Annotated in this window: 218 protein-coding genes, 4 pseudogenes and 2 riboswitches (2 of these 224 only partly in view); of the genes and pseudogenes, 163 read left to right on the forward strand and 59 right to left on the reverse strand. The window is 41.4% G+C overall.

Features of this window, described 5'->3' with window-relative positions:
- The 3 genes from V1500_RS07465 to V1500_RS07475 form a co-directional block, all read left to right on the forward strand.
- Positions 1-59 carry the 3' portion of an IS110 family transposase gene (locus tag V1500_RS07465; protein WP_409303922.1) on the forward strand. 1,237 nt of this gene lie to the left of the window's left edge, so 59 of the gene's 1,296 nt are visible here — the last part of the coding sequence; its start codon lies off the left edge, out of view; it ends in the stop codon at positions 57-59.
- 541 nt (positions 60-600) lie between these two features.
- Positions 601-1,686, forward strand: coding sequence for a hypothetical protein (locus V1500_RS07470; protein WP_409304944.1), 1,086 nt, complete (start codon positions 601-603; stop codon positions 1,684-1,686).
- Between the two features lie 224 nt (positions 1,687-1,910).
- Complete coding sequence (locus V1500_RS07475) at positions 1,911-2,087, forward strand: hypothetical protein (protein ID WP_409304945.1); 177 nt, start codon at positions 1,911-1,913, stop codon at positions 2,085-2,087.
- Positions 2,088-2,114: 27 nt separating this feature from the next.
- Here the strand turns inward: V1500_RS07475 and V1500_RS07480 are convergent, their stop codons facing one another.
- Complete coding sequence (locus V1500_RS07480; protein ID WP_409304946.1) at positions 2,115-2,291, reverse strand: DUF2187 family protein; 177 nt, start codon at positions 2,289-2,291, stop codon at positions 2,115-2,117.
- Between the two features lie 106 nt (positions 2,292-2,397).
- Entirely contained in the window at positions 2,398-2,589 is a 192-nt protein-coding gene (locus V1500_RS07485; RefSeq protein ID WP_409304947.1) for an aspartyl-phosphate phosphatase Spo0E family protein, read from the reverse strand.
- Between the two features lie 991 nt (positions 2,590-3,580).
- On the opposite strand from V1500_RS07485, the gene V1500_RS07490 reads away from it, so the two are divergent.
- The 10 genes from V1500_RS07490 (at position 3,581) to V1500_RS07535 (ending at position 13,512) form a co-directional block, all read left to right on the forward strand.
- Positions 3,581-3,931 carry a DUF3291 domain-containing protein gene (locus V1500_RS07490; RefSeq protein WP_409304948.1) on the forward strand — a complete coding sequence of 117 codons (351 nt, stop codon included), beginning with the start codon at positions 3,581-3,583 and terminating at the stop codon, positions 3,929-3,931.
- Positions 3,932-4,206: 275 nt separating this feature from the next.
- Entirely contained in the window at positions 4,207-4,980 is a 774-nt protein-coding gene (locus V1500_RS07495; protein WP_409304949.1) for a carbonic anhydrase, read from the forward strand.
- Positions 4,981-5,106: 126 nt separating this feature from the next.
- Positions 5,107-5,256, forward strand: a complete 150-nt coding sequence (locus V1500_RS07500) for a hypothetical protein (RefSeq protein WP_409304950.1) — start codon at positions 5,107-5,109, stop codon at positions 5,254-5,256.
- Positions 5,257-5,359: 103 nt separating this feature from the next.
- Positions 5,360-5,572: a hypothetical protein gene (locus V1500_RS07505; RefSeq protein ID WP_409304951.1), complete on the forward strand. Its 213-nt coding sequence runs from the start codon at positions 5,360-5,362 to the stop codon at positions 5,570-5,572.
- A gap of 1,736 nt (positions 5,573-7,308) precedes the next feature.
- Complete coding sequence (arr, locus tag V1500_RS07510) at positions 7,309-8,058, forward strand: NAD(+)--rifampin ADP-ribosyltransferase (RefSeq protein ID WP_409305942.1); 750 nt, start codon at positions 7,309-7,311, stop codon at positions 8,056-8,058.
- A gap of 230 nt (positions 8,059-8,288) precedes the next feature.
- Entirely contained in the window at positions 8,289-9,584 is a 1,296-nt protein-coding gene (locus V1500_RS07515) for an IS110 family transposase (protein WP_409303922.1), read from the forward strand.
- A 521-nt stretch (positions 9,585-10,105) separates the two neighbouring features.
- On the forward strand, positions 10,106-10,780 hold the full coding sequence (locus V1500_RS07520; protein WP_409304952.1) for a hypothetical protein: 675 nt from the start codon (positions 10,106-10,108) through the stop codon (positions 10,778-10,780).
- A 121-nt stretch (positions 10,781-10,901) separates the two neighbouring features.
- Positions 10,902-11,105 carry a hypothetical protein gene (locus V1500_RS07525; RefSeq protein WP_409304953.1) on the forward strand — a complete coding sequence of 68 codons (204 nt, stop codon included), beginning with the start codon at positions 10,902-10,904 and terminating at the stop codon, positions 11,103-11,105.
- A gap of 215 nt (positions 11,106-11,320) precedes the next feature.
- Entirely contained in the window at positions 11,321-12,616 is a 1,296-nt protein-coding gene (locus V1500_RS07530) for an IS110 family transposase (RefSeq protein WP_409303922.1), read from the forward strand.
- A gap of 479 nt (positions 12,617-13,095) precedes the next feature.
- The gene (locus tag V1500_RS07535) at positions 13,096-13,512 is read left to right on the forward strand and encodes a DUF4304 domain-containing protein (protein ID WP_409304954.1); all 417 of its coding nucleotides are present in this window, start codon (positions 13,096-13,098) and stop codon (positions 13,510-13,512) included.
- A 278-nt stretch (positions 13,513-13,790) separates the two neighbouring features.
- Here the strand turns inward: V1500_RS07535 and V1500_RS07540 are convergent, their stop codons facing one another.
- Complete coding sequence (locus V1500_RS07540) at positions 13,791-15,008, reverse strand: IS110 family transposase (protein ID WP_409300497.1); 1,218 nt, start codon at positions 15,006-15,008, stop codon at positions 13,791-13,793.
- 438 nt (positions 15,009-15,446) lie between these two features.
- On the opposite strand from V1500_RS07540, the pseudogene V1500_RS07545 reads away from it, so the two are divergent.
- From V1500_RS07545 to V1500_RS07575, 7 genes and pseudogenes are all read left to right on the forward strand, one after another.
- A pseudogene (locus V1500_RS07545) lies at positions 15,447-16,721 on the forward strand (IS110 family transposase).
- 1,174 nt (positions 16,722-17,895) lie between these two features.
- Positions 17,896-18,489: a hypothetical protein gene (locus tag V1500_RS07550; RefSeq protein ID WP_409304955.1), complete on the forward strand. Its 594-nt coding sequence runs from the start codon at positions 17,896-17,898 to the stop codon at positions 18,487-18,489.
- A 238-nt stretch (positions 18,490-18,727) separates the two neighbouring features.
- Entirely contained in the window at positions 18,728-19,030 is a 303-nt protein-coding gene (locus V1500_RS07555) for a DUF3784 domain-containing protein (RefSeq protein ID WP_409304956.1), read from the forward strand.
- A gap of 111 nt (positions 19,031-19,141) precedes the next feature.
- Positions 19,142-19,444: a hypothetical protein gene (locus V1500_RS07560; RefSeq protein ID WP_409304957.1), complete on the forward strand. Its 303-nt coding sequence runs from the start codon at positions 19,142-19,144 to the stop codon at positions 19,442-19,444.
- An 82-nt stretch (positions 19,445-19,526) separates the two neighbouring features.
- On the forward strand, positions 19,527-19,724 hold the full coding sequence (locus V1500_RS07565; protein WP_409304958.1) for a hypothetical protein: 198 nt from the start codon (positions 19,527-19,529) through the stop codon (positions 19,722-19,724).
- 416 nt (positions 19,725-20,140) lie between these two features.
- A complete protein-coding gene (locus V1500_RS07570; RefSeq protein WP_409304959.1) occupies positions 20,141-20,371 on the forward strand; it encodes a hypothetical protein in 231 nt (76 codons plus the stop codon).
- 606 nt (positions 20,372-20,977) lie between these two features.
- Positions 20,978-22,042 carry an alpha/beta fold hydrolase gene (locus V1500_RS07575; protein WP_409304960.1) on the forward strand — a complete coding sequence of 355 codons (1,065 nt, stop codon included), beginning with the start codon at positions 20,978-20,980 and terminating at the stop codon, positions 22,040-22,042.
- Between the two features lie 685 nt (positions 22,043-22,727).
- On the opposite strand, the gene V1500_RS07580 is transcribed toward V1500_RS07575, so the two are convergent.
- From V1500_RS07580 to V1500_RS07595, 4 genes are all read right to left on the reverse strand, one after another.
- Positions 22,728-23,519: a hypothetical protein gene (locus V1500_RS07580; protein WP_409304961.1), complete on the reverse strand. Its 792-nt coding sequence runs from the start codon at positions 23,517-23,519 to the stop codon at positions 22,728-22,730.
- A 559-nt stretch (positions 23,520-24,078) separates the two neighbouring features.
- A complete protein-coding gene (locus V1500_RS07585; RefSeq protein WP_409304962.1) occupies positions 24,079-24,678 on the reverse strand; it encodes a response regulator in 600 nt (199 codons plus the stop codon).
- Entirely contained in the window at positions 24,675-25,814 is a 1,140-nt protein-coding gene (locus tag V1500_RS07590; RefSeq protein ID WP_409304963.1) for a sensor histidine kinase, read from the reverse strand. Before V1500_RS07590 ends, V1500_RS07585 begins: the two co-directional genes overlap by 4 nt.
- A 340-nt stretch (positions 25,815-26,154) precedes the next feature.
- A complete protein-coding gene (locus tag V1500_RS07595; RefSeq protein ID WP_409304964.1) occupies positions 26,155-27,153 on the reverse strand; it encodes a fatty acid desaturase in 999 nt (332 codons plus the stop codon).
- Between the two features lie 534 nt (positions 27,154-27,687).
- Between V1500_RS07595 and V1500_RS07600 the strand changes: the two genes are divergently transcribed.
- Together V1500_RS07600 and V1500_RS07605 are read left to right on the forward strand one after the other, a co-directional pair.
- On the forward strand, positions 27,688-27,798 hold the full coding sequence (locus V1500_RS07600; protein WP_409304965.1) for a hypothetical protein: 111 nt from the start codon (positions 27,688-27,690) through the stop codon (positions 27,796-27,798).
- Between the two features lie 758 nt (positions 27,799-28,556).
- Positions 28,557-29,458, forward strand: a pseudogene (locus V1500_RS07605) (DMT family transporter).
- Positions 29,459-29,604: 146 nt separating this feature from the next.
- On the opposite strand, the gene V1500_RS07610 reads toward V1500_RS07605, so the two are convergent.
- On the reverse strand, positions 29,605-30,822 hold the full coding sequence (locus V1500_RS07610; protein WP_409304966.1) for an IS110 family transposase: 1,218 nt from the start codon (positions 30,820-30,822) through the stop codon (positions 29,605-29,607).
- Positions 30,823-30,924: 102 nt separating this feature from the next.
- Here V1500_RS07610 and V1500_RS07615 point away from each other — a divergent pair, with 102 nt between their 5' ends.
- A complete protein-coding gene (locus V1500_RS07615) occupies positions 30,925-31,176 on the forward strand; it encodes a hypothetical protein (RefSeq protein WP_409304967.1) in 252 nt (83 codons plus the stop codon).
- A 410-nt stretch (positions 31,177-31,586) separates the two neighbouring features.
- Here the strand turns inward: V1500_RS07615 and V1500_RS07620 are convergent, their stop codons facing one another.
- Positions 31,587-32,417: an AraC family transcriptional regulator gene (locus tag V1500_RS07620; protein ID WP_409305943.1), complete on the reverse strand. Its 831-nt coding sequence runs from the start codon at positions 32,415-32,417 to the stop codon at positions 31,587-31,589.
- Positions 32,418-32,597: 180 nt separating this feature from the next.
- Between V1500_RS07620 and V1500_RS07625 the strand changes: the two genes are divergently transcribed.
- Positions 32,598-32,915 carry a hypothetical protein gene (locus V1500_RS07625; RefSeq protein ID WP_409304968.1) on the forward strand — a complete coding sequence of 106 codons (318 nt, stop codon included), beginning with the start codon at positions 32,598-32,600 and terminating at the stop codon, positions 32,913-32,915.
- Between the two features lie 217 nt (positions 32,916-33,132).
- On the opposite strand, the gene V1500_RS07630 is transcribed toward V1500_RS07625, so the two are convergent.
- The gene (locus V1500_RS07630) at positions 33,133-33,489 is read right to left on the reverse strand and encodes a hypothetical protein (protein WP_409304969.1); all 357 of its coding nucleotides are present in this window, start codon (positions 33,487-33,489) and stop codon (positions 33,133-33,135) included.
- Positions 33,490-33,762: 273 nt separating this feature from the next.
- Here V1500_RS07630 and V1500_RS07635 point away from each other — a divergent pair, with 273 nt between their 5' ends.
- The 6 genes from V1500_RS07635 to V1500_RS07660 all read left to right on the forward strand — a co-directional run bounded on the left by V1500_RS07635 (position 33,763) and on the right by V1500_RS07660 (position 38,433).
- Complete coding sequence (locus V1500_RS07635) at positions 33,763-34,716, forward strand: NAD(P)-dependent alcohol dehydrogenase (RefSeq protein WP_409304970.1); 954 nt, start codon at positions 33,763-33,765, stop codon at positions 34,714-34,716.
- Between the two features lie 581 nt (positions 34,717-35,297).
- Positions 35,298-35,921, forward strand: a complete 624-nt coding sequence (locus tag V1500_RS07640; protein WP_409304971.1) for an alpha/beta hydrolase — start codon at positions 35,298-35,300, stop codon at positions 35,919-35,921.
- Between the two features lie 221 nt (positions 35,922-36,142).
- Entirely contained in the window at positions 36,143-36,514 is a 372-nt protein-coding gene (locus V1500_RS07645) for a hypothetical protein (RefSeq protein WP_409304972.1), read from the forward strand.
- 256 nt (positions 36,515-36,770) lie between these two features.
- The gene (locus tag V1500_RS07650) at positions 36,771-37,226 is read left to right on the forward strand and encodes an NUDIX hydrolase (RefSeq protein ID WP_409304973.1); all 456 of its coding nucleotides are present in this window, start codon (positions 36,771-36,773) and stop codon (positions 37,224-37,226) included.
- A gap of 114 nt (positions 37,227-37,340) precedes the next feature.
- Entirely contained in the window at positions 37,341-37,778 is a 438-nt protein-coding gene (locus tag V1500_RS07655) for an SMI1/KNR4 family protein (RefSeq protein WP_409304974.1), read from the forward strand.
- Positions 37,779-37,899: 121 nt separating this feature from the next.
- Positions 37,900-38,433: an SMI1/KNR4 family protein gene (locus V1500_RS07660; protein WP_409304975.1), complete on the forward strand. Its 534-nt coding sequence runs from the start codon at positions 37,900-37,902 to the stop codon at positions 38,431-38,433.
- 130 nt (positions 38,434-38,563) lie between these two features.
- On the opposite strand, the gene V1500_RS07665 is transcribed toward V1500_RS07660, so the two are convergent.
- A complete protein-coding gene (locus tag V1500_RS07665; RefSeq protein WP_409305944.1) occupies positions 38,564-38,794 on the reverse strand; it encodes a putative quinol monooxygenase in 231 nt (76 codons plus the stop codon).
- Positions 38,795-38,866: 72 nt separating this feature from the next.
- Complete coding sequence (locus V1500_RS07670; RefSeq protein ID WP_409304976.1) at positions 38,867-39,502, reverse strand: nitroreductase family protein; 636 nt, start codon at positions 39,500-39,502, stop codon at positions 38,867-38,869.
- 401 nt (positions 39,503-39,903) lie between these two features.
- Between V1500_RS07670 and V1500_RS07675 the strand changes: the two genes are divergently transcribed.
- From V1500_RS07675 to V1500_RS07705, 7 genes are all read left to right on the forward strand, one after another.
- A complete protein-coding gene (locus V1500_RS07675) occupies positions 39,904-40,092 on the forward strand; it encodes a hypothetical protein (protein ID WP_409304977.1) in 189 nt (62 codons plus the stop codon).
- 792 nt (positions 40,093-40,884) lie between these two features.
- Entirely contained in the window at positions 40,885-41,310 is a 426-nt protein-coding gene (locus V1500_RS07680) for an HIT family protein (protein ID WP_409304978.1), read from the forward strand.
- A 175-nt stretch (positions 41,311-41,485) separates the two neighbouring features.
- A complete protein-coding gene (locus tag V1500_RS07685; RefSeq protein WP_409304979.1) occupies positions 41,486-42,760 on the forward strand; it encodes an IS110 family transposase in 1,275 nt (424 codons plus the stop codon).
- A gap of 1,147 nt (positions 42,761-43,907) precedes the next feature.
- Positions 43,908-44,855: a sporulation protein gene (locus tag V1500_RS07690; RefSeq protein ID WP_409304980.1), complete on the forward strand. Its 948-nt coding sequence runs from the start codon at positions 43,908-43,910 to the stop codon at positions 44,853-44,855.
- A gap of 424 nt (positions 44,856-45,279) precedes the next feature.
- Positions 45,280-45,615, forward strand: coding sequence for a hypothetical protein (locus V1500_RS07695; protein WP_409304981.1), 336 nt, complete (start codon positions 45,280-45,282; stop codon positions 45,613-45,615).
- An 830-nt stretch (positions 45,616-46,445) separates the two neighbouring features.
- Positions 46,446-46,685 (forward strand): hypothetical protein, encoded by a 240-nt coding sequence (locus V1500_RS07700; RefSeq protein WP_409304982.1) that lies wholly within the window; start codon positions 46,446-46,448, stop codon positions 46,683-46,685.
- Positions 46,686-46,802: 117 nt separating this feature from the next.
- A complete protein-coding gene (locus tag V1500_RS07705) occupies positions 46,803-47,543 on the forward strand; it encodes a hypothetical protein (protein ID WP_409304983.1) in 741 nt (246 codons plus the stop codon).
- Between the two features lie 345 nt (positions 47,544-47,888).
- On the opposite strand, the gene V1500_RS07710 is transcribed toward V1500_RS07705, so the two are convergent.
- The gene (locus V1500_RS07710) at positions 47,889-48,101 is read right to left on the reverse strand and encodes a hypothetical protein (protein ID WP_409304984.1); all 213 of its coding nucleotides are present in this window, start codon (positions 48,099-48,101) and stop codon (positions 47,889-47,891) included.
- Positions 48,086-48,283: a hypothetical protein gene (locus tag V1500_RS07715; RefSeq protein WP_409304985.1), complete on the reverse strand. Its 198-nt coding sequence runs from the start codon at positions 48,281-48,283 to the stop codon at positions 48,086-48,088. Before V1500_RS07715 ends, V1500_RS07710 begins: the two co-directional genes overlap by 16 nt.
- A gap of 367 nt (positions 48,284-48,650) precedes the next feature.
- Between V1500_RS07715 and V1500_RS07720 the strand changes: the two genes are divergently transcribed.
- The gene (locus tag V1500_RS07720; RefSeq protein ID WP_409304986.1) at positions 48,651-49,379 is read left to right on the forward strand and encodes a DUF6843 domain-containing protein; all 729 of its coding nucleotides are present in this window, start codon (positions 48,651-48,653) and stop codon (positions 49,377-49,379) included.
- A gap of 233 nt (positions 49,380-49,612) precedes the next feature.
- Here the strand turns inward: V1500_RS07720 and V1500_RS07725 are convergent, their stop codons facing one another.
- Positions 49,613-50,830, reverse strand: a complete 1,218-nt coding sequence (locus tag V1500_RS07725) for an IS110 family transposase (protein WP_409300497.1) — start codon at positions 50,828-50,830, stop codon at positions 49,613-49,615.
- 334 nt (positions 50,831-51,164) lie between these two features.
- Here V1500_RS07725 and V1500_RS07730 point away from each other — a divergent pair, with 334 nt between their 5' ends.
- A complete protein-coding gene (locus tag V1500_RS07730) occupies positions 51,165-51,578 on the forward strand; it encodes a UPF0715 family protein (RefSeq protein WP_409304987.1) in 414 nt (137 codons plus the stop codon).
- Between the two features lie 232 nt (positions 51,579-51,810).
- Here V1500_RS07730 and V1500_RS07735 read toward each other — a convergent pair whose 3' ends face one another.
- A complete protein-coding gene (locus V1500_RS07735; RefSeq protein WP_409304988.1) occupies positions 51,811-51,954 on the reverse strand; it encodes a YjcZ family sporulation protein in 144 nt (47 codons plus the stop codon).
- Positions 51,955-52,434: 480 nt separating this feature from the next.
- Here V1500_RS07735 and V1500_RS07740 point away from each other — a divergent pair, with 480 nt between their 5' ends.
- From V1500_RS07740 to V1500_RS07770, 7 genes and pseudogenes are all read left to right on the forward strand, one after another.
- Entirely contained in the window at positions 52,435-52,539 is a 105-nt protein-coding gene (locus tag V1500_RS07740) for a YjcZ family sporulation protein (protein WP_409304989.1), read from the forward strand.
- Positions 52,540-52,944: 405 nt separating this feature from the next.
- Positions 52,945-53,043: pseudogene (locus tag V1500_RS07745) on the forward strand (YjcZ family sporulation protein); the annotation flags it as partial.
- A 117-nt stretch (positions 53,044-53,160) separates the two neighbouring features.
- A complete protein-coding gene (locus tag V1500_RS07750) occupies positions 53,161-53,928 on the forward strand; it encodes an alpha/beta fold hydrolase (RefSeq protein ID WP_409304990.1) in 768 nt (255 codons plus the stop codon).
- Between the two features lie 175 nt (positions 53,929-54,103).
- Positions 54,104-55,378 carry an IS110 family transposase gene (locus V1500_RS07755; protein ID WP_409304991.1) on the forward strand — a complete coding sequence of 425 codons (1,275 nt, stop codon included), beginning with the start codon at positions 54,104-54,106 and terminating at the stop codon, positions 55,376-55,378.
- A gap of 893 nt (positions 55,379-56,271) precedes the next feature.
- Positions 56,272-56,523 (forward strand): hypothetical protein, encoded by a 252-nt coding sequence (locus V1500_RS07760; protein WP_409304992.1) that lies wholly within the window; start codon positions 56,272-56,274, stop codon positions 56,521-56,523.
- Between the two features lie 190 nt (positions 56,524-56,713).
- A complete protein-coding gene (locus tag V1500_RS07765) occupies positions 56,714-57,148 on the forward strand; it encodes a hypothetical protein (RefSeq protein ID WP_409304993.1) in 435 nt (144 codons plus the stop codon).
- Between the two features lie 516 nt (positions 57,149-57,664).
- The gene (locus V1500_RS07770; protein WP_409304994.1) at positions 57,665-57,913 is read left to right on the forward strand and encodes a transporter suffix domain-containing protein; all 249 of its coding nucleotides are present in this window, start codon (positions 57,665-57,667) and stop codon (positions 57,911-57,913) included.
- 379 nt (positions 57,914-58,292) lie between these two features.
- On the opposite strand, the gene cspC is transcribed toward V1500_RS07770, so the two are convergent.
- On the reverse strand, positions 58,293-58,493 hold the full coding sequence (cspC, locus tag V1500_RS07775) for a cold shock protein CspC (RefSeq protein WP_101634077.1): 201 nt from the start codon (positions 58,491-58,493) through the stop codon (positions 58,293-58,295).
- 1,297 nt (positions 58,494-59,790) lie between these two features.
- On the opposite strand from cspC, the gene V1500_RS07780 reads away from it, so the two are divergent.
- Together V1500_RS07780 and V1500_RS07785 are read left to right on the forward strand one after the other, a co-directional pair.
- The gene (locus tag V1500_RS07780; RefSeq protein ID WP_409305945.1) at positions 59,791-60,078 is read left to right on the forward strand and encodes a hypothetical protein; all 288 of its coding nucleotides are present in this window, start codon (positions 59,791-59,793) and stop codon (positions 60,076-60,078) included.
- Positions 60,044-60,304 carry an SMI1/KNR4 family protein gene (locus V1500_RS07785; RefSeq protein WP_409304995.1) on the forward strand — a complete coding sequence of 87 codons (261 nt, stop codon included), beginning with the start codon at positions 60,044-60,046 and terminating at the stop codon, positions 60,302-60,304. Before V1500_RS07780 ends, V1500_RS07785 begins: the two co-directional genes overlap by 35 nt.
- Positions 60,305-60,512: 208 nt before the next feature.
- Here V1500_RS07785 and V1500_RS07790 read toward each other — a convergent pair whose 3' ends face one another.
- Together V1500_RS07790 and V1500_RS07795 are read right to left on the reverse strand one after the other, a co-directional pair.
- Positions 60,513-61,064: a dihydrofolate reductase family protein gene (locus V1500_RS07790; RefSeq protein WP_409304996.1), complete on the reverse strand. Its 552-nt coding sequence runs from the start codon at positions 61,062-61,064 to the stop codon at positions 60,513-60,515.
- Between the two features lie 690 nt (positions 61,065-61,754).
- Complete coding sequence (locus tag V1500_RS07795) at positions 61,755-62,102, reverse strand: hypothetical protein (protein WP_409304997.1); 348 nt, start codon at positions 62,100-62,102, stop codon at positions 61,755-61,757.
- 220 nt (positions 62,103-62,322) lie between these two features.
- On the opposite strand from V1500_RS07795, the gene V1500_RS07800 reads away from it, so the two are divergent.
- From V1500_RS07800 to V1500_RS07850, 11 genes are all read left to right on the forward strand, one after another.
- A complete protein-coding gene (locus V1500_RS07800; protein ID WP_409304998.1) occupies positions 62,323-62,595 on the forward strand; it encodes a hypothetical protein in 273 nt (90 codons plus the stop codon).
- Positions 62,596-62,712: 117 nt separating this feature from the next.
- On the forward strand, positions 62,713-62,937 hold the full coding sequence (locus V1500_RS07805) for an Imm53 family immunity protein (protein WP_409304999.1): 225 nt from the start codon (positions 62,713-62,715) through the stop codon (positions 62,935-62,937).
- 119 nt (positions 62,938-63,056) lie between these two features.
- Positions 63,057-63,536, forward strand: a complete 480-nt coding sequence (locus V1500_RS07810; RefSeq protein ID WP_409305000.1) for a hypothetical protein — start codon at positions 63,057-63,059, stop codon at positions 63,534-63,536.
- Between the two features lie 56 nt (positions 63,537-63,592).
- Positions 63,593-64,000, forward strand: coding sequence for a hypothetical protein (locus V1500_RS07815; RefSeq protein WP_409305001.1), 408 nt, complete (start codon positions 63,593-63,595; stop codon positions 63,998-64,000).
- 181 nt (positions 64,001-64,181) lie between these two features.
- Positions 64,182-64,640: a CBO0543 family protein gene (locus V1500_RS07820; protein WP_409305002.1), complete on the forward strand. Its 459-nt coding sequence runs from the start codon at positions 64,182-64,184 to the stop codon at positions 64,638-64,640.
- A gap of 1,177 nt (positions 64,641-65,817) precedes the next feature.
- On the forward strand, positions 65,818-66,816 hold the full coding sequence (locus tag V1500_RS07825; RefSeq protein WP_409305003.1) for a DUF3231 family protein: 999 nt from the start codon (positions 65,818-65,820) through the stop codon (positions 66,814-66,816).
- Positions 66,817-66,827: 11 nt separating this feature from the next.
- On the forward strand, positions 66,828-67,280 hold the full coding sequence (locus tag V1500_RS07830; protein WP_409305004.1) for a hypothetical protein: 453 nt from the start codon (positions 66,828-66,830) through the stop codon (positions 67,278-67,280).
- 517 nt (positions 67,281-67,797) lie between these two features.
- Positions 67,798-68,259 carry a hypothetical protein gene (locus tag V1500_RS07835; RefSeq protein ID WP_409305005.1) on the forward strand — a complete coding sequence of 154 codons (462 nt, stop codon included), beginning with the start codon at positions 67,798-67,800 and terminating at the stop codon, positions 68,257-68,259.
- A gap of 253 nt (positions 68,260-68,512) precedes the next feature.
- Positions 68,513-68,851: a hypothetical protein gene (locus tag V1500_RS07840; RefSeq protein ID WP_409305006.1), complete on the forward strand. Its 339-nt coding sequence runs from the start codon at positions 68,513-68,515 to the stop codon at positions 68,849-68,851.
- A gap of 194 nt (positions 68,852-69,045) precedes the next feature.
- Positions 69,046-69,753 carry a CPBP family intramembrane glutamic endopeptidase gene (locus V1500_RS07845; protein WP_409305007.1) on the forward strand — a complete coding sequence of 236 codons (708 nt, stop codon included), beginning with the start codon at positions 69,046-69,048 and terminating at the stop codon, positions 69,751-69,753.
- Positions 69,754-70,351: 598 nt separating this feature from the next.
- Positions 70,352-70,681: a hypothetical protein gene (locus V1500_RS07850; protein ID WP_409305008.1), complete on the forward strand. Its 330-nt coding sequence runs from the start codon at positions 70,352-70,354 to the stop codon at positions 70,679-70,681.
- A 103-nt stretch (positions 70,682-70,784) separates the two neighbouring features.
- Here the strand turns inward: V1500_RS07850 and V1500_RS07855 are convergent, their stop codons facing one another.
- Positions 70,785-71,639, reverse strand: coding sequence for a manganese catalase family protein (locus tag V1500_RS07855; protein ID WP_409305009.1), 855 nt, complete (start codon positions 71,637-71,639; stop codon positions 70,785-70,787).
- Between the two features lie 734 nt (positions 71,640-72,373).
- Between V1500_RS07855 and V1500_RS07860 the strand changes: the two genes are divergently transcribed.
- Both V1500_RS07860 and V1500_RS07865 read left to right on the forward strand, forming a co-directional pair.
- A complete protein-coding gene (locus V1500_RS07860; RefSeq protein WP_409305010.1) occupies positions 72,374-72,532 on the forward strand; it encodes a DUF1540 domain-containing protein in 159 nt (52 codons plus the stop codon).
- 311 nt (positions 72,533-72,843) lie between these two features.
- Complete coding sequence (locus V1500_RS07865; RefSeq protein WP_409300507.1) at positions 72,844-74,118, forward strand: IS110 family transposase; 1,275 nt, start codon at positions 72,844-72,846, stop codon at positions 74,116-74,118.
- 674 nt (positions 74,119-74,792) lie between these two features.
- Here V1500_RS07865 and V1500_RS07870 read toward each other — a convergent pair.
- Genes V1500_RS07870 through V1500_RS07880 form a run of 3 tightly spaced genes read right to left on the reverse strand, consistent with a single transcriptional unit; the run spans position 74,793 to position 76,649 of the window.
- Positions 74,793-75,356 (reverse strand): CBO0543 family protein, encoded by a 564-nt coding sequence (locus V1500_RS07870; protein ID WP_409305011.1) that lies wholly within the window; start codon positions 75,354-75,356, stop codon positions 74,793-74,795.
- A 39-nt stretch (positions 75,357-75,395) separates the two neighbouring features.
- The gene (locus V1500_RS07875) at positions 75,396-75,866 is read right to left on the reverse strand and encodes a hypothetical protein (RefSeq protein ID WP_409305012.1); all 471 of its coding nucleotides are present in this window, start codon (positions 75,864-75,866) and stop codon (positions 75,396-75,398) included.
- Entirely contained in the window at positions 75,867-76,649 is a 783-nt protein-coding gene (locus V1500_RS07880; RefSeq protein ID WP_409305013.1) for a hypothetical protein, read from the reverse strand.
- 814 nt (positions 76,650-77,463) lie between these two features.
- Between V1500_RS07880 and V1500_RS07885 the strand changes: the two genes are divergently transcribed.
- The 3 genes from V1500_RS07885 to V1500_RS07895 all read left to right on the forward strand — a co-directional run bounded on the left by V1500_RS07885 (position 77,464) and on the right by V1500_RS07895 (position 78,950).
- Positions 77,464-77,922 carry a DinB family protein gene (locus V1500_RS07885; RefSeq protein WP_409305014.1) on the forward strand — a complete coding sequence of 153 codons (459 nt, stop codon included), beginning with the start codon at positions 77,464-77,466 and terminating at the stop codon, positions 77,920-77,922.
- Positions 77,923-78,212: 290 nt separating this feature from the next.
- Positions 78,213-78,587 (forward strand): hypothetical protein, encoded by a 375-nt coding sequence (locus tag V1500_RS07890; protein WP_409305015.1) that lies wholly within the window; start codon positions 78,213-78,215, stop codon positions 78,585-78,587.
- A 180-nt stretch (positions 78,588-78,767) separates the two neighbouring features.
- On the forward strand, positions 78,768-78,950 hold the full coding sequence (locus tag V1500_RS07895) for a hypothetical protein (protein ID WP_409305016.1): 183 nt from the start codon (positions 78,768-78,770) through the stop codon (positions 78,948-78,950).
- 232 nt (positions 78,951-79,182) lie between these two features.
- Here V1500_RS07895 and V1500_RS07900 read toward each other — a convergent pair whose 3' ends face one another.
- Positions 79,183-79,872, reverse strand: a complete 690-nt coding sequence (locus V1500_RS07900; RefSeq protein WP_409305017.1) for a DUF421 domain-containing protein — start codon at positions 79,870-79,872, stop codon at positions 79,183-79,185.
- A gap of 544 nt (positions 79,873-80,416) precedes the next feature.
- On the opposite strand from V1500_RS07900, the gene V1500_RS07905 reads away from it, so the two are divergent.
- The gene (locus tag V1500_RS07905; RefSeq protein ID WP_409305018.1) at positions 80,417-81,754 is read left to right on the forward strand and encodes a TrkH family potassium uptake protein; all 1,338 of its coding nucleotides are present in this window, start codon (positions 80,417-80,419) and stop codon (positions 81,752-81,754) included.
- A gap of 431 nt (positions 81,755-82,185) precedes the next feature.
- On the forward strand, positions 82,186-82,641 hold the full coding sequence (locus V1500_RS07910; RefSeq protein ID WP_409305019.1) for a GNAT family N-acetyltransferase: 456 nt from the start codon (positions 82,186-82,188) through the stop codon (positions 82,639-82,641).
- A gap of 161 nt (positions 82,642-82,802) precedes the next feature.
- Here the strand turns inward: V1500_RS07910 and V1500_RS07915 are convergent, their stop codons facing one another.
- Positions 82,803-83,174, reverse strand: coding sequence for a cyclic-phosphate processing receiver domain-containing protein (locus tag V1500_RS07915; RefSeq protein WP_409305020.1), 372 nt, complete (start codon positions 83,172-83,174; stop codon positions 82,803-82,805).
- A gap of 304 nt (positions 83,175-83,478) precedes the next feature.
- Between V1500_RS07915 and V1500_RS07920 the strand changes: the two genes are divergently transcribed.
- The 3 genes from V1500_RS07920 (at position 83,479) to V1500_RS07930 (ending at position 85,001) form a co-directional block, all read left to right on the forward strand.
- Positions 83,479-84,024 (forward strand): histidine phosphatase family protein, encoded by a 546-nt coding sequence (locus V1500_RS07920; RefSeq protein WP_409305021.1) that lies wholly within the window; start codon positions 83,479-83,481, stop codon positions 84,022-84,024.
- Between the two features lie 180 nt (positions 84,025-84,204).
- A complete protein-coding gene (locus V1500_RS07925) occupies positions 84,205-84,585 on the forward strand; it encodes a hypothetical protein (RefSeq protein WP_409305022.1) in 381 nt (126 codons plus the stop codon).
- Between the two features lie 95 nt (positions 84,586-84,680).
- Positions 84,681-85,001, forward strand: coding sequence for a hypothetical protein (locus tag V1500_RS07930; protein ID WP_409305023.1), 321 nt, complete (start codon positions 84,681-84,683; stop codon positions 84,999-85,001).
- Positions 85,002-85,127: 126 nt separating this feature from the next.
- Here the strand turns inward: V1500_RS07930 and V1500_RS07935 are convergent, their stop codons facing one another.
- The gene (locus V1500_RS07935; RefSeq protein WP_409305024.1) at positions 85,128-85,871 is read right to left on the reverse strand and encodes a glycosyltransferase; all 744 of its coding nucleotides are present in this window, start codon (positions 85,869-85,871) and stop codon (positions 85,128-85,130) included.
- Positions 85,872-86,680: 809 nt separating this feature from the next.
- Between V1500_RS07935 and V1500_RS07940 the strand changes: the two genes are divergently transcribed.
- Both V1500_RS07940 and V1500_RS07945 read left to right on the forward strand, forming a co-directional pair.
- The gene (locus V1500_RS07940; protein ID WP_409305025.1) at positions 86,681-87,895 is read left to right on the forward strand and encodes an aminotransferase class V-fold PLP-dependent enzyme; all 1,215 of its coding nucleotides are present in this window, start codon (positions 86,681-86,683) and stop codon (positions 87,893-87,895) included.
- A 137-nt stretch (positions 87,896-88,032) separates the two neighbouring features.
- Positions 88,033-88,227 (forward strand): hypothetical protein, encoded by a 195-nt coding sequence (locus V1500_RS07945; protein WP_409305026.1) that lies wholly within the window; start codon positions 88,033-88,035, stop codon positions 88,225-88,227.
- A 401-nt stretch (positions 88,228-88,628) separates the two neighbouring features.
- On the opposite strand, the gene V1500_RS07950 is transcribed toward V1500_RS07945, so the two are convergent.
- From V1500_RS07950 to V1500_RS07960, 3 genes and pseudogenes are all read right to left on the reverse strand, one after another.
- Complete coding sequence (locus V1500_RS07950) at positions 88,629-89,753, reverse strand: DUF4179 domain-containing protein (protein ID WP_409305027.1); 1,125 nt, start codon at positions 89,751-89,753, stop codon at positions 88,629-88,631.
- The gene (locus V1500_RS07955) at positions 89,743-90,321 is read right to left on the reverse strand and encodes an RNA polymerase sigma factor (protein ID WP_409305028.1); all 579 of its coding nucleotides are present in this window, start codon (positions 90,319-90,321) and stop codon (positions 89,743-89,745) included. Before V1500_RS07955 ends, V1500_RS07950 begins: the two co-directional genes overlap by 11 nt.
- A 330-nt stretch (positions 90,322-90,651) precedes the next feature.
- Positions 90,652-91,442 (reverse strand): annotated as a pseudogene (locus V1500_RS07960) (Nif3-like dinuclear metal center hexameric protein).
- Positions 91,443-91,700: 258 nt separating this feature from the next.
- On the opposite strand from V1500_RS07960, the gene V1500_RS07965 reads away from it, so the two are divergent.
- The 7 genes from V1500_RS07965 to V1500_RS07995 all read left to right on the forward strand — a co-directional run bounded on the left by V1500_RS07965 (position 91,701) and on the right by V1500_RS07995 (position 102,026).
- Complete coding sequence (locus V1500_RS07965) at positions 91,701-92,198, forward strand: AAA family ATPase (RefSeq protein ID WP_409305029.1); 498 nt, start codon at positions 91,701-91,703, stop codon at positions 92,196-92,198.
- Positions 92,199-92,972: 774 nt separating this feature from the next.
- The gene (locus V1500_RS07970; RefSeq protein ID WP_409305030.1) at positions 92,973-94,004 is read left to right on the forward strand and encodes a hypothetical protein; all 1,032 of its coding nucleotides are present in this window, start codon (positions 92,973-92,975) and stop codon (positions 94,002-94,004) included.
- 401 nt (positions 94,005-94,405) lie between these two features.
- Positions 94,406-94,816 (forward strand): VOC family protein, encoded by a 411-nt coding sequence (locus V1500_RS07975; protein ID WP_409305031.1) that lies wholly within the window; start codon positions 94,406-94,408, stop codon positions 94,814-94,816.
- Positions 94,817-95,466: 650 nt separating this feature from the next.
- A complete protein-coding gene (gene ppsA / locus V1500_RS07980; RefSeq protein WP_409305032.1) occupies positions 95,467-98,082 on the forward strand; it encodes a phosphoenolpyruvate synthase in 2,616 nt (871 codons plus the stop codon).
- A gap of 397 nt (positions 98,083-98,479) precedes the next feature.
- Positions 98,480-99,046 (forward strand): DUF4256 domain-containing protein, encoded by a 567-nt coding sequence (locus tag V1500_RS07985; protein ID WP_409305033.1) that lies wholly within the window; start codon positions 98,480-98,482, stop codon positions 99,044-99,046.
- Between the two features lie 203 nt (positions 99,047-99,249).
- On the forward strand, positions 99,250-99,798 hold the full coding sequence (locus V1500_RS07990; RefSeq protein WP_409305034.1) for a GNAT family N-acetyltransferase: 549 nt from the start codon (positions 99,250-99,252) through the stop codon (positions 99,796-99,798).
- A gap of 494 nt (positions 99,799-100,292) precedes the next feature.
- On the forward strand, positions 100,293-102,026 hold the full coding sequence (locus tag V1500_RS07995) for a methyl-accepting chemotaxis protein (protein WP_409305035.1): 1,734 nt from the start codon (positions 100,293-100,295) through the stop codon (positions 102,024-102,026).
- A gap of 491 nt (positions 102,027-102,517) precedes the next feature.
- Here the strand turns inward: V1500_RS07995 and V1500_RS08000 are convergent, their stop codons facing one another.
- On the reverse strand, positions 102,518-103,396 hold the full coding sequence (locus V1500_RS08000; protein WP_409305036.1) for a LysR family transcriptional regulator: 879 nt from the start codon (positions 103,394-103,396) through the stop codon (positions 102,518-102,520).
- Between the two features lie 171 nt (positions 103,397-103,567).
- Here V1500_RS08000 and V1500_RS08005 point away from each other — a divergent pair, with 171 nt between their 5' ends.
- The 5 genes from V1500_RS08005 to V1500_RS08025 all read left to right on the forward strand — a co-directional run bounded on the left by V1500_RS08005 (position 103,568) and on the right by V1500_RS08025 (position 110,558).
- Complete coding sequence (locus V1500_RS08005) at positions 103,568-104,770, forward strand: MFS transporter (RefSeq protein ID WP_409305037.1); 1,203 nt, start codon at positions 103,568-103,570, stop codon at positions 104,768-104,770.
- A 131-nt stretch (positions 104,771-104,901) separates the two neighbouring features.
- Positions 104,902-106,362 (forward strand): aldehyde dehydrogenase family protein, encoded by a 1,461-nt coding sequence (locus V1500_RS08010; protein WP_409305038.1) that lies wholly within the window; start codon positions 104,902-104,904, stop codon positions 106,360-106,362.
- Positions 106,363-106,760: 398 nt separating this feature from the next.
- Positions 106,761-108,089 (forward strand): serine hydrolase domain-containing protein, encoded by a 1,329-nt coding sequence (locus V1500_RS08015; RefSeq protein WP_409305039.1) that lies wholly within the window; start codon positions 106,761-106,763, stop codon positions 108,087-108,089.
- A 252-nt stretch (positions 108,090-108,341) separates the two neighbouring features.
- A complete protein-coding gene (locus tag V1500_RS08020) occupies positions 108,342-108,824 on the forward strand; it encodes a DinB family protein (protein ID WP_409305040.1) in 483 nt (160 codons plus the stop codon).
- Positions 108,825-109,526: 702 nt separating this feature from the next.
- Positions 109,527-110,558, forward strand: a complete 1,032-nt coding sequence (locus V1500_RS08025) for a threonine aldolase family protein (RefSeq protein WP_409305041.1) — start codon at positions 109,527-109,529, stop codon at positions 110,556-110,558.
- A 263-nt stretch (positions 110,559-110,821) separates the two neighbouring features.
- On the opposite strand, the gene V1500_RS08030 is transcribed toward V1500_RS08025, so the two are convergent.
- Complete coding sequence (locus V1500_RS08030; RefSeq protein WP_409305042.1) at positions 110,822-110,977, reverse strand: hypothetical protein; 156 nt, start codon at positions 110,975-110,977, stop codon at positions 110,822-110,824.
- 165 nt (positions 110,978-111,142) lie between these two features.
- Here V1500_RS08030 and kynU point away from each other — a divergent pair, with 165 nt between their 5' ends.
- The 3 genes from kynU to kynB all read left to right on the forward strand — a co-directional run bounded on the left by kynU (position 111,143) and on the right by kynB (position 113,976).
- Complete coding sequence (gene kynU / locus V1500_RS08035; protein ID WP_409305043.1) at positions 111,143-112,417, forward strand: kynureninase; 1,275 nt, start codon at positions 111,143-111,145, stop codon at positions 112,415-112,417.
- Between the two features lie 28 nt (positions 112,418-112,445).
- A complete protein-coding gene (kynA, locus tag V1500_RS08040; RefSeq protein ID WP_409305044.1) occupies positions 112,446-113,288 on the forward strand; it encodes a tryptophan 2,3-dioxygenase in 843 nt (280 codons plus the stop codon).
- Positions 113,289-113,352: 64 nt separating this feature from the next.
- Positions 113,353-113,976 carry an arylformamidase gene (kynB, locus tag V1500_RS08045; RefSeq protein ID WP_409305045.1) on the forward strand — a complete coding sequence of 208 codons (624 nt, stop codon included), beginning with the start codon at positions 113,353-113,355 and terminating at the stop codon, positions 113,974-113,976.
- A 346-nt stretch (positions 113,977-114,322) separates the two neighbouring features.
- On the opposite strand, the gene V1500_RS08050 is transcribed toward kynB, so the two are convergent.
- Positions 114,323-115,267, reverse strand: coding sequence for a CAP domain-containing protein (locus tag V1500_RS08050; protein ID WP_409305046.1), 945 nt, complete (start codon positions 115,265-115,267; stop codon positions 114,323-114,325).
- Between the two features lie 273 nt (positions 115,268-115,540).
- Here V1500_RS08050 and V1500_RS08055 point away from each other — a divergent pair, with 273 nt between their 5' ends.
- The 6 genes from V1500_RS08055 to V1500_RS08080 all read left to right on the forward strand — a co-directional run bounded on the left by V1500_RS08055 (position 115,541) and on the right by V1500_RS08080 (position 120,520).
- Positions 115,541-116,119 (forward strand): uracil-DNA glycosylase, encoded by a 579-nt coding sequence (locus V1500_RS08055; protein WP_409305047.1) that lies wholly within the window; start codon positions 115,541-115,543, stop codon positions 116,117-116,119.
- Between the two features lie 175 nt (positions 116,120-116,294).
- The gene (locus V1500_RS08060; RefSeq protein WP_409305048.1) at positions 116,295-116,984 is read left to right on the forward strand and encodes an aspartate/glutamate racemase family protein; all 690 of its coding nucleotides are present in this window, start codon (positions 116,295-116,297) and stop codon (positions 116,982-116,984) included.
- A gap of 254 nt (positions 116,985-117,238) precedes the next feature.
- A complete protein-coding gene (locus V1500_RS08065) occupies positions 117,239-118,021 on the forward strand; it encodes an amino acid ABC transporter substrate-binding protein (RefSeq protein ID WP_409305049.1) in 783 nt (260 codons plus the stop codon).
- A gap of 176 nt (positions 118,022-118,197) precedes the next feature.
- The gene (locus V1500_RS08070) at positions 118,198-118,857 is read left to right on the forward strand and encodes an amino acid ABC transporter permease (protein ID WP_409305050.1); all 660 of its coding nucleotides are present in this window, start codon (positions 118,198-118,200) and stop codon (positions 118,855-118,857) included.
- A gap of 15 nt (positions 118,858-118,872) precedes the next feature.
- On the forward strand, positions 118,873-119,619 hold the full coding sequence (locus V1500_RS08075) for an amino acid ABC transporter ATP-binding protein (RefSeq protein WP_409305051.1): 747 nt from the start codon (positions 118,873-118,875) through the stop codon (positions 119,617-119,619).
- A gap of 469 nt (positions 119,620-120,088) precedes the next feature.
- Positions 120,089-120,520 (forward strand): hypothetical protein, encoded by a 432-nt coding sequence (locus V1500_RS08080; RefSeq protein WP_409305052.1) that lies wholly within the window; start codon positions 120,089-120,091, stop codon positions 120,518-120,520.
- 153 nt (positions 120,521-120,673) lie between these two features.
- Here the strand turns inward: V1500_RS08080 and V1500_RS08085 are convergent, their stop codons facing one another.
- Both V1500_RS08085 and V1500_RS08090 read right to left on the reverse strand, forming a co-directional pair.
- Positions 120,674-121,372, reverse strand: coding sequence for a metallophosphoesterase (locus tag V1500_RS08085; protein ID WP_409305053.1), 699 nt, complete (start codon positions 121,370-121,372; stop codon positions 120,674-120,676).
- Positions 121,373-121,888: 516 nt separating this feature from the next.
- Positions 121,889-122,356 carry a hypothetical protein gene (locus tag V1500_RS08090; RefSeq protein WP_409305054.1) on the reverse strand — a complete coding sequence of 156 codons (468 nt, stop codon included), beginning with the start codon at positions 122,354-122,356 and terminating at the stop codon, positions 121,889-121,891.
- Positions 122,357-122,568: 212 nt separating this feature from the next.
- On the opposite strand from V1500_RS08090, the gene V1500_RS08095 reads away from it, so the two are divergent.
- The 12 genes from V1500_RS08095 (at position 122,569) to V1500_RS08150 (ending at position 134,420) form a co-directional block, all read left to right on the forward strand.
- Entirely contained in the window at positions 122,569-123,567 is a 999-nt protein-coding gene (locus V1500_RS08095; protein WP_409305055.1) for a Gfo/Idh/MocA family protein, read from the forward strand.
- A 163-nt stretch (positions 123,568-123,730) separates the two neighbouring features.
- Positions 123,731-124,036 carry an iron-sulfur cluster assembly accessory protein gene (locus tag V1500_RS08100; RefSeq protein WP_409305056.1) on the forward strand — a complete coding sequence of 102 codons (306 nt, stop codon included), beginning with the start codon at positions 123,731-123,733 and terminating at the stop codon, positions 124,034-124,036.
- A gap of 173 nt (positions 124,037-124,209) precedes the next feature.
- Positions 124,210-125,211, forward strand: a complete 1,002-nt coding sequence (locus V1500_RS08105; RefSeq protein WP_409305057.1) for an NADPH:quinone oxidoreductase family protein — start codon at positions 124,210-124,212, stop codon at positions 125,209-125,211.
- A gap of 164 nt (positions 125,212-125,375) precedes the next feature.
- Entirely contained in the window at positions 125,376-126,497 is a 1,122-nt protein-coding gene (locus V1500_RS08110) for an NADH-dependent flavin oxidoreductase (RefSeq protein WP_409305058.1), read from the forward strand.
- Between the two features lie 178 nt (positions 126,498-126,675).
- On the forward strand, positions 126,676-127,032 hold the full coding sequence (locus V1500_RS08115) for a nucleotide excision repair endonuclease (protein WP_409305059.1): 357 nt from the start codon (positions 126,676-126,678) through the stop codon (positions 127,030-127,032).
- Positions 127,033-127,345: 313 nt separating this feature from the next.
- The gene (locus V1500_RS08120; protein ID WP_409305946.1) at positions 127,346-128,359 is read left to right on the forward strand and encodes a LacI family DNA-binding transcriptional regulator; all 1,014 of its coding nucleotides are present in this window, start codon (positions 127,346-127,348) and stop codon (positions 128,357-128,359) included.
- Positions 128,360-128,463: 104 nt separating this feature from the next.
- Positions 128,464-129,291 carry a TIM barrel protein gene (locus V1500_RS08125; protein WP_409305060.1) on the forward strand — a complete coding sequence of 276 codons (828 nt, stop codon included), beginning with the start codon at positions 128,464-128,466 and terminating at the stop codon, positions 129,289-129,291.
- Between the two features lie 22 nt (positions 129,292-129,313).
- Positions 129,314-130,351, forward strand: coding sequence for a zinc-dependent alcohol dehydrogenase family protein (locus V1500_RS08130; RefSeq protein WP_409305061.1), 1,038 nt, complete (start codon positions 129,314-129,316; stop codon positions 130,349-130,351).
- Between the two features lie 19 nt (positions 130,352-130,370).
- Entirely contained in the window at positions 130,371-131,738 is a 1,368-nt protein-coding gene (locus V1500_RS08135) for an ABC transporter substrate-binding protein (protein ID WP_409305062.1), read from the forward strand.
- Between the two features lie 50 nt (positions 131,739-131,788).
- Complete coding sequence (locus V1500_RS08140) at positions 131,789-132,682, forward strand: carbohydrate ABC transporter permease (RefSeq protein ID WP_409305063.1); 894 nt, start codon at positions 131,789-131,791, stop codon at positions 132,680-132,682.
- A complete protein-coding gene (locus V1500_RS08145; protein ID WP_409305064.1) occupies positions 132,672-133,574 on the forward strand; it encodes a carbohydrate ABC transporter permease in 903 nt (300 codons plus the stop codon). The genes V1500_RS08140 and V1500_RS08145 overlap by 11 nt, the downstream gene beginning before the upstream one ends.
- A 24-nt stretch (positions 133,575-133,598) precedes the next feature.
- Complete coding sequence (locus tag V1500_RS08150; RefSeq protein WP_409305065.1) at positions 133,599-134,420, forward strand: sugar phosphate isomerase/epimerase family protein; 822 nt, start codon at positions 133,599-133,601, stop codon at positions 134,418-134,420.
- A gap of 417 nt (positions 134,421-134,837) precedes the next feature.
- On the opposite strand, the gene V1500_RS08155 is transcribed toward V1500_RS08150, so the two are convergent.
- Entirely contained in the window at positions 134,838-135,038 is a 201-nt protein-coding gene (locus V1500_RS08155) for a cold-shock protein (protein WP_409305066.1), read from the reverse strand.
- A 289-nt stretch (positions 135,039-135,327) separates the two neighbouring features.
- Here V1500_RS08155 and V1500_RS08160 point away from each other — a divergent pair, with 289 nt between their 5' ends.
- The 4 genes from V1500_RS08160 (at position 135,328) to V1500_RS08175 (ending at position 139,668) form a co-directional block, all read left to right on the forward strand.
- Positions 135,328-136,785 (forward strand): amino acid permease, encoded by a 1,458-nt coding sequence (locus V1500_RS08160; RefSeq protein ID WP_409305067.1) that lies wholly within the window; start codon positions 135,328-135,330, stop codon positions 136,783-136,785.
- A 251-nt stretch (positions 136,786-137,036) separates the two neighbouring features.
- Positions 137,037-137,732: a hypothetical protein gene (locus tag V1500_RS08165; protein WP_409305068.1), complete on the forward strand. Its 696-nt coding sequence runs from the start codon at positions 137,037-137,039 to the stop codon at positions 137,730-137,732.
- Between the two features lie 2 nt (positions 137,733-137,734).
- Positions 137,735-138,490, forward strand: coding sequence for a hypothetical protein (locus V1500_RS08170; protein WP_409305069.1), 756 nt, complete (start codon positions 137,735-137,737; stop codon positions 138,488-138,490).
- Positions 138,491-138,708: 218 nt separating this feature from the next.
- On the forward strand, positions 138,709-139,668 hold the full coding sequence (locus V1500_RS08175) for an L-lactate dehydrogenase (protein WP_409305070.1): 960 nt from the start codon (positions 138,709-138,711) through the stop codon (positions 139,666-139,668).
- A gap of 195 nt (positions 139,669-139,863) precedes the next feature.
- Here the strand turns inward: V1500_RS08175 and V1500_RS08180 are convergent, their stop codons facing one another.
- Positions 139,864-140,541, reverse strand: a complete 678-nt coding sequence (locus tag V1500_RS08180; RefSeq protein WP_409305071.1) for an NAD(P)H-dependent oxidoreductase — start codon at positions 140,539-140,541, stop codon at positions 139,864-139,866.
- 583 nt (positions 140,542-141,124) lie between these two features.
- Here V1500_RS08180 and V1500_RS08185 point away from each other — a divergent pair.
- The 5 genes from V1500_RS08185 (at position 141,125) to V1500_RS08205 (ending at position 145,797) form a co-directional block, all read left to right on the forward strand.
- A complete protein-coding gene (locus tag V1500_RS08185) occupies positions 141,125-142,192 on the forward strand; it encodes a YeeE/YedE thiosulfate transporter family protein (RefSeq protein WP_409305072.1) in 1,068 nt (355 codons plus the stop codon).
- 12 nt (positions 142,193-142,204) lie between these two features.
- Positions 142,205-142,429 carry a sulfurtransferase TusA family protein gene (locus V1500_RS08190; protein WP_409305073.1) on the forward strand — a complete coding sequence of 75 codons (225 nt, stop codon included), beginning with the start codon at positions 142,205-142,207 and terminating at the stop codon, positions 142,427-142,429.
- A 420-nt stretch (positions 142,430-142,849) separates the two neighbouring features.
- A complete protein-coding gene (locus tag V1500_RS08195) occupies positions 142,850-143,599 on the forward strand; it encodes a TerC family protein (RefSeq protein ID WP_409305947.1) in 750 nt (249 codons plus the stop codon).
- A gap of 534 nt (positions 143,600-144,133) precedes the next feature.
- Positions 144,134-145,147 carry a hypothetical protein gene (locus V1500_RS08200; protein ID WP_409305074.1) on the forward strand — a complete coding sequence of 338 codons (1,014 nt, stop codon included), beginning with the start codon at positions 144,134-144,136 and terminating at the stop codon, positions 145,145-145,147.
- Between the two features lie 107 nt (positions 145,148-145,254).
- Positions 145,255-145,797: an HD domain-containing protein gene (locus tag V1500_RS08205; RefSeq protein ID WP_409305075.1), complete on the forward strand. Its 543-nt coding sequence runs from the start codon at positions 145,255-145,257 to the stop codon at positions 145,795-145,797.
- Positions 145,798-146,981: 1,184 nt separating this feature from the next.
- On the opposite strand, the gene V1500_RS08210 is transcribed toward V1500_RS08205, so the two are convergent.
- The 4 genes from V1500_RS08210 to V1500_RS08225 all read right to left on the reverse strand — a co-directional run bounded on the left by V1500_RS08210 (position 146,982) and on the right by V1500_RS08225 (position 150,959).
- Entirely contained in the window at positions 146,982-147,701 is a 720-nt protein-coding gene (locus V1500_RS08210; protein WP_409305076.1) for a lactate utilization protein C, read from the reverse strand.
- The gene (locus V1500_RS08215) at positions 147,701-149,128 is read right to left on the reverse strand and encodes a LutB/LldF family L-lactate oxidation iron-sulfur protein (protein ID WP_409305077.1); all 1,428 of its coding nucleotides are present in this window, start codon (positions 149,126-149,128) and stop codon (positions 147,701-147,703) included. Before V1500_RS08215 ends, V1500_RS08210 begins: the two co-directional genes overlap by 1 nt.
- A gap of 43 nt (positions 149,129-149,171) precedes the next feature.
- Complete coding sequence (locus V1500_RS08220; protein ID WP_409305078.1) at positions 149,172-149,888, reverse strand: (Fe-S)-binding protein; 717 nt, start codon at positions 149,886-149,888, stop codon at positions 149,172-149,174.
- A gap of 336 nt (positions 149,889-150,224) precedes the next feature.
- The gene (locus V1500_RS08225; RefSeq protein WP_409305079.1) at positions 150,225-150,959 is read right to left on the reverse strand and encodes a FadR/GntR family transcriptional regulator; all 735 of its coding nucleotides are present in this window, start codon (positions 150,957-150,959) and stop codon (positions 150,225-150,227) included.
- A 315-nt stretch (positions 150,960-151,274) separates the two neighbouring features.
- On the opposite strand from V1500_RS08225, the gene glcD reads away from it, so the two are divergent.
- The 11 genes from glcD (at position 151,275) to V1500_RS08280 (ending at position 167,606) form a co-directional block, all read left to right on the forward strand.
- Positions 151,275-152,687: a glycolate oxidase subunit GlcD gene (glcD, locus tag V1500_RS08230; protein ID WP_409305080.1), complete on the forward strand. Its 1,413-nt coding sequence runs from the start codon at positions 151,275-151,277 to the stop codon at positions 152,685-152,687.
- Positions 152,684-154,021, forward strand: a complete 1,338-nt coding sequence (locus V1500_RS08235) for a (Fe-S)-binding protein (protein WP_409305081.1) — start codon at positions 152,684-152,686, stop codon at positions 154,019-154,021. Before glcD ends, V1500_RS08235 begins: the two co-directional genes overlap by 4 nt.
- Before the next feature lie 91 nt (positions 154,022-154,112).
- Positions 154,113-155,108, forward strand: a complete 996-nt coding sequence (locus V1500_RS08240) for a zinc-dependent alcohol dehydrogenase family protein (protein ID WP_409305082.1) — start codon at positions 154,113-154,115, stop codon at positions 155,106-155,108.
- 473 nt (positions 155,109-155,581) lie between these two features.
- Complete coding sequence (locus V1500_RS08245) at positions 155,582-156,907, forward strand: FAD-binding oxidoreductase (protein WP_409305083.1); 1,326 nt, start codon at positions 155,582-155,584, stop codon at positions 156,905-156,907.
- Positions 156,908-158,266: a (Fe-S)-binding protein gene (locus V1500_RS08250; protein ID WP_409305084.1), complete on the forward strand. Its 1,359-nt coding sequence runs from the start codon at positions 156,908-156,910 to the stop codon at positions 158,264-158,266.
- Positions 158,266-159,729 carry an FAD-linked oxidase C-terminal domain-containing protein gene (locus tag V1500_RS08255; RefSeq protein ID WP_409305085.1) on the forward strand — a complete coding sequence of 488 codons (1,464 nt, stop codon included), beginning with the start codon at positions 158,266-158,268 and terminating at the stop codon, positions 159,727-159,729. Before V1500_RS08250 ends, V1500_RS08255 begins: the two co-directional genes overlap by 1 nt.
- A 260-nt stretch (positions 159,730-159,989) precedes the next feature.
- The gene (locus V1500_RS08260; protein ID WP_409305086.1) at positions 159,990-162,170 is read left to right on the forward strand and encodes a malate synthase G; all 2,181 of its coding nucleotides are present in this window, start codon (positions 159,990-159,992) and stop codon (positions 162,168-162,170) included.
- Positions 162,171-162,452: 282 nt separating this feature from the next.
- A complete protein-coding gene (locus V1500_RS08265; protein WP_409305087.1) occupies positions 162,453-163,649 on the forward strand; it encodes an NADP-dependent malic enzyme in 1,197 nt (398 codons plus the stop codon).
- A 14-nt stretch (positions 163,650-163,663) separates the two neighbouring features.
- The gene (locus tag V1500_RS08270; protein ID WP_409305088.1) at positions 163,664-164,443 is read left to right on the forward strand and encodes a fumarylacetoacetate hydrolase family protein; all 780 of its coding nucleotides are present in this window, start codon (positions 163,664-163,666) and stop codon (positions 164,441-164,443) included.
- A gap of 73 nt (positions 164,444-164,516) precedes the next feature.
- Positions 164,517-165,293, forward strand: coding sequence for an IclR family transcriptional regulator (locus tag V1500_RS08275; protein ID WP_409305089.1), 777 nt, complete (start codon positions 164,517-164,519; stop codon positions 165,291-165,293).
- Between the two features lie 624 nt (positions 165,294-165,917).
- Positions 165,918-167,606, forward strand: a complete 1,689-nt coding sequence (locus tag V1500_RS08280; protein WP_409305090.1) for an L-lactate permease — start codon at positions 165,918-165,920, stop codon at positions 167,604-167,606.
- A gap of 222 nt (positions 167,607-167,828) precedes the next feature.
- Here the strand turns inward: V1500_RS08280 and V1500_RS08285 are convergent, their stop codons facing one another.
- Positions 167,829-168,335: a hypothetical protein gene (locus tag V1500_RS08285; protein ID WP_409305091.1), complete on the reverse strand. Its 507-nt coding sequence runs from the start codon at positions 168,333-168,335 to the stop codon at positions 167,829-167,831.
- 956 nt (positions 168,336-169,291) lie between these two features.
- On the opposite strand from V1500_RS08285, the gene V1500_RS08290 reads away from it, so the two are divergent.
- The 3 genes from V1500_RS08290 (at position 169,292) to V1500_RS08300 (ending at position 171,627) form a co-directional block, all read left to right on the forward strand.
- Positions 169,292-170,596, forward strand: coding sequence for a coiled-coil domain-containing protein (locus tag V1500_RS08290; RefSeq protein WP_409305092.1), 1,305 nt, complete (start codon positions 169,292-169,294; stop codon positions 170,594-170,596).
- A 327-nt stretch (positions 170,597-170,923) separates the two neighbouring features.
- Positions 170,924-171,346 carry a hypothetical protein gene (locus V1500_RS08295; RefSeq protein ID WP_409305093.1) on the forward strand — a complete coding sequence of 141 codons (423 nt, stop codon included), beginning with the start codon at positions 170,924-170,926 and terminating at the stop codon, positions 171,344-171,346.
- On the forward strand, positions 171,334-171,627 hold the full coding sequence (locus V1500_RS08300) for a YxcD family protein (RefSeq protein WP_409305094.1): 294 nt from the start codon (positions 171,334-171,336) through the stop codon (positions 171,625-171,627). Before V1500_RS08295 ends, V1500_RS08300 begins: the two co-directional genes overlap by 13 nt.
- 213 nt (positions 171,628-171,840) lie before the next feature.
- Here V1500_RS08300 and V1500_RS08305 read toward each other — a convergent pair whose 3' ends face one another.
- Positions 171,841-172,392, reverse strand: coding sequence for a hypothetical protein (locus tag V1500_RS08305; protein ID WP_409305095.1), 552 nt, complete (start codon positions 172,390-172,392; stop codon positions 171,841-171,843).
- A gap of 277 nt (positions 172,393-172,669) precedes the next feature.
- On the opposite strand from V1500_RS08305, the gene V1500_RS08310 reads away from it, so the two are divergent.
- The 8 genes from V1500_RS08310 (at position 172,670) to V1500_RS08345 (ending at position 181,353) form a co-directional block, all read left to right on the forward strand.
- Complete coding sequence (locus V1500_RS08310) at positions 172,670-174,430, forward strand: GAF domain-containing protein (RefSeq protein WP_409305096.1); 1,761 nt, start codon at positions 172,670-172,672, stop codon at positions 174,428-174,430.
- A 129-nt stretch (positions 174,431-174,559) separates the two neighbouring features.
- A complete protein-coding gene (locus V1500_RS08315) occupies positions 174,560-175,231 on the forward strand; it encodes a DUF1028 domain-containing protein (protein WP_409305097.1) in 672 nt (223 codons plus the stop codon).
- Positions 175,232-175,255: 24 nt separating this feature from the next.
- Positions 175,256-176,845, forward strand: coding sequence for an ABC transporter substrate-binding protein (locus V1500_RS08320; protein ID WP_409305098.1), 1,590 nt, complete (start codon positions 175,256-175,258; stop codon positions 176,843-176,845).
- A gap of 70 nt (positions 176,846-176,915) precedes the next feature.
- A complete protein-coding gene (locus tag V1500_RS08325) occupies positions 176,916-177,860 on the forward strand; it encodes an ABC transporter permease (RefSeq protein ID WP_409305099.1) in 945 nt (314 codons plus the stop codon).
- A gap of 13 nt (positions 177,861-177,873) precedes the next feature.
- The gene (locus V1500_RS08330) at positions 177,874-178,782 is read left to right on the forward strand and encodes an ABC transporter permease (RefSeq protein ID WP_409305100.1); all 909 of its coding nucleotides are present in this window, start codon (positions 177,874-177,876) and stop codon (positions 178,780-178,782) included.
- A gap of 15 nt (positions 178,783-178,797) precedes the next feature.
- Entirely contained in the window at positions 178,798-179,763 is a 966-nt protein-coding gene (locus V1500_RS08335; protein WP_409305101.1) for an ABC transporter ATP-binding protein, read from the forward strand.
- The gene (locus V1500_RS08340; RefSeq protein WP_409305102.1) at positions 179,763-180,734 is read left to right on the forward strand and encodes an ABC transporter ATP-binding protein; all 972 of its coding nucleotides are present in this window, start codon (positions 179,763-179,765) and stop codon (positions 180,732-180,734) included. Before V1500_RS08335 ends, V1500_RS08340 begins: the two co-directional genes overlap by 1 nt.
- A 214-nt stretch (positions 180,735-180,948) precedes the next feature.
- Positions 180,949-181,053, forward strand: a riboswitch (SAM riboswitch).
- Between the two features lie 120 nt (positions 181,054-181,173).
- Positions 181,174-181,353 carry a DUF2292 domain-containing protein gene (locus V1500_RS08345; RefSeq protein WP_409305103.1) on the forward strand — a complete coding sequence of 60 codons (180 nt, stop codon included), beginning with the start codon at positions 181,174-181,176 and terminating at the stop codon, positions 181,351-181,353.
- Positions 181,354-182,031: 678 nt separating this feature from the next.
- On the opposite strand, the gene V1500_RS08350 is transcribed toward V1500_RS08345, so the two are convergent.
- A complete protein-coding gene (locus tag V1500_RS08350; RefSeq protein WP_409305104.1) occupies positions 182,032-182,949 on the reverse strand; it encodes a hypothetical protein in 918 nt (305 codons plus the stop codon).
- Positions 182,950-183,104: 155 nt separating this feature from the next.
- On the opposite strand from V1500_RS08350, the gene V1500_RS08355 reads away from it, so the two are divergent.
- From V1500_RS08355 to V1500_RS08410, 12 genes are all read left to right on the forward strand, one after another.
- Positions 183,105-183,533: a hypothetical protein gene (locus tag V1500_RS08355; RefSeq protein ID WP_409305105.1), complete on the forward strand. Its 429-nt coding sequence runs from the start codon at positions 183,105-183,107 to the stop codon at positions 183,531-183,533.
- A 12-nt stretch (positions 183,534-183,545) separates the two neighbouring features.
- Complete coding sequence (locus V1500_RS08360; RefSeq protein ID WP_409305106.1) at positions 183,546-185,972, forward strand: molybdopterin-dependent oxidoreductase; 2,427 nt, start codon at positions 183,546-183,548, stop codon at positions 185,970-185,972.
- 616 nt (positions 185,973-186,588) lie between these two features.
- Entirely contained in the window at positions 186,589-187,413 is an 825-nt protein-coding gene (locus tag V1500_RS08365; RefSeq protein ID WP_409305107.1) for a M55 family metallopeptidase, read from the forward strand.
- Positions 187,414-187,423: 10 nt separating this feature from the next.
- Positions 187,424-188,356: an ABC transporter permease gene (locus V1500_RS08370; RefSeq protein ID WP_409305108.1), complete on the forward strand. Its 933-nt coding sequence runs from the start codon at positions 187,424-187,426 to the stop codon at positions 188,354-188,356.
- Positions 188,356-189,306 carry an ABC transporter permease gene (locus tag V1500_RS08375; RefSeq protein ID WP_409305109.1) on the forward strand — a complete coding sequence of 317 codons (951 nt, stop codon included), beginning with the start codon at positions 188,356-188,358 and terminating at the stop codon, positions 189,304-189,306. The genes V1500_RS08370 and V1500_RS08375 overlap by 1 nt, the downstream gene beginning before the upstream one ends.
- A gap of 5 nt (positions 189,307-189,311) precedes the next feature.
- On the forward strand, positions 189,312-190,313 hold the full coding sequence (locus V1500_RS08380; RefSeq protein ID WP_409305110.1) for an ABC transporter ATP-binding protein: 1,002 nt from the start codon (positions 189,312-189,314) through the stop codon (positions 190,311-190,313).
- A gap of 135 nt (positions 190,314-190,448) precedes the next feature.
- Positions 190,449-192,074: a peptide ABC transporter substrate-binding protein gene (locus V1500_RS08385; RefSeq protein WP_409305111.1), complete on the forward strand. Its 1,626-nt coding sequence runs from the start codon at positions 190,449-190,451 to the stop codon at positions 192,072-192,074.
- A gap of 63 nt (positions 192,075-192,137) precedes the next feature.
- The gene (locus V1500_RS08390) at positions 192,138-193,058 is read left to right on the forward strand and encodes an LD-carboxypeptidase (RefSeq protein ID WP_409305112.1); all 921 of its coding nucleotides are present in this window, start codon (positions 192,138-192,140) and stop codon (positions 193,056-193,058) included.
- 32 nt (positions 193,059-193,090) lie between these two features.
- A complete protein-coding gene (locus V1500_RS08395; RefSeq protein WP_409305113.1) occupies positions 193,091-194,200 on the forward strand; it encodes a mandelate racemase/muconate lactonizing enzyme family protein in 1,110 nt (369 codons plus the stop codon).
- Complete coding sequence (locus V1500_RS08400) at positions 194,184-195,113, forward strand: NlpC/P60 family protein (RefSeq protein WP_409305114.1); 930 nt, start codon at positions 194,184-194,186, stop codon at positions 195,111-195,113. The genes V1500_RS08395 and V1500_RS08400 overlap by 17 nt, the downstream gene beginning before the upstream one ends.
- Before the next feature lie 3 nt (positions 195,114-195,116).
- A complete protein-coding gene (locus tag V1500_RS08405) occupies positions 195,117-196,127 on the forward strand; it encodes an ABC transporter ATP-binding protein (protein WP_409305115.1) in 1,011 nt (336 codons plus the stop codon).
- Positions 196,128-196,140: 13 nt separating this feature from the next.
- The gene (locus tag V1500_RS08410) at positions 196,141-196,926 is read left to right on the forward strand and encodes a serine hydrolase (RefSeq protein ID WP_409305116.1); all 786 of its coding nucleotides are present in this window, start codon (positions 196,141-196,143) and stop codon (positions 196,924-196,926) included.
- A gap of 520 nt (positions 196,927-197,446) precedes the next feature.
- Here V1500_RS08410 and V1500_RS08415 read toward each other — a convergent pair.
- The 3 genes from V1500_RS08415 to V1500_RS08425 form a co-directional block, all read right to left on the reverse strand.
- Positions 197,447-198,211, reverse strand: coding sequence for a hypothetical protein (locus tag V1500_RS08415; protein WP_409305117.1), 765 nt, complete (start codon positions 198,209-198,211; stop codon positions 197,447-197,449).
- A 50-nt stretch (positions 198,212-198,261) separates the two neighbouring features.
- A complete protein-coding gene (locus V1500_RS08420; protein WP_409305118.1) occupies positions 198,262-198,528 on the reverse strand; it encodes a hypothetical protein in 267 nt (88 codons plus the stop codon).
- 734 nt (positions 198,529-199,262) lie between these two features.
- Positions 199,263-200,495: an aminopeptidase gene (locus tag V1500_RS08425; protein ID WP_409305119.1), complete on the reverse strand. Its 1,233-nt coding sequence runs from the start codon at positions 200,493-200,495 to the stop codon at positions 199,263-199,265.
- A gap of 470 nt (positions 200,496-200,965) precedes the next feature.
- Here V1500_RS08425 and V1500_RS08430 point away from each other — a divergent pair, with 470 nt between their 5' ends.
- Positions 200,966-201,877: a DMT family transporter gene (locus tag V1500_RS08430; RefSeq protein ID WP_409305120.1), complete on the forward strand. Its 912-nt coding sequence runs from the start codon at positions 200,966-200,968 to the stop codon at positions 201,875-201,877.
- Between the two features lie 269 nt (positions 201,878-202,146).
- Here V1500_RS08430 and V1500_RS08435 read toward each other — a convergent pair whose 3' ends face one another.
- Complete coding sequence (locus V1500_RS08435) at positions 202,147-202,593, reverse strand: hypothetical protein (RefSeq protein ID WP_409305121.1); 447 nt, start codon at positions 202,591-202,593, stop codon at positions 202,147-202,149.
- 243 nt (positions 202,594-202,836) lie between these two features.
- On the reverse strand, positions 202,837-203,406 hold the full coding sequence (locus V1500_RS08440) for a DUF1836 domain-containing protein (RefSeq protein ID WP_409305122.1): 570 nt from the start codon (positions 203,404-203,406) through the stop codon (positions 202,837-202,839).
- A 144-nt stretch (positions 203,407-203,550) separates the two neighbouring features.
- Between V1500_RS08440 and trhA the strand changes: the two genes are divergently transcribed.
- Positions 203,551-204,198 carry a PAQR family membrane homeostasis protein TrhA gene (gene trhA, locus V1500_RS08445; RefSeq protein ID WP_409305123.1) on the forward strand — a complete coding sequence of 216 codons (648 nt, stop codon included), beginning with the start codon at positions 203,551-203,553 and terminating at the stop codon, positions 204,196-204,198.
- Positions 204,199-204,241: 43 nt separating this feature from the next.
- Positions 204,242-205,090, forward strand: coding sequence for a DegV family protein (locus tag V1500_RS08450; protein WP_409305124.1), 849 nt, complete (start codon positions 204,242-204,244; stop codon positions 205,088-205,090).
- A gap of 191 nt (positions 205,091-205,281) precedes the next feature.
- Here the strand turns inward: V1500_RS08450 and V1500_RS08455 are convergent, their stop codons facing one another.
- Both V1500_RS08455 and V1500_RS08460 read right to left on the reverse strand, forming a co-directional pair.
- On the reverse strand, positions 205,282-205,446 hold the full coding sequence (locus V1500_RS08455; protein WP_409305125.1) for a hypothetical protein: 165 nt from the start codon (positions 205,444-205,446) through the stop codon (positions 205,282-205,284).
- A 256-nt stretch (positions 205,447-205,702) separates the two neighbouring features.
- Entirely contained in the window at positions 205,703-207,190 is a 1,488-nt protein-coding gene (locus V1500_RS08460) for an aldehyde dehydrogenase family protein (RefSeq protein ID WP_409305126.1), read from the reverse strand.
- Between the two features lie 436 nt (positions 207,191-207,626).
- Here V1500_RS08460 and V1500_RS08465 point away from each other — a divergent pair, with 436 nt between their 5' ends.
- On the forward strand, positions 207,627-208,334 hold the full coding sequence (locus V1500_RS08465; protein ID WP_409305127.1) for a type 1 glutamine amidotransferase: 708 nt from the start codon (positions 207,627-207,629) through the stop codon (positions 208,332-208,334).
- Positions 208,335-208,691: 357 nt separating this feature from the next.
- Entirely contained in the window at positions 208,692-211,025 is a 2,334-nt protein-coding gene (gene helD, locus V1500_RS08470) for an RNA polymerase recycling motor HelD (protein WP_409305128.1), read from the forward strand.
- 84 nt (positions 211,026-211,109) lie between these two features.
- Here the strand turns inward: helD and V1500_RS08475 are convergent, their stop codons facing one another.
- Positions 211,110-213,470, reverse strand: coding sequence for an EAL domain-containing protein (locus V1500_RS08475; RefSeq protein WP_409305129.1), 2,361 nt, complete (start codon positions 213,468-213,470; stop codon positions 211,110-211,112).
- A gap of 282 nt (positions 213,471-213,752) precedes the next feature.
- On the opposite strand from V1500_RS08475, the gene V1500_RS08480 reads away from it, so the two are divergent.
- Positions 213,753-214,958 (forward strand): MFS transporter, encoded by a 1,206-nt coding sequence (locus V1500_RS08480; protein ID WP_409305130.1) that lies wholly within the window; start codon positions 213,753-213,755, stop codon positions 214,956-214,958.
- 427 nt (positions 214,959-215,385) lie between these two features.
- On the opposite strand, the gene thiE is transcribed toward V1500_RS08480, so the two are convergent.
- From thiE to V1500_RS08510, 6 genes are all read right to left on the reverse strand, one after another.
- On the reverse strand, positions 215,386-216,015 hold the full coding sequence (gene thiE / locus V1500_RS08485) for a thiamine phosphate synthase (protein WP_409305131.1): 630 nt from the start codon (positions 216,013-216,015) through the stop codon (positions 215,386-215,388).
- Positions 216,002-216,811, reverse strand: coding sequence for a hydroxyethylthiazole kinase (gene thiM, locus V1500_RS08490; RefSeq protein WP_409305132.1), 810 nt, complete (start codon positions 216,809-216,811; stop codon positions 216,002-216,004). Before thiM ends, thiE begins: the two co-directional genes overlap by 14 nt.
- Positions 216,808-217,611, reverse strand: coding sequence for a bifunctional hydroxymethylpyrimidine kinase/phosphomethylpyrimidine kinase (gene thiD / locus V1500_RS08495; RefSeq protein ID WP_409305133.1), 804 nt, complete (start codon positions 217,609-217,611; stop codon positions 216,808-216,810). The genes thiM and thiD overlap by 4 nt, the downstream gene beginning before the upstream one ends.
- Positions 217,580-218,101 (reverse strand): energy coupling factor transporter S component ThiW, encoded by a 522-nt coding sequence (thiW, locus tag V1500_RS08500; RefSeq protein WP_409305134.1) that lies wholly within the window; start codon positions 218,099-218,101, stop codon positions 217,580-217,582. Before thiW ends, thiD begins: the two co-directional genes overlap by 32 nt.
- Before the next feature lie 151 nt (positions 218,102-218,252).
- A riboswitch (TPP riboswitch) is annotated at positions 218,253-218,358 on the reverse strand.
- Positions 218,359-218,728: 370 nt separating this feature from the next.
- On the reverse strand, positions 218,729-219,004 hold the full coding sequence (locus tag V1500_RS08505; protein ID WP_409305135.1) for a hypothetical protein: 276 nt from the start codon (positions 219,002-219,004) through the stop codon (positions 218,729-218,731).
- An 85-nt stretch (positions 219,005-219,089) separates the two neighbouring features.
- Positions 219,090-220,307: a tetratricopeptide repeat protein gene (locus tag V1500_RS08510; RefSeq protein ID WP_409305136.1), complete on the reverse strand. Its 1,218-nt coding sequence runs from the start codon at positions 220,305-220,307 to the stop codon at positions 219,090-219,092.
- 274 nt (positions 220,308-220,581) lie between these two features.
- Here V1500_RS08510 and V1500_RS08515 point away from each other — a divergent pair, with 274 nt between their 5' ends.
- Positions 220,582-220,773, forward strand: coding sequence for an aspartyl-phosphate phosphatase Spo0E family protein (locus V1500_RS08515; RefSeq protein ID WP_409305137.1), 192 nt, complete (start codon positions 220,582-220,584; stop codon positions 220,771-220,773).
- A 256-nt stretch (positions 220,774-221,029) separates the two neighbouring features.
- Here V1500_RS08515 and V1500_RS08520 read toward each other — a convergent pair whose 3' ends face one another.
- On the reverse strand, positions 221,030-221,536 hold the full coding sequence (locus V1500_RS08520; RefSeq protein WP_409305138.1) for a GNAT family N-acetyltransferase: 507 nt from the start codon (positions 221,534-221,536) through the stop codon (positions 221,030-221,032).
- A 214-nt stretch (positions 221,537-221,750) separates the two neighbouring features.
- On the opposite strand from V1500_RS08520, the gene V1500_RS08525 reads away from it, so the two are divergent.
- Both V1500_RS08525 and V1500_RS08530 read left to right on the forward strand, forming a co-directional pair.
- Complete coding sequence (locus tag V1500_RS08525; protein ID WP_409305139.1) at positions 221,751-222,452, forward strand: GDSL-type esterase/lipase family protein; 702 nt, start codon at positions 221,751-221,753, stop codon at positions 222,450-222,452.
- A gap of 100 nt (positions 222,453-222,552) precedes the next feature.
- Entirely contained in the window at positions 222,553-223,065 is a 513-nt protein-coding gene (locus V1500_RS08530; RefSeq protein ID WP_409305140.1) for an acyl-CoA thioesterase, read from the forward strand.
- A 167-nt stretch (positions 223,066-223,232) separates the two neighbouring features.
- On the opposite strand, the gene V1500_RS08535 is transcribed toward V1500_RS08530, so the two are convergent.
- Positions 223,233-223,868, reverse strand: coding sequence for a Bax inhibitor-1 family protein (locus V1500_RS08535; RefSeq protein WP_409305141.1), 636 nt, complete (start codon positions 223,866-223,868; stop codon positions 223,233-223,235).
- A 324-nt stretch (positions 223,869-224,192) separates the two neighbouring features.
- Between V1500_RS08535 and V1500_RS08540 the strand changes: the two genes are divergently transcribed.
- From V1500_RS08540 to V1500_RS08570, 7 genes are all read left to right on the forward strand, one after another.
- Positions 224,193-224,423 carry a hypothetical protein gene (locus V1500_RS08540; protein WP_409305142.1) on the forward strand — a complete coding sequence of 77 codons (231 nt, stop codon included), beginning with the start codon at positions 224,193-224,195 and terminating at the stop codon, positions 224,421-224,423.
- A gap of 392 nt (positions 224,424-224,815) precedes the next feature.
- Entirely contained in the window at positions 224,816-225,844 is a 1,029-nt protein-coding gene (locus tag V1500_RS08545; RefSeq protein ID WP_409305948.1) for an ABC transporter ATP-binding protein, read from the forward strand.
- On the forward strand, positions 225,822-226,748 hold the full coding sequence (locus tag V1500_RS08550; RefSeq protein WP_409305143.1) for an ABC transporter ATP-binding protein: 927 nt from the start codon (positions 225,822-225,824) through the stop codon (positions 226,746-226,748). The genes V1500_RS08545 and V1500_RS08550 overlap by 23 nt, the downstream gene beginning before the upstream one ends.
- Before the next feature lie 12 nt (positions 226,749-226,760).
- Entirely contained in the window at positions 226,761-227,726 is a 966-nt protein-coding gene (gene opp4B / locus V1500_RS08555) for an oligopeptide ABC transporter permease (RefSeq protein WP_409305144.1), read from the forward strand.
- Between the two features lie 15 nt (positions 227,727-227,741).
- Positions 227,742-228,647: an ABC transporter permease gene (locus V1500_RS08560; protein ID WP_409305145.1), complete on the forward strand. Its 906-nt coding sequence runs from the start codon at positions 227,742-227,744 to the stop codon at positions 228,645-228,647.
- A gap of 20 nt (positions 228,648-228,667) precedes the next feature.
- Entirely contained in the window at positions 228,668-230,446 is a 1,779-nt protein-coding gene (opp4A, locus tag V1500_RS08565) for an oligopeptide ABC transporter substrate-binding protein (RefSeq protein WP_409305146.1), read from the forward strand.
- A gap of 120 nt (positions 230,447-230,566) precedes the next feature.
- Positions 230,567-230,686 carry the 5' portion of a hypothetical protein gene (locus tag V1500_RS08570; RefSeq protein WP_409305147.1) on the forward strand. It continues 69 nt past the right edge of the window, so only the first 120 of its 189 coding nucleotides appear in the window; its start codon is at positions 230,567-230,569; its stop codon lies beyond the right edge, outside the window.

Raw genomic sequence — 230,686 nt, forward strand, 5'->3', positions numbered from 1 at the left:
AGATGTTAAAAGACATCCCTCATCAGTCAATATCCAAGAAGACAGAAATGGCCGCTTAAGACTTTTTTCGTTAGGGAAATAGTAGTTGTTGTTTTATTGATTTGGGGACATTTGAAGCACGGATTAGTCGGCAAAGCAACTAAATTAAGGGCGAAGACCCTGTGGGGCAGCATGGCCGACATCCACCTCATGGAAAGGTTGGACGAAGGAATTTGAGAGCGAAGACTCTGTGAGGCATGGGAGGGTTGACCTCCATGAGAAATGTGGACATCCGCCAGTGCAATCATATTTTGGATCATCAACCAATAAATGTAATTGGTTGGTTAGTGGGTTATAACTCTTTTTCCTTTAGAGGTCCAATTATATCCTTTTAAGTGATAAATCCCCAACTACAAAAATATTACCGACAAGTAGATAACTATGAAAACCTAAGAATACTGGAGAAATCGGAAGATTTTTGTTTCTTTATTGAGGGAGTTTGGTTGAATAAAGCGAGCTTATCCAGGAATCTGCTGTGCGTTATGGTTCCAAATGTATTAATGTCTACTCGATTTTGTTTAATAGTGCTGTTATGTAAAAAATATTGGAGTGATAAATAAAATGGGTTCATTTTTCACTAACATACAAGTGTATGAGAATGATCTTTCTAAGATTAAGCAAGCCATTCTAAATAAACTTTCTTCCGACTATAAGGAGGCACTTCCTGGCGAGGATGCAGATAGGGTCATTTTAATTAAACCAAGTACAAATATCTGGTCTACAATTTATGATCAAGAATTAGATAGCCAAGATTTAGAGCAACTATATAAATTGGCAAAAGATATTTCTAGTGAATTAGATGCCAGTACGGTTACTATTCTTGTACATGACAGTGATGCCCTTAATATGTGTTTATTTGATAAAGGACAAACAATAAATAATTATTGGAACGTGCCGGATTTCCTAAGTGACTCTTTGCCAGAATATAAAATAAAAAAATTAAAGGGGAATCCACTTCTTTGGAAAGAGTTATTATTAGAAGGTTATTCGGCGAAAAATCTCAAAAAGATATGGAGATCTCCTGAAATTTGGCCAGAAGATATTCTCCAAGAATCTGCAGCGTACTTTGGATTCAACATGGAGGATTGTTTCTTAGGATATCAAGATGTTAACGATGGAAACAAAGACTGGGAAAATTATTTGGAGATTAAGTTAAAGTATACAGAAGACTATGTTCTTAGACATCCCGAAGCAACCTTGCCTTTTCTGACAATGTTCTCATGGAAGGCTTCAATAGAAGAAGATCTTAATAAACCGTGTACCGTCTCATTTAATTTCGTAAATGGCGGTGCCCGGTCACAGGGATTTTCTATTCTTTTGTTTGGTGAAGCTGTTGAGAATAATCTTATAAACTTCTTAGAGACAGAAATAGAATTCTATTCTTTAGACTATTATGTTGAAGAAACAATAAGAGGTGTTTTTCAAGAAACTACAACAAATAGTCAATCTCAAAAAGCATATCTATGTGAATTTCCAGAAGCATTCCTGCCGAAAGGAGGCTTTGAGCAATCTCCTATCATGAACGTCAAGTGTACAGGAATTATAAACAAGCTGGGTGAGGCTGAATTATTAGGGGTGATAATTCCTCAAACAAATCAAGATCAGGGACAAACTGGATTTTCCACAGTAGTTCGTTTTAAGAATTAATTCTTTAAGGTGTTTGTCCTGCATTTTAACTTCATATAAGGGGTAATTATAACTTTGTACTGTTATCACATATGCCAAGGTTCATACATTGAATCTGTAGAAATAATGTATAGACTCTCCTTTTTCGGGGAGTCTTTTATTATTTCATTTGATATTTAACACTATAATGACTATTCCGATAATAGACACATAGGAAATGTTAAAAATAGAAAGGAAGTATATAAATGGCTAAACGCAAAAAGAAATTTCGCTGTAAGGTTATTATTAAGGATAGTGCGGCAACTTTAAAAATAGAAGCAGATGATAGAGAATCCGCAAAAAGCGTGCTTGTTCAAACCTACACTTTTGATCGAATTATTGAAATAACCGAAAATAAAACTCAACTAAGTTTGAGGAGTTAAAACAACAAACCTGCTGTATGTTGGTTATTACTTAACAATGTGATAATTCTTATGATTAACTACTGTGACATTTCCTTGAAAGACTGTATCCGTCTCGTTCTTAGTAATATCTACAATCACAGAGTTATCATTAACTTTCCGTACTCGCCCCTCGATATTACCTTTAAACCTTATTTTGTCTCCTGCTTTTGCTTGTGCAGCCATATGACAATTCTCCTTCTACTTAACCATATATTAAGTATGTTGCCCAAAAGGTTAGCAATAAAACGACTCTCAACAAATATCAATACGAACAAAAAATACCACCAAATCATATTGTCTGGTGGCTTGTTGCTACTTTATCCTTATAATACGTTTCTAAATTAAAATAAATGTTCAGTAAATAGTCCAATTGCTGACTTAACTCAACTGTCTCAGGGGAAGTAAATCCTTTTTTTAATCCTAGTTCTACCATTTGCTCTCTACGTGACTTTATCATGTCACATAATAATGGTTCAGCCAAATAGATCCCACCTTACATTTATGGATAAAAACATAATACCATTTTATCGACAAAATATGGCTTTTTTTTGGATTAATGTAAGAAATAACACAAAATTGTCATATCTATACCATTTCGCATTATCATCTGCACATTCACAATCCGAAAACTTAACCTTCATTGGATACCTTTCCTGTTTATCTAATTCGCAATGTATCACCTTATTCCATCCATACAGCCTATGTAGCATTCCAACGTATTCCCTCGTAGCCTCTTCCCAAGTAGTAATCCGTTTCCTGCTGCGTAAAATCCAACAGAAAGAATCATTAAAAGGTTAGAACGCATTGCACATGAAAACGGATAATGAATTGGTTGACACACACATTAGAAATGAGCGTTGGAACAAGCGAAGAGAAAACGTTTGAAGAAGTTACCAAAAATAAAATGTAGCCCGCTAACGGGGCTCCCTATTTTCTTTCATTACTGATTCTATAATGAAATTACGTCCTTATTATTTCATTTTAACTTTTATGTTTATCTTCTTATCTTTGTTTTTATCGGGTTGTTCTATTGGTAAATTAGGAAAAACATCAGCAAATTGGGCTTTGTCTTTTGTAGTTTGGGATGGGTATATCTATAAAATGAAGCTAGCAAGGAAATTGGACGGGTAACAAAGAATTCTGATATGGAGGGAACATACTCTGGAATTTTTTCAAATAGATACATAGAAGGTACTAGATATTATTCTATTAAGTGAATTAATCCAGAAGCAGCAATAGCAGTGGAAGAACAAGAAGGTAAGTATAGAAAAGCACTTCGACAAGGAAAGTATGGAGAAAAATAAATATTTTTATGTTCAGAGCCAGCATTTAGTTGGCTTTTTCTTTTTGTCGCTCCAAGTATATTTGCTATGGTGTTCTTGTTAAGCTAACTGGGCAGGTTAGCTCAAAGGAATTTCAAACCCAAAAACAGAATAATTTATAAAAAAATACTTTATTGAAGGGAGTAAAATATGTTTGTCTCAGTTACAAGGCTTCGTTTAAAAGGCAAGAGAAAGTTACCTCTCTTTATTTGGCATACTCTAAAATCGGATCGTCAAGCTAGGAAATCCGAAGGTCTTTTGTATTCTTCGTTGAATAATGAAGGTTGGAATACGTACTGGACACTAACAATATGGGAGAATAAAAATACTATGAAAGAGTACAGAAATAAAGGGAGTCATATAAATGCAATGAAAGTATCAAGAAAAATTGCAGACGAATTAGAATTTATCAATTGGGAAGCAGGTAATAAGCCTACCTGGGATGAATGCAAGGAGCGATTGCATCATAAGTATGGCAGAAAATTAGTTAAGCAGGACTAGTTCTTATTCAACTAGTGGAGGCGTTGATCCAAGAAGGATTTACGGCCTTTTTTATTGAATTCCTCTTATTGAACAAACGGGGCAGTTTAGGGAGCTCGTTATTCAACAAATGGCCAAGACCTTAGAGAAATCTTCTAAGATCTATTTTTTTGTTAAAGATAAAAAGCAACACTGCGAAACAAAGTCCTTCTCTGAATAAAATCAGCCAAATACCTTACATTACAGATATAAGGAATTTTTTAGAAGGTACTCAAATGAAGGGACGACAAAAATAAATGAAACAAATGTTAATGGCTCTCATGATGTTCAACTTGCTCGCTGCTGGCGGAAGTGCAGAGTCAGCTGAACCGGAACAAAAACAAAAATGGTCATACTCCGGAACCACCGGGCCTCTTTATTGGGGAACATTGGACCCATCATATGAAGCATGCAAGAAAGGTAAAGCCCAATCTCCAATTAATATAAAAACAGCAGTGGTAGAGAAATCTTCCGAGTACCCCCTCGTAAACATTCACTATGCCACTGCAAGCTTCAACATATCAAATACCGGCTACACAATTCAGGCGGTGCCACACAATCAGAAAAACAGGTTATTGATTAATAATGAAACTTTTACCCTTAAGCAATTTCACATTCATCATTTAAGCGAACATGAAATCAACAATCTGAAGTATTCGATGGAAATCCACCTCGTTCACCAAAATGCAAAAGGAAATATTGCAGTTGTCGGGGTTTTTGTGAAAGAAGGGCAAAAAAACGAAGTTTTGAAGGATGTTCTTGATCACATGCCAAATACGACAGGTTCAGAGCAAAGAAGAACTGAAATAAAGCTCGATGATTTATTGCCTAAGGTAAGGGATCTATATACCTATAAGGGTTCCTTAACAACCCCGCCCTGCACCGAAAACGTAACATGGTTCATCTTTAGAGAACCAATAGAAATGGCAGGATCGCAAATCAGCGTGTTTGCTAAACTATATCCGGCAAATTACAGGCCAATCCAGCCGCTAAACATGCGGAAAGTATCAATAGTATCATTGTTAAAGTAAGTAATCTTAAAACAATTTTATGCATAGCACACCATTTTTGTTTTTAAACTACCGGGGCAGGTTAGGTGAAGAAGGACTGAAACTAAAAGTCAAACTTACGTCTTAGATAAGGAAGGAGGGATATTATTGAAGTTATTTTCTCATTTCGTTTTATCTTTAATCTTAATCCTCTTATCTTTGTTTTTAACGGGTTGTTCCATTGGTGAATCAGGAAAATCATCAGCAGATTGGGCTTTTTCATTTGTGGTTTGGGATGGGTTAGGGATGAAAGGGTAGTACTGTACATAAAATGTAATTCGGGTATTGTTTGATGAGGGGATGCAGGGAATTACCTCAGACAAGTCGAATAAGTTAGTGTAGCACAGAAAGGGATGTCCCAATGAATAAAAATAACCTATTAAAGAATCTGAAAGATGCTAGTATTGGTAACTTTTTTACCGTTGAGATTAAAAAGATCATAGGGGATGGATATAATTCTATCGGAGATATGGCAAAAGAATTAGAATTAGATGGTAAAATCAAGATAAGGGCTGTTGCGGACAATGGGCATTCAGTTTGTTTACATGGATTAATTAAGTACGCGTCCGAATAGTCAGGTTCACCTCGAACAAACCATGTAGGGGGAAAATTGATTTATAAGATTATAAGTCATATTAAAGGCCCTCCTCAAAGGGCTTTTAATGTTTTGCTGATGCAGGATGTAAATTAAATAGTAAATCCTCGGTTTTGTAAACCATTTTATTCTGCTTTTTGTCGTAATAATATATTGAAACCATTTGCTGTGAATTGTCAGTGTCACTGGATAGTACTGCGAAATAGCCGTCTCCTAAGGGCACCATGTTGGCAAAGTTATAATTCTGGTACTCTTGACTACCATTTACAATTTGTGTCAACTTGTATCCTGTGAGTTCCTCCACTAAATATCATGATGACTGTCATTACAACCAGCACTATTCTAATCCGTCTTAACTCTCCACTTGGATCGAACATATGCATTTCCACAGATTTAATTATGAACCTTAGCATAGGTCATGGCAGTACGCACTCTAGTTTCGTATCTGTAAGTACCATAGTCATAGAAATCCTCGACTAGTCCTGCTTTTGTGATGTCCTCCTGAAGCAACCTTCCATCAGTCCAGACCCAAGCTAGTAATCTACCGTATTTGTCATATTAATCTTTGCCGTCCAACTCTAAAGTAATTTTCTTTGCTATTTTTAGACGCTTGCAAGTGAACTCGACTGCTTCTTTACCGTACTTTTCCTTAGTTGTCGTGTACTCCGGAGTGTCGATGAATAAGAAGCGTGTTTTGGTTACATTACCATTGACCCTAAAGTTAGCAGTATCTCCATCAGTACATGAAGCTAAGTAGCAGTGTACTTTGCTTTTAGTGCAGGTTTTGTAGCAGGTGCTTTTGGTGTTGTTGCAGATCCGCCTGGTAAGGACATTCCTTCTAAAACTATCCAGTAGTAAGTTTGCCTTTGCATGAATTACTACTTTACTTTTTAACGAGCGAGACAAGTTCAGCTTTAGATTTAGCTGTTTTTGCTAGTGATGTAGGTTTATACAATAGATAATTACATGTTTTGTTGTCAAAATGGCCGCCCAGTTTGTCATACGCTCCTCGGTGTGCAAATGACTGAGATGGCAAGATTGACAGGAACAATAGGATAGAGGCCAGGCACAGTAGCTACTTTTTCATTTATATCCCCCTTGGTATGTAAACACAGGGATGATGTCACCATATAATTGGATATTCGAGGATGAATTATGGCATATTATGAAGAATATTTGCAATAAAAGTTGAGAGTGTAAGCAGAATAAAAATACCCAGCAGATATAATCCACTGGGAAATTAGAGAGTGTCAACCATGATGAAACTGTCTTCTGCCATTAGATATATTATTACCAACAACAATTCAATGCATACAACAAAACCCAGCGAATATAATTACTGGGTATGAATGGGGTTATACGTGATGATCAAGCAGGTTGTACTATTTATATAGCCAGGTTCAGTGAGTGGTAAACCAAATTTTAAAAAACTCGTTCGTGCTAATTAATCTTAAATTTTTAAAAGATGCTCAATTCGGTTCTGAGCCTCAGTAACTATTGGGATTTCTCGACTATTATATTTCCTGGTTTCTTGTTTAATAGTTTCCCCTCCCTGTTCATTAGCGTCGAATGGATTTACAGTTAGGAACAAATGGGACAGTTAGCGGAATAAATCTATTTTTAAAATATCATAGGGAAGGCAGGGGCTTTTAAATAAAGGTTTTGGAGAAATGTAGTTCAAAAATGTGGTTTCATTAATTTGGAGGTAAGATTTGATGAATATAAAATTTGATCCAAACAACGTCGTTATTAAACTCTGTATGAGTGGGATGAACATGGAAGACAGCGGAAATGTTGAAGGTGCAATCACGATGTTTCATCAAGCATGGGACGAAGCAAAAAACGAATATGAAAGGTTTATTGCAGCTTATCATTTGGCTCGTAAACAAAAGAGTATTACAGACAAATTGAAATGGATGGAAACCTCTTTACAGTGTGCACTAAATATAAATGATGATAATGTTAAGAGTGCATACTCAACGTTATATTTAAACATTGCCAAATGCTATGAGGAGTTGTGTGATTCTGATAATGCAAAAAGAAATTATGAATTGTCAAACTCATATCGCGGTGCACCTTCTGATGAAGGACCATTTTATCATGGGACAAAGGCAGATTTACAGGTTGGTGATTTGCTGACAGCGGGTGGGAATTCAAATTACAAACCTGAGCTTAAAATGAACCACATTTATTTCACTGCTAATGCCAATGGTGCAGGGCTTGCAGCAGCATTAGCAAAAGGAGAAGGAAGAGAACGCGTTTATAAAATAGAACCAACAGGTGAATTTGAAAACGATCCGAATGTTACTGACAAAAAGTTCCCGGGTAACTTAACACGGTCCTATCGTTCTCAAGAACCTTTAAGAATTATTGGTGAAGAAACTGAGTGGGCGAAACTGACAACTACGGAGCGAAGTGAATGGCACAAAAAATTAGCCGAAAACAAGGGCGAAATTATTAACTGAATATTTCAAATGGAGTAAAATAGTTACTTTGTTTGCAATAAACAATATTCCGCAATCGGGTGCGTTTCTGAAATAACAGGAACGCTTTTTCCTTACTCAAGTAAAGGGGCAGCATTCCTGTAATGAATGAAAATGGAGTTTGAACAAAAAAATAACCTCTTGGTAGAATGAGAGGGTCCTGAAGCTCGGCCAGCGGAAAGGACAAATCTCATATACCAGGAGGCTTTACAATGAATTATAACCAAAATAAGAAGATTGCTCAAATTACTTCCCAAACCTTGATTATAGGGGTGGATATTGCAAAATTCAAGCACGTGGCACGTGCCCAGGACTTTAGGGGAATGGAATTTGGATCGCCCTGTTATTTTGAAAATACAAGACAAGGGTTCGAGCATTTCCTTAATTGGATGTTGGAGATCAAGAAAGAACAAGGCATGGATCATGTGATGGTGGGGATGGAGCCTACAGGTCATTATTGGTTCAATTTGGCTCACATATTAAAAGAAAATGAAATAAAATTGGTAGCTGTGAATCCCTTGCACGTGAAGAAAAGCAAGGAGCTTGATGATAATTCTCCCACTAAAAATGACGTGAAGGACGCTAAAGTCATTGCCCAACTGGTCAAAGACGGGAGGTTCGCAGAACCTACAATTCCACAGGGAGTTTATGCCGAACTACGGGTGGCAAAGAAGATACGGGACCTTTTGACAGAGGATCTTCAGACAGTCCAAGGTCAGGTTCATAACTGGATTGACCGGTACTTTCCTGAATTTCTGACGGTCTTTAAGAAGTGGGAGGGCAAGGCAGCGTTACAATTCCTAAAGCTCGATGCGTTACCGCATGAGATAGTTGATTTCTCCGACGAAGAATTGCTTTCTCATCTTAGAAAAGCCGTAACCAGGAGTGTAGGTCTGAATAAGATTCAGGAATTAAAGCAGGCTGCGAAGAAGTCCATCGGACTTCGTCAAGGCTCTGAAATGGCAAAACTGGAACTGAAAACGCTTCTGGCTAAATATGAGTTAATACAGGTGAAATTCGAAGAATTGGACGCACAGATAGATAGTTTACTTGAGGAAATACCGGGTGTACCGCAAATGTTGGCGATAAAGGGTGTTGGCAGGGACACGGTCGCCGGTTTCTTTGCCGAAGTAGGTGATCTTAGCGAATACTCTCATCCCCGACAGATTATCAAGCTGGCCGGCTTGAGTTTGAAAGAAAATACTTCTGGTAAGCACAAGGGGAAAACGACGATTACAAAGAGGGGACGTAAAAAGCTCCGGGCCCTGTTGTTCCGGGTTTGTATGGTTCTCGTAGCCAAAAACTCAGCGTTTCATTCATTACATGTGTACTATACGCAACGTCCTGATAACCCTTTAAAGAAGATGCAGTCCCTTATTGCATTGTGTAATAAATTGATCCGAATTTTCTTTGGAATAGGGAAAAAGCAATTTGATTTTAGTGAAGACAAGATGTTAAAAGACATCCCTCATCAGTCAATATCCAAGAAGACAGAAATGGCCGCTTAAGACTTTTTTCGTTAGGGAAATAGTAGATGTTGTTTTATTGATTTGGGGACATTTGAAGCACGGATTAGTCGGCAAAGCAACTAAATTAAGGGCGAAGACCCTGTGGGGCAGCATGGCCGACATCCACCTCATGGAAAGGTTGGACGAAGGAATTTGAGAGCGAAGACTCTGTGAGGCATGGGAGGGTTGACCTCCATGAGAAATGTGGACATCCGCCAGTGCAATCATATTTTGGATCATCCACCAATAAATGTAATTGGTTGGTTAGTGGGTTATAACTCTTTTTCCTTTAGAGGTCCAATTATATCCTTTTAAGTGATAAATCCCCAACTACAAAAATATTACCGACAAGTAGATAACTATGAAAACCTAAGAATACTGGAGAAATCGGAAGATTTTCGTTTCTTTATTGAGGGAGGGTAGTTCAACAAGCTGATAACTCTGATACAGTGAAAACAACATTTTCACATGATATATAATAAAAATGTAACTATCCGAACCTTTTAAGAGAGGCGAATAACATGAAGGTAGACATAAGCTACTTCCCACCAGAAAAAATAATAACTAAGCCTGGCCCAGAAGCCACTTATCCTTTTGAGATAACCGGTGAGTTCAAATATATCGTAGAGTTTTCTTGTTATATTGAGGGGGATTATACAGATGCCCATCAAGAATTCTTTTGCAATTGGCTGGAAACCCCAAATTATTACCCTATTTATTCACTTGCGGAAATCTATGATTTTCAACTAGAAGAGTACGAAGAGTTGTTTAAGATGCAAAATATAGAGTTCAATTATGTGAAGGGGAGTAGCAAAGACTCGTTCTTTGTAAAGGCAATTATCCGCAGCCCTCAGCAATTTAGGCAATATTATCCTTATTTGCACGGGAATGGGAGCATGTTGAACTTATCATTATGGTCCTTAAAACAGGATGTCTTCAAACTAGAGGAAAGGGAACATGAGTCACCTTATCCCATAAAAAGGACTAAAAATAACATAACAAGACTTATTAAACTAAAATGGATAGCCAATACCCTGATAGCAACTTTAAATGAGAGTTCCACTATGTTTTGGGTAGGGCATGATGGAGATTATATTGCCGCATTCTCAAATGATGAAAACTTTTCAACAATAGACTATCTTCAAAAAATAATGCCGGAAAAGGTTGAGCTGGTGACTGATTTTGAATCGGAATAGTGTTTTCCCTTTCCAGTACCCTTATTGAGCTAACGGGGCAGGTTAGTTCAATAAGAAACTGTTTGAAAACGACTATATAATTGGGTATTAATAATAATGTAGATAATAAAGGAGTGATTTTATGAGTTGGATAAATTGGTATGATTTGATAACTCCGACAAATCCATTCGCTTCTATGTTCTTCGGTCTTGCTTTCAGTATTATTATGGCATGGAGTATCTGGTATAGCACCAAAGAAAAGGAAACTGTCTGGATTGCATTACTATCCGGCTGTTTAATCTCAGTAATCGGAGTAATAGTTTTAAACGTCATTGGTTTTTACTGAGCAAAGCATTACTAATTATTGCCATGCGGTACCTCATTATTTTGAGGTGATGATTATAAGATAGCCGCCGTTTATTGTTGTTACACTAAAGGGGCAGCATTCCTGTAATGAATGAAAATGGAGTTTGAACAAAAAAATAACCTCTTGGTAGAATGAGAGGGTCCTGAAGCTCGGCCAGCGGAAAGGACAAATCTCATATACCAGGAGGCTTTACAATGAATTATAACCAAAATAAGAAGATTGCTCAAATTACTTCCCAAACCTTGATTATAGGGGTGGATATTGCAAAATTCAAGCACGTGGCACGTGCCCAGGACTTTAGGGGAATGGAATTTGGATCGCCCTGTTATTTTGAAAATACAAGACAAGGGTTCGAGCATTTCCTTAATTGGATGTTAGAAATCAAGAAAGAACAAGGCATGGATCATGTGATGGTGGGGATGGAGCCTACAGGTCATTATTGGTTCAATTTGGCTCACATATTAAAAGAAAATGAAATAAAATTGGTAGCTGTGAATCCCTTGCACGTGAAGAAAAGCAAGGAGCTTGATGATAATTCTCCCACTAAAAATGACGTGAAGGACGCTAAAGTCATTGCCCAGCTGGTCAAAGACGGGAGGTTCGCAGAACCTACAATTCCACAGGGAGTTTATGCCGAACTACGGGTGGCAAAGAAGATACGGGACCTTTTGACAGAGGATCTTCAGACAGTCCAAGGTCAGGTTCATAACTGGATTGACCGGTACTTTCCTGAATTTCTGACGGTCTTTAAGAAGTGGGAGGGCAAGGCAGCGTTACAATTCCTAAAGCTCGATGCGTTACCGCATGAGATAGTTGATTTCTCCGACGAAGAATTGCTTTCTCATCTTAGAAAAGCCGTAACCAGGAGTGTAGGTCTGAATAAGATTCAGGAATTAAAGCAGGCTGCGAAGAAGTCCATCGGACTTCGTCAAGGCTCTGAAATGGCAAAACTGGAACTGAAAACGCTTCTGGCTAAATATGAGTTAATACAGGTGAAATTCGAAGAATTGGACGCACAGATAGATAGTTTACTTGAGGAAATACCGGGTGTACCGCAAATGTTGGCGATAAAGGGTGTTGGCAGGGACACGGTCGCCGGTTTCTTTGCCGAAGTAGGTGATCTTAGCGAATACTCTCATCCCCGACAGATTATCAAGCTGGCCGGCTTGAGTTTAAAAGAAAATACTTCTGGTAAGCACAAGGGGAAAACGACGATTACAAAGAGGGGACGTAAAAAGCTCCGGGCCCTGTTGTTCCGGGTTTGTATGGTTCTCGTAGCCAAAAACTCAGCGTTTCATTCATTACATGTGTACTATACGCAACGTCCTGATAACCCTTTAAAGAAGATGCAGTCCCTTATTGCATTGTGTAATAAATTGATCCGAATTTTCTTTGGAATAGGGAAAAAGCAATTTGATTTTAGTGAAGACAAGATGTTAAAAGACATCCCTCATCAGTCAATATCCAAGAAGACAGAAATGGCCGCTTAAGACTTTTTTCGTTAGGGAAATAGTAGTTGTTGTTTTATTGATTTGGGGACATTTGAAGCACGGATTAGTCGGCAAAGCAACTAAATTAAGGGCGAAGACCCTGTGGGGCAGCATGGCCGACATCCACCTCATGGAAAGGTTGGACGAAGGAATTTGAGAGCGAAGACTCTGTGAGGCATGGGAGGGTTGACCTCCATGAGAAATGTGGACATCCGCCAGTGCAATCATATTTTGGATCATCAACCAATAAATGTAATTGGTTGGTTAGTGGGTTATAACTCTTTTTCCTTTAGAGGTCCAATTATATCCTTTTAAGTGATAAATCCCCAACTACAAAAATATTACCGACAAGTAGATAACTATGAAAACCTAAGAATACTGGAGAAATCGGAAGATTTTTGTTTCTTTATTGAGGGAGGTTAGTTGAACTAGGCTTGCTATAATTATTGGGACTAAGTTTGAATTATGGAGGATTAAAAATGCCTTCTGATGAGAGAAAAAAGATGAATAATGCTTTGAAAAAAATAGTGGTACCAATTTTAAGGGAATATGAATTTAAAGGTTCGTTACCTCACTTTAGAAGAAATAACGAAAATAATATAGAATTGATCACGTTTCAATTCAACCGATGGGGCGGTTCCTTTGTCGTTGAATTGGCTACTTGTTCAACAGAAGGTGTGATCATGAAACGGGGTGAACATATCCCGCCGAATAAGGTTACTGTCCATGATGTAAACAAGCGTATTAGGTTAGGGGCAAAGACAGAAGATGAGGACGGAAATTGGTTTGCCTATGAAAATGCAAAAACAGAAGAAGATTATGAACAAGTTGCGTTAACAGTAGCGGATTTGTTAAATGTGTCAAACCGTCAGTGGATTTTTTCCTTCTTTGACTAACTATTATTGAGCATCTAGAGCTGCTTTCTGCAGCTTTTTCTTATTGTGCTAGAGAGCAGGTTAACATTTCTGTAATAAGTTTGTGAACAGGTGTACTTAAACTATAGGGGTAGGTGATCCAGGAAGGATTAACGGCCTTCATTATTGAATTCTCTTTATTGAGCTACCATGAAAATTAAATTCTGTAACTTCAGGAAAATGGCCATACTTAAATAGACGCAGCTCAATCAGTTTTTTAAAAAGGAGAGCGTCTGATTCCTGAATCGATTATTGAAAGACTAGGATGCTTCCGAAATGGTCACTGTATATCCTAAGTTCTCCAGTCTCCGAACCGAATGCCGTACGATTGAAACTTGTCTTTGCTTGTCAAAGTAGTCCTCACCCAAATCAACATACATTTCTTTTCGGGTGAGAAGGTAATACGCGATACGCAACATCGCATGTGCGACTACAATGGCTGCACGTTTCTTTCCTTTTCGTCCGGCTGTCCGCCTGTATAGGGCACCGAGATAGTTCTTCGAACCCCTTACTGATTGGGCTGCTTCAGTTAAGGCAGAACGGAGATACTTGTTACCTTTTTTGGCTCTTGCAGATTTCCGCTTTCCAGCACTTTCATTGTGGCCAGGAACCAAGGCTGCCCAGGAACATAAATGTGCAGCACTAGGAAACTGCGAACCCACATTAGTACCAATTTCAGCGAGTATTTGTTCAGCCATCCTTGTGGCTATCCCAGGAATGGAGTCAAGCCGTTCGATATCTTCCTGATATTCGCTTACCCTCTCGGCAATTTCCTTGTCGATTATCTCGATCTGTTCAGTGAGGAAATCAATATGAGTCAAAATTGTTTTAAGCATTAATCGCTGATGTGGGTTTACATAGCCTCGAAGAGCCAGCTCAAGTTCATCTTTCTTCTTTTTCATTGTACGGCGTGCCAAATTTGATAGTTTCTCAGGGTCGTCTTCACCGTTTGCGATAGCATGAAGCATGTCCTTTGCCGAAACACCCATGATGTCCGAAACGACAGAACCAAGTTTGATGTTCGCTCCTTCAAGCACCTTTTGAATCCGATTGTGTTGCCGGGCACGTTCTTCGATAATGCTTCGGCGATAACGGACTAGTTCCCTAAGCTCCCGTTGTGTCCTGTTCGGGATAAAGCTTGCCTTTAACAATCCGTGTCTTAGTAATTGGGCAATCCATTCGGCATCTTTCACGTCGGTCTTACGACCGGGAAGAGATTTCATATGTTGGGCATTGACCACGAGAAATTCAATACCTTCAGCTTCCAACAGATTGACGACTGGTTTCCAGTAAACACTTGTACTTTCCATCGCAACGTGACTGCACTTTTGTTCCTTAATCCAATCGATTAGATCCAAGAGGAAGATTGTTTTAGTAGAAAACGTGCGAACCTCCTTTCCTTCAGATGTCATGATGCAGGCAGTAATATTGTCCTTATGTACATCCAGCCCGCAAGCTCTTTCAATGATTACATCCATTGAACTTTTCCTTTCTTGGCTAGTTAAAATAGAGGCTGGTGCAGCAACCAGAATTAGGATTAATCTACCATAAGTGCTTCCCCGGAAGGGGAGCGACAGTCGGTGGTGCACCGTGGTCGTTGGAGTCAGACTAACGGATGGGCTCTATGGCACCATAGTTCATCGACCTTCCTCATCCAGCCTAAGAACAGTATCGACGGTTTGGAGCCATTTTCATTCTCTGTGGTGAATCGCCGGTTTTGCGATTCATGGAGGGCTAACGGGCAGGTTAGCTTAAGAACGTAAGATGGGGAGTAAGGCTTTTTCTTCTTCAACTAAAGGGGCAGGTTAGCATTCCTGTAGTTCGTTATTTTTGAACTTTGATAAAAATAGGGGCCCTCGGTAAGATATATGAGTAAGACACCACTCTAACTCAACATCTTAGGAGGAACCCCTTATATGAAGTTTAAAATGCAGGACAAACAAAATCAACTAATAGAAAGAATTACTGAAAAACATCTGGTCATTGGCGTGGATATTGCCCAACAATTTCACGTAGCGAGAGCCGTGAACTTTCGTGGGATTGTGGTGGGCGATGCCATCACTTTTGAAAATAATGAAGAGGGATTTGCGACTCTATTAAACTGGATAAATAATCTTATGAAAATAAATAAATATGAGGAGTCCATAGTCGGTATGGAACCTACGGGCCATTACTAGATCAACCTTTCCAAATGGCTGATGAAACAAGATATCGAAGTAGTAACCGTGAATCCGCATTTAGTGAAGAGGAACAAGGAAAACCGAGATAATACCCAGTCCAAGAGTGACAGGAAAGACGCTTTAGTCATAGCTGATATGGTGAAGAACGGATATTATGCTTTTGTAAGAAACACTTCGGAATCATTTGAACAACTCAGGGTGCTAATGTCGAACAGGGATGTGATTGTCAAACGGCTGGTCAGCTCTATTAATCAATTAAACCGCTGGGTGGACATCGTTTTTCCGGAAATCAGGCAGGTGTTTAAAGATATAACGGCCAAGGGAGCGATTGCTACTCTCAGGATGTTCCCATTGCCCATGGAACTGCGTTCCATGAAACCTGAACAGATCGTCATAGGGTGGAAATCCGTAATGAAGAGGCAGCCAGGAATGAAGAAAGCCCAACTGCTTGTCCATGTGGCCAGTAAATCTGTTGGCACAAGGCAAGCCCTTGATGCTTATAGATTCCACCTTGAGCAATTAATAGAGGAATATGACCTTGCGGTCCAACAACTCGAAAGGGTGGAACAGGCCGTCAAGGAGGTATTGGACTCGATTCCTTTCGCAAGGAAGCTGCTTATGATTAAAGGGATTAGCGAGATCTCCCTGGCTGGCATCCTCGGTGAAGCTGGTGATCTCAGTGGTTTCTCGCATGGTAACTCACTGCTTCGTCATGCAGGACTCCACCTGGTGGAAGCGAGTTCAGGAAAGTGGAAAGGCCAGACTGTCATATCCAAGCGTGGAAGGTCAAGGCTGCGGCGTTTCCTGTTCTTAGCCACTATGAGCCTAGTGATGAACAACCCCGAATTTAAGGCTATACATACCTATAATGTCAAAATGAAGAAAATGAAAAAGATGAAATCCATCATGAAACTCATTGGCAAACTAGCGAGGATCTTTGTAGGAATAGCACGTAAGAACGAAGTGTATTGTGCCTATAAAGTGCAGCCCATGAAAGACATCGCAGCGTAATACAACTCTTACGTTCTCGGAGAGAACACACCTAAATCAAGCAATGGATTATCAAATGTTGGCTTATTCGCAGGATTTCAAATATGTACGGAGTACCAGGTTTATTCAACAAAAGGGCACAGACCCATTAGGTTAGCATAACTGGCCTCCACCCCTTGGAAAGGCATGACGAAGGAATGACAGGGCAATTAAGACCCGTTGAGACATGGGAGGGAAAGCCTCCAGGGGCGGTGTGGAGTAGTACATCATATGGCAAAATATGGAGTGTTATCACACCCCTTTATTTAGCTATGCCTTCACGTAGCTAAGTTGTCCCAATCTTACTTCGAACAGAAGATGACTTAAAAGCAAGGAGATTGAAATCCTGCGAATGAGCGAGCATTTGGGAGAAAATCGAATCATACTGAGGGAGTTGAATAACATTGAATATTATATAATGATAAAAAGACGCTTGTTCTTAGCTTCTGGAGGGGTTTGATGAGTGACGTTAATACATTGGCTACCCTGTTAATTGTTTGGTTGTGTCTGTTTTTACTTATTATGCTACTTAGCGTGTTCAGGGGCAGATACACCCCTTCATCTAGTATTAACTTGAAGACTACCTTATTTTTTACTTTTGTTTTGAGTGTACCTATATCAATGGTAATAGCATTTTTTAACATAGAAATTAAATAATAATTTATTTGCGATCTTCGATTAACGGTGGCTTGAGTTAAAGAACGGGAGGTGTTGTGGCATCTCTTTTTTATTTAACAATGGGGCATGGTGGTCAGTAATGGGGGGATGTAACCTGGAGAAAAACAGAAGTATAAGTGGATTAGACAATTAAAATGGTATGAGTACCTCTTATTAGCTTATATTTTCCTTTTTAATATCCCTTATTCAATTTATTTGTTTTTGGATGGCAATCAGGTTGATGAATACCCAGGCTACTTAATCCAAGCAATTGTATATTTATTTATCCTATGGTTGTCTTATAAAAAATAGTCACAATAGATTCACAGTGCTGATGAGATGTTTGTGAAGAGAGGTACTTAAATTTTGCGATTCATGGAGGGCTAACGGGGGTTAGAGCTGAAGATCAGGAGCTCAAAAATATTGATTTATTTTTTGAATAACACAACAGGAATAATTTGCTAAAATAAGATGGTAATATAAAATAGGGGGAGATTTTTTGAGATTTTTATTGAAGACCATCTTAATTTTTACATTAGTGATCGGTGTCTCGTTATCGTACTTGCACTCTACTTCAGAAGCAGCAACTGTCAGTTATCTAAAAGATACGAGGTATTCTTATATTTATAATTTTTTAGGTTCGCAGAAGATTTATAAGTTTGAAGGTAAAGAAAAATCAGGGAATTTATGGGGGATCTCTGATTTAGGTCGATACTATCCTACATATGCTGAACTAGAAGTTCAAAATAAGAACGGTTTCTTCCTTCAAACTCGTAATGATACGGATATTTATAGATCAATACAAGTCATTAAGTTTCCAATGAAAAAAGGATTGAAATGGTCTGTGAAATCAGAAAGCGATATTAAATTAGATTTTACTATTTTATCTACTAATAAAACTGTTAATGTCCGTGCCGGAACTTTTAAAAATGTCGTAGAAGTTAAAATGCATTTGGAAGGTTTCGATAAAGGAAGTTACCAGAAAGAATACTATGCAAAAGGTGCAGGGTTAATCTTAAGTAGCAGGTATATAAATAATAAGTATGCAGGAAAGAGTATTGAGTTGATAAAGAAATATCGCAACACAAAGTAAAATAAAGTTTAGGGTCCTGATTACAGGACTCTTATTATTGTACATCCGGAACATTTTATGTCATGAAATTTTGGGGACTTGTTCAAAGAAGGCGTTGATCCAGGAAGGATTAACGGCCGTTTTATTGAATTCCTTTTATGGAGCTAACGGGGCAGGTTAGTGGAAGAAGTAAAAGCAAACTGCATAATAAGAAATATGTTAAAATGAGGAAAAGTTTATCTAATAAGGGTGAGGTGTAATGATGAATTTACTTACAAGCATCTTTGTCGCTACTGCCTTCTTCATATTTTCATATCTAATCTGGAAACGGAAAATGCTATTCCTTATTATCGGTTACGAGGAAAAAAGATTCTTCGGTGATAAGAATACTCTGGCTAAAAGAGTAGGCTATATTTTAGCTACGATGGGTGTACTGACCCTATTAGTTCCTATAATGAGTCCGATATTTGGTAGCGTTGTGATGTACATTTATGTGAGTACTGTCATTATTTTAGTTATTGTAGGTTCTTTGTTCCATACACTTCCTTATTTGCGTATTTAGGAAATCGAGTCTCTCGTAAAATATTGATGCATTAATCTAAAAAGATTAATGCATTTTTTCTGGATCCTTATGAACCAGGGACAGGTTAGCTGACGAAAAGGTATAATCTAATTGATGTACTTAAATGAGGAACCCGAGGTAAATGCGATGTATCAATTTGAAAAAGAGGCACAAAGAAAAGAAAAGACATATAAGATATATGTGGTTTTATTTGTTATTTCTGCATTGATCAATGTAATTTTAATGTTTACAAATGATAGCATCCTTCGCGGAGTAGTTAGTCTTTTACTTTTTTCTATTATCCTCTATCACGGTTTAAAGAAGAAAGACTGGGCGGAATTAATCGTGAAATTTGTGGTTTGGATACATATATTTTTACTGTTGATTATAATTCTCACTTTGACAATCAAGTGATAAAGTATGTGCCTTATTGAGCTAACGGGACAGGTTAGCTCAATAAGGTTGGTTTGGGTAATATAGCATTAGAGGTGATATTATGGAGGAGTTTTTATTTTATTTACTTGCCTTCTTAGGTGTTTTACTGATGCTTATTAGCGTTATTAATATGTGGATTATTGACACGAAAAACAAGAAAAGTGAAGAAAAGAAAAGTAAATCAAAATATATTAAGTTACTGATTGTTGGGGGAATTGTTTTTATCTTTTCCCGTGTCTCACAAGGACAACTTCTTTAAACGGTGAAGCGTTTTAAACAGGTGCCAGAGTTCCTTCTTGTGCTACCAAACAAGCGGCATTTGTTTTTCGACTATTAAAAATTGATACGGCTTCTTTGACTAACGTGGGGAAAAGCTGAAGATCAGAAGCTCTTTTTTATAACTTTAAATCGTAGTAAATAGAAGAACGGAGAAAGAAAATAGGTAAAAGTATGGGCCGAATATTATTGAGTTTATCAGCTATTTTATCTTTTATAGTATCAATCTTGAATTTAACAAACGGTAGATATATTAATGGGACAGTTATGGCGATTGTTTTTGTTTTTACGTTAAATGAACTAATAAGGCAATTTAGAAACAAGATAAAAAGAAACTAATGGGTTCGTTAATCTAGGAAGGTTATATGCTTATATAGTACAAATTTTAAGGGAGCTATTATGATAAACACATTTGAAACTAGATATTTTTACATTGTCAGTCCGAATGATGAAAAATTCATTAAATGGAATACAGTGAAGGGCATTCTTAATGAAGATATTATAGATGATTATGTAATAATCTCTGATTTAATGGGTCAAGATGTTCGAGAAAAGTTTGGAGAAGAGTATGATGTTTGGGAAATTACTAAAGAAGAATTTGAACAGAATATAAAACCTAAGATGAAATAAGGTAACGGAGCAGGAGAAGAAGATTGTGAAAGGTTGTACTTAAACTATAGGGGGCGTTAGTTGAAGAAGGATTGTCTACTCAAAGGCAAAAAGCCCCACTCAATTAAGGGCTTTATACTTTATTACATCTAAATTGTACTTTTTTGTCCTCCAATGTTTTATATCCATTTAAAACATTTAGGTTAAACTAATTAATAACGTTGATGTTAAGTCTTTTCTTATACACCATTTCTTTCTATGTTATACGAAAGTGAATGGGCGGCATGGTGTAAGTCAGTAAAATTGTAATTTTAAAGGATCTCTTCCGATTGGGAGGGGTCCTTTTACTTTGTTAGTAGCAGGCACTTTTTCGCAAATGTATGATAGGTAGAAGGGTTTTCATCAGTTAACTGAACCGGTGGAAGCTCTTTTTTTGCATCTGGCAGTCATATGAGCTGCTCCTTTCATTTTCAGTGGAAGAAGGAAGAAGCATCGGAGCCTGAAAAAATTAATAAGGTATAGTATAATTAAAATATACAAAAAACTCTGAATATTTACTCAGAAGGGATTTTTGTACATACTTCAATGAGAAATCCAAAAGAAAAAAAATGAAAAGGGGAGATGCTTGTGATAGAAAATCAGTACTATTCTCAGGAATTGCAAGGACCTTTCGAGGTCGAATCCATCGGAGAACTGAAGCTAGAAGAAGGAGGAATCATCTCTGACTGCAGGATCGCCTACCGGACCTATGGAGAGCTCAATGAGAAGAAGGACAATGTCATTCTTATCCCGACCTGGTACTCAGGTACAAGCAAGAACATGGAGGCATATATCGGACAAGGGCGAGCGCTTGATCCAGATCGATACTTTATCGTCGTGGTGAATCAAATTGGAAGCGGTCTCTCAAGTTCCCCTCATAACAGCCCCGATCCCATCTATGGACCGAACTTCCCGTTTGTCAGGATATCCGATGACGTAAGAGCACAACATATTCTCCTAACCCAGAAATGGGGCATCAAAGAAATCGCACTTGTTATAGGAGGTTCAATGGGTGCCCAGCAGACTTACGAGTGGGCAGTTCGGTACCCGGATATGGTAAAGCGAGCAGCCCCAATCGCAGGAACCGCAAAAAACACCTACCATGACTTCCTCTTCACTGACACTCTTATTGAAGCAATCACTTCAGACCCTGGCTACCAGAAAGGCAATTACCATGACAACAGCGAAGTGTCGGATGGATTAAAGCGCCATGCAAAAATTTGGGCTACGATGGGTCTTTCCACCGAGTTCTACCAGCAGGAAAAATGGAAACTGTTCGGGGTGGATACAAAAGAGGCATTTATCACCGAATTTATGGAGCCCTTGTTTTGTTCAATGGACCCGAACGACCTCTTGTGCATGGCGTGGAAGTGGCAGCGCGGGGATGTAAGCACAATGTATGGAGGAGATCTCGCAAAGGCACTCGGCACCATTAAGGCAAAGGTTTTTGTAATGCCAATTGATGAAGACATGTTCTTCCCGGTCCGCGATTGCGCCGCTGAACAAAAATTAATTCCAAACAGCGAACTGCGGGTGATTAAAAGCATCTGCGGTCACTTTGGATTGTTCTGTGCCGAAGGCGGGGAATACACGAACCAGGTGGACAAAATTCTATCAGAACTCCTCCAGACAGAAATCGCCTTGCACCTATAGGACTGATGTAGAAGGCAATCAAACTTTAATGCTAAAGGGTCTTTCAACAGTTTACTAAACTGGTGGGTGACCTTCTTTTTTTTACTAGGCATGTAGGGAAAATCAATATCTCTCCACTGAGATTGAGATGGGCGATATGACTCTTGCTAATCAATTTCATAACCTGCATATTGAGGGGGAGAAGGTCCGCTATGCGACACGATATACAACGGAATGAACGAGCTTCTCTTCAAAGGAAGTAGCAGAAGAAGTGGGCAGTGCAACTCCCACAGTTCGAAAGTAGGGACAGATCTTAGACACAACACCCGTATGCTACTAAGACAGGTTTAGGCTTATAAATTATAAATCGGCAAATCAATAACTTCGCCCAGTAATTTTATTCTCTTGGAAAGAGATGAATATTTACGCATGTGCTCCAGAGCCGATCTAGTCAAAATGAAGGCAGGAGGACGTACGGAAACAAAAAGGATCCGGAAAACACTTGAAATAATTTTCCTGAAATCTTCCATTTTTTTATCGGTGAAATACTGGGAATCTTCTTTCTACTCTTTGTCAGTCTACAATCCTTGTAATCACACAAGCTATTACCATACCTAATGCCGATCATAGTGCACGTACACTGAACCATATAGTATCACCTCTCTTTCTATAAACGTTTGAACAACCTTGAATGAGCCGAATCCCCTCATGTTATTCCATTGACATAATTTACGGCTTGTTCCAATTTCCCAAATGATTTAGTTGAATCGAATTGGACACTGGAATGGACTAACTGCCTTGCTAATTCCGGTCCAACCCCAGATAAAACTACCTTAATCCCCGACATATGCATGCTGTCTATCAAGGTCTTGAACATAGGCACATTAGTCACCATTCCGATACTTGTCATTTTGGAGACGTCTACAATTAGGTATTTAAGATTCAGTTTCTGCGCATTTTCAATCAATCTAATTCCAATTTCCTCGAACCTGTCAGTATCCATCCCGAATGGCGTCGGCATCATCGCAAAGAGGCCGACTGTGCTTGAAAGAGGAATTAAATTAGAAGCCACTTCCTCTAGATGCTTCTGATACTCTCCCATCTTCTGCCTGAATTCGGCTTCCTTCTCTTTCTTCTCTGTTTCATAATCCGTCACATCTTTCCAAGTTAGCATATAGCCTTGCTCGTTATCCCCGTTCATGAATTTCTTAATTACAATGCTTGCGGTAAGCTCATGGAATAAATTGATGGTGGTTTCATGAGGAAGCGCACCTTGTAAAATACGTCGCTGTTTAGAGACGTTCTGGTGGAACATGCTAATGTTCTTTCCAATTATGTCTTCTGCGCTCTTTATAGGAATATACTTGCTTAGTCGCTGAATCAGGCGTTCGGAGTATTCATTAATCCAGACGATATCGAAATTTCCATCGGCAATAAAAATGTTCTCCCCAATTGCATTTAGGACATTCTTGGTCTCCGTACTTAGTGAATAATTCAAATGATTCCCTCCCTTTAATCTGCCTTTTTTATAAATATAAACGTCTATGACCTAGAGTTCGAGCAGTAATTACAGAAACAGCGCCGAATCTTATGACTCGACGCCTGGGTCATGAAAGCCCTAGCACGCTCTTTTTGTTTCCCGCCGAAATGACGCGATGGAATCACGCATTTCATCTAGCCACCTCATGGCGTTGACCATTCTCGGAGTATAAAATCAAGCAAAGGGAACATGTCGACACTGAAACATAAGAAACTGCCCTGAGCTCCGCCTTATCCAGCGCCTTCCTATGTGTGGACGGCCATCCAGGCAAATAAAAGCTAAATTAGCACATGAGTGCTTAACACTCGCATTTTATGTGATATTTCGCATTAATGGATTCAACACGACTTAAAACTTTGCTTAATATTATAAGATGTGTACGCAGCCGTGAGAGAGATAGGAGACATTGGAGGAAGGTAGTGTTTATGCACAAAAGATTATTATTCAGCCTTGTGTTCTTATTTTGCTTAGCTTTTACTTGCAAAATATTACGCATTTTATTATGTTAAGGATCGGACTATTTGAACCAGCCTTTTTCCTTTGAATGGGTTATAGCCTCAATTCTGTTCTTCACTTCGAGTTTATCTAAGATGGCAGAAATATAATTACGGACCGTCCCTGTTTTGATACTTAGCTGATCAGCGATTTCATTCGTGTTTTTCCCATCTGCCACAAGTTCTAATACTTCTTTTTCTCGCTCGGTAAGCGGATTTTCCTGATTGTACGCATCGTCCATTAATTCAGGTGCGTAAATACGTTTGCCGGCCATAATGCTGCGGATTGAACTTGCCAATTCTTCGCTTGGACTATCCTTGAGTAAATACCCTTTTACTCCTGCTTTTAGTGCTCTCTGGAAATAACCAGATCGAGAAAAGGTTGTTAATATAATCACTTTACAATTTAGTTGTTGTAGTTCTTCTGCTGCCTCCAAACCAGTTTTCCCGGGCATTTCTATATCCATGATGCAAACATCCGGTAGAAGACGCTGGACAAGGGTAACAGCTTCTTCACCATTGCTTGCCTTTCCTATAACCTCCATGTCCTCTTCCAGGTTTAAAAGTGAGCCTAAAGCCCCGAGCAACATTCGTTGATCTTCTGCTATTACAATACGAATCATCCGCCTATTCCTCCCCAATCGGTTTGCTTAACATCGTTCGGCACTTTAATTATTAACTCTGTTCCATCCTGGCTGTAAATATCCAGACTCCCATTAACGAATTCCAGCCGTTCTTTCATACCGGCCAGCCCATTACCTTTAGCCAGGTCACTTTGTGTCACCTTTCCGATTCCGTTATCCTTAATAGAAATGATGACTTCGTTCCATGTCTGATCTATTGCAATGTAGCAAGTAGTGGCATTGCTATGTTTTACTATGTTGGTAACGGCTTCCTTTAGGCACATGCTTAAAATGTTTTCGGTAAGCAGTGATACATTTGTCAATGATAAGTCAGGCTCACTATCCAGGTCGATTTGTGCAGCTTTCAGGATTTGTTTTACACGAATGATTTCATCCCTCAACCTGATGCCGCGCATCTGTGAAACCATCTTCCTTACTTCATTTAAAGCAGTTCTTGCTGTTTGCTGTACGTCTTTCAATTCATTCTTTGCTTCTTCCGGGTCCTTATAGATTAGCTTTCGTGCCAGGTCGCTTTTCAAGCCGATCAGTGAAAGTTTCTGCCCCAATGTATCATGAAGATCCCGAGCTATGCGTTGCCTTTCCTCCAGCTTAACAAGTTCTGAAATTCGCTTATTGGCATCTTCCAATTTTTCTTCCAACTGGTCCATTTTTTTCCGGCTCCGAATAGTGAAGGGCATTAATATAACGCTTATCCATATGATAATAATAAATGGCAATTGCATTAAGTACGAATCTGCATGCAAGAAAAAATTAAAATTGATTGCAACAGATGTAATTATTAAATGAATAATATATAAAATAATGAAGGGAAGGCGGTCTTTTATATTTCCTATTAGATAAGCTATATAAAAAGCGAAATAAATATAATGAAAAACGATTGCTGTTGTTATGGAAATAACAATTAATATGCTGGTCCATATATAAATAGACCAACCCTTTGAAATAAATGCAAATCGAAATGTTATAAAAAATAAAATCGTTAATAGAATACCCATACTGATTTCGATTTTGGATGATGACTGAAAAATGAAATAAAACGGGAGAATGCTTAGGACTGCCCATATATATGGAGAAATCCCAGTGCTTTTTAAGGTAACCATATAACTTTTGAACATTCTTGGAACCTCTTTTTAATGAAAATTGTGTACTTATATTTTATCATAAGGCTTATTTCACAGGTTGCTGTTGTTTTCCGCAAGTAAACACAACACGCATTTACCAGGGATTTCGTGGTATCTTTTCGTATAACCTTAAAGGAAAGCTTACCTAATGAACAAATATTTAACTTCCAAAAGCAACAAAGTTTACGGAAAGAGCCTCACATAAAGAATTTTTGTGGCTTAGATGGTTTGATGCGGCAAAGGCCTCCATTTCATCCTTCGTAAAGGACCGGATAGGCTATGAAAGCTTTGTTCCGGACAGATTGAAGTAAAATGGAAGCCTTTTGTAGTAAGATTATTTTGATGCTGATTTTAAAGCTCCATAACCTACAAATTTTTTATTTTGTTGGTCCCATAGTCGAAATTTTAATGAATTCAGACTCGTAGAAAGTGTAATGGTCGGCACATTCTGTAACGGCGCAGTATTTTTATGGACTTCCTCAAGTTTATAATTCGGTACCCTTGGGCTTAAATGGTGGACATGATGGAAGCCGATATTGCCAGTGAGCCACTGAAGGAGTTTTGGAAGTTTATAAAATGAACTTCCTTCGACTGCTGCTTTAACAAATTCCCATTCTTCGTCTTCTTCGAAATATGAATCTTCAAATGTGTGCTGTACATAAAAAAGCCAAATTCCCAAAGAGCCAGAAATTAAAAAGATTGTTCCCTGAACTAACAGAAAGGACTCCCAGCCCAGTGCCCAACAGAACAGACCCGCCAATGAGGCAATTGCCAAGTTTGTTATATACGTGTTCATCTTTTCTTTAAATCTGGCCCCTTTTCGGTTAAACCTATTCTTTATGAGGAACACATAAACAGGGCCTAATCCGAACATGACAATGGGATTTCGATATAAACGATAGGAAGCTTTCTTCCAGAAAGAAGCGGCCAAATATTCTTCAATCGTTAATACCCAAATGTCCCCAGTCCCGCGCTTATCGAGGTTACTGCTGGTTGCATGATGGACGGAATGATCATGCTGCCATTGGCTATAGGGGAACAACGTTAAAATGCCAGTCAATGTACCTAGCACTTTGTTTGCCCGACGGTTTTTAAAGAACGAGTGGTGGCAGCAGTCGTGAAAAATAATGAACATACGAACCAAAAAACCCGCTGCAAACACTGCTATTACCAAGGTTAATAAATAGGAAATGCTTAGGCTTTGATAGGCAAGGAACCATAATACAAAAAAAGGAACCATTGTGTTAATTAGCTGCCAGATGCTGGCTTTCATATTGGATTTTTCAAAAGGAGCAACTTGCTTCCTAAGATTTTTAGTATTTTCATTGATCATCTACATCTTTCCTTTCCTCATATGATTGGTTTACAACAGTATATATGGTAGGAATTTTTTTTTGCAGACATAGATGTCATACATCAAGCATGACAAATGTCATGTCTGACATTTACATGTTACAAGCATATCGACGGGAATTCCCCTTTTGCATAGAAAAAGCTCAACCATAAAGGATTGAGCTAGATAGATACCAGAAAGTGACTCTTTTTTTCATATGACTGTTCTTATTTTCAAGATGTTCTTTTACTCTTTTTGTTTCGTACTTAGTATGCTGAACCTACATAATCCAGGGCTAATTCTCGTACCCAGTTACAGACTACGCTTTTTCTTCTTCAACTAAAGGGACAGGTGAGTGGAAGAAGGAAAATAGGAGTTAAGGATAGAATATTTGTTCTTAAAGGAAAAAGAGGAGAAAATCCTAATGGAAACTATGGAATTTAAAAAGATAGTGGATTAAATTGTTGTCTCTAACGGATTGATAAAAAGAAGAAATAGTATTTAGAGGGTGAAGATTTAAGGGTTGTACTTGGGTTGCAAAAATCAAGTTATTCTTCAGGCTATTACTTTAATTTAGGATATATAATAAAAGTCTTAAATGACAAGCACGAAGTATACGGACGGAAATGTACGGTTGAGATTTGATCTTGAACTGGATGGCAGCACCACCGACATAGTTGATATCAAGATGTGTTAAAAGACCAATTCATTAGTGAGTTAGTAAGAAACATCAAGCACAATGTATCATCAATAACAAGCATGGAGTCTTTAAAAAATCATATTTTAAAAGAATCCGTTCTCCTATATCAGACTACGCTTGCTACAAGAGAATTCCTTACAATTGAATAAGTCTTATTCTATGAATGGGAGCGTTGATCCAGGAAGGATTAACTGCCTTTTTTATTGAATTCCTGTTATTGAACTACCGCGGCAGGTTACCACAAGTAGTGTTAATGTTTGTATAAAGACACCTATTGTAAAAGGGGAATGTCTTGAATAGAAAAATCGGCGTTATTTTATTTATTTTCCTCTGTTTGTTAATATGGCTGTACTTTGCAATATATGAATCTTCAATAGGTAACTGGTGGACAGTCAATGTGATAAAACATGCAACTGAAGATTCTGTTCAAATAGGTGTCTCATTAGTAAGGGTGTTAGTGGGGATGGTAATATTTACTTTGAGTGGCTTTACAATCTATTTACTGCTGAGAAAGAGAAATTAGTCCTTAATGCACTAACGGGTGTGTTGGTCCAAGAACGGGCAGGTTATTTCAATTAGAAAGCTATTAAAGTCGTGGTGAAAAAGACTTATTTAAATTGAAACATAAACTGGTAGTTTTGTTACAATTACTTACGTAGAAGTAATTAACATATTAAGTTAAAAATAAGGAATAGGAAATACAATGACAAATTTTATGTACATATTCTGCTTAATAGTATGGGGACTTAATTTTATTGCAGTGAAAATTCAAGGAACACCAGTCAGTTTGGAATTATCATTAACATATCGATTATTAATGACAGCATTTTTATTTTGTCTTCTTGTTTGGTTCCTTAAACCAAAGGGAAGACCAAAAAGAAAAGATATCCCCTTTATAATTGTATTTGGTGTATGTAATTTTGCATTAAGTTATTTGTGCCTTTATTACGCCACAATTTTTAGCTCGGCTGCAATTGTAACATTAATTTTTTCGTTAAAAGTAATACTGACTCCGATTGCTCTCCGTGCTTTTCTAAAAGAGAAATTACATCTTCGCGTTTTACTTGGGGGAATTCTAGGGGTATTTGGTGTATGTGTCCTTATCTATCCGACCTTACATAATTTACAAGGACTTACTGTTTTAAAAGGAATAATGGTTGCTTTGTTAGGTACGATTCTTACAGCTGTTGGTATGCCAGTTCTGCAAGAAATGCTAAACAAAAAGTTGATCCTATATATGCAAATGCTATTGGCTTTACTGTGGGCAGTTTTTTAATGGTGGTAATTGTATTGTTCAAAGGACAAAAAATGATACTTCCAACATCAATTACATATTTATCTGCTTTGCTTTATTTAACTTTGATTGCATCTTTTATGGCTTGGTTATTTTATTTAAAACTTGTAGCAAAAATTGGAGGTGCAAAAAGCGGGTATATGGTAGCCCTTTTCCCAGCAATTGGGGGGATAGCTTCTGTTTTAATTGGTGAATCAGATCCATCAATTTATTTGGTAATAGGTTGCCTATCTAGCTGTATTGGAGCAGCAATTGCTTTAGGGTTTAAAATTCGAAGACAGAATAAGAATATACCTTTAAAAACTCACTAAAAAATGGACTTCTTAATTAAGGCTTATTAAGCTACCATGAAAATTAAATTCTGTAACTTCAGGAAAATGGCCATACTTAAATAGACGCAGTTCAATCAGTTTTTTAAAAAGGAGAGCGTCTGATTCCTGAATCGATTATTGAAAGACTAGGATGCTTCCGAAATGGTCACTGTATATCCTAAGTTCTCCAGTCTCCGAACCGAATGCCGTACGATTGAAACTTGTCTTTGCTTGTCAAAGTAGTCCTCACCCAAATCAACATACATTTTTTTTCGGGTGAGAAGGTAATACGCGATACGCAACATCGCATGTGCGACTACAATGGCTGCACGTTTCTTTCCTTTTCGTCCGGCTGTCCGCCTGTATAGGGCACCGAGATAGTTCTTCGAACCCCTTACTGATTGGGCTGCTTCAGTTAAGGCAGAACGGAGATACTTGTTACCTTTTTTGGCTCTTGCAGATTTCCGCTTTCCAGCACTTTCATTGTGGCCAGGAACCAAGGCTGCCCAGGAACATAAATGTGCAGCACTAGGAAACTGCGAACCCACATTAGTACCAATTTCAGCGAGTATTTGTTCAGCCATCCTTGTGGCTATCCCAGGAATGGAGTCAAGCCGTTCGATATCTTCCTGATATTCGCTTACCCTCTCGGCAATTTCCTTGTCGATTATCTCGATCTGTTCAGTGAGGAAATCAATATGAGTCAAAATTGTTTTAAGCATTAATCGCTGATGTGGGTTTACATAGCCTCGAAGAGCCAGCTCAAGTTCATCTTTCTTCTTTTTCATTGTACGGCGTGCCAAATTTGATAGTTTCTCAGGGTCGTCTTCACCGTTTGCGATAGCATGAAGCATGTCCTTTGCCGAAACACCCATGATGTCCGAAACGACAGAACCAAGTTTGATGTTCGCTCCTTCAAGCACCTTTTGAATCCGATTGTGTTGCCGGGCACGTTCTTCGATAATGCTTCGGCGATAACGGACTAGTTCCCTAAGCTCCCGTTGTGTCCTGTTCGGGATAAAGCTTGCCTTTAACAATCCGTGTCTTAGTAATTGGGCAATCCATTCGGCATCTTTCACGTCGGTCTTACGACCGGGAAGAGATTTCATATGTTGGGCATTGACCACGAGAAATTCAATACCTTCAGCTTCCAACAGATTGACGACTGGTTTCCAGTAAACACTTGTACTCTCCATCGCAACGTGACTGCACTTTTGTTCCTTAATCCAATCGATTAGATCCAAGAGGAAGATTGTTTTAGTAGAAAACGTGCGAACCTCCTTTCCTTCAGATGTCATGATGCAGGCAGTAATATTGTCCTTATGTACATCCAGCCCGCAAGCTCTTTCAATGATTACATCCATTGAACTTTTCCTTTCTTGGCTAGTTAAAATAGAGGCTGGTGCAGCAACCAGAATTAGGATTAATCTACCATAAGTGCTTCCCCGGAAGGGGAGCGACAGTCGGTGGTGCACCGTGGTCGTTGGAGTCAGACTAACGGATGGGCTCTATGGCACCATAGTTCATCGACCTTCCTCATCCAGCCTAAGAACAGTATCGACGGTTTGGAGCCATTTTCATTCTCTGTGGTGAATCGCCGGTTTTGCGATTCATGGAGGGCTAACGGGGGCGTTGATCCAAGAAGATTTACGGCCTTTTTTATTGAATTCCTCTTATTGAACAAACGGGGCAGGTTAGTGGAAGAAGAACTGCTATAATTTGAGAAGGTTAATTGCCAAGTAGAGGTGAGTTTAATGCATTTCCTTAAAAGCCAGTTTGTAAATATCTGCATAGTTGGCTTAATTCTTATGACCATTGTGAATATCATCGTAGACAACGATATATTTACAGGATATTTAATATAATCTGTTTTATCTTGATATTGGTCCTGGGAATCCTAAAGAATAAAAAACCTGATTAATTGATACCAAATATTTTAATTTGAATAAATGCTGGCGTGCAAAAGATTTTACTTCTTTTACTAATGGGGCAGGTTTAGATAAATTAAAAATAAGTCTTTTTATTGCCAAAAATACAATTGATTTAAAAGGCACTTAGCAAAATGCTTAGTGCCTATATTTGAGCTAAACCTTTTCTGATTGCCTTTTAATAGGGATATAAATGTCCATCACTTTTTTTCTGAACCGTGACATCTTTGATCATACAGTTCGAACTCGGTCGTACCAGCATGTTCATAACCCGTCTTTGGAAACCACTCTGTAAAGATCTTATTCCAGGTGGTTTGAATGGTAAGGCTGAAAGTTTGGTCATTTGCCTTTGGAGTTGTGAAAACAGCATACTCTTCCTCCGGAATACTTCTGTATACCATTCCTTCAGGTGTTACAGATCCTTCCTCAACTTCCATACCAATCAAGTAAATAAATTCACCTGTCTCCGGATTAAAATCAGTACAGATACCGAGCTCTTGGTTCTTATATACCGGGTTTGGAATCCTGCAGCCTAAACTGTTTTGCATGTATTGTTGCCAGAATTCCGGGATATCCTTATTGTTCTGGCCGTCAACATTTCTCGTTTCGAGTTCGAAGCCAATGACGTGAAAAGCTGGTTTCGTGATTACTTTAGGTTCCATGCTATTCCCTCCTAATAATTGGGGTATATCTAGGCAGGCTTTTCCGATTAAGGGCCCAGCTAATCTGTTAGAGTCACGGTACTGCTTTGGGGAGACTCCATAGAGCTTTTTAAATGAACGATTAAAAGATTCCTGGTATTGAAAGCCTGTATCAAAAGCTATATCGATCACCTTATCACCTGAATAGTATAATCGCTCGGCCGCCCTCGTAAGCCGCCTTTTTCTTACGTAGTCCATTACAGACTCACCGACCATTGCCTGAAATACACGGTGAAAATGAAAAGGAGAAAAGTTAGCAAGCTTAGCTAGCCCTTCCAATGTTACCTGCTCATGCAAGTTCTCCTCAATATAATCCACTATTTGTTGCATAATTTCTTGATAACCCACTTATCTTCACCTGCCTTACACTTACTATAACAGCAATTAAAAACTTGCTCTTAACATTTTTTGCTATATTCAAGCCATATCCTTAATAATTATTATCAAGGTTACGAGCAGGTTAGTGGAATAACAGATACAATCGATATGTAATCTTTAGGAGGGTTAGAAATGTTTGAGGACGGATACTTTTCAAATGAGAATTACACCGGTGACCACCTTCATATAAATAATTGGACAGATGATTTAACTCCTTACCTAGAGGCTGTTGCTTGGGAAAGACAAGATAGATCAATGGACATATTTTTCGATGATTTGGAAGATCATGAAGAGTTTATAGCTCTATTTGGCGCAAAGGAACATTATTATGATGAATTTAAGGGGGTATTTTTAGGAAACGCGAAGACAGATGACGATGCCTATGAAGTGTTTCGTAAGTGGGTCGCCAACGTGTTATATCCTTATAGAGATAGGAAAGACAATAGATAATATTGTGATATTGAGGTTTTCCAAGCTCTTAAGGCCCGCTTTTCTAGCTGAACTATAGGGGCAGGTTAATTCAACAAGGAAAGTCTTATTATTTCGAATTGAACCATATCGTGAAGGAGCAAAATAAAATCTCAATAAATAATCAAAGTACCCTTGCTGGGGTACTCTGGCAGCTGGTTAAAATAATAGTATTAGTTTCCGAGAAAAAATAAACACTTTATTTAAACGCATAATTAAATAAGCCGAAATATAAAGGTCCAACTAAGAAAATTAATGTAATTCCGATAATTGCTAGTTTAATGGATTGAGGTGTATCTTCGTCACCTTCAACCTTTTCATTGAACTTTTTGAAACTAAAATAAACATCCCATATCAAACCAATTACAAATACAAATTTCCATACAAGAGGAGTAAGAATCTGTGTACTAGTAACGTAACCAAATAAACCTATCCAAGTAATTACGGAAAATAGAAAATCTATTATACCAAGAGTTTTTTTACAGCCAGTTATGAGTATTGCAATAGCAGCGATTGCTAAAATCACTAAGTAGCAATACCAAAAAATATCTATCATAAATTTTTCTGTTCTCTCCCTTGAATTTATTGATTTCATTATAAATGAAATGAAATCAAATTAAATATGGATAACATTAATACATATTTCGAGGAATGTGCAATAGAAGAGAAGGTGGTTTTTGTTCTTTGGTAGCCCTCCTGAACTAACGGAGCAGCTTTTAAAAAATAACGTTGAAAAGTCCAAATATTCCGTAAACCATCATATAATAAGAAGAAAGAGCTTCCATTAAAAAAGGCCTTAAAATAGAATTATTATTTTGGAGGTATGCAGGTGAGAGCAGCAATTTATAGTACCTATGGTCCCCCTGAAGTTATGGGTATAAAGGATGTCGAACAGCCATCCATCAAGGAACAAGACAGGGTGCTGATTCGTGTACACAGTGCATCTGTCAATACTTTAGACTATTTGTATCGAAAGGGTTATTTACCAACAAGGTTGGATAATGGGTTAACAAAACCAAAAAATCCTATACTGGGCATAGATGTTGCGGGGACTATTGAGGCTGTCGGTGAGAATGTTCGCAAATTTAAGGTGGGTGATCACGTTTTCGGGAGTTGCTTCGGGTCCCATTCTGAATATGTCTCTCCACGTGAGAATTTCCTAAGTCATATGCCGAAAAATATAACTTTTGAAGAAGCTGCTGCTATTCCGTGTGCTGCTCAAACTGCGTTACAGGCATTGAGAGACGTAGCACAGATAAAAACCGGGCAAAGAGTTCTCATCTATGGAACTTCAGGGGGCGTAGGACACTTTGCTGTTCAACTTGCAAATTACTATGGGGCTGAAGTAACTGCTGTTTGTAGTACCTCCAATTTAGACTGGGTTAAAGATCTTGGGGCACATTATATCCTTGATTATACTAAGGAAGATTTCACTGATCATAGAAATAAATACGATGTTATTCTGGATGCAGTTGGTAAGCGTACCTTTTTCAGTTGCATACGCTCTTTAACCGAAAAAGGTGTTTATATTACTGAACACCTGTTTTTTCCTAAATACCATCCGTTTCAACTTATGATTGGTACATTTTTAGGTGCCAAAAAAGCAAAGATTCATTTTACAAAACCAAATGATGGAGACTTGGCTTTTTTAAGTAGTCTTGTGGAACAAGAAAAATTAAGACCTGTTATTGAAAAATGTTATCCTTTGGAACAGATTGTAGAGGCTCACCAGCACATTGAAAGTGGGCGTACAAAGGGGAAGATTGTTCTTAGAGTCAAATAAGGTCCTTATAGAACAAACGGGGCAGTCTGGGTGTAAGAACGTACTTCTTAACTAAAGGGGGCAGATTAGTTGAACAAGGAATTAAAACAAGCACTGAATCGAAAACTATCGAATTAAAAACAAGTAGGTCATTAAGATAGTTATAAACAAGTAAAAGATTTGATTTGCTATGTGTTCTTTAAGCAGGAATCCTTCTACACATGATAAAGCACACCCCAGTGCAATGATAATATAATGATAATCAGGCAAAACACCAGTGAATATGATTAGAAATAGTGCAGCCATTAACACTATTTGTGTATAGAATATTGGTTTAATGCGTTTTTGGGTTTCGGACTTCATTTCAGAGTTTGCCATCAAACACCCACTCCATTTTTGTTAATTATATATCAATAATTGGTAAAAAGAGATGGTTTAAAAGCTTCGGTAATTGGATCTAATATGTAAAAAATATAAAAGGGTTATGAGTGTTTCAAATCCGGAACTCCGCTATCTTAAAGAGGCAGTTTTATTAAAGAAGGAATATAGATGAATAGTGAAGAATAAAGCAGCATTTATAAAATTTTTCTAGGTGTGAGGAAATGACGACAAACAATGAAATTATTGGGTCTAAAAGTATCCCTTTTAGATTGATAGAACAAAAAGAAGAAACAAATAGTCTAGTTATTGTTTTACCTGGGGCTGGTTACACAACACAAGCTCCATTATTACACTTTACAACAGGTTTATTCTACACTAAAGGTTTTGATGTATTACATATTAACTATACATTTAGTAGGCAAGAGATGTCTGCTCTGAATGAAAGGAATTTAGCAAGAGATGTTCAAGTTGCAATTGACAATGCCATCAAGGACAAGAAATACAGTAATTATTATGCAGTTGCTAAATCGATCGGAACAAAAGTTTTGAGTTATCTGCTGGATAACACAATGTTTAAAGATGCAAAAGTAGTTTGGTTGACACCGATACTTCAAAATGATGATGTATTTAATGCAATGGTTAACAGTAAAAATAAAGGACTTTGTATTTTTGGAGAAAAAGATAATGTTTGTTTTATTTTAGATCGCTATGAACAATTGAAAAATATTCACAATCTTATATTAAAAGTGGTTGATGGTGGAAATCACAATTTAGAACTTGATAGAGAACCAATACAATCTATTGAGATGTTAAAAGGTGTAATGTCTGTAATTAATGAGTTTTAAAAATGGGCGGAAACAAGAAGTAATAATAAATTTACAAGCTCGTCCTTCTTTGAATAACGGAGCTGCTTCTTTGCGGCTTTTTTTATTGTGCTAAAGGGGCAGGTTAGTTCAGTTTTTTCCTTTTTTACAAAGGGCGCGACAAAACTGTTACTGGTATATTATTTCCTTAATGGCAAATTATTAGCGAGAATATTGAGTGTAAATTTAATAGGGAGAATTAATTGAAAAAACCAATTAAAGTTATAAGTTTAACATTACTGTCACTTGGACTACTTATAGTTGGAGTAATTTACATGTTATTTTTGGCATTTTCACCTGATAAGTTTAATCAAGACAGATGGTTAAATAAACCCGAGGAACGAGTAGATATGGTTGACAGTCTGCTGTCGGAAGAAAGGGTAAAAGGTAAGACAAAAGCAGAAATAATAGACCTTTTGGGAAAGCAAGAGGAAGAGTTATATTTTAAAGAACTACACAATCTTGTATATTATTTAGGCAGCGAGAGCGGTTTTATGGCTGTGGAGAGTCAATGGCTGGTAATTTGGTTCGATGAAAAAGGCCAAGTCACTGATTATGAGATCAAAACAGATTAAAACAAAATAAGTTAAAAGGGATGGTAAATTTAAAATTAAACTGCGATGTTTAGTTACTAGTGCATTATTAAAGTAGGATTACCCACAAGATTATGAAGAAATGTTCTTAAACTAATTGGTGCGTTGATCCAGGAAGAATTAATGCCTATTTTATTGAATCCCTCTTTTAGCTAACCGGGCAGGTTAGTGGAAGAAGGAATTTGGATGATTACATCGAAAGTTAGTTAAATTAAAGTCATCCGGGGGGATGTATATTATGGGATATATAATGGATTTAAGAAAGATAGTCGGTAACCGTCCAATAATTATGGTCGGAGCAAGTGTTATCTGCCTAGACCAAAGTAATAGACTTCTTTTACAGTTAAGAACGGACAACGGATACTGGGCATTGCCCGGTGGATCTATGGAACCAGGAGAAACATTAGAAGAAGTGGCGGCAAGAGAATTATTTGAGGAAGCGGGCTTAGTTGCCAATAGCTTGGAACTATTCAAAGTATATTCTGGAGAAGAACTACATTATAAATATCCGCACGGCGATGAAGTGTACAATGTTACTGCGACCTATATTTGCACTGACTATAAAGGTGAAATGATTAAGGATAGTAGCGAGGTTTCTGATTTGCAGTTTTGTGAATTGACCAATTTACCTCTACAAATAAACCCACCAGATCTACCAGCAATCAAGGATCTAGTCAATTCTTTTTCAAATTAAATATTTTGTGGCGGACTTTTTGCTTACTGCGCTAAAGGGGCAGCTTTATAAAGGAGAAATAAGATCCTTGAGAGAATTATTAATGATTAAGAATTGTAAGGTGGTAAGCAGTCAATGATGTGGAGAGATTATTTAAGCAGTATTTCAGAAGAGATTGAGTTTAAAGCACCTGCAACCGAAGCGGAGATAGCTTCCATTAAAAAGGGACTAAATGTCAGCTTGCCAACAAAATTGGCTGATTTATACAATGAAACAAATGGTGTCTACGGCAACTATGGAATTTCATTTATTTGGTCAATAGAACAAATGGTCAGAGAAAACTTATTTTTTTGGACCATTCATGAACAAAGGGACTTTATAAAACCACTAGATACATTTTTATTTTTCTCTGATGCTGGCAATGGAGACTTGTTTGGCTATTCAATAGTAAACGGAATGATTCAGACTGAGGATATTTATGTATGGAACCATGAAGATGATAGTCGAAGTGTCATCGCTTTATCGTTTGAAGAGTTTATCAAAGGTTGGATTGTTGGCGAAATCTCTGTTTGAACCTTCCCCTTATTTATCTACAAAGTGTCCATGTCCAGGATTGGCTGCCAACTAGGAAAATTAATTTAATTATTTTTTTAATGCACAGAGTAATAGAGAAATGGTTATTAGGGGTGCTGGTATGCTAGTAGAGCAATCATTGGGTTATCTGAAAAGTCGGTTGGCGGATAAGAACTTCTTCGAAATTTATCAAGGCGAGGGTCGAATCATTAAGGTTACTTGTACTTTTAATGAGCCTGCCCCTGTTGAAAGAATTGAGGAATTCGAACTTAAAACAAATCTTTCCCTGCCACCAGATTATAAGCGATTTTTGCAGACGCATAACGGGGTTACCTTATTTGATGATGTAGAATATGGCGGAGAATGTTATTTATACGACATTGATTACGTTTTTGAAAATTACTTGGATTGGCAAGAAGACTTTCCTTCAGGTTGGATATCAATTGGGTACCATTACGGAGATGAGATACTCATAGATTGTGACAAGTTCCAAAACGGTAACAAATATTGCTTACTATATCGAGATGCTTGTGAACCTAGCGGGGTCGCTCATCTGTTGAATTTAAGCTTCGAATTGTGGTTGGATCGACTTATTATTTGCCAAGGTTTAAATTTTTGGAATCCCCCAAGATTTGCAGTAGAAGATAATTATTGATGGAGGTACGGAGAGAAAGGACAAAAGGGGCAGGGCTAGAAAAAACAAACTTATCTTCGACTAAGGGTGAAAGAGATGAGATCGTTATTTAACCTCATCTCTTTTTATGAAAGATTTCTTATCATTTATCTTACAGTTTTGCAGGCTGTCCATCAAATGCTTTCACATCAAGCGGTGCAGTCAGGAATTCCTTCGCTTTTCCTATGAATGAAGTAAAAAATGCTTTGGTTATGAAGGGCAACTGCCTGAGCTCCTTCCACACTTCAACCATCGTGAAAACATTATTATTTTCTGTATTTTTGTACAGGTTGTAAGAAATATTTCCGTTTTCTTCACATGAAGCAGCTAGAAGCTTCTGTATTTCTCTTTAAAATTCGTCAAACTTGACTGGATTCGTTGAAGCGTGGATAACCCTCATTATGTTTTGCTCAGATTACTTCCATTGTGCCACTCTATCAATTGGAAGGCGAACAGATTTGTACCCTGTATCTGCTGCTTTACCGATGGAGATAAGCATAACTGGAACATAACGTTCCTTGTCCAACTCAAATGCTTCGGCGATTTTGTCCTTTTCATAACCGCCAATAGGGTTTGTATCATACCCGTAAGCACGGGCAGCAAGCATAAACTGCATGGATACAAGACCGCCATCTACTAGGACTACATCCTCCATCTCGGCACGGGAAATCGTCTCAAAATAGCCTGCGAAAGACTTATGAATACCTTCTTTAACTTCAAGCGGCATATGACCTTCTTCTACTGCCATGCCATAGATTTCTTCAAACCGCTCGTAGTTGTCGATATCGCCGAACACTGCAACCACCGCGGCAGAAGTTTCTACCTGGTTTTGATTGAAGCGGGCGAGCGGTGCAAGTTTAGCTTTTGCTTCAGGGCTCTCGATTACAATGAACCTCCAAGGCTGCATATTAATGGAAGAAGGTGCTGTAGTCGCGAGTGTAAGTATCTCTTCCATCTCTTGTTTGCTGATTTTTACTGTTGGATCATAATTCTTAATTGAACGACGCCCTGTAACAATTTCGGTAAAGTTATTCGTTTTTTGTGTTGTCATAGCTGTCAAACTCCTTCTATTCATCATGTAATGATTTTTATTTTCAATTCCCTGCAACGTATTTATACAGTATACAATGAACAAAAATACTTCTTTTTTAGTTATTTGTAAACCAAAAGGGCTTAGGGCATCTCACTCCTATACAAATACTTAAAATCCTTTTCTATTTGGCCAATCGCTGGTCAAAATACTGTTAAGATTCATTGGACAAACAGTTGAAAAAGAAATATTATAAGAACCTATTTGGAAATGGTACGGACAGTAACCGGTGCAATATTTAAGAGAACTGGGTTGTCGTTTGCGGATATGTTGTTGAACTAAAGGGGCAGGTTAGTTGTAGAAAGATTTATGTTACTATATTAATTGGAATAATATAGTATTGTACTAAAAGGGTGAACAGATTGAATCATATTGATAACGAAAAACTATATAAGTTTGCAGCGATTTGCTTTGCAATTGCGGGCCTTTCTTTTCTTACAGCAGGGATTTTAGGTGGCTTTAAAACAATTAATATCGTTTTAACAGCATTGTTTGCTTTTAATTCAATAATATTTTTCTCGTTAGAAAAGATGAATAAAACACAGAACTGAGTTATTTGCTAAAAACAGAACCACGAGCTACCAAGATGTGGTTTTTTTACTTTACTAACGAAGCTGGTTAGTTGAATATCGAACTGAAATAGGGGATAAATATGGAGCATTGAAGGATAGGATCTTAAGTCGATATTGGTAAGACAAAGATGAAGAGCCAAGGAGGAAATTCCCTGGCTCTTACTAGTCTTCATTACTGATGATTAACCGAGAAATGCAGGAACATACAATATACAGTATGAAATACAAAAGTCCCTTTTGCCAGCCGGTTGGCATGGTTACAAAAAACTTAGCGGTCATGCCGATTGTCGCAACCATAGCAGCAGTCAGTATTATTTGTGGCCAAGACAATCTATGACTAAACATTCTTTTAATGATCATTCTCATTATTAACTCCCTGTGTGGTCAATATAGATATGGATAAACTTTACTACTACCCAATATCCTATTGACTATGTGATTCATTATAAGGGTCTTAATTTAATATATCGTAATTTCCACACTTTTCCACAGAGGCTTTTGAACCAAATAATAATTCGTAGTGCAAATCCGCTCTTCTCCTGCAAGAAGGGACATGTTTTTTGATATTGGCATGGTAGGGCAGGTTAGGTAATGGTAAAATATAGCAATAGGGAGTGTATTATGATTATGTAAGAGTGAGAAGCTGTATGAAACACAATGAACAACGAGGAAGGTTAGTTAAAAGAAGTGGGTGTTTAGTGGAGATCGATGCTTTTAGGCTATATCTGCATTGTGTAGTCATTTGCGTATAGAGTTAAGGGAGAAAGAAAAATGAAATGTTTAGGATGTAGTCTAGCGAATAAAATAGCCGACGTGAATGTAGTCTACGAGACCGAATTGGTTTGTTGCATTTTAGACCACGATCCATTTAATGAAGGACACGTTATGATACTGCCAAAACAGCATTTTGAAGATGTTGATGATCTTGATACAGAAACAGCAAATGCAATAATACAGGCGGCCAGGCTTGTGTCAAAAGCTATAAAGACACTCTATAAACCTGACGGGATGACCATATGCCAAAATGGAGGAATTTTTAGCGAAATAACTCATTTTCATATGCACGTTGTACCTCGATATAAGGAGCAGTCGTTTGCTGATTTCTATTTGGAACAGCCTTTAAAAAATGAAAATATTAAAAATATGTTGTCGGTTACACGAGCTGATTTAATTAGAGTTATCAATAAAATAATGTAATACTTATTGACCGACGATTGAAACGGAACAGTTTTTTGGGGAACTTTGCTTGTTTACTAGACAGGTTAGCATTCCTGTAGATCGTTATTTTGAACTTTGATAAAAATAGGGGCCCTCAGTAAGATAGATGAGTAAGACTCGACTCAAACTCAACATCTTAGGAGGAACCCCTTATATGAAGTTTAAAATGCAGGACAAACAAAATCAACTAATAGAAAGAATTACTGATAAGCATCTGATTATTGGCGTGGATATTGCACAACACTTTCACGTAGCGAGAGCCGTGAACTATCGTGGGATTATAGTGGGAGAACCCATCACCTTTGAAAATAATGAAGGTGGATTTTCGATATTATTAAACTGGATACACGAGATTAAAAGAATACATAAACTCGAGGCGGCTACAGTCGGTATGGAACCTACGGGCCATTACTGGATCAACCTTTCCAAATGGCTGATGAAACAAGATATCGAAGTAGTAACCGTGAATCCGCATTTAGTGAAGAGGAACAAGGAAAACCGAGATAATACCCAATCAAAGAGTGACAGGAAAGATGCCCTTGTAATAGCTGATATGGTGAAGAACGGATATTATGCTTTTGTGAGAAACACTTCGGAATCATTTGAGCAACTCAGGGTGCTAATGTCGAACAGGGATGTGATTGTCAAACGGCTGGTCAGCTCTATTAATCAATTAAACCGTTGGGTGGACATCGTTTTTCCTGAACTCAGGCAGGTATTTAAAGATATAACGGCCAAGGGAGCGATCGCTACCCTCAGGCTATTCCCATTGCCGATGGAACTGCGTTCCATGACGCCGGAACAGATCGTCATGGGGTGGAGATCCGTCATGAAGAGGCAGCCTGGAATGAAGAAAGCCCAATTGCTTGTCCAGGTGGCCATGAACTCTGTTGGTACAAGGCAGGCCCTTGGTGCTTATAGATTCCACCTTGAGCAATTATTGGAGGAATATGATCTTGCGGTCCAACAAATGGATAGGGTGGAACAGGCCGTCAAGGAGGTATTGGACTCGATTCCTTTCGCAAGAAAGCTGCTTATGATTAAAGGGATTAGCGAGATCTCCCTGGCTGGCATCCTGGGTGAAGCTGGGGATTTAAGTGGTTTCTCGCATGGCAACTCACTGCTTCGCCATGCGGGACTCCACCTGGTGGAAGCGAGTTCGGGAAATTGGAAAGGCCAGACCGTCATATCCAAGCGTGGAAGGTCAAGGCTGCGGCGTTTCCTTTACTTAGCCACTATGAGCCTTGTCATGAACAATCCAGAATTTAAGGCGATACATGCCCATAATGTCAAAGTGAAGAAAATGAAAAAAATGAAATCCATCATGAAATTGATTGGCAAGCTGGCCAGGATCTTTGTTGGAATAGCACGTAAGAACGAAGTGTATTATGCCCATAAAGTGCAGCCCATAAAAGACATCGCAGCGTAATACAACTCTTACGTTCTCGGAGAGAACACACTTAAACCAAGCAATAGATTATCAAATGTTGGCTCATTCGCAGGATTTCAAATATGTACGGAGTACCAGATTTCTTCAACAAAAGGGCACGGACCCATTAGGTTAGCATAACTGGCCTCCACCCCTTGGAAAGGCATGACGAAGGAATGACAGGGCAACTTAGACCCGTTGAGACATGGGAGGGAAAGCCTCCAGGGGCGGCGTGGAGTAGTACATCATATGGCAAATTATGGAGTGGTTTTCCAACTCCTTTATTTAACCATGCCTTCACGTAGCCAAGTTGGCCCAAACTTACTTCGAACAAAAGGTGACCTAAGACCAAGGAGTTTGAAATCCTGCGAATGAGCGAGCATTTGGGAGAAAATCGAATCATACTGAGGGAGTAGAAGAAGGTAAAGAGTAGAATCTTTAAAGAAAGGATTCGGTTGGTTAGTTACGTAAGATGGATTTCGAAATTATACAGACAAACAAAAGGTGACTTTTTGACGATAGCGAATTTTAAATATTAATAATAACCAAAGAATGCCAGGAGGTTTTTTATGTTTCCATTAATTCTATTTATCTTTTCAATTGTTGGGATTGTAAACAAATTTCATTGGGCGTGGACAATCCCTTTATTAATTAGCATTATTTGGGCCATGGTGAAGTATGGAAATAGAGAAGCGGTAGATAGAGCATTTTACATAATGAGGAGAGATCGCGATTAATCACTGAGGATCAAAAATTATCAGAGTAACTCAACAGGCAATCGATAGAGGGATTGTACTTAACCTAATGAGTGAGTGATTGAAGATCCAAAGCTGCTTTACTGCAGCTTTTTCTTATGTGTGCTAAAGGGGCAGGTTAGTTTAACAACAAACGCCAGGGAAATGTAAAGAATATAGATCCTAAACACGGAAGAAAGGGAATCAGGTAGAAGGATTAAAACCAGTATATATTTTATAATCTTCTTTTAGTCTATCCTATATTAAGAAAGACAGGATTATATGAAGATACTTCTGGTATTTAGATGTGGCGAAACTTTTTTCATTCCATTGCGTAATACAACTGGTAGGTTGTAAGATGTCCTGCTGGTCCCACTAGGAAAAATAAATTCAATCGAGAGGACTGAACGCAAATGTTTAAAAAAATATTAGCGAGCCTTGGAAAAGGGGCGGCGACTGTAGATTTAACATTCGGAAACAAATGTTATCGACCGGGTGAAGACATTCATGGAGAGGTTATCCTGCAAGGTGGAGACGTGGATCAAAAACTGAATTCGCTAGCGGTGCGGCTTATGCTCAATGTCACATCCAGCCGTGGGCAATTGTCCAGAGCTGTAACGACGATTCCTTTACCGATTGACCGCGTGGTTAAAGCGAAAGAGAGAAAAGCCATTCCCTTTCATTACACTATTCCAACTGATATTCCATTCACAAGGAGCTACGTGTCCTATCATTTTGAAACGCTGTTGGATATTGAAGGAGGGGTCGACAGGACAGATGTTGATCGTCTGGTGATAGAACCTTCCGAACGCATTCAGTCGGTGTTCCGGTCATTAGAGCGATTTGGCTTTAGGGAAAAGCCGGATTCCGGGAAGGTAGATTCATATGGGCAGGAATTTGCCTTTTTCCCTAACCAGCAATTCGCCGGCCACATAAATGAAGTGGAACTCCGTTTAGCCGGGCAGGATTCAGGGATCCAGGTATTTATGGAAGTGGATATCAGAAACGGATACCATGAAATAGAAGCAAAAAGGGAATTCTTCATTCCAAATGGGGTGCTTCAAACAGAAAGCGAACTGGATGACATGCTCCTGTCCGTCATCCAGGAGACTGCCAACCAGCCATATGCTTACTCCCAGCCGTTTTCCTTCCGCCAACATGGGCATCAGGGCTCAGGCAAGGGCAGTATGATTCCTGGCATGATAGGCGGACTTGCCGTAGGTATCTTGGGCTCTATGGCCTTAAATGAACTGATGGATGGGTTTGACGCAGAAGGCATGATGGAAGATGCCATGGGTGAAATTGAAGACGTGGAAGAAGGATTCGATTCGTTTTTCGGCGGGGATGACGAAGAATTTTGATTCCCTGAACGATACCAAAAAAGATAGGACCAGCGATTCCTCTCGCTGGTCTTTATTACTTTCGTTTATGCTTCCACTCGGTCGACAGTTGTTGTTTTCACTTCGATACGAGTGATGCGTATGCGTTGATCCCGGAAGGATTAGCGGCTTTTTAATGAATTCCTCTTATTGAGCAAACCGGGCAGGTTAGTTGAAGAACAGTTAAGCTACCAAACTTTAAATTCGGAAGTGGAAACAAATATATGCAATATAGTTATGCAGAACTTTTTGAAGATATAGATTTAGGACGAGAAATCGAGTTCATTTATAAAAATACCAAGTACTACATCTAGCTCAAGAGGGTTTTATTAAAGTATAGCTGGTTTAAGATGTGGTTCCTAGGTCCCTAGTAAAACAGATAATAAACTAAAGGAGATTTTTTGTTATGTCCGGTATAGATATTGTAATGGCAGTTACAGATAGAGAAGCTGTAATGGCGGAAAAGTATGTCCATTTTGATGAAGAAATTCATCAATATCTACTTAAGCAGTTTGGAAACGATCCAACTTTCCATTTGTTATTGCAATTAGATCGTTATGAGACAAGAATTATTTATAGAAAAGATATCCCAAATTTAATTAAAATTTGTCACAATCTATCCGGCATATATGGCAGTGAAGACGGATGTGAACCGTTAATACGCAATTTTGTTAAAGAATTAAGAAATATGTGTGAAGAAGCATTAAAGTTTAAAAAACATTTATACACAATTGGGGATTGAACAACGATGGTTCTTTTAGTCTTTTTTGTTTAACTAACAGGGCAGGTTAGTTGAAGTTGGATATAATTTTTACGTCCAAATTGCGAAAAGAAAAAGCACCAAAATGGTGCTTCCTACTGAAAAACCTTTTTAAAATTGTAAATGCAGACAACATTGACATAAACATCAAGGATCATATATGTAATCAAGTCGATTAAATTAGTTTCTTCTAATGAATGATGAGGTGCGAAAAATAGAATATATATGCTGCCAATGATAGATAGTATTATGCCTAATAGAACACTTCTCAAAAATATGGGGATGGATAAGCTGAAGAAAGGCAGGAAAAAATCTAAATCCTTTTGTTTTCTCTTATTGTAAATATTGATTAAGAGATAAACACCAATTGCATTTATACAAAGAAATGAGATTAAATCAATAACATCATATGTATTCATGGAATAAGGGTTATAAAGGGATGGTAATGACAAGACAGTAAGAGCTGCAATTATCCAAAAACCTATACGATACCTTTTCTTTTGTTTATCGGAGAGTGTTCCTTCCCTTAATGCAGTAACTAGTTTGTTAATATTCCAAATATACATTGTTATCCCCTTAACTCATTATATTTACAGAGAAATTATAGGGAATAGTTCGTTTATTATCCATGCTCAATTATTGGAAACGTATCTGTAAGTTCAAAAACTGGAGCAGATTTTGGGCAGCTTTTTGCTTACTGCACTAACGGCGCAGGTTAGCTGAAGAAGGATTTCATTTAGTGAGAACAGAAAATATATTGCTAACAGTGATGTTTTCGCAACGAAAATGCATAGAAAAAAAGGAAGGATTTTATGGACTTTATCGAGAGATATGTTGTTGAACTTGAAGATGGAACTTTTGCTTTATGGGGACAATTTGTGGATGGAGAAGAGTTAAGCTTGCTAGCTATGGATAATTTTTGTGACGCAACTTTATTTCATAAAGAATGTGCAGAAAGAAAAATTCACCAGATAAATAATGGGGTTTGGAAATTCCTGGGCGATGCAAAAAGGGCAAAAGGTATACGTAAAGTTGAAATGAAAATGATTTAATAAAGGCGGCCCAAAAACTCTGCTGCCTTTTTTCTTCTTTAACAAATGGGGCAGAATAGTGGAATACGAATTCCCATACAATAGAAACTACAGTTTTTGAGGAGTGTTAAATGATAAATGATATGTTTTTGTGAACATCAGGAAACTTATGATTTAAAAGTTGAAGGTGATGTAGGTACAGACCCAATTTGGTGCAATCAATGTGGGTGTAACTTTGATATTGAAGAAGTTCCCATTTCAGGTGATTTAAAAGAAGAACTTATGAGATGGGCTATGAGGTATGGGGAATGGATGGATTGGAACAATGATACATTGCGTGTCAACGGAATTGAATTAGAAGATAAACATAATAAACTTGGGCAGCAGCTTACGGAAAAAGTGAAGAAAGAACTTGGTAAAAACTATAAAGTTAGGTTTTCTCCTTCTTCATCAGCTAGAATGTATGCTGATTTAAATTGTATGGAGTATCCAGAAGAATTAAAACAATCTTTTAGATATAAAAACTTTGGTGAAGTAGCCATAGATAGTATTATTAGCCGTATTATGACTGATGTAGAGGAATTTATTTTTAATAATGGAAAAACCATAATAGATAAACACACAAAGGAATTTATTAGTGATTGGATGGAAAGTTTTCATCTTTCTAAAGATTGTTGGAAAATAATTACTGAAAGAGAAAAGGATTTTATAAAAGATACAATTGAAGAATCATTGGGGGCTATGCCAGTATGGAAAAACGATAAAGAATTTCAAGCAAAAGTATTAGATGGTTTTAAACAATTTTTTGGAGAAGATTCGGATTTTTATATTATGTTTAGAAATGCCTATTTAAAGGGACTGGAAGAGGAATATTTATAATCGTCTTACTACACATAGTTATGTAGTGAGGAGTTAAGTAAAATGCACAAAAAAATAGATAACATACTACTTATTTTGGGTTTGGAGAATTTTCAATTTGGTCTTAGATTATATCAGGGGATATACCAATGAATATCTCAATGTTTGATTTATTTCGTTAAGATTGTGAAGAAATGTATTTAAACTATTGGGGGTGTTAATCCAGGAAGGATTAACGGCCTTTTTTATTGAATTCCTCTTGATGTTGAGCTAACGGGGCAGGTTAGTTAAACAACGACTAAGGAATCTGTCTGCTCATTGTCCCTTTGCTTTCCTAAGAAAAAAAAGAACCGATGGAAGCATCCCTCAGTCCCTCCTTCCATACTTTTCGGACAAGTCGATCTGTTTTCGATTATTATCTGCCAACTTTAGGATCCACTCATTTGGACGCCAACGTATTTTGTATCTATACATTATCGGAAACATGATCTCCAGAACCTGTTTTCCACCAATAGCCGGCCTTCCTTCTGCCAAAGCATACCTGTCTCCTATCTTGATCAGTTTTAAATGGAACGGCATTGAAAATCCTTCTCCGTCCCATGTTTTTTTACCGCGTCATGGCCTTCTACCACCGCATAGAGGCAGACCATGGCGATTCCTTCCTGTTCTGTTACCCCCAATACTTTATGCGATTCTACGGTATGGACCGACCTTGAATACTGGTATTCCTCTAGCAAGTACTCATGAATGACCTGGTCCATTTGGTTGGATACATGTACCCCCGTCCTTCCTGAGACATAATAAAAGGCCGATTCTACTATTGGGCAAGAATGATGGCAACACTGGCTATGCGTCTCTTCTTCATCAATGACCTCCCTTATCCAAGTTTGGGTTAATCTGATTGAAGGTAAGCAGAATCTGCAGCAAGTATATCAAGGCCTTTCTCATTTCATTTGATGGTAAGACTACTTTTCAGTAATTGCAAAAAGCCCTAAAATTCTTTCGTTTTCACTAAGATTATTGGTATTATTATACCAATATTCAAGCCTGCTTCAGTTCAGGAACAGGAACTAAATTACTGTAGCTTTATAGGTTTAAATCAATCACATCAAAGGAGAGTGTTATCGTGTGAATTATCTGAGAGTCATTCTTTATTCCCTTCTTGCTTCCGTAATTCTGTCGCTCCTCGACGCATGGTGGACGTATGTTTCCCTATCAGAAAGGGATCCCAGGGACATGTACTATCCTTCGTATTGGGAAAGCTTTCTCTGGGGTCTCTTCTTTCTGGTTCCTGCGCTTTTGATTTCAAGCACCCTTGCCTTCGTTTTGTATGCGGCATTTAGGAAATACAAAAGGTTTCCGAGATGGGTTAACGTGAGTGGGAGCATCCTGGTCTCCGCCGGCCTCACATCCCTTGCATTCTATTTGCTTGGCCAGGATGGGAAGACCCACGACATCTACCTGATCCCTCAAGGATATGAGGGCAATGCTTTTGCGTTCTACAACGTGAAGGGAGCACCTAAGGTGAAGATGGAAGATGGATATGAAGTACATACCATCAACAAGAAAGGCTATTTTGTGACATCAACCCAGGACATGGACTACGGTGAAGTCACAGACAGGTATTATTACGTGGACAAACGCGGAAACCGAACGCCTATTAAACAAGAATGCGTGCATACCTTAGGCAATGGCGGTGTCACAGCAGACGGGGCGGACTTTATCTACACAGGCATCCAAGTGACCAAAAACCAGTGCGGAGAAGAGTTTATGTCAGAGGGGTCAGGAAACAAAGAATACAGTAGCGAGATTTATGATGAAATTATTTCTACGTATTATTCAGGGGCAAAGGATTAAATAAATTGGGTAATAGTTACTGAGAGGTGTGGTAAGCATCAAGGTAAATTTGGTGAAAGCCAGGGTGCGTTGATCGGGAGGGATTAGCGGCCTTTTTTGTTGTTCTCTTCTTATTGAGCTACCATGAAAATTAAATTCTGTAACTTCAGGAAAATGGCCATACTTAAATAGACGCAGCTCAATCAGTTTTTTAAAAAGGAGAGCGTCTGATTCCTGAATCGATTATTGAAAGACTAGGATGCTTCCGAAATGGTCACTGTATATCCTAAGTTCTCCAGTCTCCGAACCGAATGCCGTACGATTGAAACTTGTCTTTGCTTGTCAAAGTAGTCCTCACCCAAATCAACATACATTTCTTTTCGGGTGAGAAGGTAATACGCGATACGCAACATCGCATGTGCGACTACAATGGCTGCACGTTTCTTTCCTTTTCGTCCGGCTGTCCGCCTGTATAGGGCACCGAGATAGTTCTTCGAACCCCTTACTGATTGGGCTGCTTCAGTTAAGGCAGAACGGAGATACTTGTTACCTTTTTTGGCTCTTGCAGATTTCCGCTTTCCAGCACTTTCATTGTGGCCAGGAACCAAGGCTGCCCAGGAACATAAATGTGCAGCACTAGGAAACTGCGAACCCACATTAGTACCAATTTCAGCGAGTATTTGTTCAGCCATCCTTGTGGCTATCCCAGGAATGGAGTCAAGCCGTTCGATATCTTCCTGATATTCGCTTACCCTCTCGGCAATTTCCTTGTCGATTATCTCGATCTGTTCAGTGAGGAAATCAATATGAGTCAAAATTGTTTTAAGCATTAATCGCTGATGTGGGTTTACATAGCCTCGAAGAGCCAGCTCAAGTTCATCTTTCTTCTTTTTCATTGTACGGCGTGCCAAATTTGATAGTTTCTCAGGGTCGTCTTCACCGTTTGCGATAGCATGAAGCATGTCCTTTGCCGAAACACCCATGATGTCCGAAACGACAGAACCAAGTTTGATGTTCGCTCCTTCAAGCACCTTTTGAATCCGATTGTGTTGCCGGGCACGTTCTTCGATAATGCTTCGGCGATAACGGACTAGTTCCCTAAGCTCCCGTTGTGTCCTGTTCGGGATAAAGCTTGCCTTTAACAATCCGTGTCTTAGTAATTGGGCAATCCATTCGGCATCTTTCACGTCGGTCTTACGACCGGGAAGAGATTTCATATGTTGGGCATTGACCACGAGAAATTCAATACCTTCAGCTTCCAACAGATTGACGACTGGTTTCCAGTAAACACTTGTACTCTCCATCGCAACGTGACTGCACTTTTGTTCCTTAATCCAATCGATTAGATCCAAGAGGAAGATTGTTTTAGTAGAAAACGTGCGAACCTCCTTTCCTTCAGATGTCATGATGCAGGCAGTAATATTGTCCTTATGTACATCCAGCCCGCAAGCTCTTTCAATGATTACATCCATTGAACTTTTCCTTTCTTGGCTAGTTAAAATAGAGGCTGGTGCAGCAACCAGAATTAGGATTAATCTACCATAAGTGCTTCCCCGGAAGGGGAGCGACAGTCGGTGGTGCACCGTGGTCGTTGGAGTCAGACTAACGGATGGGCTCTATGGCACCATAGTTCATCGACCTTCCTCATCCAGCCTAAGAACAGTATCGACGGTTTGGAGCCATTTTCATTCTCTGTGGTGAATCGCCGGTTTTGCGATTCATGGAGGGCTAACGGGACAGGTTAGTTGATCAAGAAATATGTTAATATGGAATAAATTTACTGTCTTTTATGAGGGATGGTTAGGTATGGAGATTTGGAAAATAAGCGATAAAGTATCGAGACTTAGCGAGGTCATACCGTATTACTTTTCTAGTTTGTTTTTTTCTTGTATTTCTTTTTCTGTGTTTCTGATTGTGTTTAATGGAGAACTAGCTTGGTTACGCTTGCTGCCTGTCATCATATATTCTATTTTTATTTCTGTCCCCTACTTACTTTTTGCAGTACCCTTGCAAATCATTTTAAATAAGCATCCGAGCAAGTTTAATGTATTTTATCTTTTTGTTTACACATTGCTTTCATTCGCCGCAGTATTGTTATCTTCAAATATATTTGGTACTGAACTAATAGGTTTAGTCGAAACTAAAGTATATTATGGTGCAAGTATCGCAGCAGCTATTTATTGGTTTTGGGATTCTGTCCTTTTACAAAAAAGAATTTAAATGTCATTTTATTCAAGTAGGATGGTTCCGAAGTCCTTTAGTAGCCTTTTTGCTTGCTGCACTAACGGGGCAGTATCGTTGAAGAAGTTATAACCTAAAGGGTTAACCATAATAGTGGAATATTTTGAATGAATTATTTAAGATATTTCAGTACTAGAATACTGTCTTTGCCCGGGTTGGTCCCAAATATAAAACAGGACGGTCTTAATGACCGCCTTTTGTTATTGTTCAGTTAATAGATGCCATGACCACCGTAACCGTATCCGGATCCACCATATCCGCCCAAGCAAGAGCAACCAATGATGATTAAGAGGATAAACAATACGATAATTAATGCAAATCCACCACCAAACCCATAAGCAACACCATCTGACATGTAACTCAACTCCTCATTTATTTAATTTAAGTTTTTGAGGAGGCACTAAATATGGGATAATACATTCTATGCAGGGACATACGTCCATGGTGAAAAAATTCTTAGTAGTACCAGGGATTGCATATTCCGGAGTGAAGATTCTGCTGAGTAGTTTTTTGCTGTATCTCAAAAAAGTTATCCTCCCTGGTTAACTATAAATAAGGAGGAAAATAGTCATTTGACTTTTATCCATTTTAGATTTTATTGCATATGTTAATGCAGAGAATGAAATACGCCGTATCCAAACCAGGCATGATCTCCTTTACAAAAGCAAAGCACATCGCTTTGCTTTTTCTGTGTAATAGATGCTCCTGTTCAATAAATTTTGTATGTATCCTTTTCCCTCTTTTTTTAAAAAAGGTAAAAAGCCCTATCACTCATAACGGGGGTAACATAAGATAAATCGGAGCTACATGAATCTATTCTAAAGGGGTGTCCAATATGGGTGGATATGCTGGAGGATATGGTGGCGGATTTGCCTTAATCGTCGTCCTATTCATTTTGTTAATCATCATCGGTTGTTCTTGCTTCTATGGTGGTTACTGATAGCACTGATAGCCTATGAGGCATATTAGCTTCATAGGCTTTTGTATCTAAACGAAGTCAATCGGCTTCCTTTGGATCCCTTGATCCCATCCCCCACAGCGTTAGCTTGCGAATGACTATCCCACATGTACATTTCCACACACGTAAGGGGTTGATTCCTCGGGGGGTGATGTACTACATACTATGGGGCGGAGCAACAAAAAGACACAATATTAATACTTAATGGCTGACTGAACGAATGTATAAGTGGAATTGTCTTCTTTGAATAAGATGTCATAATCCAGGCCAACGAAGTTTGCTTTTGTCATCACTCCTGTGGGACTGCCTCTTTTCTGGAGGTAGTCTTTTAATGGTAAGAAGGCCCTGTCCTTTTTTTCTTTCTACATCGTATGAACTATTTAAGCTATAAAAGGGGTGAGTTGGTATGGCAGCGGATTTGCCTTCATCGTAGTGCTGTTCATTTTATTAATCATCATTGGCTGTAGTTGCTTCTATGCTGGATATAAAGCTAACGAGGCTTTAGTAAAGAAAGAAGTAGGCAAACGGGAATATTCTGAAACCTAAAATCTATAACAAACGTAAAGACAGGTGAAGGTTAATAAACAAAGTGAGGTGTGGCCATTGAAAATTGTAAAATCTAAAATGGAAACATCAAAAGGGCAGTTACAATACAATATTAGTGGAAACGGGAAACCAAATATTATTCTCATCAACGGTGGTTCAGGACCAATAGAAGGCTGGATGAGAATTCTGCCAGGAATTTCGGAATCAGCATCAGTGTTTTCCTATAATCGTTTTGGTGTCGATGATAGCGACAAACCAAAAGAGCCTCAACACGGCGTAACGGTTGTTGATACATTACGTGAAGCATTATCCATAGTGGGATTTGAACCTCCATTTTTATTAGTCGGACATTCGCTTGGCGGTTTGTATGCAAATCTATATGCACGACTCTATCCGAACGAAGTAGCAGGTATTGTGTTTGTAGAATCTAGCCATCCGAATGACTTAACTCTGGAGCAATTTCAAGGTAAGGCTATAAAAACAATCAATAAGGTATTGAAAAAGTTTGATTCGTTATCTTCCCTTAAACAATTCAATGAAGTTAATTATGTGGAAGAAACCGTGAACCAAATTAATCAACATTCTGTCTTCCCTGAAATACCTGTATATGTCGTTGTCGGCGGCAAAGAAAATCGAATGATGCCAAGAGAGGCTCGAAAAAAAAGACGCGAAAACCAATTGGAGCTATTATCGTTATCGAGAAATAGCAAACAGATTGTCGCCGAAAAAAGCGGGCATTTTCCTCAGATGTCAGAGCCAAGAGTCGTGATTGACACAATAAGAGATTGTGCAATAAAAATATTTAATAATAATGTAATCCAATAATCTTTGTGCTTACTTGAAGGTCGGCTGCCATCGGGCGGTTTTTTTGTTGTACTTACGGGGCAGGTTAGCATTCCTGTAGTTCGTTATTTTTGAACTTTGATAAAAATAGGGGCCCTCGGTAAGATATATGAGTAAGACACCACTCTAACTCAACATCTTAGGAGGAACCCCTTATATGAAGTTTAAAATGCAGGACAAACAAAATCAACTAATAGAAAGAATTACTGAAAAACATCTGGTCATTGGCGTGGATATTGCCCAACAATTTCACGTAGCGAGAGCCGTGAACTTTCGTGGGATTGTGGTGGGCGATGCCATCACTTTTGAAAATAATGAAGAGGGATTTGCGACTCTATTAAACTGGATAAATAATCTTATGAAAATAAATAAATATGAGGAGTCCATAGTCGGTATGGAACCTACGGGCCATTACTGGATCAACCTTTCCAAATGGCTGATGAAACAAGATATCGAAGTAGTAACCGTGAATCCGCATTTAGTGAAGAGGAACAAGGAAAACCGAGATAATACCCAGTCCAAGAGTGACAGGAAAGACGCTTTAGTCATAGCTGATATGGTGAAGAACGGATATTATGCTTTTGTAAGAAACACTTCGGAATCATTTGAACAACTCAGGGTGCTAATGTCGAACAGGGATGTGATTGTCAAACGGCTGGTCAGCTCTATTAATCAATTAAACCGCTGGGTGGACATCGTTTTTCCGGAAATCAGGCAGGTGTTTAAAGATATAACGGCCAAGGGAGCGATTGCTACTCTCAGGATGTTCCCATTGCCCATGGAACTGCGTTCCATGAAACCTGAACAGATCGTCATAGGGTGGAAATCCGTAATGAAGAGGCAGCCAGGAATGAAGAAAGCCCAACTGCTTGTCCATGTGGCCAGTAAATCTGTTGGCACAAGGCAAGCCCTTGATGCTTATAGATTCCACCTTGAGCAATTAATAGAGGAATATGACCTTGCGGTCCAACAACTCGAAAGGGTGGAACAGGCCGTCAAGGAGGTATTGGACTCGATTCCTTTCGCAAGGAAGCTGCTTATGATTAAAGGGATTAGCGAGATCTCCCTGGCTGGCATCCTCGGTGAAGCTGGTGATCTCAGTGGTTTCTCGCATGGTAACTCACTGCTTCGTCATGCAGGACTCCACCTGGTGGAAGCGAGTTCAGGAAAGTGGAAAGGCCAGACTGTCATATCCAAGCGTGGAAGGTCAAGGCTGCGGCGTTTCCTGTTCTTAGCCACTATGAGCCTAGTGATGAACAACCCCGAATTTAAGGCTATACATACCTATAATGTCAAAATGAAGAAAATGAAAAAGATGAAATCCATCATGAAACTCATTGGCAAACTAGCGAGGATCTTTGTAGGAATAGCACGTAAGAACGAAGTGTATTGTGCCTATAAAGTGCAGCCCATGAAAGACATCGCAGCGTAATACAACTCTTACGTTCTCGGAGAGAACACACCTAAATCAAGCAATGGATTATCAAATGTTGGCTTATTCGCAGGATTTCAAATATGTACGGAGTACCAGGTTTATTCAACAAAAGGGCACAGACCCATTAGGTTAGCATAACTGGCCTCCACCCCTTGGAAAGGCATGACGAAGGAATGACAGGGCAATTAAGACCCGTTGAGACATGGGAGGGAAAGCCTCCAGGGGCGGTGTGGAGTAGTACATCATATGGCAAAATATGGAGTGTTATCACACCCCTTTATTTAGCTATGCCTTCACGTAGCTAAGTTGTCCCAATCTTACTTCGAACAGAAGATGACTTAAAAGCAAGGAGATTGAAATCCTGCGAATGAGCGAGCATTTGGGAGAAAATCGAATCATACTGAGGGAGTTGAATATCAGTTAAGCTGCCAAACTCTAAAATAGGAAGTGGAAACATTTGCAATATAGTTATGCAGAACTTATTGAAGGTATAGATGGGACGAGAAATCGAGTTTATTTATAAAAATACCAACTACTACATCGGATGTGGACCAGGCAGTTATATGTTTTGGATGTTCGATGATTCTGGAAGTGAAATCATAGGTAAAGATCCTTAAGACTTACTTTCAAAAGTGATTATTGATGGAAAATCAATTAAGGAATTATGGAATTTAATTCAGATTGATACGATTTATTGAATCAGAAAGTTATAGAAAGGTTTTTAAGTTAACGGAGCAGGTTAGCTGAAGAAGGATTGTTAATTTGGTATACCGAATTGTAAGATTCAGAGGTGAGAAGATGAAAAGTCAAAGTTTGAATGCAGGTGTCCTCATATGTTAGAAATGCTAGGTATCCTATACACTATTCTATGGATAATAGGGGTGTTATTTATGATATTCTTACCTGTAGCGATACAGGGGGTTGTATATATTAATTATAAAGGTAAAGCATATTGGCGGGGCTTGTTGGTTAGTTTTTTGGCATGGACGATCATCTCTTTTCTCTTACCGAGACTGCTAACTACTAATGAAGCATACCAGATAGCATCAGATGGACTTATAGCGGCTCCGTCTCTATTCCTTTTGCTATTCGCAACTATAGTTCAGTTAACCAGAAAATGGATGAGCAAAAAGAGAAGATGAATTGGAGAAACATGAATCTGTTTCAATTTACACTAATTCCTTTTCCTTGTTTCGCCAACTAGAAATAATATGCACCATTCCAGTTGCACTAAAGGGGCAGGTTAGTGTAACAAGAAAATAGTAGAATCTTCATTTATAATAAAGCTAGTCTTAACATTGAAAGTTCTACAAATCCCATAGAGGTGAAAGTATGGAAATAGATTGCATGGAGTACACTTCGGCATGCATTTATGCAGATACATTAACAGGTATCCATTATTTTGTACCGCAGTCAGGACCAGTTCAGATGGATATGTTCTTTGAATTGAAACCTCCTTTTTCAGATAAGGAATTTGAGTCAATAGCACTCAAAACATTATTGCATAGTCATAAAGAGGAGCCCTCTTTTCACAAAATGACTATCTTGCAGAGGCATTTCAATATAAAGAGTTATAAAAAATTCTCTGAAAACAAAAAATACATTAGTTATGGCTGGGATATCGATAATGGCTTTACGGTTACTGTATGGGAGAGAGAGAAAAGAGGTAGCTATAGCTATTTAAAAGATATTATCCTAGGTCATACGTTTGTTCCTGAAAAATTTACTTCTGCATTAAAAGAGGCAATTGAAAAGTCAACAACATAAGTGGGTGTTGCAGAGGACCGCTGCTCTTGTAGGCTGCCGAGTGTGTTATTGAGCTAAAGGGGCAGGTTAGTGGAAGAAGAGTTAGCTGAAATTTAACTCTGATATTATTCAAGGTTATCCTAGTGATGTATTGCTTTAGGTAAAAATAATGCGGTTTATCAAATGGATTTTTTAATGACAGCTCATTATTTTATCGCTATCATTAAAACCTATTCCTGAATATCACTCAAGTGAAAATAATTATCCATTTTTAAATGGCGAAGCATATAAGGAAGGTTTGCCGTTCACCCTCCCTTATGTGTATGACCTTGGAGGGAAGACATCGAATTTATAACGATAGCCGGGGGTATCCCCGGCTTTTTCTGTCCGCCAATGAAAGGGCGGAATGTTTGGCTCTTTGCGTTACTATGCTGAAGGACCGATCGTTTAATGATTCATATATGATATACATAGCAGCATGGTCAAGTTATGATAGAAGTTAGTGAATAACTACATTGGTGAACGGAGTGGCTAACGTTGAAAAATAAACGATTGTACAAGCTGGGGTGGTTATCCATCATCCTGTCTTGTTTATGCTGGGTCGTTATCCTGGTTATACCTTTTCTGAATTTAAGTGCTGGAGCCAAGGCAGCTGGCATCACGGGTTCCATCGTGCTGGGTGAAGTTTTCTTCTGGATAGGGGCGTTATTTGTCGGTAAGGAAGTGGCAGGCAAATTCAAATCATACCTTAACCCGAAGAACTGGCGAAAGAAAGAGAGGGATTAAAACGCCTCTCTCCATTCCTTCTTGTCGAGTGGGACCCCCGTTTTTTGCATATTCCTATATCACTTTGGCATGCATTAATCCAGGTTCCTTCGACGTTGTGATAATTGTGGCAACGTCCGCTCCTGAGCATATTCGTTCTATTGTTCTTGTTAAGCTAACGGGCCAGTTTGTGTTTTTTCTGAAATTAACAGCGTATATATTCCGCAAATTGTTAATCAGTATGTTATACTGTAAACAACCTTTTAAGCTTTGAATCTTTTTACTTTTACCTGTACCATCTCCCTACTCAAATATTGAGTAGGGTTTTTTATGAGCTTTTTTATACGGAGAACATAAAAAAAAACAGGCTATATAGCCTGTTTTAAAGTTTGATTTGAGATTAAGCTTTTTGAACGTTAGCAGCTTGAGCTCCACGAGGACCTTGCTCAACGTCAAAAGTTACTTTTTGACCTTCGTCTAAAGATTTGAAGCCTTCACTTTGGATTGCAGAGAAGTGTACGAATACATCGTCCCCATTTTCACGTTCGATAAAGCCAAAACCTTTTTCTGCATTAAACCATTTTACTGTACCCTGTTCCATTTTTGTTGCCTCCTAGTGCGATAACACACAATGTATTACTATCCTTGCCTGCCCAAAGTGATTTTCAAGACGAAAAGTCTATATTAATGCTATCCCTTTACACCGAACAAAAATAATTCTTCTTTATTATACCAGAGACCAAAATTATTGCAAATCATTGGGCTTTACCTACCATAGTACCATTAAATAAACCAATTTAAAGTACGGTCGTTGCTATTCTAAATGTGTTCATAAATCTGACGAACTTCTTAAGCACATCCAAATAAAGAAATAAAGTTCCGAGACAGCTATTCTTGCTCTCTAAAGGGGCAGTTTAGTGTAACAAGGGAAATCAATTACATATAGAAATTATCTTTCTATAAGCTATTCTATATTAGAGAACTCGTTAAGTATGGAGGAATTTATGCCGATTTTAAAAATAGGAAATGTTTGTGTGAAAAGGGATTCAAATGGAGATATGGTAATCATAAAGGATTCTAGTGCAATTAATGAAAGTATTAAATATATTAATGAGTTTAATGTAACGAAAGTAGATGTCGAGGACTTTGATTGTAATGATTTAAATTTTCTAAAGGAGTGCCCATTTATTGAAAAATTGTCGATACTTAATCATTATGTAGAAGACCTTAGTGGTATTTATGACTTAAAAAAACTAAGTGTGTTGGCAATTAATGAAACAACTACAAAAGTTCAATTCACAATAAACGAGATAAAGAATTTAGAGGAACTATATGGTACACTACCGAAAAAAACCGTAGGGATTAATGAGTTAAATAAATTAAAAAAGGTGGCATTGTGGGGTTATAAACCTAAATCAAAGAATCTTAATGAATTTAAAAACTTGAAAAGTTTGAAGGAACTTAGTATGACGCAATCAAGCCTCCACACACTTGATGGTATTGAAGGAATTGTAAATTTAAAGAGTCTGGGATTGTACTACCTAAGAACATTAGCTGATATAACAGCATTTGAAGAATTAAAAGCTCCAGTAGCCGAATTGTTTTTTGAGAATTGTAAAAGTGTAGAGGATTTTTCTCCTATCCAGAATTTAATGGAACTTGAAGATCTTAAAATTATAGCCTGTGGTGATATACCATCCCTTAGCTTTGTCCCAAAATTAACCAAACTGAAGAGTCTGGTGTTTCCTGAAACGAATATCTTAGATCAAAATTTAACAGTTTGTGACGGAATTGAGTATGTTTATTATACGAAACAGAAACTTAAAACTAAGCAGATTTCTGGTGGAAAAGGGAATCTTAAGGACTTAACTAAACCTACAAATGAATGGACAAAGAGAATGACCGATGGAGATGAAATATTTAATCCTGAAAATATTGAAGCTACTATCAAAGTTCTTGATTCTTACATTAACAACCTAATAAAACTTGGAGTTAAGTCGAAAAAGAAAGAAATAATGATATTTGTTAAAGATGTTGTAATCAGGATAAATGAATTAAATGACCAATATGATTATTTTATTGAGACAATGGAGAGAGAAGAACTGTGTGAATATATTATTGAAGCAGCAAATATAGCCGGTTTAGAATCCGATGAAGACATTACCGAAGAATGGAGAGAGTGGTAAAAATCTTAAAGGAGGATTGAATGAGGAAACACTTCAAAAAGTGGAACGAGAACTACAAGTGGAGTTGCCAGAGTCGTATAGTAACCTTATGAAGAAAAGAAATGGATTCTACTTAACAAAGAAATTTTATTCCACCACCATCCATAACAGTTGGGAGAAAAATTCTGTATATGTTAACGAGCTATACGGAATATATGAAGACTCCGGATTAATTGACACATGTTGACACACTCTATTTGCGTAGCGAATGGGGCAAACGGAGTAAAAAGTTAGTGATCATTTCAGCAGAACCACCTACGTTTATATGCTTGGACTATAGACGGAGGAGATGCTCCTCGTGATATAGAGGAATCAGCCGTCAAATGTTTGCCGGCTTCATCTTGTGCCCGTACGTATTCGTCTGGCAGTGCCAAGCAGAGTTATCAGCCAAGCAGTCAACGAACGGGCGTATATTGGAGCAGAACGACGCCAGAGCCGAAGGATTTGGTCCCGCTCAGCTTCAGATTCAGTCGATCACGAATTCCCCCCAATAAATGGGGGCCACGTCCGGCAACGATTGGCTGTACCAGGAAGTGATACTCATCCACCAAGTCTAGTTGTGCCAGGGTGGAACCGAGGCCGGGACCGCCGTTAACGACTAGGTTCTTCCCTTCTGCCGTAAGCTGTGGCACCTCCTCGGAAACAGGCCCCTTCAACAAGAAAGAGTTCTGCCACGACACGTGATCCAGCGTCCGGGAGAAGACGTACTTGGGTTTCCGATCGAGCTTGCGTGCGAAGTCGACCAAGAATTGAGGTCCGTCGCCGCTGCTGGCAATGGCTGGCCAGGCACTTTCCATCAGCTGGTAGATTTCACGTCCAAAAAGCAGACCATCGGCCTGGTCCATCAGGTCCACCGTATACTGGTGTAACTCTTCATCTGCAATCACCTGCGTGTGGTCACAGCAACCGTCCAATGTCACATTCATCATCAGGATAACACGTCCCATATGCAGCCTCCTTATGTCTACATTTTGTAAAGCAGGCCCGGTTTCTCATGGATTGCTAATGTGTGCACAGACCGGGCACTACCGAATACAACTTTAATTTAACTGGGGATGGCAGAATAAACAATTCGCCCGTTATCTTAACAAGAATAAACAAAAAGCCGAAGTGGTGTTCGTGTCGGTCAGTAAACAGGCACGAATTAAGCAACATATCTTTTTATTCGCCGCTGTATTCTCATATTCCTTCCAATCTGTGTAACGGAACGCAAGCCAACTTTTCATTAACAAGCATTGGGGTTTTAAAAAATCTTATCTTAAAAGAACCTTTCTCTTATATCAGACTAGGCTTGCTACAAAACAATTCCATATTCAATTAATGGTTGCGTTGATCCAGAAAGGATTAACGGACTTTTGTATTGAATACCTCTTATTGAGTTAACGGGGCAGGCTAGTTGAAGAAAAATATCCATCTTTCATCGTTGTTTTAATGACTAACTAGCAGCCAACCAGAGAGTAAGAACAGAATCTCCTATTCAAAGTAGAAAGTTAGGGATTTTGTTGGTTCCAATGCATTTACATTGTCAAAAGCTACTTATAAAGAAAGAAGTCATTCCCTTGTTTGAGCTACAATTATGAATGTTACACCGAACTTGTCCATAACTGTGCCAAAGGCAGGGCTAAAAGGTGTCTCTTCTAAAGGGGTAACGATATTGCCGCCTTGCTGTAAGTCTTCATTTCCTCACCTGTAATGGACATGTTAATAGTAACAACCGTTTGGGGGGAGCTATTATCAGGATTGCCCTCTCCATCTGTATTTCCTGTTGGGATGTTAATAGGAGAATCAAATAACATGAGCTCGTTTTCACCAATCTTAAGGAGAGAGTATGCCACTGATTCTTTTAATGAACCCGGGCATGGCATCGACATTTCTCCAAAAGTTCGAAATTGAACAACCGTGGCATCCAGAACCCTTTCGTAAAACAGTATAGCCTCCTTGGCACTTCCGCCCATTACAATACAAGGGGTAATATTTATTGTCACGACATCCCAGCTCCTTTTCAAAGAGTTCTAGTCCATTTCGCCATTGTATAGCTTTATTCCTTTTCCTTACTAGAGGTACTGATGCAAGACGCCTGTTTTATTGATAGGATATGTTCCAAAGATAATGGGAACTAATGGATGTTTCAGTCACTGTGCATATGCCATTTTCATCGTGGGTAAAGGAAATCATAAAGTTCAGAGCAAAAAAGGTGGGAGGGTAGTGAATAAGGAGCTATTTAAGTTATTGACAGATACACTGAGAGACATTGAACGGATAAAATCATATCTTTTACAAACGATGACAATACGTAATGATGGAATCAATTTGCAGGCAACAGAGAGGATCCTTAAAAGGTTAGAGCGGATTTCACAAGAAGCAGATAATGAATTAATTGATACACTCATAAGGATTGAGCAAAATTTTGATTTAGAACAAGCAAAATACAGAATAACTAAGGCAGATTCGCAAGTCAGGAATCTACCAAAGGATTGAAGTCGTCTTATCGGGCGGCTTTTTTGTTAATTCCACTAAAAGGGCAGTTAAGAAACGTTATCATATAACGACCAAAACCCGGGTTAAAATATGGGGAAATGTAGTAGGGAGGACACGATGGAGGCTTTACAGTGGCTCCAAAAATGGTACCTGGAGGAATGTAACGGGGATTGGGAACTTGAATTTGGAATCAGGATAACGACACTCGATAACCCGGGGTGGTGTAGCAGCATTTGTCTAGAAGAAATCATTTTAGAGGATAAAGTATTTCAGAGTATGGACTGCCACGCGAGGAACACGGTTGATCCAATGCAGGTTGAAACATGTACCACAACGGGGTAAAAGCTTTATGGCCTACGGAGGTACAGAAAACTTAGGGGAAATACTGGAATTATTCCGAAGATGGGTAGAAAGATAGTGTCTGCTTTCTACAAATAATTGTTTGGTTTTGGGGAGGTTAGTTGAATATCGAACAGGAAATGGGGATAAATATGGAGCGTTTAAAGATAGGGTCTTGGATTATTGAAGTCGATAATAGCAAGACACAGGCCTTTTATGAAAAACAACCTTTAATAACGGAAGAATGGGATTCAGATTTCGAACAAAATTATGTTTTAGCCTGTGAAACATTTCCGAAAGAAGTAAACGATTTTTTCCATTCTCTTGGAGTAGACCCGCGTAAGCAAGGTGAGGTCAATCAATACAAAGAAAACAACGATGGGACATATATTTATGGTGGTTTTTATTTTATTGTAGGAAATATAATAAGCGGACCTGACTTTTGGGTAAACACTGTGGAAGGTTTAACGCCAAACTTTGAAACAGTAAATGGTATACAAATAGCTTTTACTAATGAACTGGCAATGACCCCAGATGAAGAGCTGCCAAAACCTGTGATTCAATTGGAATTCCAGTTAAATGTACCTTGGTTGTTGAACTAACTTGCAGTTTAGTTTAAGAAGGAAATTTCTTGTTTAATTGTATGAAGAAACAGGAAATGATACTCGATGAACAAATTGAAGAACAGGGGTTTGTTGATATAATTAATCGCTATTACAAGCGAGAATGTTACATTTATGCGATGATCCCTGAATCTGAAGAACAACTCCTAAAAGAACTATCTCATGATTTTATTGAAGTTAATAAATTTCCGTTACCACGAGTTTTTCCAAGGGAAATGGGACATTTAGGATATATAAAAGACAGCCAAAAAAAATATATTTACGAATTTTATTTACGGTCTACAACAATGGACTATTTGGTTTTTTCCGAGACTGATGCATCCGAACAATTACATAAATTAACCAAGAATAGTTTAGATATTTACAAAATATTTGAATCTAACAATATCCCTCATATAACCATTGGTCCCGATGGTCAATGGCTTAACATCCTTATGTATTAATGTTAAAATCTTGCTCAACTAAAAGGGCAGTTTAGTTGAAGAATTCTTAATGAGAAAAGGGAAGTTTACAAGAAGAAGCAGGTTTAAATGGACTTTATTAAAGTCCTAAGGATAGCGTAAATATTATAGGCATTTGAGGAAAATATAATATATATAATATGCCGAAGGGCGGAAGCCTTTTATGTTACTTATGATTCTCACGATAGCAGTGTTCAACAGCATCGTTTACTTTATGCCTAAGAGACTTCTGCAAGTAGAGATGTACACTACCTCCTTATTTGCAATAGGATTACATTTAATAATTGATATTTTCTTTGACGTAAAATATGGGTTATACGGATACTTTGACCCAAAAGTTGTAAACTGGGCAATGTTAGGTGTAACCTTTGGGATATATCCAGCTGTAAATGTCATTTTTCTTAACTTCTACCCTTTTCATCAAACACTTTTGAGAAAGGGCTGGTATATAGTTATGTGTTCTGCTTTTGCTGTTTTTTATGAATGGATAGCAGTAAAGACAGACTTTTTTTATCATAGTGGTTGGAAACTAATATATTCTGCTTTAATGTATCCTCTTTTATTTCTCGGTTTATTAGGGAATTATTTTTTTATTATGAAGCTAAAAAATAAAGCAGAATAAAAAATCCTTCACTCTCTTGTTGAACTAACAAGTGTAGGGCTGAAGAAGATCCGGAGCTGCTTTTCTGCAGCTTTTTCTTCTTGTACTAAAGGGAAGGTTAGTTGAATAAAAAATATTCTAATTTATTTGTGTTATGTACCAAAAGAGTCGAATAGCCCCTCTCTCAGGTAATGATTTTGGTCGGTCCTGTCACAACCAACAGGGATAGAAGTAACTAAATCGGTGGTAATCCGACAAACCAAGCATCTTTATTTCCGATTTTCCCTTCTGTTGTTCCGGTTTTCCCCCATATTGGTGTCCCGATATCAGACCGATTTCCGGTTCCATACGGCTTAGAAACAACTCCAAGCAACATTCATGTCACGGGCTGTTGTCTGCTCATGATGGTTTTTGTTTCAGTAGTTGCAGTAGCACGTGCATCGATAATGTCATAGGTGAAGGTAATACCTAAAGAGTCTGTATGTTATTATATGATATTTGTGTATAACAAGAAAAATCCTAGAAACCATACAGGAAAATGGCATCAAGGACTTATCTTGAGAACTTTTATTTTTTTGAAGTTATGATCAATGGACCATGTGACGAGGAGCATCGGAAATAACCTCTGAGTTAGAGTGTGAATTTCAAATGGTTTTTATACAAGAAAAAATCCAAGAAACTAAGCGAGAGGATTCAATACAGTTTCTGGGACTTTTTCTAGTTGCTGTGCGGAAGTCCATTTCTATAGAAAGGAGGATCTAGAAAATAGAACTTCAAGAATAAGTATTTGTAGATTATCTACTTTTATTCATGCTTGTAGCCTAAGATTCTATATAGAGCAAATTTCCCAACAGGTACTGAATTATAAGTTCCTTTCTTTATCTCCTTTCCCCTTACTGCGAAAGAACGATTCTACCGATTGATCCTGCTCTTTCCCTGGGACACAATTTCACCTGTCAGCATCATTATCGACTTCAATCATGCATTTGAAAACGGGATGGATTTTTTGCCTATCGTGGCAGGTTACAATCCTTAACTTGTGATGAAGTGTAATTAACGGGTGCGTCAATTGAACTATTAGCGGCTGATGCTGCCTTTTTGTGACATGTACAAATCAAATAAGATAATAACATGACTAAATAATTTGCTATGATTCCGGTTAATATAACAATATTACAAGATGAAAGGTTGAATATTTATGGATATACAGCATACCCCTCGTCTGACATCCTCTGAAATAGCATATCTGTGGGGTGTAAAACTAGCTGATAGTATGCATATATGTGTATTTACATATTTTCTTGAACATATCGATGATCCGAATATAAAGACAGTTATAAGCCATGCTTTAGATTTGTCACAACAACATGTGGAGATCATTCGAAACATATGTACACAGGAAGGAATTGTACTTCCTAATTTCTTTACTGAAGAAGATGTGAATCTAAGGGCAAAACGTCTGTTTTCAGATACTTTTTATTTACATTACCTTAAGAATATGTCAAAAGGAGGGCTAGTCACTCACGGCTGGGCACTTGGAAATCTCTACCGCCATGATATACGCTCTTTTGCCGCTAAGAGTATTGCGTCCTCCGTGGAATTAGATAATGAAATAGCGAATGTCCTATTAGAAAAGGGACTGGAAGCAAGACCCCCTTATATCCCTTACCCGCAGGAAGTAGATGTCATTCGCAGACACTCTTTTTTATATGAATGGCTGGGGAAGAAAAGGGCACTTTCAGCAACTGAAATTGCTGACCTTTATAACAATATCACCGCAAATGAACTAGGCATGGCAATAGCAACTGCATTCGGCAGAGTCGCACGCTCTGAACAGGTCAAGGATTATATCCTGCGAGGAAAAGACCTTTCATTAAAACAAGTAAGGATTTATAGTGATTATCTGGAGAATCATTCCCTCACTATCCCCGCCATAGAGGGTCTGGAAATTACGGACTCAACGGAATCGCCCTTTTCTGATAAATTATTAATGGTTCATTTCAGTCTTATGAACCACTCTAGTGTAGGGAATCTGGGAATGTCCATTTCAGAAAGCTTAAGAAGTGATTTAATTGTCGATTATACCAGGATAAGTTCAGAAGTTTTAAAGTACGCAGAAGATGGGATGAACCTCTTAATAGAAAACAAGTGGATGGAAAAACCTCCTACTACATCAACAGATGAAGATATAGGCTAAGGACAATTTGCGTGGAAGCTAAAGAACGGTTAATGTGGAGCATCGCTCTACCTGGCTTTGGACAATTACTTAATGGCAAATACCTTAAGGGGATTGTTTTTATTCTATTGGAAGTAATCATCAATGTTATGTCTAATTTTAATGAGGCCATTTACTATAGTTTTAATGGTGAAATAGAAAAATCTATTCACGTAGCTAATTATCAGTGGCTCATGTTCTACCCTTGTATATACTTTTTTGCAATGTGGGATGCATTCAAGGATTCAGGAGGAGGTAAAGAACCGTACTCCTACCTTCCTTTCGTATTATCCGCTTACTTTGTAACAGTAGGAATTATGTTTTCTGAAAGAATTGAAATGTTTGGAATATTATTGGGAATTGTTTGGTTCCCGATGTTATGTGTTATTCCAGGAGTAGGATTGGGGCTTTTTCTAAAAAGAATATTGCAAGTTAAAAAGTCATGAGGTTGAATTAACTTGAAAATGTAAAGCACTTCTCTATAGAGGTGTTTTTCTAGTTGGAATAAATTATGATCAGGGCTTTTTCTTATATGGGGACAGGTTAGTTCAAGAAAAAACGTGATTTTTACATAGTAATCAAAAATATGAAGTGAGGACTGACATCATTGAGAGAGCTTCTTAATCAATTGCCAAGTTTACCTTCTGAAATTAAATGATTCATGATTCTTGTTGTTGCAGTTATCCTTTTCCGCATGTTAGGTAAGAGAAATCTTGCAGAAATGACGGTTGCTAAAGCTATTGTCTGAATTGCTGTGGGTACGGTGCTGATATGACCATTAGCGATGAAAAATAAAAGGATGCTTTTGGAATCTGCTAGTGAGGGCAACTTACTTGTTCAACAAACGGGGCAGGTCAGTTGAACAAAAATAGCTGTTTATGTTACATAAGGACCATAATATAGTTTTCTGATATATTTTAGGGTAAATAATAATTACTGATATGCAGAGAGGGACATAAATAAATGAAGTTCTTTTTAGGAGTTTTTCTTATATCACTTATTCTTAGCGGATGTGGACAAAAAGAAATAGTCATTGGAGACAAGTCTGAAAAACGACCAGTACCTGAAGATTATTTGAATTATATCTACAGCGATGATGAAATACTTATTTATTTACAAGTTCTAAAAGACACCGGTGCAAAGCTAGATGGTTATAGTGCAGTTTATGAAGTTACCCAAGATGAAGAAGGAAAGTATGGTCACTCGTCCTCTGCAGGCGGCTTAATTGGTGAGAAAAAAGATGGGAAGCTGAGTTTTAATATCGGAATTTTTGAAGATGACTTTAACGGCGTAGAAAAAAACAACCAATGGTTAATGACTTACAATAACCAAACATACAAATTTAAAAAAGTAACAGTGAAAGAGACTGAAAAAATCCTTGATGATTTCGAAAATACATTAGAAGAAAGGAATCAAAATCAGTAGCTTAGTAAAAGTCAACAGCGTATGTTGGCTTTTTTTTGTTACGCATTCGGACTATACTGTTCATTACTATTATGTTCTTGTTAAACTAAAGGGACAGTTAGTTTTAAAAGATTTGTCTAATTGATTCTAATGTCGTATTTTTGGATTAAGAGGTGGGTTTATGAAATTTCATCTTTTAGGTGAGGATACAAAAATAGTTATTGATGTATTACGTCGAAACTACCCAAACAGCACCGATTATTAGGATGGTAACTTGGTAAACTCAAAAATATATATTGATATCCCAGGTTGCGTTGCAAGTTTTGATGCAAATTTACGGACTGATGAATTAAGGGACTTCGTTTCTGATCTCAAATTAATGAATCGATTGTTAAAGGGAAAAGCAAACCTGAACAATTTAGATAATTACTTGGAATTGGAATGCCATATGGACAAATTAGGGAAAATTAATTGGACTGCGGAAACGTGCTATCCAGCCGGCTATGGTGCAGTTCTTAATTTTGAATTTGAATCAAATCAGACATTTTTACCAAGGTTAATAAAAGAATTGGATGATATTGTAAGTGTATTTCCTGTTATCGGAAAGCGTTAGTGTAAATTAAAAGCAAGTTATTGCTGCCTGCATTTACGGTGGCTTTTTCTTTCTTCAACAAACGGGGCAGGTTAGTTGAAGAACCAGGAGGATTTCCCATACCAATTAAAGGGTTTTTCACTAGCTCTGTGGAATTTAATTGAGTCGGTTTGCGAAAGTAATGTAATTTGGAATGATAGGAGAGTTATACTAGTATGTTAGTATTCGGAATGATCTTGCTTTTATTCCTGGTTGGTATATATCCTTTCTGGGACAAGAAATACACTAGGAAATTGGAAGTTACTCAGCAGGAACGGGATCGTATTGCTTATTTTAAGTATGTCATCTATTCAGAATGGACGGTCGCTTTGTTGATTGTTGCAGTGGTAGCAGTAACTTCGACCACTTTTACAGATATCGGTTTTTCGCTGCCCGCCGAGAATTCCTCCCAATCTTTAGGGATAATGACAGGCTTTCTTGTGGCGGTATTTGGCACCATGTTCCTCATGATGAAGTTGCCATTTTACCAGCGATACCAGCAAAAACAAGCTGAACCAGTAAGTTATCTGTTTCCAACCGGGAAGCTCGACAAACGCTTTGGGATTATGGCAGCCATTACAGCAGGAATTTGCGAGGAAATCATCTATCGCGGGTTTCTGATGCATTTTCTGTCCTCCTCTCCCTTCCATTTGGAAGACCTTATCCTCGGGCTCACTGCGGCTGCCATATTTGGGCTCGCCCACTACTACCAAGGATGGAAGGGCGTCCTTGGGACAGCGTTGGTAGGGTTTGCCCTGTCACGGGTATATGTTAGTACGGGTAGTTTACTGTTCCCAATCTTGCTGCATATTGCGATTGACTTGAGGTTTATGTTGTTTATGAAGAAACCATCTGCTGAAATGGATGCGAATAAGACTATGTAACGGTCAACAACACGGTCGGAACCCAAAAACGGTTGCTGCGGCAGCTCTTTATTCTTCTTCAACAAACGGGGCAGGTTAGTGGACAGGACCGTCTCAATATCTACCATTTCATACATCAGTCTATTTCAACTACAATAATGGTGGAGTAAAAAGTGAATTGAGGGAGCAACTGTTGTTTGAAGCTAATTAAGTATTTTATCACCCAGTTTATTCTATTTTGTGTAATAGCACTCAGGGCTTTTCTCAGATAGCTATATTAACAGGCCATTTACTTATGTTGATTCTATAATGATCAATTAGAAGCTTCACAATGGTGTTTTTGACAGTGATGGTGACATTGAAGAATTTTTTGATGAAATAGAACAGCTGACGGAATTCAAAATTTCTCTAGATCATAAACCTATTGAGCTGAACATTTATCAAGAAGACATATAGATATATGTTCAGCAGCCTATGCTGATTCCTTTTATCATTGGCTGCTTACATGGAAGTCAGAGCTGTCTTTAAGACAGCTTTTCTGATTTCGCTAAGGGCAGGTTAGGTTGATTAAGATAATGACTCATATGAACTAGGGAATGACTATAGAGAGGTGAATTTTATGAAGTTTAATCAAATGACAGACGAGGAAAAACGTAAGTTACTTATTGCGATGTATTTTCTACAAAAGGGAGCACACCAATTAAATAAACTTCATGATGAATTTAGTTGTAAAGATAACCATAATGAAATAAAGGAAGTAAAGGAAAAAGAAAGCAACCTTTTTCAAGCGATAGCACGCTTTAATGATTTTTACCTTTATTCAGATGATGATACTGAAAATGAAGAAATAGATAAATTAGAGATTGAAATTTTTGAATGGATAGAGGACCACGGATTTACTCAGGACATTAAGAAGTTTTTTGATAAGAATAGTATTATGTTCAGCTAACAGAGGCGATTGTTCTATATGAACAGGCGCTTCTTGTGCTAAAAGGTCAGGTTAGTTGAAGAAGGGACTGAGCCTGAGGCTCCAGTCCCTTCTTTTCTTACCTTTATCGACCCAAGTCTGTTAAGCCTGGACTATGCTCATTAGGTCTCTCGGGTAGAGTTGGAACTTCGAAGCCGTTAGGGGGGTCAACAATGGATAACTCGCCTGCATTCCTGCTAGGAGATTCTCCAGAAAAGATTTCTCCGATCCTAGTGGCATCTAGTCTGAAATTAAATTGGACGTTATGGTATCCCATCTCTACGTATTTCCTGCATTCCGGGTATTTATTGATATCGTAGTTGGGGACAGGGAATATTTTGCCCCAATCCACACCTAAAGTTTCCAATGCCTTGGCAAATGCATTCTGGTGGGCATTGTCCCTGACAATCAAGAATCCAAGTGTCTCCCGTAATGTTTTGTTGGAGCTCATTTCATAAATCCTTGTCTTTTGAAGGACCCCGGTGGATTCCAGGACGACATTATCCAGCAGGTCTGCGATTAAGTTTCCATGACTGTACACATAGGAGCCCAACCAAGGATTACCATTTGCGTCCTCCGGCAATGAACTTTGTGCACCCATAATATAGTGATGCGGCAACGCATGCTTAACGGATTCGTCAAGAGGTGCTTCATCTACGCCCGAGTTTCCGGGAGTTGGTGCCCCTGAATCGTCTAATAGTGCATTGATCGTATGCTGGACTAGCTCCACATGTGCGATTTCTTCTAAAAATATGCCCTTTAGCAAGTCGCGAAACTGTTTGGCTTTACCCCGGAAATTGCTGCTTTGAAAGAAAAACTGATTCATGGTTCGCATTTCTCCAAACCGGCCCCCAAGGATTTCTTGCAAGGCTTTTGCAGCAACTGGATCAGGCTTATCTGGAACGATCGGATTGATTAATTCTTCTTTATAGTAGTACATAAATAACCTCCAGCAATATAAATAAATTGAGTTCCACTATATTTATATTTCATTTTAAATGTACGATTTATTCAAAAAAATACGCTTCAATGTGTTTTTTCATTAATAACACGCATTTTTACTTTATATTTAGAATGTAAATCTTAAAGGGAAAATCCTTTCTTGAGCCTTGGGGACTGAATATGAATAAAAAGAATTTCCAAAATATCTCGGTAAAGATGAAATACGGTTATTTCACTGGAAAGCAAAGGAAGGTCTTGGAGTGGTACGAACAGAATCGACTTGGAAATAAAAAACAAAAATCTAAACAAACACAAAGCATCTACTGGAAGTTTTTGTCGTAATGTAGAGGACTTTTCTTTATTTGCAAAAATATTTTGAAATTATCAATACACAGACCGCAATGATAAATTACTGCCAAAGATATTCTGAAAACGACTGTTTAAGAGTTTCAAAGTGTTACTTTGAGACGGTAAGTTACCGATAAAGCGGCACAATTTTCCCGACACGCAGGGACAATTACCAATTAAGTAGAAGAGACACTTCCAATTGAATTACATCATACTTTTCTTTATGAGAAGTTCAGTTTAATAAAAATCATACGAATGAAGGTTAGGTGTGCCTAACCTTTTTTATTTTGCCCATGTACCTAGGTTAGGGGACTGCATTATTGAGTTTATCCATATCTAAAAACGGGGATATGTTACTAAACGATAAAGAGGAGGAGACATTTTATGAAACTCGAAGTTTTGTGCAACGTAGAGAATTGTACGTACTGGGCCGAGGGGAATCAATGTGCTGCCGACTCTATTTTTGTCGTCGGCCTTCATAACAATGATGCTGACAGTGTGGCGGATACAGCTTGTAAAACCTTTGAACCTCGCAAACAATAATCGATACAGCATGGACCGGACGGCTGATGCCGCCCGGTTTTTTAATTCAGGGAATAGGACAGTCCGCCATCGGTACAGTGATACTGGTTTCCTTTGCCTGCGAAATGAGGACAGTCCCCTTGACTGGGAACTTAATTAGCACCACTATTCAGATCGCTACACTTCTATATATAATTCATTCTTGTTCAACTACCGGGCAGGTTAGCATTCCTGTAGATCGTTATTTTGAACTTTGATAAAAATAGGGGCCCTCAGTAAGATAGATGAGTAAGACTCGACTCAAACTCAACATCTTAGGAGGAACCCCTTATATGAAGTTTAAAATGCAGGACAAACAAAATCAACTAATAGAAAGAATTACTGATAAGCATCTGATTATTGGCGTGGATATTGCACAACACTTTCACGTAGCGAGAGCCGTGAACTATCGTGGGATTATAGTGGGAGAACCCATCACCTTTGAAAATAATGAAGGTGGATTTTCGATATTATTAAACTGGATACACGAGATTAAAAGAATACATAAACTCGAGGCGGCTACAGTCGGTATGGAACCTACGGGCCATTACTGGATCAACCTTTCCAAATGGCTGATGAAACAAGATATCGAAGTAGTAACCGTGAATCCGCATTTAGTGAAGAGGAACAAGGAAAACCGAGATAATACCCAATCAAAGAGTGACAGGAAAGATGCCCTTGTAATAGCTGATATGGTGAAGAACGGATATTATGCTTTTGTGAGAAACACTTCGGAATCATTTGAGCAACTCAGGGTGCTAATGTCGAACAGGGATGTGATTGTCAAACGGCTGGTCAGCTCTATTAATCAATTAAACCGTTGGGTGGACATCGTTTTTCCTGAACTCAGGCAGGTATTTAAAGATATAACGGCCAAGGGAGCGATCGCTACCCTCAGGCTATTCCCATTGCCGATGGAACTGCGTTCCATGACGCCGGAACAGATCGTCATGGGGTGGAGATCCGTCATGAAGAGGCAGCCTGGAATGAAGAAAGCCCAATTGCTTGTCCAGGTGGCCATGAACTCTGTTGGTACAAGGCAGGCCCTTAGTGCTTATAGATTCCACCTTGAGCAATTATTGGAGGAATATGATCTTGCGGTCCAACAAATGGATAGGGTGGAACAGGCCGTCAAGGAGGTATTGGACTCGATTCCTTTCGCAAGAAAGCTGCTTATGATTAAAGGGATTAGCGAGATCTCCCTGGCTGGCATCCTGGGTGAAGCTGGGGATTTAAGTGGTTTCTCGCATGGCAACTCACTGCTTCGCCATGCGGGACTCCACCTGGTGGAAGCGAGTTCGGGAAAGTGGAAAGGCCAGACCGTCATATCCAAGCGTGGAAGGTCAAGGCTGCGGCGTTTCCTTTACTTAGCCACTATGAGCCTTGTGATGAACAATCCAGAATTTAAGGCGATACATGCCCATAATGTCAAAGTGAAGAAAATGAAAAAAATGAAATCCATCATGAAATTGATTGGCAAGCTGGCCAGGATCTTTGTTGGAATAGCACGTAAGAACGAAGTGTATTATGCCCATAAAGTGCAGCCCATAAAAGACATCGCAGCGTAATACAACTCTTACGTTCTCGGAGAGAACACACCTAAACCAAGCAATAGATTTTCAAATGTTGGCTCATTCGCAGGATTTCAAATATGTACGGAGCACCAGATTTCTTCAACAAAAGGGCACGGACCCATTAGGTTAGCATAACTGGCCTCCACCCCTTGGAAAGGCATGACGAAGGAATGACAGGGCAACTTAGACCCGTTGAGACATGGGAGGGAAAGCCTCCAGGGGCGGCGTGGAGTAGTACATCATATGGCAAATTATGGAGTGGTTTTCCAACTCCTTTATTTAACCATGCCTTCACGTAGCCAAGTTGGCCCAAACTTACTTCGAACAAAAGGTGACCTAAGACCAAGGAGTTTGAAATCCTGCGAATGAGCGAGCATTTGGGAGAAAATCGAATCATACTGAGGGAGTTGAAGAATGCTAGTTGAAAGATGTGTAAAAAGGGAATATCAAAATGCGTTCAAACCTTATTAGGAACCATTTCTCACTTTGGGTTTGCGGGCAACTTCCGGATTACCCAGAGATTCAATAAAAGTAAGAAAAAAAGGACGGGATAGGCGATGGGAGAATATTGCTTCCAGCCATGATAATAGAATAATACCGTTTTCCTCGCCATCCATTCAAACAATAAACATAGTCCAGAACAGTATGTATAGGGCCAGCTTCCATGTTCACTTTTGAATGTAAAGACTGTGAAGAATTTGCCTCAACAGTAATCGAATTCCTAAAAAAAATGCGATGAATCCTCCAAACGAATATGTATGTTTCCAATGATACAACTCAAAAAGCTCAAATTTATCGAATAAAGGCTCTACTACATAAGCAAAAATGGCTGCCAGAGCTATGGAACCAAGCATAAACGAAATGGGGGTTTTGAAGTATTGGTATAGAAGCATCGCGGAAATCGGTATGACTATGACATCTGCTGGTATCAGGGGAGGAATCATATTAACCAGTTTGTCTGGATACGTCCAAAGGCTGAATTCCACCCCCGCTGTATCAAGTAAGCACGCGGCTACACTGCATAACATGCCATAGCTGAATATTTCCAAGAAATGGTCACGCTCTTTATCAACCATTTTCCACCAGACAAACACAAGGGCGATGGTAGTTGTTAATAAAAACCACCACTGTGGACTAAAAAGGTCATCTTGATGCCAGTGCTCCTGAGACATGCGGGCATACATTTCCCTGGCACGTTGCACATGTTCGTAAGGGACTATGTTATATATCATGAAATACCTCGTGATTGTGACGTCTGCTGCTGCAAGTCCTCAAGGATTACATTCTACTTTCGCCAAAGATAATGCCAGATGTTCTTTAAGTATATTTGATACCGTGTCAGCCTGATTTTTGTCACAAGTAACAATGAGGATGACCTCAGAGTATTTGTTGTTTTTCAAAACGTTAACGAGTTTATCTTTGTTTTGCCATCTGTACTCACCTAGTTCAATGAGCAGACCGAGAATGAAGCCACCTGCTCCTCCAATCAATCCCCAGTATATAGGTCCCAAATCCCACTCAAAACCTTTGCTTGCTAAGATTGTTGAAAAAACGGTGGCCAGTACAAATCCCTTGTCCAATAAGGAACGGCCATCTGAATGATCGATGGAATCGATGATCTTAGGTCCATCTTTTATACGTTTTAGAGGCACCGCAAAGATATCGCTAATCCCGTTGCTCTGTAATTTCGCAATTCCAAGTTCGAGCTTTCGGGAATGTTCGAATGTGGCATAGATTTGCACTTACTCCACCACCTTCCCTTTTAAAATTTTGAAGTCGAGATCCTGAAAGTTTTTCGTAAGAAAGGTGCTCTGCTCTTTGTCAAATAACTTATTAATTTCAACAGTGTTGATGTAAGCATCATATACCGTATAGAAATAGAAAGAAGGGAGGAAGAGCAGCCACTGCATATCCAATACGTTGGTAGACCTTTCTATATCGCCCTGTATCAAATAGACCAACGCTTCCATGAAATGCGAATAGTAGACCACGATGATGGTCCAGATCAGTGTAAAAAAACCTTGTAATAGCCTGTGCTGATAAATCTGGCCTAAACTTGGAACACCCAGTGACCATAGAATGGCAATCACAGGGCTGCGTTTATCCAGATAATTGATCCCAATGGACTCTATTGTATATTTCCTGATTGGAGAATTCTCCCGTTCGCTCAGTTTGAATTCATCATTCAAATCTACAGCTGTACGGTAACTGTCCCATATCCCAAAGAAATATACGGGCATATACAGAAGCAATAGTTTAACATCGATCACTTCTTTTGCTGTCTCTATATCTCCCATGAATGAATAAACCATGCCTGCATTCACTTTCGAATATTGATTGATGAAAAATTCCCACATAACTAAGACAAGACCTCGAAAATACTTTCCTAAGAGTAGGTGTCCAAAACCTGGGAATGCCACTGACCACCAAGCAATCAGATACGGATTTCTTAAATGTAGCACAGGCGTATCAAGAAGCCCCAAATAGTCTCGGGGAAGTCGTGTACTTGTTTTTCTCGCTGCCATGGTTCACCCCGTTATCAACTTTGACCTAAGAATTCATGTAGCTCGCTGGATGTAGGAATTAAAAAGGCATAAAGTGAGAAGGCCATTCATTGTTGTTGTATAGGTACATGTTTCCCAAAATTAAACATGATATGTAAATTAAGTATGTGACTGCATAAAAAGAGGTGATTTCTATCAAGCAGTCAAAACCAAAGAACAGCACTCCTTTTCAAGGAACCCATGATGAACGGAGCTGCGAAACAGATTTTTTTACACTTAGTTCACCCGGTAACACAAAGAAATCTTTATGAAATAACGGGTGCTTGAGTTGTGAACGGAGCGTCATTTAGACAGCTTTTCCTGTTCTACTAAAGGGACAGGTTAGGGGAAGAAGGAAATTGTTATATAGATATTGAATTTACAAGTAGAGCAACATTGGATAGTTTATACGGCGGCAATCGAACGAGGTACAATGCGACTTTTGGGGATTTTGATATAGGGAGCTATTGCTATAGATAATAATAAAAAAACCGTTTAACGACGTTATAAAACATATGAAAACGATCGAAGGGGCCCCTGATGATATGGATTTAGGCAAGCTACCTAAACCATTGCGAGACATTGGTTGCAGGATTCATATCATTAACTATTCTAGTAGTAATAATTGGTTCGTTAATGCAGTGAAGAAATTACTGATTTGCATTTGTTAACATGCAGAGCCACCGAAGAAGGTGGCTTTTCTTATTGAGCTAACGGGGCAGTATAGTTTAAGAAGGGATATTAATGGTTTTAGACGAATTTGTTTTTTAGATACATATTGAAGGGGTGAAGGCATGTGGAGGATATAATTAATGCAATAAACCAATGGATACAAACATTACCGAAGGTATATAACTCAATGTCAGAAACAGAAATAGCAAATCGACCATTACCAAATAAATGGTCAAAAAAAGAGATTTTAGGACATCTATGCGACTCTGCAACAAATAATATTCATAGGTTTATAAAAATTCAGTACGAACAACAACCATTTGTTATCCAATCATATAATCAAAACCAATGGGTAATCCTACAGAACTATCAAGAAAAACCAATTGATGAGATATTAAACCTTTTTTTAGCATTAAATAAGCAAATCATAAATATTATATCGAATGTTCCAAAAGAGAGATTATCAAATCTTTGTGATATAGGAAATAATCAACAAAAAACATTAGAGTGGCTCGTAAAAGATTATCTTAAACATATGGAACATCATATTAACAACCAAATCCTTATGAAAAATAATGCCTAATATTGATACGGTGCCTTTGACTAACGGGGGCAAGAGCGAGATCAGAAGCTGCTTTTTAGGCAGCTTTTCTTATTTCGCTAAAGGGGCAGTTTAGTTCAACAAGAATACCTAGCCGATGCTTTTTGCTCGGTTTAAGATAATGGTGATTTTTGATAACTTTTCGAAATATTACTTTCAGTTACCTGTCAGATGGTAAGAGATATAGGAATAGTATATTACTGGATTAATAAAATTGAGCACAGGAAGAAAAATGAGGTGATTTTATTTTAGAAAAACTCAGGAAAATTAATATGAGAACTGCTGTATTTATGGGAATCATTTTTTACTCTTTGACTATATTAATCCACTTTCTTATTATAAGCGAAAGTATTCCATTCACATGGGTTAACGGTGGAAGGTCTGAATCATTCGCTGAACAGCTACCAATATCTGTTGTAAATATCGTTATTTCAATTATTGGAGTAGTTTTTACGTTGATTGTTGGTGGAATTAAACTATATAAATACAAAAGAGGAATAACCGTTATCTGTTGGTTTTTTGTTGTACTTTGGTCTTTTGGATTTATACAACAATTGTTTGGAACACCTTTTGAAAAAATGGTTTGTTCGTTAGTATTGCTTATTGGAGTTATCTCGAGCTTGCGTATGGCGATTGAAAAAAAATAGATGTACTATTTAATTAATAAGTTTGTGAACAATTACACTTAAACTAAAGGCGGCTTTACTTCAATAAGGAGTAAGGCTTTTTCTTCTTCAACTAAAGGAGCAGGATACTTCTAGAAATGCGAAACTACTCCCGTTCCAGAACGTATAAAATATAAAGCACAACCTAGGGTGGGAGAAAATATGTCCGAGGAAGAAAGAGAACGATTGAAAGCAAAAGAACTACTGAAACAGCCTGGAGTTGCATTAAACAGTGCTTGGTCTCAAGCTAATACTGGAGCACCAAGTAGCGGTTGTTTCGTCAATGTATTTTCTGTCTTAATTGTAGTAGGCTTCGTTCTATTAGTAAGAGCGTGTTCAAACTAATCTTATTCAGTTTGCTGGTAATGAAGTCAGCTTTGTTGTTATTTAGACTACTAGCGAAGCTCCAGCTTGCTAAAAATGCACTTAAACTATAAGGGGCTTTAGTTGAAGAAGGGAATAGCATAAGGACCTATTGGGTCCTTCATTTGGCAAAAAACACAATAGAGGCTAGTTTTCAGAAGAATATAAGCATCGATGACAAAAAAATGAGTCAGCATATGCAACTGCTGACTCATCACTTTTGATTATCTTTCCCGCTCCCCGCAAAGCCATCCCCCTTTGCTTCGTCATATGCTTCCTTAAACAGCGACCCTGTTTTTGGGGGTGATTGTTGCTTAGAACTTTTGTCCGGAATTTGATTTTTTTGTCCTAGCAACGATAAGATCTGCTGTATGTCTTTTTGGAGCTGTTTTACTTCTTTGGCCACCTTTTGAATATCCTCTACAGCTGCCGCTTTCTTTAATGGTTTAACAGATGTAGAGTAACGTCCGCTGCTCTCAAAAATGCATAACTCAACATCTTCCAGGCTGGAGATTCCACTCTGTCGGATTGCTACCTCCACTTCATCCGCTGTAAGTCTTGCTTTCTTGATTTCGTTCATCAACAATTTGCCGTCTTTCACTACCACCGACGGCGGACCAATGATAAGATTCCTGGCACGCGGATATTTCTGCATGGTCCAGGTGAATAGCAGGATGCCGAGGATGAGTAAGGCACCACCGTACAATGCCCCCCATTCCTTTTTCATTGCGAGAGGAGATATGATGACAGTACCGACAGAAATACGAAGTACCGCTTCCGCAACAGTCATCTCCATTAGGGAACGTTTGCCAGCCAGTCGCAGAAAAGCAATCCCGGCTGACACAATCAGTAATGCTTTAAGGGGATAAGGCAACGATGGCAGAGTATCTAACCATTCCGTCATATATTCCATTCCTTTAACGTAGGGTTTCTGTATGATTTGAGCATTACAACATCCAAAAAATATAGTCCAGCAGATATACAAAATTTTAAACCAGGATTTAGCAGTAAACACATATTACAATGCCCTCCTCTCCAGATTCTCTTATAATAGCGTGCCCAAAGCATCAATCTTTCTGCACTTTTTAAGTTAGGATGGTTAGATATTTTTATCCTTTCCAACCAACCTTGTCCGATAGTGGTTTGCCGCAAGAAAAGCACAGGAACATACAAGAAGATGAAAAAGAAGCATATTTTTGTCATGCAAGTAATCACGCACTATTTACCCTAACAATTTTGTTAGGCTTTTTATTTTATCTTCATAGAGTATGACTAAAGTGGAATGATAAAGTATTCATAGATTTTTTCTGGCTACTGTGCAGATGTTTTAATTCTTTATAAAATGGGTTTACAAACAAATAAAATCATGTGTAACCTATTAGGTGAACAATTAAGAAATAAAGTAAGGCTAAAGTTAAACCCTAAGATTAATGACTGGAGAAAAAAAGATGAATACCAAGAAACCTTCTTTGGATCCCCCTAAGATACTTGTAATGGGATTTGCAGCTTTGATCTTATTGGGAGCTTGTTTATTGATGCTTCCTATCGCCACGGAAGATGGGAATGGGCTTTCATTCCTGAATGCCCTGTTCACCGCCACTTCCGCCACATGTGTTACAGGGCTTGTGGTGGTAGATACGGGTGATACATTCACCAAGTTCGGGGAGTTGACGATCTTGTCCCTAATCCAGGTTGGCGGCCTCGGCTTCATGACGTTTGCGACTTTTTTCTTTTTCTTGCTGGGGAAACGGATTTCCTTGCGGGAAAGGCTCCTGCTTCAGGAAGCACTGAATAATACGTCTTTTGCAGGGATTGTCCGACTGGTAAAAAGAGTCCTTATATTTACGTCTGTTATCGAATTGGTTGGTGCGGCCATCCTTGCCATTCGCTTTTCCTTCGATATGCCTGTGGGCAGGGCCATCTATTATGGAATCTTCCATTCAATATCTAATTTCAACAACGCGGGGTTTGATTTGATGGGTGAATACAGGAGCCTGACTCCATATGTGGAAGATCCGACTGTCGTACTGACCGTCTGTGCCCTCATTACGCTGGGGGGGCTAGGTTTCATTGTCATGAATGAACTGTATGAATACCATGACACCAATCGATTGTCCGTACATACAAAGATTGTCCTGGTGACTACCCTGATTCTGACACTTGGTGCAACACTGCTTATATTCCTGTTTGAATATGGAAACGAAAAGACGCTCGGGCACCTTTCGTACCTGGGGAAAGTGCTGGGCTCCCTGTTCCAGGCTGTTACACCAAGGACCGCCGGAGCCAACACACTGAACCTCGTCGATTTGACCCAGTCGACATTATTCTTGACTATCTTCCTGATGTTCGTCGGTGCTGGACCAGGCTCAACGGCGGGTGGAATCAAGATTACCACCTTGGCCACCCTTGCAGCCACTGTCTGGTCCCAGATCAAAGGGAAAGAGGATGTGGTGATGTTCAAGCGCAGAGTCGTCATCGAAACCATCCTGAAAGCCATAACGGTAGCAATGTCCGCCATGTTTCTGGTCATACTCGTTACTATGCTATTGACGATGACACAGACGGGCCATAATTTCATCTTCTATCTTTTCGAAGCAACCTCCGCCTTTGGAACGGTTGGATTATCGCTCGGCTTGACGCCACTGCTTACGCCAATCGGGAAAGTCATCATCATTTTCACCATGTTCATGGGAAGGCTCGGACCCTTGACGGTTGCCTTTGCGGTATCTGCAAGAAGAAAACCTGATCCATATAAGCATCCAAAAGGAAAGATCATGATTGGATAACCAGAACACGTCAGGAAAGTGATGGAATTGGCATTCGAAGTATCATTTGCTGTTATAGGCCTTGGCCGTTTTGGATTAAGCATAGCGTCAAAGCTGTAATTTAAAATGATACTACTTTCCAAAATACGGTATAATTTATCGCAGGACCATTGATTCATCTTTTTAACGTCCAAAAGGGGGTTGCAATTGCCAGTCACTGAAACATCCACCTTTTATTCGCCAATAACTGCTTTTTTGCCAATTATGATAGTTGTATTAATGGCTGGATTAATTATGTATGTTATATTACGTTTGCGAAAAAAGTAGAGATGGCAAAATTATTAACTCAAAAATAAACACTCTAATCGTGCTTCTAGATAATGCAGCTTTTTTGTTTTTAGCTAAAGGGGCAGTTTAGTGGAATGAGTAGAGGTATATTAGGGGGGAGAATAGTGGAATTCGAATTTTTGGATTTTGATATTATTAGAGGAGAGGAAATTGATTTATATCTTGAAAAAACAGTACCAGGAAACAAGGGAAAGAACTGGGTTCCAGCTTATCATTTCAACATTTGTTTAAGTGGTTCGCTCAAACCTATTGGTAAGATAGATATAAGAATTGGATACACTGAAAACTTATATTATGGTGGTCATATTGGTTATTCAGTAAATGAGGAATATAGAGGTAATCACTATGCTGCAAAATCTGTATTGCTTTTGAGGAAAGTGGCACAGACTCAAAAAATGGAAAAACTGTTTATTACTTGTAATCCAGATAACATCGCTTCAAGAAAAACTTGTGAATATATCGGAGCTAATCTTTTAGAAATCGTTGATATCCCAGAAGACAATGATATGCATCAACGAGGAGAAAAGGAAAAATGTATCTATGAATGGGTGTGTACTTAAATTAGACTTATGTGTTAACGGTTGCGTTGATCCAGCAGGATTAACGGCCTTTATTTTTGAATTTCTTATTGAACAAACGGTGCAGGTAGTGTAATAAGAAATAAAAATAAGCTCTGGTTATACGATGATTTCCAAAGCTCTTTCTTAAAAAATTATAACTTTTACCGAATTTCATAATAATGTTGAAGAACCTTTGGCGGGAAGAAATTGAGCGGCAGTGGTCTTAAGGATACAATAATGCTGGGGGGCATTATAAAGTCGTGTTGTGCTTGTTTTAAACAGTTATACATAGCTTTACCGCCAACGGAATTGGCAGAATGAATAGTTATGCGTTTTGCGAATAGTTTTTCCTTAATCATTTTTTGAACAAGCATAAAACCATTTCTTGTTTTATTTAATAAATCGTGATCCAAAGAGAGATGATTAATATCGAAGTTTTTCAGCAGCTCTACACACTCATCAATGGTCTCGGCTAACACATAACCGTCAGGTGCTTTGCGATAGTCATCCAGGAAAACGCTAATTGTCTCCATTTCTTATACTCCTTCCCTCATACAAGGGATGACTAAGAAAAGTCGGATATTCCTTGGATAAAATAGTTTTATATATAAAGTCTAACACAACATTGAAACACCGAGGACATATTTAACTTAAAAAGCTAAAAAAAAACTAACTTTTAAAATCATAGGCTTTGCCTGCTTATTAAACTAAAGAGTGCTTTACTTCAATAAGGAGTAAGGCTTTTTCTTCTTCAAATAACGGGGCAGGTTAGCTGAAGAAGGATTATTAAACATTTAGTCGAACTCCATTTATATCATTTAACTGGAGGTTCTTTGTATGATAAAAAAGATCATTTATGTTGTTAGACATTGTAAAGCAGTGGGACAACCTTCAGAATCACCCCTAACAGAAGAAGGACTAAAGCAGTCGCGATATTTGGTTGAATTTTTCTCCAATAAGAATATTGAACGAATAATTTCAAGTCCATTTTTACGTGCTATTGAGTCGGTAGAACCTTTAAGTAACAACAAAAACGTAAAAATAGAAATTGATGAGCGTCTGTCAGAAAGAATTCTTTCTACAACAGACTTACCCGATTGGTACGGAAAACTTAAAGACACATTTAAACATAAGCATTTAAAGTTCGAAGGGGGAGAGTCAAGTAATGAAGCAGCAAACCGAATATTAAATGTCGTGGATGATGTTTTTAAAAGTAAGATAGAAAACACATTAATCGTTACTCACGGGAACATAATGTCGCTGCTGCTAAACCATTATAATGATAAGTTTGGATTTGACGGTTGGAATAATTTAAGTAATCCTGATGTTTTTCAATTAATACTAATCAAAAATGAAGTACATATGGAACGGATATGGAGATAGAAACAATAATAAATTAATTGGATAATCCTTCTTGGAATAACGGAGCTGCTGGGCTGAGGTTTTTTCTTATTGTGCTAACGGGGCAGATTAGTTGAACAAGGAACGAATTACCAAGACATAAATAACTCATTTTTTGTGATAATTGAAAGGTATCGAAACTTTAAAGGCCTAGGATAAAAGATGAAGAAATATATACCGTTAAACTTAATTTTGTTTATTTTATTTTTGGCAGGAACCATAGTTATCGTATTTATAATTAATAAGGATATTGATACTTCGCTTTCTTTTAAATTTATTATTGGATATGTAATTTATCTTCTTTTATATGTTTTGTTCTCCATCTTTCTAGTGATTGCGAAGACAAAGAATTTAAATTGGATTCAAATAAGAAAAAGGCTTTTCACATATATTACTTGGTTTATTTCTTTAAGTGCTGCACAATATCTTATTGATTATTTTTTTAGACACTCGGAAATGGATGTTTGGGATTTTGGTATTCCTTTAGGTGTATCATTTGGATTGGCTTTTTCCGATCTAATGACTTGGAAAAAGAAAGACTAAAGCTTTAATGTTTTGCAGTCTTTGCTGAATTAATGCCGTTTTGTTTTTCACTAACGGATGCGTTGATTGATATTTCCTATCAGTAATTAATACCTTTGGGAATAATAGACTACTGTGTAATAAGAGAAGATTTTATAGATAAGGAAATAGCAAACGTATTTTTGTATAAAAGTAAAAAATCCTTTGATAACTTTACGCTTCAGGAAGAAGAAGTTGCGGGCATTGTGAAAGCTGAATTCCACCATTTTGCTGACCTGTGGTTTGGTGAAAGAGAGACAATTAAGATAGGAAGAATTGAAATAAAGAAAGATGGAAATGAAATTTTAATTGATGAGAATGTAGGGAGGAATAAATTTGTACCTCATCAAATTGAATTTTATAAGACTGTTATCGAAAAAAATATACAAAAAATTTAATTGACATAGTCTTATTCAACTATCGGTGCGTCCGTATTATAGGGTTAACCAATTTTTACTGGTTTCTCCTTTTTTTATAGGACCTATTATTTAGGGCTGGGGATATCCGCCAGCCCTTTCGCCTGCTTAATGATCATAATCGTAATACAATTCTTCCGCCCGCTTCTTGTCCGTTCCCTTCAGATAAGACCATATATAGCGAGGGTTTTTGACCATAACCCAATCCCCGAATTTATCAAACTTTCTGCTTGATGTGAGCATGCCAAAAGGGATGATGCCGAAAAGCTTTCGATTTACCAGCCCCCACATCATCAGCCGATGGGCAAAATCAGCGTCTTCGGCCATAAGCAATTCCTCATTGAATCCGTTAATGGCCACGAAATCTTTTCTATAGCACCAGAAAATCCCAACCGAAATCAAACCATACTTGATCAGCATTGGAATGGATATGGCAGCAACAGATGTTAGAATCCCCAAAGACATACGGTCAAATAACCCAGACGTCCCGCCACCGATAAACAACCCGCTGGATAATAATAAATTCACTTTAGATAGGAATCCCTTAGACATTTTGGTATCTGCATCTATCGTAATCAGAATATCTCCAGTGGCAACCTTCGCTCCTGCGTTTCTAATTTTTGAAAGATTTTTGTCCTTATTTTTGATCGTGATTGCATTATAGGATTTTGCGATTTCCTCCGTCCGATCTGTACACCGATTCAACACAACAATAATTTCCACCTGATCCTTATACCGCTCTGAAGCAGCTTTGATGGATTCCAGACACCCTGCTATATATTTTTCTTCATTGTGGGCAGGAATGATGATAGAAAACTTCTTATTCCGATTTTCCTGAGTCAATTTTCTCACCCTTTCTTTATCTAATTCAAATTCAAAAAGTGGCAGCTTAGAAGATTGATTCTAATAACACTCAGTTATATAAAATATGAAAAAAGTGACGGATTGCTTGTACATCTTTGGTGTTTCTTATAAAAATGTTAGATATGTACCATAATAAGCAAGAGGAAACCCAAATTTATGAGGGTTTCCCTTATTTTTTATTATTATCAACATTTAAATTTAACAGAGCCAAACGTTATTACACTAAAGGGGCAGGTTAGTTCAAGAAAGAATTTAGATAATTCTGCTTCTGATAAACAGAATTACGATTCAAAAAGAGTTGCCAAAACAACTCTCTTCTCGAAAAATTGATTTATTATCTACTTCCAATTTACCTATGTATTGATTCAATGCTTGTAATCAGGGCACGCACTGATTTTTATAGAACTTAATACGTCTTTTAGCTGATGGATATGTATAAAAGATTAAAGGAGAATCAAATATGAAAAGTAAAGGAGATAAAATAGATCCATATAGCTTAGGTTCTCTCTTTATTCCTATCTTAGTAAGTACATGTTTTATGTTACTTTCTTATTTCATGTTTTATTGTTCCATATTTGCTCTCTGCAATATTGGACATACATACAGTTTTTTTGAAAAAATCTCGCGTGGTAGCAACGGATATAAGTCTGAATAAAAGATTTTGTCATAGTTCTCATTCCCCAAATCGATTAGTCAATTTAAGTTATTTTATGAATTAAGTCCGTACAATTTACTAAAAATATTCAAATTGCCTATGATTGGGTATTTTAATAAGTACAATAAGGAAGTGAATAGGTGTGAGCAATCAAAAAGTGGCTTATGATTGGAGTTCTTTACGGGAACAATTTAATTTGGAGAAGGACCTTATCCATATAGGATCTTCTCAATTCATCTCCTCCCACCCCATGTACATCCATAAGGCGATTGAACGTTACAGGAGCGAGCTGGACAAGAACCCAACAAAATTTACTGAAAATAATGAGAAAGATTATGCTCAGGACGTCCGTATAAAAGCATCTAAATATCTCGGTATGGAAAATCCTAATCATATTGCTTTAACCGATAGTGCGACTATGGGGCTTGGAATCATTTATACAGGGCTTAACTTACAAAGGGGTCAAGAAATCCTCTCTAGTGAGCATAACCATTACTCTCAGCAGGAAGCAATAAAAAGAGCTACAGACAGGACCAGTGCTACATACAGAGAAATTCCTATATATGACCATTTATCCTCTGTTACGGAAGAAGAAATAGTGGATAAAGTTCTAAAGCAAATAGGAGATAATACGAAGGCCATTGGGATTACCTGGGTGCATTCAGATACTGGTTTAAAAATGCCCATCTCCAAAATTTCAGACGCTCTCTTAAAGATTAACGAGAAGCGGGAAGAGTCCGAGAAGATTCTGTTAATCGTGGACGGAGTGCATGGTTTCGGCATTGAAAAGGAGACGTTTGAAGAACTGGGATGTGACTTCTTTATTACCAGTGGCCACAAATGGCTATATGGTCCTAGAGGAACAGGACTCATCGCAGCCACATCTGAAGCGTGGCAGCACGTTTATCCCGTTATACCTAGTTTTAGAATCATGAATGAGGTCTCTAAAAAGCAATCCCGCCCTGAAAAAATGGATGGAAAACAAATGACTCCTGGAGGATTTCATGCAATGGAACACCGCTGGGCACTGAAAGAAGCCTTTGAATTCATGGAGAAAATCGGGAAGCATCGTATATATAACAGAGTCCATGAACTTACCCGACAAGCCAAAGAAGGCCTTGCATCGATGAACCATGTCTGCCTTCATACACCGATGGAGGACCGGTTATCGGCGGGAATCATTGCTTTCGAAGTAAAAGGGCAAACTTCAAAACAAGCGGTCCAGAAACTTTACGAAAAAAAAATAGTAGCAACAGTCGCACCTTATCGAAGTGAATACGTTCGGATTACTCCAGGGATTTTTAACACCCCGGAAGAAATCGACCGTGTATTACAGGCCATACAAGACCTGAAATAACTTATTATCAATATAAATGTATTTTTGATCTCCTTAAGGAGGTCATTTTTTTATGTTTATTTCCATAAATGTTTTTTATACTCGGCTGATTATAATTCTTCTTCTTTGTACATAATAGAGTTTCGGAGGTGATCATTATGGAAAACCAAAATCAGAACCAACGCCAACAGAACAACAATGGACAAAATAATAACCAACAAGACAATCAACAAGGTGGTATTCTTAATTCCATTGGTGAAGGATTAGAAAATGTGGTTAACACTGTTACAGGTCAAAATCAAAACAATAATCAAAACCGTAACAACCAAAACCAGAACAATCAAAGCAGATAAGAATAAATTTCTCTCGCTGGTGAAGACTCACCAGCGAGGTTATTGGTTACTGACTTATTACATCTATTATCTTCTTGTATACTGCATACGTGAGATCTAGGACGTCCAGCAAGGGGATTTGTAGTGGAACTTCAACTCTAGTAGCTACTTCAATTTCTCTCTTGGTTTTGTAACTCACCTCGATTGCCATTCTGTTTACATTCATCAAAAAAGCAACTATCAACTGACAGTTGCACCAAGAGGGCTAAAGGAGATAATTCCTTTCACCAAACAAGAGTGATTGTGCATCTTATTTACAATAATGTGAGAAGTTGTACTTAAACTAATGGGTGCAAAAGTAAAATGTTGGAATGCAACAGAAAAAGACCAACTCACAGAATTGGTCCCTAATCTTTTTCCGTTTATTCAGTAATGACTTTTTTATCCTTACCCTTAATGATGATTTCATAATGGCCATCGTCTTGCTTTACTTGGTTCCAGATCTCGTCAGTATGGATAAACTCTTCAATCATGGTTCGAAGATCAGCTGCCAGCACTGCTGCTTTCGGGTCGGTACTTGGGAGTTTAATGCCAATGTGGATTTGCATCATCTTTCCCTTTAGACTCTTATAGCCGACACTAGAAACTTTGTATTTTTTGTACATTTTTAATTCGCTACCTATACCGGAAATCGCATTTCCCCACCGCTGGTACTGCTGTTCCTTTGCCAAGTTAAAAATACGGCGTTCTATCTTTACGTTGTCCTTACCGGCTGCTTTCAAAGCATCGGTTATGTTTTTTTCAATTTCAGCAATTTTTTCGGGGCTTTCTGTATTGGGGAATTCGAGGTGAACCGTGTTCTGTCCGCCTCCCCATGATTGCTTGTAATCGTGAAATGTGAGGATCGGCTCAACTATTTGTGCTATTTCATCCCATTCCTTTTGATAACGGGCATCTTTTTCTTTCCATTCCTGCGAAGGCTCTTTATGTTGTTTTACCTTCACATAATAATCTTCATAAACTGTACCCTCGTATTGGTTACTGTTAATTATGTTGAAAGCAGTTTTTTCAACGCCTTCTTTCATTTCCTCTACCTGTTCTTTTGAAGCATCAAGAAAGATATAAACACCTTCCTTGCTGCCGCCTACATGTTCGACCACTTGTTTAATCGGGAATCCTTCTTTTTTAAGGTTCTTTTCAATCTGCTGTACTGGTGTATCAAAGCGATCATAAATAGTACTCAGCGGGGGAATCTTTGAGACCATTTTTGCCATCGTTGGCGAAACAAAGCCGGAACCAATGAGTAATAGAAAACAGGCTGAGGCAGCCAACACGGTCGCAGCTGATTTTTTAACTGTACTCCACTGTTTCCTCGTTCTTTTTTCATGCTGTTCCCATTCTCGGTCAACCTGATTGATGCGGCTGTCATCAAACTCACCATTTTGATAACGTTGAGGCAGCTTTTTCGTAAAGTTTTCAAGAGACACTGGGACTTGAAGCTGATCCAGATTGGTGTGCTTGTCCATATTCTCTTTATTAGACACCATAGGTTTTTACCTCCAAAGGATATTCGTTGTTTTTTTGCATCATTTCGGCAAGCTTTTTCCTGCCACGGCTAAGTCGGGTTTTAATTGTATTTGTATTCTCATTTAGGATCAGACTGATCTCCTTTACCGAAAATCCCTCATAATAGTAAAGCAGCATCGGCACGCTTTGCTCCTCGTTTAAACTGGTAATCATCCCGAGCATCTCCTTAGTATTCTCGTTTTGGATGGCTTGCTGCTGTGCGGAGGCAGAATTGAGCGCAGCTAATGCTTCGGGATTTTCGTCAATATTGCCCGTTTGTTGACGGGAGTTTTTTCGATAGATATCGATGGATCGAAGATAAACAAGACGATAAAACCAAGCTTTAAAATTTCGTATCTCTTTATTTCGCATAATACTTATATAGCAGTCTTCCAATGCAGTTTGAACAGCATCCTCTGCCATTTCTTTCGACCGTAGAACCAAATAGGCGGTTTTATAGGCAGATGCTAAAAATTCCTCAACCAGTTGGCTGAATGCTATCTCATCCCCTAAGCGGATGCGGTTCATCAAATTGCTATCATTTTTCAAAATGGGGTACCTCCATTTTCTTTGTTTCTAGTAATAAGTCGTTTTTAGTCTCTAGTTTGGTTTCATTTTTAAAAAAATTTTTTCAGAAAGGCTATAATTCCAATATCAGAGTACCGGAGTGAAATAATGCAAAATCTAGTCAGTAGTAAGTCTATATTCCTCAACTCTGTTCGGCTGACAGGGAAAGGGGTGCGGGCCAGCTTTCATTTATGGCTGCTTTTCTTATTGAACAGACGGGCACGTAGTTGAAGAAGGGAAATATATCAAGATAGTCTCCTCGCCAATACTGCATATTGAAAAAGACCAATTTAATTGGCCCTTTATCAAGTATTAGTGGTTGAGTTCGAAGTGCTCCTCTTTTAACTGGATTATTTCTATGTCGTTATGTCGTTCTTGCAGTTTCTTGGCAAAACTTTCTACTCCGAATAGTTCAGTGAAAGTATGACTACCCGCTACAAGGTTGATCCCTGCGAATTGTGCGTATTGAATAGAATATAAGGTTGCCTCCCCCGTATATAAGTATCACACCCGTCATTTAGAGCTAATTGAATATAATCTGACGAATGACCAGCACCAGTTAAGACACCAATCCTCTTAACATTTTTCCGGTTGTTTTTCCAAGCTCTTACGGGCTCATTCAATTCGTTCCTCATTCTTTCTACTAAAGTGTCAAATTTTATTGGATCGATAAACTCGCCCACTCCAGGTCTATCACCATTGTCGTATACAGAATACTTCACAATATTATCTATACCGATTACTTTCATTAGCGAGGTACACGTACCAAAGTCAACAAAATCCAAAGGAGCGTGTATCCAAAAATGACTTATATTGTATTCTTTTAATTTCTTTACACATTGATCACTTAATCCGTATATAAAATCCCAGGCATCGTGGTGAGTTATCATCAGATCAATATTATTTAAATATGCCTTTTCGATCGTCTCTATTGAAAGGTTCGTAGCATATCCAATTTTTGAAATTAAGTTGTTCGTCGTATTAGTGAAGCCATAATCATCTGCAAACTGTTCTAATAAATCGTTGCCAAATAGTTCTCTGATAGTTAATTCCAGTAGTTTCAAATTCATATTTATATCGACTCCTTTTGGAAATTTTAACATAATGTGGAATTAAAATTGTGTGATTGTAGTAATGTACATTACATTATTTAGAATGAGAGTAAGGACCGGAGTTTTTGAGGCTGCTCGGTACTTACTCAACTAAAGTGGCAGGTTTGTTGCAGAAGGAATATAAATGAATTTGGTAGAATAAGTAAATTTGATATAAATCTTAACGTCTAAATATTATTAAGGGGAGAATGTCTATGGGATGTAACGAGGTAAAAAGTTTAAACTAATTAAAGAGTGGGGGAAAAAAATATGAAACAATTGGGGACGCTATATTTTTTCTGTGGAAAAATGGGAGCTGGGAAATCAACTAAATCAAAACAGTTGGCGAAAGATAAACATGCGGTATTATTGTCTGAGGATGAATGGCTTTCATCTCTTTATCCCAATCAGATTGCATCATTTGATGACTATCTCAAATTCTCAACGCAGCTCAAACCGTTGGTGAAAAAGCATGTGCAAAACATATTAAGTGTCGGTACAGATGTCGTGATGGATTTTCCAGGCAACACTCAAAAACTGCGAAAGTGGTTGTTGAATATCGCGTCAGAGATCAATGCAGGCCATCAACTAATTTTCCTTAATCTAAATGACGAGCAATGCTTACGCCAAATTGCACAAAGGCGTAACGAACAACCCGAAAGAGCAGATTTTGATACGGAAGCTGTGTTTATTCATGTTACTAGTTTTTTTGAAGCACCAAAGGCATCCGAGGGTTTAAATATTTTAGAGTTTAGCGGAAAAGAATAACAAGGAGTTCACTGATTCTTGTGTATAGAGTGCCTTTTGTTCTGGGAAGTTCTCTATAAGATACAAAATGAAATGTGAGTAAGAAAAGTTACAATGTATATACGCTAAAATCAATGTACCTTTGTTAAGTGATACAATTAAACTGACAGGGGCGAGAGTTGAAGTTCACAGCTGCTTTTCTGCAGCTTTTTCTTATTGAGCTAACGTGGCAGGTTAGTTGAAGAACGAAATTACTTAAATTAGTTATTAAAGACGATTGCCTCAGGAGCAATTATGCCTCTTTTGTTGAAATTTAATTGAACTAATATATTTAGAATATTAATGGAGAGTTTAGAAGTGGAGATTATACAGGAAGTCTTAAATGGTTATTTTAATGCTTGGAATAATGGTTTCATCGCTAAGAACGGTGATGAAATCAGGAACTATATGTCCACAATATTGTCGGGTATTGGGCTCATTCGAATATAGATTTATCAGGGGGAAGACACACATTGGAAGGTAAAGCATAAAAAAGGAAAACAGGTTTATGGTACATTTTACCTGAATGAATGCCATAAAAAGTTATGTTCACATAAAACAAATAGTGCTATTATTACTTCGGGTTTATAGTCATAGTAAAATATATACATATTTAAATAATTTTTCATGGCACATTGCAACCTAGAAGGGAAACATAATATGCAGGATTGGATACAAATACAAAAAGATTCACCACATCACCGAACTGCGGTAACTCTATTTCCTATGATTCTATTTTTGGGATACTTTCACCCGATGATTTCAGGAATAGGAATGGTTGCGTTCTTTTTGGTCACATCATTTAGACTATTAAAAACAATGCTATTGTACATGCTGATATTAGGCAGTATATCGGCTCTTATTCCACCGTTAGCACCGATTATTTTAATTATTATGATTGTTCTATTTATCATGAGAATCGGATTTGTCATAAAAAATTGGCGGCCTTTTGTAGCTGGTATCGTTATCTATGGAGGTGCGAGTCTGGTTATCGGCAAAATTAGCGCGAACCCCTACAGGTGGTTGTCAATCAATTTTACTTTTTCAGCCTTTCTTGAAGCGGTCATAGTGGCGTTGATTGCATTCTTTGCTTTGAGGGCTACCTTAGTCTGGCTATACCAACAGAATTATAATAGCTCTACTGCATTAGGCATAATGGGAAGCGCTCCTTTAATCATCATTTCATTTATCCTTCCATTTCTAAAGATGCATATTGGCGGCGATTTTTTTGCCCCTGATGCTGCAGTTACAGATGGACATGTGATGGCTGGCGGGAATCATGTCGGCACAAGTGGTCATTCGAATGTAATGGCGGCTTCCGATACCATTTTGCCGTCGTCTGAAACGGGAACAGTGAACGGTACTCATTTACAGCATGTACAGGCACATGTAAGGACAGCACCAGACGGCGACCCTACAAACAACTTATCTTACCATGGACCGGATGCAAAGCCGCCCAATATGGCCAATCTGGTTCAAGTTGATGGCTATGTAAGGACAGCACCAGATGGTGATCCTACTAATAACTTATCTTATCACGGACCGGATGCAAACCTGGCCAATACCGCACAACAGGTTCACGTTGATGACTATGTAAGGATAGCTCAAGAAGGAGATATAACGAATAATCTTTCTCATGTGCAGAGCCCGAATCCTACTCAGCCTAGCCATTCAATAGCTGTAGACAACGTGAAGCCGCTCAAAAGTTCGTCCATTATGTCAGATGAAGTAGCAGCATCTATTGAACCTGGAAAATTAACAGAAGAAAAAAAGAAAAAAGACATATAATATAAAATGTCTGCATAAACACAATCTGTATTTTACCGGATAAATCTTGCAAAATCGTAATGAAAATTGGCAGCTGGCTTAAAGGTTGTTCAATTACGTCTTAGGCCAGCTTTTTGTGTCTTTTTCAAACCATTCAGACGCTGAAAAACAGCACATTAAATTAGAGTTAAAGTATAAAAAAGATTGTGAAGGATTACACTTAAACAAACGAGGACATTAGTGAAATAAGTCGGGGCTGCTACAGCAGCCTTTTTTGATTTTCATTTACGGTCAGGATAATTGAATGAGGATTTTATTACCTAATAAGAAGGGAAGATTATATTCAGCATTGAATATATAAAGCATTGAATTATAAAGGGGTATGTGATGCACTGAATCTTTATATCAGGAGGTTGTTAGGTATGTCGAGAGAATTATGGTTGAACCTGCCAGTCAGAGATCCAGAGCGGGCAAAGACTTTTTATACGCAGCTCGGTTTTCGATTGAATGAGCAGTATGTGAGTCAAGACGGGGCATCCAGCTTTATTGTTGGGGACAATCAGGTTGTTTTAATGCTCTTTCCGGAAACCGCATTCCGCGGTTTTGCTGGTAATGCTGTGGCGAATTCGCGGCAAGGAACTGAAGTGTTGTTCTCTCTGGGGGCGAACTCTAGGGATGAAGTTGATGAGTTTGCCTTGAAGGCTGAACGTGCCGGCGGCATTGTATTCAGCAAGCCGGGCGAAAAGAATGGCTGGATGTACGGATGCGGTTTTGCCGATCCAGACGGTCATCGGTGGAACGCGTTATATATGGATATGAGTAAAATGCCATAAGGCTGAAAAACTGATTTGCCAATGTGATGAGTTTTAACTCAGAAAGTAAATAAAGTTACATTACTATTCGGGGGATTTAGTTCATTTTAAAAAGGCCTGTATTGTAGATTAATTGATAAGCTGCGATACAGGCTTTATATATCTGTTACTAATTGTCCCTATATTTAATAAAGAACTATAGTAGCCAGTAGTCCTTATTCGAGCTCATTCTCCGAATTCTATATTCAAGACGAGATTAAAAAGGAAAATTACATAAGGATAAACATTACCGACCTGGGTGCAAAAGAAGTAGCGGGAATGATTAAGAAGAGATTCCAACTGTGACATTGGTATGTATGGACAAAAGAAACTGAGCTGCTTATAAGTAGCTTTTTTTGTTTGCTGGACTAAAGGATCAGGATAGTATTATGACGATTTGTTACAAAAAAGGACAGTTACGATAAATAATACGGTAACTGTCCTTTTCCCTAATTTAATTATACCATTATTAACTAACCATTTTCAGTCTGTTTTTTATTTATTCAATTGTTAGTATTAAACAAATGAATTTACTTCTTCGGTGATACATGTAACCGTAATTGGTTGGTCAGATGAACGATTTTTGTCATACGATCCGTCTTGGTAAGTAGCGATAAATGGGAGGGGAAGCAATGACACCATATGTTCTAGAGTTTCCGGAAATTGATAAAACGATACAAATGGCGGTCGGAGGAAAAGGGGTTAATTTAGCGGAACTATCGAAGATTCATGGAATACACGTGCCAGAAGGATTTTGTGTTACGACTAAAGCTTATAGAAAATCCCTCGAAAAAAATGAAGCCCTCCGCGCATTGTTAGATCAACTAACCCTGCTAAAAGCAGAGGATCTAGAGCAAATTGGTCAAGTCAGCAGGGAGATTCGGAAAGTCATTCTGGAAACAGGAATTCCTTCGGATGTTGTGAAAGCTGTTGCCCACTATCTCTCCCGGTATGGCAGTGAACATGCTTATGCAGTTCGTTCCAGTGCAACTGCTGAAGATTTACCACATGCCTCCTTTGCTGGTCAACAGGATACCTATCTAAACATCAAAGGGAAAACTGCAATTTTACAACATATTAGTAAGTGCTGGGCTTCACTATTTACTGATCGTGCAGTTATTTATCGCATGCAAAACGGATTTGAACATCGAAAGGTTTATCTGTCTGTTGTTATCCAAAGGATGATTTTCCCGCAAGCTTCCGGAATACTTTTTACAGCTGAACCATTTACCTCAAACCGAAAGGTGCTGACGATCGACGCCAGCTCTGGACTGGGTGAGGCGCTTGTCTCTGGCATGGTGTCAGCGGACAATTATAAAGTTAGGGAAGGTTGTATTGTGGAAAAGACGATCTCTGCCAAAAAGCTGGCTATATGCACACGAAAAGAAGGCGGAACGGAGGAAAAGGAAATTAGGCGGGATCACCAGAATCTGTCTACACTTTCAGATGTGCAAGTGTTGGAGCTTGAAAGGATCGGCAGAAAGCTTGAAGCGTATTTTGGCTGTCCTCAAGATATAGAATGGTGTTTGGTTGATGATACATTTTACATTGTCCAGAGTCGGCCAATCACTACTTTATACCCCATCCCTGAAGTGAATGATCAAGAAAACCGCGTCTATGTATCTGTCGGTCATCAACAAATGATGACCGATCCCATGAAACCATTGGGATTGTCTTTATTCCAGTTAACAGCTGCCCGACCCATGTATAAAGCTGGTGGTAGGTTGTTTGTGGATATCACAAAAGATCTGGCTTCACCTGTTAAAAGAGATATTGTGGTGGGTGTCTTGGGAAAGTCTGAACCACTCATAAAAGACGCACTTAAGACCGTCCTAGAGCGGGGAGATTTTATAAAATCGTTATCGAATGATAAAAAAGAACTCAGTCCCCGTAAAAGCAACAAAGGTATATCGTCTTCGGGTTTTCAAGAGCAAATCGAAAACAATCCTGCAATAGTTTCTGATTTGATTAAGAGAAGTCAAACATCGATTGAAGAGTTAACGCAAAACATCCAAACGAAATCAGGTTCGGATCTTTTTGATTTTATCCTGAAAGATATCCAGCAATTAAAAAAGATTTTATTTGACCCACAAAGTTCAGCTGTTATTATGGCTGCTATGGATGCTTCATCATGGATCAATGAAAACATCAGCGAGTGGTTAGGTGAAAAAAACGCAGCAGACATGCTTTCTTTATCTGTACCAAACAACATTACTTCAGAAATGGGCCTGGAGTTATTGGGTGTTGGAGATGTGATTCGTCCTTATCCAGAAGTAATTGATTATTTACAACATGTAAAAGATGATAATTTTTTGGATGAACTGGTTAAGTTTGAAGGTGGACAGGAAACGCAAGACGCTATCTATGGTTATCTTAACAAATACGGAATGCGATGTGCTGGAGAGATCGATATTACTAAAACTCGTTGGAGTGAAAAACCAACTGCACTTGTCCGAATGATTCTCAATAACATCAAAGAAATTGAGCCTAATTCTGGCAATCGGAGATTTGAGCAAGGGCGACAGGAAGCTTTGAAAAAAGAACAAGAGTTATTAGAACGATTGAAGCAATTACCGGACGGTGATCGAAAAGCCGAAGAGACAAAACGAATGATCAGCCTAATACGGAACTTCAGCGGGTTTAGGGAATATCCAAAATACGGCATGATTAATCGCTATTTCATTTATAAGCAGGCTTTACTGAAGGAAGCCGAACTACTCGTAAAAGCCAGCGTTATTCATGAAAAAGAAGATATATACTATCTCACTTTTGAAGAACTTTACGAAGTCGTACGTACAAACAAACTGGATTATCAGATCATCAGTAAACGAAAAGACGAGTACAAATTATATGAAAAATTAACTCCCCCGCGTGTTATCACGTCTGATGGTGAAATTATTGAGGGTAACTACAAACGAGAAAATCCTCCAGCCGAAGCTATGTTAGGTTTGCCTGTTTCTTCCGGAATTGTAGAAGGGCGGGCACGCATCATCTTAAACATGGAAGATGCTCATTTGGAAGATGGAGATATATTAGTTACCTCCTTTACTGACCCTGGCTGGACACCATTATTTGTATCCGTAAAAGGTCTGGTCACCGAGGTTGGCGGACTGATGACCCATGGTGCAGTTATCGCGCGTGAATATGGCTTGCCAGCAGTTGTCGGTGTGGAAAATGCAACGAAGATCATCAAGGATGGACAAAGGATCAGGGTGAATGGAACGGAAGGGTATATAGAAATACTATAATTATTTACATGTTAATCATAAAAGAAGAGAATGCGTATTAGAACAATTATTGACATTTGTTAAATTGCAAATAATTGTCACTAGGACATATAGGGGGGCAGTAGCTGAACGCAATTAAAGTCTGTAATACTTTTTAGTGATGAAACAAAAGTGCCTTTCAGGGAGTTCAGGGAGGTCTAAGAGACTTGAAGCTTCCCTTCCCTAAACTGTTGCTTTAAGGTAACGAGTTGCTGCCTTTTATTATTTTTGAAGGTGAATAATAATAATGTGAAAAAATGCATTTTAAAGTTACGGGTGCGTTTTCCAAGAAGGATAACGCATCTTTTTGTTGAAGTTATTGCATTAAGGAGCAGTTTAGCCCTTATTCAGTTAGAGGAAAACCAAGGGGGAAAATAATATGACAAAGAGAAATAAGGAGCTGTCACTAGAACAAAGTGAAAAACTACTCGGAACTTTGAAAGCACGTTTTGAGAAAAACATGCACCGACATAACGGGCTTGAATGGGCTAAAGTTCAAGCTAGGATCGAAGCTAACACCGACAAACTGTGGTCGCTCAATGAAATGGAGGGAACTGGCGGTGAACCCGATGTTGTTGGCCATGATAAAGAGACGGGCGAATACATTTTTTATGATTGTTCAGCGGAAAGTCCCAAAGGTCGCAGAAGTGTTTGTTACGACCGTGAAGCTCTGGAATCAAGAAAAAAACACAAGCCAGAAAATAACGCTATTGATATGGCGACTGCCATGGGAATTGAACTTTTAACAGAAGAGCAATACCGGGTTCTGCAGAAACTTGAAAATTTCGATATGAAAACATCGAGCTGGGTGCAGACACCTGCTAATATTAGAAAACTTGGCGGGGCCATCTTCTGTGATTATCGCTACGACACTGTATTTGTGTATCACAATGGAGCGGAATCCTATTATGCTGCAAGGGGGTTCCGTGGCTCGCTAAGGGTCTAAATTTTGCAGATTTAAATTTGAGAAAGGGATTACTTGAGGAAAGGCTTTAAGGATAGTGTTCCATTCATTTTTATAAGGCATTTAGATCATAACGAGGAAAGTCAGTACTAAAAAATTTTTGATGGTTCTGGTTACATAGCGTTCAGTGCTTTTATGGCTAATTGAGGTATTAGTGCTATCAAAATTATGTAGGGAGCATTCTTATGGTATATGATCCTCAAAATAAAACAATTACCACTAACAGGCTAGTGCTAAGGCTTTTTCAAAAATCTGATGCAGCAGCAGTTACTAGACTTTGTAATAATTATAATATTTATAAACATACCTTGTACCTGCCTTATCCATACTCTATGGAAGATGCTTTATCATGGATCAAACGTCATCTTGACCATTTTAAGTCCGATAAATTATATGAATTTGCTATAACGAATAAGGAAACTGGAGAATTATATGGGGCTATAGCCCTTTCTAATAACCAAAATTTTAATAACGGTGAAATAGCGTATTGGATTGGTGAAGAATTTTGGGGACACGGGTATGCTACAGAGGCAGCGCAAGCTATATTACAATTTGCATTTATTGAAAAGCAATACCATAAAGTATTTGCCCGCTACTTTAGTTCAAATCCAGCTTCAGGTAAAGTTTTGGAAAAAATAGGAATGAAACAAGAAGGGATATTAATTGACCATGTCCGGAAAGAAAATCGTTATATAAATCTTGTGTATTATGGGATTATTAACTCTATGCGATAGGTTGCTTCAGCTGAAGAAGATGTACGGTTATTCCCTTCTTAAACCAAGAAGGGTTTTAGTATGTTTATAGGGGTTTATTATAGTATTTTCGGAATGGCTCTTGGCTCTTTTCATTGCTGCGGGTTACTAGGTTTGTGCTCACCATTCCAGCGATGGATAACCATACACCGCCCGAACTCTCATGCTGCTGAAATATGTCCAGAACATTTTATAATGCCCCATGTGATTCGCCAAAACATTTCATAATGCCTCATGCGATTCTATACCTCTACAGTCTTCAGTTTTTCTGTACTCCAAACCCCTAAATATGGCCGGCAGCCAGTTTTCTGTTTTTTTTGATAATTGTGTCGAAAAAAGTTGAAAAAAATGGATAAATTGGTATATTAAATATACACGATAATGAATCTTTTTACATGGTTCAGGTGGACTATTCCTCCTTGTCCATAGCATTCAATATTAGTTGGCGATAACTTTTTTAGGCGGGGGAGATTATTTTGAAGACATTAAGCTCTAAAATTGGCAGTGCCATAGTACTAGGCATGCTGCTGTCACTGGTTGTGAATTTATTCATGATGTATAAAAGCACTACCGATTCGGTGGAATCATCTGTATCCAATTACAGCATCAATCTTGCAAAAAGCTTTGCAAAGCAAATCGACCCAGTGGAGTACGAGTCATTCCTTAATGATCCTAAAGAAACAGAAACGTATTGGAAGCTGAGAAACCAGTTAAATGAGTTACGGGTTAAGACGGGTTCCACCTATGTCTACACGGTTTCGGTCAATGAAGGAAACAAGTTAAGTATTATGGTGGACGGATTTCCAAAAGGGGAAAAGATGGCTGCAGAAATTAATGCACCAACGACCGCAACGACCTTTAAGGATGTAGAAGGTGCTTTCAAAGGCGCCACCTCAAGCACAGGAATCGTTAAGGATCCTGAATATGGGGATTATTTGTCCGCATTCGCTCCGATTAAGAAAGACGGAAAGGTCATAGGAGTGCTGGGGGTTGATACGGATGCAAAGTCCGTTGAGGGAATAACCAGGCAGGTAAGCTGGAAGGTGCTTCCGATGTTAGCGGTTTGGAGCATCCTTGTTATAGGCGTCGTCGTGGGCTTGCTCGTATGGTATCTAAAGAGAAAACTCCAGGCATTAAAAACGTTAACTGCTGCAGCGGAAGAGATGGCCAAGGGGGAAATCAATGAAGCCGGCAAAATAGTGGAAGGCATAAAGGTCAGAGGAAAAGATGAAATTCGAAGCCTGCATGAATCTTTTGCATATATGACCCAGAATACAGCGGATATGGTGAGCGAAATTAAAAATTCTTCATTCGAAATTGTCAATATATCTAAGGAAATAGATGAGAGAGTCTTGAATAGTAACCAATCAAACCTCAAGATTTTAGCAGAAATCCAGAAGGTTGCCGGAGCCAGTGACAATCAAATGCTGCGCAGCGAAGAATCAGTAAGAGCGATTGAGGAGATGGCAAGCGGCATACAGCGGATTGCTGCTGCGGCTTCTGATGTTAGCGACCAATCGAATAATGTAACAGAGCAGGTAAGAAACGGTTTGGATAATCTCGGTACAACGATTGGTCAAATTAACAGTCTAAGGAATACGGTTAATCATTCAACCCGGAACATAGAAGAACTGGCACACAAAGCTGCGGAAATTGAATCAATCTTGGATATCATTTCCGGCATTGCAGAACAGACCAATCTGCTGGCGTTAAACGCGGCAATCGAGGCAGCAAGAGCAGGCGATCATGGTAAGGGGTTTGCAGTTGTATCCCAGGAAGTCCGCAAATTGGCAGAGGACTCCAAAAATTCGACCCAGAAAATCACTGTACTTCTGGATAATTTTAAAAACGTAATCCAGGAATCCGTATTGAATATGCAAAAAGGCTTTCATGAAGTGGAACTGGGGACACGCACGATTAGTGAGACAGGAGAACAATTCAGAGAAATACTCTCTTCTGTTGTAAAAGTCAGCGAGGAAATTCAAGAGGTTTCTGCAGTAACGGAAGAAATGTCAGCCAATACGGAGCAAATCGCTGCCTCAGTCCAGGATTTCACACAATTATCGAAAGAAACAGCAGGCGTGACAAGGGAAGTTGCAGCCTCTACAGATCAGCAGGAAAACGAAATGCAGATCGTATCTGCCAGCACGGCAACCTTGCATGCTCTAGCAGAAAGGCTTGGCCAGTCCATTAACAGATTTAAAATTTAACCATTACATCTGGAAATGGAGCAGTTGGGGAGAGGCGCACTTTCTTGCCTCTGAATCGGGATCATGATTTACCTTTTAATGATATCGTATACAGAATAGCGTTAAGGCTGTCCGAAAGCATGACTTTTCGGCGGTCTTTTTTTTGCCTATTAAGGATGTTTCGTTCAAGATCATAATGAAGGATTTCACATTCTTTTTCCAATCTTATTATTTTTCTTGTTAATTAAGCCGCTGTTTTATCCGAATTTTGTCGCCTGAAGGAGCTCGAGGTTATTTTTTACTAAGTTATGGGCCTTCATTGCCAATATGAGGATATACAAGCTTGATTTTTATCAATTTCTGTTCCAAATCCTATTCAGAGAACCTAAAGTCGGCATAAAAACTTGGTATTACCAAGAAAGCTGATGCAATAGAAGCATCAGCTTTTTTTAACTGCATGGGACATGTTCCGCCATCCTTGCTCCCTAATGGCATGTCCCCTGAGTGCATGTTTAAAACATTTCGATGAATCTCCTGGCGGCCTGGGAAAGATAACGTTCCTCGCTCCATACGAGTGCGGTGTCCGAATAAAGCGTGCTGTCAGTGATTTCTACCACCTTGACCTGTTCACTCAATAATGGCAGAATGGACGTTTTTGGCACAATACTTGCGCCGAGTCCGGAAGCAACCAGAGAAAGCAGGATATTGACATCAGGGCACTCGCAGATAATCCGCGGGTTTATATGGAGCCGTTCACATTCGTGGATGATTTGCTCGTAAATGCCTTGTCCCATTATCCTCCGGATCAATAATAAGGGTGTGTCCTCAATTTCCTTGAACGCCATGGCGTGCTTCCCAGCCGCAGCAGGCCAGTCTTTTGGAAACACAAATACATATGGCTCTTTACCGAGGTCAATTTGGACGAGCCCCTTCATTTCGAGGGGAGGATGTACGAGGGCAAGCTCTATTTCCCGGCGCTCCAGTAATTCACTTATTTCGTAAGGATCTCCTCCTGTAAGTTTAAAAGAGACGGAAGGGTATAGTTTATTAAAAGTGTCCATTTTTTCTGGGAGATATGACACGCATGATCGAACCACTCCAATGGATAACGTACCCTTGAGCCCTTCCCCTGTTTCTTTCACTTCCTGGATGGAATCTTCAAAAATCTCCAGCATATTTCGTGCTTTTTTATAGAGGATTTTTCCAGCCTCGGTCAGTTCCAGCTTTTTACCATTTCTTTTTCTCTCAACCAGCGTCACTCCCAGTTCCTGTTCCATTAATTGCAGCTGTTGGCTTAAAGGGGGCTGGGCCATGTGGAGTTTTTTTGCAGCACGTGAAATTTGGCCCTCTTCGGCAATTGCAAGAAAATAGCGAAACTGTCTTATATCCATACTCACACTTCCTTTTATATCGAAAACATATATAAAAATTACTATATAGATATTTTTCATATAATTATAAACATGATATCATTCTCATGCCAAGCAAAAGTGAAGAGAGAAAAAACTCTTCCGGGGAACAATATTATCCATAAAAAACTACATAGCGAGGAGAGCAGATGATTGGATAAACCTAAATTATGGACTAAAAATTTTATTGGAATAGCGATAGCAAACTTTTTTGTTTTTACGACTTTTTATTATTTGTTGGTGACATTGCCTGTTTACTCATTGCAGGATCTGCATGGAAAAGAAACACTTGTAGGCCTTATTACGACGATTTTTCTGATTTCCGCGATACTTGTTCGTCCGTTGGCAGGAAAGTGGATTGGCAAAGCAGGCAAATATATGGTCTTCATCGGTTCCCTATTGATTCTTTCTGTTGCCTCAGCACTGTATTTCTTTCCGCAAACCATTCCGGCGCTGATTGTCCTGCGCTTTTTTCATGGGATTGGGTTTGGGATGGCTACAACAGCAACTGGTGCTATAGTGGCCGACCTGATTCCTGAATCAAGAAAAGGGGAAGGGATGGGCTATTATGGCTTAACCATGAATCTCAGCATGGTAATAGGTCCATTCCTGGGATTGACGATCATGCAGCACGCAGGCGCCACTGCGATGTTTATCGTAAATCTTGCGAGCGCTGTTTTGGCACTGGCAGCAGGGCTATTCATTCGAATCCCTCATAAACCAGTGAAACTAAAGGCAGATGTCCCGAAGGCAGAGGCAGGCTTAAAAGGATTATTTGTAAAGGCAGCCATCCCTATTTCAATTGTCGCTGCATTTTTCGCTTTGGCTTACTCAGCAATCATTTCATTCGTCTCGGTATATGCACGTGAACTCGGATTGGTGGAGGTAGCCAGTTATTTCTTTGTCGTCTATGCTGCGGTACTCTTGGTTTCGAGGCCATTTACCGGAAAGTGGTTCGATATTTACGGTGCGAATTCCATTATCTATCCGGCCATCCTTTTCTTTGCAATAGGGACTTTCCTGCTTAGTGAAACCCATTCAGCATTCGTGTTCCTATTGTCAGCTGCCCTGATTGGCCTCGGCTGGGGAACGGTATTCCCAAGTCTTCAGACTATAGCCATCCAGGTGGCACCTGTACAAAAGAGACCGATGGCAACGGCCACTTTTCTTTCTATTTTTGATTTTGGATTTGGGATCGGTTCATTTGTTTTCGGACTGGTGATCGCTAAAATTGGCCATAGTTCTCTGTATTTTTATAGTGCTTTTCTTGTCTTGATCGGTCTTGCTGTATACTATCTGCTGCATGGACGCTATGCTGTAAGGCCAACAGGACAGAAAACGGTGGAAGGACATTAACACACCATAACTAAATGAGGGGAAACGACTTTTTTCGTCATTTTTCGAGCTTTTACTTTGACTTCAAAATATTATTGGTACTATAATCCTGTTGTAAGATTATAGATTTCAACACAAAGGGGAATTCATAGATGGTTAATTTCATGAATCTAAACAAAAGTTACATCAATGGAGAATGGACAGAGGGGCAAACCGGGCGCAGATACGATATTCTGAACCCTTATGACGGTTCTGTCATCAATGATATGAGCATTGCGAGCCTACAACAGTTAGAAGAGGCTTTTGTTATTGCTGAAAAAGCACAAAAAGAATGGGCAAAGACTTCTGCGGAAACAAGACGTGATATTATTTTAAAAGCGTTGGAATTCCTTAAAAACAATCGTGAAGAAATCGTTCCGCTTATGTCAAGAGAAACTGGCGGCACATTGATCAAATCCAACGTTGAATTGCAGCTGACAATTGAAATCCTTGAAGAGGCAGCTACCTTCGTTGATGAAGTGTATCAGGTACGTGAAATATCTTCAGCAATCGAAGGGAAAGTGAACCATATTCACCGCCTTCCATTGGGAGTTATTTCTTCTATTTCACCTTTTAACTTCCCGATGAACTTATCCATGAGAACAATCGCACCAGCAATCGCATTGGGTAATGCAGTCGTTCATAAGCCTGACATCCAGGTCGCGTACACTGGCGGAAACATCATTGCAGCAGCGTTTGAATACGCTGGCCTTCCAAAAGGCGTGCTGAATGTCATTCAGACCGATTTGACCGAAATTGGCGACGGCATGCTGACAAACCCGATTCCGAAATTGATCAGCTTCACTGGTTCTACACCTGTAGGACGCCATATCGGTGAAATTGCCGGCAGGAATTTAAAGCGTGTTGCCCTTGAACTTGGCGGAAATAATCCATTCATCGTACTGTCGGATGCAGATGTGGATCGTGCAGTGGACGCAGCCATTTTCGGAAAATACATCCACCAGGGACAGATTTGCATGTGTATTAACCGAATCATTGTCCATAAGGATGTGTATGAAGAATTCCTTGCCAAATTTGTAGAGCGTGCAAAAGCACTTCCTTACGGTGACCAATTGGATCCTAAAACTGTAGTAGGGCCTCTTGTAAATGAACGCCAGGCAGAAAAGGCAGAACAATTCATTGAAGCAGCCAAAAATGCAGGAAACACCTTGGCATTGGAAGGAAAACGCATTGGCAACGTCATCACACCTACCATCTTCCGTGATGTGAGGAATTCTGATGCGATTGCACAGGCAGAAATGTTCTCTCCAGTCGTTTCTATTATTCAAGCGGACTCAGACGAAGACGCAATCGATATTGCCAATGACACAGAATATGGCTTAAGTTCAGCAGTATTCACAACTGACATCGAAAGAGGCGAGCAACTTGCGCTTCAAATTGACAGCGGTATGACTCACGTCAATGACCAGACTGTAAACGATGCTCCTAATGTTGCATTTGGAGGAAATAAAGCAAGCGGAATGGGCCGTTTCGGGAACCCTTGGATTGTGGAAGAATTTACGGTAACGAAGTGGGTTTCTATCCAGTCCAAGTACCGCGAATTCCCATTCTAATAGATACTAAAAAATAGCAGGAATTACACACAGCAATCCCTTTCTGTAAAGGGGTTGCTGTTTTTTTATTTTAAATGCCTTGGTGAGATTTGTATCGGGATGGCTGCGGGGCGTCTCAGGCAGCGAAAAAGGTTGAAGGGATGGTGCAATGGACGAAGAAAAAATAGCAGCAAACTCCAGGATGTTTTTATCGTAATTGTCTGTCAAATTGCTATACACAGGGGTTTTAACCGACCGTTTCTCATTCTTCAGAAGTGCCGTATACGATAAACCAGGGATATCAGTATGACCGGTTTTTTAGTATGTATCCTTACAGAAAGCTGGCTTATACGCACCAGTCATCATGTCATTTCATCGCGGCCATGCTTTATAATGGTATTAAGAAGGGAGAAGGTAACATGAGAGAGCTTAGGGGCAGATTAAAGAACTACATGGATAACATGGCCGCAAACAACCATTTCACCGGTTCGGTGCTGGTCGGATATAAAGGGGAAATTCTGCTAAAGGAGGGTTACGGCAAAGCTTCCTTTCAATATGATATACAAAATAAAGCCGCTACCAAGTTTAGGGTGGGGTCTATTACAAAGGCATTTACAGCAATGGCGATCCTTATCCTTCATGAGGAGGGAAAGCTGGACATTTCCAAAACGATACAAAACATTTTTCCGGAGTATCCCGGAGGAGATAGGATCACCATCCGTCATCTATTAACCCATACTGCCGGAATTCCGAATTTTACGGGCTCACCTGAGTATTGGGCAAACCAAATGCGGCTGCCATCCACCTTGGGTCAGCTTATCCAGTCCTTTAAAGACATCCCGCTAGATTTTCAGCCTGGAGAGAGGATGGAGTATAGCAATTCCGGGTATTTGCTGTTAACTTCGATGATTGAAAAGGTGTCCGGGATGACATATGCTGAATTTTTGGATAGAACAATCCTTAAGAAATTGAACTTAAAAAACACGGGAGTAGATAACGGCCGGACCATCATAAAGTCTCTATCAACCGGGCATACGGTCTGGAAGGATGTGATCCACACGGAATTCATAGATATGTCATTCCCTTTAGGGGCGTACGGGCTCTATTCGACAGCCGAGGATTTGTACAGATGGACACAGGCTTTGATGAACAATGAATTCCTGTCAGATAACCTGCAGAATCAAATGTTCACGGGCAGCGAGCATGAGTATGCGTATGGATGGTTCAAAAATGGGGAGAATCATGTGAGCCATTTTGGTGATATCAACGGCTTTGCAAGCAATATTGACTTGTACCTGGACAAAGAGCTGGCGGTCATTGTATTGAGCAATATTAACATAACGCCAGTAACTCAAATTAGCGGGGATTTGGCGAATATGGTATTGGGACGCCCTGTCAAGGAAGTCAACAAGACATCTCCTCTGAATGTAATGCAAAGTCCAGGAATCTTTGCAGGCAGCTACAAATCTGGAAACACCGAGATTCAAATCAGTCTGGAAAATGACCTTTATGCAATAGTGCCCAAAATGTACGGTGTGCCATATAAATTAAAACTAGTACCGGTTTCTGAGGCTTCGGGACAGGTTATGTTTCATGGTGAATTCATTCGTGATCAATATATATTCCAAATAAATTCAGAAGGGTCTGTAGAGTCGCTGGACTTTGAGGACTGTCATGGGAGGAAGGCCTCATATGTGCCAAAGTATGTAGAAGCTGTATCTACACAAAGAGGAATTGAAGGTTTTTAATCAAATAATGCAAGGCATATCACTATAAAATATGCTCATCGCTTCTTGTATATTCTGCTTACTCGGACGGGGATGGATGCCCAGAGAACCATGCCTCCGATGTACCATTTATTAAAAATCACTTTATGGAGGATGCAACGATATTCAGTGTGGTTTTGTGGGGACCTTGTGAAAAGCAGATGGAATTCTTTTATATTCATATTATAATAGGATTTGGAATATCCTTACAATTTGATGGAGGGAGAAGCAGCGATGGAGGCAAATAACAAGATTAGAGAAGAAGTTCTGCAAGCGGTCATGGGGTTGTCTGATGAAGGATTGAATGTAAAGCTGGAAGAAGGGAAATGGACCATCATGCAGGTCCTGGAACATCTCTACCTGACAGAACGGACGATTACGAATATGATTTCGCATCAATTAGTAAATGGAGGGAGTAAAAAGGTCAGTGATAAACCGATTGAATTGACCGTTGTTCGCACGACTAAAGCACAGTCCCCTTCCTTTATGGTGCCTTCCGAAGATTTTATGACGCTGGAAGAAATGAAGAATAAGCTTTCTAAATCCAGAGAAGCATTTTCTAACGTAGTAAATACTGCTGACCCAACATTATTAGAACAAAGATCGTACGTCCATCCGGTGTTTGGTGAATTAAGCTTAAAACAATGGATTCCGTTTGTGGGATTACATGAAAAAAGGCATCTTGCACAGATTGAAGAATTGAAGAGCGGACTATGAGGTAACGGACATACACACACAAGGTAAGAGTACCATTCTGCGGTACATGCTAAAAAAATATAAATCTCTTAAAAAGCGGTCTGTGGATCGCTTTTTTCGTTCTATTTTTATAGAAAAAAAGCACCTAACAGAAAAATTGACTTATTTTTCCGTAGAACCTGCATGCAGGTATATGGATATGTGATATTGAGGGTGTTCATGATTGAAATTAGGCGTTTTTTGCTCGAAATGCCGGGATTTATGCTCGATATCAAACATTTATGAGCGGATTTCTTATTTAAATGCTCGAAACCAAATACTATGAGTGAATGCCCTGCTTTTATACTTGCAACCGAATTATGAGCGAAACTCTGACTTCTATACTCGCAACCGAATTATGAGCGAAACTCTGACTTCTATACTCGCAACCGAATTATGAGCGAAACTATGACTTTTATACTCGCAACCGAAATATGAGCGAAACTCTGACTTTTATGCTCGAAGTCCGATATTTATGATTGAACGGTTTCGTATGGGAGTCTGCTGTTACAGACATTTTCCGGGCACATTGCTATAAATCCAGGCGGTATTTTTTATGTCGAACAATGCGAGGGTTACGGGCAGTGCGAATCTCAGCACGCAGTATTGAAAAACATTAGGTAGATTCAAACCATGATATGATACGATAAAACAAGAGGTGTTAAAAATATAGGAGGATTACATATGTACAGCTTTAAGAATGATTACAGCGAGGGTGCTCATCCTCGGATATTGAATGCTTTGATTGAATCCAATATGGAGCAGGAAGAAGGGTACGGGGAAGATCGATATTCACGGGAAGCGATTGAGCTTTTAAAAGAAAGATTGGGAAGCAAGGATGTGGAAATTCACTTGCTGACAGGCGGCACACAAACCAATCTGACTTCCATTTCTGCTTTCTTAAGGCCGCATGAGGCTGTAATCGCAGTGAATTCCGGCCATATTGCGACACATGAAACCGGCGCAATCGAAGCTACCGGGCACAAGGTGATTACGGTCCAAGCCGTGGCCGGAAAGCTTACTCCTTCACATTTGCAGGATGTACTCGAGGCCCATACCGATGAACATATGGTGAAGCCGAAGCTTGTTTATATTTCCAATTCTACAGAGATTGGGTCTATTTATGTCAAGAGCGAACTGGAGCAATTAAAGGATTTTTGCGAGGAACATGATCTTATCCTATTTTTGGATGGTGCAAGGTTGGGCTCGGCCTTATGTTCGGATGAAAATGATATTGAGTTAAGCGACCTTCCGAATCTGGTTGATGCGTTCTACATAGGCGGGACGAAAAACGGGGCATTGCTGGGCGAGGCGCTGGTCCTTGTGAAAAATTCGCTTAGGGCGGATTTTCGATACCATATCAAACAAAAAGGGGGGCTCCTTGCGAAAGGAAGACTCCTGGGGATTCAGTTTGCTGAACTTTTCAGGGATAATCTTTTCTTTGAACTGGCCCTTCATGCGAATAAAATGGCGGGAATCCTGAGAGATGAAATAAGCAAGGAAGGCTTCACATTCCTTACTCATTCACCATCGAACCAAATCTTCCCGATCCTGCCAAATGAAATCATCGCCGAACTGCAGACAAAATATTCTTTTCATATCTGGGAAAAAGTGGACGAGGGCCAATCAGCCATTCGCCTGGTAACATCCTGGGCCACGAAAGAAGAGAAGGTAATGGGCTTTATTGAGGATTTGAAGCAGGTTCTTATAAAATAAGCATGATTAATTGCAGGGGCGAAAAAGCAATTTGATTACATAGAAATAATAGCGTATCAATGGTGTTGCCACTACTTGCATGGTGGAAGCGGAGAGAGGGATGTTTTCACATACGGCTGATTGTGACCTAATGCTAAGGCCGTTTACAGTTGCTGATGCAGGAGAGCTGATCAAGAACATTGCACTAATATATATATAATGGGGTGCCGACATGGAGTCCGCACCCTATTCTCGCATAAGAGCATTTGGGTTTTCATCTTAAATTACTTCTCGAATATCCGTATTTCCGTAAATTCCTGATTGAATAATTCGCTCCTGATCAGGAGATTGCCGATGGCGTCTCGTTCGTCCTCACCTAAGATTATATCTTCCAGGATTACGTCGCTTCCATTTTTTACGGTCACCCTATACTCGTTCATACCTCATCACCACCAACGATTTTTCTCTATTATAATTTATCCGCAAAGCTTGGAGCCAATTATTTTACATGCCGACCCGATGTATATTAGCTGGTATATCATTGACACACCTGGAGGTTCTTCGATACGATTTCCATAATATAGTATGTAAAGGGAGGCTTTACCATGGATACTTACTCACTGGAATATGCTAAAAGCCTGGATGAGCAAGATGAACTGAAGCATTACCGGGATGAATTTTATATCGATCCGAATACGATTTATATGGATGGGAATTCCCTTGGCTTATTGTCAAAAAGAGCGGAACGAGCCGTGCTGGACACACTGAATGATTGGAAGCAATATGGTATAGAAGGATGGACTAAAGGAACAAATCCGTGGTTTTATATGTCGGAAAATCTGGGAAAAAGCATGGCTCTGCTGGTAGGTGCTTCGGAGGAGGAGGTCATCATGACTGGCTCCACAACTGTAAATTTGCACCAGCTGGCAGCAACCTTTTACAAACCGCAGGGATTGCGCACAAAAATACTTGCCGATGACTTAACATTCCCCTCCGACATTTATGCTCTTAAAAGCCAGATTAAACTGCATGCATACGACCCTGACTCCCACCTGGTCCAGGTGAAAAGCACGGACGGGCGGTTTCTGGATGAGGATGTCATTATTGCCCAGATGACTGAAGAGGTCGCTTTGATTGTGCTGCCGGCAGTTTTATATCGAAGCGGCCAGGTTTTAGACATGAAGCGGCTGACTGAAGAAGCGCATAAGCGTGGAATTTTGATTGGATTTGACGCCTGCCATTCTGTAGGGGCGATTCCTCATTCATTTACAGACTGGGACGTGGATTTTGCGTTTTGGTGCAATTATAAGCATTTGAACGGAGGGCCAGGGAGTGTTGCAGGCCTCTACGTTAACCGCCGCCATTTCGGGACGGAGCCGGGTCTCGCAGGCTGGTTCGGTTCTCGAAAAGCTACCCAGTTTGATATGGAGCATACGTTTTCGCCAGCCGAATCGGCGGGAGCATTTCAAATTGGCACGCCGCATGTCCTGAGCCTTGCCCCCTTAGCCGGGTCACTTGCGATGTTTATGGAAGCCGGCATTGACAGGATTCGCGAGAAATCATTGGGAATGACCAGATATTTGATAGATTTAATAGATTGTGAGCTTGCCGGAATGAAATTTTATATAGGCTCTCCAAGAGAAGATAAGTCGAGAGGAGGGCATGTAAGCCTGGAGCATGAAGAGGCGGCACGCATCTGCAAAGCCCTGAAGAAAAACGGGGTAGTGCCTGATTTTAGGGCGCCAAACATTATCAGGCTTGCTCCCATTGCATTGTATACCTCTTATTATGAAATATGGGAAACGCTCCAAATACTAAAAAAGATTATGGCAGAAAAGCAATATGAAAAGTTTAAAAATGAGCGCGATATAGTAGCTTGATCTTTGAATTGGGGGGAGGAAGGGAAACATGGGTGAGGATGCCGGACAGGAAAAACATGAAAAGCAAATTCATACAGATTTTCAAGGAGATATGTCCTATGGTGACTATCTTCATTTGGATAAAATTCTTTCAAGCCAGCACCGATTATCGGACCATCACGATGAAATGCTGTTTATCGTGATCCACCAGACAAGTGAATTGTGGATGAAACTCGTGCTGCACGAGCTGTCGGCGGCTACAGCCTGTATCCGGAATAATGATTTGGAACCTTCCTTCAAAATGCTGTCCCGTGTTTCAAGAATCCAGCAGCAGCTTATCCAGTCATGGGGCATCCTCTCTACGCTGACTCCTTCGGAATACATGGAGTTCAGGCATATGCTCGGCCGCTCGTCAGGCTTTCAATCATATCAGAACCGGCTGATTGAATTTGTGTTGGGGAACAAAAATGAAAGGATGCTGGCTGTCTACCGGCATGATGCTGACCTGTACGGGAAAATGCAGGCTGCCCTAAACGAACCAAGTATTTATGATGCGGCAATCCAGGCTCTGGCATCCAAAGGAATTCCAATTGACCAGGAAGCTTTGGTTCGCGATTGGTCTCAAAATTACCAGCATAATGACAGTGTCGAGAAGGCCTGGCTGACTGTGTACCGCGATGTTGGCCAATATTGGGACCTTTATGAACTGGCTGAAAAACTGGTGGATATAGGCAGCCAGCAGCAAATTTGGCGTTTTAACCACCTGACTACGGTTGAAAGGATTATCGGCCATAAACAGGGCACGGGCGGTTCTTCAGGTGTTCCATATTTAAAAAGGCTGCTGGACCATCAGTTTTTCCCTGAATTGTGGAGCTTGAGGACAAAGTTGTAATGACAAAAGGTCATGAAAAACCATCAGACTTGTTATGGATTTTTTTATAGAATAGGAGATAAATATGAAAAAATGGAGAGATATTTCTCAGCCTCTGGACAATAATATTGTCACCTGGCCTGGTGATACGCCGTTTACGTACAACGTCAATTGGAGCAAGGACGAAAGCGGGTCGGTCAATGTAGGGCAATTGACCATGAGTACCCATACAGGGACCCATATTGATGCACCCTTTCATTTTGATAATGAAGGAAAAAAAGTAATCGAGCTGGATGTCGATATATACATAGGGAAGGCTAAGGTAATTCACCTCGGCGGCATTTCCAGTATCGGATTGAGAGAGTTAGAGAATCATACTATAAAAGGGGTGGAGCGTCTGATCATCCGGACAGATGGCTGGACAGACCGCAGTGAGTTCCCTGAATCGATTCCCCATGTAGAAACCGGTGTCGCAGCATATCTCGCTGAGCAGGGAATCCGCCTGCTGGGATTGGATTTGCCCTCCGTAGATCCGCTTGACAGCAAAGAACTGCCTGCACATCATGAACTGACAGCTCATGGGATTCATATATTGGAGGGGCTTGTCTTGGAAGAAGTGATCTCAGGTGAATATGAACTGGCAGCACTGCCCCTGCCGCTGGTCGAAGCGGATGGGAGCCCGGTGCGTGCTATTCTCAGAGAGATATAATGATTGAAATGAAAAGGGAATCGTCTAAAATAATTGATAGTATGGAATGTAAATTAGCAGGAGCCGGTAGGCAAGTTTTTAGTACATGACCTCAGATTTACATTTCTTTTTGATCAAAATCGGGAAGTTATTTCTATGAAAGTCGAACGGCAGGAAAAATCTTACAAATGAATCCGGCTTAGGAAACGAGGCTTACTAAAGATGTTAATAAAAAATGCTCAGAGATTATAGTACTCTGAGCATTCTTGGCTAATCAAATTAATGTAGGTACGGGTTTGCCGATTTTATGTGCCAAGCCTGTTTCGGTTTTTAACTAAAATAATGCGTAATTCAACTCCGGAGAACCCTATTTTGCAATGAACATTTGAGACCAATTGTAGCCGGAAGTCTCACACCCGATTCCAATATGTGTATACTTAGTGCTTAAGATGTTTTTACGATGCCCTTCGCTGTTCATCCAAGCCTGTATCACTTGTTCAGCGGTGTTCTGGCCTTGCGCAATGTTTTCGCCTGCAGCGCTGTATGTTACACCCATATCCCTCATCATGTCAAAAGGCGAACCATACGTAGGACTTGTATGAGAGAAATAATTGTTTTGCTGCATATCCTGCGCTTTGGTCTGTGCGACTCCATTTAATTGAGTGTCTGCCTGTAAAGGGGGCAGCCCATTTTGCCTGCGCTGCTGGTTCGTTAATTCTATGGCGCGCTGTACTATTTGATATACGTCACTTGCGGCCGTTTGCCCATTAGTTTGTTGTCCAGCTGGCTGCTGAGTTGGTTGTGTCTGCTGTTGTGGTGATGGCTGTTGCTGGGCTGGCTGCTGGGGTGGCGTCTGTTGCTTTTGCGCCGGCTGTTGTCTGGCTGGCGGTGTCTGCTGCTGAATCCCAGGCTGTTGAGATTTTTCTTGATTTGAATCTCCTTGGTCTGTCTGTACCTGAGTACCACCGTTGTCACCCTGTCCCGGATTTAATTCCTCAAATCCAAATCTTGCATCCTGTTCTTCTACAGCTTTCGTTTGTGGGTATACATCACTTGACATGTTTGTCCACAAACTGGAAATGTCCTGGTTTTTATTCTTCTTTTGTTTTGCGCCTTTTTCCAGAGTGTCAATTCCTTCAGTATAACGATTGTCGCCTTTTGCCGTATCCTTGCCGTTATTTTTGCTCGCCTGTTCTGTCCGATCTTTCTTTCTCTCATTCGCTGAATCCTTGTCCTTGTCCCCGTTATTGCACCCGGAAATAATCAACATAAAACAACAAATCAACAGAATATGTAATTTGTAAAGTGTCAAATGACTGGCCCCCTTATAAGATTACATCCTTATTTTTAATGTTTTTTATAAAAGTATGAATGGAAATAAACGCAAATTCTACCTTGCTGACATGCTTTATCATAGGAAAAAGTCTGGGGAGATTTCCCGTTCCTAAGTAGATATTGTGGAAGACCACATGCCATCGATCAATCCTGTGTCGCCATGCTTAGGGCGTTTGAACAGGAAAGTTTCCATTTAAAGACTTGATTAGACCCATATCGTCGATACTAGGAGAAAAAAGGTGGATGAGTAATGCCTGAATTGTGTCCTGTCATTTGGCCTGAAGAAAAAACTCCTTCTGCTTCTGCAGATTGCAAGGATTGCGGACTGTATACACATGGTTCGAGGATGGTATGGGGAGAGGGCAATCCGGATGCGCCAATTATGGTCATACTGGATAATCCGGGAGCGAGGGAAAATCTGCAGGGAGAGCCATTTGTATGCGGAACCCGGCAGACATTGCAGAAGGCAGCAAATGAAGCAGGTTTGCTAATGGACGACCTATATGTTACCTATATTCTTAAGAGAAGGCCGATCAAAGCGTATAACAAAGAGGAAGCCCGCAAGACATGCATGAGGCATCTTCTACAGCAGCTAGAGGAGAAGAGTCCTCATTTGATTCTCTGTTTGGGGAATGTGGCAGTTGAATCCTTCTTCCAAAATCCGGAGGCAGAAGTGAAGCATTTAAGGGGAAAATGGCATCAAATTCGGGGAATCAGCACCACTGTTGCCTATCATCCTTTGGCAGTAAGGCGGCGTCCCAATTTATGGCCGTTGTTTCTGGAGGATTGGAAGCTGGTTGCTGAAAGATTCACCCAGGCGGGAGGCTGATAATGTTTTGAATTTTTTTCGGGTCATTTAACTTATTTTGATGACCTCACATTTATAATTATGTCAGCAGGCCATACAAAAGGATAGATAAGATAGCATCAGAAAAGTGACCGGCACAAATTGGAATTCTGTCAGAAATTGAATGGATAAATAAAAGAGCGAGGGGAGTGTTTTTTTGAAAACGATTGGACTGATTGGCGGGATGAGCTGGGAGTCTTCGGCAGAATATTACCGGATTATTAATGAAGAAGTTAAACATAGATTAGGGGGTTTACATTCTGCCAAGTGCCTGTTATATAGCCTGGATTTTGCAGAAATTGAGCGTTACCAGGCGGAAGGGGAATGGGAAAAGGCAGGTAAACTTTTAGGCGGCGTTGCTTGTTCACTGCAAAAAGCGGGAGCCGACTTCATTGTCATTTGCACAAATACGATGCATAAAATAATCGATTATATTGAAGCAAACATAAGCATACCCGTTTTACATATAGCCGATGCCACGGCAGTCCAAATAAAAACTTCAAATCTTGTGAAAGTGGGATTGTTGGGCACAAGGTATACAATGGAGCAGGATTTTTATAAATCAAGATTGGAGTCAAAGGGCATCAAGGTGTTCGTACCGAATCAAACGGAAAGAGAGCAGATCAATAAGGTGATATATGACGAGCTATGCTTAGGGAATATTCAGCAATCGTCTAGAGCTTATTTCAAACAAGTTATTAATCGATTGGTTGATCAAGGGGCAGAAGGAATCATACTTGGCTGTACGGAAATCGGTTTATTGATAAAACCAGGGGACGCAAACGTACCGTTATTTGATACGACTTTAATCCACGCTGTCGAGTCAGTTACGAAGGCACTGGAATGATGAAGGAATGAATGAAATAAAACCCCTGAATTAAGTTGAAAAATTTTATAAATGCTTTAGTCTGCTAATGTACTAAATGTTTCTGTTGACATTCCTTTTTGATGTATGATAATTTTATTACGATAGTTTTATTCTCTAATATATTATCGAACTAAAGCGCGGGCTGTTAGTCATGGTGGTTTATTGTTTAATAGACAGACATGTTAATAGGCTATGCTCGAAAAAGTACATCATAAAAGGTGGTAATTACAGCAATGAAACGTTTAGCAACTATTATTCTGGCGCTTTCTGCGATGATGGCGCTATTGGCGGGGTGCTCTAACTCAAAGGGAGCAGAGAAAGAAAAAAACGATACACTTGTGATTGGAATAGATGATAAATTTGCTCCGATGGGATTCCGGGATGAAAATAATGAAATCGTCGGCTTTGATATCGATATGGCTAAGGCTGCTTCCGAAAAGATGGGCATGAAGGCCAAGTTCCAGCCAATCGACTGGACTACGAAGGAATCTGAACTTAGCAGCGGACGAATTGACTTGATTTGGAACGGTTACACGATTACAGATGAGCGCAAGAAGAAAGTGCTTTTCACAAAGCCTTATTTGAAAAACGCCCAGGTCGTTGTAACAAAGGCTGATTCAAAGATTGCAAAGCTTGAAGACCTTACAGGCAAAGTCGTTGGCCTGCAGTCTCTTTCATCTGCTGCGGATGCATTGAATGCAAGCCCGTTAAAATCCAAGGTCAAGACGGTTACGGAATTCTCAGATAATGTGCTGGCTCTGAATGATTTAAAAACAGGCCGTATAGATGCAGTGGTGGTCGATGAAATAGTCATCAACTATTACATGACTAAAGAGAAGGATTCCTTCAAAATTCTTGATGAGTCCCTTGCACCCGAAGAGTATGGAATTGGTGTTAAAAAAGGCAATGAAGAGTTGCTGAACACGCTTCAAAAAGCTCTTGATGAAATGAATGAAGACGGCACTTCCGCAAAAATTTCGAAAGAGTGGTTCGGAGAGGACAAGGTGTTAAAATAACTCAGTGACCTGGCTGGACAACATTTAAGCGAGGATGTTTCCATATGCTTGCTCTGTCGGATATATTGCTAATATGGTAAAATAGTATTATAAGAAGTTATGTTAAAAGAATAACCATTGAAGCAAAACAGGATTTCTTTTTGGAACCCTGTTTTGTTTTTTGAAAGGAGATTATCATGTCCCTGGATTATATACGTTCCATCCTGATGCCGATGCTGGAAGGGGCGCAAATGACACTCCTGCTGTTTATAGTGGCGATTGTTATGTCCATTCCACTCGGCTTTCTGCTTACGCTTGCTGTAAGAAGCAGCTTTAAGCCTCTATCCTGGCTTGCCCAGGTATATATTTATTTGATGCGCGGTACCCCGCTCTTATTGCAATTGCTGTTTATCGTGTTCGGCTTGCCGATGCTCCCTGTGATTGGAGAGTATATGGTGCTGGATAGATTTGTTGCAGCATGCATCGGTTTTGTCCTTAATTATGCAGCATATTTCGCCGAAATTTTCCGGGGCGGCCTGCTTGCGATCGATAAAGGACAGTACGAAGCTTCACAGGTGCTTGGTTTGAATAAATGGCAGACCACGACACGCGTCATTCTGCCCCAGATGTTCCGGATTGCACTTCCTGCAGTGTCCAATGAATCGGTGACACTTATAAAGGATACGGCGCTCTTGTATGCCGTTGCAGTCCCGGAATTGCTTCACTTTGCCCAGACGGCTGTAAACCGCGATTTTACGATCGTGCCATTTGTATTGGCCGGCATTATTTATCTGATTTTGACGCTTATTTTGACTGTTCTCTTTAAATGGCTGGAAAGACGGTTCAAATTTGAATAGGAAGGAGTGGCAAAAGTGGCGATCATAGAAGTGGAAAATCTAAAAAAATCTTTTGGCAATCTCGACGTGCTAAAACGGATTACCTTTGATGTAAATAAGAATGATGTAATTGCTGTAATCGGGCCTTCGGGTTCTGGAAAAAGCACGATGCTCCGCAGCCTTGCACATCTTGAGGAAATCGATGGCGGAAGCATTTCGATCGGCGGCGACTATCTTGTGCAGGACGGTGTGTATTCGAAAAAACAGGATATCAAGCGAATCACCTCTAAAATGGGTATGGTGTTTCAGCATTTCAACCTGTTTCCGCATCTTACAGTAAAAGAAAATCTTGAGCTTGCTCCCAAGATGTTAAAGACGGAGCCGCCAGAAGCCATTAAAAAAAGAAGTGCGGACCTTCTTCGGAAAATCGGGCTCTCTGCCTGGGCTTCAAGCTATCCTGCAAATTTATCAGGGGGACAGAAGCAGAGGGTTGCCATTGCAAGGGCACTCATGATGAACCCGGAAATCCTCCTTTTTGATGAACCGACTTCAGCGTTGGATCCCGAATTGACCGGGGAAGTTCTTCAGGTGATGAAGGAACTGGCACGGGAGCATATGACCATGATTGTTGTTACCCATGAAATGGGCTTTGCGAGGGAAGTCGCAAACCGGGTCGTTTTCATGGACAATGGGGAAATCATCGAATCCGGCCACCCGGATGACGTGTTTACCAACCCTAAATCCGAACGTACGAAAGCATTTTTGAATAGGAGTTTGAAATAGGCCAAAGTGTGAACAGGATTTGGTTTGCGCGAAGGATGGACTATGGGTTTCAACTAGCCAAAGAAAAATTTTTCTATAGGGGATTTGTCAAATAACGTCCTTCATCGTTGTGATGAGGGACGTTATTTTAATTACGTTAATAGAATAGCTGGGCATGATTAAAAGCAGGAGAGCTGTCCCCTCTATTTTTTTGGCATAGGTCCAGATTTTCAAAGCGTTACTGTAAAAAGCGCCTGAATTCGTAAGAATAGATTGCTATTATTGTTACAATTTATAAATGTTTCCATACAAGAATGCCATGTATGTAGAGAATGGCTCTCCATGGGAAAATCAATTTGAAAGATTCCAGGTATAACCCTGGAAAATTCAGCCGTATCCTTCCAGCGAAAATAATGGTAAAATAGTAATTGTTATAATTATCAGAATACATGCATCTTAGAATGAATTTAGCCGTAGAGGGGTAGGCATAATGCAAAAATTAGGGCAGGAATTAATAAATTTTATCCAATTGAATGATATGACAGAAAGCTTCTGGGAGCATTATGAATCCCTTGATAACGGGCCAAAGCAGTTGATTTTTTATAGCGAGGTCATGGCACTGCGCATTTGGACTGTCGGCTACACAGCGTATTTAATCATGGAAAACCGTGAAGATTATAGCTTGCTCATTGTCAGCATAGAAGATTACATCCGCACCAATCTGAATCCGGAATTGTTAAACTTAGTCCTTTATCGTACAAATGAATACCGTGAATTTGAGGATATGGACCAGCCTCTCGAACAGGCAGCCGCCAAATTTATCGAGAATACCAAGCTTGACAAGGAGCTCGGGGAGGAAGCTGTCCAAATGCTAAAGGCGTTTATTGGGAAGGTGAACTTCACGATCAGGGAGTATTATTAATAACGACCAACAAAACCGGAGGTGCAGCTTGCTTCCGGTTTTGTCTGATCAGGCCAGGTATTCGTATGTTCAAAGACTGGAGGAATTCAGGTGGAATCATAAATCATTTTATGAGACCTTCCATGGAACATATGCATGGCTGTGCATTAGATGCTATTTCTTATCAATCCTATGTTCAGTAATCACTCCATTATGCTTGAAGCGAAAATACTTGTTTTCTTTAATATCCACTAGAGCTAGACCGGCAGTGTTTGAATCAAATATTCCCATTCCCAGATCACAATGAACGAAAATGCCTTTAGCCGAAACTTTACTGGATGGCGTATGGCCTCGGAAAATCCTTTTGCCATTGCTCCACTTACTTAGCTCTTCTTCATCTAAAGACCGTAACTCTTTTCTCTCCACCCATAAGATATTCCTCGGCTGCTGGTTATAGGAGTGAAGAATACTCACACCTGAATGGGTATATACAGCATCATCATCAACATACAAAAGCGGGATAGTTTCAAGCCATTTCGCATAATCTTCCGCCATTTCCCACCCATTGCCGAAGATTTGGTTAAAGCTTCTGATTGTCTGGATGCCTCCGTGTTCCAGCCAGATATGTGAGACATTATTCATGTACCAGATCATCATTTCTTCATGATTACCGAGGATTACATGTATAGAATCTGGATAAGCGGCAGAGTTCTCCCGTACCCACTCAAGCACTTTGGCACTGTCTGGGCCGCGATTGATCATATCTCCGCCTATTATTAGGCGGTCACTTCCAGGATTGAATTTAACATGACTCAAAAGGGTTATAAAAGGATCAAAATATCCATGAATATCGGATATGTAATAGGTTGTCATCTTCTCATCACTCTTTACAAATGTTTAACGCCTTTAATGGAGCGCTTTTATATGCTGGTTCGAAAACATAGCCGCTCCACTAAGCATTTTTTGATATAGAGAATCAGTGTATACACATTGTTCTCTAATATTCAATCAAACCTTTCGCGGAATTATATTTTTTATTGTCCTTCAGATGGCTTTTTGCTTGCGATTGTATATTTTCATAATAAAGTAAAACAAGAAATAATGTAATAAAAGTACTTTAATCTAGCTAAAGGAAAGGCGAGTCCTTCTCCCGATATTGCATCTGTGAAGAGTACAGTTTGAGAGTACGAAGATGAGCGAGCATTAAATAAAATATCTGAAGGTGGACATTGGTTTTGCTATAATGAACTGCTAAAAGGAACTGTTTCTATAAGTCTCTTTATGGGTATGAAAGTAAATGAAATATCATTTTTGGCATACACTCGTACATAAAGTCTTAATAATGGAGCCGATAAACAAAAAAAAATCAAGGAACGGCATTCCTTGATTTCAGAAACTGAATTGTAATTGATGAAGCCTGCTGGTTGTCATGTCCAGCAGCAATTTATTATTAAGTGACCGGGCCATGGAAAGCATCAATTGTAAAACCTTCTCAAGCCCTGCTTTATAGCCATTTACGATGGCGTGTTGATCGCACTGTAGCTCTGCTTCCATGTTGGTTTCCCCCTGGAGCACAGGATATGTCAAATGGCCAAGCTCGTGATACAAGATGGCTTCCTTGATTTCCGGGTCCGCACAAAAAGCCTCATAATCATACACAACAATCAGCTTATCATATTCATCCGACAGGGAATCAAAGCATAGCGTCAGCAGGCGGCTGTCAATATCCCACACAGTCAGCCAGTCTTTTTGTATCAAGCCGGAAAACTTCAACACTGTTTTTTTATCTTCAATGATTGCTACTCTTTGCGACATCTGATATTTTTCTTGGCTAAGCACTTCGCATAAGCAATTCATTCTCATTCCCCTTACATCTTGGAAGTATTAAAATGTATGCCCAGTTCTCTATTTTTAAGACAATAAACTTTGGGCTTTTTATTTTTATGTGCTATGTAGGTAATGTATCGGCAGGCTGTTTCGATTGTTTATAGATATGGCTTTCCATTTGTTATATTTGCATGCTTATGGTATCGTACAGACGATTGCATAAGGAAGAAGAGGTGAATGAAATGGTTCGTTTCGGAATAGTGGGGACCAACTGGATTACTGAACGATTTTTGGATGCGGCTCTTCAGCATGAGGAGTTTTCGCTTGCAGCTATTTATTCAAGAACCGAGGAGAAGGCCCGGGAATTTGCCGGGAAGTATGGAGTTGAAAATACATATACAGATTTGGAGAGCTTTGCGAAAAGCGGCGATATTGATGCCGTATATATTGCGAGCCCTAATTCCTTGCATATGCAACAGGCAATCCTATTTTTAGAAAATAAGAAGCATGTGCTATGTGAAAAACCGATTGGCTCCAATGCAAGGGAAGTAAAGGAAATATTTGAGGCCGCAAGAAAAAATGACGTACTGGTCATGGAGGCCATGAAATCCTCGTTCCTCCCTAACTTTAAGAGCGTTGCCGAAAATCTCCCGAGGATCGGCAAGGTGAGAAGGTATTTTGCGAATTATTGCCAGTACTCTTCCCGCTATGACGCATATAAGGAGGGCAACATCCTGAATGCTTTCAAGCCGGAATTTTCAAATGGTGCTTTGATGGATATTGGCGTGTACTGCCTTTACCCGCTCCAGCTGCTATTTGGCAAGCCGAAGAAAATCCAGGCAAGCGGCTTCATGCTTGACTCAGGTGCAGATGGCCAGGGAAGCATCATTCTTACTTACGACGATATGGAAGCAGTGGTCATGTATTCAAAAATCACCGATTCGACCATGCCTGCGGAGATACAGGGTGAGGATGGAAACATTCTGATCGACCGTATTTCCACGCAGGAAAAAGCATGGATCCAGTTCCGTGACGGAACGGAAGAGGATATCTCGAAAGAACAGGTCAAAAACGGCATGTTTTATGAAGTGGACGAGTTTATCCGTCTGATCAAGGAGGGCAGGACGGAATCCTCCATCAATTCATTTGAAAATTCACTTGCCGTTATGGAAGTAATGGATGAGGCGAGGAAACAGATCGGCGTTATCTATCCTGCGGATCGCTCGAGCCAGGAATTATAGGATAGTGCGGATTTATTAGCAAGCAGATTAATAGACAAGCGCTTAATGCCGGAGTATAAGTTAATTATCGGATGTTTGCTCCAATGCTTCATCCAGACGAATAACTAGCCTCTTCATGGCTAGGATAAAGATACATACAGCCAGATGCCCGGGAGGAATAGACATGAAATGTACAATTAATAAAAACGCTGCAAAAAAGCTGCAAGAAATGCTGAGCAGGGAAGATGCGGAAGGAAAAATGGTCCGCGTATTCATTACACATATGCATGGGGACCACGCTCACTATGATATTACGCTGGATACGCCAAAAGAGAATGATGAAATTGTCCACACTGACAAAGGCATCGATGTTCTTCTGGATAAAAACGAAGAATTTCTTGATGGTGTATGGGTGAAGTATTTCTATGTTCCACAGGAAGGGTTTGAAATCACAAATCCATCCAAAGAAGGCGGACACCACCATCATTGATCATTGCTGAATAGTATATAAACGGCCAGTCAATCTATGTCTGGCTGTTTCATATATAGGCTGTTTTTTTCCTGGATAGGCGCTAAGTGTACGGCTTTTTTTTCCCTGCTATGCTTATTTTTCATGGAAATAACAGCAAAAAGGAACAGATCATTCCATAGGGGGAGTTAGCAATGAAAGAATCGTTTCAGGCATTGGTTGTAGATCATCCCGAGGGAGCCGATTTCTCGGTGCGTGTTAAGGAAATTTCCCTGAATGAGCTGCCGCAAGGGGAAGTATTGATTAAGGTCGCTTATTCCGGAATCAATTATAAGGATGGTTTAGCCACCATTCCGAACGGCAATATTGTAAAAACATATCCCTTTGTCCCTGGCATCGATTTAGCAGGTGTGGTGGTGTCATCCGAAGACCCGCGGTTTAAGGAAGGGGACCAGGTGATTGCTACCAGCTATGAAATCGGCGTTACTCATTTTGGGGGATATAGTGAATATGCCCGGATTCCATCTAAATGGATCGTTCCGCTGCCGGATGGTTTGACATTAAAGGAAGCCATGATTGTGGGAACGGCGGGCTTTACGGCCGCTCTATCCATTCAAAGGCTTGAGGAAAATGGCTCGGCCCCCGACAAAGGGCAAGTGCTGGTGACAGGTGCTACCGGCGGAGTAGGAAGCATTGGTGTATCAATGCTCTCAAAACGCGGGTACGATGTGACTGCCAGTACCGGTAAATCTGATGAGCATGAATATCTCTATGGCCTTGGGGCAAAAGAAGTCGTTTCCAGGGAGGACATATTCAGCGGCAAGGTAAGGGTGCTGGATAAACAGAGATGGGCAGCGGCGATTGACCCTGTTGGAGGCGAGCCCCTTGCAGCCGTACTGAGCCAGATTCAATATGGCGGATCCGTGGCAGTAAGCGGACTTACAGCCGGGACAAGCGTACCGGCAACCGTGTTTCCATTTATTCTTCGTGGTGTCAATTTGCTTGGAATTGATTCTGTATATTGCCCTATGGAAGTACGTGAGAACCTGTGGCATCGAATTGCAGCAGACTTAAAGCCGGATAATCTGTCAGAGATGATCCAAAAAGAACTAAGTCTTGAAGAACTGCCGGATGCCTTGCCGACTATCTTAAAAGGACAGGCGCGCGGCAGGATGATTGTAAAAATGGCAGAGTAAATCGGACTTTAGTTTATGAACTTAGTGCACCTTTTTTCGAAAGCTTCCAACAACATAAATATGGATGCTGCGGATTCTAAGAAGGGGATTACTTCATAGCTGAATCATTTAGCTTTCCTCAGGGATACTATTTCTGAGATTTACAAACAGAAGGAGATGCTGAAATGGCAACATACAATACATTCTTTGAACCATTTACATTCCGTTCAGGAATGGAAATTAAAAACCGTATCCTGATGGCTCCAATGACCAACTCTTCATCCAACGATAACGGGGAAGTGACTGACGAGGAGCTGGAATATTACCGCGTGCGATCCGGCGGAGCAGGAGCCGTCATTACAGCGTGTACCTATGTAACAAGAGATGGAAAAGGGTTCCCCGGTGAATTTGGTGCCGATACGGATGAACTGATTCCAAGCCTTCGCAGACTTGCCGATACCATCAAGGGCGAGGGAGCGAAAGCCATCCTGCAAATCTTCCACGGCGGAAGAATGTGCCCTCCAGAGTTGCTGCCTGATAAGCAGCCAATCAGTGCGAGCGCAATTCCAGCAGAGCGTGAGGGAGCGGCTGTTCCGAGGGAAATGACCGAAGAAGAAATCGAAAATGTGATTCAGGCATTCGGAGAAACTACCCGCCGCGCCATTGAAGCAGGCTATGACGGTGTGGAGATTCATGGTGCGAACACTTATTTAATCCAGCAATTCTTTTCTCCGCACTCCAACCGCAGAACGGATAAATGGGGCGGCTCTCTTGAAAAGCGCCTGACTTTCCCGCTTGCTGTCGTGGATGCTGTAAAAAAGGCTGTATCTGAACATGCCAAGGGGCCTTTCATCGTAGGCTACCGTCTTTCACCAGAGGAGCGCGAAAATCCGGGAATTACAATGGAAGATACACTTTATTTAGCTGATGCACTTGCGGAACAAGATCTGGATTACATTCATATCTCGACACAGGACTTCTGGGCAGGCTCCATGCGCGACCAGGACGATAAAAAGTCAAGGCCGCTAATGGTTCATGAGCGTGTGGGGGACCGCGTGCCAGTAATTGGTGTGGGTTCGCTGCACACGCCAGAGGACGTGACAAATGCAATGGATGCAGGAGTTCCTTTGGTGGCCCTTGGCCGCGAACTGATCATGGAACCAAAATGGGTGGAAAAGGTCCAAAATGGCGAGCAAGACCAAATCCGTGTGACCTTATCGAAAAAGGACCAGCAAGAATTGGTCATTCCAGACCCATTATGGAATATGATCATAGGTGTCCCTGGTTGGTTCCCGGTAGTGGATTGATAGTAAAGAATGCAGGAAGGAGTCCGTTGGATTCCTTCTTTTTATGCCACAGTACTGGTGTTTTTCCGAATCGGTCACTTATGCTTTGGATAAAATAGAGATAGATCAGTAAACGCGTATATTTATTTTTCTAACTGTGATATAATTATGGTTTACTTACATAGAGGATGTGAAACCTTTGATAAAAATTGAAATTCCTACAGCTGACGTTTCCATAACAAAGCAGGATAACCCGCAACTAAGCAATATATATGGATTTACCGACTTTCATCTGATCCCAAGGGATAAGGGTGGAATCTTTATGTTCTATAACATAAACGACGAATTATTATTCGTTGGCAAGGCAAGAAAGCTTCGGCAAAGGATAAAAAAGCATTTTGAAGACACTGTGTCCCCGATCAGGGAGCATAGGGATGAGGTTTATACAATAGATGTATGTTTTGTGGAAGAACCAACAGACAGGGAAATATATGAAACATATATCATTAACAATCTTCATTCTAAATACAATGTTGATAAGGTTTTCTTCAGGTAAGTCATTTGGATGTGGACATAGTCTGCATTTAAAACTTTAGATTTTGATCAAGCACCCGAAAATGGGTGTTTTTTTTGTCTTTAAAATGTTAAATTTGCGATTAACTACCAACGGAGGCCCGGGTTATCAAATCACAAAAGGTGTTCTTAAAATGTATTTTATTGTCGCATAAACAATTAAAATATAGATTGAAAATTCAGTAAAGTCAGAATATAATTTTTGTAATCGATTACAAAAATACCCATTTTTACATAGAACGATATACATATCAGTAATCGATTACAATTTAAGGAGTAAAAACCAAATGCCAAAGATGACGAAAATGATTGATGTAGCAAAACTCGCGGGGGTATCAACTGCCACTGTTTCACGTGTGCTTTCAGGTAATCCTAACGTGAAAGAAAGCTTAAAAATCAAGGTTCTGGAAGCTATAAATCAATTAGATTATAAACCAAATAAGCTGGCAAGCAGTTTGCGTAAAATGGAATCCAGGACTATCGTTGTGGTTGTACCTGACATCTCGAATCCTTTTTTCTCGGATATCATCCTCGGTATTAAGAAAGTAGCTCACTGCAATGGTTACTATGTACTATTAGGGGATACACAAAACGACGTTGAAAATGAAATCGCTTACACTAACTTGATTCAGGAAAGGTTAGCAGACGGGGTCATCCTACTCACTGCAAGAATGCCAAAACACAAAATTCAAGAGCTGGCTCACAGTATTCCTGTTGTATTGTCATGTGAATATATCGATGGTATTGATATTTCTACAGTAACAATTGATAACATTAGCAGCTCGCGAAAGGTAGTTGACCACCTGGTTCAGATGGGACATAGCAGAATTGGAATTATAACGGGTCCACTAAATATTGTTCTTAGCAGAGACCGTCTTAAGGGCTATCGGCAGAGCCTGTATCAAAATGAAATCGAACCCGAAGAATCGCTAGTGCAGGAAGGCGACTTTTCAATGGAATCTGGCTATCAAATGTGCCTGCGTCTATTATCTTTAAATCAGCCGCCAACCGCTATATTTGCTTCCAATGACGAGATGGCTATTGGCACTATAAAGGCTATTAAGCATAAAGGTTTAAGGGTTCCGGAAGATGTTGCGGTAGTGGGTTTTGATAATGTAAAACTTTCTACCATTGTTGATCCGGAATTATCCACGGTATCCCAACCAAAGATGGAAATAGGAAGGAAGTCGATGGAACTGCTGTTAAAAGAGATACGAAACGAGCCTATCGAAAAAAGACAGATCGTCTTGCATGATGAACTCATTATCCGTGAATCATGCGGCTCTCTCACCAAGAGCCTGTCTATCTAACATAAGGAGAAAGTTATCATGAAAGGGGTGTTGCCACGGAAAATTGTATTGTTGTCAATCTAATTTGAAAACGTTTTCTTAATATGAAGGACGGAGGAATGGAAATGACAGACATCAAGTATTCCTATAACACTCTAGTTTATGCAGGAGAAGATATTGAAGTTGGAATCAAACGCTTGGCTAAATATGGATATGATGGTGTGGATTTTGTTGGTGAGCCTGAGACAATGGACGCTGAAAGAATCACTAAGTTATTAAAAGAAAATAACATCGAAGCGTCCTCAATATGTGCTATTTACACCCCTGAAAGAGACCTTGTTTCCAGCAATGAAAAAATAAGAAAGAATGCAGTCAATTATATATGCCAATGTGTGGACTTTGCTGCCAAAATTGGAGCAAAGGGTATCTCTGTCACTCCTACAGCATGCATGAAAATCAGGCCAGAAGCAGATATCAAACAAGAATGGACATGGGCCGTTGAAGGGCTAAAAGAAGCAGGAAGTTATGCACTTGAACATGGAATCCGATTAACCGTTGAAGCCTGGAACAGATATGAAAACTATCTGATCAATAGGCTGGAACAATCATTGGCTTTGGTGAAAGAAGTGGACCTTCCAAATGTAGGATGCATGGGTGATACATATCATATGAACATCGAAGAAGAGGATATCGCAGAAGCATTCAGGTTGGTGGGTGATAAATTATTTTATGTACACATCGCAGACAGTAACCGGGCTGCGCCTGGGCGCGGGCATATCGACTTTGAACCTATCGCAGCTGCATTAAAGGAAATTGGATATAAGGGGTATTTATCCATGGAATTACTGCCAGCTGCCGCCGATCCGTTCATGGTGTTGAATGGTGAGCGCTGTGAAGAATTCTATGACCAGTATACAGAAGAGTCGATTAACTTTTTGAAAAAGCTATTTTAATAGACAAACAGGAGTGATTTGAGTGACTAATATCATGAAAGCAGCGGTTCTTCATGAGCCTAAGGATCTGAGGGTCGATAATGTCCCTGTTCCTGAAATTAAAGAAGATGAAGTGCTAATCCAGGTAAAAGCGTGCGGTATATGTGGAACCGACCCGCATATCTTTAACGGCCATTTTCCTGCGCCGACGCCATTAATTCTCGGCCATGAATTTGTCGGAGTTGTCGCAGAGGTTGGAAAGGATGTTCAAAATATTAAAGTTGGGGACAGAGCAACAGCGGATATCAATATAAGCTGTGGTACTTGCTATTTCTGTCGTATGGGCCAGAAATTGTTCTGTAAGGATATAGTCCAGCTTGGTGTCCATGTAAACGGCGCTTTCGCAGAGTATATAAAAGCTCCAGGTGCTAATGTGTATGTTTTACCTGAAGAAATGACATGGGAAGAAGGGGCTTACATTGAGCCGCTCGCATGTGCAATCAGAGGCCAGGACAGGGCGAATATCACGATGGGCAGTACAGTAGCAATAATCGGAGCTGGACCAATGGGACTCGTACACGCTTTACTATCTAAATTAAATGGCGCAAGCAATATTATCATCTCAGAACTTAACCAGTCTCGTATCAAAAAAGCGAGGGAACTTGGAATTGACCATGTAATAGATGCGTCAGAGCAAGATCCGATACACGTGGTAAAGCAGCTGACAGATGGACGCGGCGCCGATTTTGTAATAGAGGCAGTAGGGTCTATCCCAACATATAAGCAAGCCTTTGAAATGGTGCGCCGGGGAGGAACACTGGTTACCTATGGAGCCGCGCCTGCGAACGCGACAATGGAACTAAAGCCTTTCGATATTTACAGTAAAGAACTGACGATTGTGGGTTCATATGCAGGGACTTATGATACTTGGGTAAAAGCAATCCAATTAATTTCAAGCAAGCGCTTTAAACCAATGGATATTATTACGAAATCAATTCCTTTGGATCAGGTCGTAGAGGGTATCCAAGAGGCTATCCATAATAAAGATACTATAAAAATAGTGGTGAAAACTGAGAATTAATATTAGAGGGGGATTTCCAGTGAAGGTTTGGACGAAAATTAGCTTTATAGCTGTGCTAGCATTGTCACTCATACTAAGTGCCTGTTCATCAGAAAGCGGCTCAAAGGAACAAGAAAAGGATGGGAAGATCACTCTTAATGCCGTTTATCTTGGAGCATCGTGGGGTGAAGCAACTAAAGAACTGGCAAAAGAATACGAGAAAGAAACAGGCGTTAAAATCAATGTAGAACTAGTCGGAAGGGATGCTATCCATCAGAAATTGGCACTGGCTATTGCCGGTAAAAATGACTATGACTTGTTCAATATCGATTATCCCTGGGTTCCTGAATTCGCTGCATCTGGCAGCCTCTATCCACTAGATGACTTAATCAAAAAGAATAATGTCGATACATCGAAATATTTGCCTCGTGCACTCGCGTTAACTCAATGGAATGGAAAAAATGGTGAATTTGGTGAAGGAGGAGAAATTTACGGATTGCCTCAAACCATCCATCCACATTTATTATGGTACCGCTCTGACCTATTTAATGATGTAAAAATGAAAGCTGATTTCAAGGCTGAATACGGATATGATTTGGCTCCACCGAAAACAATGAAAGAATTTCAGGATATGGCAAAATATTTCCATGGCAAAACGTTTGATGGCCAGAAGCTTTCTGGATGGGCAGCACAGGCGTCAAAAGGGTTTGGAAATGTGCATACATGGTTAAGCTTCCTTTATTCAAATGGTGCAGACGTAATCGATTGGGGATCCATGAAATCTTCTTTAAGCACCCCTGAAGCAATTGAAGCTACGAAAACATGGGCAAATCTATTAAAATATTCACCGCCTGGAATAAACGATTATACTTTTGCTGAAGTAGCAGCAGATGCTTCTGCCGGTAAACTGGCAATGGCGATTCACTGGTCATGGTCAGCGTTTGAAGTAGATGATCCATCTAAATCTAAAACTGTTGGCAAGTGGGAATTTGCCCCAATTCCTAAAATGAAAGATTCTGTAGCACACCTTGCAGGATGGCCTGTAGTTATCCCTAAGACATCCAAACATCCAGAGGAAGCATTTAAATTCCTTGTGTGGCTGGAAAATAAAGAAAATGACGTAAGGCAAGCTGAAATGGGTGCTGGAGATCCGGTACGGTCGGAATCCTATCAAGACCCTAAACTTGCAGACCTGAAAATAGAAGGAACTAATGTTAAGAAGTTCCGCCGCTACGAAGCATTGGAAGAAGCGATGAAGACTACAAAGGCTCGTCCATTCTTCCCACAGGAAGAGAAGTGGGAATCCACTGTTTCTGAATATTTAAGCGCGATTCAAACAGGTGATATGGATGTGGAGGAAGCATTGAAAAAAGCTGATGATGCTGTAAACCAGATTATCAGCAAGTGATTCTGTCCATTAAGAGTCTGCTGAAAATACACTTTTGATAGGAGCATCGAATGATGAAGAAAGCAATCCAGAAATTTACGGGGCCATATTCAGTGATGGCTCCGGGCCTTCTTTTACTTGCCATATTTGCCATATATCCGACTATATTTCTCGTAACAATAAGTTTTCAAAATTATAACCCAATTAATATTGAGAATCCGTTTGTTGGGTTTGAAAACTATAGCCGGCTGTTTCAGGACCATAACTTCTGGAATGCGATAAAAGTCACCGCCATATTTGTAGTTTCAACTGTTACGATTGAGTTTGTATTAGGAATGGCGCTTGCCTTGCTTCTGAATCAGCAATTAAAAGGCAAGCGTGTATTCCGAACTCTAATACTGCTCCCTATTGTTATGACTCCTACAGTCGTCGGTCTGATGTTCCGGTTTATGATGAATGAACAATATGGCATTCTTAATTACATTGCGGAATTAATAGGAATCAAACGGACAGCCTGGCTTTCAGATCCCGATACAGCGCTCCCGGCCCTTATACTCACTGATATTTGGCAGTGGACTCCGTTTATGGCAATTATTCTTCTTGCCGGATTGCAGGGTATGTCAGACGATACAATTGAGGCAGCACAAATCGATGGAGCCAGCAAGTGGCAAACCTTTATTTTTGTAACCATACCTGGGCTTTCTAAAATCATATATATAGCAATGCTGCTTCGTACTATCGATTCTTTCAGGATATATGACACGGTTTATATGATGACGAATGGTGGTCCGGTTAACTATACCTCCACACTTAGCTGGATTGTATATGATAAAGGATTTAAGTTTCTGGATTTTGGATATGGAGCGGCTATATGTATCATTTTGCTGATCATTGTAGTTACATTGTTATCGTTCGTATTAAGAAAAATCGATTTATTTGAAAGTGGGGTCAATAATGGCAAATGATATGCAAGTCGTCGCAAGAAAAAACGGCCAAATGGTTATAACCCCTGAAAAATCAAAGGCGGTCAAAAAGAAAAGGAAAGGAACGGTGACTCACACACTACAGTATTTACTGCTACTGCTTTCCATTGCGATATTTTTCTTTCCTATATACTGGATGATTGCCACTTCTCTCAAATCTCAGAATGATGCGTTTACCACAAAGCCAAAGTGGTTCTTTGATATTACTTTCAACAACTATTTCGTGCTGTTTGAGAAAGACTTTTTACATTATATTTTGAACAGTCTTGTAATCGGCATAACGTCTACGGTACTGGTGCTCATTTTAGGCTGCGGAATTGCATATCCATTTGCAAGATATAGAATGGCAGGAGCCAAAAACGTACTGACATGGATTTTAACGTTACGGATTGTACCGCCAATCGTTTCCATTCTTCCAATCTATCTTCTATTTTCGAAATTAAATCTTCTGGATAGCTATATTTCATTAGTGTTAATGTATACGTTTATGAACCTTCCTTTAGCGGTCTGGCTACTCTACGGTTTTTTTCAGGATATACCTGGTGAACTGGAGGAGTCGGCATTAGTTGATGGATGTAATCGTTTTACAGCATTTGTTAGGATTATCCTGCCAATCATAGGTCCTGGCTTGGTTTCAGCAGGTATTTTATGCTTTATCTTTGCCTGGAATGAATTCTTGTTCGCTAATATTTTGTCAGGACCCAACGTTCGTACCGCCCCTGTTGCACTAAATGAATATTCCACCCCGGTCAGTGTACTATGGGGACAAATCGCAGCAGCCGGAACGATCATCATCATACCTGTAGCTATTATAACAATGGCAGTACAGAAACATATGGTACGTGGGTTAACCATGGGAGCTGTTAAGGGCTGAAGAAATTATCTGGGGAGGAATAAGATGTTCAAGTTTAGCGCTACACAATGGATTTTCGGTAACGAAAGTTTAGAAACTAGCTTTACCCGCCTAAAGAAATTTGGCTATGACGGAGTGGAATTAGCTGGAGAGCCTGAAGAAATAGATGTCAAGATGGTATTGGAATTAATGGAGAAGTATGGTCTTTCATGCACTTCAATCTGCGGTATCTATAACGCCGAACGAGATCTGTCTTCATCCAATCCAGAAATAAGAGAAGCTGCTGTAACGTATGTAAAGGATTGTATTGACTTTGCCGCTCTGCTAGGGGCAACTCATTTAATTGTGGTGCCATCAGCTGTAGGAAAACAGGGTCCTCTTACAACTGCTGAAGAAGAATGGAACAATTCTGTAAAAAGTGTAAGGGAAGCTGGGGAATATGCATTATCTAAAAATATTAGTTTAGCTATAGAGTCGCTGAACAGGTATGAGACCTATCTTGTTAACAATTTCGACACAGCCCTGAAATTTATTCAGGAAGTCAGTGTTCCTAGTGTTAAAATTATGGCCGATTTATTTCATATGAATATCGAAGAACGCAATAATCGCGAAGCGCTGCTGAAAGTCGCACCTTATCTAATCCATGTCCATATCGCAGACAATACCCGTGAGGCCGCAGGGCTGGGAAAAACAGATTTTTCCGAAGTAATTGATACATTAAAGGAAATAGACTATAAAGGGCCGATTACAATGGAGTTTTTACCTCCGGTTTCAAATCCTTATTTAGTAGCGCAAAATAGCGAAAGTGCGGATATTTATGACGAGTTTACCGAACAATCTATCGTTCATATTAAACAGTTTATCTAAATATTGGGCAGCAAAGGACTGGCGTCATAGGAGCGGCTTTTCAGAGTGGGCTACCAATGCTTACCCCTTTTTAAAATAGCTTCTATGCCCTGGGCAAATTTGTTGCACAGGGTTTTTTTCTTGCTGCACCAACGTGTTTTATCAATACGAGAAATATGAGATTCCAGCTAGTGTGCTGCAAAGAAATAGGTTCAGGATGGTATATGTTCATAATAATATCGCTATCAAAAGAGCGAAAAAAAGATATTTTCTGTATGAATTCCATTTACGCTTTTGCCAGTTAGTTTTTAATGCTTATCTTTTATTTTCCTTGTGCATAACAGGGACTATGTACTAATGATCCTCCTATAACGCTTCTCCACACAATAAACAACAGGCTCCCTGTATAAGGAGAGCCTGTATGGACATTCGTTTTTATTAAGCTTTTTGAACGTTAGTAGCCTGAGGCCCACGAGAGCCTTGCTCCACGTCGAATGTTACTTTTTGGCCTTCTTCTAAAGTTTTGAATCCTTCACCCTGGATAGCTGAGAAGTGTACGAATACATCGTCTCCACCTTCACGTTCGATAAATCCAAAGCCTTTTTCTGCATTAAACCATTTTACTGTACCTTGTTCCATTTTTGTTGCCTCCCAGTGCATGACGCACGATGTATTACTATTCTTGTCCAAAGTGAAGAAAAACATGAAAACGAAAAGTCTACTCTAATCCTATCCACCGAACAAAAATAATTCACATTTATCATAACAGGAAATGATAGAGGAATGCAAATTTTAGCTCCTGTTCAAAATCCTTCCTGTAATATGATTTCTTCCTATCCCAGGTTACTCCTGCTATGTAATGCAAAACATAACTTTCCAATATTCCGCAAATAATCATTATATATAGTTATGTTTTGGAGGAATGTTTATGGAAAAGGGATTGTCAGCCTGGCAGCTGGCCATGATGGCTTTGGGCACAGTGGTAGGAGGTTCTTTTTTTCTCGGTGTCTCATTAGCCGTCCATACGGCCGGCCCGTCAGTCATTCTTTCATATATAGTAGGTGGTATGCTGGTGTACATCATCCTATATGCACTTTCTGAAATGACGATAGCTGACCCGGAACCCGGTTCATTTCGTACATATGCAGAAAAGGCCTTTGGTTCGGGAGCGGGCTTTGTAGTGGGCTGGGTTTACTGGACAGGCCTTGTATTGGCAATGTCAAGCGAAGCGACGGCGGCATCGATTTTATTAAGCGACTGGTTTCCCGCTGTTTCACTGCCCTTGATCGGGAGCATCATCATCATAGGAGTCACATTAATTAATTTGCTGGGTGCGGACCGGCTAAGTAAGCTGGAAAGCGGCCTTGCGGCGGTAAAACTCCTTGCAATCGCAGGTTTTGTGATTTTAGGCGTATTATTAATTATTGGGCTCATGCCTGGCTCTCCTCGCGTGGGTGCCGGCGCATTGACAGGAGAGCCTTGGTTTCCTGCGGGTCTTGGGGGAATTGCGGGAAGCATGCTCATTGTCATGTTCACCTACGCAGGTTTTGAGGTGATTGGATTGGCCGCGTCGGAGACGAGCGATCCACATAAGACCGTACCGAGAGCAATTACTATAACCATATTGACCCTGGTAGGTCTTTATATTGCAGCAATTACTGTCATGCTGCCATTGCTGCCCACTGCCGGCTTGACGGAGGATGTCAGCCCATTGGTGCTGGCATTGGCCGCGCATGGTGTAGGCTGGGCTGGAAATGTAATGGGGATTGTGTTAGTTACTGCCATTCTTTCTACAATGCTTGCAGCCATGTTCGGATTGGGGCGAATGATTCGATCTCTTGCTGAAGAAGGCCATGCTCCTTCGTGGATTAAAGGAAAAGGAGACGTTCCGTTCCGGGGAATCTTGTTTTCGGGGGCAGCTATGCTCGCTGCGCTGGGCCTCGGCTTGCTGTTGCCTAAGCAGGTTTATGTTTTTTTGGTCAGCTCCGGAGGTTTTGCTTTGTTATTTACCTACATTGTGATTGTCGTTACGCATTTAAAATTCCGGAAGAAGTATGGCTGCCCTGAGAAAGGCGAATGCCGCCTGCCAGGATATCCGTACTCATCCTGGATTGTTATAGCAAGCCTAATTGCAGTGATTGCCAGCATGCCGCTGGTTCCGGGACAGGGAGCCGGGCTGGCAGCAGGATTATCTTTGATTGTTTTGTACAGTGCTATTTATTGGGTCGCAAAATCCCGGCGGCTGCGCCTGGAAATGGCAGAAAGAAGGACGCGTTACAGGATGGAATCCCTCCGTCCCTATGCTCACGTTGAGGCCGCAAAAGAGCTTTCTCCTGACCTAAAACAAAACATGGAACAGAATGATGAAAGTAAAAGAAATAAATAATGATCAAATTCATGATGGAGCTTTACCGAGAGATTCGGCTAGGCTCCTTTTTTTTATCGTAGGATCAGGAAATCTTCAAAACGCACTGAATTTTTATGAAAAAACAAGTGCTGATTGTAAAATTTTGGTGACCCAATCTTTTTAACATGATACTTTTAAAGTAGACTTGGCAACGATTGCTTGGTACTAGTGTCTGGAAATAGAAGGTGTACACAAAGCACCTGGCTGCACATATGTAAGGGAGAATAAACATGGGGAAAATCGATATGATCGCTGTTTTGAGCTCTGCTTTTGCTTGGATGACTATTGGGATGATGGCATTTCGAATATACAGGAAACAGCCTGTAAAGTTAAAGATATGGAAGGTTCTTCTCGTCACGTTGATCGGCCTTTTTTCATTTTCGATTAATTGGCCGGTGAATGGTTTAGTAATGAAGATTTCTATTTTGCCCCTCGGTGTCTGGATTTTGTATTTTTGGAAGGGAAGGGCTAAACGCTGGAAATATTATCGGCCATTCGCCTGGCTGGGATTTTCCGCTAATTTAATTTTTTTAGCATCCACTTTAATTTCAGTGCCATGGCATCATGCCGTGTATTCTACAGATCGGCTAAGTACCTATATTTCAAATAGTGATAAAGCCGAGGTCATAGTTACCCATCCCTCCGCACATGCTGGTATCCTTGACCGGAAACGGTTGATCGAACAGATCGATACTATGGAGCAACAGACTATTTATAGTGAACAGTGGTATCTACAGCAGGCTGGAGATCCCACTAAAAGAGAAGAGCGGTTCCCCTACCAGCTCATCGGGACCAGTCCCAAATTTGGAAGAGGGCTTAAGACATTGATATATGCGGAAGCTGACGGCAAAGGACTCTTAATCTCTACAACTGAAGAACAGCTGTATTTTCGAGCGAGAGATTCGTTCATAGGGGAGAGGGAATAGACATGCAAAGAAATAAGAGAATTTCACTCATATTTTTAGGGGCATTTGGAATGTTTATGTCAGCAGCTAGTTATTGGTTTTATTTTTCTGGGTCTGCTTCTTTTCCTGCCGAAAGACAATTGATTGATCATATCAATACATATTTTCCGGAATCGTCTGTGGATCAAATACAAGAGACAGTGAATGTCGATGAGCGTCATGTTTTTGTACCTTTTATAACAAAAGATCAAAAGTATGGCGGAAGCAACTGGGAATGGAAAAAGCATCAATGGGAGTGCACTGCTATTGAAACGAAGGGAAATCCGTATATTTGGAAGATTGACGAAAATGACCCTGCTTCCTTTTATCTGGTTTGGAATGGAAATCCAAGTCATGAGCTAGGTTATATGAAGTTATTTATGAAAAGAAAAGCAGGCTATTCAGTATCCGATGGGAAGGAGAATTATATCCCTAATATCCAAATGGAAGCGGGGATTAATATCCGGGAAAAGTCGTTTGGTGTTCAAAAGCTGCCTGCTAGCTGGGCTCACACGTTAACTTCACATATTAAAATGGGATCAGCTGCACAGCCATTCAGCCTATTTAAAGATAATGGTTTCCAGCAGTTCCAGTTTGGTTGGTTGCCGTTCAGCAGCATGGAGGGTGAACTGATATCACCCGAAAACATGGATTTGACAGGGTTTTCACGTCAAGGCGAGGATACGGAAACCTTTTTGCTGCTGAATCAAATGGAAGTGTTTACTGAATCATCACATTAGGAATCGAGGCAGACTGGCCTAGTTTTTTTACACTCAGTAAGGCTTGCTGGACCTTGGCTGTTTAACATCAATATTGCCGGGTAAAGTTCACCAAAGTGTCATGAATTTATATAGATGCTGGATTGTATTATCGAACAGGGTGATGTATTCTTTAATTGTGAAAAGTTTCACAAACTTACAAGCCTTTTGATAATCTAATGAAAGAAGGATGATTCAATATGACAGATCACAAAGTTAGCCGTGTTGCATTGATTGGTACAGGATTTGTAGGTTCCAGCTACGCTTTTGCCCTAATGAACCAGGGTTTGGTAGAAGAATTGATCATGATTGATGTAAACAAAGAAAAAGCAATTGGTGATGTCATGGATTTGAATCATGGAAAAGTATTTGCCCCTAATCCAACAGATATTCGATATGGGGAATATGAAAACTGTGCAAATGTGGATTTAGTTGTGATTTGCGCCGGAGCCAACCAGAAGCCAGGTGAAACACGGCTGGACCTTGTTGATAAAAACTTAAAGATATTTAAAAACATTGTGGAGAATGTAATGGCTAGCGGATTTGATGGGATTTTCCTTGTAGCAACGAATCCGGTTGACATCTTGACCTATGCGACATGGCGCTATAGCGGGCTGCCGAAGGAACGGGTCATTGGCTCTGGTACAATCCTTGATACCGCACGATTCCGCTTCCTTTTAGGCGATTATTTTAAGGTAGCGCCGAAAAACGTCCATGCGTACATCGTTGGTGAGCATGGTGACAGTGAGCTTCCTGTATATAGTTCCGCAGATATTGCCGGGATTCCGGTTTTGAAGATGATTGAAAAAGAACAGTACCAAAAAGAGCACCTGGATGAGATTTTTATCAATGTCCGTGATGCCGCTTATAAAATCATTGAAGGAAAAGGTGCGACTTATTACGGCATTGCCATGGGCCTGGTCCGCATAACCAGAGCAATCCTGCAAAATGAAAATAGTGTACTTACTGTATCCGCCCATCTTGATGGCCAATACGGGGAAGAGCAAGTGTATATCGGGGTGCCTGCAATCATCAATAGGAGCGGCATCAGGGAAATTGTCGAGCTTGAGCTGGATAAGGATGAACAGCAAAAATTTAAAGAAAGTGCCCGCGTCCTGAAGAAGATTTTGGCCCCGCACTTCGAAGAAATCAAATTATAAAAATGTCGGCGGGGTGCTGTTAACGGGCTGTATGTATGACTATGTGAATAAACCTTTTATGGAAGAAGAAGCTGCGATGTCAGAGATATGATGTATTATACTAACATCTTTGCAAATTATAACCCCTAATGCCGGCTCGCATCAGGGGTATTTTTCATTCTTCCATATATCATTTAAGTGATAATGTTCATTATTTTATTCAACCCATTTTACGACATCATCAAAGGGCCTGCGCGCTTTAGGGCGTGGATCCTCTACCCGGTATCCAAAGGCAGCCATGACTGAAATGCTGAAATGTCCATCCTCCAGTAATCCTGCTTCATCGAGAAGCTGATTCATCTTTTCAATATTAAAGCCTTCGATTGGACATGAGTCTATGCCGATCTGTGCTGCAGCCGTCATCATATTTCCGAGTGCCACATAGGTTTGCCTGCATGCCCATTCGTATAACAGGCGGTCATCAGCAAGCAGCTTGAAATCTTCTTTTTGGAATTCCTCGATTCTCCCAATCAGCTTTGAAGTGATATCCTCGGGGATTTTTGCGACATTCAAGAATTGGTCCTTTATGTATTCAGAGTCGTATTTAGTATCCAGTTTGGTCCTTGCGAGGATGATCACAAAATGACTCGCTGCCGGCAGCTTGCCGTACGCCCCCCATGAGGTGTTCCGGATTTTTTCCCGCAGTTCAGGGTTTTGAACAACGACAAATCGCCATGGCTCTACTCCAAATGAACTTGGCGAAAGATGGGCAGTATCCAGAATAAACCGGAAGTCATCCTCTGGAATCTGTTTATTTGGGTCAAATTCCTTTGTTGCATGTCTAAAATGAAAAGCTTCGAGAATTTCCTGTTTCAATATATCTTTATCACGCATGTAGTCCACTCCCTTATAGTTGTTTAGTGATAGTATTTGCTCGCCCTGATAATTTATTTATCTCATACTTGTTCTGAGCACTGCCTTCCTTCATATACATGGCGCCTCTAGTTGACCTTCCATCGTGATCCACGTAAGCAAGGCCCATCCGGACGAATCATGCAGAAAAATGTCTGAACATAGCAAACGTTATTAATGGTTTTACCCTGGCACTTCGTTTTCAAACAGGTTAAAGGTCTGTTCATAAGCAACATAATGGACGATTCCTATAACGTTGATAAATAAACGATGCCGTGTCTTCAAGACGTAAACGGTTTTTAAACACTTTGTTAAACGTCTGCTTCATATATGCGAGGGTGTAAGCACATTAATGCAGGTGATTTTGCCATTTGAAAATCAGATGGTCTATCAGTTGCAGATACAGCGTTTGTTTTGTAACCGGTTTTTTATCAATATAGCAACTCAGTAAGCATTTTTGTGCCGGAACATAATAAGCAGAACCGTTGACATTATAAAAATGCTATTATAATATAATTTCTTGTATTAATCACATATAATTACTTGGATTTAAGGAGGAGCTTCAATGTTACAAATGATCCTTACTGGATTGCTTTGTGGGGCTTTGCTTGGATTTGTCATGCAAAGAGGGCGTTTTTGTCTCACAGGCGGTTTCAGGGATATGTATATAGCAAAAGATAACCGCATGTTTTATGCGTTATTGATTGCGATTGCTGTTCAGAGTGTCGGTGTATATGCCTTGATTCAGACAGGTGCTGTTCAATTTACAGCAGGAGCCTTTCCATGGCTGGCTGTCATTGTTGGCTCTTTTGTTTTTGGAATCGGGATTGTACTTGCTGGCGGCTGTGCCACTGGTACATGGTATCGTGCAGGTGAAGGCCTGATCGGAAGCTGGATTGCCCTTTTCGGTTATATGCTGATGAGCGCGATCATGAAGTCGGGTCCGCTGTTGCCTTTCAACACTTCCATGCAGTCTGTCCAGCTTCCAACTAACTCGATTGCAGAATCGACTGGATTATCTGTTTGGGTATTTATTGTAGTATTTGCTGTTATTGTAGTTTGGATTGTAATAAGAGAACTTAGCAAGCCGAAGGTGATGATTCCTTCATTGAAGCCTAAGCGCAGAGGGTTGGCGCATTTGTTGTTCGAAAAGCGCTGGCACCCATTTTTTACGGCACTTTTGGTTGGCCTTATTGCCATTCTTGCATGGCCTTTAAGTGAAGCGACAGGCAGGATGTCAGGTTTGGGTATCACAACTCCATCAGCGAATATTCTTCAGTATTTAGTGACAGGCGATGTGAAAATCATTAACTGGGGAGTTTTCCTTGTGCTTGGAATTTTCCTTGGGTCATTTATCGCAGCTAAAGCGAGCCGTGAGTTCCGTTTTAGAATGCCAGATGTAAAAACTGGTATTTCAAGCTTTATCGGTGGTTTGCTAATGGGCTGCGGCGCAAGTCTTGCAGGCGGCTGCTCCATTGGGAACGGCCTGGTCATGACTGCGATGATGACATGGCAAGGATGGGTTTCATTAGTATTCATCATTTTAGGAACCTGGACAGCGTCTTATTTCGTATTCGTTCGTCCGAATGTTAATAAGAAATCAGCAGCGGCAAAAACCGCTGTTACAGCATAGGGGGAAGTAAATATGCAAAAAACATTGGAAGTGATGGGTATGGTTTGCCCATTCCCATTAGTTGAAGCAAAAAAAGAAATGGAAGAACTAAATTCAGGTGACGAATTAGTCATCAATTTCGATTGCACACAGGCAACTGAAAGCATCCCACGCTGGGTTGCGGAAGCTGGCCACACAGTTACAAGCTATGAGCAGCTTTCAGATGCAGCTTGGACAATAACGGTTAAAAAGAAGTAAAAAAATCTAGAAATGCCAGGTGCATGCCGCCTGGCGTTTCTTGAAACAATGCATTTCCAGGGTGTTGTTTTTAAGAATCAAAACAGCAGCTATTTTATTATATTTGCCTAGAGCCCAAAATGGTGATAGAATAAAAGAATAATATACCAATCTTGTTCAATACGGCTTCTTTATAAAAATGATTTATATGAGTAAACGTAGATAGAACAGGATCAGTCATTATCCCAAGTAAATTACCTGGGAACATACTTACACACTCCGTAAAGGGGAGTAGCGTCAGGTGCAGCCTGAAACAAAGTCGTCATTACATGGATCCACGCGTCCATCGGCTTTGTTGGCATATATTGTATGCTCAGCGAGACCTTTGCCTTCATGGCAGAGGTCTCGCTTTTTTTGGCTGCATATGGGCAAAACACAGGAATGATCCTAAAGAAGGAGGAATTTTTAGCAGTGGAATTTTTTACAGCGGATTTTTTTACAGCATTACTAGCCATTATCATCATCGATTTAGTGCTGGCAGGCGATAATGCCATCCTTATAGGATTAGCATCCAGGAATCTGCCAAAAGAGCAGCAGAAGAAAGTTATTTTATGGGGTTCTATCGGCGCCATAGTGATCAGGGTGATTGCGACCATGGGTGTAGTATGGCTGCTTAAGGTTCCCGGATTGCATCTGGTGGGCGGCCTTATGCTCGTCGTCATTGCTTATAAGCTTCTAGTCGAAGAAAATGAACATGCGGACGTAAAGGCTGGAGACAGCTTCTGGGCTGCCATTAAGACCATCATTGTTGCAGATGCCTTGATGGGCCTTGATAACGTGCTGGCAGTTGCTGGGGCATCACATGGAAACTTTGTTCTTGTAGTCCTTGGCCTGTTAATATCTGTTCCGGTTGTTATGTGGGGAAGCACCTTGATTTTAAAATGGATCGACCGTTTCCCGTTTATTGTAACCATCGGTGCAGCGATACTGGCATGGACGGCTGCTAAAATGATTGTAGGTGAGCCATTCTTGCACAATTACTTTGAAAGTGCATGGTTAAAATACGGCTTTGAGATTCTAGTGGTGGCTGGTGTTGTTTTAGGTGGAAGATACAAAATGGCAAAGTCGCAAAAGAAGGATTCACCATCACATGGAAATAAAGAGAAAAAACTTGCAAAAGTAGGCTCTTAATATTCTTGGTGGATTGTTTCGGTATATTTTAACGCTACGGCGGAATTCACAGCGTGGATTTTACGTTTTAAGGGCTTTTCCCAGGATGGGAGAGCCCTTTGTGATTTTATGTCAAAAGATTTTTTTTGTAGTTTGTCCTAAAAGGGCTTTTTTTTATTTTACACGGCATGGAACGATTTGACGGTTGTCCGCCAGTCTTGGAAACCGATTCAATTACCTGTCAGGTGTAGTCTGTTCTGCCAGCCGAGTATGGGCTGAATTTAATCGATGACTAAGTTCACATAACTGTCACAAAAACCATCGATCTCATTCTACTCTTCCTCTCTTCGTTTATATAACAAGGGTGAAGACTGATACGATCGATGGGAGCAGTATGGAACTAAGTATGCATTCAATTCGTACTGCTCAAGTGTTCACTGTGATTATTAAAATGTTACATGTGAAGAAATCGATTTCTATTAGTCTTCCAAAATAAATGCTGCCTGGTTCACCGCAATTTCTTTGCGGGAGAGAGGCAGCGGGGAGACAGCCGGAATGAAATCAGGAAATGTAGAAAACTTTAAGGACATGTCAAATTTCAGAGATATACACGACTTCAACAATCAGATCGAACAGTGGATGGTGGAATTGAAAACGCAGTTCACCAAATCAGAGCTGGCAGCATTAAAACGATTAATCCGTTTTTCAGCAAAGGTAGCCGGTATCTGCCATGCGAAAATCGGCACGCTGGTAGCTGCCACCCATGCAAAGGATGCTGCCGGAATCTCACGTTCCACATTTAAGCGAATGGCGGGGAAAGCAAGGAATTTCGGATTGCTTGAAATTCACGAAACCGAAAGAAAGAATGGTTCTCAGACAGCGAATCTTTATGTGTTCAATCGTTTTGAACCACCCAACATGCAAAAATTGAACCAGCCTAAAACTAATAATCTTTCAAAAACCAGCAAAATAAAAAATATAAAAACACGTAATAATGTGGACTGTATAGGCGAGCCTCATGAAACTTCTCCAAACCAAATCGGGGATGTTAAAAAGGAACTAAACCTACAGTCTGAAAATCATGAACAAGGCTACCAACGAATTGCCGTACAACAAGCAGGTGACAGAATTGAAATTATACAGAAAGGACGATTGCAATTTGCAGAATGCCAGAATCAAATTGCCAAACTGGATGCCGATCACAGTGGTTCGATAAAACAGAATGATGGACCCAGCCAGGAAGTTTTACCGAGCGGAAACATTGAAATGCCGCTGGATTCGACTTTTGTAAGCGAGCGTGTTCCAAATGATTTTACCCATCTCGTCAAGTGTTTTTTTAACGACGCAAAAACGATTGAAGAATATTGGAGGATCGTCAGGATAACCGCTAAGAAACATAAAATTGAAGGCGATATAATAGGAACAGCATTGCAAGCTTTTAAAATGCTCATTAGAAAAATGAAAATGGATAGAGTGAAAAATCCATTTGGTTTCTATTACGGCATGCTTGACAAGAAATTCCACATTCTCCATTTCAGGGAACTGTCCGAAGCATTCTGGAACAGCTGATTGAAATGGTTTAGGGGTCAGCTCCCAATAGGAAGGTAAAGAGGGTATTCTATAGATGCAACGACTTGGAGCAGAAACGTAATTTTTTGGGGGGAGGGAAACAGTTTATGAAACTGATTGAAGGAGCCCTGGAACTGGCAAGTAAGGCACATGAAAAGCAGTACAGGAAGGCCTCGGAAATTCCGTATATTACGCATCCTGTAGCAGTCGGGATGCTGTTATTGAAAGAGGGATACGCGGAAGAAATCGTTGCGGCCGGTATCCTGCATGATACGGTGGAGGATACATACATATCCTTGGGAGATATTGAGCGACTGTTTGGGTCGAACATTGCAAGGATTGTGGAGGGCTGCTCAGAGCCGGATAAATCATTGTCCTGGGAAAAGAGGAAGGAGCACACAATAGAATATCTCAAAACTGCGTCGAAAGAAGTGAGGCTGGTAGCATGTGCAGATAAGCTGCACAATATCCGGACCATCGTTCGCGACTATGAAGAGGTTGGAGATGCTGTCTGGAACCGATTCAATCGCGGGCGTGAACAACAGGAATGGTACTATCGCAGTCTTGTTGAAAGCCTGGGACATGCATCATCATTCGGGCTGCTTGATGAACTGAAAGCAGAGGTGGAAAGGTTATTTTTTAGAGAATAGAGTGGCGCGCGATAATGGGATATATGGAGATCATGTTGGTGTAAGCACTTTGGCAGGTGTGCGAGACTTGGTAAAATGCTGTCAGGAAACAACTTCTATTACTCTGCAAGGTTCATCTGCCCACTTTTATGATATTGGGAGTTGTGAAGGAATAATGGTACTCCTCTTATTCCTATTTTATGAATGATATAAAAGATATTGACGAGCCGATTTTATGACTCATCAATATGCATTTGTCCAGATTTAGCTAAGATGAAGGAAAAATGCAATTTGATAAGAAAAAACTTAGCAATTTCTGCTGAATTTTACACTTTTGCTGAATTTTTTTATAAATTCTTTATCATATACATTATGCTGGCAAACAGACAGTATCCAAAATGGCCTTACGCTCGAAATCATCGATTTTATGCTCGATATTCGGTATTTATGCTCGAAATCACGGTTTTTATGAGCGATATTCAGAATTTGCGCGCGAACACAGGATTTTATGCTCGAAGCCAAACTGGATTGAAGCCCAGTTCCTATGTTCCTATTCAGGATTATATGCTCTAACCCAAACTAGATCGAAACCAGGTACAGATATGAACGTACACGATTTTTAAGCTCTAACTCAAATTGGATTGAAGCCGGGCAGGTATGATCGGACCCGGTTTTAAGTTTAAAGCCAAACTGGATGGAAGCCCAGGCCCTATGTTCAAATTCGTGATTATATGCTCTAACCCAAATTGAATTGAAGTAAAGCAGGTATGAACGGTTTTAAGTTTACAGCCAAACTGGATCGAAGCCCAGGTCCTATGTTCGAATTCAGGATTATATGCTCGAAGCCAAATTGGATTGAAGCCGGGCAGGCGTATGATTGGACCCGGTTTTTAGTTCGAAGCCAAACTGGATCGAAACCCATGAGCAGGTATGAACGAACACAATTTTTAAGCTCGAAGCCAATTTGAATTGAAGCCGGGCAATATGCTTGAACACCGGCTTTTCTGCTCGAACCAAACCCATTCAGCACCATCATCAATGAAAACACTTGCCAGGCCCAGCATGTTGGGAGGCATCAAATCAATTGGCTATCAATGTGTCTTAACATCCTTCATGCAGTAATCATAAAAACAGGGCCATAAATATGTTATGGCCACATTCAATGGATGGAAATTTCAAATGGAATTTCATCCGACTCTGCACCTCTATAAATCATTAATAATAATATACGTCGCTTTTACCGGTCCGTGTACACCTACCACCAGGTTCAGTTCAATGTCGGCTGAGTTGCTGGGACCCGTAATAAAATTGATGCAGGAGGGGACTTTATTTCCTTCCAAATGCCTTTGGCGGAGGATTCTTGCCGCCTGGGTCATGCGCGGGACGATGCTGCTTTTAGGAATCAGAGCGATGAAGCATGTCGGAAGAAAGTTGACCGTTCTGCCTCGATCCTTATCGCTTAATAAGACAACTGTTGCGGATTCGGCAAGTGTAATTTCGCTAATGGTAATGGCGACGTTCGCTTTTTCGGCGATACGGATGTTTTCGTCGCCTTTTGTATGGTCCCATTCATGCACTTCGATATTTTGCTTAGGCCAGGAGTCCTTCATAAGCGGTTCGAGGCCCCATTCGGAATACCTCTCATCCTTCCATTTAACCACCGGCCCTCCGCCGTGATCAGCGACCACCTTATCCAGGGTCATCCATAAGCTGTCGACATTGGTTTCTATCAGGCTGGTATGGATTTTTAGGCAGTGAGTTTTCAGCACTTCGACCAATTGATCGGGAGTGGCACCTTTTAGCACCTCATCCTGTGGATGGTATTTCCAGGAAGGGCGGGGTATTTCTGAAGAGAGACGATTACGTCCAAGGCGGCTTGCGACCTGGTCTAAAAATGCATCCCGGTTCTGGATGGTTCCTTTCATCAGTGGCTGCCTCCTTTTTCTCGGTTCTTATACCAGTCTCTGAATCTTTCTTTATTAGGGGCAGGGAAATCTCGTATTTCGGTCCAGGCCTTTAACGGCCCTGGCCCTTTCGAGATTTTATTGCCGTCCGTAAATGGATTCATTGCGGCAGGTGCAATCTTCGATCCCATTTTGTATAGGGCAGGGGATGCGGCTCCTAAGCCGAAGGCCTTCATGGCAAGCTTTTCTGCAATGGGTGCTCTCCCTTCTTTTTCAACGATGACCTGCCGATGTTTATGGAGGAGCTCGTGAAGCGGAATTTTTACCGGACAGACCTCCGTACAGGCACCGCACAATGTCGATGCATAAGGGAGTTCCTTATAATCGTCATAACCGCCAAGCAGCGGGGACAGGACGGCTCCGACTGGCCCGGAGTAAATGGAGCCATAGGAATGTCCTCCGACATGCCGGTATACCGGACAAGCATTGATGCAAGCCGCACATCTTATGCATTGAAGGATGGATTGGAACTCGCCGCCAAGAATTTCAGAGCGTCCATTATCGACAATGACGAGATGGAATTCCTCCGGTCCATCCACATCCAATTCTTCCTTGGGGCCTGTCAGGACAGTAATATAACTGGTTAATCTTTGTCCGACCGCGCTTCTGGTGAGCATACTGACAAGGACTTCCATTTCCTCAAAGGTAGGAACTAGCCTTTCCATTCCCATTACAGTAATCTGTGTTTTTGGCAGGGAGGTAACTAAATCTGCATTTCCTTCATTTGTAACGAGTGTAAAGGATCCTGTTTCCGCAATGGCAAAGTTGCAGCCTGTAATCCCGATGTCCGCCTGAAGAAATTCCTCGCGGAGCTTTTGTCTTGCATGTGCTGCCAGCTCCTCCGGTTTGGAGGTTTTTTGGTATCCGAGTTTTTCCGTAAAAACGTCGCGGATTTGTTCCTTATTTTTATGTAATGCCGGTACGACGATATGTGAAGGAGGTTCATGGTCATCGACCTGAAGGATATACTCGCCGAGGTCCGTTTCAATTACCTCACAGCCAGCCTCTTCAAGGCAGCTGTTCAGGGAGATTTCCTCGGTTACCATAGACTTTGATTTGACCACTTTTCTTGCATTCTTTTTGACGATGACCTCTTTGATATATTGATTGGCTTCTTCTGCCGTCTGCGCAAAGAATACATGCCCGCCGCGGCTGGCGACATTTTCGCTCAGCTGCTCCAGGTAGTAATCGAGATTTTCCAAAACATGCTTGCGGATTTCCTCTCCATGCGAACGCCATTCCTCCCAGTTGCCGAGTTCCTCTACTACATCATGGCGACGTGAGCCAATCCGTTCCTGGGCACCAGCCACCGCTCCGCGCAAAAACGAGTCATTGATGCCCTGGTCGACCCGTTCCTTAAAATTGCCTGTACCAATTTTCATTGGCATAGGGATCACGCTCCTTCCTATAATATTTCTCCGAGTAATATGTTTAGCGGCTGTTTAAAACTTCCGCAATATGCATCACTTTAATAGGCTTGCCAGTGCGTTCGATCCGCCCGCCGATATTCATCATGCAGCCGGCGTCAGCGCCTATTAAGTATTCGGCTTCTGTTTCCTCCACATGCTGGACTTTTTCGTCCACCATCTGTTCGGAAATCTGCGCCATTTTGACCGAGAACGTGCCGCCGAATCCGCAGCACTGTTCCTTGTTCGGAAGCTCTGTAAATTCCAGCCCTTTCACATGATTCAATAGAATCATAGGAGCCGACTTTATACCGAGCAATCTGGTCATGTGGCAGGAGGTGTGATAGGTAGCTCTGCCAGGGAGAGCTGCCCCAACGTCTTCGATTTGTAAAACATCTACGATAAACTGGGTCAATTCATAGGTTTTTTCTGCGAGCTTCTGTGCTTTCGGACCCCATTCAGGGTCTCCGCCAAAAATATGCGGGTATTCTTTGAACATAGCAGCACATGAACCGGAAGGGGAAACGACATATTCGGCGTTTTCAAATGCGGTGATCATCTTCTTCATGGCTTCCTTGGATTCTTTTACATAGCCGCTATTGTAAGCGGGCTGTCCGCAGCAGACCTGGCTTTCGGGAAAGTCGATTTCACATCCAAGCCGTTCAAGCAATTCCACTGTGGCTTTTCCTACATTGCTTTGAAACATATCAACCAGGCATGTAGCAAAAAGGGTCACTTTCATCTTTAGCCTCTCCTTGTTTCTTTCTATCTGTTTATTGGACTGGTTGTTTACGGGATAGTGCCCAAACTATCTGATCATGGGTAACGGTAGAAATAGAAGGGGATCAGGCCCCTTTTAATGCACTAAAGCGGGAAAAAGGGCCTGATACACTTCGACTAAAGCATAAGACTCATGCTGCTCTTTCCGCTATAAAACAGCAGGTCATCTGACGATAAGACAACAAATATTTACAATATTCAAAATAATATTACTACAATATAGTTTTATATTGAAAGGGTTTGCAATGCTTTTTTGAAAAATACATCTTTGGTGGCAGTGAAGCGGTTGCTCCCCAGGTCATTTTCCCGGCTCTGTCTGTGTGTGCTTCATGCTGCCATGCAGGACTTCTTCCACATTTTCTATATGCTTCAGCATGATCTTACGGGCCTTCTCCGCATTCTGTTCTTTTATGGCACGGTAGATCGAAACATGCTCTTCATAAAGCCTGTCTGTAGACGCCTGCTGGGAAAAAAGCCAGAGCTGACGCGTTTCTTTCATCGTTTCAGCCATCATGCCCGATACATGGTTCATTAAGCTGATTAATAAAGGATTATGCGAGCCTGATGCGATTGCCAGATGGAAGTCGACATCCGCTTTTTCGCCTGCGTCTCCATTTCCATTTGAGTTCTTCATGGCTGCCAGGGATGTCTCCATCGAGGCAAGGTCTGCTTCTGTTCTGTTTTGAGCGGCCGAATAGGCTGTTCCTACTTCAAGGATTTTGCGGACCTCCAGTAGATTAATGATGTCTTCAGAATTCATTAATATAGCAGTGGTTACCGGATAGGCAATCTGCTCTGATTCAAATTGCCTGATATACGTGCCTTCACCCTGGCGGATTTCAAGAAGTCCCATTGCCTGAAGGGAGGTAAGCGCCTCCCGTACCGACGGGCGGCCTACCTGAAAACGGGAAGCGAGCTGCTGGACAGAGTCCAGCTTATCGCCGGGCTTTAATTTGCCTGTGCGGATCATGTCATGAATCGCCTCGGCCACCTGTTCATATATTTTTTTGGGTTTGATTTTTTTATATTCCAATTGGATTGCCCCCGGTTCAGTTGAGATAATATTCGTGGTATAAGGTAGAGACAAAAGGGTGCCATATGGAGGAGATTTTAGTATTCCTTGTATAAACGGTTGAAAATTCTGAATCTTAACCCTATAATTTTCTTACATATATCAATCATCAAGTCATCAGATGACCTTATCATAAACTGAAAGCGGTTACTATTACAAGGGAAAATGCAGCCTCCGCTGTCGAATAAAATCATCCGCAATCAGGATTGCATTCTACATACGGCTATTTTTTATAGGTGCATTAAAAACCGAGAAGAAAAGAAAGGGGAGGAAAATTTGATAGAGGCACTAGCAAAAGAAAAAATTATTTCAATTGTAACCGAGCAAAACTACGATGATACAAAAGCAGGCAGACTCGTCTATTCCTATGATTCCACGCCCAACTATCAGGCGCTTCCGGATGCGGTCGTCAGCCCGAGAAATACATCGGAGGTAGCCGAAGTCGTCAAGATTTGCAATGAACATCATATTCCAATTGTACCCCGCGGGTCAGGGACGAATCTTTGCGGCGGTACATGCCCGCTGGAAGGCGGCATTGTGATGCTGTTCAAGCATATGAATAAAATCCTTGAAATTGATGAAGAAAATTTGACGGCAACCGTGCAGCCGGGTGTTATAACATTTGATGTGATTACGGCAGTCGAAGCCAGAGGACTGTTTTACCCGCCTGACCCGGGTTCCATGAAAATTTCTACCATCGGGGGCAATATTAACGAGAATTCCGGAGGTCTGCGCGGATTAAAGTATGGTGTGACACGGGATTATGTGATGGCTTTGGAGGTTGTGCTGCCGAACGGTGAAATCATCCGTACAGGCGGAAAACTTGCGAAGGATGTAGCGGGCTATGATTTTACCCGTCTTTATGTAGGCTCTGAAGGGACACTTGGAATTGTCACAGAGGCAACATTAAAGCTCATTCCGATTCCTGATGCTAAAAAGACGATGCTAGCGTTATATCAGGACATGGAAGAAGCGGCGAAAACAGTTTCGAAAATCATTGCAAATAGGATCATCCCTGCCACTCTTGAATTTCTCGACCAGCCTACACTAAAAGTGGTGGAGGATTATGCCAGGATCGGATTGCCAACGGATGTCCAGGCAGTCCTGTTGATTGAGCAGGACGGCCCGCTTGAGGTAGTCGAAAGGGATATTCTGAAAATATCAGAAATCTGCAGGCAGGAGAACGCTGTTTCCGTACAGATCGCCCAATCGGAAGCGGAAGCCGAGGCATTGCGGACAGCCCGCAGGACAGCCCTTTCCGCGTTGGCGCGCTTGAAGCCTACGACGATTCTTGAGGACGCTACCGTGCCAAGGTCTGAAATCGCAACAATGGTGAAGGCGATCAACGAAATTGCTCTGAAGTACAATCTGGATATATGTACATTCGGGCATGCAGGGGATGGGAATCTACATCCTACATGCCCGACAGATGCCCGCAACCATGAGGAAATGGAGAGGGTGGAGAAGGCTTTTGCGGAAATCTTTGAAAAAGCGATCGAACTGGGTGGAACCATTACGGGTGAACATGGCGTTGGCGTCATGAAGGCCCCATATCTGGAATGGAAGCTTGGGGAAACTGGAATTGCCGCCATGAAGGCAGTGAAGAATGCCCTGGATCCGAATAATATCATGAATCCGGGCAAAGTATTCGCGGAAATAAGCAGAAAGCGGGTGAAGGTGGGACAATGACGACTCTAAAAGAACAGCAGAAAATCCAGGAGGAATTCGCCGGGCGAATGGACAAGGATGAATTGTTGAATTGTATGAGATGCGGGTTCTGCCTGCCGACATGCCCTACTTATATTGAATCTGGCTACCAGGAATCTCATTCTCCGCGCGGCAGGATCGCTTTAATGAAGGCGGTTGTGGACGGCCTGGTGGAACCTGATGAAGATTTCGAGAGATCGCTTGATCTGTGCCTCGGATGCCGGGCATGTGAACCTGTATGTCCATCAGGAGTGAATTACGGCCATCTGCTGGAGGAAGCAAGAGATATCGTCAATCAGAATAAAAAGCATTCCTGGCCGGTTAAAACGGTCAGAAAGGCAGTATTCAGCGGACTATTTCCTTATCAGAACAGGATGCAGAGCATTACGGGAATGATCGGGCTGTACCAGCGCTCCGGACTGCAGAAGGTAGTCAGAAGGACAGGGATGATAAAACTGCTGCCGGAAACGCTTGCTTCGATGGAAAAGGTATTGCCGGCGGTACCTACGATGAAGGAAATGAAAAATCGTCCTGAACATTTGCCGGCGATCGGAAACCAAACGAGCAGGGTAGCATTTTTTAGCGGCTGCTTAATGGATACGGTTTTTCTTGAAACCAATAATGCCACGATGAAACTGCTTCAATTAGCCGGTTGTGAAATCGTCATTCCCAAAGGGCAGTCCTGCTGCGGAGCGCTTCACGGACATAGCGGTGAAAAGGAAAGTGCAAAGGAGCTTGCCAAGAAAAATATCCAGGCATTCGAGGACTTGAATGTAGATTATATCATTACAAATGCCGGCGGCTGCGGGGCATTCCTGTTCGATTATGACCATTTGCTAAAGGATGAACCATTATGGAAAGAACGCGCGGCGGCTTTTAAAGAGAAAATAAAGGATATTGCAGAAGTTTTGGTTGCTTCCGGCTTCCATGAAAAAGTCAAACTGGAACTTCAGCAGCAGGTAATTACGTATCAGGACTCCTGCCATCTAAGGAATGTTATGAAAACGGCGTCCGCTCCAAGGCTGCTCATTCAGTCCATCAAAGGGGTGGAATATAAGGAAATGCAGCAGGCAGACCGTTGCTGCGGCTCTGCCGGAATCTATAATATTATTGAATCTGAAATGTCCATGAAATTGCTGGATACAAAGATGACTCAGGCAAAAGCCACCCAGGCCTCTACCATCGTAACAGCAAATCCAGGCTGCCTGCTCCAGATGAAGCTGGGAATAGAGAGGGAGGGCTTGTCGGACACGATGAGGGCAGTCCACCTGGTCGACCTTCTCTTGGAGGCTGTCAAGGAACCCGCAGCTGTATAGTACTGCTTTTACAGTTCACGGTTTTGATGGAAAAACAGTCATCTGAAAGACTATGATAAAAATAAATATTGATAGAAAAGGAGTAACCAAAATGAAAGCGCAAATAATTGAAGCATTTGGCGGTCCCTCTGCCTTTAAATTAGCAGAGATTGAAAAGCCGGATGTGCTTCCTGGATATGTTTTGATTAAAGTCCATGCAACAAGTGTCAATCCGATCGATACGAAGGTACGAGGCGGTGCAGTTCCAGCCGTCTCTCCGGAATTTCCAGCCGTACTTCATGGGGATGTGGCCGGCGTAGTCGAAGAGGTCGGTGAAGGAGTCGCCGATTTCAAGTCTGGAGATGAGGTGTTTGGCTGTGCAGGCGGGTTTAAAGGGACTGGCGGGGCGCTTGCTGAATACATGCTGGCAGATGCAAGGCTGCTAGCAAGAAAACCAGGCAATATCACGATGGAGGAAGCTGCCGCCCTTCCCTTGGTCAGCATCACTGCCTGGGAAGCCCTATTTGAAAGGGCAAACATTCAGCCGGGACAAAATGTATTGATTCATGCAGCAGCCGGAGGAGTGGGACATGTAGCCATCCAGCTTGCAAAATGGGCGGGGGCAAAGGTCCATACGACTGCTTCTTCACAGGAAAAACTGGATATGGCGGCTAGCCTTGGTGCTGATGCGGGCATTAATTATAAGGAAAAGTCGGTACAGGATTATGTACAGGCATATACGGATGGAAAAGGTTTTGATATAGTTTTTGATACTGTGGGCGGGGAAAACCTAAATCGTTCATTTGAAGCTGCCGCAATTCATGGCACCGTTGCAGCGATTGCAGCCAGGTCGACTCATGACCTTTCTCCCCTTCATGCAAAAGGATTGTCCCTTCATGTAGTATTTATGCTGCTGAAAATTATCAATGAAAATGAGCGCAAGCAGCATGGCGAAATCCTGAAAAAGATTGCCGGCCTTGTCGAGGAAGGGAAGCTTCGGCCGCTTATCGATTCAAACAGCTTCACGTTTGATCAGGTATCAGATGCGCATGCCCTGCTTGAATCAGGAGAGGCAGTAGGTAAAGTCGTCCTAAAAAATAACTGGTAAAACAGATTGTCTGTATTGTAAAATACAAAAATCCTGGGGAGAGATAGGAATTAGCACGCATTGTACTATCTTTCCTCTTCTATCAAGCGATTGGACAGGCTGAAATATATTTGCTTGCGGTAAAGGAGACTTTGAATATCAGCTGGCGATAATATATAAATAAGCCGCGCTAGTGTAATTACCTGAAAATCTATCTTCCTTCTGTTTTCTTACTCCTTGGCATAAATGTTTAAGATTCATTTTGGCACAAAAGCATTTCAATTTTTATAAAATTCGCAATATTGGTTGAAAATTTTAATAGGTGCTGTTTTAATTAAATGTAAGCGTTACAATAATCTGCAATAAAGGACAATCCATATATATGTAATCAGAAGGCAAGAGGCTTCAGTGTAAATGAGTCTCGGACAAACTGATTTTTTTAAAGAATAATAGAAACGTCGTTTGTTATTACGAAACAGTAGGAGGAGTCAGTGGTGATTACAGCTAATCTACTATCAGAGTTGCACGCTATTTTACCCCTTGGAAGAGTCAAAGAAGGGGATCTACTTGGCCACCCACTGGGCAACGGTGCCCAGGTTGAGGTCTACCCGGAAACCGAGGAGGAAATTGCAGCCGTCTTAAAGTTTGCCAATGATAATGGCAAAAAGGTCAATGTAGCAGGCGGGAGCACCAAAAGAGGTTTTGGCGGGCTGTTTGATTCCGCCGATCTCCTCCTGTCTCTATCAAACTATAAGGGTATTGTCGAGCATACAGTGGGGGATATGACGTTGACCGTAAAAGCAGGGACCCCCTTCAAGGAGCTGCAGGAGTATCTCGCACAGTATAACCAGAAGGTGTCGCTCGACCCTGCATGGCCGGAATTTTCCACGATCGGCGGGATAATCGCTTCCAACGAAAGCGGCCCTAAGCGGTTAGGATACGGTTCTGCCCGGGATACTGTAATTGGACTCCGTATGGTTTATCCAGATGGACAAATCATTCGAGCCGGCGGCAAGGTGGTAAAAAATGTAGCCGGATATGATATGAACAAACTGTTTATCGGCTCCATGGGTACTCTTGGCGTATTATCTGAAGTGACCGTAAAGCTGCGCCCGCTGCCAAAGGCAGAAAGCCTCGTATTGCTTTCCTTTCCCAATGAAAACCTGGAGGATGTACGCTCGTTCGTTACCCGGCTTTTGGATTCAGTGATGGAGCCAATTTCTTTGGAACTCATGAATCCAGAGTTATCCGAAGCATTGACAGGCCAAAAAGTATTTACTCTCGCCATTTCCTTTGAGGATGTGGAAAGCTCTGTCGCTTACCAGGTGGAATATGTAGACAATTTACGCCCTGTCGGCAGTTCTATGACCGTCCTTCGCCAAAATGAGGCCCAAGCGTTTTGGAGTAAATTTTATTGCATCGCTCCAAATGGTGCGGCAGCCGGGACAGAGGATGTATCAAGAGCTTCTTTGAAAGTCGGGGTGGTCAATATGGATGTTCTGAAGGTGCTCAAGGAAGGCCAAGTTTTGAATGAATCAGGCAAGCTTTCAGTGGAAGCTCACGGCGGGCTTGGGCACGGACTTTGCCAGGTTCATTTACAGGGGGAAGAGGAGGACATCTTACAGGGAATCAAACAGATCCGAGGACTGGCCGAGTCATCGGGCGGCTATGCCATTGTCAAACATCTGCCGTTTTCCCTTCGCCAAAAGCTGGATGTGTGGGGCCCGAAGCCATCACATTTCTTCTTGTTAGAAGGAATTAAGACAAAGATTGATCCAAATAGAATTCTTAATAATAAAAGATTCGTAGGGGGGATTTAAGTGAGCGTTAGAGAATTGGACATAAAGCAAGACCCGGCATGTTCCACTATTGGCCTTGGAAACTATCTTTGGAAGGATGCGCCGGACGAAAGCAAATGGGCGGATTGCGTACACTGCGGGATGTGTCTGGAATCATGCCCGACGTATGAACAGACAGGCCAGGAGCAGCATTCCCCCCGCGGACGTGTCCATATCATTAAATCAGTGGCTGAAGGGAAGCTTGAGGTAAATGAGCAATTCATGGATCCAGTATTTGCCTGCCTAGATTGCCGTGCTTGCACAACTGCCTGTCCGGCAAATGTGGATGTAGGCGGTTTGATAGAAGAAGCCCGCGGCCAGATTCGGCAGGCTATGCCATTGAAAGGGGTCAAGGGGGCAGTAAGCAAGGTATTCCTTGAAGGGCTGTTCCCGCATCCAAACCGTTTGAATGCGGTTGGAGGTTTATTAAAATTCTATCAAAAGAGCGGCTTGCAGAAGGTAGCCCGCAAAACCGGGCTGATGAATTTCATGCCTGAGCATTTGGTGGCTATGGAAGCGATTATGCCTGAAATCCAGCAGCCTGTGCGCAAAAGGTATGAAAATGAAACCGTCATTAAAGCACAAGGAGAAGTGAAGGCTGAAGTCGCCTTTATGACCGGCTGTGTGATGGATGTTATGTTCAGTGACATCAATCAGGCTACAATCAATGTTTTAACGAGGAACGGCAATGATGTTACCATTCCGAAATCCCAGACATGCTGCGGTGCGCTGCATGTTCATGCCGGTGACCGCGATACAGGAAGAAAGCTTGCAAAGCAAAACATAGAGGCATTTAAAGATGCTGAAAAGATTATCGTGAATGCCGCTGGCTGCGGCTGCATGATGAAGGAATATGCTGAATTGTTCCGGGAGGAGCCGGAGTGGCATGATAAGGCGGAGGAATTCTCGGCAAAGGTAGAGGATATTTCAAAATATCTGTACGATACTGGCTACGAAATCCCGCAGGCAGAGTTAAGCACGAAAATTACGTACCATGATGCATGCCATCTGGCGCATGGACAGGGAGTGCGCCAGGAGCCGCGTGACCTCCTGATCAGCATACCGGGTGTGGAAATGGTCCATATGCCTAACGCTGACCGCTGCTGCGGAAGTGCGGGCATATATAACATTACGAATCCTGAAATGGCCGGTGCCGTTCTTGAAAGCAAAATGGAGAATGTCCCGGAGGATGTCGAAATGATTTCTATGGGCAATCCGGGCTGTATGCTGCAGATGGCAATGGGTGTGAAGAAATATGGCAGAAACCAGCGGGTCGTCCATACCGTCCAGCTTCTGGATTGGGCTTATCAAAAAGAAGATGAACTCAAGGGGGGACATTGATGGCAATCAAAAAAATCAAATCCAAGGATCCTCATATTAAGAATCTGGCAAACTTGGTCGGCGGTGCCGATTCGATTCTTTACCACAAGGAAGATTTAGTTGCATATGACAGTGACGGCTTTACCCTTCACAGGCACTTGCCAAGGGCAGTTCTTTTCCCGAAGGACACGGAGGAAGTGGCAAGGATTGTGAAATACTGCTCTGAAAACCAGCTGCCATTTCTTGCACGCGGGGCGGGCACGGGCTTAAGCGGAGGTGCTATTCCGCTCAATGAAGAAGTAGTCATCAGCCTTGTCAGAATGAAGAAGCTTTTAAGCGTCGACCTTGAGAATAGGCGAGCTGTCGTACAGCCGGGCTTTGTGAACCTGAAGCTGACAAACTCCATTGCCCATAAAGGATATTATTATGCGCCGGATCCGTCGAGCCAGTATTGCTGTACCATCGGCGGAAACGTAGCTGAGAATGCCGGCGGGGCTCACTGTTTGAAATATGGAGTGACCACAAACCACATTTTGGGACTGGAAGTGGTGCTGCCAAACGGAGAAATTATCGAAATTGGCACAAATGGAATCCCGGATTCGCCAGGATATGATTTACTGGGGCTTCTAACAGGTTCTGAAGGGACCCTGGGAATCGTAACAAAAATCACCGTGCGGATTCTAAAGAATCCGGAGGCAAAGCAAACGGTCCTTGCCTATTTTGACAAGGTGGAGGATGGAAGCCAGGCTGTATCTGATATTATCTCAGCCGGTATTGTTCCAGCTGCCCTCGAGATGATGGACAAGACAGCAATTGAAGGAGTGGAAGCTGCTGCTTTTCCTGTTGGACATCCACGGGATATTGAAGCAGTACTGCTAATAGAAGTTGACGGAATTCTCGCCGGCATTGAGGAGCAAATCAATCAGATTCTCGATGTCTGCAGGCGCAGGAATGTGCGCGATGTCAAGGTTGCCCAGGATGAAGCGGAAAGAGGAAGATGGTGGGCAAACCGTAAAACAGGTTTTGGGGCCATGGGTGCCATTTCGCCGGATTATTTAGTTCAGGATGGGGTTATTCCGCGAAGCAAGCTGCCTCAGGTATTGAACAAGATTAACAAAATCAGTGAAGAATTCGGCCTTCGCATTGCCAATATCTTTCACGCAGGCGATGGCAATCTGCATCCGCTTGTTCTCTTCGACGCAAGGATTCCTGGTGAAAGCGATAAGGCGCTCGCCGCAGGAAGCGCATGCCTGCAAGCGTGTGCTGACGTTGGAGGCACTATTACAGGTGAACATGGTGTCGGAATCGAGAAAAGGGAGGAAATGCGCTTTGTCTTTACAGATGAAGAAATTATCGCCCAAACTGATATCCGCGAGGTATTCAATCCATATAATCTCTTAAATGCCGGCAAGCTGTTCCCGATGCCTGGGCGCTGTGTAGAAATCAAGAGAGATTTGAAAGAGAAGGAAGCAGCCATTTCATAAGGATTGCCTGGGCATGCAATATGGGGAGACTTTCTTCTCCCCGTGCCTTATGGAAGACCTGATTTCAATTGAGTATATAATAGAAGAAATTTTATGAAAATTGTTGAAAGATGCAAAGATTCCATGCTATTATTTTTTTAAGAAAAGAAAGAAACAGCGTTTTGTAATAACAAACAACTAGAATTACATATGAAAATATGAAATCTGAGATTCTTAATGAAGATTCTCTATATGCAAATCCAACCAAGGAGGAATTAATCATGACAGATTACGTAAAATCAGGAAATCTCCAAGTTGCAAGAGAGTTATATGACTTTATTAATTCAGAAGCTCTGCCGGGGAGTGAGGTGGATCGCGAGCAATTCTGGACTGGATTCGAAAAATTGATTCATGATCTGACTCCAATCAATAAGGAATTACTGGAAAAACGCGATGAAATCCAAAACCAGATCAATGCGTGGCATCGTGAAAATAAGGAATATGATTTTGAAGAATATAAAGCATTTTTGAATGAAATTGGATATCTTGAGCCGGAGTCAGAAGATTTTACAATCACTACTGAAGGAGTTGACCCTGAAATCGCTTTGCAGGCTGGACCGCAATTGGTTGTACCGGTCAATAATGCACGCTATGCCATCAATGCCGCCAATGCCCGCTGGGGAAGCCTGTATGACGCTCTTTATGGGACAGATGCAATCAGTGAGGAAGATGGAGCCCATCGTGAAGGCGGTTACAACCCGGTTCGCGGAGAAAGGGTCATCGAATTTGCAAGGGACTTCCTTGATCGGACAGCGGCCTTAAGGGGAGCATCCCATAAAGATGCTGTGAAATACAGCGTTGAGTCGGGCAAGCTGCAGGTTGAACTGAGTAACGGCGAAGTGACAGGGTTTGAAGAGGAAACAAAATTTGCAGGCTACCAGGGTGAGCCTGAAGAGCCAAATGCCATCCTTTTACTAAACAATGGCCTGCACTTTGAAATTCAGATTGATCGCAATCATCCGATCGGAAAAACAGACCAGGCAGGTGTCAAGGATATCCTTTTAGAAGCGGCCGTGACAACCATCATGGACTGTGAAGATTCTGTAACTGCTGTCGATGCAGAGGATAAAGTGCTTGTGTATCGCAACTGGCTCGGCCTTATGAAGGGTGATTTGTCCGCTTCCTTCCAAAAGGGCGGAAAAAGCATGTCAAGGACATTGAATCCTGACCGTAAATACACTTCCCAAAATGGGGAGGAATTGACGCTATCTGGCCGCTCTGTGCTATTTGTACGGAATGTGGGGCATCTGATGTCAAATAGTGCCATCCTTGACCAAAACAACGAGGAAATCCAGGAAGGAATTCTCGATGCCGTTCTGACAAGCCTGATCGGAAAGCATACTCTGTTAGGAAACGGACCATTCCAAAACACAGCGACTGGGTCCATCTATATCGTAAAACCAAAAATGCATGGCTCTAAAGAGGTTGCTTTTGCCAACCAATTGTTCGACCGTGTGGAAGATCTGCTGGGATTAAAACGCAACACTTTAAAAATTGGTGTGATGGATGAAGAGCGCCGTACTTCCTTGAATCTGAAGGCTTGCATTAGCCAGGTTAAGGAAAGGGTTGTGTTCATCAATACAGGATTCCTTGACCGTACTGGTGATGAAATCCATACCTCCATGGAAGCAGGCCCGATGATCCGCAAAAATGATATGAAATCATCGGCATGGCTGCAGGCGTATGAACAATCCAATGTTAAAGCGGGTCTTGCAAGCGGCTTCCAGTCACGCGCCCAGATTGGAAAAGGGATGTGGGCTATGCCTGACATGATGGATGACATGCTGAAACAAAAAATCGGCCATGTGAAAACCGGGGCTACCACTGCGTGGGTACCTTCGCCGACTGCAGCTACCCTGCATGCCCTTCACTATCACGAAGTGGACGTAAAACAGGTACAGAACGAAAAACTAAATGCTGAAGGCAAGGATTTTACGGACGAACTTTTACAGATCCCGGTTGCCAAAAATCCTGAATGGAGTGCTGAGGAAGTCCAATCTGAAATCGACAATAATGCACAGACCATGCTGGGTTATGTTGTCCGCTGGGTAGAGCAGGGTGTCGGATGCTCGAAGGTGCCTGATATCAATGACATTGGACTTATGGAAGACCGCGCTACATTAAGGATTTCAAGCCAGCACATGGCAAACTGGCTGCACCACGGTATAATCACAAGGGATCAGGTGCTTGAAACACTTAAGAGAATGGCAAAGGTAGTCGATGAGCAAAACGCCGGTGATCCTTTCTATCGCCCTATGGCATCAAACTTTGACGATTCAGTGGCGTTCCAGGCAGCCTGTGACCTGGTATTTGAAGGATATAATCAGCCGAGCGGCTACACAGAGCCAATCCTTCACCGCCGCCGCATTGAGGCGAAGGCTAAGTTTGCAGTAAAACAATAAGCATGCTGGGGGACATTCTAATCAATAGAGTGTCCCGTTATGTAACTTAATTCGATTGTCCTGTTGATGGAGAGGATGACAAACATCTATAGCTTCGGTTCCACCACTGACTGTTTTTAGCCAGATTGAAACTTCAGCATTCCAGACATTGATTCTTTGCACAGGCCTAATTTGTGGCCGGAAATGGATGATAATCCTGATCAGGCTGTTGGCTAAAGCGGCAGCATATGCGCTATACAGCCTTCCCATAATTAAGATGAAAAGAATGGAGGAGTCGAAGCTATGGAAAACTTGAGGGAAAAGGCACTGGAACTTCATAAAAAGTCCCGGGGAAAATTGCACGTGAATCTTAATATGACCATTGAAAATGCGGATGATTTAAGCCTGGCTTATTCTCCAGGAGTGGCAGAGCCTTGTAAGGAAATCCATCAGCAGCCAGACACCATATACGATTACACCATGAAAGGAAATCTTGTAGGGGTGGTTTCTGATGGTTCGGCAGTGCTGGGGCTCGGGAATATTGGTGCGGCCGCCTCCATGCCGGTAATGGAAGGCAAGGCAGCCCTGTTTAAAGCATTTGCAGGTCTCGATGCTTTCCCTATTTGCCTGAATACCAATGATGCCGAAGAAATCATCTCCATTGTCAAAGCGCTTGAACCCACATTTGGCGCCATCAATTTAGAGGATATATCGGCGCCGAATTGCTTCATTATTGAGGAAAGACTGAAAAAGGAAATGAACATCCCTGTTTTCCATGATGATCAGCATGGAACAGCCATTGTTACAGCGGCAGGGTTAATTAATGCATTGAAGGTCGTTGACAAGAAGATCGGGGAGATCAAGGTCGTGGTCAATGGGGCAGGGGCTGCAGGAATCGCCATCACAAAGCTGCTTTTGAATATGGGAGTAAAAGATATCATTTTGTGTGATACAAAGGGAGCCATCTTTAAAGGGCGCGAAATTGGAATGAATGCCATGAAGGAAGCCATCGCAGAGATTACGAATTTAGGCATGGTGGAAGGACAACTTATTGATGTGATCGAAGGTACGGATGTTTTCATCGGGGTTTCGGTTGCCGATGCCGTCACGGCTGACATGGTCCAGTCCATGAACGGAAACAGCATCATTTTTGCCATGGCTAACCCTGTTCCGGAAATCATGCCGGATATAGCAAGGAAGGCCGGCGCATCCGTTGTGGGCACTGGACGCTCAGACCTGCCGAACCAGGTGAACAATGTCCTCGCATTTCCAGGTATTTTTAAAGGTGCCCTAAAGGTGCGGGCTTCTGATATCAATGAAGACATGAAAGTGGCGGCAGTGTATGCGATTGCAGATTTAATCCAGCCGGAAGAGCTGGCACATGATTATGTCATCCCTAATGCTTTCGATAGCCGGGTAGCCAGTGCTGTAGCAGAAGCAGTTGCCAAGGCAGCGATAAAATCAGGAGTTGCAAGAAAAAAATCAGAACAAGAAGTTTGAGAGGAGACATCATAATGAAATTTACAAGGTTCACAGCCAATTCCTCTGTTTATACAGGTGTTTTGGAGGAAGACACAATTAAAGTCATTAACGGCGATTTCTTCGGTGAATGGGAATTTACGGGCGAAACTTTTTCATCAGCAGATGCAAAATTACTCGCGCCGCTAGAGCCAAATCAAATCATTGGAATTGGGGCTAATTATGTTTCGAAGACAGAAGACCTGCCGGAACAGCTGCCTGAAATTCCGGTATTTTTCTTCAAGCCTGTTTCCTCCGTGATCGGACCGGAAGAGGAGATTATCATTCCAGAAGGGATCGAGCAGGTCAAGTTTGAGTCCGAGCTTGCGATTGTAATAGGCAAGGAAGCAAAAAATGTACCGGAATCCGATATATTGGATTATGTATTTGGATACACGGTAGGCAATGATGTCACAGCTCCGCAATTTTTCCATCAGGACGGGCATTGGACGATCGGCAAGTCATTTGATTCATTCACTCCGCTAGGCCCGGTGATCGAGACGGAGCTTGATCCATTCAGCGTGCGGGTGGAAGCACGGCTTAACGGTGCTGAAAAGCAAAACAGCTCAACGGAACTGATGATCATTCCGATTCGCAAAATGATTTCCTATCTCACTAATGTGATGACTCTTAAACCAGGGGATGTCATATTGACGGGCAGCCCTGTAGGCGCAGAGATGGTGTCAGCAGGAGATGTGATAGAATGCCAGATTCAGCAAATAGGCAATCTCCGCAATGTGTTTGTCACAGCTAAGGAAGCTGCCAAGACGTATTAAAAAGGTGAAAATGCCCGGTCCCTGCCATGTGCTATAATGAAGAATATAAATGGAGCCACAGAGGTGAATGTTGTTGGAAAGAGAAAATATGGTGAAGTCTGTGAGCCGGGCATTGGATATTATCACGCTTGTCAGCTTAAAGAAGGGCGGCTTGGGCGTAACAGAAATTGCCAATCAAATAGATATCAATAAGAGTTCCGTTTACCGGATCCTGTCTACGCTTGTCCAGTACGGCTATATTGAACAGGATAGTGAGACAGGGCGCTACAAGCTGGGTTACAAATTTCTCGAAATCAGTTCAAAACTGCTTGAATCCATCGACCTCAGGGCTGAGGCAAGGCCTTACCTGCAGGAGCTGGAAAACCTGACAAATGAAGTAATCCACCTTGTAGTATACGACCAAGGGGAAGTAGTCTATATTGAAAAGCTGGAAGGCAATGAGACCTTAAGGATGCACTCAAAAGTGGGGAAGAGGGCGCCGATGCACTGCACTTCGGTAGGGAAAGCCATCTTGGCGTACCTGCCGACCAATGTTGTGGTGGACATTCTGGAACGCAAGGGCATGCCTATGCATACTGACAAGACCATCTCGACAAAGGAAGAACTGCTCCAGGAATTGGTGCAAATTAGAAAAAACGGATATGCCATGGACCTGGAAGAAAATGAATATGGAATAACCTGCATTGCCGTGCCGATTTTTGATCATTTAGGAAAAGTGATAGCAGCCGCCAGCATTTCGGGGCCAACCATGCGAATGACTGATGAGCGGTTAAGCCACCTAAAATCACAGATGATCTCGATGGGAAACCGAATCTCAAAAAGGCTTGGCTTCGAGAGCAGGATCAGTTAATAAAGAAATTTGCCTGAATCTTTAGTATTAAAGATATTCAAGGCAAATTTTTTTTGTAAGAATAATGATGCAATTTTATAAAAAATATTGTAATTAATCAGATAATTTGTATAATTTAATTAGGTTATGATTTTGTTATATAACATAAAATCTATCGTTATATAACAATGTTCCATCCTTGCAAACAAACAGAAACATTGTTGCTTATTACAAAACAGATAGGGGGAATGGTTTGATACATTTCTTTTGTTAACAGAAAGCATTTCTTTTTTACCCCAACATTGGCATGTGACCCGAAAGATTTTTTAGTTCAGAAATAAATCCAAGGAAGACATGCGGTCCCAAACTGAATGTATTTTGACCTCAACATCGTTTGCAACTTTCTTATCAATACCGCTTTTTACAATATAATTGTTAGCTCCATTGCCATGCACTAATATCATTCTTTTCACAGCCAAGATAAGCCTCAAGCATCCAGAAAATACACAAAGTTCTACCCATCTTACATTTTGATCTTAAACGAAAGCTGATGGCATGATAGATGCCGATTTCTTAATTTTTAATCTTGTGTAAGCGATTACTTTTTGTAACTGAGATATTGGACTTTATATTGGAGGGTAAGCTATGACATTTACTCAGAGTTTCACAGCGGTAGGAGATAATCTGTGGCTCTCCGCACTGGTGGCAGTGGTGCCAATTTTGTATTTCTTCTGGGCGCTGGCAGTCAAGCGCATGAAAGGGTATATTGCCGGACTGACGACCTTGCTGCTTGCTTTGGTGCTTGCGGTCGTTGCATTTGGCATGCCTGCATCGATGGCGGTCATGTCCGCAACACATGGGGCAGTTTATGGAATTCTGCCAATCGGCTGGATTATCATAAGTTCCGTATTCTTATACAAACTGACAGTAAAAACAGGGCAATTTGATATTATCCGGAACTCGGTTATCTCGCTGACAGAGGACCGGCGCCTTCAGGCATTATTGGTAGCCTTTTCATTCGGGGCGTTCCTTGAAGGAGCAGCCGGATTTGGAGCGCCAGTTGCCATTTCTGCAGCACTTTTGGTGGGGCTCGGGTTTAACCCTCTGTATGCGGCAGGTTTATGTTTGATTGCCAATACAGCACCGGTAGCATTCGGGGCCATCGGTGCGCCTATTTTAGCGCTTGAAGGGCCTACCGGGATTTCTGCACTGGAAATTTCGAAGATGGTAGGTCGTCAATTACCGTTTCTATCTGTAGTTATTCCGTTCTATCTGATTGTCATTATGGCAGGTTTTAAGAAGGCAATGGAAGTCATGCCTGCGATTTTAGTTACAGGTGTTTCATTTGCTGTCACACAATTCCTCAGCTCAAACTATCTTGGACCTGAGCTTCCGGATATTTTGTCAGCTCTTGTATCCTTGCTTGCTTTAGGGATCTTCCTCAGGTTCTGGAAGCCAAAAAGCATTTTCCGTTTCTCCGCAGAACAGGAAATGGCTGCTGCTCTTGCCGAAAAGCAGCCTGATGTGAAACCTACTTATACAGCAGGACAAATCTTTAAAGCATGGTCCCCGTTCCTTGTCTTAACCGGCGTCATCACGGTCTGGGGAATCCCGTCCATTAAACTGGCACTGGGTGGACATTATGAAGGAACGAATCCGATCCTGACAGCGGTTAATTCTATTGGACATGCCTTATCTTTCGTTCCAAATGTTCCGTTGCTGAACAATAAGGTCATCAACGCAGCAGGAGACCCTGTCCCGGCATTTTACAAGCTGGAACTATTGGCCGCTGCCGGTACTGCCGTATTGATCTCAGCTGTCATAACCAAGTTTATTGTGAAAATATCCTGGCGTGACTGGGTCGCTACTTTTGGTGAGACTTTGAATGAACTGAAGTACCCAATCATTACAATTGCATCTGTTGTTGGATACGCATATGTGACGAATGCTTCTGGCATGAGTACATCGATGGGGATGACACTCGCCAAAACTGGCTTCCTGTTCCCGTTCTTCTCGCCGATCCTTGGATGGCTGGGCGTATTCATTACCGGTTCCGACACGTCTTCCAACCTGCTGTTCGGTAACATGCAAAAAGTTACCGCGACTTCAATCGGCATGGATCCGGTACTGGCATTGGCAGCGAACTCTTCAGGCGGCGTTACCGGAAAGATGATTTCGCCTCAGTCTATCGCTGTGGCCTGTGCAGCTGTTGGAATCGCAGGGAAAGAATCCGACCTGCTGCGCTTTACCTTTAAGCACAGTATTATACTCGTCATTTTGATTGGAGTCATGACCTTCCTGCAGAATGGGATATTATCCTGGATGATTCCGTGATATTACCTGAATGAAGAAAAAAAACACCACTCTTATGCTGCCAGTGCGCAGTACAGAGTGGTGTTTTTTTGCTCCAGTAATTGATAAAGACCAGCATCCTGGTACGAAACGCATATATAACGGTAGCTCTGTGGGTTGACTGAAATTTGTGTAAGAAAGGATTTTATTTCATTTGGGTTGGTTCACCGCCGCTACCACAGAATGTAAGCAGTTCCTTCCGGGTTACTTTAATTCAATCTTGCTTTTCTTGCTGTATTGCATCAAAAACTCATAAAACAGGTAGGTGATAAATAAAACGACAATATAAACCGGAAGAGAATATATTAATTTCCAGCGATTATATTCGAAAATTTTTGCTTTAACTGCTATGTATTCAACTGCCACCGCAAATAGTGACCAGGCGATGAAATATAAGGTCAACTTAAAGTGCTTGAGGTCCAGCAGGTCGATGAAATATATAAACATATATCCAAAAGCAGGGAAAACTCCATAAGAAAGCAGATCAAAAATTTCATAACGAGCGGAATCGCCAAGATCATAATAGTTAAAGGGTTTCACGGCAATTGTATGATCCATGACCTTAGGGAAAGACATACTCAATAAAACGATTAATGAAGTAACTGCTTTTGGCAGCCTTTTTGGGACAAGCATAAAAATGAGTACATTCATTGTTAACAGTAAAATGATTACGGACTCATTTATATCAAAGCTTTTCGGAAAATATAGCATTGATTATCTAACCTCACTAAAAAGTCTTTTTCTATACCAAATCCACGCAAAAAACGTCAATAAGACTGTGACAGTCCACTCCAATAAAGAATGTAGATAACCATAATTTGGTTTCATCCGGATTACTCCGAGAAAATGAAATAAAAATGGAAATGCTGACATGACCAGGACGTTAGTGATCAGGATGAATACCTTTGCTATTAATTTATCTGCCCTAAGCAAAAGATCGCAGAAAAAAATGATGAGTAAGGGATATAAAAGAATTCTTTTGAAGAAATGAGTCCAGAAATCGCTATAATCCTGGGATAAATCCAGTAGGTTCAAATTTAAAATTAAGATAGTAGAAATGGAATGAGTTATTAACCAGACGACCATCCAAATAAATAAAATTTCAAATAAGTGTAGCACTTTTTTTGTGTTAAAAAAGATGATAATCAGAAGGGTCAATATATAAAGGAACACCGAAAGAATCATAGGGATTCACCTAACCATTTGATACTTTTAATATCACCTGAAAATTTTCAGTTATTCAATAAAATGCTCCTGGAATAAGATACAGACCTATATTTAACTATCTTTCACTCTTATATGCTGTTACAGAAAACGATTTCTTAAGGATACGGGAGCTTCTAATGCAAGAAATTGTATCGATAGAAGAAATGTTTTTGGATTGATGCAGAGTTCTGATGTTTTATCGTAACATTTGTAACATAAATGTAATGTTGTTATTACTCTTTTGACAAATTGTGATGATATACTGCTATTAGTGCCAATATTAGGCTAATCTTAGTAATGTTTGGTATCGAAATGGTCAATTAGGACTATTTGTGAATTGTGTAACAGGGCTAAACCACTATGACTTTTGGGTGCTGCAGCTTATTGCTGAACATTAAGATGATAGATACATAGATAGATATAGATTTTTGAGCTGATTCGAATTCAGGGGGAATAGAAATTTGAAAAGAAAGATGATTGCACTTAATACAACCATTATGATTGGATTGGGAAGCATTTTTTCCATTCCGGCTGTTCATGCTGAATCTGTGCAGAAGCTGCAGAGTGAAAAGGCTAAAGTAGAAAAAAAGCGCTCGGAAGTAAAGGCAAGGATTGGGACTGTTCAAGATGGAATCGCCAATATCCAGAAGGATAAAGATAAAATAGTTGCACAACTCAAGCGGATAGTACAGGCATTAAAAGATAACAATCTTCAACTGCAAGAAACAGCTCTTAACATCCAAGAGAAAAATGATGAAATCGAAAGTTTGGAAGGTGACGTTAAAGTCCTTCAGGACAGAATTGAAAAGCGGAACGTCATCCTAAAGGAACGGGCTGTCTCCTTCCAGGAAAGCGGCGGGGGCATCGATTACCTTGAAGTCATATTAGGGTCAAAAAGCTTCGGTAATTTTCTTGATAGAGTCAGCGCAATTGCGACGATTGTAGATGCAGACAAAGATATATTGGCAGAGCATGAAGCGGATAAATTAGAACTGGAAGATACAAAGAACGCAGTAGAAGAAAAACTAACAGCTTTGGAAGAAATGAAAGCTGAGCTGCAAGGCCTAAGAGCCGATATAGAAGCACAGAAGAAAGAAAATGAAGCGTTAAAGAAAAACCTTCAGCAGAAAGAAAAAGAGAGCAGGATCCTAAAAGCCAGCCTGGAGAAAAAAGATGCTAAGCTTGGTTCCCAGGTGGCCGCAATCATGAGAAATATTCAGACAGAAAAAGCGCGCCAGGCTGCGTTGGAAGCTGCAAGGCAAAGAGAGATTGCAGAAGCTAAGAAAAGAGCGGCTCAAGAGAGTCAACAAAGCTCCAGGATTGCAGAAAATAATTCGCAGCCTGTTAAATTTAATGATGGCTATTCCGGAAGTTCGAGCAAGGCTCTTGCAGTGGCAACCGTCGGAAATAAATATATCGGTAATTCCGTTTACGTCTGGGGCGGAGGAAGGAATCAAAGCGATGTTGAAAATGGCAGATTCGACTGCTCTGGATTCGTGGCATGGGCATACAGCCAGGTCGGCATCCGGGTGGGAGCGCACACTGACCTTCTGAAAAATACGGGCCGTACTGTTTCCATCAGTGAAGCGAAAGTGGGAGACCTTGTATTCTTTAATACGTATAAAACGGATGGACATGTTGGAATCTATGTCGGTAACGGAAAATTCATAGGTTCACAGGGCTCTACTGGAGTTGCCATAGCTGACATGACAAGCGGATATTACGGAGAAAGATTCAATGGACGTGTAAAACGGATTATTGAATAACGTTGAAAGGCTTGGGTCAATCCCTTGCCTTTTTTTATACACGCAAATTGTAAATTTTATATGAAATAATTTATTTATAAAAATATGAAACCTTTTTGTTTTGGAGCCGTAAATAGAAGGTATAGAAGGAGTAATCGCCAAAGCCGGTTTTCTTTTTGGCAGGAGTACTAACCATTGTTAGGGTAAAGTGCATATTAATAATGCCCAGTATCTCGAGCAAGCCAGTAAGTCTGCTGCTCTGTAATATGTTATACTTTGATTTTAATTTAGAAAGAATAAGGTTTGCGGCATTCAGCAAGAAAATACGATAAAATTTGGAGGAAAATCATGCTTAAAAAATTATTTACAGCCATTCTTTCATTAACGATTGCATTCACCCCGGCTGCAGGCTTTGTGTTCCATGAGAAGGAACATACTGCTTATGCCAAGTCTTACAAATCAGGAAAACGAGGATTCACACCAAATACAAATAACAACTTCCAAAATAGGAACAAGCAGCAGTTCAACAATAACAACAGGGCTACGACACCTCGTGCTACAAACAGAGGCGGCTTTATGAGAGGCATGCTTTACGGCGGTCTTGCCGGGATGCTCCTTGGCGGACTGTTTGGTAACATGGGACCGCTTGGCGCAGTGATGGGCCTCTTAATTAACATCGTGGCAATCCTTGTTCTCATCATGATTATCCGCGCCATCTTCACAAGGCTGTTTAGCAGACGCAGAAATCAGGATAACCAATGGAGAAGATAATCATTTCCGAACAGGATATCATCAATGCTTTGTGCGTATACCTTGCTGACAAGCGTCAGATCAAGCCTCAGGAAGTAGAGGTTGAGCTCATGTATGATGATGATTTTGGATTTTCAGCGGAAGCCTATATTGGGGACAGAAAGCAGGTCCTCATTACTCAAAATCTAATCGAAGCGCTTCGGCAATGGCTGGATGAAGCGATGAACATGAACCCTTATTCTGGAATAGAACTGGTTTTAGATGATGAACAGGGGATCATTGCCATCATCAATCCCAGTTAACTAGACGAAAGCAGTGGAAACCTCTCAACAACAGAGGCTTTCCGCTGCTTTTTTTGAAGAGGAGGCAGATTACTTAAAGCCGTACTTTCGAAATTTATCCTCACTTTATCGAAGGCTCTTCTTGATTTTGTGTAAAATACAGATAGAAATCAATCAAAAAAAGGCACTCGTTGAATCGAGTGCCTTTCTTGTGTTTTAATGTCAATTTTTGTATTACTGTGCACCGGGCTGAGGGCTTATTAAGTCTGCTGTAACGGTAACTCCGTTAGCAGATACAACCAGCTGGATGTTTGTTAAAGTTCCTGTTAATTTACTCAAATCCGTGTGGCCCTGCAATAAGTCATTTATAACAGATTTATTGTTTATAAGAATTGTTTTTCCTCTAGTGAACCCGTTGAATGAATCAGGGTTAAAACCACTTTTATTCAGAGAGAATTGTCCAGTTTGAGGGTAATAGAACCCTTTCACATCCACTTCTCCAGTTAATGAAATGGTTGTGGCAGTATCACCTTTTACAATGGAGCCAACAGTCACTGGTCCCAGCACATCACCTTGTTTGAGACCATTTAAAAACTTGTACTTGTTTTGCCAATTGCCGTGGTGTTTTCCATAATGATGCTTCCACGATTTGTGTTGAGAGTGATGTTTTCCTTCATCCTTAAGGGAGTCCCAATGTGCATCCGCTAGCGATGGTGCTGCTGAAGATCCAATCAAAGTGGCCAGTGCTAATCCTGCAGTCAACTTCTTAAGCTTCTTTGCTTCCATTTTCAGCACTCCTTGTTGTATAAGATTTGTGTCGATTATTGACACATAATGAATGTACCCGGTTCAGTTCAGAAAAAACGGATGAGGGCCAAATGTAAAAAAATTAATATGGATGTTAATGATGTAAAGATTGGAAGAGAGAGGGGATTTTGTGATTTTTTCCTTTAAAAAACAGGATCGAAGGAAGCAACTAAAAGATGCTTTTTTTCTATAAAATCTTGCAATTTTAACAATTTATGTTAGAATTTTTAAAATTGTTAGAAAATTGGTGATGGGAATGAATGTTGAAAGGCAGCTTTATAGCTTAATTAATTCAACTAGAGTACTTACCTCAACCCGGAATTTGGATTTGGTACTGCAACGCCTTATGGAAGAAGTTTTGCATGTGATAGAAGCTGCTGATGCTGCTGTACTGTTTTTATATGATTCCAGAATTAACGGTCTGGTGCCTAAAAGCAGCATTGGGTTTGATGATCGATACATGCAGTCCATCATTCTTAAGGATAACGAGGGGATGACCGGAAAAACGTTTCATACGAGGAAAGCTACAATTTTTTCCCGAGTGGAAGACACCAGTAAGGGGATGGCAAATTTAAGTTCCAGAAACCAGGATTTATATTCAAAAGCGCTTGGTGCATTAACTTACCCGATTAGTACGATGTGCACTCCTCTCATCTCAGGCAATAAATGCATAGGAGTATTGACAATCGATAGTTTCTCAACAGATGTGAATTTTTCACAGCAGGATTTATATCTATTAGAAACCTTTGCAAATCAAGCTATCATTGCAATCGACAATGCTACACTTTTCTCTCAAAATGAAAGGGCAAACAAGATTCATACAGAGCTCTCAAAAGTATCCCTTTCCCAAAGAGGCCTCCAGGAAATTACGTATACACTTTCCATTCTAATTAAGAAAAAAGTTTCCATCATAAATGACTTTTTTGATCTATTATCATCCTCATGTGACGAAACTGATTCTTTGGCAGCTTCTCTGAAACAAAAAAATAATGACTTGCTAAAACAGGCAATAGAGAGAACCCATTTTACCCAAAAGTATCTCGTATTGAATGGAAAGCCTTATGAAGTATTCTTTTTTCCTATTTCATCAGTTTCCGGGAATATAGGTTTACTTACTATATTTGTCGAGGAAGATATATTGGATCCTCTAGATATTTTTGCTGTCGAACAGGCTATCATATTATTTGCCCTTGAAATGGTTGCCGAAGAAAGATTTGTTTCAAACCGGCTGAAATATGAAGGCTTTCTCTTGGAACGGATTATGGAAGAGAAATTTGAAGTAATTGCAAATCAATCTCAAATCTACTTTTCAGACAAGGATCGTTATGTCTTTGTAAAGCTTGAAATGCTCCATTCCATGAGTTCTTTTGAGGAAATTAATGCGAGCAGGCAGTCTTTTGTCAGGTTGCTGTATAGAGAACTTAATGAGTTTGAATATAAGGCATTAGTTCTTGATAATAATCTGGATTTCAATATGTTATTCATTATTAAAAATCAATTGCCAGTACAGCAAATCATTCATAAGATACACTCTTTCTTTTTAACTATTATTCAAAAAGTAATGGAATTATATCAAACCAGGCTGCTTATTGGAATTGGAAGAGTATTAGATAATCTTTATCATATTAATAACTCTGTTTACGACTCTATAAAATGTTTGGAATACATTAAATTGAAGGGAGATAAACATTATATCTGTTCCAGGGATGACTTGGGAGGACATAGTTTGCTATTAAATATAGCTCCCTTAGAGTTACATAATTTTGTGGAAGATATACTGGGCGGTCTGATCAGATATGATGAAAACAACGGAACAGAACTGCTTCCGACACTTATTGCTTTTTTTGACAATGGACAAAAGATGAAGGAGACAGCAGAGGCGTGTTTTGTCCATCTGAATACAATTAAATACCGGATGCAAACCATTAAGAAAATACTGGAAACAGAAAGTATTTCTGGAGAATACGGGTTTCAATTGATGCTTGCAGTATATATCCATAAATTTCTTTCCATATGAGCTAGCTTGTACAAAAAGGACAAATCAGCACTCTGCGATTTGTCCTTTTTGTATATTTTCATAATGTTCTTATTATTCTATAATTTTTTTAATTACTTTATCTAAATAAAGAAGAAGGGTGAGGAGCGGATGACTTTTTCTATAACAGCACGTTGTAAGAACACAGGGATGTTAGGTGTTGCTGTACTGACAAAAGCATTTGCCGTCGGGTCGCTATGCCCCTTTGTCAAAGCAGGAGTAGGAGCCATATCAACACAGGCATGGGTAAATCCTGCCTTGGGCTATAAAGGGCTTGAATTGCTGGAAACGGGAATGAAAGCTGACGAAGTGCTTTCGCAGCTGCTCGAGGCCGATCCGGGACGAGAGATACGACAGCTAGCTATTGTAGATTCCCAAGGGAATACGGCTGCTTTTACCGGGCAAAAAACGAATGATTGGAAAGGACATTTCGAGGGCGATCAATTTGTTTGCGCCGGAAATCTGCTTGCGGGGGAAGAAGTAATCCGCCTCATGGCCGAAGCATTTGAACATGCAGAAGGAGAACTTGGAAATAGATTGCTGCAGGCGATTGAAGCTGGGCAGAAGGCGGGAGGAGACCATCGAGGAAAGCAGTCTGCAGCCCTAATCGTCCAGAAAGACCCGGACTTTCCTTATATAAACTTAAGAGTCGATGATCATACCGACCCAGACATTGAGATGAGGAGACTTTACAATATCCATCAAGATCAGCTGCTCAAGGTGTATGACGAATGGGTGGATGTAATCCGTTCGGGGAAGGATCCGGAGGTTATTTTTAAATGATAGTACGGAAAAGGGGGAATTGCATTGAAATCAAATAGAAAACTTTATTCAGGAATATTTGCTGCGATCATGACTCTGAGTTTAGCACTCACCGGATGCTCTGGACAGTCGTCCAGCAATTCAAATGACAGCAATAATAGCAATAGCGAAGGATCTTCCGAACCAAAAACAGGCGGTATTCTGAAGGCTGCTGTAGTAGCTGACCCGGTAGGGCTGGATCCACACTTAACAAGTGCGGCTTCCTCCAGCAGAATCATTGAACAGGTATATAGCGGGCTGTTGCGTTTAAGTGAAGAAAAATATGGTGAATTTGAACCTGATCTTGCTGAAAAATGGACAATATCCGAAGATGGAAAAACGTATACGTTCGATTTAGTCCAGGGTGTGAAATTCCATAATGGACGGGAAATGAAAGCAGACGATGTCAAATACTCTCTTGAGCGCATCATGAATCCAAAAACAGGCTCTCCAAGGGCATATATGTTTAAAAAGGTAGCCTCTGTAAATGTGCTGGAGGATTACAAAGTCGAGATAAAACTGAAAGAGCCGTATGCACCATTATTGACAAACCTGGCTTCTTCTCTGAATGCCATTGTGCCAAAGGAAGAGGTAGAGAAGAACAAAGATTTACAAAAAGTTATGGTTGGAACAGGTCCGTTTAAGTTTGTGAAATACACACCACAAACCTCGGTAGAGCTAGTAAAATTTGAGGATTACCACGAAAAAGGGCTGCCTTATCTTGATGGAATCACCTTTACCCCTATTCCTGACGATACTTCAAGAACAACTGCATTGCGTACAGGAAACGTGGATTTCATTGAGGCCATTCCACAGAAAGATATCGATATCCTTAAAAAAGACAGCAAAGTTGTCGTGAAGGGAGGTCCTGGTACTTTCTACGACTATATCGGATTTAATATGAACAAGCCTCCTTTTGATAATCTTAAATTGCGCCAGGCAATTTCATACGCAATAAACCGTCAGGAAATAGTGGATACAGCATTGTTTGGTTATGCTACCGTGATAAAAGGCGGTCCGATTCCGAAGACACACTGGGCATATGACGATCACACGGCGTATGATTACGATTTAGATAAGGCAAAACAGCTTCTTAAAGAAGCAGGTTTTGAAAAGGGACTAAAAACAACCATCAAGGTTGGTGCAGAATATAAATCGCAGGTTGCAATTGCCCAGGTAGTGAAAGAACAGTTAGGGAAGATCGGTATAGATGTCAAGGTTCAGCCAATGGAATGGGGTCTGTTCCTGGATGATTTCAACAACAAAAATTTTGATCTGACTGTACTTGGCTGGATTGGCGCAGTTGACCCGGATGATTGGTTATATTCACAGTTCCACTCAGGTGAAGACTGGAATACTTACGGACTTAATGATCCGGAAACTGATAAATTATTGGAACAGGGACAGGTGGAGACTGACCAGCAGGCCAGGAAAGAGATTTATGCAAAGGCCCAACAACGGATAGCGGAAATGGCCCCTTATGTATTCCTGCATGTCAATGATCAATATGAGGCATATCTACCTGCGGTCAAGGGTTATGTAACAACGCCAACAGGTTCGTTCACTGCATTGCGCAAGTCATGGCTGGACCGATAGTAAAAAATAATTATTGAAGGATAAAGCCCATTCTTATTGGGCTTTATTTTTTAAAATGGAGGACAGGAATATGGGAATCTATATTTTAAAAAGATTAGGTATGTTAGTCCCTGTTCTAATAGGCATTGGCACCGTTGTATTTTTCTTGATCAGCCTTATTCCGGGAGATGCGGTGTCGGTTATGCTCGGTACGAACGCCACACCGGAGACTGCAGCCGAACTGAGGAAAAACCTCGGCCTGGATCAGCCGGTATATGTTAGATATTTTGAATGGATGGGTGGGGCACTCCAGATGGATTTTGGAGATTCCATCCGAACCGGCAAACCTGTAATGGAGGAGTTTTTTTCGAGATTGCCTGCCACTCTGGAGCTTGCGCTTCTATCATTGATTGTGGCTCTTCTGATTGGGATTTCGATTGGTGTGTTATCTGCATTCAAACGGAATTCTCTTATCAGCCATATAAGCTCTACCATTTCTCTTTTGGGTATTTCTATTCCAGGTTTCTGGCTGGGGACCATGTTAATCCTTTTTTTATCTTTAAAGCTCAATCTGATTCCGCCGGGAGGGTTTGTGCCTTTTGCTGAAGACCCGATTCAGAATCTTAAACTTATGCTCTTGCCCGCATTAACGCTTGGAACCTCGATGGCTGCAGTGATTATGAGAATGACGCGCTCCGCCATACTCGAAGTAGTCCAGCAGGATTATATGAAGACCGCGCAGGCTAAAGGGGTAACGCCACGTTTATATAAATACAAGCATGCGTTCAAAAATGCCTTGATTCCTGTCTTGACGGTAGTAGGTATCCAAGCAGGATATCTACTCGGCGGGGCAGTCATTATTGAAGAGGTTTTTGCTTTGCCGGGAGTAGGAAGACTTGCTCTACAAGCGATTTACCAGCGTGATTATCCGCTGGTCCAGGTCACTGTACTGATGTTTGCATTAGGATTCGTTTTGGTCAACTTAATTGTAGATGTTATTTATGCTTACGTTGATCCTAGGATCCGGTATGAGTAAAGGAGGGATTTAAATGGAGACAAAAGTTCAGGAAGTCCCAACTATTGTCACATTGGAGAAGTTGGAGCAGGACCAGGCTTCAGAAAGCTTTTATCGTCAATCCTTGAAAAAGCTAATGAAGAACAAACCGGCTATGTTTGCTTTAATTTTTATCATCATAAATATTCTTGTTGCAGTGTTTGCCAAATACATTGCCCCTCACAGCCCGACCAAAATGTATACCGAGCACCGGCTCGAGGCACCATCCGGTGAATTTATCATGGGTACTGATGAGTTTGGGAGGGATATACTTAGCAGGGTGATATATGGAGCACAAATCTCTTTGAAGGTTGGCCTCATTTCGGTAGGAATTGCCATTGTCTTTGGCGTTTTTTTAGGATTGCTGGCGGGATATTACAAAGGATTTACTGATAACGTCATTTCCCGCGTAATGGATGTACTTTTTGCCTTCCCTGATATACTGCTCGCTATTGCGATTATGGCAGTCCTGGGTTCAAATCTTACAAATGTCATGATTGCTATAGGAATTGTCTCCATCCCTATATTTTGCAGGATTACTAGAGGCGCTGTACTTAGTGTCACTGAAACACAGTATATTGAAGCAGCAAGAGCACAGGGTGTCAGAGATATAGTCATTATGTTCCGGCATATTTTACCCAACATTGCATCACCTATCATCATTCAGTCAACTCTTAGTCTCGCATTTGCGATTCTAGCAGAAGCAGCGCTTAGTTTTTTGGGTCTTGGTACACAGCCGCCTGACCCTTCCTGGGGTTTAATGCTAAATACGGGACGCGGTTTTATGGAAGTAGCATCATGGGTTGCCGTCTTTCCGGGAATTGCCATCATGCTGACCGTACTAAGCTTTAATATTCTTGGAGACGGACTGCGTGATGCGTTCGATCCAAGGTTAAAAAAATGACAGAGGTGATTAACAATGGAATCAGCATTATTGGAAATAAAAGACTTAAAGGTCACCTTCCCAACAGACAATAAACGAACAATCCGTGCCATAGATGGCGTTAATTTAACATTAAACAAAGGTGAAATACTTGGCATAGTAGGCGAGTCCGGTTCGGGAAAGAGTATAACCAGTTTATCGGTTATGGGCCTAATTTCAGAAAATGGCACTGTTGAAGGTGAAATAAACTTCAACAATGTAAATCTCTTAACAAAGTCGGAAACAGAAATGAGAAAAGTGCGCGGAGCCCAAATAGCGATGATATTTCAAGACCCGATGACTTCCCTCAATCCGGTATACACAATCGGCAATCAAATAAGTGAAGCGATTTTATTGCACCAGAATGTATCTAAAGCGGAAGCTATAAACAGAACAATATCATTGCTAAGACTGGTTGGTATTCCATCACCTGAAGAGCGGATACATGAATATCCACACAAATTTAGCGGTGGAATGCGTCAGCGTGCCATGATCGCAATGGCTCTTGCTTGTGAACCGGATGTGTTGATTGCTGATGAGCCTACAACCGCTCTTGATGTAACAATACAGGCACAGATTTTAGATTTATTAAAAGATGTTCAACAAAAAATGGGAATGTCGGTTATTATGATCACTCATGATTTGGGCGTGGTTGCTGAGACATGTCATAGAGTGGCAGTAATGTATGCCGGCCATATTGTGGAAGAAGCAGACGTTGTCACATTATTTAAAAATCCACGCCATCCTTATACAAAGGGGCTGCTCGCTTCGCTACCGAGATTGGGATCCACCCATCGTTTGACACCCATTCAAGGACAGCCTCCTCAGATGTCGACAGAAATCAGGGGATGCAGATTTGCATCACGATGCCCTTTTGTGTCGGAAAAGTGTGTACAGCAGGATCAAATACTCCAATCAGTCGGAAATGGCCATTTAGTCCGTTGCCATAAGGAGGTAGGATAATGGGATCTCTCATGCAAGTACAGAATTTAAGTAAACATTTTGAGGTTAAAAAAGGGATCTTCGGCAGAAGCAAGGGAGTGGTTAAGGCAGTAGATGGTATTGACCTGGAAGTAAGACAGGGAGAGACTTTGGGCCTGGTGGGTGAATCCGGCTGCGGAAAATCTACGCTAGGCCGGCTGCTGCTTCGATTAATCCAGGCTAATGAAGGGGAAATCCATTTTGATGGGAACGATCTGTTACAATTAAACAAAAACGACTTAAGAAGAAAACGTAAAGATATGCAAATGGTATTTCAAGACCCATATGCCTCCTTAAATCCAAGGCTTTCAGTTGGTGAAATTATTAGGGAGCCACTTCGAACTCATGAAAATATGAGTAAAGAAATGCAGATTCAAAAAGTGAGAGATTTGCTGGAAGTAGTGGGTTTGAATAAGAATCATTTAAATCGCTATCCACATGAGTTCAGTGGCGGCCAGCGCCAGCGCATTGGAATTGCCCGAGCTTTAGCTTTGAATCCTAAGCTGATTATTGCTGATGAGCCGGTAGCAGCCCTGGATGTATCCATTCAGGCACAAGTATTAAATTTGTTAAAGGACCTCCAGCGGGAATTTAATTTGACATATATTTTCATTGCACATGATTTAAGTGTTGTACAGTATATCAGTGACAGAATCGCGGTAATGTATTTAGGGAAAATAGTTGAAATTGCAGATGCGCAGGACTTATATGACAACCCACAGCATCCCTATACAAAGGCCCTGTTGTCTGCGATTCCTATTCCTGATCCTACAATCAAGCGAGAACGGATCCTGTTAAAAGGAGACTTGCCAAGTCCTTTAAACCCGCCTTCAGGCTGCAGGTTCCATACCAGGTGTCCGTTTGTTCAAGATATATGCAGGCAGCAGGAACCCGTCCTTCGATATGCAGGGAATAAAGTGTCCCAGCAGGCAGCATGCCATTTTGCAGAGTAAGCTGAGGAGTTGAATGCCATCAATGACATATCGCACGCGGTTGATTTTACTGTAAAAACATAGGCTTGCAACATCCCCTTGCAAATAGGGGATTTTTTACTGCTCGTATTCAAGTCCATAAAGAAACCTGGCCAAAAAGTCACAATATTTAAATAAAGTGTTGACAACATAAGTATTCCGATATAAATTGTAGTATATAACTTTTAGAAATATTTTCTTATCCAGAGAGGTGGAGGGACTGGCCCGGAGAAGCCTCGGCAGCAGACGAGCATTGGTACTGTGCCAATTCCAGCAAGCTTTAGGGCTTGGGAGATAAGACGAGTAGAGTATACTGAACTGTTGCTTGAACCTCTTCTTATAGTTGGGAAGGGTTTTTTTCTTCCATAGTCTGTAAACAAAAATTCCAAATTTCTTAAACGGAAGCATGTGGGAGGATAACATGAAACGCATTGATGAACAAAAGATCAATCAAATAATCTCCAGTCTGCAAAACATTGAGTATGGGTCAGTATTAATCACTGTACATGCAGGAGAGATCACCCAGATTGATACAACTGAAAAAATCAGATATCAGTTAGTGAAAGATCCATCCACCGATTCACAAGTGAAAAGACGATAGAATCATTAAAGAGTTGCCAAGGCAGAAAACTCGCCCCTGTAATTATGCATTTGCGTAGTTGCAGGGGCGTTTTTTTATTTTTTATATCATTGTTGAGATACTGAAGCAGCAACTCAGCATTAGTACATTTATGATTTTCTACTAGAACTTGGACTCACATTGTGAAGCAAATGGTTGAAATTTTCGAATCAAATACAACCCGATAATACGGAGGGTTTTGGCCAACTATTCAAAACTAACCTTAGACAGGTCAACTTGGAGACCCTTCGAATAATAGCCGTATAACGCATCTTGCAGGGATTTTCAAGGTCATATTTATTAAGAAAGCATATAATCATAGAGAATGAGTTTGTCTTGTGAAGATGACTAAAAATAAAAACTTGTGATCTTCATGGCAAGTTTTAAACCTGGCCATATTACATTTGCTGATATGGCCTTACTGTTTTTTACATAATGTATTCTGCATTTAGGTAGGTTAGTGTTGATTTATCTCTGAGTATTACGTCCATCTTCTGGCCTGGATGGACTTTTCCAGTTTCATCCTTAGGTGGGTTAGGGCAAGACATGCTTCAATCAGAAATAAGACAATGACAAAATATTTCCCTGCTGAAATGATGTGTTTCTGCAGCCATAGGACCCCATCATGTCTACCGAGAAAACCCCTATAGATCGGGAGCTTTATGGTAAAGGCCAGGAACATGCCGAGCGTAAATTCCGTGCCCACTGAGAAGGGTGGTAAGTGAATATCCCTCTCATCCAGCCGTAAGACTTGATACGTTTATAAGCTCTTATCCCCACGAAAATTTCCACTATCATAAGAACCGACAAAGCTAGGAACCAGACAAATGCTATAAGATCTCCCAACTTTGGTGAACTTGTAACCATGGCAAGACCCGTTATAGAAATGGCCCCATGAATGATCGTATTTGTATTGGGCCAATCATGGAGCAGCCTGTTAATTTTTTTTGTCCTAATGGAGGCTAGGATCAGTGAAAAACCTGTTAGGTAAAAGAAGCCTCCTATCATGATGAGCGATATTGATAATTTTAATGAAAGAATCTGATTCGTTAGGCTGTTTCCGGCGATGACGATTGATTGGATCGCTACGCACGCCAGCAGTATGATTCCGTGGGTGTCTTTGAGCTTTGCGGGTGTACGTAAAATCCGATAATAATTCCAGATGACCAAACAGATGAAGGCAGCTGCCAGTATTACTGCCAATATATAAAGGAAAATTTCGACAGAATGGAAAGGTGACTCAGTGCGTATCAGTGATACAACGGTGACTGAGAGAGCGGCAATCCAGGTGCCCAATGCAAAGCTGCCGATTGGGTCAGACAGGTGTCTCTGATAAAAAGTGTGATCGAATGCATCACCCAGATATTCTGCAGAGAGCCAGGCAATCAATCCAAGCAGTGATAAAGCGGCGTAATAGGAGATGGATGAGAAAGAGGGAAGTTTCTGCAAGGCTCCGCTAATCAAAATTCCTGCCGCCATGACAATGGAGCCGTCGCTGCTGTGTCCTTTGGCTTTCAAGCCGGCCATAGCTCTGATGGCGAATATTATAAGTGTGATCGAAATGAAAAATAATAACATCGAATCTCCCCCTTTTATACATATTACTAAAACGCTCCCCATGTTTTTACTCTCTTTATTTCCTCTTTCTCTCAACAGCCAAACGAAAGTTTATACAAAGAGGTAACAGGTTATTTAAAGAATATAAATATAAATAAATGAAAGAAGGAAAAAGGATGACAACAAAACTTCAGCAGCTTTTTTGCGAGGTATTAAGTAAGACCGAAAAGATATTGGAAGCAACAGAGCCATATAACCATCCATTACTTACATTGGTCAGGTCATCCTTGGAGGAGCAGGAGGAAGCGCTCCGAAAGCTTATACCGGAGCTGAACGAAGAGAATAATGCCAAGCTCAGTGAGATTAGGGAGTATATAAGTATTGTCTATCATGACCATGAGCTGGCGAATCCAACATTCAGATCCTGGAAAAGAGCGAATGTGTGGATGAAGCTGCCGTCAGAAAATATAGTGAACGAGCTGGAACTGTTATTTCCGGAAATGAAGAAGAACTTGGAAGAGGCGGCTATGGAGCTGGAGAAGATTTATGGAAAAGAAGATGTGAAGTTTGTTGTTCCGACTTTCTACATCCCGACACTTCGATAGGGGGTTTTATGAGTGGCATGGGAAAGTGAACGAATTGACCAAAATGTGTACAGCCAGGGCGAGGTGGATCAATGGGTGTACAGTACCTGCAATATCTGTTCAATAGGCTGCGGCTGTTATACTGCTGTGAAGGATGGGAAAATTGTCGGTATTAAAGGGAATGCAAAACATTCTATCAATCGCGGGAGGCTTGGTCCGAAGGGTGAGAATCAATGGCATGCGAACAATGCACCAGACCGGCTTTTGACACCGCTTATCCGCAACGAAGAAGGAAAGCTGAAGCCGGCTTCATGGGAAGAGGCGATGGAACTTATTGTTGGAAAGGCAAAGCAATCTTTGAAGGAAAAAGGTTCAAACAGTGTCGCCATTTATTCCACAGGCCAGGGATTTTTGGAGGATTATTATACCATTGCAAAAATAGGGCGTGCCGGCCTGCAGACCCATCTGCTGGATGCCAATACGCGTTTGTGTACGGCTACTACTGAGTTCTGCCTCCTTCAATCCTTCGGCGCCGACGGTACACCAGCTTCCTTTGATGATGTGGACGTAACAGATACACTCATGTTGTTCGGACATAATGTTGCGGAAACAGGGACAGTCTTATTTGAAAGGATCATGGAAAGGAAGAAAAAAACCGGGAAGCCGTATATCATCGTCGTCGACCCTAGAAAGACCATGACAGCAAAAGAAGCAGACCTCCATCTTCAACTTTATCCAGGAACCAATGTGGCACTGCTCAATGGCGTTATTAACGAAGTGCTGCTGAATGGACGAATAGACTCTGATTTCATTGGGAAGCACACAATTGGTGCTGAAGAGATGATGAAATCTGTCGGGGAATGGACTCTTGAAAAAACGGCGGAGGTAACCGGTATTCCTGAAGAAACCCTCAAGCTTGCTGCCATGAAGCTTGGCAATACAGATTCGCTTGTGACAACTACACTGCAGGGTACGTTTCAAAGTGCGGATGCGACAACAGCATGCGTCGCTATTAACAACCTGCATTTAATCAGGGGGCTGATTGGAAAACCCGGCTCCGGGCCGCTGCATATGGCAGGGCAGCCAAGCTCGTCTGCCAATCGGACGGCCGGAGGGGTAGGCACATACCCCGCTCACCGGAATCCGATGAACCCGGAGCATATAAAGGAAATGGCAGAACTATGGAATGTCGATATGATGACACTGCCGGTCGGACCGGAAAAAGGAATTGAGGAACAAATTGAAATGATTGAAAACGGAGAGATTGGGTTTTTCTGGAATATCGGCACGAACCCGCTTGTCTCCCTTCCAAACCGCCAGCGTGCAAAAAAAGCTCTGGAGAAAACGTTTGTGGTGGTTCAGGATCCTTTCCTTACAGAAACGACAATGGTTGCGGATGTGGTACTGCCGGCTGCCTTATGGGGAGAAAAAGAAGGGACGATGGAAAATGCCGACCGGACGATAAACCTGCTTCGGAAAGCGGTAGACCCGCCTAAGGGAGTAAAATCCGACTTTGACATATTGATGGATTTTGCCCGGAGGATGGATTTCACGGATAAAGAGGGACAGCCTTTAATCGCTTATAAGACTCCAGAGGAATGCTTTGAGGAATTTAAACTTGTGTCTAAAGGGCGTCCTTGTGATATGACGGGAATCACCTATCAAAGGCTGGAGGAACATAATGGGCTAAGATGGCCGGTAAAAGACGGAGAATCGCTTGGGACCCCAAGGCTGTATTCAGATTTTCTATTCCATACCGATGTCAGTTATTCGCAAAGCTATACCAAGGACCAGTTCACTGGCCGTAACCTTACAAAAAAGGAATACGCCAGCAAAAATGCGAAGGGACGCGCGATTTTTCATCCGACCCGGTATTTGCCGCCTTCCGAACAGCCGAATGAGGATTATCCAATGTGGCTAACAACAGGCCGGCTTGTTTGGCACTGGCATACGCGCACCAAAACGGGAAGGTCCCCGTATCTTCAAATGGCAGCCCAGCATGGATATGTGGAAATCAACTCAGATGATGCAAAAAGATTGTCCATTGTCCAAGGCGAACTGGTGCGACTTTCTTCGCCTAGGGGCTGGATCGAGGTTCCCGCAAGAATTGGGGATGCAGTTCAAAAAGGGCTTGTGTTCGTTCCCTTCCATTTCGGAAGCTGGGAAAAGAAAGAGGCTGCCAATGAATTGACTGTGGATTATGTAGACCCGCTCTCAAAGCAGCCGACTTTTAAGCAATCTGCATGCAAGATTGAAAAGATTCGCAGGGAACATCAGGTAGCGACCGGCGAAACCCTGGAATTCATTGCTGAACAATATGGGATGTCAGTGGAAGATTTAACAGCTGCAAACGGCCTAACTAACCCGTACAGTATACAAATGGGCGATACATTGGAGGTTCCTCTGTCTGTTTTAAATGTCCCGATGCAGCCGTATATGCCCTATCGGCAGAAGATTTGAATAAGCAGAAGAACTTACGAAAGGCTCCATTCGAACATTCGGATGGAGTCTTTAGGTTTTTTAGCATATTGAATAAACCAATTTCTAGATTAGCGAAGAAGGGAATGCCTGTCCTGATTTTTTTATGCGGAGGTGAAGGACGGAATTTAGAGGCTTTATAGGGGAACTGAAGGGCAAAGAGCGGAAGAAAGATGGAAATAGGAAATCAGCGTCAGAGCTGGAGGAAGGATCTTAATAAGGTGGATGAAGGTCAAATAGCTGTACCTGTCATGGAAAAAGGTCATGGTGAAGGACCAAGTTTAGAATAAATACTGAAAGCAATAGACCTTCTTGTAAAGATGGAAGAATCCTTGCGAACATTCGAACGGAGTTTTTTTGATTCAGTCTAATCCTCCTAAATTTTTTAATTAATTTCGGCCGTAATTTTCTTTTGCCCGTAATTTTGAAAAAAAAATATTTTTGTAAAATGTCTTGCTGTTACAGGATTTACTCGCAGATATATGGAAGTTGCATACTAATATGAAAGAAAAATGGTAATTTGATATTTTATAATTTTAAGAATATTAGTATAATAATTTTAAAAGCAAAAGTATACATAACAGGGAGAAGGATACCTATGAAGCTATATATGTCAGTTGACATGGAAGGAATCACAGGGCTCGTTGATCATACTCATGTGGATTCCGAAAAGCATAATTATGAGCGTGGCCGTATAATCATGACGAACGAGGCAAATCACGTGATTACAGCTGCTTTCGATCATGGCTGCGAGGAAGTAATCGTAAATGACAGCCATTCAAAAATGAATAATCTGCTGATTGAAAGGCTTCATCCGGAAACACAGCTGATAACTGGGGATGTGAAGCCATTCTCCATGGTGCAGGGGCTGGATTCTTCTTTCGGCGGGGCGTTCTTTGTCGGTTATCATGCCCGGGCGCCGTTAAGAGGCGTGATGGCGCATTCCATGATTTTCGGTGCAAGGAACATGTACATAAATGATACAGCGGTCGGGGAACTTGGATTCAATGCTTATGTGGCAGGATATTATGATGTTCCGCTATTGATGGTAGCAGGGGATGACCGTGCAGCCCATGAAGCGGAGCAATTGATTCCTAATATTACGACAGCAGCAGTAAAACAAACGATTTCCCGTTCTGCAGCCCTTTCACTGACTCCGGAGAAAGCAGGGCGCCTTCTTCATGAAAAAACGGAACAGGCCCTCAGGAATAGGAATAAGGTCAAGCCTCTAACGCCTCCGGACAGGCCAGTGCTTAGTATCGAGTTCACGAATTACGGGGAGGCGGAATGGGCGAATCTTATGCCTGGCACGGAAATAGAACCAGGCACCACCATCGTTCGTTTTCAGGCAAAAGACATTTTGGAGGCATATCAGGCAATGCTTGTTATGACGGAATTGGCCATGAGAACTACATTCTGTTAGGAGTGCAAAGATGAATACTTATTACGTTAAACGGATTATTGCCATGATTGTCACTCTCTGGCTGATCCTGACCGCGACCTTTTTCCTGATGCATTCGATCCCGGGGTCACCTTTTAATGAAGAACGGACAACCAATGAGGCGGTCCAGAAAAATCTGGAGGCATATTTCCACCTGGACGAGCCCTTGATTGTACAGTATGGCAACTACCTAAAGCAGGTAATTACCCTTGATTTCGGACCGTCCATCAAGAAATCATCCCAAACGGTAAATGAGATGCTGGGACGCGGATTCCCGATCTCCTTCGAGCTTGGGATGTGGACGCTTGCTGTGGCGGTTGTATCGGGGATTACTCTCGGTGTGATAGCAGCCCTTAGGCACAATGGCGTCATTGACTATCTGGCGATGACGTTTGCCGTTATCGGTATATCAGTGCCTAACTTTGTGATGGCTACTTTATTGATCCAGCAGCTCGCGGTATCACATCCGATTTTTCCAGTTGCGACATGGTCAAGTCCGAAGCATATGGTGCTTCCGGTACTGGCCCTTGCTACGGGGCCGATGGCGATCATTGCCCGGCTGACACGTTCAAGCATGCTGGAGGTCCTGACGCAGGATTATATTCGCACAGCAAAGGCTAAAGGCTTGTCACCTGTAAAAATCGTTTTCAAACACGCATTGAGAAATGCTCTTTTGCCGGTCGTCACCGTTCTTGGGACATTGGCGGCAAGCATTCTGACAGGAACGTTTGTCATTGAAAAAATATTCGCGATACCGGGCATGGGAAAATACTTTGTAGACAGCATCGGCACCCGTGATTATCCCGTGATCATGGGCACGACCGTGTTCTACAGCGCTGTGCTTGTGGCCATGCTTTTACTCGTTGACATCGCATATGGAATCCTTGATCCGCGGATCAAAATGGGCAAAAAGGAGGGAAAATAGTGGAGCTTCGTAAACAGGAGGAAACGAATGTAACTCCGGGCATCCCCGATGAGTGGTTTGTGCCTAAACAGAAAGATAAAACAGAAGCTGAAGCTGTCGTACGTCCCAGCCTTTCTTACTGGCAGGATGCATGGCGCCGGTTAAGGAAAAATAAACTTGCGATGGGCGGACTGGTCTTTCTATTCCTTTTGATGATCATGGCCATTATCGGCCCGTGGATTTCACCGCATTCCCTCAGCCAAAATCTGACCGAGCAGAACCTGCCGCCATCCAGCAAATACTGGTTTGGCACTGATGAACTGGGGCGGGATGTTTTTACGAGGGTATGGTATGGGGCAAGAGTTTCTTTGTTTGTAGCTTTCGCAGCCGCGATGATCGACTTCATCGTTGGAATCGCCTACGGAGGGATTGCCGGGTATAAAGGCGGCAGGATTGACAATGTAATGATGCGTATTATCGAAATCCTTTACGGGGTGCCTTATCTGCTTGTTGTCATCTTGATCATGGTCGTAATTGGGCCGGGGTTATCCACAATCATTCTGGCGCTTTCCGTGACAGGGTGGATCGGAATGGCCAGAATCGTCAGGGGACAGGTGCTTCAAATTAAGAACTATGAATTTGTGCTGGCTTCCCAAACCTTCGGGACTAAAACCGGACGGATCATCAGAAGAAATTTGCTCCCGAATACAATGGGACCGATCATCGTCCAATTGACGCTCACCATCCCTTCGGCGATCTTCGCGGAGGCGTTCCTCAGCTTTCTCGGCCTTGGCATCCAGCCGCCGCATACAAGCTGGGGCATGATGGCCAACGACGGTTTGTCCACTATCTTATCGGGCCAATGGTGGCGTCTGTTCTTTCCTGCCTTCTTCATCTCAGCGACCATGTTCGCTTTCAACGTCCTTGGGGATGGATTGCAGGATGCCCTGGACCCTAAGCTGAGGAGGTAAACAGAATGGAAAAAGTACTGGAAGTAAAAGACCTCCATGTTTCATTTAAAACGTACGGAGGGGAAGTCAAGGCTGTCCGGGGTGTCAGCTTCGATTTACATAAAGGCGAAACACTTGCCATCGTGGGAGAATCCGGATGCGGCAAGAGCGTTACTTCCCAAAGCATAATGGGACTGATTCCCGAGCCGCCCGGCAAAATTACCGGAGGACAGATTTTATTTAAACAGCGTGATTTAACAAGACTCAAAGAAGCAGAGCTGCGGAAAATACGCGGTGCCGACATTTCGATGATTTTCCAGGACCCGATGACCGCTTTGAATCCAACCATTGCCATTGGGGAGCAGATCATGGAGGGGATCCTCCAGCATAAAAGCATTTCCCGTGCAGAGGCGAAAAAGAAAACAATCGAAATGCTTAACCTGGTAGGAATTCCGAGTCCGCAATCGCGCCTTAAGCAATACCCTCACCAATTCAGCGGCGGGATGCGCCAAAGAATCGTCATTGCCATGGCGCTCGTATGTGAGCCCGATGTTTTGATTGCTGATGAACCTACGACTGCTCTTGATGTTACGATACAGGCCCAGATCCTTGAGCTTTTCAAGGATATTCAAAATAAAACCGGGGTGTCCATCATCCTCATTACCCATGATTTGGGGGTTGTGGCACAGGTTGCGGACAGAATTGCCGTCATGTATGCGGGGAAGGTTGTGGAAGCCGGCACCAGAAGGGAAATCTTCTATAATCCCCAGCACCCTTACACAAAAGGGCTGCTCAATTCCGTGCCGAGGCTGGACCTTGATGGTGCGGAACTGGTGCCGATCCCAGGGTCGCCTCCGGATTTGTTTGCGCCGCCTGTGGGCTGTCCGTTTGCTGCGCGCTGCAAATATGCAATGGAAGTATGTGACAGAGTGTATCCTTCAAAAACTCACATGAGCAATGAGCATAATGTGGATTGCTGGCTGCAGGATGAACGTGCACAGAATATGCTGGCGATGATGGGCAGATAGATTGCCAGATTGCTGGTGTAAATGTTTTCAGGTTGGGTGTGATCTGTCTGCTCAGGGTGATTTCCGCGGTTTCTCTGGGACATCTTGCGCAGGACAGTTGATACTGATATATCTACCAATTGAAGGGGGAACAAGATGAAGAAACTATTGGCGCTACTGATATCTGCAGTTATGGTTTTTGTACTTGCCGCGTGTACGGCAAGTGAGGATGCCGGATCAGAAAAGAAATCATCCTCAAATGATGGGAAAAAGGAAGAAAAGGTTTTGAAGTTGAACAATGGGGCCGAACCGACGTCATTCGATCCTCCGATCGGCTTTGACTCGGTTTCCTGGAATGCTTTAAATAACTTGATGGAAGGCTTGACCCGTCTTGATGAAAATCACGAGCCGCAGCCTGCGACTGCCGAGAAATGGGATATTTCTTCCGATAAGAAAACATATACATTCCATATCCGCAAAGACGCAAAATGGTCAAATGGAGATGATGTAACTGCGAATGACTTTGTGTTTGCCTGGAAGAGGCTTTTGGATCCAAATACGGCTTCCTCAGCCGCTTTTCTTGGATACTTTATCGAAGGAGGAGAAGCGTATAATCTTGGCGAAGGGTCTGCCGATCAGGTAGCGGTCAAGGCTGTCGATGAAAAAACGTTCGAAGTCAAGCTCACCAGTCCGCAGGCATATTTCCTGAGCGTGATCACCAACCCGGCATTTTTCCCGATCAACGAGAAGGTTGCAAAGGAAAATCCTAAGTGGTTTGCAGAGTCGGATTCTTTCGTGGCAAATGGCCCATTCCAGCTTTCAGACTGGACACATGATGAAAAGTTTGTCATGACAAAGAACAAAAACTACTGGGATGCCAAAAATGTGAAGCTCGATAGAGTCGAATGGGCAATGGTTGATGATACGAACACAGAATACCAGATGTACCAGACCGGAGAGCTGGATACTTCCGATGTACCTTCTGAAATGGCGGACCAGCTGCTTAAAGAAGGAAAAGTGAAGGTGGAGGATCAGGCCGGCGAATACTTCTATCGTATGAATGTAAATAAAGAGCCATTCCAGAATGTGAACATCCGTAAAGCGTTCGCGATGGCTGTCAATCAGCAGGAGCTAGTGGAATTCGTTACGAAAAACCAGGAAAAGCCTGCATATGGATTTGTTTCTTACGGATTCAAGGATCCGGAAGGCAATGATTTCCGTGAAAAAAGCGGAGACTTGATCAAAACGAATGTAGAGGAAGCAAAGGCTTTATTGGAAAAAGGGATGAAGGAAGAAGGCTATAAGAAGCTTCCTCAGGTTACCTTGACATACAGTACGGATGATGTGCATAAAAAGATTGCAGAAGCATTGCAGCAAATGTTCAAGAAAAACCTGAATGTTGATGTGAAGCTCGCCAATATGGAAGCAAGCGTTTTTGCTACAGAGCAGAAGGCACTGAAATTCCAGTTATCCAGAAGCTCGTTCCTTGCCGACTATGCTGACCCAATCAACTTCATGGAAAACTTCCAAACCGGACATTCCATGAACCGTACCGGCTGGAGCAACAAAAAATTCGATCAGTTGATCAAGTCTGCTAAAAATGAATCAGATGAGAAGAAACGTTATGACATGATGTACCAGGCAGAAAAAATTCTATTTGATGAGGCTCCGATTATTCCATTGCATTTCTATAACCAAGTGTACCTGCAAAGTGACAAGGTTAGCGGAATTGTCCGCCACCCTGTCGGCTACCTGGAATTAAAATGGGCTGATAAGAAGTAAACAAAAAGGGAAAAGGGGGTGTTCCTTGGAACATCCCTTTTTCAGCTAAGGGGGTTTTTTAAGATGATTGTAACACCTAAACGTTTGGAACAGGGAGATACAGTCGGGGTCATCGCCCCGGCAAGCCCGCCGGATCGAACCAATGTGGAACGGGCCCTGGGTTTTCTTGAGTCCCTGGGTCTGAAGGTAAAGCTGGGTGAACATATTTGGAACAAAAACGGCTACCTCGCCGGTACGGATAAGGAGCGACTTGAGGACCTGCATGGCATGTTTGCCGATCAAGAAGTGAAAGCAATATTTTCAGCATGCGGCGGATACGGTACGGCACGACTTGCTTCACAAATGGATTATGGCCTGATTAGGAGCAACCCGAAAATTTTATGGGGCTACAGTGATATAACTTTCTTACATAATGCGATCCATAAAGAAACGGGACTGGTTACATTCCACGGTCCCATGCTAAGTTCGGACATTGGAAAAGGGGATGCTCATCCGCTATCAAAAAAACTGTTCCATCAACTGTTTGAGCCGAATGAATTGATCTATACCGAGGAATTTTCTACCCTTGAAGCAATGGTGGAAGGAAAGGCGGAGGGAGCGCTGACAGGAGGGAATCTTTCGCTCCTTACCAGTACGCTTGGAACCCGGTTTGAAGTAGAAACGAATGATAAGCTTCTCTTGATCGAAGATATAAATGAAGAGCCAAGGGCTGTTGACAGGATGCTTAACCAGCTATTCATGGCGGGAAAGCTTCAGGCAGCTGCCGGGATTTTGGTAGGCGATTTCAATAATTGTGTCCCCGATCGGCCGCAGTCCCTGACGCTTGATGAGGTGCTCAACCATTATATCCATCTGGCAGGAAAACCTGCTTTGAGAGGATTTAAAATCGGACATTGCTCACCGCATATTTCCGTTCCTTTGGGGGTCCACGCTGAGCTTGATACGTATCAAAAACAAGTCAGGATACAGCCGGGAGTCAGCTAATTAGAGATAACCAGAAAGAAAAGGTGAGAGGAATGAAGATTGAGAATGTGCAAACCTACCGGGTTTCTGTCCCGTTAATCAAGCCGTTTAAAACAGCGCTTAGAACCGTGGAAAGGGCAGAATCCATTTTTGTCAAAATATCCTGCGATAATGGCATTGCAGGCTGGGGAGAAGCGCCGCCAACATTGGTGATTACCGGGGACAGTCTGGCCGGAATCGAAGCAGCAATAATCGGTGTGCTGAAACCAGCTCTTATCGGGAAGCACATTGTTCACTTCGAGTCTCTTTTCCAGGACATGAAAACCATTCTGGTGGGGAATTCGAGTGCAAAGGCGGCTGTCGATATGGCCATCTATGACTGCCTGGCACAGCATTGCAGCCTGCCGCTGTACCAGCTTCTTGGCGGACATAAGAATCAGCTGGAAACGGATTTTACAGTTAGCGTCAATAGTCCGGCGGAGATGGGAGAAGATGCAGCAGGCTATATCAGCCAGGGATTCAATGTGCTGAAGGTCAAGGTAGGAAAGGACGATATTTCAACGGATATGGAGCGGATCCGCACCATTCGCCATCGGGTTGGCCCGGAAGTCAAGATCCGTCTTGACGCGAACCAGGGCTGGAGCCCGAAGGATGCGGTGAGAGCCATTAGGAGGATGGAGGATGCCGGCCTTGATATCGAGCTTGTGGAGCAGCCGGTAAAAGCTGAGGACATCGAGGGACTCAAACAGGTTACAGATCATGTGGAAACCTTGATCATGGCAGATGAGAGTGTTTTTACCCCTAAACAGGCACTCCAGGTATTAAAAACGAGAAGTGCCGATTTGATCAATATAAAATTGATGAAAGCGGGCGGAATCTACCAGGCACAAAACATCAATGCAATCGCCGAGGCATGCGGCGTTGAATGCATGGTCGGAAGCATGATTGAAACTAAGCTTGGCATAACTGCAGCGGCCCATTTTGCAGCTTCAAAGAAAAACATCACCCGTTTTGACTTCGATGCGCCGCTAATGCTGGCAGAAGATATTATTGATGGCGGCATTCAATATGACGGAAGGAACATTACGATTCCTGATTCTCCAGGATTGGGAATCCGCCAAGTGGACATAAAAGGGGGAAACACGATTGCCAACCAGCAATAAATATGTAGTCAATGTCCCTGTGGCAACATTATGGACGAAGCCTGAGTCAGCCAGGGACATTGATAAAGAAGCAACCACAAAACCATTGAACATAGAAGCATGGCTGACAAAAATGGATTATGATAACAGGCTCGATTTATGTGAGGCGAACAGGGTACAATCCCAGGTATTGTTCGGCCAGGCGGTGCAGGTGCTGGAAGAGAGCGGTGTGTGGGCAAAGGTGGTTGTCCCCGAGCAGCCGTCTAAAAAAGACGAACGCGGCTACCCCGGGTGGATTCCAGTCTGCCAATTAACGCCTGACGCTGATTGGGATCTTGCAAACGGTCCTGTTGCGGTGGTCAATAGCGGCAAAGCCATCCTTTATTCGAGCGGCAGGGAGCCTGTTATGGAACTGAGCTACCAGACCATTCTTCCGTTACAGGAAAAAGGCAGTGAATATATTACTGTTAAAACACCGGACGGCATAGGATTGCTTAAAGCGGAAGATGTGTCTATGAGGACAGGCATTGATAATAGGAGAAAAGGGAATGGCCAGGATATCGTCGAGGCCGGCAAGCAGTTTTTAGGATTGCCCTATCTCTGGGGCGGCATGAGCTCATATGGCTATGATTGCTCTGGCTTCAGCTATTCCGTATGCCGGGCTAATGGGTATACGATTCCGCGGGATGCCCATGAACAGGCTGATGCAGGAGCCGAGATTGAACTAGACAAAATCCAGCCTGGTGACCTCTTATTCTTTGCCTACGAAGATGGAAAAGGGAGTATCCATCATGTCGGTATTTATTATGGAGACGGGAAGCTTTTACATTCCCCAAAAACAGGAAAAACAGTGGAGATCATTGACCTAGAGGGCACGATTTATGAAAAGGAGCTTTGCGCAGCAAGCCGTTATTGGCAAGAGACGGAGGAATAAAACATGGAAAAAGAAGTCCTTTTGGAAGTAGATGGCCTGAAGAAGCATTTCACTCTCGGAAAACATGAAATATTAAAAGCGGTGGACGGCATATCCTTTAAGGTGCACAAAGGAGAAACCTTCGGGATTGTAGGCGAGTCTGGCTGCGGAAAGTCGACCGCTGGGCGTACAATCATAGGATTATATGATCGTACGGAAGGCAAGGTCGTTTTTGAAGGGAAGGATGTCCATACCCTGACCGAGAAGCAGAAATTCGTCTTTCGCAAGAACATGCAAATGATCTTCCAGGATCCGTATGCATCCTTAAATCCACGCTCTACAGTGCTTGAAATTATATCAGAGCCAATGGAAGTACATGGGCTTTATCAAAATAAAGCAGGCAGAACAAAAAGAGTGTATGAACTGCTGGAGGATGTGGGACTGAATCGGGATCATGCGAACCGGTACCCCCATGAGTTTTCCGGAGGACAAAGGCAGCGCATCGGAATTGCCAGGGCGCTTGCACTTGATCCTCAATTCATCATAGCAGATGAACCGATTTCCGCACTTGATGTTTCGGTGCAGGCACAGGTGGTAAACCTGTTGAAGCGCCTACAGAAGGAAAAAGGATTAACCTACCTTTTCATTGCCCACGACCTTTCCATGGTCAAACAAATCAGCGACCGCATTGCTGTTATGTATTTAGGGCAGATCGTCGAGCTGACGGACAGCAGGCAGCTGTACAATAAACCGCTTCACCCTTATACACAAGCTTTGCTGTCGGCGATTCCGATTCCAGATCCGGATATAGAGGATCAGCGGGAACGAATCATCCTGAAGGGGGAGCTTCCAAGCCCAATCAATCCGCCTAGCGGCTGCGTCTTCAGGACTCGCTGCCCGTATGCAATGGATGTATGTGCACAGGTGAAGCCTGCCTGGATGGAAATAGAGGAAGGCCATTACGCAGCCTGTCACCTTTATGATAAAGATCTGTCCGGAGGCCGGGATTTATCCCAGATGGCTTTGACGAAGTAAAGAGGGTGGGTTCATGAAGCTGTCTATTGTTCAGAAGAAAATAGAAGGAATGCTTGCTGGCTTTAATGGAAGGGCAGCATATAAAATTGAAGCATCCGGTGAAGTGATCGAGCATAACAGCCATGACATCTTCCAATCGGCAAGCACCATCAAGATTCCTATTTTACTAGAAGGTTTTAGACAATCTGAAGCAGGAAAAGTGGAGCTGGATCGCGTAATTGATGTTCCCATGTCGGCGATAGCAGGAGGCTCGGGAGTGCTGCAGTCTCTAAGCAGACACGTCAAAATGACCGTTAAAGACTTGATTGTGCTGATGATCATCGTATCAGACAACACGGCGACGAATATGGTAATTGACCTGCTTGGGCAGGAAAACATCAATAAGGGTATAAAGATCCTTGGGCTCAAGCAGACTGTGCTCCAGCGCCGGATGATGGAATTTGGAGCAATCAACGAGGGAAGGGATAACTTTACATCTGCTGCCGATCTTGTAGCCTGCTTAAAAGCAATCTATGAAGGCGAAATTTTTTCAAATGAAAGCAAAGCAGATATTCTTACGATTTTAAGGCAGCAGAAGTTCTTTGACAAATTGCCGGCCTATATGGATGTGGAAGAGGTGAGCTTCGCTGGGAAATCTGGCGGGCTTGACGGTGTTTCCCATGATTGCGGCATTTTCAAATATAAGGGGCAGATTGCTTATGCGGCTGTGCTGACGGACCGCCTTCCGAACAATGAGGAAGGCAGGAGGCTGATTGCGGATATTGGGAAGATTCTATATGAGCATTTGACTTGTGGGTGATGGGGTGCTCAGTTACACCTGAAAAAGCTTACGCAAGCAAAAGAGTGAGACAACCTTTGATACTTCCTCAAAGTAGGCGCTACGTACACATAAAAAAAACACTGCAGGGAAGATATTCGCCAATAAAATGGAGTTAGGCGGGGGCAAACCAGGCAGTGTTTTTTATTATTTATGTAATACTATTAGATTTTAAGAGCAAAAAACGGCTGGTCAAAGTAAAAAAACTGGTAGAAAAATTTATATTGTAGATACAACAATAATAATTTGCCAGTACTAATTATTTAACTATCTCAATATGACGTTATGATCGAAATAACTGCATTTATGATCGAAAGCTAGCGGTTAATGATCGAAATCGGGGATTTATGCTCGAAATCTTAGTTTTATGCTCTAACCTGAAAACTTATGCTCCAACCTAAAGCCAGTTCCGCAGGACTGCCCTCAATCACACGAGTCTCAAACTAAACATAGTGTTTGTCAGCGACCTTTACACCATTGCGCTTATCAATAGCAGCAAGTCTTATCTTCCAATGCTATATTGTGATAAAGCTAAGCTGCTCCATTCATCTATTTCCCTCGGCTGCATTTTATGGTCAGAAAGCTTCTTCATTGTAGTCACAAAGTCCTCCATAAAGTCCTTAGCGGTTGGGTATTGCCGGAAGTTGCTGCGTTCTGAACCAAACTTGCTTATTATGAGCAGCACTGCTTTCCAGACGATTTCGGCATCTTTCGGTGAAAGCCAAATTACTCCAAACGTTTCTGTAGCACAGTTCACTTTTGGGCAAAGTACCCCGTCATCCCTTAAAAACGGGCTGTGAGCGGCGGCCCAGCAAAAGCCCCATCCGCCATTTTCGTTGTTCTGGGCAAGCCGAAGCTCCATTTTCAAAAATTGGCTGTATTGGGCAGGCTCCTGCAAATAGGTGAGATTATTTTTCTCAATCACTTCTCTTTCCTGCCTGGTTTTGAAATGCCTGGTGTTCAAGAGGAAGGAATATGAGCCGAGCCAGTCCTTTTCATCCATCGTATTTGCCACGAACTTGTTTGGAATGCCGCCGGATGAGTGCCTGGTTATTTCGTAGAAATATAGATCATTGCCCAAAGCTCCTAAATCAATATCTTGTTCGCGTGGCACAATCAGGTACCGTTTATCCAGAAGGGTAGTCGCAACTATCAAATGCTCAAGTTCTGGTTTCCACTCAAGATGTGCCAGTAATTTGCTGTTATATATGCTGCCCTCAGGGACCAAAGCTGAAAGTAGGTCAATGCTGTACAATATAATCTTCACTTCCTGATCACATAAAATGTCATTGTAAAAAACATGCTTACCACATTGTTTCAAGAAATTGCCGTGATTGATAGGATAATAGCAGCCAATCCGACAGCAAAAAACGTAACAGAAGTTTTTACATTACGTCTGAATTTAATGCCATACGTGCAAAAGAATACTGCAGCTGCCAATTTGGAAACAGCTTCAAAATAAGCATGTTCCGAAAAATAAGAACTGCTAAAAACAACTGAAACAAGCAAGGTAGCAATAATCAGTATTTTAAACCACAAAGGCTCTTTTAGGAATTGTTTTACCGTAAATTTCAACCGCTTCATGTGTAAACCTCCCTTCAAATTAAGATAAGGATAAATAACTGGTGCGTAATATAATCGAGTAAGCTTTATAACAATAGGTTTATTATATGTATGGGTCATGGCGATATTGTTAAAAGGGTAAACAAAAGAGAATCCATAAGGATGAGAGTAAAGATAATGTAGTGGAATTAGGCGGTTTATTTTTCCATTTTACTTTAAATCAGTGAGTATGACTATCGTTATGCAGCTGGATTTTAAGAAGATAGGAGAGAATGTTCGAAGGTGAAGAATGAATCCTGGAACGAGATACATGAAAAAAACCCTGCTGGGGCAGGGCCATTTTATGAATCACCATTTAAATGAGGTATAGCTGGCGCCTTTTCTGTATTTCAAGGTTGGATCATTAAACACGTTATCATAAATATGGTTCCAATAATGGTGCGAGTACTTACTTGAGCCATCGATTTTTTTTACTTTCCGCTGAACCCAGCTTAAGTCCAATTTCCGCATTATCTCACCTGCTTTCATGGATTGTATCACAGTATATGCCGCCAGCAAATTATGCGATTGTATATGTCGGCATGAAAGTCAGAAATCGTCAGCTGGAACCTCGATTACCGGAGAATAAAAGAGCCTTTGGCAATCGTATATCTCTAAGAACCAATTTAATTATCCTGGAAGAGTGCAAACTGCCCGTTGACAAAAAAAACCGTGTGCTCCACAAAAGCACACGGCATGTCTATCAAAATCACTTATTAAAACGCCCAATCCCCGTTCCTGAATACAGGTTCTGCGGTTCCGTCTTCTTTGATTCCGTCGATGTCCATTTCAGCAGAACCAACCATGAAATCGACATGTGTAAGGCTCTCATTTAAGCCGTTTTTGGCAAGCTCCTCAGACGACATTTTCTTTCCGCCCTCGATACAGAATGCATATGCGCTTCCGATGGCAAGATGGTTGGAGGCATTTTCATCGAAAAGGGTGTTATAGAATAAGATGTTGGACTGTGAAATTGGGCTGTTATGAGGCACAAGTGCCACTTCACCCAGGTAATGTGATCCTTCGTCTGTTTCTACCAATTGCTTCAGAATTTCCTCGCCCTGTTCTGCCTTAACTTCAACGATTCTTCCTTCCTTGAAGGTTACAGAGAAATTGTCGATGATATTTCCGCCATAGCTTAAAGGCTTGGTGCTGGCAACTGTTCCGTTGACACCTGTTTTGTAAGGCACTGTGAAAACTTCCTCAGTAGGCATGTTTGCCATGAATTCATGGCCGTTTTCATTTATGCTGCCGGCGCCAACCCATAAATGGCTGTCTGGAAGCTCTATGGTAAGGTCAGTCCCCGGTGCTTTGTAATGCAGTTTCTTATAGCGGCGTTCATTTAAATAATGGACCTTTTCATGAAGTGTTTCGTCGTGCTGTCTCCAGGCAGCAATAGGATCCTCTGCATCGATTCTAGTAGCTTTGAAAATGGCGTCCCAAAGCTTTTGTACTCTTTCTTCTTCAGGCAGTTCACTGAATACCATATCCGCCCATGGCTTTGAAGGGACAGCAATGATCGTCCAGCTCACCTTGTCGGATTGAACATATTGGCGGTACTTCTTTAGAGCTGTCCCTGCAGCCTTTTGGAAGGCGGAAATGCGCTCTGATTTAATGCCTTTCAGAAGGTCAGGGCTTGAAGAAATGACGGACATGAAGGCTGCACCTTTTTCAGCAAGCTCGATTTTTTCTTTTGCGCGATGCTCAGGATATTCTGAAAAGACTTCATCAGGTGCTAACTCAAACTTGGTGCGGCTGACGATATCATCACTCCAATTCACGAATACATTGCGTGCTCCTGCCTCATAAGCCTTTCTTACAATCACCCTTACAAGCTCAGCACCATCAAGAGTTGTATCGATATATAGAGTCTGGTCCTTTTGGATATTTACGCCGACCCTGACTGCAAGTTCTGCATATTTTTCTAGATTTGTTTGGAATTCACTCATTATTATGGCTCCTTTTTTCGGAATCTTCATTTTTATTTTAGCCATTGTTCTTTAAAAAAGAAACTTTTTTGGTATCAAACCCAAAAAATATTGCCCAAACCTTTCCTGTATTTATAAAAGGGGTATGATATACTTTTGTTGTAAATATTTGTTACTTCGCCGCCTCCGGTGACTAAGTGTTGTACAAGCGAACACGGAGGACAGGATTTTAAACGTTAAGAGGCTCCAACGCCTAAACTAGATTTATAGACAACAGCATTCCAACTCCAAACATAAAGTGATTAGCATTTTGCAGAAACGGTCTATTAACAGCAGGACAGTGCCTGAGATAAATGGATAGGCAACACGATGCAACACTTAAAATATGTAATCAACAATGTGATATCAAAATCTTAAGCAAATATTTAACAGCATGATTCCATCGCTTAGCGAAAAAATGGAAATTAACAACCGGAAAGTAGTTGATTGTTTTGGCCAAGATCTATGTGCTTGTGTTTCTTGTTATGGTTTCCTGGGGCTTTAATGTGTCAGCGACAAAGATTCTTGTCGATGAATTCTCGCCAGTGACCATGACCGCCTATCGAATTTTTACAGCAGGGGTTGCTGCATTTGTGATTCTGTATTTCTTGAAGCTGGTTCGTCTGCCGACGAAACAGGAGCTGCCTGCAGTTCTGATTGGAGCTATTCTTAATGTAACAGGCCATCATTTTTTCCTGGCAGTCGGGCTTAAGCATACGACTGGAATCAATGGGGGAATCATTCTGGGGTTCGGTCCATTGCTCACCGTTCTATTATCCGTAATGCTGTTGGGATTCAGGCTTACCTTATTCAGGTGTTTAGGTTTTATCATTGGATTTGCCGGGGTGTTGCTTACAGTATTGCACGGAAATGCAGAATTGGAAGGAGTGTCGATGGGTGATGTGGGTGTGTTATTGTCGATTACCTCACAGGCGTTAAGCTTCATTGTCATTAAAAAAGCATCCAGCACCATGGATCCGCGCCTTCTGACTGGATATATGCTTGTGATCGGATCGTTCGGCCTAATGGCTTTGGGGACCGTGATCGAGCCAGATGGTGTTGAAACTCTCGCCAGGGGATCAGCCGCAGCGTACGCGATTTTCTTGGCTGCTGCTGTCATTTCGACGGCTGCCGGCCATATTACATATAATTATGCGATAGGGAAAATAGGGGCAGCCGAAGCTTCGATCTTCTTAAATCTCATCCCATTCTTCTCGTTGGCGGGTGCAGCGCTATTTTTGCATGAAGAAATACAGCCATCCCATCTGGCAGGGCTTGTTTTAATTATTACAGGAGTATCGATTGGTTCGGGAGCCTATAAACATTTTTTTCGGCGGTCGAGAAATAGGGAAGTCTCTTCATAGAGAATAGGCGCTGAAAAATTACATCCATTAGTTTTGAAGTTTTCTATACAGTTACAATAAAAAAGCGCATGGAGACATAAAAGTGTAAATATGACATGTTGCAGTAAGACGCGGAAGACTGGAATCAATATTAAGTGTCTCTTTCAGTTTCCGACAGTTTAACCAGTTTTACATGGTATAGACTGTTCGATTGGATATAGAGAAAAGTGGGTATACATACGATATGTGTGCTTATTTTTTTGCTCTATTAATTTTCTATTCTGGACTATTCAGCTTAAATTATGTGCCCAGAGGGCGTGCAGGAATAGAACATAGATTGTGAAGGAGCATGATAATAGGATGAAAATGGCCGGAATCAGCCTTAAAGCTGTTTTTTTTCTAATGGCCATGATAAAAACCGTCAACGAAAAGGCTGTAGCGACATAATATACATAAAACATGGCATAATGCGTCAGCGGTCCCAAAAATAACGCCAGCACTGAAAACTGGACCAGAAATGCAAAAATGGACATGGAAGCCCATCTTGATCCATTCGTGGATGATATGATGCTTTTAATGGAGAGGAATAATGAAACGATAACTATTGCTGCAAGCAACCATTCATACAGGAAAAACCTTGTTTTGTCGTGTACAGCAAAATAATAGCCGAGAGCGGATAAGGGAATGATCATAAGCAGCAAATAAAGATTTAGTTTAATAGAGTACGTTCCTTTCATCCTTTTTGCCTCCTGCAGAAGCTGCAGATTTGTGCAGTCTTTTAATCAATTTATAAAATTATACCATATTATGTAAATGGAAAGCTTCGATAATTGATTCATTCTGCATGATAACATCGTATGTAAGGGCAATAAAAAAGACCAAATCAAGAAGTGATTCGGTCTGCATAAAGATGACTTACGGTATTGATTTTTGTACTGGAAAAACTTCAGCCAAACCTAAAAGGTACATGAATAGGCTTATTATTTACTATTCGAAGCTATTTCACTTACGAGTTTTTCCGCTGCGCTTCGATAAAGATTGCTCATATGGGCAAGGGAGGAAATGAGCAGGACCCGCTCCAAATAATCAGCATCCCTATCATCTGAGTCTGTAAGCTGCTGTTTGGCGTCATCGAGACGTGCCTGCAGGTTGCTGCTGAAATTCCCGATATTCCAGTCAGTAAGCTGAAGATAGCTGTCATAGAAGCTTTCCAGATCGAAATCCTCTTCGGTGATTTTTTTGTTCAGTTCCTGGAGTGTCTGCTTGATATCATTGATTGACAATGCGCCCTTCAGCTGATAGATCAGGCTAATGAGGATAATATGTTCCTTCGTATATTTTTTATTCTTTATTGGGACAAGCAGCCTTGCTTTTGCATAGTTGTTAATCATCGTTTTGGTAAGGACCTTTTCCTTTGGATCTTCACTGGATAACTTATTTTCAAATAGCTGGATCACCTGGTCCATATATAGGTCGATATCTGGAATGTCATCTAATGTAATCCTATTTTCGAGCCTCATGCTTTCTAGCAATTCATTTACTTTCTCCATGCAAAAACCTCTATTTCTATTAATTGACAATCTCTATCTTATCATTATTTAAATATCTATGCAAATGCTTGACTACTTGTTGTAGTTTAGGATATATTACTATGTAGTTATTAATACTACATAACATAGAAAGAGGCGGTTGTTATGAATCAATTAATCCGAGAACCCATTAATACGTACACACATCTGGCGGGTGCGATCTTGTCCGTTTTAGGGCTGGTTGCCATGGTCACTAAATCTGTGTCAGCCGGTGCGTCTGGGCTGCAGATTAGTGCCCTTATTGTCTTCGGGATCAGTATGATCCTTCTGTATTCGGCATCAACAACGTATCATATGGTCAAAGCAAGTGAGAGGGTTATTGCGTTCCTAAGAAGGATGGACCATTCAATGATCTTTGTCCTGATAGCCGGAACGTACACTCCGTTTTGCTTGATCAGTCTAAACGGGGTAACAGGATGGGTTTTGTTCTCCATTGTAGCCTTTATTGCCGTCTGTGGAGTAGTTTTCAAAATGGTATGGTTCAATTGCCCGAGATGGCTATCGACCGCCCTTTATATCGCCATGGGCTGGATTATCATTTTTGCCAGCACACCTCTGTCGGCCGCAATCAGCCCGAAAGGCATGCTGTTATTGATTGCAGGTGGAGTGATTTATACAATCGGCGGAGTGATTTACGCAATTAAGCCAAAATTCATGAGCTTCAGGAATTGGGGATTTCATGAAATTTTTCATATATACATCTTGTTGGGGAGTCTGGCTCACTTTCTATGTGTATATTTATATGTAATTTAATAGTATAAAATTCTAACATCATAGATTTGTAAGGGGAATTTTGATGACCAAACCAAGAATTGCCTGGATTACAGATACCACTAGTTCTCTTGGCGACGAGTTTATCCAGAAGCATAATATTCATGTGGTACCTTTGCAGGTGATCATTAATCAGCAGTCCTATAAAGAAACAATCGATATTACAGATCAGGAATTTTATGAAAGGATGGAAAAGGAAGAGGGGACATTCCAGTCTTCACAGGCATCCATTGGTGATTTTGCAGATCTGTACAAGCAATTAAAAAATGAATATGATCTGGGAATTGCAATCCATGCATCCAGCGTTCTCACCGGAACCTTCCAGGCTTCAAAAATGGCAGCGGAGATGGAGGATTTCAAGCTATTTGCCATTGATTCGCAAACTGGCTCTTATCCATTATCATTCATGATCAAAAAGGGAGTCGAGCTGGCAGAGCAGGGTATGGAGGCAGAAGGGATTGTCACGGTCCTTGAATCCTACATTGCCCAAACAAGGCTCTATTTGATCCCATCGAACCTTGATCAGCTTCATAAAAGCGGGAGGGTATCCGGCAGCCAAAAGCTCATCGCTTCGCTGTTCAACATAAAGCCCATTTTATCGATTGAAGAAGGGGCAGCCAGGATCAAGGAAAAGGTTAGAAGTGAAAAGAAGGCCATCGCATCCGTCATTTCCATATTAAAAGAAGATATAGAGAGGCGAAAGGTTGATACAGTAGCCATCATCCATGCAAACCGCCCGGACGCAGCTGCGAAAATCGAACAGCATTTGAAGGAAATCATCCCGTCCATCAAGACGGAAATCATTATGCTCATCCCTGTAGCAGGAGTCCACACAGGTGCAGGGACATTGGGCCTTTCCTGGGTAATTGAATAAGGCATGACAAATAGAGCATCGATGCCGGTGCTCTATTTTTGCTTTCTATTGGAATAAGCGAAGGTATGGACCGGTTATTTGGTGAACAGCTGTCTCTGGAATATACGGCATTCTATTCTATTGCCGGCTGTGACAAAAACAAGCGCTGAAGCCTTTAGCAGTTATGGCTAGATATGTAAATTCAGGAGGCTTCAATGGGCAGGCTGTGCATTGGTGAATTCCATGGTGGACAATTTAAGATGGCCGATGACAAATTGATAGGCCTCGGCCATTTCCACTGATAATTCTTCCTCTTTCAATATCAATCTTAAAGCGGCTTCTGTCTCAATCAGCATCTGTAGTCTTGATGGACTCATGTAAAATCTCCTCTCCTGGTCATTTTATTTATCTGAATATCCATTATCGCCGGCTATGAAACTATTTATACGTTCCGAAATGAGGGATATGAATTTTTTTTGGAGGGGGCAATCGGCTTTTCGGGGAGAAGTGCGGGGAGTTTAAATACCGTTCGAATCAATAAGACACTAATCGAGCATTATAAATATCTATTAATATAGTCAAGTTAAAACAAAAACCGCCGGAATGCTCCAGCGGTTTATATCGATTGCCGGATTAACGATCAAGTCCAATCCAGACGCTCTTAACTTCAGTATAGTTGTTAAGTGCATAGGATCCCATTTCGCGGCCAAGACCGGAAGACTTGTATCCTCCGAATGGAGAAGCAGCATCGAATGCGTTATAGCAGTTTACCCATACCGTTCCAGCACGGAGCTTGCTTGCCACATAGTGAGCGTTCGAAATATCGCGTGTCCATAGGCCGGCTGCAAGTCCGTAATCGCTTTCATTTGCACGCTGAATGACCTCATCAAGATCCTCAAACGGCATTGCGGCAATGACTGGACCGAAAATTTCCTCACGGGCAATCGTCATTTCATCTTTAACAGCAGCAAAGATAGTAGGGGAAACAAAGTATCCTTCGTCCTGCGGCTTGCTTCCTCCGACAAGAACCTCGGCGCCTTCGTTCAAACCTTTTTCAATGTATCCAAGTACGCGGTTCTGCTGTTCCTCGGATACGAGAGGACCGATTTGAGTTGACGGATCAAGGCCGGCACCCTGCTTAATGTTTTTCGCATGGGAAACCATATCGGCTACAACATTATCATAGTGCTTTTTCTGGATAAATACACGAGAACCGGCACAGCAAACCTGGCCCTGGTTGAACATGACACCATTCAAAGCACCCGGGATTGCTTTTGAAAAATCAGCATCTGGCAAGATGATATTAGGAGATTTTCCTCCAAGCTCCAATGTTACGCGCTTTAGCGTATTGGACGCGTTTCTCATAATCAATTTTCCTACTTCTGTAGAACCAGTGAATGCGATTTTATCCACCTGAGGGTGGTCAACAAGCGCGGCACCAGCTGTTTCACCAAAACCAGGAACGATGTTTACGACACCGGCAGGGAATCCGGCTTCTTGAATTAACTCTGCTAAGTACAAGGCGGAAAGCGGAGTCTGCTCGGCAGGCTTCAAGACAACGGTACAGCCTGATGCCAGTGCTGCCCCTAGCTTCCACATCGCCATCAATAGCGGGAAGTTCCAAGGGATGATTTGTCCTACAACTCCAACTGCTTCATGACGTGTATAGTTAAAATATTTCCCTGCAACCGGTATTGTCTGTCCTACCATTTTAGTAGACCATCCGGCATAATATCTCATATGTTCAATTGCTAGAGGAATATCCGCATTGGATGTTTCCCCGATTGGTTTCCCGTTATCCAATGTTTCCAGCTGGGCTAATTCTTCTTTATGCTCTTCCATCAGGTCGGCCAGCTTGTACATGAGGCGACTTCTTGCTGCAGCGCTCATTTTGGACCATTTGCCTTCATCAAAGGCAACTCTTGCTGCTTTTACAGCCTTATCGATATCTTCCTTATCAGCCTCATAGACCTCGGCAAGGACTTCCCCAGTAGCCGGGTTTGGAGTTGAAAACGTCTTTTGTGAAACACTTTCCACAAACTCTCCATTAATGAACAGCTTTTTTGGCCCCTGCAAGAATTGCTGCAATTTCTGGCTGGTTTCGAGTGTAAGATTTGTCATAGAATACCCTCCTTAGATAATTGGAAATGGTAGTGAGATTTATGTAAGCGTTCTCATTCTCACCGTTTCTATCATATCTAAAAGACTCTGAATATTCAATTAATAACTTCCGACAAAAAATGTATGAATACTCTAAAAAACTAGCTTTTGATGCAATATACTGTCACAGGATGGTACGGTTCGGATGTGAAAAGCCATGGAATCAAGTATATTTGTCCATGTTTCTATTGAGTGCCCTATCAGCCTATTAATAGAGCGTGGGAAATGAGCGTTTTTGATTTCTTGAAATTTTCTAAACTATTTGCTTATGGTATCCTTGAAGATGACTTGTTTTATTAACAAAATGTATATAAAAAAGGACAGATAGCGCAGATGCAGCGATAAACAACTGTTCATGGCTGGTCTGCCCTGTACATGGAAGGGCGGGGGAAGAACTGTGAGAATACATTATATTCAAAATGACCCTCTGGCGACATTGGGATATATCGAGGAATGGGCAAAAGAAGGGAAGCATTCGTTAACCTGTACGAAGATGTATGAAAATGAAGAGCTTCCTGGCTGTGGCAGCTTTGATCTGCTTATAATACTTGGCGGAAGAATGGGAGCATACCAGGAGAATGAATATCCCTGGCTTATTACTGAAAAGCAGTTTATCCGACAAGCCATTGAGGAAGGCAAATTTGTCCTTGGGATCTGCCTTGGCGTACAGCTGTTGGCAAATGCCCTCGGCAGCAGGGTCTATCCCCATGCACATCAGGAGGTTGGCTGGTGGCCGATCGAGTTGAGCGGTGAAGCATCGGATTTTCCGCTGTTCAACGGTGTCCCAAAATCGTTCGTGGCTTTCGAGCACCACGGCGACACATTCGATCTACCGGCAGGAGCGGTACGCCTTGCATCAAGCAAGGGCTGTACCAATCAGGCTTTTGCTTATGGAGAGAGGGTAGTGGGACTTCAATTTCATCCAGAATTTACAGAAGATGTAATCTGCAGCCTGACGAGTGATCCCGAAAGCCAAGTTGTTCCTGGGGAGTTTACACAGGACCCAGACAGCTGGGGGAATCAGGGTTCCTTGCTGGATGGGGCCAAGTCTGTATTGTTTACAGTCCTGGATAATATAGCCCGAGCAATACAGGCAGCGGTTTAAATGGGTATGCGGAAACGTGCCATACATAATATCAGAAAAAAGGACGTTGTCCAGTAGCTTCTAGAATAAAACAGCAAAAAAAACGGCTTGCGAAGGCAGCCGTTTTTTTGTGACTTAGTGTGCAATCATATATGTAAACATAAATAAAGACAGATGTTGTATCTGTCATGGGGATATGATATGATAAAAAAGATTTTTAAAAACTGATTTTTGTTAAAGGTGTATAGTATCTCTACTATAAATTATACATCTAACAAACCCCGTTGTCAAATATTTTTATACAAAATAGGAATGTTTTTTGTCATGAAGTGTTTGACTGCTGGTTTGGTGATCCTGCGGTGGAAAAGGAGAGATAAGATGAATCGGGAAGAAGAGATTGCTTATGAACAAGGAAGGGTAGACCAGGTTACAAAACAAATTCATAAGGAACTTTCCAGACTATCTGAAGCAATAGGAGAAGCCGGCAAGGATATCTCCCATATCCGCAAAAACTTCTGGGAGGATGTTACCGTAAACGTGGAAAACCCGGATGAAATAGGGGAGACGTTTACGAGCATTAAACAGCAGACGGAGCTGCTGGGCGAACGTGAACGCAGGCAGCGGCATTCGCAGAAGCAGCTCGATCTCTTGAGCCGGCTTTACAGATCTCCTTATTTTGGAAGAATAGACTTTCTGGAATCCAGCGAGCAACGTGCGGACCGAATCTATATTGGTATTGGTTCCTTTTATGATGAAGAATCAGAGTCGTTCCTTATATATGATTGGAGGGCACCGATATCAAGTGTCTATTATGACTATTCAATTGGCCCAGCCTCTTATGAAGCCCCGTTTGGTACGATAGAAGGCATGCTTCAGCTTAAGCGGCAGTTTATAATCAGGAACAGACAAATCGTGAGCGTGTTTGATACAGGTGTGACGATTGGGGATGAGCTGCTTCAGGAGGTACTGGGCAAACAGGCTGATACCCAAATGAAGAGCATCGTTGCTACGATCCAGAAAGAGCAGAACTTGATCATCCGGAATGACCGCAAGAAACTCTTGATTGTCCAGGGAGCTGCGGGAAGCGGGAAGACGTCGGCCGCACTGCAGCGTGTAGCGTATTTACTCTATCGTTATCGAGAAACGCTGCAATCGGAAAATATCCTGCTATTCTCGCCTAACCCCCTGTTTAACAGCTATGTTTCCAATGTCCTGCCTGAACTCGGCGAGGAGAATATGCAGCAGACAACTTTTCAGCAATATATTTATCAGATGCTCCATGAAGATTTTGAATTGGAAACACTATTTGAACAGACGGAATACCTTCTCTCGGCTGAGAATGGACCTGAGCTGGAAGAACGCCTAAAATCGATACATTATAAATCCTCCCTTGATTTCTTAAAAGAGATAGAGGACTATATCGAGATTCTCAAAAAAGGAAAACTTGTCTTTCTTGATATAAAATTCCGCGGGAATACGCTTGTCTCTTCCCGGGATATCTATGACCATTTTTATAGTTTCAGCACTACATTGCCGATCCCAAACCGGATGAAGCTTGTTTCTGAATGGCTTCGGAAGCAACTGCGGGAAGCGGAAAAGAGGGAAGTGAAACAGCCCTGGGTAGAAGAGGAAATTCAATACCTCGATAAAGAGGATTACTTAAAAAGCTATCGCAAGCTCGGTAAGCAAAATACGGATAAAGATGAATCTTTCGATGACTTTGACAGGGAAAGCATGATTCTTGCCTCCATGTTGGTAAAAAAGAGGTTCAGAAAGTTATATAAAGCCATTGAACAGTTAGCCTTCGTAGATATCCCTGCTATCTACCGGAATTTTTTTGCTTTTGGCATGGTTCAAAACCAGCCCGAAGGATGGGATGTGATAAGCAGTCAAACGATTGGGCAGCTTGATCAAGGAAGGCTAAGCTATGAGGATGCAACGCCTTATTTATTTTTAAAGGAACAGATAGAAGGCTTCAGGACGAATACTCTCATACGCCATGTATTCATCGATGAAGCGCAGGATTATTCTCCATTCCAGTATGCCTTCCTGAAAAGATTGTTTCCGCGCAGCAAGATGACGGTGCTGGGAGATATAAATCAATCCATTTTTGCACATGGCACGAAAGAGAGCCTTTACTTCTTGGAAAACCTCTTTGAGGAGGGAGAGACGGAAAGAATTGAATTGCAGAGAAGCTACCGTTCAACCATGGAAATCGTGAAGTTTACTAAGGAATTGCTGCCAGGAGGGGAAAGAATTCAGCCCTTTAACCGAAGAGGGAGCAAACCGGTGGTCATCACCACATCGAATCGGGCAGAACTTCCTGATGCTGCCGAAAAAGCGATAAATGACCTTCGGGAAATGGGGCATGACACGATAGCAGTCATATGCAAAACAGCGGCAGAAAGCGAAGAAGCGCATGGAAAACTGCTGGAACGCCTCCCGGTCCGGCTGGTCGGTACAGGACAAACCGAGTTCGAGGAAGGAGTGGTGGTCATTCCTTCGTATCTTGCCAAAGGGATTGAGTTTGATGCGGTCGTTATTTACGATGCATCAGAAGATGTTTATGGCGAGGAAAGCGACAGAAGGCTTTTCTATACGGCCTGCACAAGAGCCATGCATGAGCTATATATTTGCAGTGCCGGGGAGGTAACTGGATTTATAGCTCATGTGGATCAACAACTGTATGAACGGAGGGACTTCCCGTTCTGACGTAACACATCGAAATTTCATTCGATCTGTATATATTTAAAAAACCAGAGAGGCGGCGCTTCTCTGGTTTTTGTTTCCTGTTTTTCATCCTGCTTGCAGCAGGAATTTCTTGAAATCATTCGTAGGAAGCGGCTTGCTGAAGAGATAGCCCTGACCTTCCAGACATTTCATACTTTGCAGATAGGTCAGCTGCTGTTCGTCTTCAATTCCTTCAGCCACCACCTCGAGATTCAGGTGGTTTGCCATGGACAGGATCAAAGAAACGATGGCTTTGCTGTCCTCGTTGTTCGACAGATCCATGATGAAAGACTTATCGATTTTTACCTTATCAATAGGGAGGCGTTTAATATAGCTAAGGGAGCTGTAGCCTGTCCCAAAATCATCGATGCTAATCTTGATCCCCATATCTCTAAGGGCATGAAGCCTGGAGATAATCGCAGGATTTTGGTCGAACATGATGCTTTCCGTGATTTCTATTTCCAGTAAATGCGGGGGAATTTCGTACCTGTCCATATGTTCCTGGAACTTCTCGACGATATCCTCCTGATAGAAATGCTTCTGTGACAAGTTGATCGCAACAGGAATTTGCTTTGATTCCTTTGTCCATTCCTGAAGCTGGCTGCATACTTTTTCAAATACGATATTTTCAATCTCGATAATAAGGCCATTTTCTTCCGCTACCGGTATGAACTCGAACGGGGCTACCATTCCCCTGGCTGGATGATTCCAGCGTACAAGCGCTTCGGCCCCTGATAAATGCCCTGTGTCCAGAGTGATCTTTGGCTGGTAATGAACCTCGAATTCCTTATTCCCAATAGCCTTGCGAAGCTCGTTTCCGAGCATGAATTTCCTTTTTGAAACCTCGGCAATCTCTTCGGAAAACATTTTAAAATTGTTTTTTCCGCTCTTCTTTGCAGAATACATGGCGGTATCCGCGTATTTAATTATTTGTTCCTTATCTGTGCCATGGACTGGATACATCGCCCCGCCTAGGCTTGCTGTTATGTAATATTCATTCTTGCCGACGGAAAATGGCTGCCTGATCTGTTCCACAATCCTGTCAGCCAAGGATTCAATTTGGATCGTATCATCGATTCCCGGCAAGAGGATGGCAAATTCATCGCCGCCCAACCTTGCGTAAACGGAATCCGAAGGAAGGCAGGAACTAATTCTCGCCACTGCTTCTACGAGTATTTCATCTCCGAAGGAATGTCCAAATAGATCATTCAGTTCTTTAAAGCGGTCCAGGTCCAGATATAAAACAGAAAATTCAGCTTCCAGCTCGCTTAATTTTTCCAAGAGCGCCCGTCTAGTGTAAAGCCCGGTCATCTCGTCATGGTATGCAAGATATGTAATTTTGTCCTGAACGGTTTTGGCTTCAGTTATATCCTGTACGATCCCATAAACGCCCTTTACTTTTTCATTGCACCACATGGGGATGGAGGTGATCCGTACTTCGTGTCTATTTCCATTCGTATTTTTTAACGTCAGCTCAAATGTATTGGCATTCCCTTTTAATGTATCGTTGAATGCGGATTGAGCGCTGTGCACATCATTAGGTATGATGAAATCGTAAATATGCTTATGGATTAGCTCGTTTTCCTGGAGCAGGGTAAAGCTTGTACATTCCTGGTTTGCACTCAGGAAACGGCCGTCTTCATCCAGCAGGAAAACCGGATTTGGATGATGCTTGAATAAGGCATCATGGTTATGCTGCTGCTCTTCATACCTTTTCTCCTGCTCGAAGAATTGCTTTTCGCGCAAAAGGTCCGGAAGCAGGAATAAACAGGATAAAATAAGTAATTGAATACAGTAAGGAATGAAAATAACAACCTCACTATCATTAAAGAAAAGGGAATCAACATCCGCCACTGACAAAATCATCAAATAGGGCAGGCTTGCTATGGAAATGCCTATGACTGCAGAGCCCGAAAGACGCCATAAATGAGTGATCCGGTTTTTCGCTTCAATTCTGAATTGAGAAAAATAGCGGAGGCTAGCCATACTCACAGCCGCTATCAAGATATAATTCAAGATGACCTGATACAGTTTCACATCGCTGTCATTTTGAAAAAGATAGTAGGCGCCCGCGAATTCTGCGCTGCCGATCACCAGGCAAAGGGACACTATCAGTGCAGGAAAATAAGAGCCTGGCAGCATGCCCCTCTTTCCGATCAGCTGTAAAGAAAGGTAGCAGTACATTCCGAAAATAAGGGCATGAAAAATAGCATAATAGATGGCCGCTTTTTCTGAGTATTGATAATGAAACGATAAAGTAACAAATACATGGCTGATGAAAAAACTGGCTCCTACCTTGATGGAGCGTTTCAGCACTGACTCTGATCCGCTGCTCGCGGCATCCATCCGGTCATTGAGAAATAGATAGCTTGCGGCTATGGAGAATACGATGGCCGCTGCCAGGAAAAAAATATTGATAACAAACACTCCTTACTAAGAAGACAGACTATTTATGGGCGGTTTTTTCTAAGCTGCAAGCAAACTGCGATTACAACACCATAATGTACGTATTGAGGGTTAAAATTAACAATATTGTAACATATTATGAAAATATTCGTCTCGACAATTTTAGGCATATTACACCGTTTTCAAAAAGAAGTGGAATGTTGCGCAAAAAATGTTAAAATTATGGCGGAAATGTGAAGGATTAGTGCCGGAAGCCGGCCGCATCACTGACATTTTTATACATATTCAATACTGGAGGGCTGTATGGCAGACACAACTTCAAAAACGTTGTCAGAAAGAAAGCTGCTTGGGATAGCAGGACTAGGATGGATGTTTGATGCCATGGATGTGGGCATGCTTTCGTTCATCGTTGTAGCGCTCGCTGCAGAATGGAATCTTACGTCAGAAAGTGTCGGATGGATTGGCAGTGTCAACTCCATTGGCATGGCAGCAGGAGCCCTGTTGTTTGGAGTACTGGCTGACAGGATCGGCAGAAAATCCGTTTTTATCGTTACCTTGCTTTTATTTTCCATTGGGAGCGGCTTATCGGCTGCAGTCAGTTCCTTTGCATTATTTCTAATATTGCGCTTTTTGATCGGCATGGGTCTCGGAGGGGAGCTACCTGTTGCCTCCACGCTTGTGTCCGAAAGCGTAGCAGCGGAAAAAAGGGGACGAGTCGTAGTCTTGCTGGAGAGTTTTTGGGCGGCTGGATGGATCATCGCAGCATTGATCTCCTATTTCGTAATCCCGGAATACGGCTGGAGAATCGCTTTGCTTTTGAGTGCCGTCCCAGCCTTGTATGCACTTTACCTGCGCTTAAACTTGCCTGATTCACCAAGGTTCACTAAAAAGAAAAAAACATCCGTACTAAAAAACATGCAAAAGGTTTGGGCCAAGGAGCATAGCCGAAACACTGCAATGCTATGGATTCTCTGGTTTTGTGTCGTGTTTTCCTATTATGGGATGTTCCTGTGGCTTCCAAGCGTCATGTCAATGAAGGGATTTAGCTTAATTAAAAGCTTTCAATATGTATTGATCATGACCCTTGCACAGCTCCCTGGTTATTTTACGGCAGCATGGTTTATCGAAAAGATCGGAAGAAAGTTTGTCCTGGTTACCTATTTGATAGGAACAGCGATAAGTGCCTATTTCTTCGGGTCCGCTGAAAGTCTGCCGATGCTTATTACATCAGGCATGTTCCTTTCCTTCTTCAATTTGGGAGCGTGGGGTGCGCTTTATGCATACACGCCTGAACAATATCCTGACGCTATACGCGGCACTGGTGCCGGCATGGCGGCTGCCATTGGAAGAGTGGGCGGTATCCTCGGACCTCTCCTCCTAGGTTATTTGGTCGCCAGGGACATATCGATTTCGGCAATCTTTACGATCTTTACGGTAGCTGTGCTGATCGGTGCGTTTTCCGTATTATTGCTGGGAAAAGAAACGAAGAATACCGAGCTTGCTGAATAGGGCCCTCAATTGATTATCAGGCGGCGTGCTGCGAGCTGTTAAAGAGCATAAGTACTAACGCAGGAAATAGAAGTATCCATTTGCTCATAACTTTATATTCAGACATATAGTGAGGCTGAGCAGGAAGCAGACTTCGAGCATAAAAACTGGATATCGAGCATAAATTCGTATATCGAGCATAAAAAAGGATATTTCGCGCATGACTGGCCGGATTTCGCTCATAAAACCGGATATATCGTTCATACATTCAGCAAATCCTATGCTGGAACTCTCCAAATTCAATTTTTATGGAGTATTCACAGAGTTGCTCTTGAAATTTTGATATTTTACCCTTAATTCAACCCTTTTTGAATGTAAAAACAACCCCTTTTCCTTAACGAAAAGGGGTTTGCTGCTTAAAGCAAATGCAATCTAACAATGTGAAATTCTACTTGCCTAACAGCTTTTTTAATAGGGAGGCTGCCTCTGCTGGATTTTCGGCCTGAGTGATCGCAGATACTACGGCAGCTCCTGCGATGCCGCTGTCTGAAATCGTGGCAATATTAGTTTTATTAATACCTCCGATTGCGACTACCGGAATTTTGACAACCTCGCATATCTGGTTAAGTGCACCTGGTTCCATAAGCTTGGCATCATTTTTGGTGGCTGTCGGAAAAACGGAGCCAGCTCCGATATAATCGGCACCGTCGGCTTCTGCCTGCACCGCTTCGGCGGGGATTTGCACGGATACTCCCAATAACATGCCATCCGGCAGCATCTTCCTTGCCGCTTTCGCTGGGATATCATCCTGTCCAATGTGCACACCGGCTGCGCCGACAGCAAGGGCAATGTCGATGCGGTCATTGATAATCAGCGGAATCTTGTATGAATCCAGTAATTTTTTCAGCTGAGAGGCCTTGTTATAAAAGTCTTTCCCGCTGATATGTTTTTCCCGAAGCTGGACTACCGTTACGCCGCCAGATATACTTTTTTCAACTATGGACAGAAGGCTTTCGGCCGGCATGGCATCTTCACTTACTAGATAAAGGCTATAATCGGGGGTGTTATGTAATTTCAACTAGCTTCACTCCATTTTCCCATATTTCGTCTGTCATCGTTGAAATGCAGTCCATTAGCTTCACTCTGAAGGTTCCAGCGCCAACTGGTGTCTGCATTTCACCGAATGTCATCTCACCAGCAAGGCTCATCACTGAAATGCCAGCCACAGCGGCAGCCATCATATCTTCGGCAGCACCTGCAAAGACACCAATCAATGCGGTAGCCATACAGCCGCTCCCTGTAATCTTCGTAAGGAAAGGATGGCCATTATCACAATAAATTGCAGTACTTCCGTTGCTTATAACATCGCGTGCACCGCTTATGACAGCGACACAATGGAATTGGTTCGCGACATCCATGGCGAGCCTCGTTATATCCGTATCGACATTTCCGGAATCGACCCCGCGTGTGCCGGCCGTCCCGCCGATCAAACTGTTCATTTCACTGGCGTTGCCGCGAATGATGCCGATCCTTACCTCCTGCAATAATTGTACAGCCCGCTTTGTCCGGAATGGGGTCGCACCTGCACCAACCGGGTCGAAAACAACCGGAATGCCAAGCTGATTGGCCGTTTTCCCAGCTAAAAGCATCGCTTCGAATGAAGAATCATCCAGTGTGCCAAAGTTGATCACAAGGGCGTTCGCAATCTTTACCATATCCTCCGCTTCCTCGGGACTGGATGCCATGACGGGAGACCCTCCGATTGCCAGTGTCACGTTCGCACAATCATTAATCGTAACGGTGTTCGTTATTTGATGGACAAGGGGATTCCTCTGCTGAACCGTACTAAACAATTTTTTTATATCCTCGATCATAATGATTCACCCTCTTTGTTTTGAAATTGATAAAAATGATGGACCGGGCCATGCCCGTTTCCGATAGAGAAACTTTCCCGGATTGCGTTAGTGATATATTCCTTTGCTGACTCAATGGATTCAATATAAGACAAGCCTTTTGCAAGACCGGCAGCAATGGCCGCTGAGAGAGTACAGCCGGTTCCATGGGTGTTTTTGGTCACGATCCGTTCCGTACGGAGCCAGGTGAAGGTTTCGCCGTCATAGAATAAATCATTGGGATTACCTGCCAAATGCCCCCCTTTAAGCAGCACACTTTTCGCGCCAAGGGAGTGGATAGTCATGCACGCCTTATACAAGTCCTGCTTGGATTGAAGCACTGTGCCAACCAGGACCTCCGCTTCCGGAATATTGGGGGTGATCACGGTGGCAAGCGGAACCAGCCTGCTTTTCAAAGCTTCCACTGCGTCTTCCTGAAGCAGATGGTGGCCGCTTTTCGAAATCATCACAGGGTCTAAAACAATATGTTTGGGCTTGTATTTTGCCAGTGTTTCAGCAACAGTGTTTACGATTTCTGCCGTACTGAGCATTCCGATTTTGACAGCATCCACCTGGATGTCATCAAAGACCGCCTCAATCTGGTCGCGGATCATGGAAGTGTCGATATTTTGGACAGAACGGACTTCGACGGTGTTTTGGGCGGTTACCGCTGTAATTACCGACATTCCAAAGACACCGTTCGCTGAAAATGACTTTAAATCGGCCTGGATGCCTGCTCCGCCTCCAGAATCAGAGCCTGCGATTGTTAATGCTTTTTTCATAAATGAATCCCTCCAAATAACGGTTTTTTAAGAAGATTTTTAAAATCATGAATGCCATGGCCGCTCCTGTAAATGAACTAAAGATGAAAGCGGGAATAAAACCGAATAGAGTTACTTTTTGCCCCAAAAACAGGACAGCGATCGGGTAGCAGGCGATGGCACCGATTATGCCTGTGCCGATTATTTCACCAACAGCTGCCAAGCCAATGCTCCTCGTCTGCCTATAAAGAATGGCGGCGGCAAAAGCACCGATCATGCTTCCCGGAAAAGCGAATACTGAACCGGTGCCAGCCATATTCCTTAAAACTGATACGATAAAAGCCTGGGCAACTGCATAAAACGGGCCGAGCATGACTGAAGCCAAAACATTGGCTAAGTGCTGGAGCGGAAAAATCTTTACAAATCCAGCCGGAATATACACAAATGAAGAAGTCAATGCTGTTGCTGCTGTAATCATTGCCGTCAAAGTAAGCTTTAGGATCTGGACCATTCAGAGTTCCTCCTTAAACGTTTTAATGCATGGCTTAAGCAGACACTTCCCGGGCAGGGGAGCAAGCAGTTGCAATTAAGTATGCAGCCGAAGGAAAAGCAAAAAGCCCCGCTTCGGTGAAAGAAGCGGGGCATAAGGTTCTAAAATGAATGAACGAAATGCTTCACTTCCCTCCGCCGGCATGATCCGGTTCAGGTTCAAAGGGTCTAGAACATTCGTTCAATCTCAGCCTTTTACAGACTCCCCCAGTGACTGCTGGTTATTTAATTATTGTTATCATATCACAGGGCTGGCAAAAAACAACCTCTCTAGGTTTGAATTCTAAACGCACCACGCCATAATGACCGGATCAATTTTACAAGCATTTTGCAACTTTTTCGTGACAGAATCGTTTAATAAAAAAACATGACAAAAAGGGGGAGGACGAAGTGAAAGAGGCATACTGGTATTTTTTGTCAGCTTTTATCATGTATATTTTAAGTTTTATTTGCGGGTTCACAATTGGCCTGTACATATTTTTTGCCGTTATTTTATCCATTCTCCTTGGAATCTCAAAACTTGTCGGCCACCATGGCGTCCGGGGGCCAGCGGCGGCTGCCTTTTCGCTGTGGCTAGTGTCCGTAAAATTCATTGATGATTATTATTTGTTTTTCCCCATAGCTGTTTTTCTTTAGCAAGATAGAAAAACATAAACGGAATTTTTTTCATAGCGTCACCATAAAAAGAACGGCCATAAAGCCGTCCATTAACTCTTGTATTGTTTTGATATCTTTTGTTTTTCCAGTTTGAAAGGTAAACACCATGAATGTTTTTCGGATTGAGGTCGCAATCCTTTCGGGCATCACACTGGAGGATAAATTGGACGGGAAGTGGTATGGTCAATGCTCGAACCATTGCCGGCAAAGTCGGCTGTACCTCCTGCTGAAATGGCAAAAACGGCCAAAGATAAAATCAACAAGAATTTCTTCATAAAATCTGCCCCTTTTCATTAAGATATATATTTTATTGCATCTTCAAACCTTCTAGTCTTCTGGAGGTGCATGGCTAGCAGATAAGAGAAGGTATGAAGCTCTTGCCGGTATTCACTTGAGGATTTCAGGACAGGCAGGAGCTTATTCTCAAGGTAGTCATATCCTTTAGTTTCCTCACCATTTATAAGGCTGAGATAAAAGGTGGAAATCATCCTGTATATTTGGTTCCCTGTTTCCTTCGAGGCCTCCATAAGCTTGTTGAAGGCAACTCTTGCATTTGCATGATCTTCGCTAGTGTAATAGGTTTCCGCCAAAGAGTGCAGGCTCACAAGGGAGTGGAAGCTATCCTGTTCCTGATATTCGAGGCTTTTCTTAAAATAATCTATAGCATCATCCAAGAGTTCCATTTTTCTTTTCAGATAGCCGATGTTATGGAAAACCTGCTGCATTAATTCCGAATCTCCCAAAATCTCCGCATTCCTTTTAAGATGTTTATAGCATTCCAGGGCTTCTGGATAAATCTCGGAATGGGTATAATTGATGCCGAGCACCATAAGAGTATGCAGGATTCTCTTAATATTATATTGGTTGGTGTAAAGTCCGAGAGCCTTCCTTCCGTAGTGCACAGCATGTCCCGGCTGTTCCATTTGGCCTTTTACAAGAGCCAGATGATAATATACTTCAGCTCCGAGAAATAGCTCGTCGGGCTGCTGGTGCACGATGCGGACCAGGATTTCATCGGCCTGTGAGTACTTTTTTTGTAATATTAAATATATGGAACTGTAGTAATAATATAAGTACCACTCGTGTTGGGAAAAATTTATCTTCTGTTTGTTAAGCCATTTTTTTTGCGTTGCGGCCTGGTCGTTCGAACGGACAAATAAGTAATAGCGAAACTTGTACAATTCGTATAAATACAGATAGTCGGAGAAGGGGATCAATTCTTTGTGATGTTTAAGTTCCTTGAATGTCTTTAATGCTTTTTCTTTCTGGTAAAAGTGGATATGCTCTATTAATTCCTGAAGCAGAAGATTGATGTGAAGGTTTTTGGATTCAATATCCTGGAGGTTGATATCAAGCTTTTTGAGAATGAGTGAAATGGTCTCTTCGTTAGCTTCCTTCCAATTATTTTCAATTTTGCTGAGATGAGGAACAGAACAAATTCCTTCACACAATTCACTTTGTGTTATATTTGCCTTTGTTCTGTAGTACTTGATGAGAGAACCTATTTTCATGACATCACCTCTATGCCATTTTTGTTTATTATAGTACTGCCTGTAAATTTTCCCAATTGGTCTAAAGGAGCATTTTTTCGAAAATAGGAATTTAGGCCCATTTTCTGTTTGCTCAATGATATGTTTAAAGCATGCTATGTGATGAAAAGTAAATATTGTTCAACGAACGGCAACCTTTGGTGATTTTTAGTAAAAAATGGGAAAATAGTCTTGTTTATTTCGATTTTTTTGTTTATTATAATAAACAAATGAACGGACAGAAAGGACTTTTGTCATGATTACCATTGCTTCCGACTTCTCAATGATAGAAGAAAAACGGCAGGAAATGATAGCTTCGGCCGAATTGCTGGGGTATACGGACCCGTTTACCATCAAATTCAGCCAGGAGCTCGATACTCTATTAAACGAAGAGCTTTTTAAGCAAGCTACCTGGTATTCAAAAAAGAAATCATACATAATCATTTAAGAACAGTTCCTGCCCTGGGACTGTTTTTTTGTAAAACCAAATTTGCTGTATAACCGGGCATGAAAAGATTTCTAATCTCTTCTGATTCCGTAACGTTCTGAAGTGTTTACTCGGACTCTTCAACGGGCAACCTCCTTGTTTTTCGATATGGATGCAATTCATGATTGTTTAACACGGGATTGCGTAACGTTCATAAATACTCATATGCACACATCAAAAAACCAGGCATGAACTACATACGCCTGGTTTCTTGCAGTCAAGACTCTATTCTTTTCCCCATAATCACTAAATCTCTCTCAATGCCGTCGAGCTCAGCCACCCTTGGTAGATGGCCCCATTTCTCGAATCCTGCCTGGCTGAATAATTTAATGCTGGGCGTATTATGGAAAAAGATGAAGCCCAGCAAGGTCTTAATCCCTGCTTTCGGACCCAGGGCCATTGCCTGGTTCAATGCCCATTTTCCAAGCCCCTTGCCTCTATACGATGTATCTATGTATATGCTGATTTCTGCTGTAGCATCATAGGCCGGCCTCCCATAGAAAGACTGGAAGCTCATCCAGCCAGCAATCACTCCGTTATGGTCCATTACATAAAGCGGCCGTTTGTCGGATGTATGGCCATGAAACCAATCCAGACGGTCGTGGACCGTAACCGGCATGGTGTCAGCAGTGACCATCCTGGAGGCGATGGTAGAATTATAAATTTCAACAATCCTCGGGAGATCTTCGGCCGCTGCTTCTTTTAACAAAAAATCCTCGTTCATGTAATGACTCCTTACAATATTATTTCAAAACGAATAGTAACATCATACACATATGGCGCGGGAATTGCCAGGGGAAAACGGTGTATACAGCGCACCCGAACGATCCTGCCGAAACTTATGCCGGAAGGGTAAATAACGGGCACAACTGGGTATAGAAGAGTATTCCATCCGTACAGCAAGGCTGCAGCATAAAACAACATAAAAGGAGCCCGAGATGAAAAAAATTGCAAGCATACTAACCGCAGTTATACTGATTTCATTAATCTGGTTTATCTGGCACAACCAGAAGGAAAAACAGAACCCTGTCATTATCGCACTTGGTGATTCACTGACCAATGGGGTAGGCGATGAGAACGGGGAGGGGTATTTGGATTTGATTGAAAAACAGCTTGATAAAAATAGCAATAAAAATGTAAGCATATGGAATTATGGTATACCAGGTCAGGAAACGGACGGCGTTTTAAAACAGCTGGAGGATGAAAGATTAAACACTAAGCTGGATAAGGCTGATTATTTTATTGTTTTTATAGGGACCAATGATCTGATAAACAGTAATGGCGGCGATCTGCATCCACTGCATGAACAAAGGATCGACAAGGCAAAGCCTGAATTCAAAAGGAATCTGACCAAGATTCTGCATACTCTAGAGAAGAAGAACAAAGATGCACCGATCCTCGTTCTTGGATTATATAATCCTTTTCCAGCCGGTAATGATATTGAAAAGCAGATAGTGGATTGGGATCGTACCATAAAGAACACGATTGAAGATGATAAACGGATTGTTTATATACCTACGAATGATTTGTTTAAACATAAAGAAAAGCAGCGTTATTTCAGTGATGAACTTCATCCAAATGAAAATGGCTATAAACTGATTGCCAATCGAATCCTGGAACGGTATGGATTTAACATGTAGCTGAAAATTTTCATGCCAGACCTTTGCCATGAATCAGTATTTTAAGATAAAGTATAGTAGGTAGAATGTTAAGAATATACATGAAGGGGAACAGGAAGAGATGGAAGAAACAAAATTCAGCAGGGACTCTCTCGTCATTAAGACCAGCATTGTCCTTCCTCCAGACACGAATAATCACGGAACGATGTTTGGGGGGAAGCTCATGGCGTATATTGATGATGTTGCAGCGATTTCCGCCATGAGGCATTCCAGGAAAATGGTAGTGACGGCATCAACAGATTCAGTCGATTTCCTTCATCCCATTTACAAAGGAAACTCCGTTTGTCTGGAAGCCTTTGTGACCTATACCGGCCGTTCTTCAATGGAAATCATGGTAAAAGTCATTGCCGAGGATTTATTGACAGGCGTAAGGAATATTTGTGCGATTTCCTTTCTGACCTTTGTGGCAATCGACGAGAATGGAAAGCCTACACCTGTACCAAGGTTGATCCCGCGTACAGAGACGGAGAAAAATTTATTCGAAACAGGCAAAGCCCGAGCGGAAGCCCGTAAAAAACGCAGAAAAGATACTGAACAGATAGCACAAACCTTCGGTGCTGAAATGCCGTGGTAAACAGAAAAAAAGTGTCCCGCAGCCGGGGACACTTTTTTTAGGATAAGAAAAATTTTTTATTTAGACTGATGTCTGGCTCGACGTACACTATATGGCGTACTTAGCTGGCCACAAACAGGTGTCAGCAATTACCCGAGGTTCCATTAACAAAACGCTTCCGCAGTTCGTTAATCATCACTGGATAAAATTCCGAAAAAGCGCAGAACATTGATAAACAGGTTTAAAAAGTCTAGATAGAGATTGAGAGCCATCAATGGAACGTCTTCGGCACTGACTCCGTACTGTTTCATCCGGTTCACGTCAAATAATACAAATCCGCTGAAAACCAGGATTCCAATGAACGAGTATACCAGCATTGCTGCGGAGCTAAGCGGCGAGAAGATATTGAAGATCCCGATTACAATCAAAGCGAGCAGGGCTGCCATAAGCATGCCGCCAAGGAAGGACAGGTCTCGCTTAGTCTTGGTGGCGTACAGGGACAGGCTTCCAAAAATCACGGTAGTTGTGACGCCAGCCATCAGAACCACATTTGTACCTGCAGATGCCGCATAATAAGCGACAATTGGATAGGTAGTGATCCCCGAGATAAACGCGAAAATGAAAAGGAAGGCATAGCCGACTGCTTTTCGCTTTCTAAGGAAGAAGGCCCCGATCAGCATGACAAGCTCAAGGATGGCAAGCGGCAGGAATAATGCAGGGGGAATGAACATTCCTACTCCCATGCCGACCACAGAGACCGCAAGTGACAGCGCAAAAGAGCGAAGCACTGATGGCATATAATTATGTGCGACTTGTGAATACATGAAATCACCTCATTGTTTTCTTTATTAAGTATATACGTGCTTGTATGGAAAAGGTTTCTTGGTAAATGTAATTCCTTTTAAGGATAGCAGACAAACTGCATTTTTATCAACTTGTTTCACGGCTATAAATAGTTATGACCGAGTTCTTCTTGGCAGGCAATTTCCTTGGCCGTATAGTTTCATGGACGGCATATTTTAAACTCCACTGCATTTTTATGGGCATGCAAGCCGAAAGCCAGGAATAAATGCCGGAGGAAGAAGGGTGTATCAGTTAAGAATTGTTATGATAATATGGTATTTATCGCACAAAGTTGGAGGTTTAACATGAGTGAATGTAAACTGGATCATAGTATAGAAGATGTACAGAAGAAATTTAAGTCCCAGAAGCCATTTCTTCCCGAGGGGCTAAGCGAAGCCTTGGAGAGCTTCCTGGACAAAGAAACTGCACAGGAAAAGCTAAATGAGGTGTTCCACTTGCTGAAAAAATATGATCTGGCTGATCAAGAAGAAAGACAGGCAAGAAACAAAAAATTGGAAAAACTGATTACAGAATAAATTCCACCCATTTGCTCCAGCTGCCATATTTGGCTGCTGGAGTTTTTTATTGTTGATGAATAATTTTATTAATTATTTTAAACAAATAATTTTTTTATCGGTTTAATACATTCTTCCTATTATAAATTTTTTTAATCACTTTTTTGCGTCGATTCGCCTACGATAAATGGATAATTAACTGCATATATTTCACTAATATAAAGGTAAATTTTACAAGTTATTTGCTATATTTTAGGGGAAATTCCCTCTATTTGATATAAAATTATAAGAAAATTGAAAATTGCGCGTACTTTTTTTACAAAACTATTGAATAAACATTAAAAATACTTTACACTCAAAATAATTATCTGAATATTATATATTTTTCAGTAAAAATTGTAGGGGGCACAATGATGGAGAAAGCTGTACTGCAAATAGAGAACCTAACCACATCCTTTCGCATCCAGGACGAATACCATGCAGCAGTGGACGATGTCTCTTTTACAGTCAATGAAAACGAAATTGTTGCTGTAGTTGGGGAATCGGGCTGCGGCAAAAGCGCGCTCGCCCTTTCGATCATGCAATTACATAATAAACAGCGGACAAAGCTTGAAGGAAAGATCAACTTCAAGAACAGGAATCTGCTTTCTATGAACGAATCACAAATGAACAAGGTAAGGGGCAAGGAGCTGGGTATGATCTTCCAGGAGCCGTTGACCGCCTTGAACCCTCTGATGACAGTAGGGAAACAAATCGAGGAAAACCTCGATTACCATACAGAATTGAATAAAGCCCAAAAGAAAGCCCGGACACTTGAGCTGCTTGCACAGGTGGGGATTCCTTACCCTGAGCGCACCTATAAGCAATATCCGCATGAGCTGTCCGGTGGGATGAGGCAAAGGGTCATGATCTCGATTGCCATCGCCTGTAACCCTTCTGTGATTATTGCCGATGAGCCGACGACGGCACTTGACGTGACAATCCAGGCACAAATTCTCGACCTGCTGAAGGAGATCCAGAAGAAAACCCAGATGGGTATCATTTTAATTACACATGACCTCAGTGTCGTAGCAGAAGTGGCGGACCGAATAGTCGTCATGTATGCCGGCCAGGTTGTGGAAATGGGCAGCGTCAGGGAAATTTTCAAAAACCCGCAGCACCCATATACGCGTTCGCTGCTGAACTCTATTCCATCGGCTACAAGCGAGCAGGACCGACTCCATGTGATCCAGGGTGTGGTGCCATCGATTGCGAAGATGCCGCGCCAGGGCTGCCGCTTCAAAGACCGGATTCCCTGGGTTCCTGATTATGCCCATGAATCTTCGCCTGAACTGCATGAAGTTTCAGAAGGCCACTGGGTACGCTGTACCTGCTATCAGCATTTTTATTTCCAGGGTGAAAAAGGAGAAGAGATGAACCATGGCATTGCTCAAGGTAGATGATTTAAAAGTATACTTCCCCATCAAGGGCGGTTTATTTAGAAGAGTAGTAGACAATGTCCGCGCGGTGGACGGCGTATCGTTTGAGCTTCACGAAGGCGAGACCTACGGACTGGTGGGTGAGTCCGGAAGCGGGAAGTCCACGACCGGAAAAGCGATCATGAGGCTGAATAAAATTACGTCCGGGCAAGTGCTTTTTGGCGGACAGGATATCGCCAGGCTTAGCAGAAGCCAGGTCAAGCCGCTCCGAAAGGATATACAGATGATCTTCCAGGATCCCTATTCCTCCTTGAACCCAAAGAAGAGGGTACTTGATATCATTGCCGAGCCCCTGCGCAATTTTGAGCGGATGTCAGCGGGCGAAGAGAAAAAGGTCGTTCAGAATTTTCTTGACAAGGTAGGCCTGAATCCTGAATCGATCTACAAATACCCGCACGAGTTTTCCGGCGGGCAGAGGCAGCGGATCGGGATTGCACGCGCCCTCACGCTGAAGCCCAAGCTGATCATCGCCGATGAGCCGGTTTCCGCGCTCGATGTGTCGGTACAGGCACAGGTGCTGAACTTCCTTCAGGACCTTCAGCAGGAATTCAACCTGACCTATCTGTTCGTCGGCCATGACCTGGGCGTCATCCGGCATATGTGCGACCGCATGGGCGTCATGTACCGCGGCCGCCTGGTGGAGGAAGGGACGAGCGATGAGATTTACGAAAATCCGCAGCATATCTATACGAAGCGGCTGATCGCTGCAATTCCGGATATCAAGCCTGAGGTCCGTGAGGAAAAGGCCCTTATGAGGCGGGAAGTAAAAGAAGAGTATGAACGCTCCTTCTCCCAATACTTCGACGAAACTGGGAGGGCTTTTGACCTGAAGTCCATCTCAAATACTCACAGAGTGGCATTACCATAGGGGGAAACAAAAATGTGGAAATTTATCTTAAGGCGCTTTTTGGTCATGATTCCCCAGTTGTTCATCCTAAGTATCCTTGTGTTCATGCTTGCGAAGGCCATGCCGGGGGATGCATTGAGCGGGGCGGTCATGGACCCGAATGTAAGCCCGGAACGCCTCGCTGAACTTAGGGAGCAGATGGGGCTGAATGACCCGGTCCATGAACAGTATCTCCGCTGGATATCCAATGTCCTGAAGGGTGACTGGGGAGATTCGTATGTCCAGAAGATAGCGGTTACCGATGTTATTGGCGAAAAGATCTGGAACACGGTGTTCCTGGCGCTTGGAATTTTGATCGTCAGTTACCTGATCGCGATTCCGCTCGGGATTGTCAGCGGCCGCTGGAACGATTCACTCGCAGACAAGGCAATCACCGGCTATAACTATCTGGGCTTTGCCACACCGCTGTTCATTTTCGCGCTGATCGTCCTGTTCATCTTCGGGTTTAAGCTTGATCTGTTCCCGGTGGGGGGAAGCGTCGATCCAAAGGTGGACAATGGCACGTTTGCATATGTACTGAGCAAGATCAATCACCTGGTGCTGCCGGTGATGAGCGGTGCATTGATCCAGACCGTGTTCACGGTGCAGTATTTGCGAAGCGAGATCATCGATACCAAGATCAAGGACTTCGTCCGCACGGCCAGGTCAAAGGGGATACCTGAATCAAAGGTATACAGCAGGCACGTCCTGAGGAACTCCTTCCTGCCGATTGCAGCATTCCTTGGATACGAAATTACCGGGTTGATCGGCGGATCGATCTTTCTTGAGACGATTTACAGCTATCCGGGAATCGGGCAGCTCTTCCTGTCTTCGATCCAGCTGCGGGACTTCAGTGTGGTCAATGCGCTGATCATGATGACCAGCTTTGCCACCCTGGTTGGGACTCTTCTTTCGGACATTATATTGAGTGCGGTTGATCCGCGCATACGGATTGAATAGGAAGAGGGTGAGGTCATGGAATTAAAAATCGAACAGCCAAATAATATAAAGTCCGAAGAAATAAGTCCATCCGGATTCAAAACCGTCTGGCGAGAGTTTAAAAAAGACAAGCTCGCCATGGGCTCATTGATTTTCCTGGCGATCATACTGATTGCTGTTTATGGAGCTTCCTTTATTTTGGACCAGGATGCTATCACGAAGGTGGATTTTCTATCCATATACCTGCCGCCTTCAGCCGATTACTGGCTGGGTACTGATTACGGCGGCCGCGATGTCTTTGGACAACTGATCATCGGAACACGAAATTCATTTACGATTAGCCTGGCCATCACCACGATTACTGCACTTATTGGATTAACAGTGGGTCTGGTTGCTGGTTATTTCGGCGGAGCGGTGGATAACATCCTGATGAGGATTATCGATTTCATCATCATTCTACCATCCTTGATGCTGATCATCGTGTTTGTAACGATTGTCCCTAAATTTAATGTTATAAATTTCATTTTAATCATGTCAGTATTCCTTTGGACAGGAAAAGCAAGACTGATCCGGTCCAAGGTCCTGGCAGAGAGGGAATTGGACTATGTCCACGCCTCGCAGACGCTTGGCACCCCGCATTGGAAGATCATTCTGTTCCAGGTTCTGCCTAACGTAAGTTCTCTTATTATCGTGAACTTTACATTGAACCTGGCAGGGAATTTGGGAATTGAATCCGGGCTGACATTCCTTGGCTTCGGCCTTCCGGAAAGCACGCCGAGTCTTGGTACCCTTGTCAGCTATGCGACAAACCCGGATGTTCTTCAAAACAAATGGTGGATTTGGTTACCTGCATCGGTCATGATTCTCATGCTGATGCTGAGTATAAATTTTATCGGTGAAGCGTTAAAACGTTCTGCTGATGCTAGACAAAGAAGAGGATAAAAATAAGGGAGTTGGTTTTGATGAAGTTAAAGAAGTACAGTAAAGTATTGAGCACCCTGGCAGTCTCTGCCTTGCTCCTTGCAGCTTGTTCTGACAGCAGCAGCTCGGATCCGGGGAAAGGCAAAACGGCAAAAAAACCTGAACAAGTTGATACCGCAGCGTTTCCAGCAAAGGTTTCAAATGACAAGGCTGATGTCGATGGTTCATTGACATACGGTTTGGTATCAGATACTCCGTTTGAAGGCGTATTGAATCTGGCATTCTATGCAGGCCAGCCTGATTACGAAGTATTGCAATTCTTCGAAGAAAGTCTTTTAAGCACAGATGACAACTGGGTATATGATCAGGATGGAGCTGCTACCTATGAGCTTTCAAATGATAATAAAACTATCACAATCAAAATCAAGGACAATGTAAAATGGCATGACGGGAACCCGGTTACTGCGGAAGACCTTGAATATGCGTATCTTGTAATCGGAAGCCCTAAGTATAAAGGTGTACGTTACGATTCACAATTCCAGCTGGTTGAAGGTATGGAAGCCTACCATGCAGGTAAAGCAGACAAGATTTCAGGGGTTAAGGTAATCGATGAGAAGACAATTTCCATCACTCAGACGCAAGCTAACCCATCCATGCTGACTGGCCTTTGGACAACACCGCTTAATAAGAAATATTTGGGCGATGTGCCAGTCGATCAATTAGAAAAGTCTGAAAAGATCCGCAAAAATCCGATCGGCTTTGGACCTTTCAAGGTTAAGAAAATCGTTCCAGGTGAAGCTGTGGAATTTGAAAGATTCGATGATTACTGGAAGGGCAAGCCGAAGCTTTCTTCCGTATCATTGAAGGTTGTCAACCCACAGGTGGCGGTGGCCTCCCTTGAAAAAGGTGATATTGATTTTGCAGTAGTATCTGCAGACCAATATGACCAGGCAAAAGCTCTTAAGAATATCGAGCTTGTCGGTACGGTTGACTTAGCGTACTCATACATTGGTTTCAAGTTAGGGCATTGGGATGCTGACAAAAGCACTGCTGTGATGGACAATCCTAAATTTGCGGATAAAAAATTGCGCCAGGCGTTTGCTTATGCGATCAACAATAAAGAAGTGGGCGAAAGGATGTATAAAGGACTTCGCTTCCCTGCGAATTCCGTTGTTCCACCTTCCTTCCCTGAATATCATAATAAAGACATGAAGGGCTATGAATACGATCCGGAAAAGGCTAAGCAATTGCTAGATGAAGCAGGATACAAGGATACAAACGATGACGGACTTCGTGAAGATCCGAACGGCAAGGAATTCAAGATCAACTTTGCTTCCATGAGCGGCGGCGACATTCAGGAACCACTGACTAAATACTATATCCAGCAGTGGAAGGATGTCGGATTGGATGTTGAAATGTTGGAAGGACGCCTGCATGAATTCAACTCGTTCTATGAGCGAGTAGAAAAAGACGATCCGAAAATCGATATCTATATGGGAGCTTGGGGAACAGGCTCTGACCCGGATCCATCCGGTCTTTGGGCAACGACAGCTCCATTCAACTACCCGCGCTGGGTCAACAAAGAGAACGAGGAATTGCTGAAGAAGGGTATCTCGCCTGAAGCATTCGATATGGAGTTCCGTAAAGATGTCTACAATCAGTGGCAAGAGCTTGTACATGAAGAAGTTCCTGTAATCCCAACCTTGTTCCGTTACTCTTTATCTGGAGCTAACAAGCGTGTCAAAGGCCTCAAGATTAAGGGTGGCCAGGTGGAAGACTGGTACGAAGTGGCTGTTACAGCTGATACACCGGAAAAATAAGATCGACAAGAAAGCAGCCGGGAAACCGTCTGCTTTTTTGCCGTTTAGGCGCACCTCTCGATGTTTCACCCAATCTTCCAAAGGGTTATATATATAGAAAAAACTGGAGGAGCTGAGAGTATGGAAATTAGAGATCCAGAAGGGACCCGAAGTGAGCTCAGATCGTTGTTGATAGAGAGTCTTGGCAGGACATTGCTTCCAATAGAAGATGAAATTTTGGATGATGTAATCGCCTATCCA

Origin of the sequence: Peribacillus sedimenti, assembly GCF_046237635.1 — a bacterium.
Classification (GTDB): Bacteria; Bacillota; Bacilli; order Bacillales; family DSM-1321; genus Peribacillus; species Peribacillus sedimenti.

What these genes read in the sequence shown, in the direction of transcription:
- V1500_RS07470 (WP_409304944.1), top strand. Translation starts at nt 601, where the DNA reads ATGGGTTCATTTTTCACTAACATACAAGTGTATGAGAATGATCTTTCT.
- V1500_RS07475 (WP_409304945.1), top strand. Translation starts at nt 1,911, where the DNA reads ATGGCTAAACGCAAAAAGAAATTTCGCTGTAAGGTTATTATTAAGGAT.
- V1500_RS07480 (WP_409304946.1), bottom strand. Translation starts at nt 2,291, where the DNA reads ATGGCTGCACAAGCAAAAGCAGGAGACAAAATAAGGTTTAAAGGTAAT.
- V1500_RS07490 (WP_409304948.1), top strand. Translation starts at nt 3,581, where the DNA reads ATGTTTGTCTCAGTTACAAGGCTTCGTTTAAAAGGCAAGAGAAAGTTA.
- V1500_RS07495 (WP_409304949.1), top strand. Translation starts at nt 4,207, where the DNA reads ATGAAACAAATGTTAATGGCTCTCATGATGTTCAACTTGCTCGCTGCT.
- V1500_RS07505 (WP_409304951.1), top strand. Translation starts at nt 5,360, where the DNA reads ATGAATAAAAATAACCTATTAAAGAATCTGAAAGATGCTAGTATTGGT.
- arr (WP_409305942.1), top strand. Translation starts at nt 7,309, where the DNA reads ATGAATATAAAATTTGATCCAAACAACGTCGTTATTAAACTCTGTATG.
- V1500_RS07515 (WP_409303922.1), top strand. Translation starts at nt 8,289, where the DNA reads ATGAATTATAACCAAAATAAGAAGATTGCTCAAATTACTTCCCAAACC.
- V1500_RS07520 (WP_409304952.1), top strand. Translation starts at nt 10,106, where the DNA reads ATGAAGGTAGACATAAGCTACTTCCCACCAGAAAAAATAATAACTAAG.
- V1500_RS07525 (WP_409304953.1), top strand. Translation starts at nt 10,902, where the DNA reads ATGAGTTGGATAAATTGGTATGATTTGATAACTCCGACAAATCCATTC.
- V1500_RS07530 (WP_409303922.1), top strand. Translation starts at nt 11,321, where the DNA reads ATGAATTATAACCAAAATAAGAAGATTGCTCAAATTACTTCCCAAACC.
- V1500_RS07535 (WP_409304954.1), top strand. Translation starts at nt 13,096, where the DNA reads ATGCCTTCTGATGAGAGAAAAAAGATGAATAATGCTTTGAAAAAAATA.
- V1500_RS07540 (WP_409300497.1), bottom strand. Translation starts at nt 15,008, where the DNA reads ATGGATGTAATCATTGAAAGAGCTTGCGGGCTGGATGTACATAAGGAC.
- V1500_RS07555 (WP_409304956.1), top strand. Translation starts at nt 18,728, where the DNA reads ATGATGAATTTACTTACAAGCATCTTTGTCGCTACTGCCTTCTTCATA.
- V1500_RS07565 (WP_409304958.1), top strand. Translation starts at nt 19,527, where the DNA reads ATGGAGGAGTTTTTATTTTATTTACTTGCCTTCTTAGGTGTTTTACTG.
- V1500_RS07570 (WP_409304959.1), top strand. Translation starts at nt 20,141, where the DNA reads ATGATAAACACATTTGAAACTAGATATTTTTACATTGTCAGTCCGAAT.
- V1500_RS07585 (WP_409304962.1), bottom strand. Translation starts at nt 24,678, where the DNA reads ATGATTCGTATTGTAATAGCAGAAGATCAACGAATGTTGCTCGGGGCT.
- V1500_RS07590 (WP_409304963.1), bottom strand. Translation starts at nt 25,814, where the DNA reads ATGTTCAAAAGTTATATGGTTACCTTAAAAAGCACTGGGATTTCTCCA.
- V1500_RS07595 (WP_409304964.1), bottom strand. Translation starts at nt 27,153, where the DNA reads ATGATCAATGAAAATACTAAAAATCTTAGGAAGCAAGTTGCTCCTTTT.
- V1500_RS07610 (WP_409304966.1), bottom strand. Translation starts at nt 30,822, where the DNA reads ATGGATGTAATCATTGAAAGAGCTTGCGGGCTGGATGTACATAAGGAC.
- V1500_RS07620 (WP_409305943.1), bottom strand. Translation starts at nt 32,417, where the DNA reads ATGCAACAAATAGTGGATTATATTGAGGAGAACTTGCATGAGCAGGTA.
- V1500_RS07625 (WP_409304968.1), top strand. Translation starts at nt 32,598, where the DNA reads ATGTTTGAGGACGGATACTTTTCAAATGAGAATTACACCGGTGACCAC.
- V1500_RS07630 (WP_409304969.1), bottom strand. Translation starts at nt 33,489, where the DNA reads ATGATAGATATTTTTTGGTATTGCTACTTAGTGATTTTAGCAATCGCT.
- V1500_RS07640 (WP_409304971.1), top strand. Translation starts at nt 35,298, where the DNA reads ATGACGACAAACAATGAAATTATTGGGTCTAAAAGTATCCCTTTTAGA.
- V1500_RS07650 (WP_409304973.1), top strand. Translation starts at nt 36,771, where the DNA reads ATGGGATATATAATGGATTTAAGAAAGATAGTCGGTAACCGTCCAATA.
- V1500_RS07655 (WP_409304974.1), top strand. Translation starts at nt 37,341, where the DNA reads ATGATGTGGAGAGATTATTTAAGCAGTATTTCAGAAGAGATTGAGTTT.
- V1500_RS07660 (WP_409304975.1), top strand. Translation starts at nt 37,900, where the DNA reads ATGCTAGTAGAGCAATCATTGGGTTATCTGAAAAGTCGGTTGGCGGAT.
- V1500_RS07670 (WP_409304976.1), bottom strand. Translation starts at nt 39,502, where the DNA reads ATGACAACACAAAAAACGAATAACTTTACCGAAATTGTTACAGGGCGT.
- V1500_RS07680 (WP_409304978.1), top strand. Translation starts at nt 40,885, where the DNA reads ATGAAATGTTTAGGATGTAGTCTAGCGAATAAAATAGCCGACGTGAAT.
- V1500_RS07685 (WP_409304979.1), top strand. Translation starts at nt 41,486, where the DNA reads ATGAAGTTTAAAATGCAGGACAAACAAAATCAACTAATAGAAAGAATT.
- V1500_RS07690 (WP_409304980.1), top strand. Translation starts at nt 43,908, where the DNA reads ATGTTTAAAAAAATATTAGCGAGCCTTGGAAAAGGGGCGGCGACTGTA.
- V1500_RS07695 (WP_409304981.1), top strand. Translation starts at nt 45,280, where the DNA reads ATGTCCGGTATAGATATTGTAATGGCAGTTACAGATAGAGAAGCTGTA.
- V1500_RS07700 (WP_409304982.1), top strand. Translation starts at nt 46,446, where the DNA reads ATGGACTTTATCGAGAGATATGTTGTTGAACTTGAAGATGGAACTTTT.
- V1500_RS07705 (WP_409304983.1), top strand. Translation starts at nt 46,803, where the DNA reads ATGATATGTTTTTGTGAACATCAGGAAACTTATGATTTAAAAGTTGAA.
- V1500_RS07710 (WP_409304984.1), bottom strand. Translation starts at nt 48,101, where the DNA reads ATGCCGTTCCATTTAAAACTGATCAAGATAGGAGACAGGTATGCTTTG.
- V1500_RS07715 (WP_409304985.1), bottom strand. Translation starts at nt 48,283, where the DNA reads ATGGACCAGGTCATTCATGAGTACTTGCTAGAGGAATACCAGTATTCA.
- V1500_RS07725 (WP_409300497.1), bottom strand. Translation starts at nt 50,830, where the DNA reads ATGGATGTAATCATTGAAAGAGCTTGCGGGCTGGATGTACATAAGGAC.
- V1500_RS07730 (WP_409304987.1), top strand. Translation starts at nt 51,165, where the DNA reads ATGGAGATTTGGAAAATAAGCGATAAAGTATCGAGACTTAGCGAGGTC.
- V1500_RS07735 (WP_409304988.1), bottom strand. Translation starts at nt 51,954, where the DNA reads ATGTCAGATGGTGTTGCTTATGGGTTTGGTGGTGGATTTGCATTAATT.
- V1500_RS07740 (WP_409304989.1), top strand. Translation starts at nt 52,435, where the DNA reads ATGGGTGGATATGCTGGAGGATATGGTGGCGGATTTGCCTTAATCGTC.
- V1500_RS07755 (WP_409304991.1), top strand. Translation starts at nt 54,104, where the DNA reads ATGAAGTTTAAAATGCAGGACAAACAAAATCAACTAATAGAAAGAATT.
- V1500_RS07760 (WP_409304992.1), top strand. Translation starts at nt 56,272, where the DNA reads ATGATATTCTTACCTGTAGCGATACAGGGGGTTGTATATATTAATTAT.
- V1500_RS07765 (WP_409304993.1), top strand. Translation starts at nt 56,714, where the DNA reads ATGGAAATAGATTGCATGGAGTACACTTCGGCATGCATTTATGCAGAT.
- cspC (WP_101634077.1), bottom strand. Translation starts at nt 58,493, where the DNA reads ATGGAACAGGGTACAGTAAAATGGTTTAATGCAGAAAAAGGTTTTGGC.
- V1500_RS07780 (WP_409305945.1), top strand. Translation starts at nt 59,791, where the DNA reads ATGACCGATGGAGATGAAATATTTAATCCTGAAAATATTGAAGCTACT.
- V1500_RS07785 (WP_409304995.1), top strand. Translation starts at nt 60,044, where the DNA reads ATGAAGACATTACCGAAGAATGGAGAGAGTGGTAAAAATCTTAAAGGA.
- V1500_RS07790 (WP_409304996.1), bottom strand. Translation starts at nt 61,064, where the DNA reads ATGGGACGTGTTATCCTGATGATGAATGTGACATTGGACGGTTGCTGT.
- V1500_RS07805 (WP_409304999.1), top strand. Translation starts at nt 62,713, where the DNA reads ATGGAGGCTTTACAGTGGCTCCAAAAATGGTACCTGGAGGAATGTAAC.
- V1500_RS07815 (WP_409305001.1), top strand. Translation starts at nt 63,593, where the DNA reads ATGATACTCGATGAACAAATTGAAGAACAGGGGTTTGTTGATATAATT.
- V1500_RS07820 (WP_409305002.1), top strand. Translation starts at nt 64,182, where the DNA reads ATGTTACTTATGATTCTCACGATAGCAGTGTTCAACAGCATCGTTTAC.
- V1500_RS07825 (WP_409305003.1), top strand. Translation starts at nt 65,818, where the DNA reads ATGGATATACAGCATACCCCTCGTCTGACATCCTCTGAAATAGCATAT.
- V1500_RS07835 (WP_409305005.1), top strand. Translation starts at nt 67,798, where the DNA reads ATGAAGTTCTTTTTAGGAGTTTTTCTTATATCACTTATTCTTAGCGGA.
- V1500_RS07845 (WP_409305007.1), top strand. Translation starts at nt 69,046, where the DNA reads ATGTTAGTATTCGGAATGATCTTGCTTTTATTCCTGGTTGGTATATAT.
- V1500_RS07850 (WP_409305008.1), top strand. Translation starts at nt 70,352, where the DNA reads ATGAAGTTTAATCAAATGACAGACGAGGAAAAACGTAAGTTACTTATT.
- V1500_RS07855 (WP_409305009.1), bottom strand. Translation starts at nt 71,639, where the DNA reads ATGTACTACTATAAAGAAGAATTAATCAATCCGATCGTTCCAGATAAG.
- V1500_RS07860 (WP_409305010.1), top strand. Translation starts at nt 72,374, where the DNA reads ATGAAACTCGAAGTTTTGTGCAACGTAGAGAATTGTACGTACTGGGCC.
- V1500_RS07865 (WP_409300507.1), top strand. Translation starts at nt 72,844, where the DNA reads ATGAAGTTTAAAATGCAGGACAAACAAAATCAACTAATAGAAAGAATT.
- V1500_RS07870 (WP_409305011.1), bottom strand. Translation starts at nt 75,356, where the DNA reads ATGATATATAACATAGTCCCTTACGAACATGTGCAACGTGCCAGGGAA.
- V1500_RS07880 (WP_409305013.1), bottom strand. Translation starts at nt 76,649, where the DNA reads ATGGCAGCGAGAAAAACAAGTACACGACTTCCCCGAGACTATTTGGGG.
- V1500_RS07890 (WP_409305015.1), top strand. Translation starts at nt 78,213, where the DNA reads ATGAGAACTGCTGTATTTATGGGAATCATTTTTTACTCTTTGACTATA.
- V1500_RS07895 (WP_409305016.1), top strand. Translation starts at nt 78,768, where the DNA reads ATGTCCGAGGAAGAAAGAGAACGATTGAAAGCAAAAGAACTACTGAAA.
- V1500_RS07900 (WP_409305017.1), bottom strand. Translation starts at nt 79,872, where the DNA reads ATGACGGAATGGTTAGATACTCTGCCATCGTTGCCTTATCCCCTTAAA.
- V1500_RS07905 (WP_409305018.1), top strand. Translation starts at nt 80,417, where the DNA reads ATGAATACCAAGAAACCTTCTTTGGATCCCCCTAAGATACTTGTAATG.
- V1500_RS07915 (WP_409305020.1), bottom strand. Translation starts at nt 83,174, where the DNA reads ATGGAGACAATTAGCGTTTTCCTGGATGACTATCGCAAAGCACCTGAC.
- V1500_RS07920 (WP_409305021.1), top strand. Translation starts at nt 83,479, where the DNA reads ATGATAAAAAAGATCATTTATGTTGTTAGACATTGTAAAGCAGTGGGA.
- V1500_RS07925 (WP_409305022.1), top strand. Translation starts at nt 84,205, where the DNA reads ATGAAGAAATATATACCGTTAAACTTAATTTTGTTTATTTTATTTTTG.
- V1500_RS07945 (WP_409305026.1), top strand. Translation starts at nt 88,033, where the DNA reads ATGGAAAACCAAAATCAGAACCAACGCCAACAGAACAACAATGGACAA.
- V1500_RS07950 (WP_409305027.1), bottom strand. Translation starts at nt 89,753, where the DNA reads ATGGTGTCTAATAAAGAGAATATGGACAAGCACACCAATCTGGATCAG.
- V1500_RS07965 (WP_409305029.1), top strand. Translation starts at nt 91,701, where the DNA reads ATGAAACAATTGGGGACGCTATATTTTTTCTGTGGAAAAATGGGAGCT.
- V1500_RS07970 (WP_409305030.1), top strand. Translation starts at nt 92,973, where the DNA reads ATGATTTCAGGAATAGGAATGGTTGCGTTCTTTTTGGTCACATCATTT.
- V1500_RS07975 (WP_409305031.1), top strand. Translation starts at nt 94,406, where the DNA reads ATGTCGAGAGAATTATGGTTGAACCTGCCAGTCAGAGATCCAGAGCGG.
- ppsA (WP_409305032.1), top strand. Translation starts at nt 95,467, where the DNA reads ATGACACCATATGTTCTAGAGTTTCCGGAAATTGATAAAACGATACAA.
- V1500_RS07985 (WP_409305033.1), top strand. Translation starts at nt 98,480, where the DNA reads ATGACAAAGAGAAATAAGGAGCTGTCACTAGAACAAAGTGAAAAACTA.
- V1500_RS07990 (WP_409305034.1), top strand. Translation starts at nt 99,250, where the DNA reads ATGGTATATGATCCTCAAAATAAAACAATTACCACTAACAGGCTAGTG.
- V1500_RS08000 (WP_409305036.1), bottom strand. Translation starts at nt 103,396, where the DNA reads ATGGATATAAGACAGTTTCGCTATTTTCTTGCAATTGCCGAAGAGGGC.
- V1500_RS08010 (WP_409305038.1), top strand. Translation starts at nt 104,902, where the DNA reads ATGGTTAATTTCATGAATCTAAACAAAAGTTACATCAATGGAGAATGG.
- V1500_RS08015 (WP_409305039.1), top strand. Translation starts at nt 106,761, where the DNA reads ATGAGAGAGCTTAGGGGCAGATTAAAGAACTACATGGATAACATGGCC.
- V1500_RS08020 (WP_409305040.1), top strand. Translation starts at nt 108,342, where the DNA reads ATGGAGGCAAATAACAAGATTAGAGAAGAAGTTCTGCAAGCGGTCATG.
- V1500_RS08025 (WP_409305041.1), top strand. Translation starts at nt 109,527, where the DNA reads ATGTACAGCTTTAAGAATGATTACAGCGAGGGTGCTCATCCTCGGATA.
- V1500_RS08030 (WP_409305042.1), bottom strand. Translation starts at nt 110,977, where the DNA reads ATGAACGAGTATAGGGTGACCGTAAAAAATGGAAGCGACGTAATCCTG.
- kynU (WP_409305043.1), top strand. Translation starts at nt 111,143, where the DNA reads ATGGATACTTACTCACTGGAATATGCTAAAAGCCTGGATGAGCAAGAT.
- kynA (WP_409305044.1), top strand. Translation starts at nt 112,446, where the DNA reads ATGGGTGAGGATGCCGGACAGGAAAAACATGAAAAGCAAATTCATACA.
- kynB (WP_409305045.1), top strand. Translation starts at nt 113,353, where the DNA reads ATGAAAAAATGGAGAGATATTTCTCAGCCTCTGGACAATAATATTGTC.
- V1500_RS08055 (WP_409305047.1), top strand. Translation starts at nt 115,541, where the DNA reads ATGCCTGAATTGTGTCCTGTCATTTGGCCTGAAGAAAAAACTCCTTCT.
- V1500_RS08065 (WP_409305049.1), top strand. Translation starts at nt 117,239, where the DNA reads ATGAAACGTTTAGCAACTATTATTCTGGCGCTTTCTGCGATGATGGCG.
- V1500_RS08070 (WP_409305050.1), top strand. Translation starts at nt 118,198, where the DNA reads ATGTCCCTGGATTATATACGTTCCATCCTGATGCCGATGCTGGAAGGG.
- V1500_RS08080 (WP_409305052.1), top strand. Translation starts at nt 120,089, where the DNA reads ATGCAAAAATTAGGGCAGGAATTAATAAATTTTATCCAATTGAATGAT.
- V1500_RS08085 (WP_409305053.1), bottom strand. Translation starts at nt 121,372, where the DNA reads ATGACAACCTATTACATATCCGATATTCATGGATATTTTGATCCTTTT.
- V1500_RS08090 (WP_409305054.1), bottom strand. Translation starts at nt 122,356, where the DNA reads ATGAATTGCTTATGCGAAGTGCTTAGCCAAGAAAAATATCAGATGTCG.
- V1500_RS08095 (WP_409305055.1), top strand. Translation starts at nt 122,569, where the DNA reads ATGGTTCGTTTCGGAATAGTGGGGACCAACTGGATTACTGAACGATTT.
- V1500_RS08100 (WP_409305056.1), top strand. Translation starts at nt 123,731, where the DNA reads ATGAAATGTACAATTAATAAAAACGCTGCAAAAAAGCTGCAAGAAATG.
- V1500_RS08105 (WP_409305057.1), top strand. Translation starts at nt 124,210, where the DNA reads ATGAAAGAATCGTTTCAGGCATTGGTTGTAGATCATCCCGAGGGAGCC.
- V1500_RS08110 (WP_409305058.1), top strand. Translation starts at nt 125,376, where the DNA reads ATGGCAACATACAATACATTCTTTGAACCATTTACATTCCGTTCAGGA.
- V1500_RS08120 (WP_409305946.1), top strand. Translation starts at nt 127,346, where the DNA reads ATGACGAAAATGATTGATGTAGCAAAACTCGCGGGGGTATCAACTGCC.
- V1500_RS08125 (WP_409305060.1), top strand. Translation starts at nt 128,464, where the DNA reads ATGACAGACATCAAGTATTCCTATAACACTCTAGTTTATGCAGGAGAA.
- V1500_RS08140 (WP_409305063.1), top strand. Translation starts at nt 131,789, where the DNA reads ATGATGAAGAAAGCAATCCAGAAATTTACGGGGCCATATTCAGTGATG.
- V1500_RS08145 (WP_409305064.1), top strand. Translation starts at nt 132,672, where the DNA reads ATGGCAAATGATATGCAAGTCGTCGCAAGAAAAAACGGCCAAATGGTT.
- V1500_RS08150 (WP_409305065.1), top strand. Translation starts at nt 133,599, where the DNA reads ATGTTCAAGTTTAGCGCTACACAATGGATTTTCGGTAACGAAAGTTTA.
- V1500_RS08155 (WP_409305066.1), bottom strand. Translation starts at nt 135,038, where the DNA reads ATGGAACAAGGTACAGTAAAATGGTTTAATGCAGAAAAAGGCTTTGGA.
- V1500_RS08160 (WP_409305067.1), top strand. Translation starts at nt 135,328, where the DNA reads ATGGAAAAGGGATTGTCAGCCTGGCAGCTGGCCATGATGGCTTTGGGC.
- V1500_RS08165 (WP_409305068.1), top strand. Translation starts at nt 137,037, where the DNA reads ATGGGGAAAATCGATATGATCGCTGTTTTGAGCTCTGCTTTTGCTTGG.
- V1500_RS08170 (WP_409305069.1), top strand. Translation starts at nt 137,735, where the DNA reads ATGCAAAGAAATAAGAGAATTTCACTCATATTTTTAGGGGCATTTGGA.
- V1500_RS08175 (WP_409305070.1), top strand. Translation starts at nt 138,709, where the DNA reads ATGACAGATCACAAAGTTAGCCGTGTTGCATTGATTGGTACAGGATTT.
- V1500_RS08180 (WP_409305071.1), bottom strand. Translation starts at nt 140,541, where the DNA reads ATGCGTGATAAAGATATATTGAAACAGGAAATTCTCGAAGCTTTTCAT.
- V1500_RS08185 (WP_409305072.1), top strand. Translation starts at nt 141,125, where the DNA reads ATGTTACAAATGATCCTTACTGGATTGCTTTGTGGGGCTTTGCTTGGA.
- V1500_RS08190 (WP_409305073.1), top strand. Translation starts at nt 142,205, where the DNA reads ATGCAAAAAACATTGGAAGTGATGGGTATGGTTTGCCCATTCCCATTA.
- V1500_RS08195 (WP_409305947.1), top strand. Translation starts at nt 142,850, where the DNA reads ATGATCCTAAAGAAGGAGGAATTTTTAGCAGTGGAATTTTTTACAGCG.
- V1500_RS08200 (WP_409305074.1), top strand. Translation starts at nt 144,134, where the DNA reads ATGAAATCAGGAAATGTAGAAAACTTTAAGGACATGTCAAATTTCAGA.
- V1500_RS08205 (WP_409305075.1), top strand. Translation starts at nt 145,255, where the DNA reads ATGAAACTGATTGAAGGAGCCCTGGAACTGGCAAGTAAGGCACATGAA.
- V1500_RS08210 (WP_409305076.1), bottom strand. Translation starts at nt 147,701, where the DNA reads ATGAAAGGAACCATCCAGAACCGGGATGCATTTTTAGACCAGGTCGCA.
- V1500_RS08215 (WP_409305077.1), bottom strand. Translation starts at nt 149,128, where the DNA reads ATGCCAATGAAAATTGGTACAGGCAATTTTAAGGAACGGGTCGACCAG.
- V1500_RS08220 (WP_409305078.1), bottom strand. Translation starts at nt 149,888, where the DNA reads ATGAAAGTGACCCTTTTTGCTACATGCCTGGTTGATATGTTTCAAAGC.
- V1500_RS08235 (WP_409305081.1), top strand. Translation starts at nt 152,684, where the DNA reads ATGACGACTCTAAAAGAACAGCAGAAAATCCAGGAGGAATTCGCCGGG.
- V1500_RS08240 (WP_409305082.1), top strand. Translation starts at nt 154,113, where the DNA reads ATGAAAGCGCAAATAATTGAAGCATTTGGCGGTCCCTCTGCCTTTAAA.
- V1500_RS08255 (WP_409305085.1), top strand. Translation starts at nt 158,266, where the DNA reads ATGGCAATCAAAAAAATCAAATCCAAGGATCCTCATATTAAGAATCTG.
- V1500_RS08260 (WP_409305086.1), top strand. Translation starts at nt 159,990, where the DNA reads ATGACAGATTACGTAAAATCAGGAAATCTCCAAGTTGCAAGAGAGTTA.
- V1500_RS08265 (WP_409305087.1), top strand. Translation starts at nt 162,453, where the DNA reads ATGGAAAACTTGAGGGAAAAGGCACTGGAACTTCATAAAAAGTCCCGG.
- V1500_RS08270 (WP_409305088.1), top strand. Translation starts at nt 163,664, where the DNA reads ATGAAATTTACAAGGTTCACAGCCAATTCCTCTGTTTATACAGGTGTT.
- V1500_RS08280 (WP_409305090.1), top strand. Translation starts at nt 165,918, where the DNA reads ATGACATTTACTCAGAGTTTCACAGCGGTAGGAGATAATCTGTGGCTC.
- V1500_RS08285 (WP_409305091.1), bottom strand. Translation starts at nt 168,335, where the DNA reads ATGCTATATTTTCCGAAAAGCTTTGATATAAATGAGTCCGTAATCATT.
- V1500_RS08295 (WP_409305093.1), top strand. Translation starts at nt 170,924, where the DNA reads ATGCTTAAAAAATTATTTACAGCCATTCTTTCATTAACGATTGCATTC.
- V1500_RS08300 (WP_409305094.1), top strand. Translation starts at nt 171,334, where the DNA reads ATGGAGAAGATAATCATTTCCGAACAGGATATCATCAATGCTTTGTGC.
- V1500_RS08305 (WP_409305095.1), bottom strand. Translation starts at nt 172,392, where the DNA reads ATGGAAGCAAAGAAGCTTAAGAAGTTGACTGCAGGATTAGCACTGGCC.
- V1500_RS08310 (WP_409305096.1), top strand. Translation starts at nt 172,670, where the DNA reads ATGAATGTTGAAAGGCAGCTTTATAGCTTAATTAATTCAACTAGAGTA.
- V1500_RS08315 (WP_409305097.1), top strand. Translation starts at nt 174,560, where the DNA reads ATGACTTTTTCTATAACAGCACGTTGTAAGAACACAGGGATGTTAGGT.
- V1500_RS08325 (WP_409305099.1), top strand. Translation starts at nt 176,916, where the DNA reads ATGGGAATCTATATTTTAAAAAGATTAGGTATGTTAGTCCCTGTTCTA.
- V1500_RS08330 (WP_409305100.1), top strand. Translation starts at nt 177,874, where the DNA reads ATGGAGACAAAAGTTCAGGAAGTCCCAACTATTGTCACATTGGAGAAG.
- V1500_RS08335 (WP_409305101.1), top strand. Translation starts at nt 178,798, where the DNA reads ATGGAATCAGCATTATTGGAAATAAAAGACTTAAAGGTCACCTTCCCA.
- V1500_RS08340 (WP_409305102.1), top strand. Translation starts at nt 179,763, where the DNA reads ATGGGATCTCTCATGCAAGTACAGAATTTAAGTAAACATTTTGAGGTT.
- V1500_RS08345 (WP_409305103.1), top strand. Translation starts at nt 181,174, where the DNA reads ATGAAACGCATTGATGAACAAAAGATCAATCAAATAATCTCCAGTCTG.
- V1500_RS08350 (WP_409305104.1), bottom strand. Translation starts at nt 182,949, where the DNA reads ATGTTATTATTTTTCATTTCGATCACACTTATAATATTCGCCATCAGA.
- V1500_RS08355 (WP_409305105.1), top strand. Translation starts at nt 183,105, where the DNA reads ATGACAACAAAACTTCAGCAGCTTTTTTGCGAGGTATTAAGTAAGACC.
- V1500_RS08365 (WP_409305107.1), top strand. Translation starts at nt 186,589, where the DNA reads ATGAAGCTATATATGTCAGTTGACATGGAAGGAATCACAGGGCTCGTT.
- V1500_RS08370 (WP_409305108.1), top strand. Translation starts at nt 187,424, where the DNA reads ATGAATACTTATTACGTTAAACGGATTATTGCCATGATTGTCACTCTC.
- V1500_RS08380 (WP_409305110.1), top strand. Translation starts at nt 189,312, where the DNA reads ATGGAAAAAGTACTGGAAGTAAAAGACCTCCATGTTTCATTTAAAACG.
- V1500_RS08385 (WP_409305111.1), top strand. Translation starts at nt 190,449, where the DNA reads ATGAAGAAACTATTGGCGCTACTGATATCTGCAGTTATGGTTTTTGTA.
- V1500_RS08390 (WP_409305112.1), top strand. Translation starts at nt 192,138, where the DNA reads ATGATTGTAACACCTAAACGTTTGGAACAGGGAGATACAGTCGGGGTC.
- V1500_RS08395 (WP_409305113.1), top strand. Translation starts at nt 193,091, where the DNA reads ATGAAGATTGAGAATGTGCAAACCTACCGGGTTTCTGTCCCGTTAATC.
- V1500_RS08405 (WP_409305115.1), top strand. Translation starts at nt 195,117, where the DNA reads ATGGAAAAAGAAGTCCTTTTGGAAGTAGATGGCCTGAAGAAGCATTTC.
- V1500_RS08410 (WP_409305116.1), top strand. Translation starts at nt 196,141, where the DNA reads ATGAAGCTGTCTATTGTTCAGAAGAAAATAGAAGGAATGCTTGCTGGC.
- V1500_RS08420 (WP_409305118.1), bottom strand. Translation starts at nt 198,528, where the DNA reads ATGAAGCGGTTGAAATTTACGGTAAAACAATTCCTAAAAGAGCCTTTG.
- V1500_RS08425 (WP_409305119.1), bottom strand. Translation starts at nt 200,495, where the DNA reads ATGAGTGAATTCCAAACAAATCTAGAAAAATATGCAGAACTTGCAGTC.
- V1500_RS08435 (WP_409305121.1), bottom strand. Translation starts at nt 202,593, where the DNA reads ATGAAAGGAACGTACTCTATTAAACTAAATCTTTATTTGCTGCTTATG.
- V1500_RS08440 (WP_409305122.1), bottom strand. Translation starts at nt 203,406, where the DNA reads ATGGAGAAAGTAAATGAATTGCTAGAAAGCATGAGGCTCGAAAATAGG.
- trhA (WP_409305123.1), top strand. Translation starts at nt 203,551, where the DNA reads ATGAATCAATTAATCCGAGAACCCATTAATACGTACACACATCTGGCG.
- V1500_RS08450 (WP_409305124.1), top strand. Translation starts at nt 204,242, where the DNA reads ATGACCAAACCAAGAATTGCCTGGATTACAGATACCACTAGTTCTCTT.
- V1500_RS08455 (WP_409305125.1), bottom strand. Translation starts at nt 205,446, where the DNA reads ATGAGTCCATCAAGACTACAGATGCTGATTGAGACAGAAGCCGCTTTA.
- V1500_RS08460 (WP_409305126.1), bottom strand. Translation starts at nt 207,190, where the DNA reads ATGACAAATCTTACACTCGAAACCAGCCAGAAATTGCAGCAATTCTTG.
- helD (WP_409305128.1), top strand. Translation starts at nt 208,692, where the DNA reads ATGAATCGGGAAGAAGAGATTGCTTATGAACAAGGAAGGGTAGACCAG.
- V1500_RS08480 (WP_409305130.1), top strand. Translation starts at nt 213,753, where the DNA reads ATGGCAGACACAACTTCAAAAACGTTGTCAGAAAGAAAGCTGCTTGGG.
- thiM (WP_409305132.1), bottom strand. Translation starts at nt 216,811, where the DNA reads ATGATCGAGGATATAAAAAAATTGTTTAGTACGGTTCAGCAGAGGAAT.
- thiD (WP_409305133.1), bottom strand. Translation starts at nt 217,611, where the DNA reads ATGAAAAAAGCATTAACAATCGCAGGCTCTGATTCTGGAGGCGGAGCA.
- thiW (WP_409305134.1), bottom strand. Translation starts at nt 218,101, where the DNA reads ATGGTCCAGATCCTAAAGCTTACTTTGACGGCAATGATTACAGCAGCA.
- V1500_RS08510 (WP_409305136.1), bottom strand. Translation starts at nt 220,307, where the DNA reads ATGAAAATAGGTTCTCTCATCAAGTACTACAGAACAAAGGCAAATATA.
- V1500_RS08515 (WP_409305137.1), top strand. Translation starts at nt 220,582, where the DNA reads ATGATTACCATTGCTTCCGACTTCTCAATGATAGAAGAAAAACGGCAG.
- V1500_RS08520 (WP_409305138.1), bottom strand. Translation starts at nt 221,536, where the DNA reads ATGAACGAGGATTTTTTGTTAAAAGAAGCAGCGGCCGAAGATCTCCCG.
- V1500_RS08525 (WP_409305139.1), top strand. Translation starts at nt 221,751, where the DNA reads ATGAAAAAAATTGCAAGCATACTAACCGCAGTTATACTGATTTCATTA.
- V1500_RS08530 (WP_409305140.1), top strand. Translation starts at nt 222,553, where the DNA reads ATGGAAGAAACAAAATTCAGCAGGGACTCTCTCGTCATTAAGACCAGC.
- V1500_RS08535 (WP_409305141.1), bottom strand. Translation starts at nt 223,868, where the DNA reads ATGTATTCACAAGTCGCACATAATTATATGCCATCAGTGCTTCGCTCT.
- V1500_RS08540 (WP_409305142.1), top strand. Translation starts at nt 224,193, where the DNA reads ATGAGTGAATGTAAACTGGATCATAGTATAGAAGATGTACAGAAGAAA.
- V1500_RS08545 (WP_409305948.1), top strand. Translation starts at nt 224,816, where the DNA reads ATGGAGAAAGCTGTACTGCAAATAGAGAACCTAACCACATCCTTTCGC.
- V1500_RS08550 (WP_409305143.1), top strand. Translation starts at nt 225,822, where the DNA reads ATGGCATTGCTCAAGGTAGATGATTTAAAAGTATACTTCCCCATCAAG.
- opp4B (WP_409305144.1), top strand. Translation starts at nt 226,761, where the DNA reads ATGTGGAAATTTATCTTAAGGCGCTTTTTGGTCATGATTCCCCAGTTG.
- V1500_RS08560 (WP_409305145.1), top strand. Translation starts at nt 227,742, where the DNA reads ATGGAATTAAAAATCGAACAGCCAAATAATATAAAGTCCGAAGAAATA.
- opp4A (WP_409305146.1), top strand. Translation starts at nt 228,668, where the DNA reads ATGAAGTTAAAGAAGTACAGTAAAGTATTGAGCACCCTGGCAGTCTCT.